The organism is Sporomusa acidovorans, from assembly GCF_900101845.1.
Lineage (GTDB): Bacteria > Bacillota > Negativicutes > Sporomusales > Sporomusaceae > Sporomusa > Sporomusa acidovorans.
The window spans coordinates 1-166,998 of record NZ_FNAM01000005.1 but is presented as its reverse complement, the minus strand read 5'-3'; the positions used below and the strand labels follow the sequence as shown (position 1 = coordinate 166,998).

Sequence of the window (166,998 nt, the reverse complement as noted above, 5' to 3'; positions counted from 1 at the left end):
CATGCAATTGGTATTTCCGGGCTTATTCCACTGCCATGTGTTCACATATGGATGCCTGGATAAAACACCTTGCCATCAATATGCGTCCCCTCATTTTGGAGTGGTCGGCGGAAGTCTTTCCTGCAATTTCTTAGTTCTTAAGCGTTTAACTCTACACTTCTACACCTTGGGCCTAGTTTTTTTAGGATTTGGCTAGGTCTGCTTGCTATGCTCTCTTTTTACGTATCCTTTCCTCATCCCTTGTTTTTGCTAATTTACTTCTGATTTTGCTACTCAATACCCTCAAAATCCTACTATATGGTACTAAGTTTCCGAGAGCCTACATATACGAATAGTTATACTATCATGTTATAATATGTATTTTTATTTATCAATCATTACCTTTATAATTTAATATGTAGTAATTTATAACCAATTTTAAAATAGCGATACAAACAAATCAATATACATTCAGACGGCTGAATAAATTTGATTAAAGATTAAAGAGGCGAAATCCATGTTTAAAAAAGCTGCTTTAAAATTATTACTTCAACAGTGGCAAAAGGGAGGATTCTCTGTCGTCTTTTGGGATGGTGAACAAAAAGACTACGGAAATGATCCCCCGTCTTTTACAATAATTTTTAACAAAGAGCCCAAAATAGACACTTCGTCCAACGACATTATCCTCATGTTAGGCGAAGCCTATATGGACGGAACGATCGATATTGAAGGTTCAATAGATGAATTAATTCGCTGCATGTCCCTCAACACCTTTCTGCCGCCGGTAGAAGAGACGGCTGCCACCACAGAGAGCGGCGTCACTCCCCGCACAGAGCAAAAAAATATTGAGCATCACTATGACTTAGGCAATGATTTTTTTTCACTTTGGCTGGATGATACCATGAGCTATTCGTGCGGATATTTCAAGACGCCGCAAGATTCACTGAAGCAGGCGCAGCTACAAAAGATTGATCATATACTAAGAAAATTGAACCTGCGGCCGGGTGAAACGCTTCTCGACATTGGCAGCGGCTGGGGCGGACTTATTCTGCGTGCCGCCCAGCAGTACCAGGTGAACGTAACCGGTATTACGCTAAGCACAGAACAATATAATTATACAAAGCAACAAATTGAAAAACTGGGGCTGCAGGATTCAACAAGTGTTCAATTAACCAGCTATCAGGATTTCGCCCCTGCGAAAATGCATTTTGACAAAGTCGTCAGTGTAGGCATGTTTGAACATGTAGGCCAAGACAACTTAGCGAAGTATTTACACAAAGTTACGGAACTTATGGCACCGGGCGGCATGTTTCTGTTACATACAATAACGGGAATGTTTGAAACAACGACAAATTCCTGGATGGGAAAATACATTTTTCCCGGCGGCTATGTTCCTTCCTTGCGCGAAACGATCTGGCTCTCACCTAAACAGGATCTCCACTTGCTTCATGCCGAAAGCCTGCGGCTGCATTACGCCTTGACATTGGAGCGTTGGTATGAGAATTTCAAAGAAAATCTGGCTAAAATCAGGGAGAAATATGATGAACGCTTCATCCGGATGTGGAGTCTGTATTTACGCGGTTGTGCCGCCGCTTTCCGGGTATCCGGTCTTGATATCTACCAATTATTATTTACTAAAAACTTAAATAACCATATTGCCCTTACCTTTGATCATGTATACGCGGAATAAATAAATCTTGGCGAATTTCCCAATGTTCTGCAGTCCAGCCTAGTTATGGCTTTTGTTTTTACAATAGAAAACCCTCATGTCTAAGAAATTACTTAGCATGAGGGTTTCTCCGTTTTTTATATTCATTTATTCATGAGTAATATTTACCCACCGGCTCCCCGCTTTAAATTGAGACGACACGTACAAACGTGCTTTTTCCACTTTCTAAGCTTAGCACGAAAACTCTTAAACGGTGCTACCGAATTGATATGCACCCATTTCCACAACGGCCAATTTGCATCTGTTACTGTCCACTTACGTACATTCGGTGTAAAGAGTTCCTCATCACTCAATTGCTCAATCCAGTTACACCACTCTCCCATAGCGCCTCTAAACAGAGTTCGTAATTCTGTTAACGAGTATCCGCGGTATTCTGCGTAAAACTGTTGGTAAAGCGCTCCCAACTGATTCCACTTGTAGTCAGGAGAAGGAGTAACGACTTTTCTGCCGGCCAATTCATCCTTTTCCCATCCCCTAACAAGCTTTAACTAACCAAGCTGATAGGCAAGCATCTCCTGTGGGGTTTTATCCACTTCTTCGAGACGGACATGTATTTTATTATCAGGAACCGCATCAAACTCTTTGTCAAATAGGTGGTATGTCTTTTGAATGGCAGCAAGCAGCGCTTCCTTACTCTCGTATTCTTGCAATTTTAGCACCTCATTTCATTCTACGTCAGCCGCAAAAGTATACCGCTTCTCTCTGTCCGCCCGCAAAACCGCATACTGCTTTACATTCTTATATCGTCCTTTGGCAAACGACTTTTCCCGGGCAATCCCTGCAAAGCTCATTTTTACATCACCCCTGCTATTTTCATTTAGTAAAGCGCGGCAACATTTGCATACAGGAAATTAAAAACCACTGACAATTCATAGCAAGGCGCAAATTTCCCGGGAAATTGTCAGCTATTTCCATATATTTTGCCATAAAGTTCGGAAACCATGTGACAATGAAGTACTGGGTAACATCAGATAACTCATAGCGACACCATCCGGCACTAAGATGTCCTATATCTGCTGTAGGCAAAACTAATTGAACCTAAATAATGATCAGTAGTACATTAGCAAAGCCTCGATATTCTGACTCATATCGAGGCTTTTATTTTAATAAACCAGCTGGTTACTTGGGATTATACTCAGTAGCATTTGCACTTTTACGTGGAAAATACGTTAGTGTATTTTTGTACATTCCCGCTGATAAATCTCCGCTGAACCCAGCTACATAATGTTCAGCTAAAATCTTGTCCTCATCCTGAGAAGGATTGCGTTTTCCTTTGACCCATTTCTGATAATAAATTTCTAGAGCCTGCTTACTATCAAAGAAATCTACTGATGTTTTACTCCCTTTTTCCTTCACCAGTTTATCGATAATTGCTTGTAAATCTTCTTGGGCGTTATCCGTGTTGTAATCATCAGGTTGAACTAATACATAAAGATTAGTTCCCTTATCAAACCGCTTAGTCGTTACAGTATAGATGATTTCAAACGGCTTTAATTGTTGCTGGTTCTCCTGAACGGCTGCCGCCTGCTGAGAATTTTGAGCCGGCTTATTTTCGGGTGGCTTTGTGTTTTCTCCACAACCACTTATTAAAAAACATAATAGTAAAGATAAAAGAATTGCTGCTCGCATAATCGTTCTCCTTCCCCTTAAATTAATGTAATTATAGTAATAAATTTCTTGGCTTTTTGTAAACTTGTCGAACTATCTCCATAAGAAAGCTGGTTTCGCTAGTTCCATATTCCAATTTATACCAAGTTAGTATGCCACACTTATTTATTCCAGATTGGAAAATTATATCCTCTTAATTCCCTGTAAAAGTTGCATTCCGGATATAAAAATTACCTCATTTAATGGGGTATTGCTGCTAACTATCCTCCTTTTGCGTTTAAAAGTCTTCCTGAATACCTTGGCCATGACCATGCAAAGACGAACAGTCCTTACAGAAATATTTGTCTGTAAGGACTGTTCGTATAGCGTGCCTATAAAGGTTAGGCACACTGTTTATTCATCAAATCAGCGATAGCTGAACAAAGCAAATGAATTTTTCCCGATATTTTCCATCAATTTCTCAACCAAAAACGCCTTGCCATGTGCCGGGAAAATACGTCGTGCGTTATAATCAATTCGAAATAGGTGTGTTTGCTATACCCTTTTTTAGAGAAAGTGTTTCGAAATTTTTTTAATATTATCTTGACATATCATCAGATGTCTTTCCGAAGCGTATAGATACTATACTCTTTGTGTAAAAAAATATTATTTATCAGCTTCCTGTTTAAAACGTTCCAGTTTTGTTTCCAGGGTAGCCAAAACACCTTTTAGATACTTAATATTTTCCTCAGAGTCATTCCTAATGATTTCATTTACCATATCGTCAATCTGTTTATGAAATTTGATATGACTGTTATAGGCCGTTTCACCCTTGGGCGTTAATTTTAGCACCAGTTTTGACTGATTATTAATATCCTTTTCTTTACTAATTAAACCCTTCTTCTCCAGTTTGATTATAATTTGCGAGACAGCTCCCTTAGTTACTTTGAGAATATTGGCCAAACCGGTTACGTGAATCCCTTCGTTTTGCTTGATCTTATTAATCATATGCATTTCCGAGGGATACAATGGCACATCGGTTCCGTAATAACGAGTTTTTTGATCAATTTCAAAAAACTTATATACTACTTTTAAAAGTGAATAACTAATTTTTAATGCCTGTAAATCATGTGTATTCATCATAGCAAAAGTATATAGCACCTATACTCTTCTGTCAATATTTATTTACTAATGCTTCTTCTCCCCACGCTATTCATTTATCCCACTCTGTATTCCACTGCAGCCGATGATATGCGTTAGGTCGCCAAAGTGGAGGCAAAACAATTCATTCCGCCCTTGCACATTCATGCGGCGGTAACTGTTGAAATTCTTCGGGTTGATATACGACGGCTGTATCAACGTAACAGTACATGTTGTTATAAATTTAAAAATAATACTTGCATTTATAGTTTACCTGGTATACATTATATTTGTAAAGAACAAATGCTAGATTTTAGCAATGAAAAGGGAAGTCGTAAAATGAACAGCCAAAGTGAAAGTATTATTGAAATCATGACGCGCATTATTAATAAAGCATCATCGCTTATGACTGAACCGCGTCTTTTCGGAACCGAAGATGTTCTATATGCCTCTGAAATCCATATGCTGGATGTCATCGGCAGGAATCCCGGAATTAATGTGACTGAAATCGCAGACAGGCTGGGCATTACCAAAGGAGCCGTTCCGAAAATTATCCGTAAACTCATGGCTAAAGACCTGGTTTGCCGCTATCAAACAAACGGCAATAAAAAAATCGTCCTGTTTAAACTCACCGCTAAAGGGTGTATTGCTTTTCAACGTCATATAGAATGGCATCAAGAATTCGACAGCGGCATTATCCAAAAACTTGACTTTCTGGATAAATCCCAACTTCTTTTTCTAAACAGCATTATGACTGATATTGAACAATATATCGATAAAATAAAAAAAGGGTAATTAATCTTGTCAACATGTTTACCTAGTAAACCATATGTAATATTCTAACTTTCTTTGCTATTTTTAAAAATATATAATACCTTCACCATTCACTATCGTACCATTTATCTTTCTCTTAATGTTTACCTGGTAAACTTTATACATCATACTAAGCAGAACATTCGTCTCGCCCAGTCTTTGTCTATGGATGTTGGTCTTTGAACCGACTGAACAGACAGAGACTTGCAATAAATAAGGAGGAGTGATCATCATGTCGGACAGATACCAGCTCAATAAACATAAAATTACAATTGCCGCAGGAATTTTCTTTCTGCTTGCCGGCCTTGCCGGCGGTGGCTGGTGGTGGTATCAATCCACAAAACTGGTAAGTACCGATGATGCCAGAGTCAGTGGAACCATCGTCAGTATCGGTCCCAAAATTTCCGGACGCATCGCCGAAGTGCTTGTGAAAGAAGGCGATACGGTTCAAACCGGCCAAATACTGGCCAGAATTGATGTTCGGGATGCTGCTGTACAAAAAAAACAGGCGGAAGCGGCCCTGGCCACTGCCAAAGCGAAATATGACGCCATAGCAGCCGGTTCCCGTCCGCAGGAAATCGGTCAGGCACGAGCCGGGGCTGAGCAGGCACAGGCCGCCGCCGACCAGGCTTTGGCCAATTTACGGAATGCTGAAAAAACCTATCAGCGGATGAGTAAGCTGTACGAGGACGGTGCCATCAGCACCACGCAAAGGGATAATGCGGAGACTGCTTACTTAATGGCCAAGGAAAGCTGGAAAGCCGCCTGCAAATCTACCAACAGTGCCGGTCAAAAATTGGATTTGGTTGAGGCCGGTTCCCGTGAAGAAGAGATCCGCGCTGCCGCCGCTCAGGTACAGCAGGCCGAGGCCGCCCTGGAAGCAGCCAGTTTAAATAACGAATATACCGATATTTTATCGCCTGTCGATGGGATTATCGCTTTAAAAGATGTTAATTCCGGGGAAGTGGTTACGGTCGGGCAGACATTATTTTCAGTTGTCGACAGCAAAGACCTGTGGCTGAATGCCCGGATCGAAGAAACCAAAATCGGCAAAATCAAACTGAATCAAACGGTAGACTATACAATCGACGGGTATCCAGGCCGTACCTTTACCGGCGAAGTCTATGAAATCGGCATTGCCACCAATTCGACTTTTGCCCTGGTCCCTACCGAAAATACCTCCGGTAATTTTACCAAAGTGACCCAGCGTATTCCGATAAAGATCACCCTGCCGGAAAACAGCGGTATTGTCTTTCGCCCCGGTATGCAGGCCTTGATTGATATTCATCTGCAATAACCGGACAGAGGAGGAACTATCTGATGATCATACCGCGACTGACTATCAAAAAAGAAATCTACAAGTGGGTGGCTCTCGGTGTTACCTTGATCGGCGGTTTTATGAGCACCCTGGATACCAGCATTATTAATGTTGCCGTACCTAAAATGATGGCGGCTTTTGCAGTCGGCACCGAAGACGCGCAGTGGATTTTGACCGCTTACATGCTGACAATGGGTGTTCTTCAGCCGACCAGCGGCTACTTATGCAATTCGTTTGGCACCCGCCGGATGTACTTACTGAGCTTATTTGTTTTCACTGTGGGGTCTCTGCTCTGCAGTCTGGCCTGGAACAATAACAGTATGATAGTGTTTCGGGTAATTCAGGCCCTTGGCGGCGGCTTAATTCTTCCCATCAGCATGTCCATTGTCCTGCAGGAGTTTGCTCCTGCGGAACGGAATCTGGCCATGGGAATATGGGGGATTTGCGTGGCCGTTGCCCCGGCAATCGGCCCGACGCTGGGGGGATACCTGATTGACGAATGGAGCTGGCACTATATCTTTACGCTCAACGTTCCCATCGGCCTGCTTGGATATTTGCTGGCCCATTTAACCCTCAAAGAAAGCCCGATCCGGCCTGATGTCAAATTTGATTTTGCAGGTTTTAGTTTCTGTGCAGCCGGGCTGTTTTGCCTGCTGCTGGCATTAAGCAAAGGCGTAGATAAAGGCTGGGATTCATTCTACATCATCAGTCTTTTATATATGGCTTTGGCCTCCTTAACGCTCTTTGTGCTGATCGAACTGAACCGGAATGATCCCCTGCTGGACTTATCCCTGTTTCGCGACTGGAATTTTACCCTGGGCAATTTATTTAGTTTTATTAATTACACGATTTTATTAGGCAGTTTATTTTTAATTCCCCTCTTTTTTCAAAACATCCTGGGCTATACCGCCTACGAGACAGGCCTGCTGTTATTGCCTGCCGGTCTCGTAAGCGGAGCACTCATGCCGGTGGCTGCCAAGATTGCTGATAAAATCGGGACAAAACCGGTTGTCATGATCGCTTCCATATTTGCTCTGGGCGGAACATTCCCCCTGATGTTTCTTGACCTTGACACCAGTCCCGGCTACGTCCTTTCTATCCAGATCTTTCGCGGCGTCTTTGTCGGCTCCTCGATTATTACGGTTACCGTTCTCAGCATGAGCCGGGTTCCCCGGGAAAAAATCAGTCAGGCTTCGGCAATTAATAATACCGTACGCCAGGTCAGCGGCTCGTTTGGCCTGGCCGTATTGTCGACAGTTCTGCAAAACCGCCAAATTTATCACCTGGATCATATTGCCTCTCATATCAATATCGCCTCAAAATCAACCCAGGATCTCATAACCTACGGAAAGCACTTATTTATGCAGCAGGGCTGTACGGAAGTTTTAGCCCACCAGCAAACATTAATGCTGATTAACGGGTTCGTCCAAAAACAAACCACGATTTTTTCTTTTGATGACGCTTTCTGGGTCTTAGGCATCTTTGCCGTATTGTGTTTATTGCTATCTTGCCTGTTAAAACCGGCACCGGTGGCTAAAAAACAAATTCTTAAACACGTAAAAAATGTGTCAGACACTTAGGAAATTATACCGAACCAGCCAATACTGTCCTCAGCGGGTAATTATGCAAAATCTCCAATCAGCAGATGTATACAATAGTCCAGCTGACGATTGGCGGAAAATAAGTAAAGCTGCACAGCCAAGGTGCAGCTTTATCATTAATTATCTGATGAACTTGAGCCAATTGCAATACCAATCAAAAGGGCCGCTATTGTACGCAGTTCCCGGTCATGCCGGTCTCTTTCCCGCGCTTGCCGCTCACGCCATGCCCGTTCGCTCTCGTGATGTCTGCGTCTCATTTCTCTTTCATGCCGCTCGCGCTCCCAGCGCATCCGCCTATCATGCTCCCGCCGGCGTTCCTCACGATCATGATACCGGTCATGCCGGTCAAGCTGTACTACTTGCTGCCCACCGGCATTGAATGGCGATGCTTCTGCCACAACTGCAAATAAGCCGGATTGCATGATACCTATCATTGAATATATAATTGTCTTCTTTACCAAGCCGCGCATAGTCATTCCTCCTATATTTACTAACTCAAGTATAAAATGGATATATGACAAAACTATGACAGAATCTAAAAAGGCTACTCAAATTTATTGAAGACAACCGGAATATTTTCCCCAGAATGCCTATATATGTTCCCGCTCAATATACGGAAAAACTCGCCAGTATTCTGGGTTTGTCCTCAAAGGAAGTGCAAGTTCTGGAAGAACATCCCTATAAAGGAAATGTTGATCCTATTCTCTATCGCCTGCATGAAGTTTTTGATACATATGGTCCGGCAATTAAAGCAATCATCCATGAGAAATTTGGCGATGGCAACGGCATTATGAGTGCCATTGATTTCTCTGTTGACGTCGACCGAGTCGAAGATCCTAAAGGTGACCGCGTTGTCATAACATTTAACGGCAAATTCCTGCCTTATAGCTGTAAAGGCAAGTATCCCTGGTAAAAGAGGTCGACGCGCTGAATTACTGTTCCATTTTCGACTTTATACAACGCTTGATCAGCCCTTTCAAAAAAATCAGCAAGACAGTATGCCCCCCGGCTTGTACCGGGGGGCATACTGTCTTCATTGCCGGGTTCATTGTAACCAACAGGCAGAAGCTATCTTTAGCGGTGAATGCATATTAGCTCCGGCAGTCCATGTAATAGACACCGCTTAGTACCATAGCCGACCCTAATAATCAAAAAGGATGGCGGAATTTTATTCCGCTCAGACTGTAGACAAAGTCAAACTTTATGTTATGGCATTGAATATTAAAGTATAAATATTCAGTGCCATATTTTAAATGATTATTTGTTATAATTAACTCATATTAGTAAAAATGGAATTTGATAGCGAGGTGGAAGCATGAAGATTTTCTAAATATGCAAGGATAGAAAGCCTTGCTAATAAACAACAAAATGTAATTTAGGAGGGCTAAACAGTGAGCTATTTTAATTTTAATAACAAAAGAGTATATTATACTGAATTTGGTACTGGGACACCATTGCTACTACTTCATGGGAATACTGCTTCCTCAAATATGTTTGCTGAAATTGCAGAAAGGTACGGGAAGGATTTCAAAGTAATCTTGATTGATTTTTTAGGGCATGGAAAATCAGACAGGCTTAATGAATTTCCTGCCGACTTATGGTTTAATGAAGCTGAACAGGTAATCGCTTTTTTAAGAGAAAAGCAATATACAAAGGTAAATATTATCGGCAGTAGCGGTGGTGCTTTAGTTGCTATGAATGTTGCGTTGGAAGTACCTGAACTTATCAATAAAGTGATTGCTGATAGTTTTGAGGGAGAAAAACCAATAAAAGTATTTACAGAGAATGTTGAGGCAGATAGAGAAAACTCTAAGCATAATGAAAATGCAAGAATGTTTTATTCCTATATGCATGGTTCTGATTGGGAAAAAGTTGTCGATAATGATACAAGAGCCGTTATCAGACACCAAAAGGAAATCGGTAGATTTTTCCATAAAGACCTACAATCTTTTAAACCAGCTATTCTTTTGACAGGAAGTTTACAAGACGAATTTGTATGTACCCTAGCCCCCAATTATTTTGAAAAAGCCTATGGAGAACTGATTTCAAAAATTGGACATGGTAAAATTCATTTATTTGATACTGGCGGACACCCTGCCATGCTTACAAATCAAAATAGTTTTTATCAGTTGAGTATGAAGTTTTTGAACAGTAAATTCACCCTATAGGTTGAGAAAAGCACAGCGTTTGCCGTGCTTTTCTTGCATATATATTCAATTTGTATAATGGATTACTAGAAAATTTGTTTGTCTACATTCTGGGCGGAATTTTATTCCGCTTTTTACTTGTCAATAAAAACAAATTTCGATATAATGAAACATATGATTTAATTGAGAATCGTTCTCAATATTTAATTACTATACATATGATCCACTTCTAAAAGCATGGTCCTGTGAGGCTGCCAACAAACCAGAACACAACAGAATCGGGTGATGCCAACTGAAAGAAGCCTATTCCGCATCGTATAAAATTATTAATCCGCAAAATGATGCCTGCGTCATATGCCAGGAAATGACCCGAACCGTCAATCACAATTCCGGCCAGATTATCTACCATCTTCCGAAAACATACGGGACAGGCTATTTGAAAAAGAACTCCGTCGACCGGTTTACCACTATTGTAACCTACGATTTTTCATTTCATAAAAGCATCACCATGCATGCGGTGACTGACAAAGAAAGCATAAAGTTCAAGTTTCATCTGGGAGAATTCCCGTTTCAGTGGGGCATAGGCACCAAAGAGGCCCGGTTCGTCATAGCGGAAAACGAAAGCTGTATTTTCCCGTTAGGAAACATGCACTACATCGGACGATATGAAGCCGGCCAACGATACCGGGGAATTGATGTTATCCTGCAACCGGAACGGTATGGTCCGGTTGTTGAATGTTTTCGTGCAAACAGCATGATCCGGAATTTGCTGACAGGCCAGCTTGTTTGCAAAAAATACAAAATGACAGCTCGCGTTAAAGAACTTCTTTGCCACATTATAAACTGCCCCTTTGTTGGAGCGGCCGCAGACTTATATATTGAAGGCAAAACACTGGAATTAATTTCGTTGTATTTTAACGAAATAGTTTTGAAAAACGATAAAAAAGATGCAAAAATCCGGCTTTCACAGAAAGATATCCGGGGGTTGCAGCGAGTCAAAAAAATGCTGGATGAATGTTTCGAGGAGCCCCCGACAATTGCCGAATTGTCGAAATTAGTCTACATTAACGAGTATAAACTAAAAGCAGGGTTCAGAGAATTGTACGGTACACCGATCTATCGTTACGTAATCGACCGGCGTATGGAAGAAGCGAAGAAACTTTTCGAAGAAAGGCCAATGAAAGTAAAAGAAGTGGCCAGCCTGGTAGGCTATACAAATATCAGTCATTTCATCGAAATGTTCCGGAAAAAATTTGGCGTAAGCCCCAGCAAACTTTGTTAAAAACCGTTGAGAAAATACTTGTTTCTCTCATTGGTTCTTTTTTTTTTTACAAAAATTCCTTATCGGGTTATAGAACTCCCTTTTGGGGTAGAGAAAGATTTTTTTATGTCCTAAAATTACTCATAAGATGATAAAGATTATCATTATCATTTATAACATTACAGTACGGAACCGCATAACTGTTGGTAAAAAGACGGCAAAACAGCAAGCTGTTCCGATAAAATGGGAGGAATTGAGAATGAAAAAACTTTTAGCAGGCGCCCTGGTAAGTTCCTTGCTGGCAAGTGTCGGCAGTACGGTATGGGCGGCAACCAACCCGTTTATTGATGTGCCACGCAGCAGTTGGGCATATGAGGCTGTATCAAAACTGGCAACCGACGGTATAATTAGCGGCTATGGCGACGGTACGTTTCGCGGTGACCGTGCTCTCACCCGCTATGAAATGGCCCAGATTGTAGCCAAAGCGATGGTAAACCAGGATCGTCTTTCCGCTGCAGACCATGCCCTGGTAGACAAATTAGCGGCTGAATTTGCCAATGAACTAAATCATTTAGGAGTTCGTGTCGATAGTCTGGCAGAAAAAATTGATAACGTAAAATGGGGCGGAGAACTGTATTACCGCTATACCAAAGTGCATAGCGACGGCGCGGAAGCAACAGAGCATATTGATGATACCAAGGCGAATACCGCCCTGTTCCGTTTGGAACCGGTGGTCACTATCAATAACCACTGGGATGCCAAAGCCCGTATTGATTACGAAGTGGATTTAAAAACTGACAGCAATGACAGCGACCCTGATGTCGACCGTATTTATGTAGAAGGCAACTATGGCGACGGAGCTCTTAATGTCAAGCTGGGCAAGCTGCCTGTCTTTAGTTCTCAGGGAGTCATTATGGACGAGCGGGTAAGCGGCGCGGAAATAAACTTTGGCAGCAAAGTGTTTAAAACCACACTGACAGCCGGACGCTTCAGTCCCGATGCAGACAGTATGGTGGATCAATATGACATTGATGCCAACGGACACATTCACTATGCGGAAGCCTATCCGAACCTTTACAGTCCGCTGGAGCAGGTTGAAACCGGCGACTATACCGCCGTTCAGTTTGATTATACGCCGAATGACAAATGGGGATTTTCCGCCGGCTACTCGATTTTTAAAGATGCCGCCTTAAAAAACGGACGGGTAGCCGTTGCCGGTCATGATGGGGCATATGGCGCAAATAAATATGCTATTGCCAGCGTTGGCGCTTCTTATAATTTTGGTGATGCCAATTTATCCGGCCTTTATGCCAAAAATTCCGAGGGTATCAGCAGCAATAATCTGGGAGATCAGAGTAAAGCATATAATATTCAGTTAAGTTACAAAGGAGCCGACCCGGCGGTCAAAAACAGCTGGGGAGCTTATGCCGCCTATCGCTATCTAGGAAACACGGCGGTGCTGGCGCCTACCTTTGATGGCGCCAGTGCCGGCCAGAAAGGGTACGAAGTTGGTGCAACGTACACTTTCGGCAGAAATATTTTAGGGACTCTCCTGTATTTTAACGGAAAAAATATCAGCCTTGACAAAGATACCAATAAAGTTTTCGGACAAGTTGAGTTTTTCTTCTAATATGAACCATCTATCCTCATCAGCTTCCAGACACGACGCACCCTAAACGGTAAACAGTAATTTTAATCACCGGACTGATCCGAATTCGGTCGCGCCGAATGATTTTTCAATGTCAGGAAACAGGTCCATATAAAAGTACCCAGCATAATAGCAATGCTGGGTACTTTTATATGGGTAGGGTTATTGTAAAGAAAAATCTATATTCAATAGAGGGCTAATTGCCTTCTATCAATTGTCTATATTGGTAATTATAGAACCTTATTTTTAGAATTTCTTTAGAAATGGGTTGAAAATGGAAAATGCACTCAGACAGGTCCTGTTACCTGTCTGAGTTGCGCTAAATACCATTAGTCCAGAATGTATATGCTCCCTATAAGTTTTACATGCGCTTCAGCATAATTCCTAGTTGTAGTGCTATATACAAATTCACTATCACATCATAATCAGCTAAGCTTTTTCCTAATATCTCCTCTATTTTTTTCAACCGGTAACGCAAGGTATTTACGTGAATAAACAAAGCTTTTGCTGCTCTATTTATGTCTCCAGAATAATAAAAGTAGGTATATAACGTTAACAATAAATCAGTTTGATGTTCCTGGTCGTTTACTGCCAGCAGTCCTAACGTATTAGTAAAATAATTAGTAAGCTCCTGATCGCCTTGATGGATCAATAAGCTTATTATCCCAAGATCATCATAGAAAAGAAGCTGCCCATATTTTCTAAGTAATAAGCCAATTTCTATTGTTGTCTTAGCTTCTTGATAAGTTCGATGCAACTGGGAATTAGTCGAATAAAAACAGCCAATGCCGCCGATTAACGAAATATTCAGGAACTCCTTTGTTTTTTTCTGGAGAAAATCAAAAATAGAAACTAAGCAGAACCGAACTGTATGGTCTTTTTCTTTTTCCTTGGGAATAAATAGGATAATTTGATTTTTTCGTTCCTGGCAGATTATTCGCGGCCAGCGTTTTTTAATCCAATACTGCATAAGTGAGTGCCAACGGCTGTCAATAAAAATATCCGTCTGGCCCACCTCGGAAAAAACAGTTGTAACAACCATTAACATATACGGTCGCCCAAAATCTAAGCCCCAGGTATAGCCTCTTTGTACCATAATCTCTTGGTTACTAATATTATTATATAAAATATCTTCCAAGAACTCGTTACGATAGGTTTCTTCTGTTTGCTGTTCCAGTCTTAGGCGCGACAGTTCGATACGCAAAGCAAGGCAAGCAATAGTAATCGAATGTTGAATAAAACTATCTTCCAAATCGTTTGTAAACAATAAAACATACCCATAAATCGGCTTTCCGTCTATCACTTGCAGTATAAATTGCTTATCGCTATCGCCGCAGCGTAAGCTTCCTTGGTAAAAACCATTTATCAGGGAAGATTTATGGAGAAAATCAGGTGGCAAAAACTCATCGGTCACACTTGTTACTGCCTGATTTCCCTTTTTAGCCAGTACCCGATAATTATAATCGCAAACTAACACATCACATTGATTTACTTCATATAAGAAATCAACAATGGCCGTTAGACTTTTTCCGGTTGCCGCTAATAGGAAAAACTTATGCTCCAGCTCTTTAAAATCAGGTTGTTCATTCATTACAACACCACCATGCTTTTGCCTGCTCTTACCAAATATTCGAATACCTTTGGTCATTGCTACAGAATAGTACCGCGGTTTTGTCACTGCGTTTTTTATTGTATGCGCATTACGGATATGCTCTTCAGTGGCATCGACAACCAGCAAAGCCCGTGTGGGGCAATTCATCGCACACACGGGCTGCTTGCCCTGCTCCAGCAAATTAATGCAAAAATCACACTTAACTACCCGCCCCAAATCTAAATTATAGCGTGGTCCTTTAAAGGGGCACGCCTTAACACAAAGATTGCAGGCTTTACAGCGACTGGCAATATGCAGTACTGCGCCAAATTCACCTTTAACATAAGCACGGTTGGGACAAACCCGCATACATTCAGGGTTTTCACAATGGTTGCACCCCATAGAAAGATATTGCAGCACGCCCTCTTGATTCAGCATCTTTTTGACCTTGCGCAGGGGAAAAGGTAAGTTGTGCCTGTCCTTGCAAGCAGCTTCACAGTTCTTGCAACCAATACACAGGTTGGGATTAAATACAAATACTTTATCCATCATTATCCACTCTTATTTAAAATTAACGAGAGCTGCTACATCTACAAATGTATCGTTTAAGGCCAGCCCCTTGTCATTACATTGACAATCTCCCAAATCAGTCGGTTCGGATGGAATGAGCTTATTAATTCCTTCTTCCGTACCTTCTCCCGCATAATAATAAACAACCCCCGGGGCCACTGCATTGCTGATAAAAGCCTTAATTTTTATTTCGCCCAGCTTATTGAATAAAAGGACGTTCTTTCCCGACTGAAGGCCCTTTTCCCGGGCAATTTGCTGATTTACAATTATACAGGCCCGCTCGCCTTCCGCCATATTGCTAAATTGGGAATTTAGCAGGGACGTTACGTGGGGTGTCAATAACCGGTAAGGAAAAGCCTTGGCTGTACTATTGCGGGCTGCTTGCGGGACTGGTAAATTTGCCGTAGAAATCACAAATTTTCCGGATGGGGTTTGAAATTTATTGTTGGTAATATATTGTGGCAACCCCTTATATTCCTTAGGGCCCAGCAAAAGTTCACGATAATCTTTTATCTGTAAAGAATGTAACACGTCCGGTGTAAACACTGCCTGCAACCATTCCTCTTGCGTTTTCACCGGAAAGGAACAAATTCCTGGGGACAGCGCATTGAGGTAAGTGGAAAGTCTGGTTACAATCTCAATATCGGCGAGGCATTGACCTCTAGGTTGTACCGCAGGCTCGCTGATTCCCAGCCAATTGTGCCAGTAACCGGGCACTACATCCCAGTGTTCCAGCCAAGTTGTCGTCGGCAAAAAGATATCTGCCACCCTGGCCGTTTCCGATAAAAATTGCCCGACAACAACCACTAAATCCAGTTTTGTCAGCCGTTGCGCCAGTTTGGTTGTCTCCGATAACTGCACCAAGGGGTTGGAGGCTGCAATAATGGCCGTCCGGATTGGGGGAACAGTCGCTTCCTGTAAAGAATCCGCCAAGCGATACGCCGGAAATTTGCGAATAGCGGCGGCCGAATACATCCAGTCCCACTCTGTGCAAAATAAGTTGCCATAATACGTATTACTGCTATATAAATGCTGATTCTGAATATGACCGGTTAGCGCCGTTAATGCTAAAATTGCCCGGACATTGTTGCCGCCGTTCTTATACCTTTGCATGCCAAGTCCGAGCCAAAGCGCGGCGGAAGGAACGGCGGCATACCTATCGGCTAACCGCTGAATATGCTTATAGGGAACTCCGGTTTCCGCGGCTAGCTCCAGAGGGTTAAGCCGCGTTACATATTCATAAAATTCTTGCCAGCCTTCTACCTTATTCTGCAAAAAGTCCACGTCAATCTGACTCGTTTGGATCAAATGGTAAACCATGGCCAGTGCGAATTCCGCATCGGTGCCCGGTGAAATTTGAATATAGATGTCCGCTTTGGCAGCAGTAACCGTCAAAACCGGATCAATGACAACAATTGTAGCACCGTGCAGGCGTGCCTGTTCCAGATAATGCATCTGATGAATCGATGTCCAGGCCGGGTTTACCCCCCAAAGAAAAATCAATTTCGAGTCAGCCATTTTTTCAGGAGGCGGTGGCGCACAAGGGCCAACTGTATAATAAAAGGCGTCCACGAGGGCATTCCAGCAGACGGTTCCGCTAATTCTGCTGGTACCGCCTGCAAAGCTTCGTGCAAACCAATTCCAGGCTTCGTGAAGGAGGCCAAGATTGCCGGTGTTTTTAATAATGCACAGCGGTAAAAAGGACCCGTAATCATCTGTAAGTTTTATAATATTGCCGGCGATGTGCCCCAACGCTTCTTCCCAGGAAATAACCCGCCAATTCCCCGAACCCCTGGGTATTTGCTGCAGGGGAGAAAGTATCCGGTCCGGATGATAAAAAACATCTAAATAACTTAAGACTTTTTGGCATAAATAGCCACGGGTATAGTGAAGCAGAGGATCACCGCTGATCCTCTGCACTTTGCCATCCTGCACATAAGAAATGATACTGCAATTGCTGTAGCAATTAAAAGGACATACATGTCGATTTTGTTTCATATTTATATTTTACCACATAGGCATTCCGCCGGCATAAAATAAATAACGCCCGATTGTAATGCCGATAATCGCCAAAACAAACCCGGAAGCAAACCATACATTTATGTTTTTAGGCACATTCTGAAGTTTTTTGGCGGTATAAGCGGCGTAACCCGTTCCCATTATTCCCAGCAGCAACAAGCTTTGCCCCAACAGCCATGGGCCCATGCGATCCGTAATAAAACCGGCGCTGAGACTGGAAACTGCATTCAGATACCCCAGATAGGGAACGAAATATGCTAATTGGATTACAAACAGCAAGCCATTGCTAAACACGATAATTTTAACCGGCCGCAGTACCTGATCCTTGGTAAAATCCAACAGCATTACCAAAAAGCTATTGCCCAAGATCAGCATCGCACTAAAAAATGCGATATAGGTATAAAGACTCGTCCAGGCCGGAATGGAGGAATAGTAATAGACATTTCCCGTACTGATAACGGCGCATAACCCCAGAATCGCACCAATCCAACCTAATTTACCAATGGCAGCGGTTTCATCCCGCCGAACTTTCAGCACCATAACAACAACACAAAGTAAAAAAGCACCTAAGAATATGTTTTCCCGGCTAAGCCAGGAGCTTCCAGCATTGGCAAGGGCACGATAGGCGCCAATCGGATCCCCTAAGTGGCTCATGGCAACAAGCATACTGACGGCTGTAATACCGAGAGCCCAGGCATACAGACGTTTTTTATTCCTGGCAATTCTTTCTCCGACAATCTGGGACATGATTAAAATTCCAACAGCAAGCTGTGACAGAACGGTAAATACTACTAATGGCAACTCATTTCCCACGCTCTTCCTCTCCTTTGCAAATTAGTTCTTACCGGCATTTCTGTGAGGGTGGATGACTAGACTAGGCTGCGTAATCCTGGAATCCGGTAATCCTTTTACATCAGCTGTTCCCTGATACTTTTTCTTTAAGTCTTCGATGTCGCCGTAGTCAAGTGCCCGCATTGGACAAGCATCCACGCAAATCGGCTTTTCTCCCTTGGCTAATAAATCCTTGCACAAATCGCATTTTCCCATTTTACCGAGTTTTTTGTTGAACTGCGGGGCATGATACGGGCAGTTCATCTCACAATAACTACAGCCAATGCATTTACTTTGATCGACATAAACAATACCGTCTTCTTCTCTTTTGGTCATAGCGCCGGTAGGGCAGCCTTTCACGCATTTGGGATCTTTACAATGATTGCAGGCCAACGATGTCCAAAATGCATAAATATTATTGGCGTAACCATTGCCATCCTTGACAAAACCGCCCCCCTCAAATTTTTTTACCTTCCGGAAATTCTGGCCAACTTCCAAATTATTTTTATCTTTACAGGCAATTTGACAGGTAAAACAGCCTACACAACGATCTTGTTGAAAATAAAAGCCCATTTGCTTTCCCATATAAACTCCCCCTTACGTTATGCTTTAACCATTTCGACCAAATTGGTATGTTGTGGATTTGCGTGCGCCAAAGGAGTGGCTCGATGATTGGTAAGCACGTTAATACAACCTCGCTGATCGATTCCATTGGCGTCTGGTGTATACCAGGCCCCTTGCGGCACCGAAATAACGCCGGGCATAATGCAGGAAGTAACACGGGCAGGAATAACCATTGTCCCGCGGTCATTAAACACTTTAACCTTATCGCCGTTCTTAATGCCTCTTTTAGCGGCATCCTTCGTATTAAGCCATACTTCCTGTTTAGCCACTTCTTCCATCCAGGGAACATTATCAAATGTTGAATGTACTCTGCGCCGATAATGATGGCCGATACACTGCAGCGGGTATTTTTCGGTCAGCGGATCTTCCGGGCCTTCCCAGGCAGGAACGTATTGCGGAATAGCCGGTATTTCTTTGGGGTTATTCATCGCATAGAGAACAGGCGAAAAAATTTCAATCTTGCCGGACGGCGTCGGAAACTTATGGCCGTCGAAATCCTCGATCTGCTCTTTAAACGCAATAAATTTTTCGGGATAGGTAAAGCGGTAGATACCTTTTGCTTTAAATTCCTCATAATTTGGGAACCCGGGATTTTTCTTCTGAATTTGATCCACAACATGCCGAACCCAGTCTTCCTCACTCTTGCCCTCAGTGAATTCCTTCTTCAGGCCAAGCCGCTCGGCCACCATCGTGATCCATTCATAATCGGATCTTGAACCATAGAGGCTGGCAACCGCCTTGTGCATGTAAATGGTGTAGTCGCCAAAGGCCCAGGTATTGATAACGTCATTACGTTCCAACGGCATGCTGCAGGGAAGCAAAATATCCGCAAATTTCGCACTGGCAGTCATAAAGTTCTCACTGACAACAATGCACTCCACTTTGCTTTCATCCCGCAAGATTTCGGCTGTACGGTTAATATTGCTGTGCTGATTGACCAGCGCATTGCCGGCGATGTTAACGATCATCTTTATGTTGGTTGTTAAGCGGTCAGCGCCTTGCAGACCGTCGGCCTTGGTCATTTCAGTGCCACGCAGTACCGCATCCGTCCAGAGAAAGGTGGGGATGGAGGCCTTTACCGGATTATCGGTTCCCACACCGCCGAATTTTGGTCTGCGGCCATATCCCGGCCAGCCCATGGCTCCCGCCGATCCGCCGCTTTTGCCAATATTGCCGGTCATCGCCGCCAGTACGGCCATACCGCGCGAAATGAGTTCCCCATAAGCATGTCTTTGCGGTCCATAGCCGGCCAGAATTGCCGCCGGCTTGGTCATGGCATATTCTCTGGCCAATTGCAGAATCGTAGAGGCCGGAATACCGGTAATTGCTTCCGCCCATTCCGGTGTTTTCGGAGTATGCTCTTCTCCCAGTCCCAAAACATACGACCGGTAGGAACTGTTGGGCGGCGCGTCCGCCGGCAGGTGTGCTTCGTCAAAACCGAGACAATACTTGTCTAAGAAGGCTTGATCGTAGAGATTGGAGGTAATCATTACGTATGCCATGGCGTCCATCAGGGCATTATCTGTTGTCGGCCTTATCGGTATCCATTGATCGGCAAAGGCGATGGTAGTGTCGCTATACCGCGGGTCAATCACAATGATTTTGGCTCCCCGGTCTTTGGCCAGACGCAAATAATACATGGTATTTGTTCCAAAAATCGTTTCAGCCGGATTGTGGCCCCAAAGAATGATCAGCTTGGAATTAACGTAATCTTCACGGCTGTTGGCCGTAATTTCGGTTCCATAGATCGATTTAAGGCCCCAGGTATGGCAGGAATTACTATAATTGTTATAGTAGTTTAGGTAACCGCCGTTCAAAGCCAGTAACCGGCACATAAAATCAGCTCCGGCTAAAGCTCCGTCATGACCGGTAGCATAAGGCACATAAAAGGCTTCCGGCCCATACTTTTCTTTAATTCTTGTGATATTATCCGTGATGATATCTGCGGCTTCTTCCCAACTGATTTTTTCAAACTTGCCTTCCCCGCGCTTGCCAACCCGTTTCATCGGGTACTTTAAACGATCGGGATGATACATCCGGTTGCGATAAGCCCGGCAGCGCAGACAGGCTTTTAGTGCCGGTTCATCGGGAGAATCCGGTAAAGGATCGGTTGTAATTCTGGTTACGGCTCCGTCGGAAACATGCGCGGTTATTAAACACCGTCCGCCACAATTATGCCCGCCGGCAGTTGTGACAAGTTGCTCCTCATTCGCTGCTGCTTCGACTTCAGACAACAAGCTGTTTTTCGCTTGTTGAAAAAGCAGTCCTGAGCTGGTTGCCGTGGCCCCCAGGGCCATAGACAATTTCAAAAACGCGCGACGACTTAATTTCATCTTAACACCGCCTAAAAAAAATATATTTATGCAGTTATTTTTACATAACAGGTTCAATAATTTTGCATTCTTTACCTTTAGTCAAAATTACAAAAAGGAGAGGGTCTTTTTTGTAGCTACTTACAAGCAAAAACCGTCGTTCTGTTAACAGAACGACGGTTTTTGCCATTGGTTAGAAGGTTAACTTTTGCACTGGGAATTGATCCGCGCGAAAAAAATTGACGACCTTGCCGGTTCAAAGGTGGCTGCTACACTTATGCCCAAAATATTTGATCCCGGTGCTGATAGCAGTCAAGGCATATTGTATTTTCTCCTATTGGTTGGAACGGCTGCTTACATTGTTCACACAGCGGCAGGGGTATCGTATGCTCAGAAATTCGGTCACCATCAGCTTCCGCAATCTGGATCGCCTTCCTCGGGCAGTTTTGTTGGCAAACGCCACAATTATAACACAATGCCGCATCATATTTTAACACATAATGATTGTGATGCAGCTTGGCCTGCAGCGCCTGTTGCGGACAAATTTTGGCACATAACCCGCAGGCGTTGCAATCTTGTCCTATTGTTAAGGTGTAGAACAATGTATTATTCTGCGTAGTGTCCATTTTATCCAATTGTTGTTTTATGTATCCTTCAGGACAATAGGCAACCACCACGTCTTCATTGCTACTTACGATTGTTTCAGCGGTAATCACTGCCGCTTTCATAAACTGCTTAAAAAAATCTCTGCGGCTTATTTTTGCCGTCTGCTCTGGAACTGTATCACATTCGTTATCGCTGCCGCCGCTTACCAATCTTTTACCTTCTTGCCGCAAAACGTCATTGCACACTCGAACAATATGGTGGAGTTGTTGACTTACTGCCAGGTTACAGTCTTTACAGTGATGTAAATTCAGGACTACCCGATGTTCTTGCGCTATTGCCCAGAGAATCCGGGTATCTAAAAACCCCAAACAGGGAAAACCACTCCTTTTATCCTGCATTTGACAGTTTAATACAACGATTTCCTTTGCACAAACAGCCACTAATTCCTGTTGATAGGAAACAGTAGTCTCAATAGCATGAACAGGACAAACAGCCAAACAAAGACCGCATTCATTGCATTTGCTCAAGTCAATATGACGGTTGGCAATGGCCTGTTGAGGACAATTTTGTTGACAGGTATGACACTGCATATTTTTGTAGTGGCTGACACAACGATTATGATTGATGCAAAAAGTACCCATTTTGTAAAACTCCTTCTAAATAGACCAAATCGGCTTCCAGCCATCCTAGTGTAATATTGGCCAATTGGTAAAAGAATTTGCCACTGGCGTTTTTTTGCAAATCATTACAAAACGCGGGCACCCATTGCATAATATGTTCAGTCAGGAATGTTTTTTGCCCTGTTACTTCCTGTACGACAGATTGGTGATTTGTCAACTTCAGGATCGTTTGTTCAATAAGCTTAGCCATAAAGAACAGCTCTAAGCCAATATGATCATCAGGCTCATTCTCACCTGTACTGCAGGCAATACCAAAAGTACGGTAAAATTCCTTCACCTTGAATGTTGGTTCACCAAATAAAAGATGTTCTCTTGTCAAATAAACCGACTCCCAGGGTGGCGCTGCTAAATGATCAGGGCCAATAAACAATGTCATATATTCACTGTTTAAATCACGTACATACTCGTGGTTTTGCATGTTGCTGCTAACTTCATGCTGAAGAGCCAGGATTCCCTGCCGCCATTGTGCGTGGTCAACAAGTTGCGCCAATTCTTCCATAGCTTCCTTATCGGCTAAAAAGTTTAATGTTTCGGCTACTATCCCCTGTTTGTAAATTTTCCCCAACAAATTATAGATTAAAAACCGTTCTTCCAGCTTATTTTTATCCATGAGAATTTCCCCCATTTTTAGGCATGTTCTTGCTATTTCGCTAAATTTATTATTTTTACCTTTGGAAGAAAATCCAAAAAAATTCATCTAATTTAGAGAAATTACTAATTGGGGAATAGAGATTATCAGAAATCAATGGTTATATTCATTCAATATTTTATTGCGCCAATTTTTTATAGCCTTCTAGCTTCTCCAAAGCATCTTTAGCCGTTTTATCAAAAAATTGTTCTGCGGTATCAGGGAATTGTGTTTTCAGGGAGGAGTATCTCACTTCACCCAGCAAAAATTTTTTAAAGTCACCTGCCGGTTCCTTAGAATCAAGTATAAATGGATTTTTCCCCTGTTCTTTCAGGGATGGATTAAACCGATACAATCCCCAGTAACCGGCTTCTACTGCTTTCTTCGTTTCCGCCTGGCTTGCTCCCATGCCAGCTTTAATGCCATGATTAATGCAGGGTGCATAAGCAATAATTAGCGCCGGGCCAGGATATGCTTCTGCTTCCATAAGCGCTTTTACTGTCTGATTTTTATCGGCACCCATAGCAATTTGCGCTACATACACATAGCCATAACTCATAGCGATCATACCTAAATCTTTTTTCTTCATTTGTTTTCCACCGGCAGCGAATTTAGCCACTGCGGCTGCCGGTGTTGCTTTCGACGACTGACCGCCCGTATTGGAGTACACCTCGGTGTCAAATACCAATACATTAACATTTTCTCCGGAAGCAAGGACGTGATCCAAGCCACCGAAACCGATATCATAGGCCCAGCCGTCACCGCCAAGTATCCACTGTGACCTTTTTACCAAAAAGTCACGGTTTTTGTAAATCTCATTCAATAGCGGCTGTTTCTCTTGTTCCGGCGCTAGCAGACCGATCAATTTATCTGCTCTTTCCCTAGTGCCTTCACTACTCTCTTTATTTTTCAGCCATTCGTCCAACGCTGCCTTTAACTTATCATTAACATTCAATGTAACAGCAGCGGCAATATCCATTGCTAGTTTTTCTCTAATTTGTTCTACACCTAGCAGCATACCTAAACCAAATTCGGCATTATCTTCGAACAGCGAGTTAGCCCATGCCGGACCATGTCCTTTTTCATTTGTCGTATATGGCATTGAGGGAACACTGCCTGCCCAAACTGAAGAACAGCCGGTAGCATTAGCAACCATCATCCTGTCACCGAATAACTGAGTTACAAGTTTAGCATATGGCGTTTCGCCACAGCCTGCACATGAACCCGAAAACTCCAACAGAGGCTGTTCAAATTGACTTCCCTTTACCGTAAACTTACTCATCGGATTAGTCTTTGGTGATACTTTCATTGCATAGTCCCACAAAGCAGCCTGCTGTAATTCATCAGCCAGCGGCTTCATTTCCAAAGCCTTTTCTGTAGCCGGACAAACTTGTGCACAATTTCCGCAGCCTGTACAATCAAGCGGGCTAACCGCTATACGAAAATTCAACCCTTTGGCACCGACAGCGGGTTTAGCTGTAAATCCAGCCGGTGCCGCTTGCATCTCACTATCATCTAGCAATACAGGCCGAATGGCAGCATGTGGGCAAACATACGAGCATTGGTTGCATTGAATACAGGTATCTCTTTTCCAAGAAGGAACATGTATCGCAATACCCCGTTTTTCATAAGCTGAAGTTCCTAACGGGAAAGCACCTTCTTCTCGTCCCAAAAAGGCACTGACCGGCAAACTGTCTCCCTCTTGACGATTTATAGGAATTAGGATATTTTTAATAAAATCCGGTACTGCCTGAGGTGCAGCCGGCTTGTCCTCAGCATGCTGCCAAGACGGAGGTATATTGATTGTAACTAAGGCTTCCACACCTTTATCAATGGCAGCGTTATTCATATTAACAATTTTTTCGCCTTTACGCCCATAGGATGTCACAACTGCCTCTTTCAAATACCGCACGGCTTCCTCGAGCGGAATAATATTGGCAATCTTAAAGAAAGCAGATTGCATAATCATATTAATCCTGCCACCAAGGCCGATTTCTTGTGCAATGCCTACCGCGTCTATTGTATAGAAATTAATGTGATTAGCAAAAATATAGCATTTCATCGCTGCCGGCAGATATTTTTCTAAGTCTTCTGCATGCCAAATACAATTTAACAGAAAGCTGCCGCCTGGCTTCAAACCTACCAACAGATTATATTTATCTACATAAGACTGATTATGACAAGCGATAAAATCCGCCTTATTGATGAGATAAGGAGATTTAATTGGCTGTTTGCCAAACCGTAGATGAGAAATGGTAACCCCGCCTGATTTTTTAGAATCATAGGAAAAATAGGCTTGCGCATACATGTCGGTATGATCACCAATAATTTTTATGGCACTCTTGTTAGCACCGACCGTCCCATCGGCACCCAGTCCCCAAAACTTACAAGCTACAGTTCCTGCCGGAGTCGTATTAATATCTTCACCTAGTGGCAGTGATGTGTTCGTTACATCGTCGATAATGCCAATCGTAAAATTATCTTGCGGCTGTTCTTGTTTCAGATTATCATACACCGTTTGAATGTGTCCGGGAATAACATCTTTACCGCCAACCCCACAGCGTCCGCCCACGATAAGCGGTTGAAATGTTCTACCGTTAAAAGCAGCCTTCACATCAAGATACAACGGCTCCGCCATGGCACCCAACTCTTTTGTTCTGTCCAATACCGCAATTTTTTTTACTGTCTGCGGAATATATTGAAAGAAATGCTCCAGGGAAAAAGGCCGATATAAATGCACTGTTAGTAACCCGACTTTTTCACCCTGATGATTCAAATAATCGACTGTTTCTTCAATTGTCTCGCATACCGATCCCATGGCAATAATCATTCTGTCGGCATCCGGTGCTCCGTAGTAATTAAATAAATGATATTCCCTGCCGGTTAACTCGGTCACTTTCGCCATATACTCTTCCACTATTGCCGGTAAATTCTGATAAAAACGGTTGGAAACTTCCCGTTGCTGAAAATAGACATCAGAGTTCTCCAGCGTACCTTTTATAGCAGGATGATCAGGATTTAAGCCGCTTCTTCTAAATGCGTCCACCGACTTCCAGTCAACCAATTTCGCCAGTTCATCATATTCGTATACTTCAATTTTTTGCACTTCATGAGAAGTTCTAAATCCATCAAAGAAATTAAGAAATGGAACCCGGCCTTTAATCGCTGATAAGTGCGCCACTGCCGCCAAATCCATAACTTGCTGCACACTGCTTTCTGCCAATAACGCGAATCCGGTCTGCCTGGTGGCCATAACATCCTGATGGTCGCCGAAAATGCATAACGTATTAGCCCCTAGTGCCCGGGAACTTACATGAAATACACCGGGCAAGAGCTCACCGGCAATCTTATACATATTAGGAATCATTAATAGCAATCCCTGTGAAGCCGTATACGTAGTTGTTAACGCACCCGCTTGCAGCGAACCGTGTACTGCGCCGGCAGCACCGCCTTCTGATTGCATCTCCATAATGCGTACGGTTTGTCCAAAAATATTCTTTCTTCCCTGCGTCGTCCATTCATCAACATGTTCCGCCATTGTTGACGATGGCGTAATCGGATAAATAGCCGCCACATCGGTAAAGGCGTAAGAAACATATGCCGCTGCCGTATTGCCGTCCATTGTCTTCCTATTTCTTGCCATATAAATTTCCTTCTTCCCCCATTAAAATTAAATTTTATTTTACTATTAAATCAAGAGCCTGTTTTAAATCAGCTATTATATCTTCTACATTCTCTAGACCAACAGATAATCTTACAAGACCATCACTGATTCCAGCAGCATGTCTTTCTTCTGGTGAATAGGGTGAATGCGTCATAGAAGCAGGATGCTCGATAAGCGTTTCAGCATCGCCTAAACTTACTGCCAGTGTAGCTAACTTTAAACTGTTCATAACTAATGCACCTTCTGCTACACCACCTTTTAATTCAAAGGAAATCATAGCACCTGGAAATTTCATTTGCGATTTAGCAAGTTCATGATATTCGGAACTTTCAAGACCAGGATAGTATACTTTGGAAACAGCAGGATGGGATTCTAAAAATTCAGCAACTTTCATAGCATTTTCACAATGTTTTGCCATTCTTAGCGGTAAAGTTTTCATTCCCCTTATAATGAGGTATGCATTAAAAGGACTAAGTACTGCACCCGTCATATCTTTCACTCCAAAAAATTTAACTTGATCTATAAATTCTTTTTTACCAACTACAAATCCGGCGATCACATCTCCGTGTCCATTTAAGTATTTAGTTGCTGAATAAACAACTACATCAGCACCTAATTCTAGAGGCTTTTGGATATAAGAAGTGCAGAACGTATTGTCTACAAATACAAGGCAGTCCTTGCCGTTTTCATGAGCTACCGTAGATATTTTTTTAATATCATTAACTTTTAATGTTGGGTTTGCCGGAGTCTCAAGATAAACAACCTTTGTGTTTGGTTTTAAAGCTTTTTTTATATCTTCAATGTTTGTTGCATCAACAAATGTTACATCAATACCGAATCTGGTAAGACCATGATTTAACAGCGCGAAAGTGCATCCATATAAAGTATCTGATGCAACTACATGATCACCGGCTTTAAGTGCAGACCAAAGGGCGGCAGAAATTGCGCCTATACCAGATGCAGTAGCTACAGCAGCTTCGCCTCCCTCAAGTAACGCTATTTTATCTTCAGCTTCTGAACAAGTTGGATTTCCCAGTCTAGAATATATATAGCCACTTTCTTCACCAGCAAATCTTTTTCCACCTTGTTCTGCTGAGTCAAATATGAAAGTTGCTGTTTGATATATTGGCGTTGCTAAAGAACCAAATTGTTTATCACCAACATGACCTCCATGTATTGCTAATGTGCTAAAGCCGATTTCCTTACTTTTCATAAAGGTAAGCCTCCTAAATTTTTTATTTACAGCAGAAGTATAGTGCAAATTTTATGCCAATTGCTACAGCCTAGTATTTGCAATGGGGTGTAAATGTTTTCAACCGTTTTTCAAAAAAAAATGTAAAATTTTATTTACACGCGTAAATAAAATTTTACATTTTTTTTAAAAACTTGCATATGAACTTGTCCATAAATTAGTGAAAGTTTATTCCATACTTGTTCAATTTATTTATTATAGTAGTATGAGATACCCCAAGAGCTTTTGCAGCATTTCTACAGCTTTTACAATTTTGTATAGCAGAAATGAGAGCTTTTTTTTCAGCAGCTTCTACTACATCTTTTAGTTTAAAATTAAATTCATGATTTTTTGAATCTATTTCATAGTTTGTAGTTTTTTGAAAATCCATGATCAAATTTTCTCTTTTAAGAAAAGATCCATGACACAAATTCATAGCTCTTTCTACAACATTTTTTAATTCACGGATGTTGCCAGGCCAATTAAATTTTACAAGTTCTTCGATAAACTCCATTTCAGCACCTTTGATATTTCTGCCCATTTGTTTATTCAGTATTTTTATAAAATAGTTAACTAACATAGATATATCTTCAATTCTATCTCTAAGACTGGGAATATATATAGGTATTACATTTAGTCTATAATATAAATCCTCTCTAAAAGTATTGTTTTTAATCATATCTTCTAAATTTCTGTTAGTTGCGGCAATGATCCTTACATCTACTTTTTCTTCTACACTACTCCCTATCTTTCTTATAGTTCCTTCCTGTAAAACCCTTAAAAGCTTTGCCTGTAGAGGAAGAGACAGTTCTCCTATTTCATCTAAAAATAAAGTGCCGTTATCTGCCGCTTTAAATAAACCGGTTTTACCGTTTTTTGTTGCACCAGTAAAACTTCCTTTCACATATCCAAAAAGTTCACTTTCTATAAGATTATCTGGAAGAGCAGCACAATTTATAGCTATAAAATTTTTATCGGCTCTTGCGCTTAATTTATGAATAGCGCTTGCAAATAGTTCCTTGCCTGTGCCGCTTTCACCGCGAAGAAGTATAGTGGAATTGCTTTTTGCCACAGCTATACATATTTCTTTAGTCTTTGTAATAGAAGAACTATTGCCTATAATATTCTTGAATACAAATTCTTCTTTTGAAGTAATGGCATTTGACATTTCTATGGCTTCATCAATGTCTTTAAGTGAAGCAACAGCTGCTATTGTTTTTCCTTTATCATCTTTTACAGAACGTCCTGAAGTAATATAGTGAAAACTATTCTTAGCGTTTTTGGTAAAGACTTCAATATTGTCATAGTTTTCACCAGTTTTCAGGAGGTTAATAATAGGACCACCGAAGCCTAAAAGTTCTTTTATATTTTTCCCCACGATATTTTCTTTTTTTATATGGAATATTTTTTCGCAATAATTATTAAAAAGTTCGACTTCGCCATTATGATTTATAGCCAATATCCCATCTTGTACAGCATCTATAATAGCACGAAGTCTCCTTTCATTTTTTTCATAAGAAAGTAATTCAATTTCCTGAACTTTTAAAACACCATTTATACTAAGTAGATTTTTTATAATATGTAATTTTTTTCCTTCTTCTTCTAAAGTTTCTACCTTTACATATACTTTGTTGGGAAAGACTTCAAGAGAATGAATACTTATGTTGTTTACATAAACTTTTTTCAAAATATCTAAAACCATTCCCATGCGATCACATGAGATTATTTCAAGTCGTAAGTAAGTTTTCATAAATATCAATATCACTTTCCTTTTTAATACACTAGTAAAAGTCTAAATCACTCGCTCATAAAAAAATCCAGCCAGTATCGCTAAAAAAATGAACGCTTTTCATGCACAATTTATCCTCGTGGGACAATTCCAGGATATCATAGTGCTGGCAATTTACTAGCGAATTTGTCTTTTGAGACTTCATTTTTATAATAGCATTTAAAGTAATCGTTTCAAATAAAAATTTTTTTGCTATTTGGCTTTAGGAACCACTTCGCCTACAGCCGCCAACAGACGCCATTCAGCTCTTGCAACCAGTTTTACTCCATCTAAAACCCGACTTTTAAGCCATTTTAAAGAACTTTGTCCAACTGGCTTTGTCTTTTTTCAATTTCTTCGACAACGCCCAAATCTTACAGATAACTATCTTCATTTGAGTTTTTGTAAAAAAACATTTACAATTGTAAATGTTTTTTTACGCTTAAATTGACAAAATGGTTTAAAAAGTTTACATTTTTAGATTATTTTAGTAAAATTCAAGTTATTGCAACTTTTAAATATTTTGGCATAATAAATGCATATTTAAATATTTTGAAATTTATATAAAATCATTGGAGGAGGTCTTCAGATTAATGAATGAAAAAAAAGGCAATGTGACAGCCTTACTACCGTTAGTTGTATTTATGGTGCTATTTCTTGGTGTTTCAATTGTAATGAAAGATTTTTATAAAATGCCCGTAGTTGTAGCTTTAATAATTGCATCCACCATAGCTATACTTCAAAACAAAAAAATCCCTATAGATTTAAAAGTTGAACGATTTTGTAAAGGTGCTGGCGATTCTAGTATCATACTGATGTGTTTAATTTTTATTTTAGCAGGCGCTTTTGCTGAAGTCAGCAAAGCTATGGGAGCGGTAGATTCTACTGTAAATTTAGGACTAGCTATTTTTCCACATAGCTTTATAGTAGCTGGTATATTTGTAATTGGTTCTTTTCTATCCATGTCACTTGGAACTTCTGTTGGAACAATAGTAACGCTAGCACCTATTGCAGTTGGCATAGCAGAAAAAACAGGTTTGCCTGTAGAATTTTTAATTGCTGCTGTAGTTAGTGGGGCTATGTTTGGTGATGGTCTCTCTATGATCTCAAATTCCACTGTAGCTGCTACTAAAACTCAAGATTGCGAAATGGTTGATAAATTTAAAGCTAATTTAAAGATAGTATCTCCTGCAGCTATTATAACATTACTTATATATGCCATTTTAACTTTAGGCATGGAAATCAATTCCACAGGAGCTTATGACTATCAATTTATCAAAATATTACCTTACATAGCTGTACTTGCAGTAGCTTTAACAGGCCTGAACGTAGTCTTAGTATTAGTTGGCGGTATTGTGTTAGCAGCTATAATAGGTATTATTTATGGTTCCTTTGATATATTTACGGTATTTCAACTTTGTTTAAAGGGTATTGCAGGTATGGAGGACATATCTATCATATCCATACTAATTGGTGGTATTGGTGAATTAATAAAATTCAATGGCGGTATAGATTTTTTATTGAATGCAATACAAAAAAGGATCCGTTCCAAGAAAGGTGCTGAATTTGGTATTGGTATATTAGTTAGCTTAGTAGATTTATGTACTGCTAATAACACAGTTTCTATAATTATAGTTGGTTCACTAGCTAAAGATTTATCTGAAAACTATGGTGTAGATAGAAGAAAAACTGCCAGCCTTTTAGATACCTTTGCTTGCTTTATACAAGGATGTATACCTTATGGTGCCCAGCTTTTAGTTGCTTCTAGTCTTGCAGCAATTTCACCATTTTTAATAATGAAATACCTTTGCTATCCATATCTTTTAGGTGCGGCATCAGTAATAGCTATAATATTTAGCATACCAACGTTTAAAACTCCAGCTAAAGGTGCATTAAAACTGGAAGATGATAGAAGTTATACTAATGCTTAAAAAGTACATAACCTTTTATCGTTCATCAAAGATAATTTATAAACATTATTCAGCAAAAAGAGACAAATTCCTTTATATTTTTTTGGTTCCTGGAAGAAGGTACCAGGCGTACCTGGTACACCACGATTCCCGACAGTGTTTTTATTACCCTTGGGAGAGCCGCGGCCTTTTGCATTTATGTTACCTTGTGGAGCACCTCTTTTTTTGGTAACATTACCGTTCAAACTGCCTTTTTGATTGGTAAAGTTACCAATCACTTTTTATCGAACATTTGTTTGTTTTGTTTATTGTCGGCACCCTCAACCATCTTGTAAAATGATTGTATGATAGTAGCTTAAAGCAACCGTGTCCACGGCGTCTCCTACTATCTCCTGCCGGGAGTGCCCGAAGTAGGACGGATGTTTGCGCACCCGTCCTTTATCATTTATTATGAAATACTATTATTTAGGCATTAACTATATGTAAAATGCAGATAATATGGTATAAAATACAAGGAGCGATTATATGAGTAATCAAGTTATTGTATGGTCTATGTTAATTCCGCCATGGCTAACACTTTTCTTTATGAAACGACAAGAAATTAAAAAATGGATGCCTGCAGCTTTGTTCGTAATGGTAACAACTACGATAATTCACGAAGTAGGTATCACTTGGGGGATCTGGGAAACACATGAAAATGCTTATCCTCTTGGTCATATGATTAGTTTTACTTATGGTGCATTACCTATTGGAGCAATGTGGATTCTTAAATATACATATGGTCGGTTTTGGTTATATGCGGCTGTCCAATTAGTTGGTAGTGCAATTCTTGTCTTTATAGTTCAACCTTGGTTACATGTAAGAGGGATATTCGTATACGTTGACCAAAATAATGCCTTAGCAGGCATAGGAGCATTTTCAACAACTCTTGTGCATCTTTTATTAGTTTATCTTTACCAAATGTGGCAAGATGAAGGATTAGTTCTACCTAAACGAAACAGTTCTCCTGCAGGGCTGCAACCTGCAGCAGCAAAACCAGTTCCAGATGATAATCCGGATGAATAACCTCACCTTTCACTTCGTACTCTTTTGATTTGAAAACTCTTCCCAGCGCCGAATGATAACATCACAATACACCGATCCAACTCCATAGTGTAGCAAACTCGTTCTGTCTGCTCAGCAGCCATCAGCGTGCTGCCAGAACCACCAAAAAAAGTCGGCCACAATCTCATCTGGCCGACTTGAATTCTGTATAGTCCTGGCACATAGACCAATAGGCTTCCTTGTTGGGTGTTCACCATTCCGGAGTGGCTTTTCAAAACGCCAAACAGTCGATAAGCTATCTATCTGACTGTAGCAATTCAAATGATGGTACCCGAACTGTGACCGCCTGAATTCCCGTTGTAAACGTAAGCAGCGCCCCTTGTTAAACTTATCATGTCTAACCACCTTACTTAACAATTTAAAAAAGTCTACTAAGAAACAAGATAATAATTCCCAAAATAAGGAATGATTTTTGCTCTTTTTTGCACCTATTTGGGAGTACCTAGGCCCATTTCAAGGCTCAATGGCAAAATTAAAAGCCTTCGTACATCCGGCGAAGGCCCGTATTTACTGGTGGGGCATACTGGTTTCGAACCAGTGACCTCTTGAATGTGAATCTGATAATATCGTCTAGTTAACATTTAATTACGTGTTTCCTATAGCCTATAGTACCAGTTAATACTGGATTACTAGGCTATTGTAATTTTAGAAGTATATCAACCTTAGCAGTTTCAAGCAGGTTTTTGTCCCTTAAATTACTCCGTAAGGGACAAAATAAGGGACATCTTTCTGTACCTTATTTGCAACTGATCACAATTAAACTTGTTCATATTGCGCATTATACGCAATATGAACAAAAAAAACAACAATTGTAGGTTTTAAAATTTATTAATATTTTATTTGTCAAAAGCAGGAATTTGTTGTTATATTGTGGTAGCTATAGGGATATAATACATATTTTACAAGGAGTGGTCACTAATGGCGTTTTGCCCCAATTGCGGGAAAGAAATTCAAGATGATGCAAAATTTTGTCCAGGGTGCGGGAAAAAGATGGAAGACCAGGCCCAATCTAATCAAACCAACATTCCTACAGTCCCACAGGTAAATTCTCCAGAGAAAAAGGTAAGCAAAAAACAAGGATGTTTTGGTTGCTTAGGAATTATTATTATTCTTATAGTTGTTGGTTCTTTTTTGGGCTCTAATGGTAATAAATCTACCAATACCGCAGCTCCTTCTACTTCGTCCCAAAAACAAGAACAGCCCAAAGAACCGGAGTATAAGTATACTTGCGACGTTCAGGGAATCGGAAAAGTAAAAGGCGCTATTGTATCCGATGTTGGAGTAGCTATTGCTGAGATTAAGTCTGCAGATTCAATCGATAGCCAATTTACATCAACTAAAGCCCAGGGCGTTTTTAAAATTTTATATGTAGTAGCAAGTAATCACCAAAAGGATGCCGTAACTATGGACTCTGCTTCTATGAAGTTAATAGATGATAAGGGCCGTGAATACTCTCATTCTACTCATGGTGATACCGCACTCCAAATGAAGGGTAGAGAAACCTTTTTCCTTGAGCAAATTAATCCAGGGAATACAGCTGGAGGGCATATTGCCTTTGATGTTCCTAAAGATGCCAACATCGTAAAGATGCAATTTAGAGGTGGCATGTCTGGTAAAAAAGGCGAATTACCATTTAAGATTATGCCAGCAGAATAGATATTAATGATAATAGAACCGGCAGAATAACCTGCCGGTATTTTTCTGCACAAAATAAAAAAAACGCCCATCCCCGGCCACTGGCTGCGAGATGGGCGTTTGCAAATATGTTACCTCTCAATAAACCATCTACCCTCATCATGGAACAAGTAAACTTCCTTCCCAGCAATCCGGCATGTGTAGCGCATACCCTGGCCGCCAGCTTTGAGTGATGCTGCTTGGCGAACGTCCAGGACTTTGTCAATTTCGAATTTCCTGCCATCTTCCCAATGCAGCAAGATTGGTTTTATTCGTCCGTCGGTGTCGTGTTCAGTAGTTATTTTGACGAATAGCTTATATTTGTTTTCTGACATGGAGAACCCTCCTTACAGAACGTTTGTTTGATTTTATTGCAGAACAAATGTTTGGTGATGTAAAGAGGGGATAAATGGAAAAATTTTATTGTAAAAATTAGGATATAAACAATTGACTACTTACAGATAATGTATTACACTAATTATACTATATTTTTATTGAAGGGAAGCGCAAATGCAATGTTGGATAATATATTAATTATTAACATTCTACATTTGCTATCAATTACTGTAACATCTGCTTTAGTATGGATATTTGGAGTATGGATTATAAAACTAATCTTTTTTATATTTTTGCGACGAACCCAAAACATGAAGATAGATATTATTGCAGGATTAGGCAGTTTACTATTTCTTCTGTTGTTTGTAAATATAGGGTCGCCATATAAATAATTTGACAGCCATTACAGGCTGTCTTTTGTATTTAAATTAACTATCTCCGGAGATGGTATTTTTATTTTCTTTTCCGTAGCATACTTCATCTTAATTTCAAGTTCTTGTAATTCCAATCTCTTTTGCTCGGTAAAATATTCTTTGGCTTGGGTGATAATGCCAGGGGTATTTATCTTAATGCCAAGCACCTCTAAATTACCACCACATATAAAATGTAATGCAATAAGTATCCAAATTAAAGGCTTTTTAGGTCCTATTAATTCTAAAGGCCCTGGTGAATTAAAGCTTGCTCTAATCTGGATAACATCTAAATCAATTTTTTCACCCGTACAAGCCTCATAGTTGCACGCAAGCTCTGTAAGCCCATTCATAATAGTCAAAATTTGTTTTAATAGGATAGGTTCTTCGGTAATAACTTCTAATGTTAAATGTGCTGTCTCTCCAGCAACATAAAATGGAAATAGCATTCTATTAATGAATGCTGCATAAGGATTTGCATTTGTAATGGCACGATGCGAATTTAATAGTGCAAATAAATTAGGGTCTAGTTTATTCTTAGAATAATGCCCAAACCATACAATATCTCTTCTTTTACGAAAAACACATTTTTCTTTAGGTTGCTTAGGTACAACATACGGTTCACTAACGATTCTACCAAATCCAATAGTTCGAGATGAATAACCAGGAATAAGAACAACATCTCCTTCTTTCATTATAGATACAAAGGTTTGTATCTGTGTTGCGGCACCACCCGGCTTTTTTTCAGTTTCGCCGTAATGTTCTTTGACTTTTTGGCGCAATTCTTTTAAAGAAATCTTTTTTATATCCTCAATGTCAATAAAATCATTCCATGCTATCCCAATATATCCATTATTATAGAACTCAGAAAAATATCTTCCGCCATCAGTACGAATCATCCAATAATTTGTTCTTTCAGTATTATTAATGGTATTCATAAGTAACTCCCTTCTTAAACTTACATTAATACAACTAAAATTACAAAATGTACCATATTATATTCGTACTATTTTTAATATTTCCTGCAAATAATGTTAACATTTCCAATAATCTACAAAAACAAAAGTATATAAATAAAAAAGCCCATCCCCCAGCCAGTAGCTGAAAGATGGACTTTAAGTTCTATTCCTGATCCACTTTATCTAAATTGTCGGCAATTCGTTTCAAAGATTTTGAAATACTGTATAGCAAGTATAACCCACCACCGACTACCGCCACATGAAATATTTGAAAGGCAATTATCCCATAAGGAATATGACCGTACATTTCAATAACCTCCCTATAATGTGATCCTGATGCTCCAATAATAAACTTCAATATATAGAATTTCATTAGAACAAAAAAAGCCGCCCACCAGGCGAACCCGGCAGGCGGCTATAAAATTACTTACTCAGTTTTTGAACTAACAAAGCAATACCAACGGTACCAGCAGTTTTAACCAATGCCTTTGCAGCTTTCAGGTCTGCGATCCACAGAGCATTTCTGAATTTAACAAAATTATCAGATGTCCGTTTAGAGTCAGCTTCCCACATCGCAATCCTTTCGTCAGCAAGGTTAGTTAAATAGGTAATTAGATTGCTACTCTCTGAAGTAAGCGATTCAGACAAGGATTCTTTTGCCGCATTTTCTGCAGCGTCTTTTACGACATCAGCGATAGAGGTTTTTGTTACAGTAGTCTCTGCCGTCAATGTGATAATTGCGGCAGCATCGATATCGGTAATTGTCATATCCTTACTTGCACTAGTATAGCCGTTTAAAGCAGTGGCAAAGGTGTAGGTACCTGCAGGTAAACTTTCAATAACTAACTTGCCATTAGTATCGGTTGTACCTTCTACTGTTATCCCGTTAACCGCATAGCTAATAGTTACTCCTGATAACGTAGTCCCTTCGGTATTCTGCACTGTAATTGTAGTTGTTGCCATTTTTACACACTCTCCCTTAAATTTTTTATATATCCACCGCAATATGCGGGAGATAGTCCTTAGTCCATATGGAATAGCTTTATCCAATTTATTTCTGAGGATAGTAATAATCGCCACCTTGGCAGCTTCAATCTCGGCCTGCACTGGCGGCGATTTTGCTAATTTTATTAGGTATGGAAGTATTTGTTTCTCGATTTCAGAAATATTCAAGGCCATTGTTCAATCACCTTGCCGCCAAGCCGTAATAGCTCCTGCCGTAATTCGTCCGGCCTAATCCCTGCCGGATTGTCCCAGCCGAATACATTTAGGCCCTGACTCCGCAAGAATAACGTTCCTACCTCAGAACAATCATCATACGGAGAATTGAATGGAAACTTAATACCTTTCTTGCGGAAATAGCCCATAAGGCAGCTAAAATAACTGTAGCCACGGCCTAATAACATTGCCGTAGCTACATTAGCGCATTCTGGGTGTGGGACTTTAATTTCGATGATTTCACGCCTTCTGTTGATATGTCTATTTCGGTCTGTTTGCCTTACGCCTATTGATGTTGCTTCCAGTAAGCTATCTTCAAGTACAACAGCAACGTGGGTAGGCTGATCCGGCCCCTCGACACTTTGAATGATTTTCCCAACAAGATCATTCTCCGATGTCGGCCAAAGAAACATTATTTTTGCTGTTCTCATATTACACCCCCTGCAGATAGTCAGTAACACCACGGGCAATAGCCCTAGCGAAATCGTCCTGTCTGTCAGCCAAAAGTTTTTCATCTTCCGTATTGCTAATAAAAGCCATTTCCACCAATACAGCAGGGCAGTCAGTATGGCTAAGTACATATAATCCATTCACACCGGGAACAGCGTCTCTAACTCCCCGGTTAGCTATATTTCTACCATCAGGATATTTAATTGATTTAATGATTTGATTTTGAATATAAGCGGCTAATTTTTTACCATTTACCGAACCGTCACAGTACCAAGTTTCTGTACCTTGCGCATATTCGTAATTCACTGAATTGCAATGGACGCTAATAAACAAATCTGCCTGCCAGTCGTTTGCAATGCCGGTGCGATAGCTTAAATCGTCCGTTTCCGGCTGCTCCTGTTCGGTTCGCGTTAATCTAACTTCGCATCCAGCAGCATCAAGGTAATGCGCCACCAACTTACTAACCGCAAGAGCTACGTCAGCTTCCTGCAATCCTGTCACCGGGTTACACGCCCCCGGATCAGTGTTACCACCGGCATGGCCGGGGTCAATACATACTTTATACATGGTTTTCCTCCTATTTACGAAATAGTTTTCTTCCTAAATGGATAATTTGCAAAAATAAATAAATGAGTGTAAATATATACACCCAATCGGATAACTGTATCCCCATTAGGCTCAATGTCGTAACCGCGACAGGCGGAGTCGATTGCTTGGCCATATCAAGAACTTCATTTTGCATGTTGCACCCCCCTAAAAATAAGCATAAAAAATACCGCTATCAGCGGCATGGTTCACGTGGCATAATATCACCTCAATAAAAAAAGACGTATTGCACGTCTTTTAATACCGTAAGTATTGATTTTCTTGATTCAATACTAGTTGCGATTTTTCTTTTGCTAGATCAAAAAAATCATCGTTGTTTATAAATTTACCTAAATTGTTTTTTATTTCATCATCCGGCCATTCCCACCACTTTGATTGATTCAATATTTTTATTTTTTCTTCTTCAAACCTATATTTTATAACCTTTGCTGGCGTTCCTACAACTATTGCATAATCAGGCACATCTTTTACTACGACCGCGCCCGCCCCAATAATAGCACCGTTTCCGATTTTGACAGATGGAAGTATTGTAACATTAGTTCCTATCCATACATCATTACCAATAACCACTTTCATATTTCTTGAATGATCAATTAAATCTAAATTATTCTCTATTATAAACCCCCTTGATTTATAATAGAGAATTGGGCTAGTAGTAATATAGTTTGTGGGGTGATTCATATCTGCAATAGTTACTTTTGGAGCTATTGAACAAAAGGAGCCTATCCGGTCTAATAATACCTCATTATAAAAAAATTGTTGATACCCATAGGTATATTTACCAACAGAAAAATCATACTTATCATACATTACATTTAAACCCATATTCTTGTTTTTAGGGTCATTTTTAATGTATAAATATGATTTTATACGATTCTTTATAATGCTTAACAAAATATCACATCCTATCAGCGCTATCTAGATTTTATTATTATATACTTTATTGTTATTAAGTTCAAATCTCTGGAAGTGGAGGATGGTGTTACTAATTAGTAGTACTGAAATGTAATATCTAGTTAAACTCCTATGCTAAACATTTTGTTTCAAAGAACCCCTTCAACTTGCGCCAAATTCCTCACTCCCAAGGATTGCATAAAAAATAGCGCCTATGCGCCACTTGTACCGTTATTTGCGTTTTCGGTGGTACCACCACCATACCTGGGACATTTACTATTGCTGCAGTTGCCCTTTAAATCTTCTTTGGCACCGCATATAAAGCAGCGTTTACTTGCCATTGGATATCACCTCCCGTTTAGCTTGATACTCGGCTTTAAGTGCCGCATAATCCGCCTTAATACTATCAATATTGGTTTGATTCCCGTCCAGCGTGGCGAGTCCTAGCGCCTGGGCCAATGTAGTAAATTGTGTCTGATATTCTGCATCAAGGGCAGCAATCTTTTCCTCTGTAGTCGGAACAACCGGATCAGGCGTATACTCTACGAGTTTTCCTGTGGCTACATCTACTTTCCGAGTGCCTTGGTGCTGCATCCAGTCGTCATGCTCTTCTGTGGTGATTTCGGCATATGGCGTAGGAATGGCCGATAGGTCTAGGGTTGTTCCCGTCTGGACTGTTCCTACAGCCTTAATCACAGTATCCATGATTGGCTTGCCTTCTTCGTCTAAAACTGCGTTGCCTTTATCGTCTACTTTTGGTACCTGCATAGTAATCGGCTCGGTGTTGTAGACTGGCACTGTTTTTCCGTGTACAGCATCGCAGTATGGTGCGCCAATGATTATTCCAGATTCGTCGTGATGCAAAAAATACTTCATGTGATCTTTCCCTCCTCTAATTTCCTTTTACATGCCAATATACCGATCCTGATGCATTACTACCTAGGTGAATTGATACGCTGGCGCCAGTCAACGCGGTGAAAAAGGGGTTCATATTGTCCCCGCCATCGTTTACCGTTGGCATGAAGTTAAAGTATGTCGCTGCTGCCATGGCTAACGGGAATGTTAGGGTCGCTGCTCCGCTTACAGTTGTATATCCCCATTGCTCGATATCCCCATTGCTCCATTTCCGCCAAGTATAATTTGTCCCGCTGCCAGAAGCAACAATATATGTTGACTGATCTGTCGTAGCGATTTGCTTCCATGAACCCCATATCCCATTATTCTTTGTCGCAGAATATATATTCTTATTTCTATCTACGGCAATAACGGTCATCATATTTTCGTCCCAAGTATTGGCAATAATTGTTCCGGCCACTGTTGTAGGGGCGTTCGTTGCGTTTGCTCCGTAGCGATAGAATCCCGAAGTTGTGATTGCATAAATATCTGATATCATTTCACCAAATGTTCCCAACCCATGCCCGGCAGGAGCGCATATGTCTGTCGTGGCGATTTTTTTTATAGCTGAACCATCGCTGATGATCGCGCCAGCGGTATGATTTTTCGCCGTCAAAATGGTTTGTGTTGTTCCACCATGCCCGATTGTAACTTGATTACTTGGATTCAGGCCGATTATGTTTTGGGCGGTATTTGAAGCATCTATGGATTGGATATAAATGTTATTAGGCAAAATGATAGACCCGGTCATCGTGCCGCCAGATAATGGAAGTACTATATCCGTAGAGGCAAGGGTCTTTTCCGTCCACGTAATAGCACCAGTTCCGGCGGCGGCATAATCATATGTTACGCTATTCGGAATACCCGTGGCGACAAAAAGTATTATCGCTGGCTTCGACTCATCTTTTCTGTACCATTTAGCGCCGTCGTAATAGCAATTAGCCGTTAGGTAGGCACCTACTTTCCCTTCGACCATTATATTGGACAACGTATCGTTTGCAATTCTTTGCGCGTCTACCAATACCGATCCAGGAGCCGCCCCGGCTTGCGCGGCTGTTACCCCGTGCGGGTTGTTCTTATCAGCGATATGAGTATTTGCTGTCTCCAACGTTGTAGCCGGTGCCGTGTACCAGTTTGCCTTGCCGGTAATGGATTTTACCATATTGCCCAGTTTCGATAACAGTTTTGTCAATGTATCGGCTCCCGCTGCTGCCGCCGTGGTGTCCGTTATGGTGCGATTGCCAATTGACGTGTCATCCGCAGCCCCGGCTGCAAGTCCAGTACTATTTATCTTCGGCCCTTGACCAGCAATACCGGTATGGGCATGACCGGACGTACCGAACAGGGTATTTATCGCTTCCAGTGTCAGAGTCGGAAGAGTATACCAGTTTGTTTTGCCCGTTATTTGCTTCAACATATTCCCGATACGGCCGAGCAAAGTTGTTAGGCTTGCGGCTGTACCGGCAAGCTCTGTTGTATCGGTAATTATCCGGTTTCCTATTACTTCATCAGTGACACTTCCGTCAGGATGGTCAATAGGCGACTTTGTTTTATGTTGCTCTAGTATAGCTGTTGTAATTAGGCCGTCCAGTGTAATAGTTGCCTGAATATCAACCGCATTCGAAAAGGCTAACTGCACCACAAGTTCCTCTGCTACGGCTACGGATCCGCCGGCAGCAGGTAAATAATCTGGACTACCGTCGGAAGTGTAAGCATATAGAATTTCTCCCAGGTCCGGGTCCTGAGCAAATACCCCCAATTCCCGTACATAAAACCCCGTTGCCAATCCGTCGTTGGTAACTACGGCAGTTACCTTGCAAATTCCGGATTCCAGCGGGGTTTTTGCCGATATACCAATATTTTTTTTAGGAGAAACTAAATCTATAAGCGCATCTACCGTTTGACCAGCACTGAGTATGCCATCGCCGATTTTTAGCTTTGTGATTTGCATAGTCGTACCGGCTTCCACTTTAGCCTGCAAGGCTTTACCCCGCGTCGTCAATACGGTTCCATTCCAGTTAGGCATGCTGTATTTCAACTCCTTTCAAATGATAAATCAAGCCGCGGGTATAGACCGTTTTTGATACATTCGGCGCACGGAACGCTGCTGGCATGATCTCTACCGTTCGCATGCTGCTGCAAGCTCCGCCAATATATACCGTTCCGGGCAATTCCCTATACAGTGATACCCCTTCCAGCCATGACCGGGTATTTTTGACAGTGTTTATGGCATTTACCAGGCGTTCATATAGGCTGGGTTCAATCATTTCTCCACCGATTCTAACCACCCGAAAATAACCGGGATCACCGCCATATTCCCACCATTCCTGAACGACAGCGTCTTTAAGGATAGCCTTTACAACTTGCTCCACCGCCCAGGGCGTTCCTTTTTTTCGGTGCTGGGCAATCGACGTTTTCACTAAAGCACGTTTCTGCTCTAACGTTATTCCCGGTTCGTAAAAATCCACATGCCACTGCCATGCAAGGGCGTCAATTACGTCCTCCGCCAGCTCATCAATTCGAGAAATCAACAGTACTGTCGGGATAGCAGCTGTAACCGCCTGTAGTTCTCCTTCTAATGCCGCTGCTGCCGCCTGTATTTCCGGATCGTCCCGGATACTGGGGGGAACTAGGTCAATCAATCTAATTACTGCAATATCAACCATCGGTCAATCCCCCATAAGTGACAGTGACATTCCTGGCTATAGCTACCTGATATTTTTCCAGCTTCAAGAATACCGGCAAAGTAACTTCCACCCTGTCAGCGCTGGCCGCTCGTACCCGCCAAATTAGTTCTGATGGGTTTATATCCCGTCCCAGTTTGGACTTCTGCCAAAGCTCATAATCGATAACCGCTTGATTGACTGCCATTTGTATAGTCTGGCTTTGCGTAGCATTATCCTTGTGGATGTAATATACAAGTTCCACATCGTAACTTACCGCCTCCGGCGCCAGAACGGATACCCGATCTGTAAGCGGCCGGATTTCTTTATCACTAACAGTGGCGTAAACCATGTCTAGGATTTCCGTCCCCGGTATCTCTCCGCCTGTCAGTAGCGGCCGCAATTCCACCTCAACAGGAGCCGGACTGCGTACCGACACGTCCACAATGGTTTGCGATGCCGACATGGCCCAGAAACGGTATGCTCCGTCCGGGCCGGCAACAGAAAACGATTCCGGTGCTAGGCGAATCCGTTCCCGGTAAGGGTCATCCAACTCCCTATCGGCGCCACCCTCGCTTTCAGTGATATTCGCTATAGACTGAATCCAAGGCAAAGGGTCAACAAGTTGGTTGATCTGTCCGGGAACATAACCGTTGCCTATTTCACCTGCCGTCAAACATTCCGCCGGCGCATCTCCATACAAGTCCCCGATAGGAACGGTCACCGGATTCGATACCTGGAATACCACACCATTTGGCGTCGTACCGCGAATACCGGCCGGAATGGTCACTACCTGTGGCTGTGCGGTCGACAGGTTGAACCGGATTGTTGTTTCAGCCGCCGAGGCGTCCAATCGTGGCACGCCGACTAGTACGCCGAGATGGTCGAGCTTATCATCCTTGGCATAAGCCAACAGATTTTGTTTTGCACTATCGTTAATCAGCACCCGCTGCTGGATGATGATCATGGCCACAGCCTGTAAAAATAGCCGGACCGGATCACCCTGGGCGAGTGTCCGGCCGGCTATGGCTTCATACATTGTTATAACCGATGCTTCAATATTGGCAGCATCCGTATCAACAAAGCTAATAGATGGTAGATTGGCCAGCACTCCTATCCCTCCTTCACCCGCTGTGCAATGAGCATCACCGTACCACCTGCCTTGGCCCCGTAGATTGACTTTGCTGCAGCCGGTTTGTCCGTTGTCGTATTGCCAAGAGTGTCTAAAACAGTGATGGCTGTACCCATGGGATCATTTTTAGCACGCACGGCCAAATTAGCAACATCCAACCCCATTCGAACATAACTTGCGGTCGCTGCAACAGATGGATTCCCTGCTTGCAAATCCTGCGTTGCCGTCAGAATAGATTCCATACCCGTGATGGCCAGTGACGGGTCCCGCACACAACTGCTCACGATAGCTGCCATATCAGCAATCTGGCCCACGGACATCCCTGTTTTCTTTGCTGGTTCTTTTACAGCAGCGGCAACCTTCTCGGCTTTCTTTTCCTGCACAGCTGTAGTATCGGTTGTTTCATTGGTCTTGGCATTCGGATCTGGTTCAACGTAATATTCTTTCAAGCTCACGTCCACGGCAATATACAGGACAAATCCTTTATTATCAATATATTTCCAGGCTTCGCTAATGCTTTCAACCGCAAAATTTCCAAGCGTTTCACCGCCAATGATCAGCGGATGGTATTCCCCCGTCTGGACAATCTCACGCAGCTGCTTTATTTCATTCAACGGGTTCAAGCCGTGAAAAGCAGAAAAAATAACCTGGAATGAGATTTCATCCAGGCCGGGTGAGATAAATTCCAATTTAGCTTTTTGGCCGATTATCGCATGCTCTTCAAATTTGGCGGATGTTTTACGCTGAAATTCGTCAAAGGTGCGTGTTTTTTCGGCCGATACCTCAAAAGTGACAGGACCAAAAGTTCCGATTGCCAATCAAATCACTCCTTCAATCGCAGGCAGACGGTCGGCTGCAGCCTGCCGGCAATGGCCTTGTCAGTAAAAAGGACCTTAGTAACTTCCACCCTAGGTTCAAACTTCTGAATGGCCTGTACAATCTCAGCCGCCAGTTTGGCTTTGGCAACCGGCAGCGGCAAATCCACCAGTTCCGCGTTGACACCAAATGCCCGATTAAGCGGCACCGAATAGACCGGCGTCGCCAGGATGGTCCGGACGTTTTGAAATATTTCCTCAGTGGTTGTGTCCGGTGCAAAGTTGACGGTCATACTCGCTGACGCCGTGATTTCAAATTCCAATTGAATCCCTCCTATGACGGTTTACCGGTCGTGCTGCCGCCAGATTGTACGCCACCATGGACGTGCGTTTTCAGGCTGATGCCGTCGGCAATGACGTCGCCAGTCACATTCACATTGCCGCCCGCCATGACATTAAGCGGTCCCTGAGCCTGGATAGTGAGCGTATGTGTTTCCCGGTCATATTCGAGGCTGGTGCCGTCCGCAAAGCGGATATGGCGCTTGTTTGAATCACTGACCGATGGCACGTCGACACTAGAATAAAAAGAACCAAGGCAAAAGCCTTGGGCGTTGCCGTTGGGGAGAAACAGGCAGACAACTTGCTCGCCCACATCCGGCATAAAATAGTCTTTGTTTTTCAGAGACTGACGTACAATAACAGGCAAATCATAGGAAACCATGTTCTGCCTGTCCTCGAATACAACCCGAACAGTAGCGCTTTGAGGGTTTATTGACGATACACGCCCTACCCTAACTAAGTTTTTTAATACTGAGTCCATTAATACCCCTCCAAGACACGGCGCAGATCTATTTTAACAGTATATCCACTACCGGTGTGTGTAGCTTCTTCAATAAAATACTTGCCGTCAAATTTGCCGTAGCCCTCAACCATCACGGTACAAGCGGCTAATAGACGAATATCGCCCAATAGAGAAAACGACATCTTGGTTTCCTCTTTGTTTTTTTGTCTCAGTTTCTTTTTTGCTAATCGCTCAGCCTCGGCAATGCTACTTACGCGCTCATTGATAACTAAGGTTTTACCTGTTGCCGGTTTATTTGGTGCATTGAAAGTGTATGATATATTATCGCTGTTTTGCGCATCACGATACTCCACGCGGCAGGCTGCATAGACATCCCTTACCGATGACGAGAAGCTATGATCGAGTATATATGATTGACCACGCTTTATGGTCATAACCGGTTCTCTCTTCTCATATTTGGCATCGTCAAAAATAACAATCTGCTGGTCGGTTACCTTAAGAGACAACCCGGCATCCTCGCACATCTTCTGTAAAAATGCCAGGTCGGACTGTTCGGTTTGTTCCACCCGATCCTCCTCCGGATCGTCATCAGTGTCATAAAACAGGGTTAATCCGGCATTCGTCGCAATATCCTGGGCGATGGTTGACAGTTTCACTTTTTCCCAGGACTTTGTCTTTTCCTCACCGCGCAGTGAGGTGGATTCCGGTATGGACAACCCTTTGATCGTCACTGTGGATGGCAAGCTTTTACCGTCAAAAGTGTCAATTTCAAAGATACCGAACGGCAACTCCTCTGTTTTCCCCTGCTCGGTCCAGTGTTCCGTTACCAATGCAGCCTTAAGTGTAGCACCTTTGTCCGGTAACCAGTCGCTAATCCACAGTCCCTCGCGGTCTTCCAAGCTGATTTGCAAATCGTCAGCCTTGCCGCTGGCGTGATCGGAATAGGAAAAACTGAGCAGATAGGGCGCCAAGTCTGCGGATATGTCTTTATTATCGTATTGCAGTTTTAGCTTTGCCCTTCGCGCCTGCATTCTATCACCTCTTCCATGGCGGCAATACCGTGGAGGTTACCGCTGCCACATCCGGGACCTGAATAATTACGTCGGCTGAAAAAATCACTGTTTCCCGGTATTCCGGGTTAGCCTCGATCAATACCGATATCTGCCGTTCATCCCCATACATTTTGTAAGCAATAATATCCCAGGTATCACCTAAGGCAGTTGTATATTTAGTCATAAGCCAGTCTCCTTTGCTGAGCCGCCCAGGCATTCATGCGATTTTCAAAGTCGTCGGCTTCCTCTCGAATCACACTCCGGACCTTTCCCTCTACTTCCGGATCGCCACCAGTGAGCATGACGTTCGGCGAAAATACAAATGTGTTGCCGCCACCGCCACTACCGGACGGACTGTCAACAAAATCCTGGAACAGGGACTGACCGCCGCCGATACCAAGCATCTGGCCTGCTGTAGCCCACAAAGACAGTGCATTCGAACTACCGTCAAGTGGAATAATCGCCTCCGGTCCTTTTTCCGCAAACAGCCCGACATGCGGCGTGGTGGCGATGGTTCCATTGGCATAGGCCGGAATATTCATGGATAGATCGGCAGCCGCTACGTTGCTGTCACCACTAAACAGATTTTTCACCCAGGCCGCTTTTTCACTCAGCCAATCAAAGGCTGGGGAAAACCGGCTGTAGATCCCGTCGACAAACGCCTGTAGCGCAGCAGCTGGATCATCCCATAACTGCGTCCACCATACTTTCACGGTATCCCAGTTTTGAATGAGATAATAGCCGGCTGCCACTAATCCACCAATCCCCACAATCAATAGCCCAATCGGATTGGCGGTCATGGCTGCATTCCACGCCCATTGAGCACCGGTCCATGCCCAGGTAGCGGCAGCCACGATTCCGGTCCAAGCGGCCCGTAGTATCAGTTGTCCTACACCCATTACTGTTCTGCCGGCGGTCATGGAAGCGTTCCAAGCCCACTGGGCGCCGGTGCTCAGCTTGGTAGCCAGTTCAATCTTCTTGGTCCAGCCGTATAAACTCACAAATGGGCTAATAACCGCCCAACCGGCCCAGGCCATAGCCGAAAATGCCACGGTACCGGCAAGCACGGCAGCGGTAGTTCCCACTAAAACATTTGACAGAGTGTCATGTTCTTTGCTGAAATTACCAATCCAGTCTGCCCCTGTACTTACCCATTGCGCGAGTGTTTTCACCGTCGGCAGCAACCGCCCTGACAAAACAATCGCGGTTCTGGCCGCTGAGGCCTGTAGCCCTTCCAGTTGCCGCTCCGTATTTTGTGACTGAATTTCAAACTCTTTCATCATACTGCCTTTGGCTTCAGCGGAATTGCCCATTTTAATAACCCGCAAGAATTCTTCATAGTTGCCGGAAATTTTGGATAGGTTATCAATATGCTCGGCTCCGAACAACTCAGCCAGTACATTGTTTTTGCTTGCCGCGTCCAACTGTCCTATGCGTTCAAACAGGTTCGTGATTGTGCCCTCGGCATCGCTGAGCGCCCCTGACTGTAATTCTTCAGCCGTTAAACCAAGCTGTGCAAGAGCTCCTTGGAAGGATTTAGATTGCGTAGGAGCCGCGGCAATTTTAGTAAACAGCGCATTCAAGGCTGTACCGGCTGTCTCGCCAGTTTCACCCATCTGCAGCAGTGCGGTCGACATCCCCGCTAAAGTAGTCCGGGAAAGTGTCGGCAAAAGCGAAGTGGCAGCGCCCGAAGTCCGTTTTAATACGTCAATGATATCTGCACCGCTGGCATTTGAGCGGTCATCCAGATAGTTTACCGTATCGGCTAACGCTTCTAGTTGATTAATGCCTTCTACTGTGTCCAGGTGAATCCCCATGGCGCTGCCGATTTTGGCAAAGTCTTCGGTGATTTGTTCGGCGGGCGCCTCAAAAGCCGTGCCCATCATGATCCCCATCCGGGCAAATTTATCAATGTTCTCCATGCCTTGCACACCGGACTTGGCGGCCATGGCAAAGGCCTTGGCCATATTATCCGGTAGGATCATCATATCCTTGCTGGCCTGCATAACTTCGCTTTGTGCCTGATAGTACACCTCGGTCAGCTGCCCGGCGTCATCGCGGGCGCCGTCCACCTGTTTGGCTACTCCCGACATAGCCGTTTCAAAATTCATAGCGCTATAGATCGGCGTACCTACGGTTGCCGCTGTTTCGACCGCTCCTACCATGTTCATCCGGGCATTACTGCGGGATTGATTGACTTTATTTTGCAGAGCGTATACTTTGGCATAGCTTTTCTGCCGCTGTTCCGCCTTGTACAGTTGCGCGGTCAATTTTTCATAGGCGGCCGAGTATTCAAATACGGAAATGACGCCTTTGCGCTGCTGGGTATCCAGCTCTTTCATTTCCTTTTTCAAGCCGGACACCTGTGTGTTGAGCTGCGTCATTCGGCCGGAGGCGGAAGAAAACGCCTGATTAAATCCCGGCCCCATCCTGGCCATAATGTTAAAGGCGATTTCGTACATACGGCCGCTCATTTTCCCCGCCTCCTTTGCTGCGCTTCCTGGATGGTGTTAATCCATTCCGTCATTTCCGGAAAAGAAACGTTCAGCCAATACGTTACCGGCGCCTGTGTTTCCCGAGACAATCGTAGAGCTAAAGCCCGGACTGTTTTGGCCGGCCTAGCACCCAATCCTATCCGAGCAAAAAACCCTGCACTTCTCCCGTTACGCTGCTAAACTCCTTGGCTGGCAATGCCTGTATTAAGTCGATCGTAACACCGGCAGCGCGCGCCGCCAGAATGGCCTGATAGACCTTCGACGACTCCAGCATAACGGCACGCACCCCCATGGCCCGCGCTTCTGACTCGGCGTCAATTACGTCCTTGCCGGTCAGTTTATCCAAATCCAGTTTCATTTCGGTATATTCCTTGCCTTCAAAGGTAAACGGTTTTCTAAACGGGATCGTAATCCCCACAGTGCTTTCCTGGTTTTCCATAGTAAAATTCCTCCTTGCTATTTGTCTATATTTCACATATACTGGAAGTGAGGTGAGAAGCTATGGACATCTTACACATACTTCTTAGAATTGTTGTACTGGCGCTTTCGATTCCGTTTGGCCTGGTAGCCGCCTTGATCCCTGCATATACCGCAGGACAGGCTGTTGCAATGATCGGCCTACCGGCTGAAATCGGTTATTATCTGGTTGGCGGCTTTGTTTTGGTCATATTCTGCGCCTACTTCCAGGGTCGCATTACGCCACCCAAAAACGCTTAATTTAAATAGTTAAGCCGTACCTAAAAAGGTACGGCTTTTTTATTGTCCACCCAGCGCCAGGCGGACGGCGGCCAAATAATCTACGCCATCAATCTTGCAGATAAAATTCAGCTTGTCGATTTCGATATATTCTTTGCCGTCATACCAAATTTTGATGTAGGTCACATCAAATTCATTGGATGAGTCGGTGGGAGAGCCTACCTCCAGTTTTCCCGGCTTGGTATTTTTCGGCGTGCAGTTCACGGTTACACGAAGCGGTACTGCTCGATATGTGCCGTTAGCGGCATCCTGCTCCTGAATGGCGCCCCTAAGGTCAAGCTGATGTATCTTAGGCGCCGCAAGCCCCAGGAGCCGGCCTGTCGGCGTACGCCAGGACAGCGACAGCGTCATGGCTTGGTAATGGCCTATGACCGGGCTGTCGTATTCGCCGGCAACACCGGCGCCTTTAACGGTTTCCGTCATCGGTTCCAGGTCCGGCAGTTCGGCATCGACAAGACCAATAAATTGGCTGCCACCTTCATAGGCGCGAAAATTAATTAGTTTTTCCGGAATTCGGTTCATAGATTAAACCTCCTTTCCTGTTCAATCAAACAGGGTGTTAAAATAGGAAACATCGTATTCAATGACTTCCTCGATATCTTCAGCCGGCGGTGGCGGCGCCACGTAATAGTGGAGCCGGAACACTCCGTTCAGTAGATCGGTTTTCGGATTCTCCTCCTCTAAAAACTCTACCCGGCCTCCGAGGATCATTTCCCGGGCCGCCAGACCATTAAACCAAATGTTAGCACTGTCTACCAGTGTTTCGACCAGTCGACGGGTAATCGGCGCGTCCACCTTCTGCCAATGCGTCAATACCAGCGTGTTAGCAATCCAGTTGAACATCCGCCGTACCGGAATAAAGGTATCCTTAATGTCGCTGCTGCCCGGATAGGCGCTGGTGCGATTGCCCCAGAGCCTCCAGCCGCCGATAAAATTTAATGCCGTTACAATGCCTTGTCCATTGAGATAGTTGGCCTGCGTCAGATCTAGGTATACCTTTTTGCCATCTGCCGTTACCGCTCCGTTTGCCTGCAGGGACTTGTTGGATGGCGACATATATGGAATATCGTCGTTGTCTGCATCCGTCTGGCAACAAATCCCGGCCAGTTGCGTGCTGAGATGGAACGTCTTACCGCTTAAGGCCACTTTCGGCCAGCAGACGATCAGTTGTTTATTGACATAGTTGTTATTGGTTTTCCAGGCTGGCGCCTGCGTGTATTGTGTGGCCGCTCCCGCACCGGTCGTGGGGATGTCGGCAATGGCCGTTGCATGAAATACGCCGTTGATACTGCCAGCCTTGGCGTGCAGGACGGCGGCAACCAGCGGGTCCGTGGACCAGCCAGGGGCCAAAACCTGGCCGGGAACAAGTTGAAACAGCGGATACACCTTAGCGACCAGTTCCAAGCCTTCTGGCTCACCGGTTGTACTGTCAATACCGCCGACAATATCGTCCTTACTGACCATATCCGGCTTCAATTTGGTGTAGCTGACGATCAGTGAAGTCTGTTCATTTGAAATAGCGCCGCCATTAATCGGGGTAATGACTACATTCCGGTCGTCATTGTAGCCGGCAACATAATCAGTACCCTTTACCAACGGCTGGCCGGCTTCCGCCAGTTTAACCTCCAGAGTATCAAGCAGGACGGGGGCGCTGGTAATAATGGCCGTATCTTGGGTAATTTCAACTGTCTGATTTGTGATTGCTTCTTTGTGCACATTCGGATCAAGCACGTTGACCAGAACCACCGGCGCTACGTTGAATAGAGAAAAATGACTATAGATAAATTCGCAAAGCGTGTAGTTTTTCCAGTCGTCCGAATAGCCAAAAGCCGCCACCGCCTCAGCATAGGTGTACGCCAGCACCGGATTGTTAGCGCCGGCTGAGGCGCTGGCCAAATGCAACGGTGCCGTACCGAATACAACCGGCAGGCCGGACTCGGCTTCAATCGGCGGTATAACGGACGTCGGCACTTCAGACGGATATATACCGTGCTTATATGTCACGTTTCAGACCTCCTTCCTGGAGAAATTTTTGAATTTCTTTGTATCGCAGGTTTTCCAGTGTGCCTGCGGATTGAATAGCTGCAGTAACAGCCTGTAGCTTTGCCGGCGCTACGAATAACGCTTTAATGGCAGGGCATTTTTCGATTGCATCGCTCAGATGCACCGGAATGCCGCCTTTATAAATGGTGTATTGTTGCAGCAGCCCACCAGGCAGGCTGGGCCCGCAATAAATAAAGCGCTCCGGTTTAACGGGCGCTTGTTCATCGGTAGTAGATGTTTTCGCCATACATAGTATCCTCCATTTCTGTTAGAATGGGCCGTCCGATAGTCCATGAAGTAGTCATCCAGGCAATCCAGTACGGCCAGGGCTGCTCTTCTGGCATGTCCCACTTGATTGGCAGCTGCAGATCAAATTGCCGGACCAGCGGCCGGTGCGTCAAAATAGCCTGCCGGATACGCTCCAACACATTCATAGGATCCCGCCAACCCTGGCCGTGTTTGGAATAGGTAGTGGCAATCAGCCGGACAGTTGCCATACCGGCCTGCTCGGTGTCCTCGCCGGAACGAAAGCGGACCAGAACAAACGGCACGGCTTTTTCTTCCGGTGGTTTCCCCGGCTTTGGTTCGTCATCATCCAGAAACCCGGGTATCACCGACGGCGGCCTGGAGGGTCCCGTCTTTGCTTCTAGAATCAGTTCGCCGGTTGCATCAGTAATCAGCCGGCACAATTCATCGACCAAAATTAAGGGTGTACTCATTTTCCATACCTTTCTAATAAACGGTTAATTTCATGGCCTAGGCGCTCATCTAATCGCCGGGTGGCCCCTGCCTCCACATACCTTGAAACCGACTCGTTTTCTAACATTTGTGGCGCAGAGGGGCCATATCGCTCTACAATGGGCATCCTTTTTGCTCCTGTACGATTAAACACACCTTCATGTCCGTTTGCCATCTTAGCAATAAATGATTTGGCAATTGGACCGCCACCTGAGCGTTTTACTTGCGCGAATATGCCTGCCGACGGGCGGCGTTTTGTTGCCTTCCCGGGGCGAAGCTTGAAATAGGAAAGCGAGTTTGGCCTGCCGCGCGATATTACAGCAGCCGACAGATTTGATGCATTGGCTTTTTTTAGTCCAATCGTTGCCCTGATTCGCCCCGCGGTGATGACATATTCCTCTTTGGCTTTAGCGACTGCATCCGTTCGCGCTCCTTCTGCCGACCGGTTGATGGCATTGGTCAATGCTTGGGGAACGGCTCCGGGAATGTGCCCCAACATCATTTGGGCCAATTCTATCCGCTCCGCGGTAAGGTCAATCATGCCCGGTTCGCCCCCAAATCAATTTCCAGCATTCCGCCGCCGGCTCCGCAGTTAAGCACCTTGTACCATTCACCGTCCACGGTCATTTTCTGGTCCCGTTCCGGCCGGTAGCCAATATCCACCTCGCTAACAAAGAGTGTTAATTCTCTTTGATAAAGGCCATCATAGGTATCGCTTTGCCGATTATTGCGTTGCTTGGAAATATCCTCATCGATGACGCAGAGAATTTGCTTGCCATTGATGTCGTGATAGGTAGCGAATTCGTCATGATCCAGAAAAACATCGTTAATATCGGTAGCCATAACATCTTTCAGATTCACAGCATCACCCTATTTCATAGTCTTTTTCGGGTCTACCGATGGCAATGACACGGCTTCGTCATTAGCGACTTTGCTAACTTCATTTTTTATGTCCGTTTCATCTGTTGTGGTCTCTTCTCTTTCGGGTAGCGCCTCTATTGTTCCATTGCTTCCTGCAGCTAATTTCTTGGCCAATTCTTGCTCAACGTTATAAATAACGCTACCAGGGCCATAGTCTTTGCCTTGGTAGCGTACTTTGAATCTTTTCACATGTAAATCCAAAACAGTACCTCCTTTGCCGGTAATCGGCAGAATTTAAAATGCTTTCAGGGTATACCAGTCGTCAATAAACTCCGGCTTCGGAACGCACTTGCTGGCTACGCGGATCTTTTGTACATCCTTACCAGTTTCATTCCATACTTTAGGAACATTGGCTCCCTGATAAGTACGCCGCACTCCATCTTGTTCTAATTGGGTCACGGCACCAAATAATTGGCTTCCACGCCCCGAAACGCCCATAACAAAATACCCATCAGGAATGTATTGTTGGATATCTCCATCATCATCCTCGTAAATTCCGTCGTAGGCATAAATCTCAAGATTTAAGCTTTGAATATATCCGATACGTACAACGCCAGGACTGACGATTCTAGGCTGAATGCTCATCAGTGATAAGTTCTGCGCGTTGGGAATAAGCAAATATTGCAGGATGCTTGCATTTTTCAGGATTTTATTACAGGTTTTATAACTCCCTATGCCCACATCTGGAACGCGACCGCTGTTGCGAGATACTGTTTGAGACATTTCCTGCATTTGCCCGTACATATCAGCACTTGCATCAGTCCACATATCAGAACCGGTTAAAGTCAGTTTTTGTGTCCAATTCGGATAGGTAACCGTATCAATGATGACGGTTTCACCATCATCGGCATATCCTTTTGCCTCAAACTGACCAAAAAGCATTAACTGCGCGCACATCCATTCGATACGACGCGTATTCATATCCATCAATTCGGCCATATCTTGCGCCCTTAACTGCTGAGCACGCTGCTCTGGAGTCATGGTTGAAAAAACATTTTCTCCGAATCCACGACTTTCCACATCTTCGTTGGTAGTCGGGCGATCCGGCGCCATCATTGGAGGTTCATATTCCTTAGTGGAGAATCCGGTACGACCGACATTCTTCCCCGATCCGCCTTTAGCGACAAAAGGAGCCAGTTTTCTGTTTCCCTTACGATAATCCATCATTACAGTTTTTGTGGGAAATGTTAAGGGATTAGGGAAAAAGGTGTCTCTAAATAATGTCTGTGGCGGGAAAGACTGTTCTAATGCTTGTAACAGCGAATATGTGTTATTAATATCCATCTTTCATTCCTCCTTATTGCTGGGACGTCAATAAAATATTAACGTCTCTTAATGCATCTTCGTGAGTATCAGCCGTGTCGGTGCCGCCGAAAATCAATTTTTTACGATTAAAAGGACCTGACCAGTATACGGTTGCCACAATGTCGGTACTGGTAGCGTCCACCGGATAGGCAAGCACTGCTTTAGCAACCTGGCTGCCGTCTTCACTGGTGCTATTCACCGTTTTATATTTCTTGCTGGCCGTAATTTGTCCTAAAACGGTGCCGCGGACCAACTTACCGGCACCACTGACAATGACAACATTTTTGGTAAAAATAGGTGGATTAGTACCGCCAATCAAGCCGTCATATTCAAACTTGTTAATATCTCTTACCAATTCCGCCATTATTTGCTCACCCTCCCGTTCTTTTTATTAATAACGCTGGCCATAAAACTGATAGCCATCGCATCTTTTTGTTTATCATCCACCTTGCTGCTTGTCCCCGTCGCCTTGGCATCATCCACGCCGGATGCCTTGTTGTCGGTAATAACAGCATTAAAAAACTGCTGACCGGCTTTGTTCTCCGCCGCAGCAGTAATATCACTGGAATGCTTTTTTACAATATCGACTACCGTCTGAATTTCAGCGGCTGTTTTGCCGGTCTTTTTAGCATCCTCAATCAGATCATGGATGGCTGGATTTTGCGGATCATCCAGCGCATCTAGGGCAATAATTCGCTCCCGCTCCGCTTTAACAGCATCCTGAACCACCTGATTTACTAAGTCAGGTTTTTCTCTTTGTAAATCCTCAATAGAATCAATGGCCAATTCGGTTCCCTCCTTGTTATTTTGTAAATTTTTTCTGTACTCCTCAATAAAATTACGCATGGAAGCCGTTGCGCTGTTTTGAATTGCCATATGGCTAAGCATAAAGGAATTTTCTACAGGCTGGTCCGTATCTTCTTTGCCGGAGTACAGAATGTCATCAATAAATCGTTCAGACTTAGCAGTTTTCGCGCTCATCCAGGTTTCATTGTCCATCATTTGTGATATTTTCGACCGAGATTTACCGGTTTTCAACTGATAAGCATTCATGATCGTGTCCTTAATCACGTCAAGTACATCTGCCACATGCCGTAGGTCCTTGGCTTCCCCACTAACGCCGGTCCAGGGATTATGGATCATCAAAACGCCGACAGGCGACATCAAAACCTCATCGCCGGCCATAGCAATTACCGAGGCGGCTGATACTGCTTTGCCGTCGATTTTGACCGTTACCTTGCCTTTATGCTCCTTAAGCGCATTATAAATACCGGCAGCTGCTGTTACATCACCGCCCCAACTATCAATCCACACGGTCAGATTTTTGTCGGCATACTGATTCAATTCCTCGCGGAAAGCGTTGGGGGATGCGGCCGCAATTCCAAACCATTCATAAATCCAGGCGCTGTCGTCGTCAACGATTTCGCCGGCAATTCTCAGTTCAATATCCTCGCTATCGGCTTCATTACGGAAATTCCAAAATCGCATTAAAAATGACTACCTCCTTTCTGCTGTCTTTGCTCCTCTTCCAGCAATCCTTCCTTACCAGTATTCACTTCCATCCCCGTAGATAGTCCGGCATCCCGTAAGGTTTGCTCTTCAATGGCCAGGCTCTCCACATTCTCATCAAAATTAGTACCCGTCATTTCGGCCGTCTCTTTTTCCCGGGTACTGAAGCCATATTTTACTCGCAGAGCGGCAGCTTCCACTTCTTTCGTCGGGTCTACACTGCCCATGACCGGGCCGTACCATTCCGCATTCGCCCATGCCTTCTGCTTAAGCGGGTCGGTAAAATAGCCCGGAGCTTTAATCCTGCCAATGGCAATCGCCTCGGTAAGCCAGGCTTCATAGCAGGGCTGGCAAAAATCGCGGACAAACCAGATGCGGCGGATTTTAAAAGCCGCCCAGGCCTGCAGCAAGGCCGCCCGGGAAGCGGAATAGCTGGAGTTAAAGGCTTTTATCAGGACTTCATACGGTTGCTCCAGGGTTGCTCCGATCTGCCTGATCAGCTGATTACTGAACGCTTCGTAAGTCGACAGGCTGCGGCCGGTGTCAACCGTCGTCACCTTGTACCCCGGTGGCAGCACATTCATAGTGCCAGATCCAAGTTCAAAGTCGTTGGGATTCAGTGATACCCGTTCGTGTGGAGCAAATACATTCTGTAATGGGAAATTTCCATTTCCCGCATAATTTTCTTCAAAAAACAGGCTAAAGAAAGATTTGATAATAGCTGCCGTCAGTTCCGCCTCTGTATAGCGCCCCACTTGCTTTAACACTTCAAGCACTGGGGCTAAATACGGAACGCCCCGATATTCTTCGGGGCGTTCGTCATGGCATATCTGGAGAATATTCGGCTGTCCGGTTTTCTGTCCAAAAGCTTCTACTCGCACCCATTTAGGAATCTCCATGTTAGTCGGGTCATAAGGATACCGATTGCAAATCCAGTAAGCCACCACAGCACCGTCGTCATTGATCTCAACACCGTTGATAATGCGGTTGCCGTTATCCGGATTCTTTACTGTCACCGACCAAGGTGAACCCAGCAGGGATTGTGTCCCGGGATTACATACCCGGCTTGCTTCGAATATTTGGATACGTAAGTTGTAAGGCATGCCCGGCAGCGGTTCACGGTATTTAATGGCTGCAAAGCTGTCTCCGTCAATCATGTAGCATTGATAAACAATATCCTGTTGATCATACCAATTATTCTTTTTGAGCAAGTCACAAAATTTACTGTTGGCCCATAGATCAAATTCCTCTTTCGTGGTTCGAGCCCATTCTTTGGCCTGCTCCGACGTGATACCCAGCAACTTGTATTTTGGCTTAGGACTGAGCTTTAGACCAGCCCCGACAACATGGGTCCGGGAGGTGTTTATCGCGCTGGAGGCCAGTGGAATACTCATCACGGCATCAGCCGATCTGGCTCTGAGAGTAGGCAGGTTCATATCAATATCAGATTGCGGACTGCTCCGTACAGGCCGCCAGCCGGCCATTGTGCCTTTTTTATAGCTGGCGCCACTCTCTGAATACCCGGTATTAAGAATTCTACGAATTACCTGGGCGCCAGACTGGGGCGTTAGCAGTGAGGTAGTAGGAAGTCTGGCTTTTTGCCGTTTTCGTTTTTTTGCCATTATTCTAACCTCAATCTCTGAAGATTACCCTGCGGGATCGGCCCCCGGGCTGTACGGTTACACCAATGCCGCCGGCCAGCAGTTCATTGATGCCTTCGCTAATTTGATTTAAGTCAGCCCGGCGATTTTTCTTGCTTCCATCCTGATATTCCTGGGCGAGTAAAGTCTTTCGTTCCGCGTCCAGATAGTTTTTTAACCGATCCTCTTGTATGTTGTTAGCCACTATGACACCCCTTTCTTAATGCAGCCGTATTTAGGCGGAGGAGAATTTCCCGCCTTTTGTTCACTTTTCATTCGAATTGCCTCTTGTTTTGTACCTTGAATCAGTTGCTTATAGGTCTCCCAGTCCGGGTTAATGCTGTGCAGGCAGGCCAGGTTATACACCCGCAGGTCCAGCGGTTCATTGCGCTTATCCTTGGCAATATTTTGCCAGACCATAACCACCCTGCCTCTCTCTTTTTTCGGTACCAATTGCTCGGCAACCAGTCCCTTGAAATAAATTTGATCATAACCGCGCATGAGCAGCAATTCCGGTAAGTGCATCCCTGCCTTTTTAATGGCCTCAGCGATCATATTTTCCTTATCCTGGTCAAGCGGAAAGTGAAAATATTTAGGACCCGGCTCTTCGATGGACAAACGATCAAACACATACTGCTTGCCGCTGTCGACGCCGATCAGTACCAGCGGAATCCCATACTCTTTTACCGCCGATATTTTATAAATCAGTGGAACGCCGGCGCCAGGCATGCCTTTAATAGCAAAACGGTTTTTGTGCATGTTGCGGTAGCAGTACTTATATACCTCTTTCGTATAATGGCCGCCAGAATCTATAAAGGTTCTGGCTACCACAAGACCGGTACCGTTGGTGAACCGATACGCACGATCTAGTTGCTGGTCCAGTTCGTCCCAAGTTTCCTGCCGGTCCGGGACACCGAGTACAATGCCTTTTTTTATGCCCCAATTTTCCTCACTGTCACCCCAACCGCAAATCTCGTATTCCAATCGGTTGTCCTGAGTGTCGACGGCTGCGGTCAATAATAAAACCCCGTCAGGCAATGCTGCGGGGTAGGCTTCACGCCGTTTTAAGAATATGGCTTCATCTTCAAAATTCCCTTTTTGCTCATAGGCTTCGCCGAAACGGGTATTGAATACGACTTTCTCGCGTTCCGGATCTCCCTTGGCCTCCAGATATTCACGGATCATATCCGTCCATTTCAGCCAAGGGGAAGCAAAACAGTTAACAAAGAAACTCCGAACGCCGTTTTTCAATGCGTTCGGATTATGGGCAACATATTTTTGCGGCGTCGCTCTCATGGTTTGTTCGTCGAACTCATAGCCGCAATCCGGACACCGCCATTTTACCCAGTGAACAACGATAAATTTGGTGCCGTCATCGTTTTTAGTTTCAGTATAATCATAAACCATGTCGCGGTGAGTGATCAGGTGGTTTTCCTGGCAGTTGGGGCATTCGTGCTGCCATTCCTCTTGCGTACCGGCCATATATTCGGTATCAATGCGGGATGAGCCTTTGATAGTTGGAGTTGAAAACAACCCCGCCACCCAGTTCCAGAACGTAGTCAACCGTTTAAAAACAATATCCAGCGGGTCCCCTTCTGTGCCAGCGCTGTCCGGGAAACGGTTGATTTCGTCAGCCAGGAGAATGCGAATCGGCCGACCGGCCAACCCATTCGGACTGTTAGCACCGCACATGATCAGCCGGCCGCCAGGGAACAACTTGCTCAGGATAGTATTGCTGGTATCCCTTGATTTTACGTCTGAAAACAGATTGGTCAAAATTTTTGTGTCCCTGATCATTGGTGCAATTCGGCTTTTAGAGAAGTCCTCCGAGTCGGTAATAGTAGGCTGTACCATCATGATTGGGCCGGGGTCAAGGTGAGCAAATCGCCCCATAACATTGTTCATGATATCCGACTTGCCAACTTGGCTGGCCGTCTTGGCGACAACCTTATGGATTCCCGGCTGGGTAAAGGCGTCCATGATCTCGCGCTGATACGGCGCCCGGTCTGTCCGCCACTGGCCAGGTTCAGCCGACGATTCCGAGGATAGGATACGGTACTGATCCGCCCATTCGCTGACTGATGTTTTGGGAATCGGCGTAAAGGCGAGCCTGCAAATCCGCTGAAAAAGTTCAACTGTCTTCTTCTTCATCGTCATCACCACAAAATAGTTCAGGAGTATAGTCAGCCAGTTCGGATAGTTTTTCTTCTATTGCTTTGGTTATAATTTGATAAACGACTTCTTGCGGCTGATTAGCCATCTGCCCAGCAAGCTGTGACGGCAACCCCAGTAATTGCGTGCGCAGATTAGTCATCATTTCAGTCATGACACGCTCAACATCTTTGGCATCATGCATGCGGTTTTCCATTTTTTCCAGGCGCAATTCTGTCAAACGACTTTTGAATTTCTCATGCTTTGTTCGCTCGGCATCAAACGATAATTCCCCATTGCCGCCAGCCTTTGAATTGATGTAGCGCTGAATATTATCAGCAATAAGATATTTACTGTTTTCATCACGAATAAGCACGCCTTCGTTAGCGAGTTGCACAATGCGCGGACGGCTGAGTCCGAAACAGGCGGCAAGCCCGTCCGCGGTGGTTTTTGTACTTTTATTTATTTTAATAATTTGCTCTGTCATATTGCCGCCTCCTTGTAAGTAAACATAAAAAAGAAATTGCAGCTAGCAAGTTTTCGGGGCTCGCAAGACCCGCAAGCCGGTTACTTCCCTGGAAGGACCCGTTCATTATCAGCTGTTCTCAACTGGTTACATCCTAATACAGCCGCAGGTACACCTAACGATTTAATAAGGTCCAATCTAAATCTTTCAATTACTTGTTCTGTCCGTGACATACCAAGCGGCGGCAAGAGTGTTATTGGTTCTAAGTCGTCAGGTTCATCGAACAATAAAGGCTGTGCCATCTCATTCCATCCTTCTAATGATAACTTGATATTCCCAAGCGCTTGGGAATTTGATTTACTTTAAAATAAACCCTGTCAAACCTTTTTTAGGCGGTGACGTTGTTGGCGGATGCACTAACGCTGTATGGGTTGGTACGGGCTTCGGTTTAGGCTTTTTATCCATAACAATCGCCTCCTTTTAGACATGAAAAAAAGAGCCCGAAGGCTCATATGTTTTTTATTCTTTTTCGAATAATGTATGGGTGATAGTATCTTTCTTGCCAACTATAATAGGCATATCTTTAAGTACCCCTCTATATTTAGTGCAAATTAAATAAGTGAGTTCTGATTCAAAAATAGCAATAACTAAATCACCTGTTAAATTCTCTACTTTACCAACTTCAGCATAGTATTCCTTGCCGTCATTTCGAAATTGTATGCTAAATATTCTTGTTTCGCGAATCGGCCAACTTGTTGTTTCTTGGGCAAATTGTTTTATTTGATTATATACGCTTTGAGTTTGATCATTGTTTTCTGCGGCAGGAAGGAAAAATTTCATAATTACCATCTCCTTTTTACCATTTTTATACACTCTTCGGCAAAAGGAATTAATCTCCTGCAACTAGAATTATTGCCCTTTATCAATATCGGGCGCTGGTACTGTACCTTTTATCGGAACTCGACAAACAGAGTCAACTGGCTTATTTTTTATATAAGTTGGAGTAAAAATGAAATTTTTAGCTGATTCAACTAAAGTATCATCAAGATCGCTATATCCTGAACTCACATAAACGTTAACATCTTTTACATACCCATACGCCGATACTTGAAAACGTAGCACAATTAAAAAATCCTGTCCTGAATACTTTTGCTTGATCTCCTGAGGAAAGTAAACGGAATGACTTATCAACTTTAAATGTATCACATCCTTGGGATCAGGACGTTCCGGAATTTTGTTGTCAGTCGGTTCCTCCGCGAACACTGTTAACGACACTCCTATAATAAAAAATAATAAAGTAGCTATTATAACAAAGCGCTTTCTGTTCATGACAAGCCTCCTCTTGTTTATACTTTTCTATAAAAAGGAAGCAATTTCCTGCAAGGATACAACAATAGCCGCTCCACATCAGAGCGACTATTTCTATTTCTTACTATACCACGTTTTTTGATAAATTTAGTGTCACGAAAGTGTCATTTTGAAAAACATCAGGCAAAACATCATAGAAGAATTTTAACGCCTTCTTGTGTGTTCGGTAAAAGCTCTCCTTAGTACAAAACAAAAACATCGTATAAATCGCAGTATCCGGTGTTATCCGTTGAATATATTTATGCCGAATAATATTGGCCGCCAGTGGTCCCCAGTTTCCTTCTGCTGACAATTGATCTAAGGTCTGGTAAAACTGTTCTACTCGCTTTTGCTCCTGTTCCAAACAATCAGTCAGATAGGATCGTCGCCCCGGATATGCTTCTAAAAATTCTACCCAAGATTCCTGCTTTGAGCCTTCCTGACCGCCTGTTACTGAAATAGTATCCGGATCATGCATCCATACTGGCGGCGACTCCCTGCGTGTATCCAAATCTTGTATAGCACGTTCTAAATTTAATATTTTAATCTCTGACCTCTTAATGGAGTAGAGATACTTTTGCACTTGCTTCATTATTGGATCTCGTTTATGCAAATCTTTTACCTCCTCATAGCAATAAATTTCAACAACTCAATAACCTGATTGCCATAATCGTTCAAACAAGTTTTTTCCTGGTTATACTGCTCAATATTGTTCCATCCGTTGGGGCCGATAACAGGCTGGAAAACAAATCCCCATTGCTTGTTAGGTATCAACTTGGTTCCGACTCCTCGCAAATAGAACAGTCTAGCGTATAATTCGCGACTTCTACTTTCGGCCATTTGCAATAACTTGAGCCAAAAAACATGATCTTCCGGTGAGTAGTCTGCATAGGGGTCAATAATGACCGTACCCGTCATATCCCTCATATAGGGATATTTTTCATTGACGATATCTAACGCCCGTTTTTCTACCCGTTCAATCATCTGATTAATAAGCGTGAACTTGTCCACAGCAGATAATAGATTTTGATGATTGGGCGGCGGTATTATTTGATCAAAATATCCCATGATTTAGTCTCGCAGCCTCCCTGTTTTAAAGTACCCACTACCAAGTGGGTACTTTTTCATATCTCAAAACCCTTACAAATTAAAAGGTTTCAGACACAATACCCACAGTACCCACTATTTTCGAAATGGTGTTATACTTTTTTATGAGATACCTTACCACCTTAATATTATGTAAATAATGTTTTATTAGTTACCATAATATTAATGTGGTGTATCGCTATATAAGACTATATATTGGATTGAGTGGGTACAGTGGGTACTATATTATATAACCACTTATACTATAAGGATTTTTACAGTACCCACTAAGTACCCACTCAAGTACCCGCGTACCCACTCAAAGCAAATTTTCTTGCACATTGTTAATAATTTTTATTACCCGTATTTTTCTTCCCTTATACTTAATCTGAACTTTAAATCGCCGCTTTTCTCCATCCATTTCCGTAGCAATCCTTCCCTTATTTGCAAATTCCCGAATTAGCTTGTCCGGACTAAATCCGGCATTTTTTAAAGCGTCCATTAAATACTCTGGGTAAATACATATACTGTCATCATTTTTAAACCCATATGACGGCGTAACCTTCACGTCTTGATACTGACCGTCAAACCGTCCGTCATTGGCTGCCAGCCAGTTCTGCACAAAATCCCAGCCACGCTCTACATCGGATATCTGCCGTTCCGTCGGCAATTCCTGCATAATCGTATACGCCAACTGATAGGCTTCCTGTTCGGCTTGCTTTGGCTCAATACCAAAAATCCACATGCTCGACAAATAATCCGCAATGGCAACCAGGGCCACATTGTCGATATGAACGCTGAAGTGTTCAGGAAATTGCTTTTTCAGCACAGCAACCAGGGCCTGCCTAGCTTTATTGATTTCTTCATAATTGTTTTCAGCTTCTTTGATTAGCTGTTCCATAAAAGTCGGGCCGGCGTGGCCATGATGGTCTTCCGCTGCTGCATAGAGAGATTTTGCGAACTGTTCATCAGAAATGACCGGAAATACATTGAGTTCTAACAGACGGGTTTTAACCCCCTGAATGGAGTTTTCTTTTGACAGTGGTTCCTCTCCGGATGCCATACCAATACTGCGCCAGGTCGAAGTTTTCTGCAGACCGGTTTTACTCGCTCGCAGCTTCCCCCGGCCACCTTCCAGCATGTACACAATCTGCTCGAATAGATCCTGCTTGTCTCTGCCGTTCATGACCTGTTTTTCATTGATGACCATAGGAAAGTCATTGCTGAACGCTAGGGCTTTTTCAATGCCGTTTTGCGTACCATAGAACGATTTCATTAGCTTATTCGGTGATCCCCAAACGGTTAGGGCGAAAACTTGACTGGCCGTTTTTCCACCGCCGGACGTTCCCCAAAAATAAATCATGAAGTTACGATTCTTAAATATTTTCAGGAGTGGCGCAGCAAATGACGCGGCAAGAATGAATCTGGCAAATGACTGCTTGCGAACTTCAACGGCGATTTTAGTCCACTCGGCAAATTCGCCCCGAATACTGAATGCCTCGGTTATCTCGCCTTCGTCTTCCAGATCAATCCGATATTTACTGGTGTTGGGAATGATAAAATCAGTTAAAGAATTTTCGCGCCAGCCGATTTTAGAAACAGCATAGGTCAAGGGAATGGCTTCCGGATTAGCGGCTTCGAGTTTTTGCAGATACTTTACAAGATACTTGGCCGACTCTGAGGATGCATTCAGGCCAAAATCCGTCAAGCTCACGATGTTACGGGCGGAAAAAATTTCCGACCGCTTGCGGATCACGCTGGCCCACTGGTTAAAGTATTTAAAGGTTAGCTGCACTTTTTCGGTCTTTGTGTCCATATTGTAAATACGTTCCGATATAATGACAGGTGCGCCGGCGGCAAGATACCGCATATCATGCTCGGCGCCTTTTTTAATTTCTTCAATGCCGCCTGGTCCAAAGGTAAAGCCTGCCGGTATCGCTAAGTCCAGCGGCGTATCTGGAACAAACTGGCTGGTTGTGACGTCGCCAAGTTTCTGACCTGCCTGCAGGGCTCCTGCCCCGCCTTCCAGTACTTCCAAGCCAGACGCGTCCTTACGGTACTGTTTCAGGCATTTATTGAGGTCGTTTAAATTGATTCTGCCGCGGCATTTTTCTTTAAATTTAGCGTATTCGGTTGGATTATTCTTTTCAATAATCGCCAGCGATCCCAGCGTTTCCGGCTGAAAAACGCTTTCCGGGGCAGGAATGGCAATAGTCCGCACTTTGGCCAGCGCCTGGGGAACTTTGCCTAAGGACCAAGCGCAAGGCGACTGCACACCGCATTGATCACAACCGGTGAATTGCAGTTCATTTTGAATAAATTCGCAGGTTGTCGGATGGCATTCGGTAATCCAGTGCTGGATTTTTTTAAAGGTCGCCGATTCGCTGTATTTATTCCCCAGCCAGCTTTTGGCGGCTTCTACAACCATGTCCCCGCCATTTATGCCCCGGATAAGATTCGTACAGGCAGCCATCCAGACCGGTTCCGGCAGTGTCTTATAATTCAGCTGCCAATGCTGCAGAAATTTGCAATTGGCCAGCATATAATCAGCTGGTCCGTCAGTTGGGCGCCGTTCAAAACCACTCTCCCGGGTTTGCGCTGCTGCAGCTGCTGTCTGCTCTATGGCCGGCAGTAATTCATCAATTTCGGATGGATCATAATATACGTCGGATTGTTCAATGATCTGGGCTAAAATCGGCGTGGCCGGTATTTTGACATTCAGGGTACCGGTTAGACGCATCACCCGGCACAAATCCTGTACTGCGTCTAATTTCCACCCTTTTGCCTGCGCTTGCTGACGAATATATCCCTGCAACCGCGTTAATAAACTTTTGGCCTGCAGCTTTTCTTCCGGAGTATCAAAATACCAGCATTCCTTGAGCAGCCACCAAAACTGCAGTCCGTAGCCGGAATGAACAATGATAGTCGGGGGCAGAAATTCCGGTATTAATGTGTAGGCTTCTTGGACTGTGTGGGGTAAATTTTTCTCCGCATGGGCAACCGGGTGATAAATATCCATATCCACCCATAGCGCCGGAATGCCGATAATATCTGCTTCGGACAGCTTGCTATCTTTAGCTTGTCCGCATAATCCAGGCGAAAAATAGATATTTTGTCCCTGGAATTGTTTAATAGTTGCCGGTACTGGCGACAGATCGGCGACTTGGATTGCACGGGCCTGGGTAGATGGTAAGGCAAATATTTGTGTGTATCCGATTTCCGTGTATTGAAATATTTTATTTAAAAATTGAGTTGCATCCATGATTCATCCGCCCTTATCGAAGCCATACTAAACGTTTTGACGCTCTTGTTACTCCTGTATAGCGCCAGCGGGCCTGAAACAACGGATCGTGAGAATCCGGCCAGCTGTCGTCATATAAAATAATGTTGTCCCACTCACTGCCCTGGGCAGCATGACAGGTAATGCAATAGGCAAACTGAAAGATCATTTTTTTCATGTATTGCCGGGTTTCCTTATTTTCGTAGAAGGAGTCCGGATCAAACAGAATTTCTTTGAATTCTGCTTTTTCTTCGAATATCGGCCGTAAATTTAAAGTGTATTCCGTGGCATGGACCGGTTCGTCTTTCCATGGTACCTTATCTAATGTCTCGGTTTGATGAATGGCCGTACAGTATCCGACCAATCCATTGACAAGAGCTGTCGTGATTTTCTCGCCTAACAAGACAGTACCCCAATCGTTGCGCTTACAGATAATCTTGTCGCCGACCATGGGCAGTTTTTCCGTAAAGCCAAGATATTCCCGCGCCATTTGATTGATTTTGGCAACAGTGGCGTTGCGGCCGGCAATGATCTGATCGGCCCATTTAAAAATGTTTTCCGTATCCTCATCAACCGTGCGTTTCGACATTTGCCAAATACAGTCGGGTGCGCTTTCATCATCATTGAGCGGGATCCCTTTCCGTATTTTTTCAGCCAAATAGACGATGGCGCTGCCTTCATCCTGTCGCATGATTTCTTCCAGGGTAACGTCTGGATTAATAAGTAAATCAGAATCCTTGCTGCCGACCGGTGGCAGCTGGAATGGATCGCCAACGGCAATTACCGGAATATCGAACGACAACAGATCGTCCAGTATTTTTTCGCTAATCATGCTTGATTCGTCCACTAGGATCAGGGATGGTTTGGGGTCTAGGCGTTCTTTCAGTACAGGCACCAATTTGCGCTTGTAGCCGTTTTTATGCGGCACCAGACGCATTTCCATGTTGTAGATCAATGCGTGAATCGTTGTGGCCGGCATGCCGCGCTGCCGCATGACCAAGGCCGCCTTACCGGTGAAAGCGCAAAAGGCAATTTTTTCGCCGGCCAGGGCGTCCGCAATAACACCGGACAAATAAGTCTTGCCGGTACCGGCATAACCGGCGATTTTAAAGATTTGCCCGTTACCGTCCGACCACCACTTTTTGGCCCGCTCAAAGCCGGCTTGCTGCATGCGGTTAAGCATGGGTTTCACCCCCTAGTTATCGCCTTCAATAAAATGCACTCTATATCGGTTGGTAACCAGCGTGGCCGGCTGATTATTGTCCCCGATCCGCTTGGGAGTAAATTTGTCCACAAAAACGGTATCATTGCACTCTCTGCAGCGGCATTTTGTGGTGTTGCTAAACAGCCGGCAGAAATACTCGGCTCCGCATTTGCACTCAATTTTGTACAGTTCCTTTGGCGCTTCCTGGTCTGGTTCCGGCGGAAGCGTCGGATTGTATGTTAACGGCTCCGGCTTATCCCCTGCAGGTTCCCGCCTGCCAGGGAGGGGTTCATCTACAGCCGACGGCGGGCCGGCAACCGGAATTTTACTTGCTGCTTGGAACGGCATTATCTGCACAGCAATGACGCTTTTAAAATCAACACTCAAACCTTCGCGACCCTCAATGCTATAAAACACTCCGCCGTCTTGGTGGTGCATGGCAATCGCCTCCGCCACCCGGCTATCTGTCCTAAAGTCATATTGCTGCTTATTTCTCAATGTCAGCCGTAAAATTGATAACATATTTTCTCTCCTCCTTGTTTATGCCATATCATGGTTATTCATCCCGCAATATTCGTACCGCGTCCTCCGGGCTCCGAGCCACTCCGGCCCGTGCGCCCAGGGATCGCATTTGTTCAATAAAATGCAGTTGTGCGGGTGTGGCCTTTCGTTTTGCGTTTTTCACTTCGATGAACCCGGCAACGCCGATCAGGCTGCCCACCATTTCCGCTGTTATGACCACTGGCACTACGGCGGTCAGATCGGAATATCCTTCCGGCAGACCGGTCTGGAACGGCCTCGGGTCCATAATGGTGATACTGCCGTCGATGTTTTTCCGGATGTTATTTCCGGTCCAGGCCCGTCCAACATTTGTCCGGAATGACACGCCCAGGCGCCGCCTGGATATTTCGATACGAATTTGATTTTGTATATCATGCTCAGTCTCAGTCACTACAGCAACTCCCCCTTACAACGTCTCGGCCATTTTGTTGATTAGCCCTAGGACAGCCTTTTTATATTTTTCATGCGCGGTTTCATCGGTTTCTTTAATCTCGGCCAGAGCGCCGAGCAGTTTCTGAAAGCCGCCAATCAAGGCCTCAAAGCATACGCTGTATTTTATAACGGCTGGGTTGGCCTGGCCACCGGTTTTGGCTTCAAGCTCCTGGTTTTTGGCACGCAGTTCGGCCAGCTCCTGCTCCAATTCCTTTGGCACTTTTTCAACTACTACAGGCTCTAATGTTACCGGCTGGCTGATTCTTTCCGTCAATTCCTTCACCTGCTCCTGAGCTGTTTTAAGCTCTGCTTGCAGCTGCTCAACCTGATCAGGGGAAGAATCGTTGTTTTTTGCCGCTTCAAGCAAAGCGGTAAGACGGGCGACTTCGCTGGTTAGACGCTGACGTTCACTTTTTAGATCAATGGACAGTTGCTTGTTTTTCAGTTGCTCTGCCTGAAGATCGCTTTTTAAATCACTAGCCCGTTTCTCCGCTTCCTTTCTGGCTTTAATGGCCTCCTGCAGCTCCCGAGTGGACATTTTGTCCACTGGGTGGTCTTGGATGAATTTCTCGCGTTCCTCTTCTGATACGCCCAGCAGCGCAACCGCCTGGGTATAGCTTAAATTCCCAAGCGCTTGGGATTTTGCATTATCTCCTAACAAGGTAATTTGGCTGGCACCGTATTCCTCAAAAATCCGCATCAAATTGTTTGCCGTGCTTTGCGAATAATCCACTGACTTTTTTAGCCAGTCTCCCCATTCGCCGTGATGAACCAGCAGCTTAGCCTCGGCCAGCCGCCGGCCGATTTCAATGCTGTTATATAACACCAGGTTGCGGGTTTGTTGTTTAATGCTGTTGATTTCAATAGCAATCATGCCGGGAGTACGTGTGATTTTCCCCATGTGGTACGCCTCCTTTATGCCGACGCAGCGGCTTTTTTCTTCAATTTTTCTTTCTCAAATTCCTCAATAAACCAGGATACGGCATCATTGGCCGAACAATTGTTGTTGCCGCGGCATTGAATAATTTTATCCTCTCTGATTTCCATGGTATAAAATGGCTTATCTGGATTGGAAGCCTTGCGAACAACAAAGATACCAGCTTGGCCATTGGCGTATCTTGCGCCGTAAGTGCCCACGCAATGGTGCAAGGCTGCGCCTTCGGCGATTAATTCCTTTGTGCTGGCGGCTGGTCGTAGGAAAAGGCCGGCAAATTCAAAGCTGTACCTGGCTGCCAGGCCGGGAACTCGCTTGGCAATTTTTTTGTCCAGCAGTAAGTCTCCCTGTATTTTGACCTGGGCCAGGGTGTTTTGATGGGCCTGATATAAGCTGCCGGGGAATAGTACCTGCTCGCAGGTCAAATCCATTTCCAAGCGCCGACAATCGGCTATATAATCGCGCCAAGTGAGTATTATGCTTTGCTCCTGATACCAATGTTTGCGGCCGTTGGCATCGGCGTTTTTCCGACTAAATTGCTTGACAATATAGGCATCGGCTTTCTTTAAGCTGGTGTATTTAAGAATTTTAATCAGGTCATGGAAATAACAGGTATATTTTTTCGCAAACTCAACAATTTCCGCCAAAGTAAGTTTGGAGCGATCCTTATTGGCAATTTGGATTAATCGTAAAATAATCGGCGAAAGTTCAATGTTTTCTTTGCGAATTTCCTTTAGGTCTTTTTTGGTAAGCCGCAAAACCTTAAAGATGGATTTTTCTCGCCAGTTAATTGCGCCAAAAGTGTTATAGCCTTCGAGCTTGGCAATTACCAAATCTTCAAAGCCCAGCTTGGTCAAATACTCAATGCAGGGGTATTTGGCATACAGGCTGAAAAACTTGACCATATCGTCCGCCTCGCACTCATACGATTCCCATGTGCTGTACCGGAAAGATGTTCCCTGTACGGCCTTGGCAATACTGTCACGGCAGTGGCCGATAAATGCGTCCCGATGGTTAGCCGAATACTGAATTCCTAATGAAAACACCGATTTTCTCCGCTCAATTGCGCATTGATACATATTTTTTGCCTGACTGTAAAATCCGTACTGGTGCAACATGACGCTGCGACCCGGCTCAAAAACATACCAGGCACGGATCATATATTGGGTTTCAACAGTACGGTAATCGCCTGAATAATCCCGGACGGCATAAATGCCGCGGGCCACTACAACATCGGGATTAAGCCGGGATTTTTCATAGTAGACAAAGTACGCTTCATCAATAAGCCTTTTTCTCCCGATGCCGCTTGCCTTGACAAAGCATTGCGATTGGCATTTAGGGCATATTGCACTGCCATTGTGCCGCAGGCCGGTTGTCGGGAATTCCTGGCGGCAATGGGTGCAGTAACCGAACTGCTGCCGGCCCCGCCGGCGGGTAAAGATGTACCGGCTTAATCGAAAGGCCGTATCAATGGCATATTGCTTAATTTCCGTACTCAATTCTGAAGAAAAATGCTGCAGTTCGGGATAATCGTTTTGCTGCACAGCAATCGCCTCCTATAGAAAATCTTCCAGGCTGACATTAAAGGCGGTATCAGGCCGTGCGGCCGGCACCGCTTTGGAAGCAGCAGTCGGTCGCGCTATTGGAGTTACTACAGCTGGCGTTTTTATATCAAAATATTTTAAAACGACGGCAAAGCCTTCCTGATCGGTCAGTACCGCGCAGTTGCCCACTTTCTTTTTTGAGGCTTCTTTTTGCATAGCGTCTAAGCTTTTGGCTATTGTTTTACCGTCGACGTTGATTTTTCTGGCATCATTAGGATGCAGTTCCAGGTGCTGCAGCAAGAATTGTCCAACTACCTGGATATAGGCATTGTTAGGGTTTTTGTCTATTTCAGCCTGAATTTTTTTCACTGCGGTTTGCATGTTTCGAACCTCCCCTTAAGCAGAATTAACATTACGTCTTGTCTTTATATGGAAATAACGGTATCCCTAACCGTTCATCAGATCTTTTCTTTGTCGGCCTTTTTTTGCAATAGTGTTTTTCGTGTATCTGCCCCCCCCCTATTGCTCAGAAACTCTTTATCGCAATACTCACATTTGTATACGGGCTTGTTAATTATTTTCATAACTTTACCCCTTCCTAAGTGGTATGTGTTTGATTTCGCACTGCTTGATTACCCAGCGCAAGCTATACCCGCGCCGAATGGCAATTTGTTCTAATTCTTGTACGGTTCGCGCCCGGCCAATTTCCTGGCGTTTGGCTTTCCGTTCCACGTCTTCAATTTTAAGGAGCTTCCCCGCCTCTTCTTTCGGCATATCGTCCCGGGCTGCAGTCGGATAAACATAACCACAAACCGTACACTGCCGCGCTGCATAATGAGCGGAAAAGCATTTCGGGCATGTCTTCACGGTCAAAATCCGGTCTTGTTTAGGTTTTTTCTTTTTGGGTTCCAAGGTCCATTCCCGATCTTCATCAGGCATTCCATGACGAAATACATTGCCCACATGATCGATAATGACGGCTACCTTGCCAGGATTGTTTTTATCTGGCCGCATGGGCCGCATGGCTTGCTGGATGTATAAAGTCAGCGATTGCGTCGGCCGAGCTAAAATGACCGCTTCCATGGCCGGTACGTCAAAGCCCTCGGATATGAGATCCACGTTGCAAAGAATTTTGATTTTGTTGTCGCGAAAGTCTTGAATGGCCTGCTCCCGGATGATATCCGGCGTATCGCCATCAATGTGCATAGCCGGAATACCGACAGCGCAAAAACTTTCAGCAATATGTTTGCTGTGCGCCAGGCTTACACAGTAACAAACAGCGCGCATTCCTCTGGCCAGCTTACAATAGTTGTCGATAATATCGCCAATGACCGAATTTTGATCCATCTGTATTTCCATGTCCGATTTGACGTATTCGCCAAATTTCACGCGGATTTCATCGGCGTTGAATTTAGCCGGTGGTGCGTAATAGCGATACGGTGCCAAATTTCCCAATGTAATGAGTTCTCTGGCCGTAGGCCCAATAACCAGGGATTGAAATACGTCTCCCAAACCATGGCCGCCCAACCGTTCAGGCGTTGCTGTTACACCTAAAACTTTTGCCTGTGGGAAATAGGCTATGATTTTCCCCCAGGTGCTGGCCGTGGCATGATGACATTCGTCGATAACAATGAAATCAGGCGGTGAGATCTCGGCTAATCTTCTGGCTACCGTCTGTACGCTACCGATTTGGACAAGCTGTTCGTAATCTTTAGGGTACTTGGTGGAGATAACCCCGTGGCGAATATTCATGTCGGTAAAGGTTTCCGTCGACTGCTTAATTAATTCCTGACGATGCACTAAAAATAAGGTTCGCCGATTTTTTAGTGCCGTAGCAGCTGACATCCAACTGACGATAATGGTTTTACCGGCACCACAGGGGGCAACTGCACACACTAGATTTTTTGCAGAAAATTCGTAAGCAACGTCATCAATAATTTGTTGTTGATAATTCCGTAGTGTTATCATGTTTCACCGTAAATTTTAAGGGAGAGATCATTCTCTCCCCATATTAGCCCCAGGGTGACTGTCCGTAATTTTGGGACGGCTGCTGTCCGTAATTCTGCTGCTGGTTTTGCTGTGGCGGCTGCTGTCCATAGTTTTGCTGCGGTTGATTTTGAGGTTGTCCGCCCCACTGCTGCGGTGGCTGATTGCCAGGCTGCGCAAATCCATTTTGCTGCGGTGACTGTCCATATCCCTGCTGTTGAGGCGGCTGGCCGTAGTTTTGCTGTGGCTGTTGTCCATATCCCTGCTGCTGGTTTTGCTCTTTATATTCAACAAAATCAAAACTGCTTAACACGGCATTTAAACTGGCCTGCGCTTGCCCGGAGTTTTGTTGTATCCAGGCGCTGACTTCAATATTGTTTAACTCGGCAACGATTCGATGGCCTTTTTTAAAGGACTGGGAAATGGTTTCCCCCTGTTTATTGAAGGCCCGAACATTAACAAATGTCGCTTTATCGGAGCCATCCTGATTCTTACCGGTGTTTACGGCGATACTAAAAGACGTATACGGGTTCCCTCCGCTTTTTGGCTGGTTGACTTGCGGATCGGCGGTTAACCGTCCCATTACAAACATTTTTATCATGGCGTATCCTCCTAAAATGGAATAGTTTCGAATTGCATTCCTATTTGTTGCAAATAGCTGGTTAGTTCTTTAAGTAATGCGGCATAGGTGGTATCATTCATTTCCGGAATTTGGTTGCGAGCTGCCCAGTTCTGTATATATCCCGGCAAATCCTGACTGTTCCAATTGGCAAATTGCCACAAACGTTCAATTTCTGCTTTGGGGCTGTTTTTAGTGTCAAAGACAAACATATTGCTATTACTTGGACTGCACCAGTTTGGATCGGTATTTTTCCCTGGTTGCGGCTGAGCGGCCGGCACTGCTTTTCCCTGGGTGACATCCAAAATATCGGCTTCGACAATTTCAAACGCTGTCATATATAGATATCTACGCTGATACGTTTCCACGGCACCCAGGTTTTGAATTTCATGGGCAGCTTTTAAATTGGCACTAGCCATAGGCGAAGTAAATACTATTTGAGACTCCGGCTTTTCAATGTCAATCAGTGTCAATGCCGCCTGTTCTTTGGTAAACGTAATGGTCGACGTCATTTTGTTGGTTGCCATCAGTTGCATAATTTCCGGAAGAAAATCGGCAAGTTCGTAATAGTTATAATTGGAATAGGTGTTTTTGCCGCTTTTTTTCAGGCTTTTCTCCAGCAGAGCGACACGCACGGTTTGTAGTTTTTCATAAATGTTCATATGTTGCTCTACATCCCCTCAATCAGCCCAGCGGCTAAGTCTGCCATATGTAGCACCGTAATAAGCGGATATTTTCTCATAGCCAAACTTAATGCTTGTCCACCACCGTATTGCCGTGCGGCATCGTCAAAGCCTGCCATATGCCATCGGATAGACATAATTTCTTCTATGGATAATGGAATAAATCGCTGCAGGATAATCACTGATTTTTCACCATGCCCTAACGGCAGCTGGTCATCAATGGTAATATAAGGAACTTGTTCCCATATACCCGTTTGTGTATTTTTCACATTTCGCGTGGCTGTTTTATAAAAATTCATTTTGCAGACATCGTGCAGCAAGGAAACTATGCATAATGTGCTTTCGTCCCATTCATCAAAGTATAGCGGCACTAACTTTTGAAGGTGATCATAGACTGCTAGGCTGTGTTCCAGTAAGCCGGCCTCGTTCGCTCCGTGATAATTGGTGCTGGCCGGCGCTGTATAAAAATCAGTTTCATTTTGCAAGTAATCCAGCAGCGCGTCTATTCCTGGTCTTTGCGTATCAACCAGTAATTGATTAAATTTGTTATTCATAAATACTCCTTTCCCTATCTGATCCTGAGAGATTTGCCCCGCATTATCCGAACTCCCGGAACTTCCATTCCGGCTTTCAGTGCTGCCTTGATTTTTTCTTTGTTCGGCTCAAAGTGTTCGGGAATCACGATGGTAAATTCGGCTGGAATTAATTTTTCATTATCTATTACCAGTGAACCGGGATTGTTTTGCAATGCCATGGTGCCGATCGGCGTCTGAACTTTATCTTTTTTCATGATTTCCATGGTCTGCTTGTACAAATTTTTAATCCAGTCAATCCGGTTTTTAGTGGTCTTTTTCTTTTGGGACAAACGCTTTTCTTCAACCTCAATAGCATCATGGTAAGCTTCCAGGGAACGAATGAGGCCAATGCCGTTTTTTACTTTAACCTCCAGGTCACCCTCAATGCATTGCAGGGTTTCTTCTAAAACTTCCAGGTCGGAATCTTCATCCAGCAGTAAGTCAAATACTTGTTGATGAGCTGTACTTAATTCATATAGTTTCATCTTGATTTACCTCCATGTATAATATTGCGGGTATATGCATACCCTATAATAGGGAAGTTTATGGTATTGACAGGGTTTAAAAAACAATTCTGTTTCGGCGCAATTCAATCGAAACTCTGCCGGCGAACAATGCCAGTTGACTTCATTCTGTATGAACCTCCCCATTGTTATTTGATTTTCTGTGTGCTAAAATATTCGTAACTACTTTTCATAGGCCACTTTAATGTGGTCTTTTTTTTATTTTTGTGAAAGACGCTCGTGGTTAACTTGGCAAAAGCTTGGGCATAAAGTTGCAATTGTGTCTGGATCACCACAATCATCGTTCCATACACAAGAGGAGCATTTTAATGGCATTCCAACGATTTTTGTTTTTGGCATAGTTTCATCTCATTTCATTTTAATTTGGTCCTTTTTAATCACCTGTTTGGCGATACTGAGAGTCATAACGATTTCGCCGACAGTAAGTCCTTTGTCCAGCAGATCACCAACAACAGCTTTTGCTGCCTGAGCTACGGGTTGCAGTTTTTTCATGATCAGTCTTCCTTCCAGTAATTTATTTGCAGGCGGTCACCGGCATAAATCGCACCGTGTGGATACCTGCCATTAAAAACACGATCCCAATTGAGCTCAATGATGCCTTCACGAAATTCGCGAATGTCGCGACATACTGATGATTTTACGATGTAACGGTATGCAATTTTATCCAGTGTGTCGCCACTGATTACGGTATACGTTTCGCTGACCAGGTGACCCTTAGGTGGCTCTGTGTTCCCGCAGCTCGCTACAGCCAAGGCAATTACTCCGACAACTATGAGATGTTTAAGGTGATTCACGTTTTCTGCCTTCCTTCTTAGCGATTTTGCATTCAATTATTTTTTGGGTGACCGGGTCTTTCTCGTCTTTCAGTTTCTCCCGCAAAATATCAACCATCTTACGATCTACTTGACTTGTCAGCATTATCGCTATCCCCTCCAATCCAATACTCAATTTGCTCGTTAGCATGCTGAATCCGGGCCACTGCGTAACCTGCCAGCAACGCGACGATTAGCCACCACCATTCAATCAATCTCTCACCCCCTCGCCGCATATCGGGCGGCGTTTTTAATTACCTTCGGCATATGCTTGCTCTTAAGGTTTGCTACGATTTTTGTATAGCACGTAAACTGGTCACTGCACACCGGCTGATCTTGCATATCCTCGGTAATGAGTTGCTGGCAATGGTCTTCATCAATCTCCCGGCCGCAGTTTGCGCATTGCATTTGGATCACCTCCTTACAGGAAATTTATGGATTTTGTCGAATGTTCACCGTGAAGGGAGGTGACGTTATGGTTGATACTCAAAAATTACGCCATTTAATAAAGAACTTTGAGTTTTATAGCAGCCCAACTTCTGCGAATAGTAGCGCACCGGCTACTGTCGAAGATATTAACAAACTGATTAAGAACACTGCCGCTGTCCTTTATTCATTTGTCAATGAGCTGGAAAAAGAAGACTGATTAGCAGGGCCGTCAGTTGCCGCTGGCGGCTTTACTGTCACAACTCCAAGGCTTATCAAGCGGTTGTAACATTGATATATTTTTTCTTGAGCTGCATAAAGTTCTTGGATAATTTGTTCTACCTCTCCGTCTTCAACTTCAATACGAATAAAATGCTCTCTCATTCTTTCACCTCGCTTTCCGGACATGGATGGAAAAAAGCCTGTCCCTCCTTTCTGCAGCCGGATTAACCGGTTTAATAAATTCGCCTTATTTTTGATGCGATACTACTTTTACGACATTGTTTGGGCAATACAACCTCCATCGATCTAACCGGAGGCTTTTCATTGACAACTTTTTTATGTTCTTTTAGCCAAGCTTCAAAATCAGATTGATCAATATATATGCGCCGACCAATTTGTATAACCGGCAATCCGTGGCGGTATATCCAGGAATCTAGTATTGGCACCGATATGTCTTCTTTTGCGGCGAAGGCTGTTTTGGTTAGACGTGGCATAAAATCACCCCGAGATTCCGTTTGTTGGAATAGTACTTTGGTCAGTTAAAACAATAATTACTGACTCATTCCATTGAATCTGATAGCCAGAATGACCATTGCGTTCATAGGGCTTTTCTTCCGCATATTGCTTGCCATCATCGGTCAGCCGCCACTCGCCTGCAATCTTTGCTTGCAAGCCTTTTTGCATTAGCAATTGATTTACAGTTTGTGCTTTCAGGCCGCCAAATCGCTGCCCAATTTGCGTTGGATTCATAAACCCGGTTTCATGAACAGCTGCCGGAAGTAGCTTTTTCACCGGCGACATGTCGATCTGGTAAGTTTCTTCAACCATATTTACCGCCGCTGCATATGCAATACCATCTTTTACCGCAAATAGCTTCATAAGTTGTTTTGCAGTAGCGTCCACGTCTTTTACAGCAGTGCTAATCATTCTAGCTCGGTAACGAGGTTGCGGGGTTAGTTTTGTGGTGAATGATTCGGCAACTTGTTTGTACCGCTTTTCCACTTCAATGAAATAGTTTCGGGCCTGTTCGCCACGTTCGGACTTGGACACCATGCAGAGTTTCTTAGCGAAATCGATTGTCAAATAATAATTAGTTGAGGCTTGTCCACCGCATTCAACATTCATGTTGAATGGGAAATAATCAGTTCCCTCAATAGCAAATTGGTTTTCAACAATATTCGTTTTGCACCACCTGGCGTATACTGCAGAATTTAAACCCAAAAAATCATACAACTCTTTGGCTGTCGTTTTGCCAGAATTATCAATTTTGATCAATTGATTCACGTATTCAGACTCCTTTACTTGCAAATTTAATTTCAAGTCTAAGCACCTCACATGCTTTTTGTATGGAATCCTCATTCCAGCGTTTGTTCCCTTTGCGGTTAATCAAGTTATATGTATATTGAAGCGAAAAACCAAGTTTCCCCGCAAAGTCTTGGATGCTTATACCTTGCAGTTTAAGCTCTTTTTTTACTATTTCAGAAAAGTCATGCATATACCCACCCCCTTCCAAGTATAATAGCCTATTTGGTTATTGTTTATGTTTAAAGTGTATTCTATTTGGTTACACTATTCAACCATGATAAATAGCAAAAAAACGAAATTACGTAACGCAATCTCGTTTTTTCTCCAAATAGCTTACAATATGCTAGTATTTTAACCTATATGGTTATTGATTGTATTAATCTATTAGGTTACAATATAAGAAATAATAGGAGTGAGGTAGAGTATAATGAAAATGCCTAATAATTTAAGGAAAATACGTGAATCACAAACAGACAAGAATCTTCGTTCCGGTAATAAAATTGCCGAATTGCTTGGCATATCTCCTCAGTACTATTACAGTTTAGAAACAGGACGTGAAGGCAAAAGGCTTAACAGTGAGCATCTTAACAAACTTATTAAAATATTCAACGTTTCTGCAGATGAGATTTTAGGTGGAGCTGAAATAGATAATGGCTCGTCTAAACAACCACAAGCCCTTCAGAATAGCCAACTTGCAATGGTTTTCCGCGCAGCTGAAGAACTTACAGAGGAAGAATTGAAAGAAGTCGAAAAATATATGAAGTTTACTATTTCTCAGCGTCCTAAAAAATAAACTTTATGAAGGAAGGATGAATTATTGAGATGTGCAGATCACAATCGTGCTCGCCTTGAAGCACAATGCTTAATATCATTTATTGACATGAATACACTTCCAATTGATCCGTTTTTCATCATTGGGCAGTTAGATTTTATTATAGAGCCCTACTCAAAACATGAAAAAGATTTTCCGTACGCAATTGCTATCTTGCGTAAAAAAAAATGCGAAGCTATTACTACACAAAATCCGGAAACCGGTACTTTCCATATACGATATGATGACGGTCCACATATCCCCAAAGACCGTATGCGATTTACTATCGCCCATGAAATTGGACATGCTTGTTTAGATCATCCAAAAGAATTCGGGATGGATTGTGCTCGTAGAGGTGGGATAGTAAACAAAAACCACCCAGCAGAAAAAGAAGCCGATACCTTTGCGGGAGAACTTCTTCGCCCGCCTATTTTATTAGCATTAACAGGAGTTAGTAGCTATTACGATATTCAACAAATATGCGATGTATCTTTTCAGGCAGCGAATGTTGGTGAACGACAAGTAAAAACTGTGCAAAAATTTATGTATAAGACATGTAAAGAAGAAATTGAATTTTATCAAAATCAATTTTATGATTTTATACACCAAAAATATTGTCCTGAATGTAATAATTATTTTATATTTGAACATGCAAAATTTTGTTCGATATGTGGCAACCAAAATATATTATGGGGAAATATTAAAAGTCCAGTTTACGACTTTGTAAAGGATGTGGAGTTTATGATTTACGATAATGCTCGAATTTTAAAATGCCCTATCTGTGAAAATGAAGAATTTAATCCCGGTGAACCATTTTGCAAAATCTGTGGTTCTTTTTTAATAAATTCTTGTGGCGGACGTTTTGAGGTTGATCCTTTTGGAAATAGGAACTATACCACAGCCCCATGTAATATTCAGCTACCAGCAAATGCGCGATTTTGCCCTAAATGTGGTGCTCCATCAATGTATAATAACTGGAATTTATTTGAAGATTGGAACTTAGAACGAGAAAGAAAACAAAACCAAGATTCTTTCCCTGCGGAAAAAATCCCCTTTTAATACAAAACTAGCTTCATAGAGGTGAAATCAAATGCCAAGCAAAATAAAAAAGCGCGGCGAAAACTCCTATTTGTTTACAGTTAGTGATGGGTATAATGCGGATGGCTCGCAACGAGTTTATACAAAAACTGTTCAATGTGATACTATAGCTGAAGTGGAAAACGAATACACGCTGTTTGCCGCCGATTGTCTACAGGGTAAAGTGATTGCAGCCGGTAAGAAGAAGATGACACTCTCAGAGTTTTACGATTACTGGAAACACCATCATGCCGAACAAAATCACGAAGCAACCACGCTCGAATATAACGAAAACTTATTTATTCGTATTAAGCAAGGCTTGGGACATCTAAAAATTGATAAAATTACCGTACGTCAGATCATGGAGTTTATAGACCAATTAAAAGCACCAGATGCAGGACATGGAAATAAACCCTTGTCAAATAGCACCATAGCTAAACACATAACTCTGCTAAAAACCTTGTTTAATTATGCTGTTCGATGGGACTTTGTAATCAGAAACCCCATGACCAAAATACAACCACCAAAACAAGAAAAGCACCAGAAGAAAATTCTAGATGAAGATGAAATGGCTCAATTCTTATCCGTATTATCAAATGACAAAAAACTCAATCATAGGCTATGGGTAATGCTAGCCTTTTCACTCGGTCTACGCCGCGAAGAAATATTCGGTTTACAATGGAAAGATATTAATTTTGATAAATCAATCATTACGATAGCCCGCGCTGTTGTTTATGTTGCTGGCAGCGGTATTATTGAAAAAGATACTAAAAGTACTAATTCACACAGAACATTATCAATACCACCAGATATTTGCACCATGCTTCAGCAATGGAAAAACGAAGTTGTTGCTGGCACTAAGCGCAGGAATAAACGCCGTAAGGTAGTAGAATTTATTGACCCAACAGCTCCCGACAAATGGGTATTTGCTCAGCCTGACGGATCTGTAAGGCATCCCCATAGTTTTAATACGTTTATCCGGCGTTTCTGCGAGAATAATGGATTAAAGGACGCAAGCCCTCACTTACTCCGGCATATGATGGGTTCTTATCTTTTAAAATCAGGTCAAATTGATCTTGCGGCAATATCTCAAAAACTAGGACATTCTAGTAAATCATTTACGGCAAACACTTATATACATGCTTTAGAATCTACTGAAAAGCAATCTGCTAACGTCATGCAGGGAATACTAGACAATCTTAAAAATGTAAAAAAAGAAGGACAAGCCAAATGACGGCCTGTCCTTCTCATATATACAGTATTCTATTTTTGTCCACGAAAAAGCGTTGTAAGGGACGGTATAAGGGACAACTTTACATAAATAAAAATAATCCGAAGCCGCAAAGCCGCGAGTTATCTATGTTTTACTGGTGGGGCATACTGGTTTCGAACCAGTGACCTCTTGAATGTGAATCAAGCGCTCTCCCGCTGAGCTAATGCCCCAAATAAAATATGCAATTCTTCTCCACTGCAACGTTTGAGGAAATATCCAAACGCTCACACAAATTATTATATACCTCTGATTTTTTTATTGCAAGCCTATGCATGCCCCCATGTCATTCTTTTACAAATAAAGTCAGCCGGGCTTATTCAAAAACTTATTCCCTTTATTGTCTTTAAGGCAGTTTAAACTTCACATAGAAAGTTGTTCCCGACGAACCTGTTACGACTTCCAGCTTAGCGTTATGCCGTGCGACAATCCGGTAGCACACCGGCAACCCAAGGCCGGTCCCTTTTTCCTTAGTTGTTAAAAAGGGAATCCCTAACTTGTCCAAGACGTCTTTCGGAATTCCACAGCCTGTGTCTTGTACAAATAAAACAACGTTCCCATCCTGACACTCTGTTTTAATGACTACTTTTCCCCCTGGCGGAGTTGCCTCCAGGGCGTTTCGTACTAAGTTTAACAGCAGTTGACGGATTTCCTTTTTGTCTAATTTGATTGCAGGGATTTCCCCCATTTCTGTCTGCAGCTCATGGCCGGTATGTAAAGCATCGGCCTGTAGTAAAGGCAAAAGCGCTTGGATGATTTCGTTCAGGCTGCCACTTTCGAACGCCACCGTCTTATTTTTTGCAAGCGATAAAAATTCGGTTATGATGGCATTTGTCCGATCAAGTTCTTCGATCATGATTTGGAACTGATTAACATGTTCGGCATACATTTGCTTACGCTGGAATAATTGCAAATAGCCCCGTACTGTTGTAAGCGGGTTGCGGATTTCATGTCCGATACTGGCGGCCATCTCACCGACCAGGTTTAACCTGTCCAACCGGCTTAATGCATTATCCATATTTTGCTTTTCAATTTGAATTAAGTACTCTTTAGATTTCTGTTGCTCTTTTTTATAATAATTCATAAATAAGCCAAAACAAAAAGAATTGGCAATGAGAATTAGTATTAAATTACTGATGATATCGCTTTTTCTGGTAAAATCATCACTATAGCCAATCGTTAAAAAAGGATACATTGCATCTATTTCCGCCATAAATAAAATTACCAGCAGTAAACTTCCTATTGCCGCAACTCTCTTAAGACCGGTCAGTAAAATGGCAATTATCGAAGAGAAAAATATAAAATCAAATGTACCCCCGCCCAGCAAACCCCCATTATAAATCCATATTGCAGGAGTAAAAATAAAAATACACATAAATATCGCCGGGTAAATTACAGTCCAATACTTTCTTTTTACAATAGAGACATAATAAAGGCAAAGCAAAGTTACATCAACGAAAATACAAAACCTGAATATTTCAGTCTGTAAATCGATTATATAATTAAACACCGTACTAAAAACGGACAAAAGAAGCCCGAGAATAAGCAAAATGTTCAGTACTCGATGCTCCAGGGAAAATTGCTCATCTCCAATGATTTTAGCTAAGATATCCTCACTAAAGAAATAGCTCCATAACATGGCACCCACTCCTCAGCTCCTATTCCTCTTTATCCCTTTTCTGTAAATTTATTGATATTCCTGCTTGTAACTAACTTAAAAAAACAAAATCGCAAGCATACGTTTGTATACCTGCGATTTTGTCTTTTAACGCCTATTCGTTATTTTTTTTCTTCCCCATTGGTGATGATGGTAACCACCGAGTCCGGCTTGACCTGCAATATTCCTCCCTGAATATCGATTTGCCGCTCCCCTTCTTCGGTCAAAAGTCTTACCGGCCAGGGATCAAGCAAGGCAAACATCGGGGCATGCCCGGGCAGAACACCCAGTTCACCGGTTGTTGCCCGGGCAATGATCATTCGCACATCACCTTCATAGATTTTCCGCTGTGGATTGACGATCTTTACATGCAGCGTCTTATTCATTGCTCTTCCCCCTCGTGGCGCCCGCTTTCTCTGCAACCTCGTCAATGGTGCCGACCATGTAAAATGCGTTTTCCGGCAAATCGTCGTACTTGCCGCTTAAGATTTCTTTAAAGCCCCGGATAGTTTCCTTGAGGGGTACGTATTTACCGGCTGTGCCGGTAAAGGCTTCAGCTACGAAGAACGGCTGACTTAAGAAGCGCTGAACCTTTCTGGCCCTAGCCACCACAACCTTATCCTCTTCGGACAACTCTTCCATCCCCAGAATAGCGATAATATCCTGAAGTTCTTTATAGCGCTGCAAAATTTCCTGAACAGAGCGGGCAACCTGGTAATGCTCGTCGCCAATAATGAACGGATCAAGAATCCGGGAGGTAGAGTCGAGTGGGTCAACTGCCGGGTAAATCCCCAGTTCGGCAATCTGCCGGGACAAGACTGTGGTTGCATCAAGATGGGCAAAGGTAGCCGCCGGTGCCGGGTCTGTCAGATCATCGGCAGGCACATAGACCGCCTGCACGGAGGTAACCGAGCCTTTTTTCGTGGAAGTAATGCGCTCCTGCAGTGTTCCCACATCGGTGCCAAGAGTAGGCTGATACCCCACCGCCGACGGCATGCGCCCCAGTAGGGCGGAAACTTCGGAGCCGGCCTGGATAAAACGGAATATATTATCAATGAATAAAAGCACATCCTGTCCGGCCACATCGCGAAAATATTCAGCCATGGTCAAACCGGTCAGACCCACCCGCATCCTGGCACCCGGCGGCTCATTCATCTGCCCGTACACCAGTGCCGTTTTACTGATAACCCCGGACTCCATCATTTCCCGCCACAGTTCATTGCCTTCACGGGTACGCTCGCCTACGCCGGCAAAAACGGAGAAACCACCATGCTCTGTTGCGATATTGCGGATTAACTCCATAATGAGAACAGTCTTGCCGACCCCGGCCCCGCCAAACAGGCCGATTTTTCCCCCACGAGCATAAGGTGCAATCAGATCAACAACTTTTATCCCGGTTTCCAGAATCTCAGTTGCCGTTTCCTGCTCGACAAACGGGGGTGCCGGCCGGTGAATGGGCCAGTACTCACTGGCAACAACCGGCGCCGTATTATTGTCTACTGTCTCTCCCAATACATTGAATATCCTGCCAAGAGTTCCCTCGCCAACCGGCACGGTAATCGGCGTGCCCGTATCGGTAGCCGTCATACCGCGTACCAGCCCGTCGGTAGATGACATTGCCACACAGCGAACAACATTGTCCCCCAGATGCTGCATGACTTCTACCGTCAGATTGATGTCATAGCCGGCAGCCTTGCCGGTAATTTTCACCGCATTATTGACAGCCGGCAGCTGTTCCTGCGGAAACTCAATGTCAACAACAGGTCCGATTACTTGTTTTACTTGCCCACTAGCCATTTTTTTCCTCCTCTCACCGCAGTGCTTCCGCCCCACCGACAATTTCAGTTATTTCCCGGGTGATATTGGCCTGACGCACCTTGTTATAGGCAAGCACCAGTTGACTGATCAGGTCCTGAGCGTTATCGGTCGCCAGGCTCATGGCGTGCAGCCTGGCGGCCACTTCACTCGCCGCTGCGTGAATTAAGGCCCTATAGACCATGGCCTCCAGCCATTTAGCAACTACCTCCCCGCTAATGCGCTCAAACGACGGATCATAGATCTGCTCTATGACCGGCCGGTCTGAATCTGCTTCAACCGCTATCGGCAGAATAGGCTCGATCGCTACCTGCTGGACGGCAGGCGAACAAAACCGGGTATAAACCAGGTACAACCTGTCATATTTTCCCTGTGTAAACAACTCGGTGACTGCAGTGCTAATATCCCTGGCATACCGGTAGTGCGGTTTTTCCGAAATTCCGAGATAAGCTTTGTCGACGGCTACTTTCCGGCGCTCAAAGTAGTCTCTTACTTTCCGCCCCACAACCACTAAACCGACATGCTTGTTCCCACCGATATGATATTGTACCGCTTTGCCAAGATTGCTGCCATACGAACCGGCCAGCCCTTTATCGGCCCCGATTACCAAATAACCTGTCCGGAATACCTCCCGCTTACTAAACAACTGGTTACGAATATCCTCACCACGGTTTAGCACACTTACGATGGCGGTCTCCAATCCCTGACAGTAGGGGTGGTTATCTTTCACCCGTTCCTGGGCTTTGCGCAGGCGTACGGCAGCGACCATCTTCATGGCCTGGGTGATCTTTTGGATATTTTTAATGCCTTTAATCCGGCGGCGTAAATCCAAAGCATTAGCCATAACCGTCACCTCGCAAAAGAATCTTTAAACTGCTTGATGGCCCTTTTCAATCGTTCTTCCACCGCAGGCTCAATCTGTTTTTTCTCGCGGATGCTGTTCGTAATATCCGGGTAGGCGCGGATATAGGGAAGAAATTCCTGTTCAAACTTGCCGATACTTAGAACCGGTACATCATCAAGATGCCCATTGACGCCAAGATAGACGGCAATCACCTGCTCTTCAACCGCAACCGGCTTATATTGCGGCTGCTTTAAGAGTTCTGTCATTCTTTTGCCACGCTCAAGCAAATCCTTCGTACCTTTATCCAGATCGGAGCCAAACTGGGCAAATGCCGCTAATTCTCGGTACTGCGCCAGGTCCAGGCGCAGCCGTCCGGCTACTTGTTTAATCGCCTTTACCTGTGCTGAGCCCCCTACCCGCGATACCGACAGCCCCACATTAATTGCCGGCCGTGTGCCGGCATAGAAAAGTTCGCTTTCCAGGATAATCTGCCCATCAGTAATGGAGATGACATTGGTCGGAATATAAGCCGCCACATCGCCTGCCAGCGTTTCAATAACCGGCAATGCCGTAAGCGAACCGCCGCCCAGTTCCGGCGATAATTTGGCCGCCCGCTCCAATAGGCGGGAATGGAGATAAAACACATCACCGGGATAAGCTTCCCGCCCCGGCGGACGCCTGAGCAGCAGCGACATGGCCCGGTAGGCGGCCGCATGCTTGGATAGATCGTCATAGATGCACAGTACATGCCGGCCCCGGTACATAAAATATTCACCCATTGCCACACCGGTATAAGGCGCCAGATACTGCAGCGGCGCACTGTCGGAGGCCGTGGCCACCACAACAATCGTATGCTCCATGGCGCCATGGTCTGCCAGCGTCTTGACAACCCGGGCTACCGTCGAGGATTTTTGCCCAACCGCCACATAGATGCAGATTACGTCTCCGCCTTTTTGATTAAGGATTGTGTCAATGGCAATCGCTGTTTTGCCTGTTCCCCGGTCACCGATAATGAGTTCCCGCTGCCCGCGGCCAATCGGGACCATACAGTCAATCGCCTTAATTCCTGTCTGCAATGGTTCTTTTACCGGCTGCCGGTCAGCAATACCGGGTGCCCGCCATTCAACAGGTCTGGTGTCTGTGGTATTTACCGGCCCCCGCCCGTCGAGCGGGCGGCCGAGAGCATCCACTACCCTGCCGATTAACGCCTCACCGACAGGCACCTCCATAATTCTGTCTGTCCGCCGCACTGTGCAGCCTTCCTGAACGCTAACCTCATCACCCAGCAGCACGGCCCCTACATTGTCTTCCTCCAGATTTAATGCCATGCCATAAACGCCGTTGCCAAACTCCAGGAGTTCCCCCGCCATAGCCTTGTCCAAGCCATGCAAGCGGGCGATACCGTCACCGACCTCGATGACACTGCCGATTTCGTCCACATTACTCTGAACCTGATATTGTTGTATCTGCTCCTGAATAATGGCGGATATTTCTTCAGGCCGTATTTTCACAGTGAGTCGTCACCTCACTTTCCTTACATAGATTTACTTAACATATATGTTTTTAGCATTGCTAATTTGGTGGTCACACTATTGTCAATAAGCTTATCGCCGATTTGAATTATGAGTCCGCCCAGTGTTCGCTGATCTACCTGCGCGTACAGTTCAATCGTTTTGCCGGTTATTTCGGCAAGTTTGCCGACCAGTTGCCGCTTGTCTTCCTCATTCAGCGGGGCGGCTGTTACAACCCTGACTTCCAGAATATTATTTTCGCGCTTGACTAACTCCCGATAGGCCTTGATCACTTCCGGCAACAGGCCAAGCCGCCGCTTATCTGCCATAAAGCACAGGAAATTTTGGACGAGACTGGAAACATTTCCGAACAAGCGCAGGATTGTCGCCTTTTTCGCAGTCGCCGCCACAGTGGGATTATCAAAGAAAGCCCTCACCTCTTCCTCTGCGAAAACCTGCTCGACCACAGTCAGTTCTGCTTCCACTTCCCGCAAAACCTGCCACCTGAGCGCAAGGCGAAACAACGCCCGGGCATAGCGTCTGACCAAGCGTATTTTCATGCCAGCTCACCATACTTTTTTTTAGTGAAATCTTTGATAAAGCCTCTTACCAGGCGGGCATTGGTTTCGGGATCCAGATTTTTTTCAATGATCTTCTCCGCCGCAGCCACTGCCAGAATCACTACTTCCGTCTGAAGACTGCTCAGTGCCTGCTGGTAGTTACGTTGAATCTCCGCCTGCGCTTCCTTTGTCAACCGCTCGTTGTCCGCCTCGGCCTTTTGGATAATACTCTCCCTGGACTTTTCCCCCAATGCAATAGCTTCGTCAATAATTGATCTGGCCTGTATGCGGGCCGCAGTAACCTGTTCCTGACTCTCTTTTTTCATGGCCGCCGCCAAGGCCCGTTCTTGTTCGGCCTCCTGCAGGCTTTTCTCAATCCGGGTCCGCCTTTCTTCCAGCGCTTGCAAAATCGGCCTGTAGGCAATTTTCGTTAAGATGGCTACCAGTAAAAGAAAGTTAATAATCTGCGCCACCATGGTAGCATTCATGTCAATCAAGGATATCCTCCCCCTTCCCCTGCGGGAGCAGGCGTCTGATAGCAGCGTCTATCAGGCGCCTCCTGTTGTTTACTTCAAAAAAGGATTGGCAAATACCAGCACAATGGCAATAACAGCCGCAATAATCGGAATGGATTCAATCAGACCTACTGAAATCAGCATGGTTACCATAATAGAGTTTTTCGCCTCCGGCTGACGGGCAATACTTTCAACGGCTCTTGCCGTCACCTGTCCGTCGCCAGTCGCCGCCCCAAAAGCCGCCAAGCCTACAACCAAGGCCGCGGCAACCACCGAAGCCGCAATGATAATTGCCTGTTCCATTGTCACCCCTCCTTTTCTCCGGTATGATGTTCTTGTAAGGAATTACTCAGATAAGACATAGACAGCATGGTAAAAATTAAAGCCTGAATAATGCCGACAAATACGCTGAAAGCCAACCACAACGTAGGCGCAACATAAGGAACCAGTATACCAAGAATCACAATGAGAATCTCCCCGGCCAGAATGTTGCCGAATAGACGGAACGACAGTGTTACCGGCTTTGCCAGCTCTTCAATAATATTGATGGGCAGAAAAAAAAGATTAGGCTCAATAAAGTGCTTAAAATGAGCGAGCAGCCCCTTGGTCTTGATTCCATAGCCATGAACCAGGGCAATAATCATCAACGCCAGACCTAATGTCGTGTTAATATCATTGGTTGGCGAGGTAAATCCGGGGACCAACCCCAGCCAGTTGGCAATCAGCAAAAACAGAAATAATGTAATAAGAAGTGGTGCCACTTTCCGGCCGTTAGGCCCAATTGTTGCATCAATCTGGCCCAGTAGCCCCTCCAGTATAAGTTCCACAAAATTTTGCCAGCCACCCGGAATTAATGACCAGTTCATCCTGATCAGCAGTGAACCAAGCACAAGAATGGCCATCGTCAGCCAAGTCATATACAATGTGTCAAGATTAAAGGTCATCCCGGCCACAGCCAGCAGTTTGTGTCCGCCTATTTCGGCTCCGCCGTGCCCCATTTACTTTGCACCTCCTTAGTTACATTTTTTTGCGTCGGCAATTTGTTTAACCACCAATACCATCCCATTAATAAACAACAGCACCGGCATCACAAAAAAGCCTGCAACAAACAACAGAACATTGACTTTTAATACATGACTAACGATAATCAGCATCAAGACCATGGCCCCCAGCCGGACTATCCACCCCCCCCGAATGTGTTCAACTGCTTGCTTTACTGAAAATACCTGCACATTCTCAACCTGACGATACAGATATAAAAAATAAAACGAGCCTGTTAGCAGTCCAAGCAGCAGTCCGTTTGTCGCCTGCATACCGCTAGCTTTGTAGGCGGCAGCACACAGCACGGTTCCCAGTAGAGCAATCTGTGCCAACATGTTTCTAACCTTAAATTCATAGTTTTTCATACATGTGGCCTTAGCCATCCCACCTTTTCTGTTTTCTCTTGAGGATGATGACCCTTGAACCTAGTACCTTATCAGCCCTAATCCAGTGAATACTGACGGTCTATTTTCCGCAACCCTTCGTTGTCGTCAGTCGGCATACGCCCGGTATGCCTTCCTCCTCCGCCTTGTTTTGCGAAAAATAGCCTCGCCATTATTCTACCGTTTTAGGACTGACAAGGTACTAGCGCCGCTAACGTCCTAATTTATATATATGACAACTTGTCATGTCTATGCCAATTTTTCCTTACTATTTTGTAAATTATATGACCAAATGTCACTATATACAACGCATTAAAGTTTTGCAGGTAGGTGGTGTGTTGGCAAAAGCACAAGTCAAGCGCCAGCGGTGGAGCGCTCTTCATGCACCACCTACCTGAGTCTACAATTCTTTACTGCGGAATATATAGATTAATTGTAAATATTATGTAATAATGTTATAGGGTACCACTTTAGAGAACGGAGGAAATCCTGATGAACTTCGGCGATAAGGTACGCTATGTCCGCAAAAAATTATCCCTATCCACAGAGCAACTAGCCAAGCTGTTAGATGTGACCCAATCCTATATATCACACATTGAAAATAATCGCCGGCTATTGGGCCGCGACAAAGTCCTGCTGTTAGCCGATCAATTACATGTTCCTGTGGAGTTTTTTCTGCGGGACGATGTTAAAACACTGGAAGAGCTGGAACTTACTGCTCAACTGCAAACCAAGCTGAAAGACAAAGGCTATCTCAATTATTTTGTTGCCGTAGACAAGGCGGTCGAAGCGAGCATCAGCCCGGCAGAACTGGAAGAAGCCATCGAATTTATTAAGAGATATAAAAGAACACAGGGTCAATAACCCCTGTGTTCTTTTACAAATTCCCCTTCATATTGCGGATCAACCAGGTAATGCCCGTAAAGATAACACCATTTCAACTTACCCAGCCATTCGTATAAGATGTACTCCTTATCATGGCTTGCCTGTGTCTCCGATTTTCCGCCTGTCCTGCTGCATCTGTTTTTCGCTTCCATACAGACACCTCCGTACCCAGAGATCATGCATTTTGTGGATTCTGAGGGTACTTCCAGCAAACGGCTCTCAGTCATTTATATTCCGGCAAATGATTTATATGCACAGCAACGCCTACTTTAACTGTGCGGCAATATCATGCCTGCCGATCTCCTGTAGCTTCTTTTTGGCGTCTTCCAGCGTTTTTCCCAGCAATATCTTTTTCATATCGCCGGTTGTTATCAGCACATATTCCCCATTGAAGTCAGCGATTTGTTCACTCATATCCCCATTAACCCAAATTGTCGGCGCCCCAGCCATAGCATTACCCTCCTCTTACTATTTTTACCAATACACTTCGACACAAGTTAACTTCTCCCTGCTGCTTTTCTTACTTAATCATACGTATTTGTAAAGTTTCGTAAAAAGGTTATTGACATTTATCCGTCAGCTGTCTATAATCAGGATAACACAATAATTTTATCGGTGATGACGGAAAAAAGTAATTCAGTACTTTTCAGGCAGAGAGCTAGTGGTGGGTGTGAACTAGTTGAAAATACCGGATGAAGTTCCTTCCTGAACTGCAGGCTGAACCAATAGTAGGCCATGTCGCGTTGTCTGCGTTACAGACTTAGAGTAGATCTTAGGATTAAAACAGGGTGGTACCGCGGCTTTTTCGCCCCTTAGGTACTCCCTTTTTTTATTTGTCTAAGATCCAATTGGGTGGTACCACGGTAACTATCGTCCCTCATTGGAGGGGCGATTTTTTTCTTCTATAGCCGGCATAGGAGAAAAAATCTAAAAATGCTCATACTGCAGGAGGTTATTATGCATATTCCATTTATAATTGTGTGTCTGTATATTGGGTTACTGTTTCTAATCAGTTATTACGCGAAACGGCGTTCTGCCGGCAATGCCACCAACTATGTGCTTGCAGGCAGGCAGCTTACTACTCCGCTCATTACCGTATCGATTGTGGGCCTGGCTGTCGGCGGTGCCTCTACCATTGGCGTAGCCGAACAAGCCTATAAAGTCGGCCTTTCCGCCGGCTGGTACACAACCGCCTGGGGTCTGGGCGCCATTGCCATGGGCCTGTTGGTTGCCAAAAAATATCGTGAACTCAACATTACCACAATTCCCGAATTGCTTGGCCGCTACTACGACAAGAAGGGAATGATCGCCGGCATTACCTGCCAAATCATTATCCAACTGGTCATCATGTCCCTCCAGTATATCGCCGGCGGCAGTATTCTTTGTGCCCTCATGCCGGAAGTATTTACCTTAACAACAGGCATGCTGACCAGTGCTGTCGTATTTATCGGCATCACGTCTATCGGCGGCATGTGGTCAGCCAGCCTGTCCAACCTGTTAAATGTCAGTCTAAAGTATATCGGCATTATTCTGGCCACGATTGTCGGCGTAACCCATGCCGGCGGCCTGGCCAGCATCAAGGCTCAGCTTCCGGCCAACATCCCGTACATGGACTTTTTTGACGGTGTCGGCATCGTGGGTATTATCAGCTGGATTGTCGTTTTAGTCACCGTCAATCTGTCGCTGCAAAGCATTATTCAGATATCGCTGGGTGCCAAAGACGTGCGCACCGCACAGCGTGGCTTTATCATCGGCGGCCTGATGATGCTGCCAATCGGCTTTGTCAGTGCTTTAATGGGTGTTATGGCCAAATCCATGTTTCCCGATGTCAGCCCGGCACTTGCCCTGCCGATGACCATCATGTCGCTTGACCCGGTTCTTGCCGGTATTACGCTGGCCGCACTCTGGGCCGCCGATGTATCCACTGCCTGCAATTTACTGTTAAGTTCAGCAACCTTATTTTCCCAGGATATTTATAAAAAGTTTATCAACCCCACTGTGAGCGAGAAAAACTTTCTTATCGTCACGAAAGGCGCCGTCATTCTGCTCGGCATACTTACCCTGACACTGGCCATGACCATCAGCGGCATTATCAACACGCTGATGATTGGCCTCAGCCTAACCGCCGCTTTCAGCGTAATTGTATTGTTTACTCTCTTCGCACCGGGCTTCTGCCGCAGAAATTCCGCCTTCTATACCATTTTGACCGGGGTGATTGTTCTGATCTTATGGCAAACCACTCCCGCCGTCCGCGTCGTTCCGCATGTTATCTATCTGGAATGGCTGGCCTGTCTTGGCACCTTTTTATTAACCTATCTGCTTGACCGGGAACCAATAGCCAGCGGTGAATGCGCTTAATTCATAGGTTAGCTCGCCGGAAAAAAAACTCGTGGCAATGTAGTCACGAGTTTTTTTGTTGTGTGAAAAGCAAAGATTCTTTAACGTGGAATATATAGTTAAAGAAATGTAAAAAGAAAGCAACTTGGTTAATAGTTTGGAGGAATTTGCTCACATTTTCCGAAATTAATATATACACTATAAAAACAAATGCGTCATTTCAGTTAGCCGTTAATCCAATAAAAAAAGCACTCTGCAAAAGATAAAATCATAAAGTCTTGTCCCGATCTTTAGTATGTCAACTGAGTAAAGGAGAAGATCATGGATAAAAAATTGCGCGTTGGTTTGGATATTGGTTCGACTACCATCAAGATGATTGTTTTAAATGAAAATAACGACATGGTATTTCATCAATACGCACGGCATCTCTCTAATATAACCGCGACTTTGCGTTCGATGATCGCTAAAGCTCAAGATGTTTTGTACCAAAAATTTTTGTCGGTTATGGTCACCGGTTCAGCCGGCATCAGCATTTCTCAGGATTATAAACTGTCCTTTATCCAGGAGGTTGTCGCCTGTTCGCATGCCATTAAGGCAATTCTGCCCGCCACGGATACGGCAATCGAGTTGGGAGGCGAAGATGCCAAGATAACCTATTTCAGCAATACGGTTGAACAAAGAATGAACGGTGTCTGTGCGGGCGGTACCGGCGCCTTTATCGATCATATGGCTGTTCTCTTAGGTACCGATCCGGCAGGCTTAAATGAACTGGCTAAACGTCATCAGACCATTTATTCGATTGCGTCAAGATGCGGGGTGTTTGCTAAAACCGATGTTCAGGCGTTGCTGAACGAAGGGGCGACCAAAGAGGACATTGCCGCCTCGGTGCTGCAGGCGGTTGTTAACCAGACAATCAGCGGTCTGGCGCAGGGAAGGCCGATCAGCGGCAAGGTAGCGCTCTTGGGCGGCCCACTGCATTTTTTGTCCGAACTTCGCAAACGGTTTATTGAAACTCTGAAATTAAAACACGAGCAAGTGTTGATTCCTGAACATTCCCAGTACTTTGTTGCCATTGGCGCAGCCTTGGCTTTGCAGGAAGAGCCGATATCCTACAAAGACTTTGAGTCTAAACGATCTTCCAAGCACTATATGGGCGTAAGTTCTCCCAGCGCGACCCATGACCCTTTGTTCGCCAACGAAGCGGAGTATAAGCTGTTTACGGAACGGCATAAAAAAAGCAGTGTACACCGCGGCAGCCTGGAAGACTATGCCGGCAAAGCCTACTTAGGTATCGACGCCGGCTCGACAACCACCAAAGTGGCGCTGATCGGCGAGGACGGCAGTCTCCTTTTCTCGTATTACGGGCCAAATATGGCCAAGCCGGTGGAAACGGCAGTGGCTGTGCTGCAAGACCTGTACACAAAGCTAAACAGCAATACACAAATCGTAAATTCCGCCGTAACAGGGTATGGAGAAAGAATTATTAAAGCCGCTTTACAGGTTGATATCGGCGAAGTTGAGACAGTGGCTCATTTTAAAGCCGCCAACCACTTTTTGCCTGACGTAAACTTTGTTTTGGATATTGGCGGTCAGGATATGAAGAGCTTCTTTATCCATGACGGTGTTATCGAATCCATCATGCTCAACGAAGCCTGTTCTGCCGGTTGCGGTTCGTTTATTGAAAATTTTGCCCAGTCGCTTGGCATGAATATCCGGGAATTTACGTCACTCGGACTCAAATCCCGTCACCCGGTGGACCTTGGCACCCGCTGCACGGTATTTATGAATTCCAAAGTAAAGCAGGCCCATAAGGATGGGGTCGATATTAGTGACATCGCGGCCGGTATTTCGCTTTCGATTGTTCGCAATGCTTTATACAAAGTAATCAGGATTAAGAGTCCGGCCGATTTAGGTGAGAAAATCGTTGTCCAGGGCGGCACCTTTTATAATGACGCCGTTCTCCGCGCCTTTGAAAAAACAATTGGCCGCGAGGTTGTCCGGCCGGATATCGCCGGCATTATGGGCGCCTACGGGGCAGCCTTGCTTGCCAAGGAGCGTTACGAGAGCGGATACCGTTCCACACTGCTTGGTGCCGAGGAACTACAAGTCTTTACAGCCAAGACGTCTAATCATCGCTGTGAATTTTGCGGCAACAAATGCCTGATCACCACCACGCACTTTTCCAATGGCCAATCTTATCACGCCGGCAACCGCTGCGAGCGGGGAACAGGCAAAGAAAAGTCCCGGGATGATATTCCTAATTTTTATGAGTATAAATACAAACGGCTATTTCAATATCTGCCGCTGGCGGAAACGCAAGCAGTCCGGGGAATTATCGGCATACCGCGGGTTCTCAATATGTATGAGGATTATCCGTTCTGGTTCACCTTTTTTACCGAGCTGGGCTACAGGGTCGTACTGTCAGGCCGCTCATCCAGGAAACTATATGAACGCGGCATGGAAACAATCCCTTCGGATTCAGTATGTTATCCGGCAAAGCTTGTTCATGGGCATATAGCCGACTTGGTGGCTAAGGGCATCAAAAAAATATTCTACCCCTGCATTCCCTTCAATATCAAAGAGAATCTCCAGGCGGACAACCACTACAACTGCCCCATTGTCACATCTTATCCGGAAAATATTAACGCCAATATGGATATTGTCCGCAGTGGCGAAGTTATGTTCTGGCATCCCTTTTTGCCTTTGAATGACTCGAAACGCCTGGTTGAGCGGTTAAAGCAAGAGCTTGCCGCCGAAAATCTGTCCAGGCGGGAAGTGGCGGCGGCAGTAAAAAAAGCTTATGCCGAACTTGCCAAGTATAAAATGGATATTCAGCACGAAGCCGAAAACGTGCTGGAAAACATGCAAAAGCAACTTATGCGGGGAGTGGTGCTGGCCGGCAGGCCCTACCATATCGACCCGGAAATCAATCACGGTGTCGCCGAATTGATTCAGTCCTATGGGCTGGCAGTCTTGTCGGAAGACGCAGTAAGCCATTTGGCCCAAGCGGAAAGGCCGCTGCGGGTTGTCGATCAATGGGTGTATCATTCCCGTCTCTATAATGCCGCAGCCTTTGTGGCCCGGCAGCCGAACCTGGAATTGATTCAGCTCAATTCCTTCGGCTGCGGCCTGGATGCGGTTATCATCGACCAGGTAAAAGAAATTCTCGCAACCGGTAATAAGATTCATACAGTAATAAAACTTGACGAGGTCAATAATCTGGGTGCGGCGAGAATCCGCATCAGATCATTGATTGCGGCACTCAATGAACGGCATAAAAAAAAGCCGTCCGGCCGGCGGCCCTTGTCCCCCATACACGGTCATGCGGTTTTTTCCCGCAAAATGAAAAAAGAACATGTCATTCTGGCGCCCCAGATGTCGCCGATCCATTTTCGATTTTTAGAAGCCGGCATGAGCTGTACTCCCTATCACCTCGAAGTATTGCGGTCTATCGATAAAACGGCAATTGACGAAGGCTTAAAATATGTCCATAATGACGCTTGTTATCCGGCGATTATGGTAATCGGCCAGTTAATCGCAGCCTTAAAATCGGGAAAATACGACATCAATAACACATCGCTGATACTGGCGCAAACCGGCGGCTGCTGCCGGGCCACCAATTATATTGCGTTGCTCCGCAAAGCCCTGGAAGATGCCGGCCTGCCGCAGGTGCCGGTGATCTCCCTATCGGCCGGTGTCGAAAAATCCCCGGGCTTTTCCCTTTCATTTTCCGTTTTGGATAAGCTGATCATGGGAGCGGTTTACGGTGATTTACTTATGCGGGTCTTACACCAGGTACGCCCCTATGAAAAAATACCCGGAGCGGCTAATCAACTGTATGAGTATTGGGCCGGGCGGTGCGAAACCGCTTTGCAGGCCGGCGGTAAAAAAGCTTTTAGGGAAAATATTTACGGTATTGTCAGGGATTTTGACAGTTTGGAAATCGTTCAGAACAAGAAGCCCAGAGTGGGGATCGTCGGCGAAATCTTTGTGAACTATCATCCGTTTGCGAACAACCATCTTGTAGAATTGCTCGAAAACGAGGGTGCCGAAGCTGTGGTACCCGACCTCTTGGATTTCTTCTTGTATTGTGCGTATGACCGCAAGGTACAATACAAGCTGCTATCCGGAAAATTCAGCAGCATGATTGCCGGAGAATTATTCATAAAGGCCATCGAGTGGTATCAGGGCAGTATGCGAAAAGCGCTTCAGTCAAGCAGGCGCTTTCAGCCGCCGTCCTCAATCGACGAAACTGCCCGCAAGGCGTCAAAGCATTTGTCACTTGGAAACCTAGCCGGCGAAGGCTGGCTGTTGACGGGCAAGATGGTGGAAATGATTACCAGCGGCATAAACAATATTGTTTGCTTACAGCCTTTTGCCTGCCTGCCTAACCAGATTACAGGCAAAGGAATGATCAAAGAACTGCGCGGGCACTATCCCGACGCCAACATTGTACCAATCGATTATGACCCGGGAGCCAGCGAAGTCAATCAGCTAAACCGCATTAAGCTCATGCTGGCCGTAGCGAAAGAACAATTGCGACTGGAAACCGGTGCCGAGTCGGCAGAAGGGCGCCGGATTATTTGACACTTATATTTAACGAACCTCTATTTGCTGCAGCCAATCATGGAGTTTTTCGTAAAGCAGGCCTAGAAAAAACCAAACCGGGGCATAGTCCAGCCTTATCAGTCCCTGTACATGAAAAGCCGCACCCGAATAATCCCACGGACTGGTTCCGACAAGAATGCGTAAAAACCAGCCGGTCAGGTATTCGACGGCAAAAAACAAAAACATCCAGAAAAGCCCCCGTATCAACGTAGGCCAGGGACGAATCCGGTCATGAACAGGCTCAAAGAAGACGGCTAACCCGTATATGGGAAACATCCATAAATACGTTGTGGCTGTCAACCGCGGATCACCGGACAGCAACGACCCCATTCCTGTCCAGATGACCTCCAGGCACCAGCCTAGTGCTCCGTAAATATAATAATTTCGCATAAGCATAGTCTGAGCAATGAGCGATGTTATTATGAGTCTGGCAGACATCGCCTGGCCTGGTATTATTAACCATTTAGTATAGTAACTCCATCTGTTTTACGCGCAAGAAGAAAGCTGCCGTAACTATCGCTAAAGCGATAGCCTGGGCAGCTTTTTTTATTAATTAGCCTGCCGCATCGCCAGGGCGGCCATAATCTTCGCGGGAGTAACCGGCAATGCGGTCAGATTGGTTTCCAGTGCGTGATTGATGGCATTCACGGTTGCTGCGGTTATCGGGATTGTTGCTATCTCACCCACACTTTTAGCGCCATAAGGGCCATACTCGCCACCATTTTCAATCAAGATAACTTTGACAGGCGGCATATCCGGCGCATTAATCAGATGATATTTGCTAAAACGGCTACCACGGGCAACGCCGGTTTTTGCGTCGTAATCAAGATCTTCGGAAATTGCCATACCCAAGCCCATTTGTATGCCACCGTGGATCTGCCCCTCGACAAACCCCGTGTTAATTGCCTGACCGACATCATGTACCGCTACGACATCGGTAACTTTGACAAAACCGGTGAAGGTGTCGACTGCGACTTCCACAAAATTGACTGCATAAGAACCGGGATTGGCCGGTGACTGATAGGTGACGGTCCGAATAAGCTCAATCTGATTTTTTTGTTGAATGGCGGCCGCCATTTGACCATAACTTACGCCCTTCTCCGGTTCGCAGCCAGGCCAAATCCTGCCGTTTTCCAGCGTTACCTCATCCTCACGGCAGGAAAATATTTTCGCTGCCTCTCTGATAAATAAATCGCGCAGTTCTTCGGCCGCCCGCATGGCGTTGGCGCCGCAGACATGAATCACCCGGCTGGCCTGACAGCCGATATCGTACGGACTGATATCGGTATCGGCTTCCGGCGCTTCGATCATAGCCAGCGAAATATCCAGGACTTCGGCGACAATCTGCTTCATGGCGGTTACCGTACCATTGCCCAAATCATGCAGCCCGGCATTAAGCATAATGCTGCCGTCTTCCAACATACGAATCGTCATTGTCCCAAATTCCTGGTAAGCACCGTAATAACCGTTAACATGGGTGGCGCAGGCCATCCCCACACCGGTTCGCCAGCGTCCTGTCTGCTTGGGCCTGTTCCATTTCTGACGCCAGCCAAAAGCTTCCGCACCTTTGTGCACACAGTCTATTATTCTGGCATCTCCCAGATTCGGCCCGCCTGACGGGTCGTCATCATAAGGATGCACCAGGTTTTGCAAGCGAAGCGCAACCGGGTCCATCTTTAACCGCCTGGCCGCATTATCCAGGTTAATTTCCGTAATTGTCTGCACCTGGGGCGAGCCATAGCCCCTGGCCGCACCCGCTATCGCCGTATTGGTGTGAACAGCGACGGCCCGGTAATGCTGGTTGGGAATGCGGTATAGCCTAAACAATTTTTTGGCCATGGCATAACAAATAGCGCGCCCATTGGACGTATAAGCACCGGTGTCAACAATCTGTTTAATATCCCGTGCCAAAATCCTGCCTTCCGGCGTGACGACCGTTTTTACATAGCCGATCGTCTTGGTTCTGGTCCGGGTGGCTACAATGCTCGCCCACCGGTCAAATTCGATTTTTACCGGCCTGTTCAAATCTTTCGCAAAATAGGCGCAGTAGGTTTCCAGCGTAACTTCCTGTTTGCCGCCAAAGGAACCGCCAATGGGAGTCTTAATAATGCGAACTTTATGGTAAGGCACACCTAATACCTTGGCTACAATCAGGCGCACCGAATATACAATCTGGCAGGGGCTGTATACTGTCATTCTCCCCCGATGGTCCGGTACGGCAATACACACATGGGTTTCCATAGCGGCATGATGAATTTTGGGTGTCTCCACCCGGTCTTCAATCACAAAATTCTTACCGTCACTATGCAGAAACGGCTGAACATCTCCACAACCGGTTTCCATTGAAAAAAATGGATTGCCACTGTCATGAAGCTTAACCTCTCCGCTAAGCGCCGCTTCCGGGTCGATAACAACAGGTAAGGGATCAAACTCGGCTTTAATCAGACCTGCCGCCGTATTAGCGGCCTCTTTCGTTTCGGCGACTACCGCCGCTACGGTATCCCCCACATAACGTACGACAGCGGGAAAAAGCTCCTGGTCTTCGCTGGCGTTCTGCCCGGCAAACCACATTTGGGCGTTATACTTTACCCTGGTCGAGTTCTCGCGTGTATATATTTTCACAACCCCGGGCACAGCCATAGCCGCTGCCGTGTCAATGCTCCGAATCCGGCCATGCGGGACCGGACTGAATACCAGTTGAGCATACAGCGTTCCATCCACAGCCATGTCCCCGGTATAGCGGATCTGCCCGCTGGCCTTGGCTGCGCCGTCGTCGATGGGTATGGACCTGCCGACATATTTGAAATTGCGCGCAGGTTTTTCGTCCATCCTATTACCTCCTGACCTGTCTAATTCTGTTTACAAACGTCAAACAGCACTGCGGTCAAATCATAAGCCAGACCTTTGACTGCGCTTCTTTTGTAGGGATGCGAAGCCCGGCCTGCTATCATCTCATCCACCGTTTGGATAAGCAATTGTGCTAGATCATCAGCAAAAGATTCATCAACAACCCGTTGGCTGAAAAATTGCTGCAGGGCAAGCGGGCATACGGGTATTTTACCAATGGCCCCCATAGCCGCCTTGCCGGCGACAATCAGCCTTTTACTGCTGTTATAAGTAATACTCGCAGCCAGACTCAGCTTGGCAATTGTCACTTGTGACCGGCTGCCGATTTTCACAAAGGCGCTGCGGCGCTCAGGAGAAGTCGGAATCACGATTTCAGTGATGATTTCCTTTTCCTGAAGCCCCAGCAAAGTTTCCGCCAGTGACAGTTTGCGTGGCCCGTTTATGCCGTCCACTTGAATACTGGCATCCAGGGCGGCAAGCACCGGCAAACTGTCTCCCGCCGGCGAACCGCTTGCAATATTGCCGCCGATGGTTGCCCGGTTCCTTATTTGTACCGAACCCACCCGTCCTGCCGCCTGGGCCAGCGCACTGACTTTGGCTTTAATCACCGGACTTGCTGCCAGACAGGCAAATGTAGTACCGCCGCCAATTCGAATTTCCGTGCCTAAATCCTTGATATATTTTAAATCTGCGACCTGGGAAAGATCGATCACTAATTCCGCATTTTTTCCCTCATTATTATTGATAAAATCAGTGCCGCCGCTGATAAAAGCAATTTTAGCACAAGTATGCCTGACTTCCTGTAAAACGTCTTTGAGCTCCAAAAAACCTGCAATCTTATAGCCGGCCATCCGGGTTAGCCTCCATTCAATTCGTTAGCGGCAGCCTTAACCGCCTTGACAATATTTATATAACCGGTACACCGGCAAAGGTTTCCGGCAAGGGCTTCTTTGATTTCCGCTGCCGTCGGCTTGGTATTTTTCATCAGCAGCGCCTTGGTGCTCATAATCATGCCTGGTGTGCAGTACCCACACTGGATGGCTCCATTATCAACGAAGGCTTGCTGGATAACATCCAGTCCGCCGGCAGGCGCCAAGCCCTCAATTGTCAGGATTTCGGCATTTCTGGCCTGATACGCCAGTACCATGCAGGAATTGACGGCCTCCCCGTTCATTATAACCGTGCAGGCACCGCACTCTCCTTCACCGCAGCCTTCTTTCGCACCTGTTAATTTCAGTTTCAGCCGCAGCATGTCAAGCAGCCTTTCCTGCGGTTCAACCTCAAGTGTATGCATTTTTCCGTTTACAGTAAGATTAATCAGCATGTTTTCACCCCTTTATTGGCAATGGTGCTTTCCGGATATCCCGGCAATCCATTCAAATACATGATTGGATTGCCGGTGCGGGGACAAGTCTACTATTTTTATAAGAGTTGCTTATAAAATTAAATTAATAGAAGAATTCACATTTTATCATGTATGTCTTATCAAGACTATCCGACGACAGCGTAGTTAAACTCTTATTTTTAAGCTTAACATCTTGATACTCCAATGATGCAATCATATTCTTAGCAACAACCTTTTGATAAGCTAAGAACAAGCCTTTTACATTGTCATTGCCATGAGTGAAAATGTTATAAGGATTAGTAGGATAAGCAACCGCCGTAGTATCAAAACCTCCGGCACCGGAAGGAGTAGCACCGGGATCAAGACTACGATAGGAAACCGACCAGGCGTCAGAACCTACTTTTTCCGGGTTAACCAATGGCACTGCCGAATAGTATACTGCCGGTCCCTGACTATTGCTAAACTGAACCGACCATCCCTTAGGATTGGAAGGTATAGTAACGGCATCACTGAGTGTAGTGCTGATATAATCCGCTAAGAGCGTGTATTTTCCTATCTTGTAATTGGCAGAAACCGACCAACCTTTTGAACTGCCAAAACTACCAACACTGGTATTCATAGTTCCTGACCCATTGGCAGTACTGGTGCCGGGAACATCTGCCCAATAATAACCGGTTCTAAGATTTAAGTTATCTGCTAATTTAAATCCTACTTCCGCAGTAGTTAACTGATTGGCGTTTCCACTGTCTCCCAAACCATTCCCCTGACTTGTATCCGACTTAATATTACCTGTCCAGCCTCTAAACTTCACATTGCCAAAGGTATCGTTAATTAAAACTCCATCAACTGCCATGGGCTTGCCCATCAATCCATTACCAAAAACATCAAGTGCTGACCGACCGACTCGTATACTATCCAAACCAAGAACATTCTTAGCCGTAATGTTCATAATGTCTAAATAGACAGTAGAACCGGGAGAAGAATCGGTATTGCCAAATTTATTCCCATAGTTTGTACTCAAACGGCTTGTCCAGGAAATGTCATCATTCAGAGCACCTGAAAATTTAATTCGCTGACGAAAATCATATCGATCCGATCCATGCAATTTCTTAGCACCATTAACAGTAGGATTATCCACCATATAGCGCATCCTGGTGTCTCCACCAACAGTAATTTTAGTTTTTGCTTCCAATTTGCTTACACGTGATCCTAAACGATTTAATTCTGTAGCAAATTCTGCAGACAGTCCGTCAATCAATTTTTTATTAGTATCATCAGCTGTTTCATAGCGTTGCATTGCCTTATCAATCATAATGGCAAACTCATAACGGCTCATCGCCCTGTCACCACGGAAAGTATTATCATCATAACCTTCAACCAATCCGGCTTTAACTAATTTTTTTACCGAATCATAAGCCCAATGATTTTCAGGTACATCACTAAAGGAAGATATCGCCAAAGCTGTTCCGGTTACGGTCATAATTAACAATGTAATAAGCATAATTGTGAAACTCTTTTTCATTTTCTCTCCTCACCTTTTTGTAAAATAACTGTGCAAATAACCCCAACTCTGTATTACATCCCCTATTGTCGATTTACATTATTTTTATAAGGAACTTAGACTTCACTACGACCAGTTTACAGCCACTGCAATTACCAGTGAAATGGCTGCAAAAGCCCATACCAGATAAAGATACGGCATTATAAATTTCAGCCATCTTGAGAAGGGAATTTTACCCACTGCAATAAATGCCACCGTAACTGCGGTGGTGGGAAAACAAAGATGTGCTAAGCCATCACCATATTGAAAAGCCAGTATAGCAATCTGACGGTTTAAATGAATAACATCGGATAAAGGAACCATGATTGGCATGGACAGCATAGCAAGTCCACTTCCCGACGGAATAAAAAAGGTTAGAAGAGATTGTACAATAAACATGCCCACCGCAGAAATTGCTGGCGACAACCCCTGCAAAGGGATAGAAAAATAATATACCAAGGTGTCGGTAATATGGGTATTGTTCATGATAATCTGGATTGATCTTGCAAGCCCGACTGCCATTGCCGGCATAAATATTGCTTTACCGCCATCAATAAATTCATCCGCAATTTTACCTGGACTGAATCCGCCAATAAGACCGGCAATAATTCCCCCTAAAATGTAGATAGCCGACATTTCTGTAATTTGCCAGTGCCAGTTATATGTCCCGTAAAGTAATACGCCGATTGTTATTGCCAAGGTCAGTATTATCAGTTTATGCCTTACGGTAAATATGTCATCTCCTAAAGACTTATAAGCATCGAATTCAGAGATGTCTATACCTTCCATAACGCTTTTTCTTCTGCCACTTTTTACTGCGTTACCGTACCGTAATATATACACAATGGTTATAGCTACTAATACAATCAGGACAAATAACCTGTAGGAAAATCCGGAGAATAACGGAAGTTGAGCAATATTATGGCCGATGCCAACTGTCCACGGGTTAGTCGGTCCAGCCGTCCAGCCAACAGCAACTCCCAATAATCCTATCGCCACACCAACTACGACGTCATAGCCTAATGCAAGTGCTATTGATACACAAATGGGCGCAAAGGGAATAGTAGCTTCAAACATGGCGGGAAAAGCACCAATGAGTGCAAAAAAGATGACAATGGAAGCTAAAATCCAACCGCCTTTATCCTTGCCAAATACATTGATCAAACTTCCAAGTGCAGAACGTATAGCACCCGTACTGTCAAAAATCCTGATGGATCCCCCAATAAGAAGTATCATAAACAATAAGGATGACGCGGCCTGCATTCCCTGGGGAACAGCCTGGAAAAAACCCATAAACGTCATCGGCGAGGATGGAATAGTATGAAAACTTCCTGCCTTCGTTAATAATTGTCCGCCAACTTGAACCCTATCATATTCTCCCGCAGGAATTACATAGGATAGTAAGGCAATAAACGCTAAAATAGAAAACAAAATTACAATGGAATTATTGAAACGCTCTGCAAGACTACTTTTCTTTTTTATTGACAGCTCCGACATGTAATTATCTCCTTAGCATTTTGTTTTATAACAAATAAGGTTAGTTTTTTATTAAAAAAATGGCTTCTTTATTTTTGTCCTTACTGCTAATTTCTTATCGTCTCACCCCATTTTATCAGTAATATTTTCCGGATAATTAATATGACTATCTCTCCTCCCATTTCGTATTGCCTGTCATTGAACCTTCAGACTATTCTAATCATTACTTCTTTAACGCAAAATCCGTGCCAAAAATCCCATATTCACCTTGTATTATTTTCCCCTTGAATTAATTAGCTTCTCTGCTAAAATTGAACTACACATTCTCTGTTGCAAGCATTATAATTAATCAATAGCAACATTTTTTTGCGCATTGATTTGTTGCACCGAAGCTTTGTCTATATCATTTCCCGACAAAAAATTGCTAGCAGGCGGTGAATGAAACCCATGGCTGATTTTGATACATTACTGTACTTACAGACAATTGCCAATCATATCCAGGATGCTGTCTACGTGATTAACAAACAGGGTGACGAGTTGTTTTTTAACAATAAAATCGAACGTTTTGAGCCCTCGCAGCGCCAGCATATGCTGGATGAATTGCGCAGTGTATTCCTCACAGGCAAGCCCTCCTTTGATAAATATACGAAATACATCACCGTAGATCGCCGTGAGGTACATATGCTGTCAACCATCATTCCTATCGAAAAGCACGGGGAAATTGTGGCTGTTTGCTCTATTAATAAGAACATTACCGAAATGACGAATTTACTTAACAAAATATATAAACTGCAAGAGCAACTGCACAATTATTGTCAGAGCAGCGCTAACTTGCAAAATGGCACCACCTATACCTTTGACTGTTTAATCGGCCGGAGCCCCTTAATGTCCGCAGTCATTAACAAGGCAAAAAAAGCGGCCTGTAGTCCGGCCCCCATATTATTAACAGGCGAAACAGGTACCGGCAAAGAAATTTTTGCCCAAAGCATTCATAATTATGGACCAGCTAACTCCCAGCCGTTTGTCGCTTTAAACTGTGCTGCTATTCCTGAGACATTACTGGAAAGTATGATTTTCGGCACAACCAAAGGCGCTTTTACCGGCGCGGAAAATAAACCCGGATTATTGGAGCAGGCAGGAAGAGGCACCTTGTTTTTAGATGAGATAAACAGCATGAGCTTAGTGCTGCAGGCTAAAATGCTACGCATCCTTGAGGAAAAGAAGTTCCGCCGCCTTGGCAGTAACCAGGAGGAACCTATGAATTGCCGGATCATTAGTTCCTCCAATGTGGATTGCCACAATTTACTGGCTGAAAATAAAATGCGGGAAGATTTTTTTTATCGCGTAGCGGTTGTTAACTTGCATATTCCCCCCTTGCGTGAACGTCAGCAGGATATCTTGCTGCTGGCCAGGTATTTCATCAGCAAATTTAACAAGGCTTATGGCAAACAAATAACCAGACTCTCAACTGATTTGGAAGAAACCTTGCAAAACTATTCCTGGCCGGGAAATGTCCGTGAGTTATGTCATGTACTCGAAAACGCCGTCAATTTCTTTGATGATAATGAAGCCACCCTAACTGCAGCCTACCTTCCCGATTATTTTCACAAGCAATCGCTGATACCTATGCACACCGTTGAAGCAGCCACTGCCCAAAATCAAACATTGCCCCAGACATTGGAAGGGATAGAGCGCCAACTAATTATCCGTGCTCTTGCAGCAAGCAAGGGTAACATAACCAAAGCTGCATTAGCGCTTGGTATTCACCGGCAGAATCTGCAAGTTCGCCTAAAAAAATTAGGCATTACCAAAAACGTGCAATTCGTAGTTAAATAAGCTATCTAAAAAGCCCAAGGACTGATACTCTTTTTGAGATCAGCCCTTGGGCTTTTTATCTAACGGTACTACACAACCTGAATAAAGATTTCCATGCGCCACAGACCATACCTTCATTTGCCGCCGTTTCCCCGGACATAAAGAGTTTATAGAGAAATGATCGTCCTCCATCCAGCGCCGTCAACCTGGCCTCGGCTTCCGCACAGCCGCCGCCAATCGTGCCAATAACACGGCCATCCGGATAAACCAGCATCATCGCCCCGGCTTTGCGCGGCGTGGAACCACTTGTGGCAATAATACTGACCAGGGCAGCCTGCCGGGCAGCGTTTATGGCATAAACTATGGTATCCTCCATTTGGATGACTAAGTTTTTACCAAGTAAATGACACTGTCAAAATAACCGGCGGTCAAGTCCCTGTAGTTTGCAAAGCGTGTTAACCACAGAAAAAATCAAAACTTTCGCCAGGCTGGCGGTTGTGCTGTCCTGGTCAAATCTTGGCGATACTTCAGCAATATCAAAACCGATAACTTTTTCTGAACGCAGGATATGCTTGAGGTATTTTAATACGTCTTCCGGATTAAGTCCCAGCGGTTGGGCCGCGCTGACGCCGGGGGCAAAGGCGGTGGAAAAAACATCTGCACATACGGTAATATAAATGTTTTTTGTTGCTTTCATGAACTCATCCAGTTTTTCAATGACATTCCAGTCGCCTTTAACATTAATTTCTTCTGCCGGTATATAGACAACGCCATAGCGCGCGGCCGTCTTAAACAATTCCAGCGTATTGCTGTAGCGCTGAATACCCATGCATAAATAGTGAAATTTTTGGCCGGCAGCAATGGTTTCCTGCGCAATCTGTCTAAACATAGTTCCTGAACTGCTGCCATGGGCAAAAGGCCTGATATCAAAGTGAGCATCAAAGTTAACAATACCGATCTCCGGGAGTTGTTTGCTGTCAGCCAGATACTTACGGTGCCCCCGGTAATGCCCCAGAGCAAGTTCATGCCCGCCACCCAGGACCAATGAAAAAAGCCCCAGTTCACGAACCCTTGCTACCGCATTGGCAAGCGCCGCCTGGCTTGCTTCCAGATCCTCATCGGGGCAGAGGATATTTCCCCCGTCAAACAACAGAACCTCCTGAGAAAAATTGCAGGGAAGATTGGCCAGCTCCCGCCTGATCGCATCAGGCCCTTTAGCCGCCCCGGTCCGGCCGTAATTACGCCTGATTCCTTCATCGCAACAGAAACCCAACAGGACAAAACCAAGCTTTCCCGCAACAGGCAGCCTGTCCGGACTATTTAGATTTATGGCGCGTATCCACTGATGCCAACGAAAGGCATCATAGTTATCTTCGCTGTCAATTCGTCCCCGCCACACACTCATATCGGCCGGCACATATCGATTGTTTAACATTGTACACCAAACCCTTTTTCCGATTATACGACAAAGAACTGATACTCATCATGAGCTCAGTCCCTCTCTATAGTATCCAATAAAGATTTTCCGGCAGGGCATAGTAATAGCTAGATCAACCGCCATATACTAACACCCTGACAGAAGTAATCTTGATTGGCTTCCCTATAATAAATGAATTCTATTAACCAATAACCTTGCCGGCAATTTCCAGCAGCTGTTTATGAAGGCCTTCGTCTTCTTTTACAAGCGCCGCTACTTTTGCCTGAATATCTTTTTGGATATCCTGATCTTTGATGCTGCTTAAATTTATTTTAACATTATAGAGCGCCCCGTGCAGACCGGCATGGGCCATGAGGCCGGCAACCGCCGCATCACTGGCTGCATTGCTGTTGCCAATGGCTAATGCCCGTACCGCCATCGACAGTATCTTGAGGCAGCTTGTGGCAACCCCCAGCGGCAATTCGGTAGCATGCCGCATGGCCTGTTGAATGGCTTTGCTGCGTTCAGCCTTGTCACTCTCTGTTGCTTTCGGGAGCTTGTAGGCTGCCATGACCTGGTTAAACGCCTCGGTATCGGCGTCAACACAACCGGCCAGTTCTTTAACGATCTGATCAGCCTGGTCCCGAATCGCTGCCACTTCACTTTGCACTTCAGCATATTTGTCGTTGCCTACCGTCAAGCGGCAAACCATGGCCGCCAGCGCACCGCCCAGTGCTCCGGCCAAAGCCGAAATGCTGCCGCCGCCCGGCGCCGGCGAGCTTGAGCCCAGTTCAGCGAGAAAATCAGTAACTTTCATGTCCATTAACATGCCATCCGCCCCTTTACTTAATTAGAGGTTCTCTTCTAAAACCTGCTTACGCTCAAACCCTTCCAGCCGCAGATAGAAATCAGCCGTGTCAATCAGCGCCTGCAGCGGCACCATGCCGACAATTTCGCTGCCGATCACGTTCACGCCATAACGCGCGGCTTCTGATTTAACCGTCTCAAATACCCGGTGCAGCGGCGTGCCGGTGTAATCCACCATATTGATCGTAACCTGCGCCATATTCCGTTCTTCAATCATCACGCCCATCGCCCGGCAGTATTTATAACCGCCTTTGGCTTCGCGGATGCTGGTGGCAATTTTCTTGGCGATGCTGACGTCACTGGTGCTCAAATTGATATTATAAGCGATTAAAAATTGTCTTGCGCCCACAACGGTCGCCCCGGCCTTAGGGTGCATGCGGGCCGGGCCGTAGTCAGGCTTGCGCTCGGGAGTGGCAATCGCTGTTTTTAACCCTTCATATTCCCCTTTGCGGACATCAGGCAGTTTTACCCGTGCCGGTGTTTTGGCGGCCGCTTCGTACATATAAACAGGAATATTCAGCTTTTCGCCGATTTCCTGCCCCAGTTCATTGGCAAGTTCAACGCATTCTTCCATCGTAATATCACTTACAGGAATGAACGGAATGACGTCCGTAGCCCCAATGCGGGGATGTTCGCCCTGGTGCTGTTCCATATCGATAAGTTCGGCCGCTTTGGCGCAAGCATTAAAGGCAGCCTTTTTAGCCGCCTCCGGCTCACCGACAAAGGTAACGACCGTCCGGTTATGGCTGGCATCAGAATTGACATTAAGTAAAGTAACGCCTGGTACATTTTTTACTTCATTGGCAATTGCCGCAACGACCTCCGGCCGCCGGCCCTCACTAAAATTAGGTACGCATTCAACAAGTTTTCCCACAATTATTGCTCCTTTCCATGCTGCTTTCTGCCGGACTTATTCCAAATAAGCCGGCCGTGTTTGATTACTTTGTCCACAATATTCATACCGGCATGATACACCAAATACAGATGGGACGGATACCCCAAAATCACCACATCGGCCTGCTTGCCAATCTCCAGGCTGCCAATTCTGTCCGCCCGGTTTACGGCGGCCGCACCGTTAATGGTCAGCGCTGTCACGATTTCGGCCGGTTTCATGTTAAGCTGAATAGCAGCCAGCGCCGCAACCAGCGGCATCGAATGGCTGAAACAACTGCCGGGATTGTAATCTGTCGCCAGAGCCACGGCTGCGCCTTGGTCAATCATGACCCGGGCACGGGCATAGGATTCACGCAGGCAAAAAGCCGTCATGGGCAATACCGTCGCTACGGTGCGCACTTGGCTTAACGCAGCAATTCCGGCATCAGAGGCCTGCAGCAGATGATCGGCCGAGCAGGCATTCAGTTCGGCAGCCAGTTCGGCTCCCCCCAGCGAGACAATCTCATCCGCATGCAGTTTGGCCTGTAGGCCCATGTTTTTGGCCGCTGCCAGCAGACGCCTGGACTGGGCCAGCGAAAATACTCCCTGTTCGCAAAATACGTCACAAAATTCGGCTACTCCCTGCCGGACGACCGCGGGTAATACTTCTTTAATCATATAGTCGACATAGTCGTCAGTACGTCCTTTATAATCGGGCGGTACGGCATGCGCCCCCAAAAAGGTCGGCACAATTTCCACCGGCTGTTCCCGGTTGAGTTCATCCATAACAGCCAGTTGCCGCAGTTCGGTGTCCAGGTCCAAGCCGTAACCGCTTTTCCCCTCAACGGTCGTCACACCCATGGCCAGCATATTTTCCAGCCGCCGGGCGGCCAGGTCTTTTAATTCCGCCAAGCTGGCCGACCGGGTCGCCTGAACCGTGTTCAGTATACCGCCGCCGCGCTCCAGAATTTCCAGATAAGGAGTCCCTGCCAGCCGCCAGAAAAATTCCTCCGGCCGGTAACCGCCAAATACCATATGGGTGTGAGAATCAACAAATCCGGGCATGACACACTGCCCGGTAGCATCAATCACTTCACACTGTTCCTCACTATCGGGCGGCAAGTCGTCGGTAGGTCCTACCCAGACAATTTTCCCCGCCTCAGCCACTAAGGCACCGTCCGAAATAATACCAATATCCGCCATTGCCGCCCCCTTTTTGGGGGCAGCGCCGGCGCAGGTAATTAATTCAGCTGCATGTTTAATCAGCAATTTTTTCCCTGTCATCTTTCCGTTCCTTCCTGCTAAAGTATCCAACAAAGATTTACCTGTTACTATTTTCCGGCAAATACTTTGTCAACCACACTGTCAATCAGGCTTTCCGCCGGAATATAAGGTAATGTCGCATGGCCTTTACCCGCATATTTCTGATTAAACTCGGCAATGGTCTCAATGGAATGTTCGTTTCTGGCCCAGGCCCGACGGGCTACACCGCCAATAACATCCCATAACATCGCCTGGCGTAAAATTCCGTCAACCCGGTCACTGCCGTCCAGCACCATACCAAAGCCGCCATTGATGGATTTGCCGATGCCGACGCCGCCGCCGTTATGCAGGGCAACCAGGCTCATTCCCCGGGCAGCATTACCGGCAAAGCACTGTACGGCCATATCAGCCATTACATTACTGCCGTCTTTAATATTGGCTGTTTCCCGGAACGGTGAATCAGTGCCGCTGACATCATGATGGTCGCGTCCCAGCATGACAGGCCCAATTTCCTGCTTACGCACCATATCATTAAATTTCAACGCAATTCTTAGACGTCCTTCCGCATCCTGATATAAAATTCTGGCTTGTGTGCCGACGACCATTTTATTGTGTTCGGCATCACGAATCCAGATATAATTGTCACGGTCCTGGCCGCGCCGGTTCGGATCAATACATTCCATCGCCGCTTTATCGGTCTTATGCAAATCTTCCGGCTTGCCGCTCAGGCAGACCCAGCGGAACGGACCATAGCCATAGTCAAACAACTCCGGTCCCATGATATCTTCTACATAGGATGGGAAGATAAAGCCGTCGCGTTCGTCGTGCCCGTTTTTGGCAATTTCTTTAACCCCGGCATCGTATATGGCTTTCAGGAAAGAATTGCCGTAATCAAAGAAATAGGTTCCCCGTTCTGACAAAATTTTAATCAGTTCAAAATGGCGCCGTAAGCTCTTGTTGACCAACTCATGGAATTTATCCCGGTCGGTTGCCAATAATTTGGTCCGCTCTTCAAAGGTCAGGCCCTGCGGGCAATAGCCGCCGTCATAAGCAGCATGGCAGGAAGTCTGGTCAGACAGCAGGGGAATATGTTTATTGTTTTTCACCGCATATTCCAGCAAATCAACAATGTTGCCATGATAGGCGATCGAAATCGTTTCTTTTTTGGCCTGATATTCTTCCGCAATCTTGAACACTTCATCCAAGTTGTCCGAAACCTTGCTGACCCAGCCCTGGTCATAACGGGTTTGAATCCGGGAATAATCTACTTCGGCAATAATCCCCACACCACCGGCTATTTCAATAGCTTTTGGTTGAGCGCCGCTCATGCCGCCCAGACCGGAGGAAATAAACAAATGTCCGCGCAGATCCCCGTCAGCCGGAATGCCCAGCCGCTGGCGGCCCGCATTAAGAAGCGTATTGAAGGTGCCGTGAACAATACCTTGCGGCCCGATGTACATCCAGCCGCCGGCCGTCATTTGACCATAATTCGCTACCCCCATTTGTTCAGCAATTTCCCAGTCCTCCTGGTTGTCAAACATGCCCACCATCAGAGCATTGGTAATAATGACACGGGGTGCTTCCGGACGGGACGGAAACAATCCCAGAGGATGGCCTGATTCCACAACCAAAGTCTGATGATCGGTCAAAACCTCGAGATATTTTTTGATTAACCGGTACTGCAGCCAGTTTTGGCAGACGCTGCCGGTTTCGCCGTAGGTAACAAGTTCATACGGATAAAGCGCAACAGCCGGGTCTAAGTTATTGTCAATCATGACTTGAAAAGCTTTGCCTTCGATACAATTGCCTTTATAGGCGTCAATCGATTTTCCGTAAATTTTTTCTTTAGGCATATACCGGTAGGCGTAAATTCTGCCGCGTGTACGCAGTTCTTCCATAAATTCCGGCGCCAACTCTGCATGCAGTTCTTCCGGGACATAACGCAGGGCGTTTTTCAAGGCAACTTTGGTCTGTTCCTTGGTTAAACGAAAACCTCTGTTGGGCGCACGACGAATCCCTTCTGTAAACACCGTTTTTGCCGGCAGTACGTTATCCAGTTTAATTTGCATGGCATTACTAATTCCGCTATTACTTACAGACACACCGATCCCTCCAAACATGATTTATCAATAGTGATCAACTTTAATGCTACTATAGCATGCTTCGCGTCAACGAAACGTCAAAACCGTCACATACCGTATTAGATAACTAGAACGTAAACAAGCATTATTATTGACCAACAGATTTTATAATAATTTGCCCGTTTTGGCTTCCACCAATTTAACTATTTTTTGCTGATGAAGTAAAGCTTTGATGGTATTGATGTGAGGATACAAAAAAATATCTTCCTGCATAACCGGCACAGTTACGGCAATTTCCTTGAGCACAGCCTGGGTAGGCGTGGCCGGTGCCTTATCAAGTTCCAGGAATTGATGCGCCTGATAGACGGACAATAACTCAATCGCCAGGATAAACTCAAGGTTTTCGACGATTTGTCTGGCCTTTTTTACAGCATTGTAACCCATGGCAACATAATCTTCCTGGTTTCCACAGGTGGGAATACCGTCAATTGTCGCCGGATGGGATAATATCTTCATGTCATTAAGCAAACCGGCCTGCGTATACTGCGGTACCATTAACCCCGAATTAAGTCCGGGATTTTTTATCAAAAAGGCAGGATAGCCGGACAGGTTACCGTCTACCAGCCGGTTGTTCCTGCGCTCCGACATCTTGGCCAGCATGGTGGCGGCAATACACGCCGAATCCAGCTCAATTCCCACATAGGAAGAATCGGCGTTACAGCCGGAAATGGCCTCGCCATCTTCTCCTTCCGGCCAGATGACCGGGTTGTCACAGCAGGAGTTTATTTCGGTCTCTATCGTTTTTAGCGCATCGTTCAGTGTTTTCTTGGCCGCGCCGTGAAGCTGCGGGATACAGCGGATGGACATGGCATCCTGCAGACGGTAATTGCAAAAATGCGCCGCGATTTCCGAATCTTTTAATATATTTCGTACATTAGCGGCTGTGTCGCGTTGCTCCGCATGGGGCCGGACACTCATCAACCGTTCGTCAAATGCCCGCGTAGTCCCTTTTAAGATCTCCAGTGTCATCGACCCGATAATATCGGCGCACTTTGCCGCATTCAACATATCGTATAGGGCTAGCGCACCCAAGGCCGTAACACTGGTCGTCCCGGAAACCAGAATTAAACCTTCCTTGGCAGATAGTTCGGTTGGCGCAAGGCCAACCCGCCGCAGCGCTTCCTGGGCAGGCAAAAGTTCCTGCCCCACATAAGCCTGCCCTTCACCGATTAACACTAATGCCATATGCGCCTCCGGGCTGAGGTACCCCACCGATCCCTCCCGGGGCGCAAACGGCGTAAGGCCGCGATTAAGAAACTGTCGATACAGTTCGACGGTCTCCAGCCGGGCGCCGCAAAATCCCTGCCCCACGTTCTGCAATACCATAAACATGGTTGCCCGTACTTCTTCGATGGCTAAGGGCTGCCCTACCGAAGTAGCATGCGACAACACAATATTTCGTTGCAACTGAGTCGTTTCTGCCGGCGATATTACCTGGGTACACATGGCACCAAACCCGGTGGTGATGCCATACATGACCCGTTCCTCACCGACCCATTTTTCCACTAAAGCCCGTGATTTCTTTACCCGCTGGCAATATTCATCGGCAAATTCGACCTTGGCGCCAAAGCGGGCAACGGCCACTAAATCTTCCATGCTCATTTCGCCGCCAAGAACTACGACCGATGTATTATCAATATTTTTTTGTTCTCCCATGACTACTGCCTCCTGATTGGGGAAAAACGTGCATGTACTGCTTTCCCTTAATTCGAGTCGTTTTTACTAAGACTCACTGTCAAATCGTTTTTTGGATCTTATACCCGTCGGCGGCAATGGGAGAATAATGAACTTTTTCCCCTGCGATAACTTCGCCAAAAAAGGCGATCCAGTAAGGTCTGAAGACGCTTTCGACCTTAAGTTCCCTAATTTCGGGAATGCCGCCAACATGGCGGTGGATAATTTTTAAAGCTGCAGTACGACCCTTATTAATCAAAAAATTTTCATCCTTATCGGCATATTGAATTTGCTCCTCACAGACATTTTCCAAGGTTACAATAGTAGGTACGGCATCAACCCAGGCGACAGAACTGCTGCTGCCGTCCGCCAGCATCGTAATGGTCTGCTTACCGGCCGTTGTCTTCCGCCTAAACAACTTGTCTAACAGGCCGGGCTGATGGGTAACTTCATAAGTAATCAGCTTGCATTCGATATAATGCAGTCTGACTTCTGACAGGGATTTGCCCGGACAGAAGATCTTCCGCAGCCAATACCCCTGCTTTTTAGCCATCTTCCCTGCTTCTTCTTGATTGAGGCAAATAGGAAATGCCCTGATATTCATAGCTTACTCTCCAGCACAATCTGATTTTTGGCCTCCGTCACTTTCTCGGCCTTTGCCTCTACTAAACTTGAACACAATGGACAAGTAATTAAGAAAAATAAGGGTTACGGTAATCATCAGCCCATAAGGTATGACGACGCCGACAATAAAATCATTGCGCGCCGTAATCGCATAGTAGATGATCGCGACAAAAACAAAATATAACACAACCAAAAAACCATCAAGACCGAACCAGCTTATTTCTAAATTCTTTTTATCAAGCATTAGAAACCCTCCTTTTCCACGACTGTTTTGCCAAACCTATTCCCAATTATCCAGGCAAACAGCGATACCGGCAAAGCGGTAACAAGCGGTTCCATTTCAAATGCTTCCACCGGGAATATTTTAAAATAAGAAAAAACAATAATACCGGCAAGCAGTCCCATGTAACCGCCTAGCACCGTCTTTTTCCCCGGCCAAATTAAGGCGCCGACTATCGGCACAAAACCGGCAGCCATCCACAGGCTGCTGATGAAAATAAAGGCGTCCTGCGCGGTCGTAAACCGAAAAGCCGCCAGCGTAGCCATCACGGCAACAATAATAATACCGACACGGGTGGCAGTCACCAACTGTTTTTGCGAAAGATTGCCCTTTAATCGGGCATAAATGTCATTGGCAAGCGTGGCGCCGCCTGACAAATAATAGCCGTCCAATGCGGATATTGTTCCTCCCAGCAAGCCAATAATGAACAGCGCTCTAATCCCTTCGGGCAGACTTTCCAAAACCACCCTGATATACCCTTCACCCGGCACCATGTCAGGATATTTGGCTTTAACGACCAGTCCGGTCAAAGTCAGCACAATATCAAAGCAAACCCAAATCGTAAAGCAGGATAATAAGGCCCGCCGGCCTACTTTCGGCGAATTAGCCGCAGAAAACCGCTGATAAAAGGTAGGATCGGCATAAACCCCAAACGACAACACGATCAGCATGAGCGCCTTCATCGGTGTAAAACCGCCGATAGGATCCAGCATTTCCGGCGTACCGGCCAAAACTTGCTGCAGACCTGCCCAGCCGCCAATATCAGCCCATTGACCGGGCAAGACCATGGTCAGCCCAAAGCACATGCACCAAAACAATACCATATCGGTTACGGCCACCCCCATCAGGCCGCCCAACACCGTCAGCACAATAACAATCCCCACACAGGCAACACCGGAAGTCACATTATCAATTCCCCAGGCAGCCTTGCCAATAAAGCCCATTGCCGTCACGTTTCCCACCTGCGTACAGTAAATAAGCATGAGAATGGCACCAAGCACAGCCACCCCTTTGCCATAAACACTTTCCAGCAAATCGGGTACCGTTATATCTGTTCTGACATGAATTTTGGGACCGACCCACAAAGCCAGCGGTATCCGGCCTGCATGCGCGGTAACGCACCAGATTAACCAAACCGAAAGGCCGTATAGGGCGGCATATTCTACCGTTCCCACCGTACCCACTCCCCCATACCAGGTAGCTACCAAAGCACCTACAATCAAGGACCAGGGCAGACTGCGATTCCCCAGATAAAAACTTTCCATGTCTTTTACGGCTTTGGAAAAATGGTAGCCGACAAATACAATGAAGAGCGTAAATACGGCAATAACCACATTGTCAAAAGATGATAAAAACATTACTATACACCTACCTTTACGATATTTAACCACAATCAACCACCTAAATTACTCATCGTCTTTTGCGGCCCTGCACCTCCTACTCAAAATTACTGATCAATAGGACAGTACGCCGGTTTTAGCTTCAATGCGCTTAACCAGCTCCCCTGACCGGATCAATTGACTGACAGATTCGATATCCTGATAAAGCATGCGGTCTTCTTCCATAAAAGGAGCCACTTCCCGGATCAGCGAATAGGCTTCCCCGGTGCCTGCGCCAAGTTTACCCGGCGACAACAGGTCAATTGCCTGACATGCCGCCAGTAGTTCAATGGCGGCAACATTTCGCAGATTTTCGATCATGCTCCGGACCTTTTTGGCGGCAATACAACCAAAGCTCACGTAGTCCTCCTGCCCGGCCGCAGTCGGGATAGAATCAACCGATACCGGCTGAGCCAGCAGCTTGTTCTCAGCCAGTAAAGCAGCTGCTGTATATTGCGTAATCATAAACCCGCTGTTAAGCCCGCCATTGTTGATGAGAAACGGCGGCAGCCCGCTCAAATTAGTATCCAGCAGCCGATATAACCGTCGTTCCGAAATGTTGGTTAATTGCCCAATGGGAATGGCTAGCACATCCAGGGCCAGACCGACAGGAGCCCCGTCGCAGTTGCCCCCGTGAATGACGATATTTTCATCTGCCTGTTCAAAAACCAACGGGTTATCGCTGACCGCTGCCAATTCAATCTGCAGGTTTTGCTCAACATAGCGGATCGCATCTTTGCAGGCCCCATGAACCTGGGGCATCATTCTGAGGCTTAAGGCATCCTGCAGATAGCGGGGGGGATTTTCCGCATGCTGACTGCCGGCAAGCAGCTTATTTAGATTATCTGTCGTTTGCCGCATGCCGGGGTAGGGGCGTACCGCACACAGCCTGCTGTCAAAATGGTTGATATTGCCTTCAAGGGCTTCAAAACTTAAAGCACCGGCCACATCACAAATTTTAGCCAACTGAATGGCGTCATACAGGGCTAAACTGCCAACAGCCGTCATAAAAGAAGAATTATTCATCAGCGAGAGTCCCTCTTTGGCCTCCAGCCTTATCGGCTCAATCCCGGCCCGGCTCATAGCCGCGGCTGCGGCCAGCAGTTCGCCCTGAAAATACGCTTTTCCCTTGCCGTATAAAGTCAGGGCCATATGCGCCCCCGGCTGCAGATAACCGACAGAGCCTTTTTGCGGCATGTAAGGTAAAACGTCTTTATTCAGCATGGTGATCAGCGTATGCAGCGTATCCAGCCGAATGCAGGCATGCCCCCGGGACAGGTTGTTGACCAAAACCAGCAAAAAGGCTCTGACAACTTCCTCCGGAAAAGGGTCGCCCACATTGCAGGCGTGACTCATAATAAATTTTTCCTGCATTACCATAGAATCAGCCGGGGAAATTTTTTTTCGCCAAAAAGGCCCTACACCGGTAGTAATGCCATAAACCACCCTGTCTTCCACTAAAAACGCGTCTACCTTTTCCCGGAACCGTCGGACTATTTTTTCCCGCTCCACTGACAAGGCTACCGGGGCCTTATCCCGCGCTACCCTGACAATATCTGCAATTTGCAGAGAATCGTCAATTATTACCTTACACATATTCTTTTGCATAGTGCCACTCCCATTATTTTGCCTGTAACTGTATGTATCGCACAACTCTTATATAAAGCAATTACCATGCCAAAGTTATGTATTGAAATGTTTTTTATTTTCACATATTTCACACAGCAGTCCGTCACGCATGCATGTTTTGGGACTAAAAATTCAAATTTTAATAGTCTTGCTCTGTTTTTCAAGCTATAAAACCGCAATGAAAATAAAAGTACTGCAAAATGACTATGCATGCATAATCATTTTGCAGTACTTTTTCAAGCTTCAGCAATCAATTATTCTGTTGGTCTGACATTATATTTTTTCAGCCTGTATTGCAGGCTTTGCCGCTTAATCCCTAAAGCTTGGGCGGTTTTACTGACATTATAGTTGTAATCTTGCAATACCTGGATCACGACTTTTTGCTCATATTCAGCCATCAATTCTTCCAGTGTTCGGTGGTGCAAAATGGGTTTGCATGCAGCCGGCGTACCAGTAACCGTCTTTGGTGATTGCTGAACGGCAAAATACTTCGGCAAACAATGAAGATCAATACGTTGCCCCTCCATAATATTAAAGGCGTATTCCAATACATGCAAAAGTTCGCGCACATTGCCGGGCCAAGTATACGCCTTAAATGTTTCGATAACCTGGTCTGCTACCGTGGTGACCTTTTTCGAGTAGCGGCACGATAGCTGTTTAATAAAATAATGAGTCAGCAGTTCAATATCATCCAGGCGCTGCCGCAAAGGAGGAATATTCACGGTTACGGTATTGATCCGATAGTACAAATCCCTGCGCAGCCGGCTATTTTCAATACAGGCCAGGGGTTCTTCATTGGTAGACGACAGAATCCGGACATCGCACTCAATATCCTTTAAGCCGCCCACCCGGCGAAATTTCTTTTCCTGCAGCACCCGCAGCAATTTTGATTGCACGTGCAAAGCCATCGAATTAATTTCATCCAGAAATAAGGTGCCGCCTTCAGCCTGTTCAAATAATCCCATACGGTCGGAGCTGCCGGTAAAAGTCCCCTTTTCCGTGCCAAATAAAATTCCTTCAATAAGACTTTCCGGAATAGCGGCACAGTTAATGGCGACAAATTCTTTATACTTCCGTTTGCTTGCCGAATGAATACTCTGAGCAAACAGCTCCTTGCCTGTTCCGGTTTCGCCATAAATTAACACAGCACAGTCCTGCAAGGCAATATTACGCGCTAAGTGAACGGCTTCCGCAAAGCTGGTATTTGCACCAATCAGATCATTAAAGGTATAGTATTTCAATGTATAAAAATTTTTCCGTTTCTCATGGTTCCCGCCCTGTTCCCGCTTGGACAGGTATTTTTCAAAAACGTTGGCTCGCGTCCAATACGTTTCCAAAGTGGAATTATCCTGCACCAGCCCAATAGCGCCGATCAATTGGTCATCCATAAACAAGGGGTAGCCGGAATTCATCGTGGTAATCATTTCGCCGTACTTATTTTTAAAATTGTCACAGCGGTTAATGACCGGGGCCTTGGTCTTAAGCGCTGTGAGAATCGTACTGAAGTCGGCATCCAATTCATAGATATCCAGCAAATGTTTGCCGATAATCTTCGCTCGATCCATTTTTTCAATGCGCTCATTGCCTTTATTGCAGAACAGCAAGTAGCCGTTCCTGTCAAAAACCTGGATGCCTTCGGCAATATTGTCCATCGCTTGTTCATAAATGGCGCTGTGGTCAGAACAAGCCGCAATAAATAAGATTGTCCCTTTCCCCATCCTATTCTTGCTTTGGACAAACTTCAGTACTTTTCCCTGCCACCGGGCATAGCCACTGGCTAACGTTACATCAATATCTAGAAAATCAGTAATAAGTTTGCCGGTATACTCGCTCCATATCCCAGGCATTCCATCACTGCTGCTCTCGCAACTCCGTAGTATATTGTTGTCATCCAAAAAACAAATTACACTGCTAAAAGCCACTGTTTTTCCTCCCCGGTAACCAGTCTTTGCCGAAGACATTGCCATTCTCTGGGGCAACCGGCATCTTCCCTATTTCGTCAATCCGTATCTTTCTATACCAGCGGCCAGACTAATGGGCGGCGCTAAAATACAGTTTATCCACCAGCATGTTGTCGAAGGGGCTTCCGTTCTTAGCAAAAATCGTCTTCCCCTGCTGGTAGTATTCTGCAGCGGATAAAGTTACATAGCCGCCAAAAGCTTCCTGTGTCCGGGCATCCTGCCGCATCCGGATACTAATTTCCAATTTTACCCTTTGGATGAGACCGGCTTGATACGTATCCTGATACTTGTCAAGAAAGCCATCCGCCTTTTGCAGATAACCCAGCCCCTTTTCGAAGCAACGATTGCGAACAGCCAGTAAGGCAAGCATACAGTGCAGGGTGCAATAGCTTCTGAGGCACCAGTAACCTTGATATTCGCCAAATTGGGCCTCCAGAGCCGCTGCCTTGTCCAAATACTCGGCAGCCTTCCCGTACTCTCCCAGTTCATAAGCCGTACGTCCCGCATTCACCAGGAAAATAACAACGCCGGCGCTGTTATTTTTTTGTCCAACAACCCTGATTGCTTGTTCATAATAGTACAGTGCTTCCGGCAAATTACCCTCGGTATGCCTTAAATCGCCAATATAGTTATAGCCGACGGCAATATGCAGACTGAATTCGCCCTGCGTCGCCTGCAAACGCTTATACTCTGAGATCGATTGACGATAATACTGCTCCGCCAGGATTTTTTTCTGTTCAAGCGCAGAGGCGATTCCCATAAACCGCTTTATTACGCCTCTCTTCTCATGTAAATTAGCTGCCTGCGCCGTTTGCCGCAGTTTATCGACAAAGCTTTCAATCAACTTCGGTTTGCGAATCTGAATCGCGCAATAGACGACCTGTTGATAGCCTTTAATTAAATAAGCTGTAAAGCCCTTCTTGCCGGCAAGGCGCAGCAACTGATGAATGGCTTTTAAGCCGTTTACATGATCGCCCCGCCAAATATAATAGCGTCCCAGCATTTCCAGATAAGCAGCCTGAAACCGGCTTAACTTTTCCACAGGCGCCTGTACCGCCCTCAAGGCAGCCAGCAAATCCCTGATTTTGTCCAAATAGCCCATAATTTGCAGTTTATTTTCAAAAACAAAGCCGCTGTACATTCCGGTTAATTCAGGAAACAGTTCATATTGCGGACAACTGTAGCGTTCCGCAAGTTTGATCGTATATTCCAGCACCTTAATTTTTTCGTCAATCTGCGAATAATGATACAGAATTTCCGAGTATACATCCTGCCCGAAAGACTCCTGATTCATCATTTTTTCCAAATAGCGGCCCGCCCGCTTATGGATCATTCTTTTCCGCAAAGACGACAAATGCTCATACACATAGCTTCTAATCCGGATATGACTGTATTTATATACCGGTGTCTTGATTCCCAGTCTTAAATCATTTATTTCCTGAATTAAGCGCTTGTGCTGCAGTTCCTCAATGGCTTCCACAAGTTCAAATTCATTCATCCCGCACACAGCCAGCAATTCCTGATAGGCAACACTGCTAAAGAAAACGGAAATCACATCAAGCACCATTCTGGCGTTATCCGAAACCGCATTAATCCGTTCCCGCAAAACACCCCGCAGGCGTGGCGACAGCCGGTCAACCGTTTGTCCCATTTTAATTAACTTACAGCTTTCTACCAAGAATAAAGGATTGCCGTCCGTATATTCATATAGTTTTTGCTGCAGAGTTGCCGATATTTGTTCCGCAGGCAGCACCAGCTCGGAAAATTTGATAACTTCCTCCTTACTGAAATTTTCCACAGTAAGGTATTCAACCAAAACATTCTGACTAAAACTGCCGGTTATCCGTTCTACCTGCTCCTGATATTCACTCCGGCAAGTTGCCAGGCAAAAAACGTCTTGCCTGCCTGTTCGCAGCAGTTGACGCAGCACGGATTGCCCCTGAACATCCAGCCAGTGAATATCATCTACTAGCAGCAGCAGTTTGGTGCGCGCGGCAAGCTTTTTAAGAATACCGCACATCACTTCTTCAATCATGCCGGCATGAATATTATAGCCGTTCACCGTCTGGCCGGCCAGTGCCGGGTTACTGAGAACAGCCGGAAAGACATAGGCAATGACCTGATACCAAATATCCGGCAATATTTCGCCATACTGAGTCAACAGTTCCATCGCCTGGCAAAAAATGGGGTTCCAGGCTTTATACGGATAGTCCTGCTCCGCTTGATAACATTGGGTTTTTAACACGGTTACCCTGCCGGCAGCCATCACTTCCTGGACTCGCTGCACAATCATGGTTTTCCCCACACCCTGCTCGCCTATCAAAACAGCGCCCACGCAGCAAGAACGTTCGGCACCAAAATCGTCCAGCCGGCTTTTCAGCCAGGCTAATTCGCGGGCACGGCCAAAAAAATACTCCGCCGCTTGTTCGGCAGGCAACACCGTAAGCTGAGAGGCCAGTTTCGCCCGTATACGTTCATACTCCTCCCGGGTCTTACTTTGCGGACGGATCCCCAGTTCACTGCCAAGCTTGTTTTTAAGGCAGTCATAAACCTCGATTGCCCTAGTAATCGCGCCGCTTCGTTCATATAGTTTCATTAACGTCCGGCAGGCACTTTCGTTATATTCGTCCAAAACAAGCAATTGCTTGAGATAACGTTCCGCCACGCTATATTCCTTATGGTTCAACCGGTCGATAATGACTTTGGTAAGCCTGGCAACCATATCCTCCTTGAAGCTGTCGCGCTGCCTGTCCACCCAGGATTCAAAACTCTCGGCGTCTTTACAAACAAAGCCGGACAAAAAATCTCCCCGGTACAGCACCAGTGCTTCTTCCTGGGAAAGTTCCTTAAATTCCTGAATATCAGTGGTAATATTGACAGCAGCGGTATTGAGCAGCACCTTCGCCCGCGAAGGCGTGATTACCAAATCCTCGGTTGTCATTTTCTTTAGCAAATACAGTGTATTGCGCAAATTTCTGCGGGCGGCCGCGTCCTCTTTGTCTGGCCAGAGCAGTGCCGCCAGCTCTTCTCTGGAAGACTGCTGCTTTACTAATAAATAATACAGTAACGCTTCTGCCTTAGAGAAGGGAAAAAACAAGCGTTTACCATTCCAGTAAACCTCGGGCTCCCCTAATAAAATCGCATATAGCTCGCTCATCTCCGCAATCCTCTTACCTTAAAATTTAGCCACAATACATCTATCACAGGTTTTTCGACACAGCGAGAGCAAATCCTTTTGAACACTCCCTGAAGATATGAGTAACCCGCCTTTACTCTCTGTCCGGATCAGGCGTCCCCAGCCGGCAAAGCGCCGGCTAAAAAATTAGCTTGAACCTCATTTTATCATTGGTTCAAGCTAATTTTGGCCACAGCCTGCCAACTGCCGGCACAATCCGCACTAAGCAGCAGCAAAATCAATTACTATCCTAACCATAGATCATATCGGATTCATCCCCAGGCCAAGCACCTCGTGTTCATAGCCCTTGATCGGCGCCCCCATATTACCGTACAGAGCGACGGCAATCCACTCGCCGTCGCTCGTATTGCCCGGCAATTTATTACCGCGCACAATACTAAACAGCAAGCCGGCACTGCGGAGAATGGTGCCAAGGCCGTCCTGGCCGCGGCACATGCCATTATAGGCTTCCAGTACAGAATGATACAGTGCATGTTCTTCCCGGTAACGCTGGTCAACGAGGCCTTCTTTTTTGGCGGCGGTCTCCACGGCCGCAAAAATCTTGGCCGAGTCCATAGATCCCACTTTGCCTTTGCATAGAGTATAACCGAATTCTTTCCCCTGCTTCTGCATGGCAGCTTCCGCCTCACCGGTAACCACGACCAGCAAAACGGCCATTTTACCAAGGCTAATGTTCTTTTCCAAGTTTATCATGTCAGGTTCCTCTCCCTGTTTCTCAAAATGCGTCTGTTTTCTCTAACCGATCCATTTTCCTTAGGCTGCGACAGAAACCACCTATGCCCTTCAGGGTAGTTGTTCACGATTACACGATCTTCAGCAAGCCGATGGCGTCTTCCACTTTTTTTACCAATATTCCTTCGGCAATCAGGCTATATATTTTCTTAATATCCGGGGCAGGCATTCTGTCTTCATCCAAATGAGGAACAACTTCACGGATGGCTTGGTGGGCAGCACCCGTACCTTTTCCCGGTTTCAACGGTGACAAGAAGTCAATTCCCTGCGCCGCTGCCAAGCATTCAATCGCCAGGATATAACGCACGTTCTCCAATATCTCCCGTGCCTGCCGGGCGGCAATTGTGCCCATGCTGACATGGTCTTCCTGATTGGCCGAGGTGGGGATGGAGTCGGCGCTGGCCGGATGAACAAGCACTTTGTTTTCCGACACTAAAGAAGCGGCTGTATACTGGGTAATCATCAGTCCGGAATCTTCACCGGGGTAAGCGGTCAGGAAAGGCGGCAGTTCACTTAAATGCGAATCCAGCAGGCGATTGATGCGCCGCTCGGAGATATTGCCGATTTCCGCCAATGCCAGTTTGAGATAATCCATAACCAGCGCAATTGGCTGCCCATGGAAATTACCACCCGAAATCGCTTCGCCGGTATCAGGCATAATCAGCGGGTTATCGGTAGCGGCATTAATTTCAATTGACAGGGTTTCTTCCATACGCCGCAAAGCGTCTTTGGACGCACCATGCACCTGCGGCACACAGCGCAGCGAATAAGCATCCTGTACTTTAGAACAATTGATATGAGATTCGATAATCGGGCTCTCAGCCGTCAGACGCAGCATATTATCTGTCGTAGCAAGCTGTCCGACGTGCGGTCTGACTTTGCTGATGCGCAAATCAAAGGCCGTCCGGGTTCCCTTGAGCGCTTCCGTGCAAAGGGCGGCAGCCACATCGGCTGTTTTCAGCAAATCAACGGCATCCTGCCACACCATACAACCGACGGCCGTCATAATTTGCGTACCATTAATCAGCGCCAGCCCTTCCTTACCGCCAAGAGCCACCGGCTTAAGACCGCACTGAGCTAAGGCCTCGGCACCGCTTACCAGCTTGCCGTTGACAAAGGCCTGCCCTTCCCCCAGCATGACTAACACCATATGGGACAGTGGCGCCAAATCGCCGCTGGCGCCTACCGAGCCTTTGGACGGAACAGCCGGGCATACCCGTCTGTTCAGCATTTCCAGCAGCATCTCAACTGTCGACAATTTAATTCCCGAATAGCCTTTAGCCAGTGAATTTGCCCGCAGCAGCATAGCCGACCGCACAACATCCTCAGGCAAATAGTCGCCCACACCGGTCGCATGGCTTAAAATTAAGTTTCTCTGCAATTTTTCCCGTTTTTCTTTCGAAATAAATATCTTGCTAAAGTCACCAAAGCCTGTGGAAATCCCATACACCGGACTTTCTTCATCCAAAATTTTGTCCACAATTTTCCGGCTGTCAATTATCTGCTGCCGCCCGGCCTCGCTTAAGCCCACGGGCTCACACCCCCGGGCCACCTTCGCTACATATGCTAATGTGAGAGAATTTCCGTCTAGTAATATCATGTTTCCAGCCTCCTATTTTATTACTCTTATTTTGACCATTTTATACAAAAAGGGAGCAAACTCGTTAGCGAGTTTACCCCCTTATGTCTCATTACTTTGGGTAAATTATTGAATATATTATATTCCTATTTAAATTGGGTTCATGCCCAGGCCGAGCACCTCATGCTCAAAGCCTTTCATGGGCGCTCCCATATAGCCATACAAAGCAACCGCAATCCATTCACCGTCATCAGCACAACCGGCCGCTCTGGTTCCGCGGACAATGCTGTATAATAAACCCGCACTGCGTAATACATTGCCTAAACCGGCATTGCCCCGGCAAATTCCTTGATAGGCTTCCAAAATACTATGGTATAAGGCATGTTCTTCCCGATAGTGACTGCCGATAAAGCCTTCCCGTTTTGCGGCAGTTTCCACAGCCGCAAAAATCTTAGCCGAATCCATCGAGCCCACTTTGCCTTTATACACCTTATAGCCTAATGCCAGACTTTGCTCCAGCAGGCTTATCTCTTCGGCCTCTGTTTGCAAGACCGATAGCACTGCTACTTTTCCCAGACTAATCATTGCTCTTCTTCCATGGCTTTCTCCCTATATTCTCATAACTAAACCTGCCGCCACACTCATAACTCATATCTACGGAAGGATCTTACCTGCATCATAAGGCAGCTCTTAAAAAAAGTCAAGAATAAAAAATCTTAATAGCGTCTCTGCTCTCGGCTACTATACAACTTCTTTTATCTTTTCCTCTTTTTTACTGTGCACAAAAAGATAATACAGATAAATAAACGCGATTACCGGTATTCCGGTATAGAGAACAATCTGCTGCGATTCATCGAAATAAAGGCTGATAATAATACCGGCATTCAGCAATACGGCAATGGCAGGCACAATGGGGTAAAAGGGAGTCTTAAAAATCAATTGCTCCAATTTACCGCCTAATTGCAAGAAATTTTTGCGGAAATTAATTTGGCACCAGGCAATCACAATCCAGATTAAGCAGCCGGTCAAACCTACACTGGACATCAGCCACAAGTATACCGTATCGGCCGCAAAGGCACTGGTTAAGAGCGATAGAGCAGCTAACGCCAGCGTCATTAATACCCCGTAGAAAGGCACACCCCGTGAATTGAGCTTCGACAACCAGCCAGGTGCCTGATGATCCTTAGACATGGACCATAACAACCGTGAACATACATAAAGGGCCGAGTTGCCGGCCGACAAAGCCGAGGTAAGGACAACAAAACTCATGATATCCTGTGCCACCGGGATGCCAATCCGTCCGAATACATGGGCAAACGGACTTTCCAGTACACCGGCTTCCTTAAAGGGAATAGTGGCGGCAAGCACAATAATTGCCAATACATAAAACAGCACGATCCGCAACGCAATCCCTTTTATAACCCGTGGCACATTTTCCCCGGGATTTTCGCATTCCCCGGCAGCAATTCCAACCAGTTCCGAACCTTGGAAAGAATAGACTACGGTAACCATTGTTAAAAATACAGCCCAGCCGCCATTAGGAAAAATTCCGTCACCGGTCGCAAAGTTCGTAAAACCAATTGCGCCTTCCCTGCCGGCAAACCCAAACATTAAGCCGGCACCGGCGATAATAAAACCAACAATGGCCGCGACTTTGATACTGGCAAACCAAAATTCTGTTTCCCCATATACCTTGACCGAAATCAAATTCAGCAAAGCTAATATCACGCCAAAAATTACACACCAAACCCAGACGGCAACCTGCGGAAACCAACCTGTCATAATAATGCCGGCAGCGGTAAAATCCGCGGCAATGCAAACCGCCCAGTTAATCCAGTACAGCCAGCCGACAGTAAAACCGACACCCGGCGATATAAACCGCGAGGCATAACTTTGGAAAGAACCGGCCACCGGCATGGCCACTGCCAGTTCACCCAAACACAAAAGCGCCAGATACATCACAAATCCGCCAAACAAAAAAGCTAAAATCGCACCAAACGGGCCAGCCTGGCTGATGACCTGTCCTGAACCCATAAATAGTCCTGTACCAATTGTTCCGCCAATAGAAATCATCATAAGGTGACGCGATTTCATATCGCGCTTGAGTCCGGATTTTTCCGGACAAAGTTGCTCAAGATTTACAGTTGGTGTTGTCATTATTGTTCCCCCAAACTTTTAAACTTTACAACCAGTTACTCACTTTGCCAAAATACCCGTATGTCTTTTCCTCCTCTCCGGTTTGAATAGTAGGGGTTATGTTGGCCTGGGTAGAACGGACAGCAGCATTTGGCCAAATAAAAAAGGACAAAACTCAAAACTGAGTTTTGCCCCCTAATATCTGAATAGCTATAGGCATAAAAGATTTATTTATTTTTCTGAACTTTAGCTTTATTGTAAATTATAAAAATTATTTTGTCAATGCTTTTTATCGTTTTCCATATTTAGACTTACTTGGGAGTAAACGGCAGGATTTGCGGGAAGTTTTGTAGAAGTTGTCGAAATCGCCAAAGAACACCAAGGGGGAGTATCCTATAAATCGTTATTGGACACTATCTATAAACAAAATGCAGCTTTCGCCAAGCCTTAGCAAAGCGGAAGCTGGCATTGCTCTATCCAGGCGAAAGTTATACTTTCAATCAGGAAAAAAGGCCGAAAGGCCTTTTTTTTATTCCTGCAGTCAAAGGTAGTTTCTACCTACAGCAGGAGAACTCAATAGAAAGGCAGGTGATTTCCTTGGATCCACCGGTTTAGCCATATGTTCCCGATAATTACAAAACAAGAGGTGAAAAAAGTATGCAAAACCCGCAACAGGCCACTCAGCCAACACTGGATGGTGATTTAAAACAAGCAAATAGGGAGGTTCTGTAATGACTAGCAAACCGGAAATCCTATTGGTTAATAGTTTCGCACCCCGGCAACGGGTAGTAGCGGATACGACGCTGGAAAACAGTCTGGCCATCCTGCGCACCTGCCTGGAGGCAAAAGGAATTGAGGCAGAAGTGATCGACGACCAGCGGATAACCGCTGGCGAGAAGGGCCTGCCTTCCTTAGCGGTGCGTCTGCTAAAAGCCTTGGTCAAGCTGCAGCTTAAAACGTATCATAACAAAACATTTACCCATGCCTTGCTCCTGGCCGCCTGGCCGCTCTATGCCTATACCTTGCAGCGCAGACACACCTATATGCAGGATAGAATCAGACAAATTGTCACAGAACTAAAAACAAAAAATATTCCCTTACTGGGACTCAAGCTTTGGTACGGAGACGCCTTCCAGTGGAGCTGCGACCTGGCTGCCGCGGTGAGACAGCACTGCCCTACTACAACGATAATCGCCGGCGGCCCGCAAGTTAACGTATCCGGTGACTTTGTCCTGCGCAATACCTGCTTTGACCTTGCCATTATGGGACCTGGCGAAGAAATACTGGCAGAGCTTATTGCCCTGCACCGCCTCACTGGTACGCGGGACGCCTTTCTGGAACAGGTGCGGCAAACCTACGGCGGAACCTTGCTGAAAACAGGCGGTTTTGCCGGCAATACAAAGCAGCATAGCCAGAGTTTAACCAAACCGATAGTTCCCGCCTACCGGGCGGAAGATCTTCAGGATAAGATATATGTTCACACCATTGTGGACGGGGTTGGCCGCTGCGCGCTTCCTGTTACGCCCCGGCCGGCAGCCGCTATTGTCGCGGAAATGGAAACCATGCTGAAGCGGGGAATTGCCTTTTTCCGCTTCAGCAGTTCGGCAACCACTATCGAACATGGCCGGAATATTGCGGAGGCCATCCTGGCACGCGGCCTTACCATCCGCTATTCCATGTCTATCCGTGCCGGCAAGCCCACACAGGCAACGCTTGACGCTTACCGCCTGATGATTCAGTCCGGCCTGCGTGCGGTATTCATGGGCGGCGAAACCGGTCACGACGAAGATAAGCGCCTTATCGTCGGCACCGTCGCCACAATTCGCCTGGCCGCAGATGCCGCCGGCTTACCGTGCCGTATCGGCCTGTCGCTGATCTACCCCTGCCCGCTGCCTGCAGGAACCGGTGCAGATGAAGTATATAAAGCCAACGTTACCCTAATTGACGAGACTTTGCCCGACACAGTCATTGTCACCCCCCCTGGTCCCTTGCCGGCAACAAACTGGTACAACCATTCCGAAAAATATGGTTGTACATTTGCCGCGGGCGCCGCAGCCTTCACCCAGAATTTCATGGGTTACAAATACTCTGTTTACCAACCTGCCGAACGCTGGAACGACACGGGTTTCGCCCTTGGCTCCATGGATGGCAGGGCCTGGCTCAAGGAGACCGGCAAACTGCGCGCGTACGCAGCACATCTTGGTATTCCCACAGATATTGCCGCTGAATACCTAATGATGACGGAAGCGATAGGCTTAACCTCCAAAGCCGAATTAATGCTTTTTAAACAACGCACGCTGATCGACATAATAAGCGGCAGCACCGACTACACACGCAGCATTGCGGCTGCTATCAATAAAGCCAGCCGGGAGATTGCGGCAACAAATAGGTTATAACTCATTTGTGAACAGGATGAAACAAGACCAGGAAGCCATTTTCCGGCTTCCTGGTCTTGTCGGCTATAACCCTAATTGCTCAAAACCATAGTTTAACAGTCGTGTTGCATCCGCCCAGCGGTGCTCGCTGTTTAAAACAACGGCAATCAACTCGACGCCATTACGTTTGGCGGCGGCAACCAAACACTCCCCGGCGGCGTTGGTAAAGCCGGTTTTTACTCCGTTGGCGCCCGGATAAGTCGCCAGCAGCTTATTGGTATTTCTGGCGTGGGTAATGCCGCCGCCCCGGCTTACAAAATGCACATCATAGTCCCGCGTGGAAACAATGCCCGCAAATACCGGATTTTGCAGGCCATAGGCGGTAATAAGCGCCAAATCATAGGCTGTAGTAAAATGATTAACCGGATCAGGCAGTCCATGGGGATTGCTGAAGTGGGTGCGCTGTGTGCCGATTTTCTCGGCTTTATCGTTCATCAGCTTGACAAAAGCCGGAATCGAGCCGGCAACATTTTCAGCAACCGCTTCGGCGGCGTCATTCCCGGAAACAAGCATCATTCCGTACAGGGCCTCCCGCAGCGTCAAACGATCACCGGCCCGCAAATCAAGGCTTGAACCTTCGCAAGTCGCCGCGCTTGAACTCACTGTAATTACACTGTCCAGATCGCCTTGTTCCAGTGCCGTAATCAACGTCATAATCTTGGTCGTACTTGCCGGATACATAATATTGTCCGGATTTTTGGCATATAATACTTTTTTATCACTTGCTTTCAGGACAACGGCCGCTTCCGCATCCACCTGCGGCAATTCCGCGGCAAACACGGCATTGACCGAGATCATGACAGCCACAAAGACAACAAATGATAGCAATTTTTTCATTTTCAACATTTCTTTTAGCCCCCAAATATGTAATACAACGTACTAAAGAATTTTGCAGGCGGGTGGTACGTTACCTGAATTCCACCACATCTATTTCTACAGTAAATTAACAACTCCTGCCGGTAAAAAAGCATGAATTCATTTGTATTTTTCAATGTATAAAAATCTGCTTCTAAAAAGGGATACCGGTACGGGGAGCGAATATACCTTTTATCTGCTCTAGAAAGAGGTGCACGTGTTTGTTCAGATATACGGTAAACCGTATTGTTAGCTCTCTGCTTGTTTTGCTAACAATCATCTCCATAACTTTCCTGTTAATGCATGCCATTCCGGGCGGCCCCTTCACCGGTGAAAAAAATATTCCCGCCGCCGTACTAAAGAACATTGAAGAACACTACCGGCTCAATGATCCCTTATGGAAACAATATATCGATTACCTGGCCAGTTTAGCGCAGTTCGATCTGGGTCCGTCTTTCAAATATGCAGGCCGTTCCGTCAACGACATTATTCGTGAAAGTTTCCCGGTTTCCTTTCAGTTGGGCCTTGAGAGTATTATCCTTGCCGTTTTGCTGGGGATACCCGCCGGTGCGGTGGCGGCTTTGCGGCAAAACAAATGGCAGGATCATCTTACCATGATATTCGCCACTTTGGGTGTATCTGTCCCCAGTTTTGTACTGGCCACCGTGCTGGTTTATGTCTTGGCGATTAAACTTGCTCTATTGCCGGCCTCCATGTGGAACGGAGTGGAATATACCATTATGCCGGCGCTGGCTTTAGCCGCCCAGCCGACGGCCTTCATTGCCCGCCTCACCCGTGCCAGCATGCTGGAGGTTCTCGCCCAGGATTATATGAAGACAGCTCGCGCCAAGGGATTGCCGCAATTGATTATCCTCTACCGCCATGCGTTAAAAAATGCCTTAATTCCGGTAATCACCTACATCGGCCCAATGTCCGCCTCCATTCTGACAGGCAGCTTTATTATTGAAAATATATTTGCCATCCCCGGTTTAGGGCGGCATTTTGTTACCAGCATCTATAACCGTGACTATACTGTCATTCTCGGTGTCACGGTTTTCTACAGCGTATTAGTGATTGGCCTTAATTTAGTAGTCGATCTTATTTATCCGCTGCTGGATCCTCGCATAAAACTAGCCGGGAAACAGGAGGGCTAATCATGCAATTCGACAATGACGCATTTACCCCTGTAGTCCGCAGCGGGCAGGCGGAAACCACACTCCGCCCAGGTTCCACCTGGAGCCAGGATGCCTGGCGGCGCCTGCAGCAAAACAAACCGGCCATGATCGCCCTGTATACGATTGCCATAATTATCACGGTTGCCATTATCGGACCCTGGATTTCCAATCTGTCCTATTCTGCGCAAGACCTAAGTCAAACCAATCAGCCGCCGAGTGCAGCCCATTGGTTTGGCACCGACAGCCTCGGCCGGGACTTATTTATCCGGGTGCTGTACGGCGCGCGTATTTCCCTGTCCATCGGTGTCGTCGCCAGTCTGATCAATCTTACCATCGGCGTTATTTATGGTGGACTGGCCGGTTTCTTAGGCGGCCGGGTTGACAGAATCATGATGAATATTGTTGATATTTTGTACGGCATTCCACTGCTATTGTATGTCATATTGCTTATGGTCGTGTTAAAGCCGGGACTGACCAATATTTTTATTGCCCTCGGTATTGCCTATTGGCTGGGTATGGCCCGGATTGTCCGCGGCCAGATTTTAAGCCTCAAACACCAGGAATATGTGCTGGCGGCCCGTACACTCGGGGCCGGCACCTGGCGGATTTTGTTCAGGCATCTGCTTCCCAATAGCCTGGGCCCCATCATTATAACCATGACGCTGGCCATACCGGAAGCCATCTTCACCGAGGCTTTCCTGAGCTTCATTGGGTTGGGCGTGTCTGCGCCCATGGCCAGTTGGGGGGTACTGGCTTCCGAAGGCGTAACCAGCCTGCGTTCCTACCCTTTCCAGTTATTTTTTCCAGCCATAGCAATCAGCGTCACCATGCTGGCCTTCAATTTTCTGGGAGACGGTCTGCGTGATGCACTTGATCCCCGCGTGCGACGCTAGGAGGTAAAACATGAATCCCTTATTAGATGTACAAGAATTGGCAGTCTCCTTCGACACATATGCCGGTGAAGTTAAGGCGGTTGATCATATTTCCTTCCAGGTTTTTCCCGGTGAAGCTGTCGGCATTGTGGGCGAATCAGGCTGCGGCAAAAGCGTAACCGCGCATGCGATTATGCGGTTGATTACCACACCGCCGGGAAATTATAAAAGCGGGAAGATCTTTTTTGACGGAACCGATCTGTTAGGGCGGCCGGAGGCCGAGATGGAAAAAATCAGGGGCAACGCTATCAGTATGATTTTTCAGGACCCCATGACTTCTCTTAATCCGGTGCTTACGGTTGGACTGCAAATTGCCGAATCCCTGCAATACCATAAACATCTGGGCAAAACAGACGCCTATGCCCGGGCTGTGGAATTACTGCGTTTAGTGGGTATCCCTTCGCCGGAACAGCGCGTAAACGACTATCCCCACCAATTCAGCGGCGGTATGCGCCAGCGGGCCATGATTGCCATAGCCCTGGCCTGCAATCCCAAGCTGCTGATTGCCGACGAGCCGACAACAGCTCTTGATGTAACCATTCAGGCGCAAATTCTTGATTTAATGAAGACCTTGCAGCAAAAACTAACTATGGCCATTATTCTTATTTCCCATGACCTTGGTGCCATTGCCGGTCTCTGCAGCCGCATAATTGTCATGTACGCCGGTAAAATTGCCGAAACAGGAACGGCGGCAGAAATCTTCCATGCCCCCTGCCATCCTTATACATGGGGCCTGTTACAATCGGTCCCCCGTTTGGACGTACAGCAAAAAACCAAACTGGCGGTCATTGACGGACAACCGCCTGACCTCCTGCACCCGCCGGCCGGCTGTCCCTTCCATCCCCGCTGTCCGCATGCCATGCGCCTTTGCACAGAATACTATCCTGAAACCACCCCCATAACCCCAACCCATAGTGTAACATGTTGGCTGCAGCATCCCAGCGCCCCAAAACCGGAGGTACCGACCGATGGAACAAACTAATCTATTAGAAGTACACAATCTAAAGAAGTATTTTGCCGTCGATACTGATTTTTGGGGGCGCCCCACGGCTTGGCTTAAGGCAGTTGACGACATAAGCTTTGGCATCCGCAAGGGAGAGACCCTCGGCCTGGTCGGCGAAAGTGGCTGCGGCAAGTCCACTACCGGCCGGACGATTATTCATTTATACAAACCTACCGCCGGAAAAATTCTGTTTAACGGCAAAATAATTGACAGCAAAGACCCGGGGAAACAACTGCGCCGGGAGATGCAGATGATTTTCCAGGACCCGTATGCGTCACTGAACCCGCGGATGACTGTCGGCGATATCCTGGGCGAACCGCTAGACATTCATGGCTTGGCGGCCGGCGCTGAGCGGACAGAGCGGATTGTGGAACTGCTCCGGCTGGTTGGCCTCAATCCCGGCTACATCAGCCGCTTTCCCCATGAATTCAGCGGTGGTCAGCGGCAAAGAATCGGCATTGCCAGAGCTTTAGCGGTTGACCCCAGCTTCATTATCTGCGATGAGCCAATCTCCGCCCTGGATGTCTCTATCCAGGCCCAAGTCGTTAATTTACTGGAGCACTTGCAGGAAGCCATGCAATTGACCTATCTATTCATTGCCCATGATCTGGCCATGGTAAAACATATCAGCAACCGGGTAGCCGTCATGTACCTTGGCAAAATTGTAGAAATTGCCGCCAGCCACGAACTATACAGGAGGCCACAGCATCCCTACACCCAGGCCCTGCTGTCGGCAATCGCCATACCTGATCCGTTAGTGGAAGCCAAGCGGGAGCGAATCCTGCTCACAGGCGATGTTCCGAACCCCATCACCCCGCCCTCAGGCTGCCGTTTCCGCACCCGCTGCCGCTACGCCGTTAAGACCTGCAGCGAACAGGAACCGACACTGGTGGACCTTGGCTCCGGCCACCTGACCGCCTGTCATGTCGTACACCGTTAACTATATACAACGTGCTATTAACAAATACATTCATCATCGCATATCCTAAGGAGGAGTGACAATGTCCTGTAAAAAGCTGTGCGCAGTCCTACTGACAATGGCAATGCTGTTAACTCTGGCAGCAGGCTGTGGAAAATCCGGTACTAGTTCCAATGAACAGGTACTTCGCTATGCTCTGGAGGCTGAACCCGCGACTCTTGATCCGGCCAAATCTACAGCCATTCCGGAGTCATTGGTGGAACTGCAAATTTTTGAGGGTCTAACCCGGCTTGACGCCAAAGATCAGCCGGTGGCGGGCGCCGCCGAAAAGTGGGATGTTTCTGCCGATGGGCTTACCTACATATTCCATTTACGTGCCAATGCGAAATGGTCAAACGGCGACCCTGTCACCGCCCACGATTTTGCCTTTGCCTGGAAACGGGCATTAAATCCTGAAACCGCTTCCGAAAATGCGTATATGCTGTTTCCGCTGAAAAATGCGCAAGCCTACAATGAAAAAAAAGTATCGGTCGATCAGGTTGGCGTTAAAGTTATCGATGACCATACACTGGAAGTTTCCTTGGAAAAGCCTACAGCCTATTTTCTAAACCTGGTAGCCTTCCATGCCTTTTATCCTGTTCACCAAAAAACGGTAACAGCCAATGCCGATAAATGGGCAGGCGAGGCCGGTACTCTGATCGGTAACGGACCCTTTAAAATCAGCAACTGGACGCACAGCGGCAAAATCGAATTTGTCAAAAATGATCAATACTGGGATGCCGGCGCTGTCAAACTCGCAAAAATGGAATGGCCGATCAGCGATTCTCAGACTACCCGGCTGGCTATGCTGGAAAATAATCAGGTCGACATGATGGTCGAACCGCCGGTTGTTGAGCACGACCGCCTTACCCAGGCCGGATTGCTTAAAGTCTCTCCGTTTCTTGGCATTTACTACTATGTCTTTAATACCCAAAAGCCCCCATTTGACAACGTAAAAGTCCGCAAAGCGTTCGCCGCAGCCATCAACCGCGATATGCTGGTCAAAAATGTAATCAAAGGCGGCAAAAAACCGGCCTATGCCTGGGTGGCCCCCGGACTGACCAATCCCGTTTCCGGCAAAGATTTCCGGGAAGAAGGCGGCAACTATGCGCTAGAAGACGTGGCGCAGGCCAAGAAACTGCTGGCGGAAGCAGGTTACCCTGACGGTCAGGGACTGCCACCCGTTACCCTGTTGTTTAATACCAGTGAACTGCATAAATCGATTGCCGAAGCCATGCAGGAAATGTGGAAGCAAAACTTAGGTGTAACTGTCGATTTGACTAACCAGGAATCCAAAGTATTCCTGGCAACAAGAACAGAGGGGGATTTCCAAATTGCCCGGGCCTCCTGGACCGGCGACTACGCCGACCCGATGACCTTCATGGACGTATTTAAAGACCCGGAAAATGATGCGAAATACGCGAGTCCCGCCTATAACCGTCTGATCGAACAGGCTCAATCGACCACTGACCAAAAGGTCCGGATGCAAGCTATGCATGACGCCGAAAAAATTCTGTTTGATGATGCCGTCATCATCCCGATCTATTACACAACCCAGCCCTATATGACCAAGCCGTATGTTAAGGGCTATTTCTGGTCTGTACTAGGATTAGCGGACTTCAAAGCCGCTTATATTGAAAAATAACCCGATCTATAACAATGTACTAAAGATGTTTGCAGGCGGGTGTTGGCAATACACCACCCGCCTGCGCCTGCCAGCTTCTTCAAAACAGGGATGTGCCGCTATCACGTGCATATCCCTTTATAATAGCGTTGATCAAAGGAGATTACAAAATGGATTTACTAGCCCGGATTAAACCCCGCAGGCTATGCCCGGGAGCTACGCTCGGCATCATTGCGCCTGCCAGTCCCGGTAACCGGGAAACAGCCGCAGCCGGCATACATTGGCTTAAAGAGCAAGGATTTCAGGTGCGGCTTGGACTGACAGTCAACCAGGAAGAGGGCTATCTGGCCGGTGCGGACACAGCCCGCGCCGCCGACCTTAACGCCATGTTTGCCTCCCCTGATATTGATGGTATTATCTGCCTCAGGGGCGGCTACGGCACTATGCGGTTACTGGACCTGCTGGACTACGACCTTATCAAAGCCCACCCCAAAATATTTGTCGGCTATAGTGATATTACCGCCCTGCATACCAGTATTGGGCAGCGCACAGGCCTTGTTACTTTCCATGGCCCGATGGCGGCCGCCGATATGGGAAAAACAATCCCTGACTATACATGGAATTACTTTTGGCGGGCCGTCACCTCGCCCGAACCACTGGGGCTGCTTGTCAACCCGCCCCAGGCTCCCGCCCCCCAGTTTATTGTGCCGGGTTCTGCCGAAGGCTGCCTGACAGGCGGCAACCTCAGTCTGATTGCCGCCACAATGGGTACAGCTTATGAAATTGACACCTACGATAAGATCCTGTGTCTGGAAGACGTCGGCGAAGCTCCTTACCGCCTTGACCGGATGTTAACCCAATTGTTACTGGCCGGCAAACTCCAGGCCGCAGCCGGGATCGTGGTTGACGTATTTGCCGACTGCGAAGAGGAAGCCACCCCTCCCAGCTTTACCGTCGAAGAAGTACTCAGAAACCGGCTGGGCGGTTTAAACAAACCGGTACTCATGAATCTGTATTTCGGCCACACCGCCGATAAAGTAACTCTCCCCCTGGGGATTAAGGCCACACTGCGAAGCCAGGACGGCGGGCTTGCCGTTGTTGAAACCGCCACCCTGGAATAATGCCCTGCTAACTGGAGGCGTATCATGAATAAACAAGCATTAAAAGAACAAGTAATCGCCGCTATTGACGCCATGGCGGCCGAATTACAGGCAATCAGCCTGTTTTTACACAGCAACCCTGAATTGGGCGGCCAAGAAATTCAGGCCGTCCGGCGGCTCATCCAGGCGGCCGCAGGCCGTGGCTTTTCCGTACGACAAAATATCAGCGGCTATGAAACGGCCTTTATTGCCCACAAGGGAATGTGTGGACCGAAAATTGCCTTTTTGGCCGAATACGACGCCCTCCCCGGCCTGGGCCACGCCTGCGGGCATAACTTGATTGCCGCGATGAGCTGGGGAGCAGCGGCGGCGTTTTCTGCCGTAGCCGGCAGCCGGGCTGTTTCTTATTTCATCGGCTGCCCGGCCGAAGAAACCAGCGGCGCCAAAGTGGCTATGGCAGAAGCCGGCGTATTTGACGATTTAACGGCGGCACTGATCGTTCACCCGGCCGACAGCAATAATATCGGCGGCACTTCCTACGCCACTCATCCGCTTAAAATAACCTTCCACGGGCGGCCGGCGCATGTCGCCAGCAAAACCGACAAGGGTATTAATGCGTTAGATGCCCTTGTCATGTTTTATCAGGGAATCAAACCGCTGCGTCAAACGTTTACCCAGGAAACCATCCTGGCCGGCATCATAACCCAGGGAGGCACCGCCCCCAACATCGTGCCGGAAGAGGCCGCAGCCAAGTTCACCATCCGGGCTTTATCCGCAGACTATCTGGAAGAGACAGTACTGCCGGCAGTACGGCGTCTGGCTGAGGGAGTAGCTTTGGCTACAGGCACAACTGTGGAAACTGTACATTATGAACCTTTGTTTAAAGAATTAATCAACGATCCGCAGCTTATGCAGTTATTCCAAGATAACATGAGTTTGTTAGGGGAAACGGTAACGCTCCTCGAGCCACTGGATGCAGACGGCTCCACTGATGTCGGCAATGTCAGCCATCGAACCCCCACCATCCATCCCGATCTTGGTATCGGCTGCAATCTTGTCGCCCACACACCGGCTTTTGCTGCGGCGACCGGCTCTGAATATGCCCAGAAACGATTGTTGGTAGGCGCCAAAGCAATGGCCATGACGGCTGTTGATTTACTTGAATAAACTATAATGAAATCGACTTAGGAAGGTGAATTCATGAAGATTGACATCGAAAATCATGTAGGCTATTTAATACAGCAGATTTCCCATTTATTAGAGCAATTATTCAATAAGCAATTGGCAAAAGAAGGGCTTTTTTTATAGACTAAACTTATAGTATCTCTTGGGGTGATCACAATTGAGTTATACCAATCAATCTATGGTAGAGTCGACTGTTGCCGGCCATAATCGTTTATGGATGGCAACCTTATTAGGGTGCTTAGCCGGCATGGGCCCGCTCTGCACCGATTTATATTTACCTGCCTTGCCGCAGCTGGCAAGCAGCTTAGGCACAAGCGCCTCGCTGATCCAGGCCAGTCTGACCGCAACCCTGCTAGGGATAGCAGTAGGCCAGATTTTTATTGGACCTTACAGTGACGGCCATGGACGGAAAAAGCCATTGGTGCTTTCTCTCCTTATATTTATTATTACTTCCTTTATCTGTTCCTGGGCAACTTCCATTTGGGCACTAATCGTATTTCGTTTTATTCAGGGACTTGCCGGTTCAGGCGGAGTGGTACTGTCACGGGCCATTGCCTGTGATCTTTATTCCGGACCTGAATTAACGAAGTTCTTTTCGCTGTTAATGCTCATTAATGGTATTGCACCGATCCTGTCACCGGTCATCGGCGGACAAATCTTAGCATTCAGCGACTGGCAAGGAATCTTTGTTTCGCTGGGTTTATTCAGCATCATTTTGACATTAGCCGTCATCCTTGGCATGAAAGAAAGTTTACCGCAAGAACGCCGTAATGCAGGAAGTCTAAAAGCGAATTTCATTACATTTAAAACACTGCTTGCGGACAGGATCTTTGTCGGTTATACGTTAATACAAGGCTTCATTATTGCCGGTTTATTTGCCTATATTGCCGGCTCGCCCTTTGTCCTGCAAACCCTATATGGCTTATCAGCGAAAACGTTTAGTTATTGTTTTGCAATCAATGGCCTGGGAATTATGCTGTTTGCGCAATTAACCGGCTATTTTACAGGTAAGTATAGCGAAAAACAATTACTTGCGTTTGGCCTCAGTCTGGCACTTTTTTGTAGTGTGCTTTTACTTGTTCTATGCATTCTTAAGGTGTCAGTCATCTTTATTCTCATTCAACTATTCCTGATTGTTTCCTGCATCGGCATCACAACTACAGCCAGCTTTTCCCTGGCTGTTCAACGCCAGCCTCATGCAGCCGGCAGCGCTTCCGGCCTGCTCGGTGTTGTATCCTTTATCTTTGGCGCCATAGCCTCGCCCCTTGTTGGCTTGGGTGATGGAACAACAGCAATTCCCATGGCCGTGGTAATTGCTGTCGTCAATTTATTGTCCTATGTAAGTTATCATAAGTTAACCCGCTAATTTATGAAAACAGGCTAAGCACTGCAAAGTGCTCAGCCTGTTTCGTTTATTTATAAAATTTTACTCGTTCCTCTAAAGGCAGGCATTCCTTGGGCGATGGCTGAGCCACAGGCTTGCCAAAAGGCATCTGGGCAATCAGCTTCCAGTTAGACGGAATATCCCATTCCCGCTTAACCCTGTCATCGATAACCGGGTTATAGTGTTGCAAGGACACGCCCAGTCCTTCCAGCTCAAGCGCCGTCCAGATCGTAAATTGCAACATGCCTGATGCCTGATTGGACCAAACAGGGAAAATGTTTTTACTATCAATAAATAAATATTCTATGTTAGTATTTATTCTATCATTGTCATTGATTTCCTTCCCTTATTTTACTCCCAAACACAAAAAATTATAAAAAAAACCCTAAAGTCGATTTTAGACTTTAGGGTTTTTGGGGTATTATTTAATGGCATTTAAAACTTGTACAAGTTCATCGGCAGCCGCATCAGCCCCACACGGTTGTACGATTGAAAAGCCGCCAAGCCGTATGATGCCATTGTCATTCGAGGCTTGCTCAAGGGATTGATTGCTGTGATAAGCGGCGGCCAAATTGCCTGCTACCAAATAGCTGCGTTCCAGGCCGCTCATATTAGCGACCGCGGCCGGTTTCATAAACGGTTTGCCGTTAATGCTAATTTCACCGGTGGCAGCGTTAACAGCAACTTTGTTATTGCTGTACTCGGTCAGCTTTTTAGCATAATTGTCGCGTCTTTCCTTTTCACCCGGATGGGTGGAAGGATTTAAAAGATCGTCGAAAAGACCTTTGGCGCCACCCTGGCCCATCTTGTCGATAACCCGCTGCCATACTGCCGCCGGGGCACCCGGATTGTAACCGGCTGCCGTTAAATAGCCATAAGCAACGTTGTCCGCTTCCCATTCATTCGGTTTGGTCACGCCAACAGCCTTGACATTGGTCGCGACCACATCAACAGCTAGCTTGCCGCCGCCATTCATTTGCGCCCCGGCAACCTTTTGCACAAATTCTACCGTTAGCCTTTTTTTGGCACCATTGATCGGGTGCTTTTTCTGTCCGTGTACCAACTCGTGGGCCACAACGGCCGCGATTTTGTCTTCGTCATTATCCAAAAGGGAAAACACTCCCGTATTGACAGAAACGTTATGACCCAGGCTGCAATAGGCATTAAATTCGGTTTTAGGGTTAATAAAATAGTTGTAGGGCTTATCGGTTATGGAAGAGTCCGTTTTGGCAATTGCGCTTGCCAAATTTCCCATTATACGCCCCAATTCTTCATTTAAATAAGAATCACTGTTCACTCCGTCTGATTTTTTAAGTTCCTCAAAAAGTTCATTGCGCCCATCATTTTCATAGTAGTCAAGTGATTCCCTTACTTTCTGCTGTTGTGCGGCAGTGCTCAGGATTGAGCCGCCAAGCTGGCCAAGACTAAAGGCCTCGGTTTTGGTTGGCTGGAACAAGCCTATAGCCAGCGACAGGCACAGCGTTAGCGTCCCTGCTCTCAGCACTGACTTACGGAAAATAGCTTGTAGATTCAAATCAATCAACACCTCATTTTATTTTTTCATTGGGCGCCGTCTATTAAGCTGCTTTCAGGCTAAAAATTAGTTTCCCTCATGGGTTCCAAAGCATACCCAGTATTTGGCTGATTTACACCCATTTTTATACATCGTATGATCTCTTCAATGTCTTTATAGGACAAAAGTCCTACTTTTACTATTGTCCGGCTAAAAAAAAAACCTTGAAGCCTAATCATTAGAACTTCGAGGTTTTATGCTCTCTGCTGCTTGCTTACCCCTATTGAGCAGTTCTTTCCGGAGCTTCCACAGTGCCAGAGCAAAGCTCCCCAGCACATCACGAAGCTAAAAATAAAAGTGGTGAGGATTGCCTGCTCTCTACGGTAATAGCGCCCTATGTCATGCTGCACGCAAAAATGCCCTGATGTTCCAGCTACCTTCGAGACATTTTTGCGTACACTAATTAGGATTCATTTTCGTCGGCACTTATACCATCGGCTAATTTATCTAGATTTGTAACCATAACACTTGCTTGTTGAACAGCCCCTGAAACAGACGAAATTGCCGCAGCAATCTGGGCAATAGCTGAATCAATTTGCGCCATTTGATTATATAAATTTTGACTGTCAGATTGTATTATAGCTATGATTCTATTGATCTCTTGGATTGAAGCAGTGCTATTGCCTGACAACTTCCGGATTTCCTCGGCCACTACCCCGAATCCCCGGCCTTGCTCGCCTACGCGGGCGGCCTCAATAGCGGCGTTTAACCCTAATAGAGTGGTTTGCGAAGCAATATCACGAATTAATCCTAAGACTTGGTCAGTTTCTCTAAGTCTTGACTGTGATTCTTTGGCTACCTCTACTAGAGTGTGACTAACACCGGCTATTTCTTCAGACTGAGCTGAGATTTCTTCGGTGGTACTGGCTAATACATGAATACTATTCATCAACTGGGCAGCCATATTTTTCATTGCATCTTGCTGTTCGGTCGATTCAACGATTACTGCAGCTCCAATCACCTGCTGCTCATGGTAAATGGGAATAGCCATGGCAATATACGGCAATCCAAATATTGTCTTATCGCCTCTGGTAGTCGTCCGTCGCCCCTCGCGAATAGCCCGGTAAACCGCCGTATTTATTTTAAGCGGAGTTCCGGCAGGTATATTTAAATCCAACTGTTTTCCCGGTTTATATAGCAAATATTTTTCCCGGTCAGTTACGGCCACCCCCACATCACCGCGGCATAGTTCTGTCAAACAAGGAAATACCTCCATATAGTGATTAAGAATGACCTCTGGCCGTTGCAAAGAATTTACCGGCAAACCAACCACCCCGACTCTAAAATAACCTTTATAACTTAACGAATAAGGCTAAAACTTAAAGACAGGAGCGTCAGATAGTAACTCTTCCACTCCCGCCTGCGATTAATCGGATTTCTGAATTACCCGGCTGTCTTTCACCCATAGCGGAAGGCTATGCCAAAGGTTCCCCTTGGATAAACCCACTTGGTAATCCCCTTATTTTTACACATCACTCTGCAAGTACCGCATTCCAGACAACCTGCATAATCAAAATTAATCTCACCGTCTTTTAAAGTATATAAAACTGCCGGACAGACGACTAAGCACGGCTTATCCTGGCATTTGGCACAAATAACCTTGTCAATCACGATATGCGCTTTTTCTTCATCTACGGAAAACTTATTTAGCCCCAACAATTCTTCTGGTCCTTGTTTCTTCACCGTCATACCGAAGTAACCCCCTTCCAGCCGTCAGATAGCAACTGGCCTATCGATATATGACGTTTTACAATATTCTTCATTGCCTTAGGCATTTTTTGCGGTACACTCCCATCAACGGCAAACATAAACCGCACAACGTCATTGGCCAACCTAGGGTACGTCTCGGCCATCCGCGGTATTGCGACAATATCGGGCCAGCCGGCAAACATTTTCATTGTCGGAATCAGCCCCAACTCTTCTAATTCTTTTACATACGCCGGACCGATAGCCGCGTTGTCCGCAGTTTTGATCACAGCCCGGGCGGCGGCTACACCGCTAACAATAGCCAGATCAATACCGCGCAAAATTGTTCCGGTATTAATACAAAACCCTGCGGCATCACCGGTTATCAGGAAGCCGTCCCGGTAAAGTTTGCCCGGGACACCCCGCCAACCACTTTCGGGGACAAGGTGAGCCCCATATTCCACAGAATTTCCATCGCCGATTAGCGGAAAGATAGCAGGATGCATTTTAAAGTCCTGATATATTTGCTGGATACTCTTACCTTGCTTAGCAGCTGATTCCGGGCTAAACACAATTCCCAGCGAAATACTGTCTTTGTTGGTATAGAGGAATCCGCCGCCTTGAATTCCTTCGGTACAGCCGATTATCATTCTGGCCGTACCTTCATCAGCCGCAAGATTAAAGCGCTGTTGAATAGTTTCGGCCGGCAGTTCGATAATTTCTTTAACGCCGACCCCTGCCATATGCCCGGTGATGTCACTGCGCAAGCCTGCTTTTTGCGCCATAAATGAATTTATGCCATCAGCCGCTATCACCACAGCAGCATACATTTCATCTTCCCCGGCCTTGACACCAATCACTTTATTATCTTGTATTATCAAATCATCCACTAATATCCCTGGAGCAATCATAGCACCTTGCTCTTCGGCCTTGCCGGCAAACCATTCGTCAAAGGGCGCTCTGAGGATGCTGTAGGATTGCGGTATATCCTGCTTAAAAGTGTAATCAAGATAATCAACTGTTATTGCACTGCCGGCCCCTAACAGCATAATCTGCTCCCGAACTACTTTACGTTCAAGCGGGGCTTCCTCATGAAGTCCGGGCTCAACCAGTTCAAGCGCATAGGTATAGAGACGTCCACCGGTAACATTTTTACAGCCGGCGCTTACACCCCGCTCGATAACCAGTACATTCTTACCTTCTCTGGCCAATATATAAGCGCAAGCTGTCCCTGCAGGTCCGGCACCGATAATTATCGCATCAAATTTTTCTTGTTCGTCCATGAAACTTCACCTACCCTTACTACTTTTGGTTTTTTATCGCCTCAATTAAGAGCGGGACGATTTCATAAAGATCGCCGACTATGCCGTAATCGGCAGCAGCAAAAATAGGAGCGTTCTCATTACTGTCTATCGCTACAATAACTTTGGAGTCCCGGATTCCGGCTATGTGCTGAACCTGGCCTGATACGCCCATCGAAAGATACAAGACGGGCTTTATCTTTTGTCCGGATAGACCAATATAGGTTTCGTTAGGCAACCAATGATAGTCTTCGGCAATACTGCGGGTACAACCTAATTCCGCCCCTAAAGCACCGGCCAGATCCTCCGCCAGTTTCATGTCCACCTGTTTAGCAAGACCACGGCCTACACAGACCAATTTTTCCGTTTTGGTTATGTCAGCGCCTTGCCGGACAATTGGACAGACATTTTCCACAGCCATAGTAGCATCAATACTGGCGTCTATAGTCACAATTTCGCCGCTCCTGCCGCTATCCTTAGCCGGCATATCAAAGGTGCGCGGCGGAATTGTAACAACCGCAATCCCTTTAAGAATTTCAGTACATACCGCTAAACCGCCATACATAGCCCTGTCGGTTTCAATTTCACCATTTTCGAACCGCACTGCAAAAGCATCTGTTACTAGTCCGGTTTTCAACCGGGCAGCTATCTTGGCCGCCAAGTCCTTCCCGCGAAACGTTGCACCGATAAAAAATGCCGTCGGCGTTTCCTGTTCGGCAAGTGCAACCAGTGCCGGGGCATAACTTTCAGGCCAATCACTATCATTTTTTAAAACAAATACCTTGTTAGCACCTGCAGCCACAAATTCCGGAGCAGCTTGTTCAGCAATAGTGACAACACAAAGCGGTTGTCCCAGTTTGTCAGCCAGTGGCCGAGCCATTGTCATGAGCTGCTGGGCGACAATAGTATCTTCAGAATAAATCCAAATTCCCGCCATTTCTATTCCTCCCTACAGTACGCCTTCTTTGGCAAGGCTTGCTACAAGACCAGCTACTTTTTCAGCCGGAGTTCCATCCTTATAGGTTACGTTTTTACGGCTCATAACAAAACCCTTTATTTCTTTTACCTTATTGACAGGGCTGATCTCTGCGGCACCTAAACCCAAATCACCGATTTTCCATTCGACTACCGGTCGTTTAGCTGCACCGAGAACCTGTTTTAAGCTTGGAATCCTTGGCTTATTAATTTCTGGCAAAACAGTAACTACTACAGGAAATTCAGCAGTAACCACTTCGGTGCAGTCACCGATTTTCCGCGTTGCAACCACCTTGTTGTCTTCGACCTTCATTTCAGAAACAAAGGTGATAGCCGGGATGGCCAACAGGGTTGCCAGTCTGGGGCCAACCTGCTGGCCATAACTGTCCGCCGAACCTTCCCCACACAGAATAAGGTCATAGTTTTCGATTTTACGCAAAGCAGCAGCAAGTACGTTGGCTGTTACAAATCCATCGGCAATTTGCGCCGCATTATCATTCACCCAAAACGCCCTTTCCGGTCCGCGCGAGAGGGCGTCTTTCAATGATTGTTTCGCCGAATTATCCCCAAATGTAAGGCAAGCCACTGAAGCACCGCATTTTTCGGCTTGCAATACTGCTTCTTCGATAGCATTTCGGTCATATTCGCTGATTTTTCGCTTTGCCCTACTGGTGTCAAGTGCCAGGGTTCCCGGATTAATCTTTATGTCTTGTTCATCTAAGACCCATTTATAACACGCAATGATGTTTGGCATACTACCGCTCCTTTTTAAAGACAGGGGCGGGGAAAACCCACCCCCTGTATCCTCTTACTTTGCAAATTGGCCGCAAAATGACGGTTTACGTTTTTCTACGAAGGCTGCCATGCCTTCTTTTTGATCTTCACTGGCAAAGCAAGTTCCGAAGATATAAGCCTCATATTGCATTGCATTAGCAATGTCCATCTCCATTCCACGATTGATAGCATCTTTAACCAAACTTACAGCAATTGAACTTTTCTTGAGAATGCGTTTAACAATACTGTGAGCTTCATCCAACAAAGCTTCCGGTGTCGTTACCTTTTGAACAAGTCCGATCCGTAACGCTTCTTGTGCATCAATAATGTCGGCTGTATAAATTAGGAATTTTGCCATACCTCTCCCAACCAACCTGGCCAGCCGCTGGGTCCCGCCAAAGCCGGGGATAATTCCCAGACCAACTTCCGGCTGACCGAATCTGGCATTTTCTGAAGCAATACGGATATCACAAGCCATCGCCAATTCACAGCCACCGCCTAGTGCAAAACCGTTTATTGCAGCAATAACCGGTTTAGGAAATTGCTCAATTTTAAGAAATACACTTTGGCCTTTTTCAGCAAATAGCTTAGCTTCGACGACATTCATATCCTTCATTTGGGTAATATCAGCGCCGGCAACAAACGATTTTTCACCAGCCCCTGTTAGGATAACAGCTTTCACAGTATCATTGCCGGCCACTTCGTCAAAGGCTGCCGACAAATCATTAAGGACAGTCGAATTCAACGCATTCAAGGCCTCAGGCCGGTTAAGGCTGACAACGGCAATGCCGGCTGCTTCTGTGATCAATAATGTACTGTATTCAGACATGGTGTATCCCACCTCATTTCATAATGTCAGCGGCCAATCCCATATGTTCATCTTTGAAAATTCTCTCATCCATTAGCTTAAGGTCAGAAGCTATTGTGACTTTTGCATCCACTTGGGCCAGTACGTCCCGTTCCAGGTCAACACCTGGTGCGATCTCGGTAAGAACCAGACCTTCCGGTTTTAATGTAAAAACCGCACGTTCTGTTATATATATTACAGTCTGCTTGATTGACCGTGAATATTTCCCACTGAAGGTTACCTGTTCGACTTTATCAACGAATTTTTTGGCTTTGCCCTCTTTTTCAATGATGAGCTTGCCGTCCCGCACCGCTGTCTTTAGACCACCCGCAGTCAAAGTACCACAGAATACTACTTTTTTAGCATTCTGAGAGATATTAATAAATCCGCCGCAGCCGACAACCTTTGGCCCAAATTTGCTGACGTTAAGATTCCCCTCGCTGTCAACCTGGGCAATCCCTAAGCAGGTAATATCAAGATTGCCACCATCATAAAAGTCAAACATATAAGCATGGTCAATCATAGCTTCAGCATTCATAGTAGCACCGAAACTAAGCCCGCCGGCCGGCACCCCGCCGAAGCCACCGGCTTCAACCGTCAGGGTCATGCAGTCGCCGATGCCTTCCTCGGCGGCGACGGCTGCAACTCCTTCCGGCACGCCAATACCCAGGTTGGCTTTGCAGTTCTGCATAAGCTCCATGGCTGCGCGTCGAGCTATAACCTTCCGTTCGTCCAGCGCCGGCAGGGCGATGGTACGTAACGGAACTCTAACTTCGCTAGTGTAAGCCGGATTGTAATACTCGCCAAATGTTTGGTTAAACTTGTCTTTATCACCAATAACCACATAGTCTACCAACAGTCCCGGCACCTTGACCATGCGAGGGTCCAGCGTCCCGGCGGCGGCAATATGCTCTACTTCAGCAATAACAATGCCACCTTTGGCTTTTGCCGCCCCCGCAATGGAGATAGCCTCACAATAAACAGCCTCCCGGCCCATTGCCAGGTTACCTTTTTCATCGGCAACACTAGCGCGAATAAGAGCAACATCTATAGGAAAAGCTTTATAAAACAAATACTCTTCGCCGTCAATCTCCATTACCTTAACAATCTCTTCCGCTGTGCGGTCATTTAGCTTGCCACCCTCAATCCGTGGATCGACGAAGGTTCCCAAACCGACTTTGGTTAAAACGCCAGGCTTGCCCCCCGCCGCAGCCCGATACATATGAGCAACTGTACCTTGCGGCAGGTTATAGGCCTCGACTAGGTTGTCACTAATCAATTTCCCCAATCTAGGTGCCAAGCCAAAATGGCCGCCAATAATGCGTTTAGTCATACCTTTATTACCAAAGTGGTTGGAACCGCGATCTTTGCTATCGCCAATTCCAGCACTAAACTGAATGGTTAGATTGCAGGGATGTCCGTTTGCTAAAAAGTTTTCTTCACAAGCGGCAGTGATGGTTTCAGGATGATTATTACCAACAAAACCCGCGATACCAATAAATGCGCCGTCATTGATTAAGCTAACGGCCTCTTCCTTGGAAATGACCTTCATGATTTACCCCCTCGATCCACACGTTCTGGGCGGATTAGCTTTGTATAAAGGCGTTTATTACCTTACCGCAACAAACTGCCAGACACTACCATCCGCTGAACTTCATTTGTTCCTTCATAAATAGTGCATATCTTTGCATCACGATAGAGCCGCTCCACTTTAAAGTTTTTAATATAGCCATAGCCGCCATGAATTTGAATTGCCTTGCCGCAAATCCAATCAGCCGCTTCTGAAGCAAACATTTTAGCCATACCGGCTTCTTTACTAAATATCTTACCTTCGTCTTTGGCGGCAGCTGCCTGATAGGTTAGCAACCGGGCTGCTTGCAATTTAGTCTCCATTTCGGCCAACATCCACTGAATCGCCTGCTTCGTCGCAATCGGTTTGCCAAACTGAACCCGCTCTTTCGCAAATTTAATTGCCTCATCCAATGCGGCTTGAGCAATGCCCAGCGCTTGAGCCGCTACCCCAACACGTCCGCCATCAAGTGTCTGCATGGCAATTCCAAACCCTTTGCCTTCTTTGCCGATAAGGTTGGTTTGGGGAATGCGGCAATTCTTGAAAACCAATTCTGTCGTTTGCGAACCGCGAATCCCCATTTTATCTTCATGTTTGCCAATTTCGAAGCCTGGCAGATTTGCATCCACAACAAAAGCACTTAATCCTTTTACCCCTTGCGCCGGATCAGTCAACGCAAAAACAATATAAACATCTGCTACCCCACCGTTAGTAATAAAACATTTGGTACCATTTAATATATAGGAATCAGCGTCGGCCTTCGCAGTACAAGTTCCGGCTGCGGCATCGGTACCGGCTCCCGGCTCTGTAAGAGCAAACGCCCCAAGCTTTTCTCCTTTGCATAAAGGCACAAGATATTTCTGCTTAAGTTCTTCAGAACCCCATTTAAAAATCGGCCAAGCGGCCAACGAACAATGAGCTGAATAAATAATCCCCGTGGAAGCACAAGAGCGTGATATTTCCTCTACAACCAGAATGTAGCTGAGATAATCGGCACCGGCTCCGCCATACTCCGGTGGGTAAGGCATGCCCATAAAATCCAGTTCGGCCATTTTTTTGATAACTTCAGCCGGATATCGTCCTGTTTTATCAAGTTCGGCCGCAATTGGCTCAACATTCTCCAGGGCGAACTCGCGGGCATTTTGTTTAATAAGTTGTTGCTCCTCCGTCAAATTGAAATTCATGGTAATATCCTCCTGTTTTGTTATTATTTTTCACCAAAATTGTTATGCTTTGGGCGGCATGACAATTGCTTCTCCATCCAAAACAATTTTACCGTTTTGATTTGTACACGTAGTTTTTAAAGTAATCCGGTTTTTTTCCACATTACGGTCGATAATTTCCGCCCGTGCGGTGATTGTGTCGCCAAACCTTACCGGTGCAGTAAACTTTAATGTTTGAGACAGATAGACAGTTCCCGGACCAGGCAACTGCATGCCCAAGACAGCCGATACTAAACCGGCACTCAGCATGCCATGAGCTATTCTTTCCTTGAATATTCCTTCAGCAGCAACTTGCGCGTTTACATGAGCCGGATTCAAATCACCTGTAATACCGGCAAACAGATACACATCACTTTCAGAAATTGTTTTCGCATGCTCTGCAAAGTCGCCTACGTTAAGTGTAGAAATCGTTCTTCCTTGCATTACAACCCCCCCAGCCTGACTTCAATTTTTACTATTTCCTGTCCAATATTTCTGGTTAGTTTATGTTTTTAAAACTAGCGCTTTGATTACTTATTTTTTCCTCTTGATATACCATCGGCCATTTATCAAAAAACGTATTACAGTATAGCAAGGCCATCAAAAATACAAACTGCCCTGCAACAGGTCCCATAACAGGAAATCCCATACCTAAATTATTTCCGGCAAAAGGTAAAGACTTATAAGCAATCAACCAAAATAGTCCCCAGACAAAACCACCGGCAAACCAAATAATATAACGCATGATTACCCGTTGTGCCGTGTTTTTTACCAAGTTGGCACCCGGATAGTCGGAAAACAGGTGATGCCACGACAATAACCAGACGATGGATGCCAATTCTACAATTGTTGCAACTAAATCCAAAGGAGCTCCTGGCATAAGATTCAGTGGTGCCAACAACAATTTATACAGCGGCGGAAGTACAAAACCACCGGCTAAAGCCAGTATTGTTCCGACAATTCCCATCCAGGGCTGTTTACTGGCAAAAAGTTTCGTAGGATACATTTCCCCACCTTCCGCCGGCATTAAGAATACCAAAATAAACGCTTGCGCGAAGGCAAGAAATGCCGGCCAAGTGCCGAAAGGCGGCGAAACAATTGCCTGACCACCAATTTCAAGTTTCATAAAACTTGGGAAAAATAGTGCAACCCAGATAATAGTGCAGAAAAACATACTGGTCATAAATGCCCCAAATGCCTCTAGCGACTGCTGAACCTTACCTGCAAACGGCCATTTATGAAAAGCGGCGACATAAAGAATTTGAACCATAATAGATGCTAATGCAAAAAAGTTGCCGACTTCCCATCCTTCAATGGCTAAGTGAAGTTCGTGATTATTAGCAGGTGTAAGCATCACAGCAAGATTAAACGGCTGCCACCAAATACCAACAAACGATACTATTACAAGAAAGCCGATAATTCCAGCGGCAAAACTTATAAGCGTATACCATAAACCCGCCCATGGCTGTTTTTTTGTTAGCCAATACTTTCCATAGTTACCGCAAACTAACGTTTGCCAAATCCAAGCAGTAATAATGCACCAGAAAAACGTGCCTTCAGTAACAACCCCGATATACTTTGCGGCAATCTCGGTATCGGCACTTGCTAAGGCTGTCCCTGCCAAATTAACTGCCAACATCTTAGAAAGGGTACCCCACACAGGCCAATACAGAAAAGAAAATAGAAAACACAAACCAAAAAGTACGCCACCTATGACTAAAGGATTTTGGGATCGTTGCTTTGTCACCAATTCATTCATAATATCCCTCCATCGTTATCTGTTTTCTTTTAAAATATGGTCCGCGTCTAAGAGGACACGGACCATAAAAAAGTCCCGGAACTTTTACAGCTGATAATGAGTAACCGTAGGTGCAACATAAAATTCCGCTTCCGTACAGCTACGCAACTCGTCTACTGTAACCCCCTCGGCAAGCTCGGTTAGCATAAGGCCTTGCGGCGTAACCTCAAAAACACATTTTTCCGTAATAATCTTAGATACACAACCTTTACCGGTAAGCGGCAGTTGACATTTTTTCAAAATTTTAGGATTGCCCTTAACTGTATGAATTAATGTGGCAATAACTTTTTTAGCACCTGAAACCAAATCCATAGCCCCGCCCATCCCAGGACTCCATTTGCCTGGTGCTACAGGAGTTGCCCAGTTGGCAATATTTCCTTCCTGGTCAACTTCTAAAGCACCCAAAATTGTGGTATTAACATGTCCACCGCGAATGATGCAAAAGGAAGTGGCTAAATCAAAACAAGCTGAACCAGGAATCATGGTAATTGGAAGGCCGCCAGCATTGCCGATATCCGGATCATCAGCCCCAAGTTTAGGAGCACCTCCAAAAACCAGGGCGCCATTTTCAGCTTCCAATAATACTTCTACCCCTTCGGGAACATAATTGGCTACAGCATTGGGAATACCAAATCCGAGATTAACTATTTCGCCGTTCGACAGCTCTTTCGCAGCCCGGCGGGCAATCATTTCTTTAGGATCCATATTCATTTACCTCCTTAAGCTAACATAATCTACAGACGACCATTATTTTATTTGTCCAGAATGAGTCCACAGTTCGCGGTAAGTAGCTACATGCTCACCAAAGTTCTTGCCTTGAACGATAGCATTAACAAATACCGCCGGTGTTCCCACTCTTTGTGGATCAATTTGACCAACTTCAACAATTTCGTTAACTTCGGCAACAGTATAATCTGCAGCCATAGCAACCGTGGGATTTGTATTGAGTCCGGCGTAACGGTATTCTATATTACCCAGTTTGTCTGCTCGATAACCTTTAATAAAGGCAATATCCGCATGCAGGGGTTTTTCCAGAATATATTCCTGGCCATCAACGGTAACTTTATCTTTGCCTGCTTCCACCATTGTACCAAGTCCGGTTCTGGTAAGTACTCCGCCCAATCCGGCCCCACCAGCTCTAACTTTCTCAATCCAACTTCCCATAGGGTAAAACTCAACATCCAAATCACCGGTTTTCATTGCTTTGACGGCCTCAGGAGATGTTCCAACGTGAGCGCAGATAAACTTCTTAATTTGCTTATTGGCAAATAAGGGAGCTAAGTCAAAGTTCCCTCCTGGTTGGGTTGCAACAACCGCCATAACGGTAAGATCTTTAACCCCCTTTTTGACCAGTTTGTCAATGCAGGTAATCGCAGTGCCTACACCACAAAATCCACCAAATAAGATGGTCATACCGTCGGTGACTCTGTCCATGACTTGATCTAACCCCACTACTTTGTCCATTAACCGATACACTCCTTTCAACATTTTATTGAAACTGGCTAATTAAAGTTATCTACCTTTGTTAGCACCTCCCCAGTTATACTTTTGTACTTTGTTCATTTACACGTCCTGCTTACTATGCATTTAACATGCCAACTTCGGAAACCGCGAATATTCTGGCTTTTCTTGTTTAAACGCAATAAAAAAAGTGTCGGCATCGACACTTTTCATCTACACTTTAACACTTTTCTCATTTTTTTGAAAATACTATTAATAGGTGACTACTCCTGCAAATTATACTTTTTTATTTTTTGATACAAAGTCGCCCTGTGGATGCCAAGTATTTTGGCCGCTAACGCCTTGTTACCTTTTACTTCTTTTAAGACATTAATTATACACTTTTTTTCATCTTCCGTATCCATCTGGACAGCTTCAGGCCTATGGTTTTTTTTTATCGATGGATTTTTCACCACTGCCGGTAAATGTTTCGGCAAAATCAACGGCGCCATAACAGTAGCCCCGACTTGCTCGATCACGTTAATTAATTCGCGGATATTTCCCGGCCAAGGATATGCCCGTAATAAGGCTAATGCTTCCGGAGAAAAATTTTTTAAAGGAATGCCTAACTTATGACATACCCCGGGAACAAGATAATCAACAATTTCGCCAATATCCTCTTTCCGTTCACGCAGCGGCGGTACCTCCAAGCAAATAACATTTAAGCGATAGTACAAATCATCCCGGAAGGTTCCCTGCTCCACCATATCTTCAAGCTGCTTATTCGTTGCCGCAATAATTCGCACATCGCAAGTTTGTCCCTTTTCGCCGCCGATATGTTCTACCGTTTTATCCTGCATGACGCGCAGAAGCTTGGCCTGCATGGGTAAGGGCATATCACCAATTTCATCCAGAAACAGCGTACCACCATTTGCCAATTCAAATTTTCCCTTTTTACCACCTTTTTTAGCTCCGGTAAAAGCACCTTCGTCGTAACCGAACAACTCAGCTTCCAGCAACTCTGTCGGTATGGCCGCACAATTAATCGACACTAAGGGCTTATTTCCTCTCCTGCTGGCATTATGAACAGCTTGGGCAAACAATTCTTTGCCTGTGCCACTTTCTCCAACAATTAAAACTGTACTGTCGGTCGCAGCAGCTCGTAACGCTAAGTTTTTAACGTGTACGATTGAGCGCGACCGGCCAATTATATTTTCAAATGTAGTTTTCATTACAATCCGGCCTTGAGTAACTTCCTGCGGCTGCTCCGTGCAGGAAAATATTTTATCACGCTGTAAGATGGCATCAACTTCGCTTATATCTTTAAATACAGCCTCACCAATTGCCCCAATGATTTGTCCGTCACGAAACATCGGCACCCTGTTTACAACAACCTTACGTCCCTTGACGCTCTGTAGTTCCGCCAATTCCGGCACACCAGTCTTCAGTACAATATGCATCCGAGAATTTTCAATCATATCCTTAATAGATTGTCCTAACAGTTCTTCACGGGGAACCCCCATAATATCTTCATAGGAATGATTGACAAGTTGAATTATATTATTATTGTCAACGACAATGATTCCTTGTTTCAGGCTTTCAAAAACGCATTCCAGGGCTTCCAGTTTTTGCTGAGTTGCAGCCAGCTGTTGTGTGGTATCAATACATTGCGATGTATCCTGAATAATCGCTAAAGCGCCTACCACTTTGGAATCCTCATAAATCGGCGTACGATTAACAATTACCTTACGGCCGTCAAGCTCCATCAGACATTTTATATCACTTTCACCGGTTTGTAACACTTTCATTAGACCCGTATTCGGAATAATATCATAAATAAATTTTCCACAGGCTTGCTCGGGCGGCTTACCAACAATCCGCCCGGCTACGTCATTAAAAACTTCGATAATTCCATACGTATTAATTATGATAATTCCATTCTGCGCAGAGCGAACCAGCGCCTGAACTTCATCATTGGTCCGACGCATTTTTGCATAGAAGATATCCATGAAATCTTGCCGACTCACGATGCCGACCAGCTTATTGTACCTATTTACTACAGGCAATAAACTTACCGGGATCTGCCAAGCCTCATCAATTGTACATTCTGGATGAACGGTAATAACGCCTTGTGTCATTTTAACTGAAACCGGCTGTGATAATGATACTCGATTAATGGTAGCTTCGATAATATGGTTTTTTGTAATTAAACCGCAAACTTCATGTTTATCATTAATAATCGGCGCCCCGCTAATCTTGTACTTATAGAATAAAAAAGCAGCATCACTTAAAGTGTTTGTCGGCTTAAGTGTTTTAGGATTTGGTGTCATAAAATCACGTACCAACACAAAGACCACTCCACTTCATGCCATCAATTTTCAAAAATTGCTTTCCATTATAAGTAGTTATTTTCTATTAATTCGAACTATTTCGTCAAGAATCCCTAAAATTCCTTTTAAATTGCACTTTAATCTCAAATAATTGTGTCAATTTATAAAATTATTAGTAAAAATCATGTCTAATCATGTAAAATATCCCAGAATCTAAGTAAACACCATGTCCGGATGAAAATCTTTACTGGATTTCATATAGTAAGAAAAAAATAACCCAAAGCCTATTTTCATCTTGGGTCATCTTTCTTATTTATCAGCTGCTTTTTTCGGCGATAATGAAGCGTACGTGCTGCTTACTATGCATTTTACATGCCAACCTCCGAAACCGGGTATAATCTGCTGTTTTCGTCCAAACTCAAATAAAAAAAGTGTCGTTATCGACACTTTTTATCTACACTTCAACACTTTTCTCTTTCTTCCATAATACGCTTAATTTAATAGCATGAACGACTTCATGAATAAAAGTTTAAATTATCACACCACAGTTTCTATTCATCAATCATAGAAACTCACGAAATACCTTATGCTACTGGAATCACTTCAGTGAACTACCACGGGCACAAGGCCCGTGGCTTCCGGGGTAACTCCAGGGCTTCTGCTAAAGCAGTAGCTTCTCATCGCTCCCCGGCTAACCGTCGGCGAGTTTACGCCTGACGACAGCATTCTTTAATTCCTTTGCTTCCCTTCAAACTGTTAAGGGGGTTGTCTCGTTGAGACAACCCCCTTATTTAGCTGATTTCTTGCCGTTACATATAGCCGAACGCCGGCAGCCAGGCAAACGGAGACCTGCTAGTCCGGAGCGGGAATATACTCCAGGCCAATATAGCCCTGATAGCCGCTGTCCTCGATCTCCTTCACCAAAAACGGGTAATTGATTTCCCCCGCTCAGCAACCTCATCCATACGTTACGGTTAATAACGGGCCGTGACCATTTTCTTGCGCGTGTAAAATTCCACACCGTCGCGGCCGTTGACATGCAAATCCCCAAAAAAGGACTTTTTATAACCCGAGAACGGGAAGAAGGCCATCGGCGCCGGAACCCCCAGATTGATGCCCAGCATACCGGCATCAATTTCTTCACGGAATTGGCGGATCGCCCCCGGGCTGTTGGTAAATAAGCAAGCCCCGTTGGCGAACTCGGACTGATTGGTGATATGGATGGCTGCGGCCAGGTCGCTCGCACGCACGACCGACAGAACGGGAGCGAAGATTTCATCGGTCCAGATCTTCATCCCCGGCTGTACATGGTCAAAGATGGTAGGCCCCAGGAAATATCCCGGACCGGCCGCAGCGGGAGCGTTCCGGCCGTCGAGAACCAGCTCGGCACCCTCCTTCACCCCGGTTTCTATATAAGCAACCGTCTTATTCTTATGGGCCTGGCGAATCACCGGCCCTAAAAACACGCCTTCCTCCAGGCCGTTGCCGATGGTCAATTGTTTCGCCGCCCCGACAAGACGCCGGACCAGTTCATCCGCGACCGCGCCCACGGCGACGACCACCGAGCAAGCCATGCACCGTTCCCCGGCCGAACCGAAAGCGGCATTTATAATGTTTTTCACCGCTGCATCCAGCTCGGCATCCGGCAGAACAATGGAATGGTTTTTCGCCCCGGCCAGCGCCTGCACCCGTTTGCCGTTGGCCGCCGCCCGGGTATAAATGTAGTCGGCTACCGGTTTGGACCCCACAAAGGAAATTGCGGCAACATCGGGATGATCCAGCAACCCGTTGACGACATCGTGCGTGCCGTGCACTACATTTAACACTCCGTCGGGAATACCGGCTTCCCGGGCCAGTTCCGCTAAGCGGTTCGATAACAGCGGCGTGCGCTCCGATGGTTTTAAGATAAAAGTGTTGCCGCAGGCAATGGCCAGAGGAAACATCCAGCATGGCACCATCATCGGAAAATTAAACGGTGTGATGCCGCCGACGACGCCAAGCGGATACCGGTACATCCCCGATTCGACGCCGGTGGCAATATCGGGCAGCTGCGTCCCTGCCATAAGAGTTGGCGCACCGCAGGCAAATTCCACACACTCGATGCCCCGCTGCACCTCGCCGCGGGCCTCCGCGAAATTTTTTCCGTTTTCCAGCGTGATTATCCGCGCCAACTCGTCCCAATGCTGAACGAGCAACTGCTGGTAGACAAAGAGCAGGCGCGCCCGTCGCGGCACCGGCACCCGCCGCCACATCTCATACGCAGCGCGGGCCGCCACCACCGCCCGCTCCACATCCTCGCGCGCTGATAAAGGCACATAAGCCAAAATTTCGCCGGTTGCGGGATTGGGAACAGTCTCGCGCCGTTCGGTACTTGCCTCTACCCACTGACCGCCAATAAAGTTTTTTATCATTTGTACATTCGTATTTTTCATCAACTAACCCTCCATGTATCAACTTGTCTGTGTCTGGCCGGCCGTTTCCGCCTGAGGCTGGTCCAGTTCCATCCTCTTGATGGTCCCGACAATAAGCAGATAGCTTAAAATCGCACCTAACGCATTAGCCCCCACAAACACCAGCGCCCCGTTAAACGATCCCGTTTCCCGGATAATATAACCGATCAGGATCGGCGTGGTAATTCCCGCCGTGTTGCCGAACGTGTTAAACAAGCCGCCGCTGAGTCCTACAATCTCCTTGGGAGACGTATCCGCAACCACCGCCCAGCCCAAAGCGCCCAGGCCCTTGCCGAAAAAGGCCAGCGCCATGATGCCGACAACCACCCAGACAATATCAATATAGTTGCAGGCAATCATGCTGGTGGACAGCAGCATGCCAAGCACAATCGGCGTCTTGCGCGCAACCGTCAGAGTATGCCCCCGCTTCAGCAGGAAATCGGAAAACACACCGCCCAATATGCCGCCCAAAAATCCGCACAGCGCCGGCAGCATAGCCACAAAGCCCACTTTGAGAATCGACATGCCGCGGGACTGGACCAGATAGATGGGAAACCAGGTCAGAAAAAAATAGGTGAGCGTCGTGATGCAATATTGGCCGATATACACCCCGAGCAGCATCCGGTTTCCCAGCAGCTTCTTGATGCACCACCAGGTAGACCCGCCTGCGCACTTCTTGCTGCCTTTCCCGGCCTCATCCATATGCACCAGTGCGCCGCCCTGCGCGATATACGCAAGCTCGGCCTGATTGACGCGCGGATGTTCCCGGGGACTGTGAATCACTTTTAATAGCACGAAAACCAGCGCAATCCCAATGGAACCCATCACCACAAAAACATGCTGCCAGCCGAACCGGTACACAATCCAGCCCATAATGGGCGCAAACAGCACCGTTGCAAAATACTGGGCCGAATTGAAAATCGCCGCCGCCGTTCCCCTCTCCCGGGTGGGAAACCACGAAGCCACAATCCGGCTGTTGGCCGGAAGCGACGGCGACTCGGACAAGCCGACAAGAAACCGCAGGGAAAATAAGGCGATAACCGCCGCAAAGCCGCTGAAAATCTCCACATATCCCTGCAGCAATGTAAAGAAAGACCACAGGAACAGACTGCCCGCATATACCTTCTTGGAACCAAAGCGGTCCAGCAGCCAGCCGCCGGGAAGCTGCCCCACCACATACGCCCAGGCAAAGGCAGAAAATATATACCCCATGCCGACCGGGTCCAGTTTCAGATCTTTTGACAAAGCCGGCCCCGCAATCGAGAGCGCAGCCCTGTCGGCAAAATTAACGGTTGTTAAAAAAAACAGCATCCCGAGAATCACCCAGCGAATGCGGCTTCGCTTACCCGTTCCCGCCGCAGCACAGTTCACATCCATCATCCTTCACTCCTCTACATCCAATAAAACCCTTGTTCCGCAATCAGACAGACCGGGCCAAGCCCAACTGTTCCAGTATCTTGCGCAGTTGCGTCAGATTGGCTTCCGAACAATGCTCGACCGGCCTGATCGGGTCGCCGGCCGGAACACCGATGAGGTTCAAGGCATCCTTAGTCACCACCGGAAAACTGCCCAGACTAAAGGCCAGCCGCAGCGGGGCCAGCCGGAACTGCGCGGCGCGGGCGCCTTCAAGATCCCCGGCCATAAACTTTTCATAGATCTCCACCACCAGCTTCGGCGCCACATTGGCCGTCGCCGCGACCGTGCCGTATCCGCCATAGGCCAGCGTAGCAAAAATCAGCATATCGCGGCCGGCGATCACCCGGAACGCCTTTCCCTGAGTGCGGCGGATCATCTCAGCGGTCAGCGTCATATCGCCGCTGCTGTCCTTAACGCCGATAATATTGTCGATATCGGCCAGCTTCGCCACTACGTCGGCGGACAAATTGACTCCCGTTTTATCGGGATTATTGTAGAGCAGCACCGGCAGGCCGGTAGACTTGGCAATGGTTTCATAATGCCGGTATAACTCCGCTTTCGTCGGCTGAATGAACATGGGCGTCAATACCGACACAGCGGCCGCGCCCAGGTTCTCCGCCATGCGGGTGAGTTTGACGCATTCCCGTGTGGTGATGGCGCTGGCCCCGACATACACAGGAACCCGTCCCCGCACTTGATCGACGGTGATCTCGACCACCCGTTGCTGATTGTCAAAATCCAGCCCGTAAAACTCGCCCGTACTGCCGAGGACAAAAACGCCGTGCACGCCTCCGGCCAGCACATACTCAATGAGATTGCGCAGTTGCGTTTCCACTACGTTTTCCTGACCGTCCACAGGCGTCACCAGCGGCGGAATCACGCCGCGCAATTGTTGAATGTCCATCCTATTCGTCCCCTCCTTTAAAAATTAGTGAGCGCCGCCCCTGTCGACACATCGCCGACCAGTTTCACATACCGCCGCAAAGCCGGGCTTTTGTTCTCCCGCTGTACAATGGGCATTTCCTGTTTCCGCTTGGCCAGTTCCTCCTCGCTGACGAGCAGTTCGAGCGTCCGGTTGGGAATGTCGATTTGGATGCGGTCGCCTTCTTTCACATACGCAATCGGCCCTCCGTCCGCCGCCTCCGGCGCGACATGGCCGATGCTCGGCCCGCGCGTGCCGCCGGAAAATCGCCCGTCCGTCACAATGGCCGTCGAGGTTCCCAGCCCGACACCGACCAGTGCCGCCGTAACCACCAGCATTTCCGGCATGCCCGGCCCGCCTTTCGGCCCTTCGTAGCGGATGACGATGACATCGCCCTTGTTGATCTGACCGCTATAGATCGCCTGTTCGGCCGCCGCTTCCGAATCAAAAATGCGCGCCGGTCCGGTATGCTGCATCATGGCCGGATCAACCCCCGTCTGCTTGACAATGCAGCCGAGCGGCGCCAGATTGCCCCGCAATACCGCATAGCTGCCCTCGGTATGGACAGGGTTGCCCAGCGGCCGGATAACCTCCTGATTGTGATTGACAGCCTGCGCCGCAATGTCGGCCATTGTCTGTCCCGTCGCGATTTTTTCATTCTTGTGCAAAAGGGTGATCAGTTCTTTGATGAGGGCAGGCACCCCGCCCGCTGTCTCCAGATCCCAGAAGGAATGCGGTCCGGCCGGTTTCAAGTTGGTCAAATGGGGCGTTTTGCGGCTGATCCGCTCCACGTCGTCCAGGGTGACTGTGAACCCCATCTCGCCGGCAATCGCCGGGATATGGAGCGAGGCATTACTCGACCCTCCCAGCGCGGAGGTAAAGATAAGTGCGTTTTCAAAACTATTGTAGGTAACAAAGTCACTGGGCCGGACGTTTTCCCGCACCAGGCGGACCACCTCGCGTCCGCTCTGCTTAGCAATGCGCAATTTCTTCGACTCCACGGCGTGCGACGTGCCGCACCCCGGCAGACTCAATCCCAGGACTTCCGCCAGACACGACATGGTATTGGCCGTGCCCGCCATCGCGCAGGAACCGGGACCGGGGCAGACACTGCACTCCAGCTCGTACACCTCGGCGTCACTGTACTCACCTACCACCCATTTGCCCACACCTTCCCGCATGTCGGGAATGGCGACCGGCTTGCCTTTGAAAACGCCGGGCATCATCGGTCCGCCGGTGACCATAAGCGACGGCAGATCCAGCCGGACCTGTGCCATCAGCATGGCGGGGACAATCTTGTCGCACGAACCGATTAGCACCAGCCCGTCCAACTGCTGGGCCTCGGCGGTCAACTCAATACTGTCGGCGATCAAATCGCGGCTGGGCAGGACGTAGCGCATGCCGACATGCCCCTGCGTCACCCCGTCGCAAATCCCAATCGTATTAAACTCCCAGGGAACCCCGCCTGCTTCCAGAATCCCCCGCTTTACCTCGTCGGCAAGCCTCCTTAAGTGAATATGACCGGGATGCATTTCATTCCATGAATTCACGATGCCGATAAACGGTTTTTCAAAATCATCATCCAGCAGCCCCAGCGACCGCAAATGCGCCCGCTGCCCGGCCCGGTTCGGTCCGGATACGACGATCCTGCTGCGGAACTGTTTATGTACCGGGAAATACTCTCTCTTCCCCATGTCCTTTGCCTCCTCATATTCATTCAGTCAGAAAATCAGGAGATTATATCAACTCATTGCAAATCTCCATTTGGGTTTACGTTTTTTGGCAGATACGGTATAATAAAGTTGCTAAAACGCCACCAGGGCGCACTAAACCAGAGCAGCATGTTGCTTGGCGGCGATGTATGCTGCTTGTCTGCGTCTCACCTCACTTTTTTGAGTTTTTGGACAATCGTGTTTGTGATCAGCTCCTTTCTTAGCTAAGGCAGTACCATTATGCCTTCATCCAGACATGGATTGATCTTATAATGGAACCGCTCTTGCTATATTGATGTATGTATTACAAAAGCGAAATCATATGGAGAACTAAAAAAGCTCCCCGTTTCCGCTTGGTAATCCCATAAATGATCTTCCTCTTCTTCCTTTTCTTCGGTTACAGCACGAAGTACGCGCTGGTCAACACCAAACATGTCTTCCAGTGCGTCCCAAATTTCTGTTGAAGCACCACGGCGGCCTAGCTCGATATTGTTATAGCCTTGCTTAGATAATCCTAATTTTCGAGCAATCTGTTCCTGCGTAAATCCATGCTTCGTGCGTTCTAAATACAACCGCCACCGTTTCATTTAACCACCTCATTGTCAACTACGAATTATCGGATAGATAGATTTGATAAGGTGAATTTAATTTGATTCGTCCACAATAAGAAGACTTGTTTAATATTATTTTAGTCCACATTTTGAAGACAGTCAAGGGGGATCTTTATGTTTAGACAAAAAATTTTTTGTGAACGTTTAAAAGCGCTAAGACTGTCTCAAAATCTTACTCTTGAACAACTAGCTAACGAATTGGATTTAGTTAAACAAACTATAGGTAATTGGGAAAAGGGCATTCGTATTCCTAGCCTAGAAACCAGCATTGCTCTCGCTGAATATTTCAATGTGTCGTTAGATTATTTAGTTGGCTTATCTGATGAGCCGAAAAGAAGATAAGTTAGTTCTGACTCAGAGAGTTAATCGTTCTTTTAAAGTGCATATTTTTTCGATTTATTTTGGGTAATCTTTTTTAAAATCAAAATAAAAGGGGCGTGTCGCTTTGCGACACGCCCTCTTGGGTAAGTTAAGAAGGAAAAGCCTGATAGGGAAAATGAAAAGAAGAAGCCGCAGCCGGTTTATGGGCACAACGAAACAGAGGGAGCCTCTTCCCTCTATCCCTCTCTACCTGGATGGAGCGGTTTATACGTAACAGGACACCTTCCTCACGGATGCGCGCTTGCATTTCCTGCCGCTGCCTGAGAAAAGTTTTGGATACATACAGGTTCTTGCTCCGTTTCTATTTGCATTACACAATGTTTAAATTACTACTTACATTGTCTGTAATCAAACCAATCATCACTATCATTTACATTCCACAATGTTCAAATTACTACGGCATTTTAATGTTTTTGAATATTCTTGTGCGGTGAAACCGCAGTTCCGGAAAAACGGAAACCGAGTGTCCGGAACTGGGAAACCGCTTTGTGCGAGTTTATTCGCTTTGTGACTTATCCAGTCCATATATCTCACGCATAGATACATCCTTTGCAGGATCAATGCTTTCAATGTTGATTCTGTAGGCATCATGCGCAATACGATCCAGAATGGCATCAGCCAGAGGGCTGGCATCACCGCCAAGCTGCTCATACCATCCATCAGGACGGTACTGAGAGCAGAAGATTGTAGAGGATTTCCTGCGTCTTCTATGAAGCAATTCAAAGATATCCTTTTGCTCATTCTCCGATGGTTTTAGCAGAAGCCATTCATCAATAATAAGTAGAACCGGGTTCGCATACTTTGCCATGACCTTTTTGTAGGTACCCTCATCCCTGGCCATCTCAAGATCAATGAGCAGATCAGGGAGACGCACATACTTGGTATTAAGATACTGCTTGCAGGCTTCCATTCCAAAGGCACAAGCCATGTAGCTCTTCCCACTGCCTGTTGCGCCGGTAATGAATAAATTCCGGTGTTCCGAGATATATTCGCAAGTTGACAATCTCTGAATCAGCGACCTGTTCAGCTTGCGGCCTGAAGTATAGTTGATATCCATCATGCTTGCTTCAGGCTGGTCGAATTCAGCAAGCTTAATCAGTCTTTTAAGGCGGTTGCTCTTGCGGCTGCTGTATTCGATGTCCACTAGCATTCCTACACGATCATCGAAAGGAACTTCCTTCATCTTAGGATCATTAATCTGGTTGCGGAATGCATCTGCCATTGAGGTCAGACGCATTTCAATTAGCTTATCCATCGTACTCTGGTTTGTCATATGCGCTTACCTCCTGTAATAGCTGGCGCCACGGGTGATGCCATGCTGATTGCTGTTTGTGGATTCGGATCTTTTATCTTCCGATTCAGACTTGTAGCTACCGGTTGTGAGTATGTTTTTGATACTTTTGTAGCTGGGCGAGGCCGTGTAGCTTAAAGCTTTTGCACAGGACGCCTCCAATGTTTCTACAGAATACTTGTCCGTAAGCTTTAGAAGTCCCATACAGCTCCGGTAAGTCTGCTGTTCCACAAGTTTCGAGGTAAGGATTGCATCGACAGCCTTGTACGTATTGCTGCCAATCCGTTCTGCCCACTGGCGGAAACGGTTGCCGTTCCACTCCAGATATTTTTGGTGGTCTTCCGGCATATGCTCCACAATCGTATCATACTGCCCCGTACGACCGTGAAGACGTGGATGAGAAGCGATACGAGTATGGTTGTAAAAGATTTCTATTGTTTTGTCTGTTACCCTGACGTCGACTTTACGCTTTATGTACTCAAATGGAACAGAGTATAGCATTGCATCGACAGATATGTGATAATTGAACTGAACGGTGGCTTGCTTCCATTCCGCCAGTTCATATCGGGTAGCAGGCAGCGGTGCCAACAAGGGCATTTCTTCTCCAAGAAATACGCTGAGCCGGCTGCCCTCTTTCTTTTGAAAGGGGCGTGCATTAAACGCTTTCAGTTTTTCCCTGATTGCTATGTTCAGTTCGGTAAGGGAGAAAAACTGCTCATTTCTGAGTGCAGCGGTAATCCAGGTGGAGATATTCCCAACCGTTCCCTCTGCGTTTGGCTTATCCTTCGGAGTCCTGACACGGGCAGGGATAATAGCGGTTCCATAGTGTTCTGCCATCTCATGGTAAACAGCATTGACCTGCTGATTGTACCAGCCACTGTTATGTATCACGGCAGTTTTACAGTTGTCCGGCACCAGAATCTTAGCCACACCGTTGAAGAATTCATACATGTGAACATGGGCCGTAATCCATGCCCGCTGCTTCTCATTAATGAATGCTTCGACAAAGGCATACTGGCTGTAAGTCATTACACCGACAAAGAGGTAGGCATTAATGATCTCACCGGTATCCGGATCAGTGATTTGTGCCGGGTCGCCAGCCCAGTCGACCTCAACCTGTTCTCCAGGCTTACGGTTGATATGCATGGTAGCACGGCGTTTCTGCTCATCTTGTTGGATATAATAGCAGAATTGTGAATACATAAGGGGATCTTCGCCTGACTGGCGGCAGTCTTCCATGTATTCCGTCCACAGAAGTTTTTTGCTTACACCATTGCGGAGAAGCTCCTTGCGAATGTAGGCGAAGTCAGGCATCCGCTTTGTGGGTGTGTCTGAATGCTTGCCTTTTGACGGAAACAGAATCCCGGCAAGCACTTCATCTGGCATCAAGTGGCCAAGAGATATTATTCTCTTTTGCCTTTTTCAGGACGATGTTCACCGTCTTCTTAGAGACACTGCAACTGTATGCAATGTTCTGCTGACTGAATCCTAAGCTATGTAGCCTAAGGATTTCACGATACTTGGTCATATATCATGACCTCCTTATAATGTATTTACACCATCTGGTGCATGGTTACATTATAAGGAAGATATATTTAAACGGTTTCCAACACCGGAGGGTTGGTTTCTTTTAAACCGGAATGACGGTTTCCAGTGACCGGACAGGCGGGGTAATCAGCTCCGGATTATTCAGTTTTGCAATCTCATAACATATATAATTTACATTCCACAATGTTTAAATTACTACTTG

Annotated in this window: 167 protein-coding genes, 1 tRNA gene, 2 pseudogenes and 1 other annotated feature; of the genes and pseudogenes, 32 read left to right on the top strand and 138 right to left on the bottom strand. The window is 45.9% G+C overall.

Annotated features, from left to right (window positions below; genetic code table 11):
• The first annotated feature begins 496 nt into the window (after positions 1-496).
• On the top strand, positions 497-1,669 hold the full coding sequence (locus BLR65_RS06200; RefSeq protein ID WP_093793321.1) for a class I SAM-dependent methyltransferase: 1,173 nt from the start codon (positions 497-499) through the stop codon (positions 1,667-1,669).
• A gap of 143 nt (positions 1,670-1,812) precedes the next feature.
• On the opposite strand, the pseudogene BLR65_RS06195 reads toward BLR65_RS06200, so the two are convergent.
• From BLR65_RS06195 to BLR65_RS06185, 4 genes and pseudogenes are all read right to left on the bottom strand, one after another.
• Positions 1,813-2,358 (bottom strand): annotated as a pseudogene (locus BLR65_RS06195) (ClbS/DfsB family four-helix bundle protein).
• Positions 2,359-2,373: 15 nt separating this feature from the next.
• On the bottom strand, positions 2,374-2,499 hold the full coding sequence (locus BLR65_RS31340) for a hypothetical protein (protein WP_281241494.1): 126 nt from the start codon (positions 2,497-2,499) through the stop codon (positions 2,374-2,376).
• Between the two features lie 328 nt (positions 2,500-2,827).
• Positions 2,828-3,337: a hypothetical protein gene (locus tag BLR65_RS06190; RefSeq protein WP_093793320.1), complete on the bottom strand. Its 510-nt coding sequence runs from the start codon at positions 3,335-3,337 to the stop codon at positions 2,828-2,830.
• Positions 3,338-3,961: 624 nt separating this feature from the next.
• Positions 3,962-4,438 (bottom strand): MarR family winged helix-turn-helix transcriptional regulator, encoded by a 477-nt coding sequence (locus BLR65_RS06185; RefSeq protein ID WP_093793330.1) that lies wholly within the window; start codon positions 4,436-4,438, stop codon positions 3,962-3,964.
• 126 nt (positions 4,439-4,564) lie between these two features.
• On the opposite strand from BLR65_RS06185, the gene BLR65_RS06180 reads away from it, so the two are divergent.
• The 3 genes from BLR65_RS06180 to BLR65_RS06165 all read left to right on the top strand — a co-directional run bounded on the left by BLR65_RS06180 (position 4,565) and on the right by BLR65_RS06165 (position 8,146).
• A complete protein-coding gene (locus tag BLR65_RS06180; RefSeq protein ID WP_245692497.1) occupies positions 4,565-5,230 on the top strand; it encodes a MarR family transcriptional regulator in 666 nt (221 codons plus the stop codon).
• A gap of 250 nt (positions 5,231-5,480) precedes the next feature.
• Positions 5,481-6,545: an HlyD family secretion protein gene (locus BLR65_RS06170; RefSeq protein WP_093793318.1), complete on the top strand. Its 1,065-nt coding sequence runs from the start codon at positions 5,481-5,483 to the stop codon at positions 6,543-6,545.
• Between the two features lie 23 nt (positions 6,546-6,568).
• Positions 6,569-8,146 (top strand): DHA2 family efflux MFS transporter permease subunit, encoded by a 1,578-nt coding sequence (locus BLR65_RS06165; RefSeq protein ID WP_093793317.1) that lies wholly within the window; start codon positions 6,569-6,571, stop codon positions 8,144-8,146.
• A 137-nt stretch (positions 8,147-8,283) separates the two neighbouring features.
• Here BLR65_RS06165 and BLR65_RS06160 read toward each other — a convergent pair whose 3' ends face one another.
• Positions 8,284-8,637 (bottom strand): hypothetical protein, encoded by a 354-nt coding sequence (locus tag BLR65_RS06160; protein WP_093793316.1) that lies wholly within the window; start codon positions 8,635-8,637, stop codon positions 8,284-8,286.
• 116 nt (positions 8,638-8,753) lie between these two features.
• Here BLR65_RS06160 and BLR65_RS06155 point away from each other — a divergent pair, with 116 nt between their 5' ends.
• The 4 genes from BLR65_RS06155 to BLR65_RS06140 all read left to right on the top strand — a co-directional run bounded on the left by BLR65_RS06155 (position 8,754) and on the right by BLR65_RS06140 (position 13,205).
• Positions 8,754-9,080: a cyanase gene (locus BLR65_RS06155; protein ID WP_093793315.1), complete on the top strand. Its 327-nt coding sequence runs from the start codon at positions 8,754-8,756 to the stop codon at positions 9,078-9,080.
• A 478-nt stretch (positions 9,081-9,558) separates the two neighbouring features.
• Entirely contained in the window at positions 9,559-10,335 is a 777-nt protein-coding gene (locus BLR65_RS06150; RefSeq protein WP_093793314.1) for an alpha/beta hydrolase, read from the top strand.
• 343 nt (positions 10,336-10,678) lie between these two features.
• Complete coding sequence (locus tag BLR65_RS06145; protein ID WP_093793313.1) at positions 10,679-11,596, top strand: helix-turn-helix transcriptional regulator; 918 nt, start codon at positions 10,679-10,681, stop codon at positions 11,594-11,596.
• Positions 11,597-11,834: 238 nt separating this feature from the next.
• Entirely contained in the window at positions 11,835-13,205 is a 1,371-nt protein-coding gene (locus BLR65_RS06140) for a porin (protein ID WP_093793312.1), read from the top strand.
• Positions 13,206-13,584: 379 nt separating this feature from the next.
• Here the strand turns inward: BLR65_RS06140 and BLR65_RS06135 are convergent, their stop codons facing one another.
• From BLR65_RS06135 to BLR65_RS06090, 10 genes are all read right to left on the bottom strand, one after another.
• Positions 13,585-15,366 (bottom strand): helix-turn-helix domain-containing protein, encoded by a 1,782-nt coding sequence (locus BLR65_RS06135; RefSeq protein ID WP_093793311.1) that lies wholly within the window; start codon positions 15,364-15,366, stop codon positions 13,585-13,587.
• A gap of 9 nt (positions 15,367-15,375) precedes the next feature.
• Complete coding sequence (locus tag BLR65_RS06130; RefSeq protein WP_093793310.1) at positions 15,376-17,382, bottom strand: molybdopterin-dependent oxidoreductase; 2,007 nt, start codon at positions 17,380-17,382, stop codon at positions 15,376-15,378.
• A gap of 9 nt (positions 17,383-17,391) precedes the next feature.
• On the bottom strand, positions 17,392-18,216 hold the full coding sequence (locus BLR65_RS06125; protein ID WP_093793309.1) for a dimethyl sulfoxide reductase anchor subunit family protein: 825 nt from the start codon (positions 18,214-18,216) through the stop codon (positions 17,392-17,394).
• 21 nt (positions 18,217-18,237) lie between these two features.
• Positions 18,238-18,819, bottom strand: coding sequence for a DMSO/selenate family reductase complex B subunit (locus tag BLR65_RS06120; RefSeq protein WP_093793308.1), 582 nt, complete (start codon positions 18,817-18,819; stop codon positions 18,238-18,240).
• Between the two features lie 17 nt (positions 18,820-18,836).
• Positions 18,837-21,191, bottom strand: a complete 2,355-nt coding sequence (locus BLR65_RS06115; protein ID WP_093793307.1) for a DMSO/selenate family reductase complex A subunit — start codon at positions 21,189-21,191, stop codon at positions 18,837-18,839.
• A gap of 254 nt (positions 21,192-21,445) precedes the next feature.
• Positions 21,446-22,417 (bottom strand): 4Fe-4S binding protein, encoded by a 972-nt coding sequence (locus BLR65_RS06110; RefSeq protein ID WP_093793306.1) that lies wholly within the window; start codon positions 22,415-22,417, stop codon positions 21,446-21,448.
• On the bottom strand, positions 22,392-23,066 hold the full coding sequence (locus BLR65_RS06105) for a TorD/DmsD family molecular chaperone (RefSeq protein ID WP_169716987.1): 675 nt from the start codon (positions 23,064-23,066) through the stop codon (positions 22,392-22,394). Before BLR65_RS06105 ends, BLR65_RS06110 begins: the two co-directional genes overlap by 26 nt.
• 157 nt (positions 23,067-23,223) lie before the next feature.
• On the bottom strand, positions 23,224-26,727 hold the full coding sequence (gene nifJ / locus BLR65_RS06100) for a pyruvate:ferredoxin (flavodoxin) oxidoreductase (protein ID WP_093793304.1): 3,504 nt from the start codon (positions 26,725-26,727) through the stop codon (positions 23,224-23,226).
• Positions 26,728-26,761: 34 nt separating this feature from the next.
• Entirely contained in the window at positions 26,762-27,961 is a 1,200-nt protein-coding gene (gene megL / locus BLR65_RS06095) for a methionine gamma-lyase (RefSeq protein ID WP_093793303.1), read from the bottom strand.
• 196 nt (positions 27,962-28,157) lie between these two features.
• A complete protein-coding gene (locus BLR65_RS06090; RefSeq protein WP_093793328.1) occupies positions 28,158-29,729 on the bottom strand; it encodes a sigma 54-interacting transcriptional regulator in 1,572 nt (523 codons plus the stop codon).
• Between the two features lie 611 nt (positions 29,730-30,340).
• On the opposite strand from BLR65_RS06090, the gene BLR65_RS06085 reads away from it, so the two are divergent.
• Positions 30,341-31,678, top strand: a complete 1,338-nt coding sequence (locus tag BLR65_RS06085) for a Na+/H+ antiporter NhaC family protein (protein WP_093793302.1) — start codon at positions 30,341-30,343, stop codon at positions 31,676-31,678.
• Here BLR65_RS06085 and BLR65_RS29545 read toward each other — a convergent pair.
• The gene (locus tag BLR65_RS29545; RefSeq protein WP_176772700.1) at positions 31,675-31,935 is read right to left on the bottom strand and encodes a hypothetical protein; all 261 of its coding nucleotides are present in this window, start codon (positions 31,933-31,935) and stop codon (positions 31,675-31,677) included. The genes BLR65_RS06085 and BLR65_RS29545 overlap by 4 nt on opposite strands.
• A 247-nt stretch (positions 31,936-32,182) precedes the next feature.
• Between BLR65_RS29545 and BLR65_RS06080 the strand changes: the two genes are divergently transcribed.
• A complete protein-coding gene (locus tag BLR65_RS06080) occupies positions 32,183-32,722 on the top strand; it encodes a hypothetical protein (protein ID WP_245692496.1) in 540 nt (179 codons plus the stop codon).
• A gap of 111 nt (positions 32,723-32,833) precedes the next feature.
• On the opposite strand, the gene BLR65_RS31715 is transcribed toward BLR65_RS06080, so the two are convergent.
• Positions 32,834-33,106 carry a DNA methyltransferase gene (locus BLR65_RS31715; protein WP_373657535.1) on the bottom strand — a complete coding sequence of 91 codons (273 nt, stop codon included), beginning with the start codon at positions 33,104-33,106 and terminating at the stop codon, positions 32,834-32,836.
• A 573-nt stretch (positions 33,107-33,679) separates the two neighbouring features.
• Between BLR65_RS31715 and BLR65_RS31710 the strand changes: the two are divergent.
• Positions 33,680-33,748: pseudogene (locus tag BLR65_RS31710) on the top strand (zinc-ribbon domain-containing protein); the annotation flags it as partial.
• 3 nt (positions 33,749-33,751) lie between these two features.
• Entirely contained in the window at positions 33,752-34,417 is a 666-nt protein-coding gene (locus BLR65_RS06070; protein WP_176772696.1) for a DUF4352 domain-containing protein, read from the top strand.
• Positions 34,418-34,527: 110 nt separating this feature from the next.
• Here BLR65_RS06070 and BLR65_RS06065 read toward each other — a convergent pair whose 3' ends face one another.
• From BLR65_RS06065 to BLR65_RS05975, 21 genes are all read right to left on the bottom strand, one after another.
• On the bottom strand, positions 34,528-34,770 hold the full coding sequence (locus tag BLR65_RS06065) for a hypothetical protein (RefSeq protein WP_093793299.1): 243 nt from the start codon (positions 34,768-34,770) through the stop codon (positions 34,528-34,530).
• 404 nt (positions 34,771-35,174) lie between these two features.
• Positions 35,175-36,119: a restriction endonuclease gene (locus BLR65_RS06055; RefSeq protein ID WP_093793297.1), complete on the bottom strand. Its 945-nt coding sequence runs from the start codon at positions 36,117-36,119 to the stop codon at positions 35,175-35,177.
• Between the two features lie 184 nt (positions 36,120-36,303).
• Entirely contained in the window at positions 36,304-36,447 is a 144-nt protein-coding gene (locus BLR65_RS29535) for a hypothetical protein (RefSeq protein WP_169716988.1), read from the bottom strand.
• 116 nt (positions 36,448-36,563) lie between these two features.
• Positions 36,564-37,319, bottom strand: coding sequence for a SpaA isopeptide-forming pilin-related protein (locus tag BLR65_RS06050; protein WP_093793296.1), 756 nt, complete (start codon positions 37,317-37,319; stop codon positions 36,564-36,566).
• A complete protein-coding gene (locus BLR65_RS06045) occupies positions 37,310-37,789 on the bottom strand; it encodes a hypothetical protein (protein WP_093793295.1) in 480 nt (159 codons plus the stop codon). Before BLR65_RS06045 ends, BLR65_RS06050 begins: the two co-directional genes overlap by 10 nt.
• Position 37,790: 1 nt before the next feature.
• Positions 37,791-38,375, bottom strand: coding sequence for an N-acetylmuramoyl-L-alanine amidase family protein (locus BLR65_RS06040; RefSeq protein ID WP_093793294.1), 585 nt, complete (start codon positions 38,373-38,375; stop codon positions 37,791-37,793).
• 10 nt (positions 38,376-38,385) lie between these two features.
• Positions 38,386-38,550 (bottom strand): hypothetical protein, encoded by a 165-nt coding sequence (locus tag BLR65_RS06035; RefSeq protein ID WP_093793293.1) that lies wholly within the window; start codon positions 38,548-38,550, stop codon positions 38,386-38,388.
• Positions 38,551-38,651: 101 nt separating this feature from the next.
• A complete protein-coding gene (locus BLR65_RS06030) occupies positions 38,652-39,308 on the bottom strand; it encodes a CatB-related O-acetyltransferase (RefSeq protein ID WP_169716989.1) in 657 nt (218 codons plus the stop codon).
• 212 nt (positions 39,309-39,520) lie between these two features.
• Positions 39,521-39,649: a hypothetical protein gene (locus BLR65_RS31335; protein WP_281241493.1), complete on the bottom strand. Its 129-nt coding sequence runs from the start codon at positions 39,647-39,649 to the stop codon at positions 39,521-39,523.
• Positions 39,639-40,184, bottom strand: coding sequence for a hypothetical protein (locus tag BLR65_RS06025; protein ID WP_093793292.1), 546 nt, complete (start codon positions 40,182-40,184; stop codon positions 39,639-39,641). Before BLR65_RS06025 ends, BLR65_RS31335 begins: the two co-directional genes overlap by 11 nt.
• Before the next feature lie 16 nt (positions 40,185-40,200).
• A complete protein-coding gene (locus tag BLR65_RS06020) occupies positions 40,201-42,228 on the bottom strand; it encodes a hypothetical protein (protein WP_093793291.1) in 2,028 nt (675 codons plus the stop codon).
• Positions 42,221-42,868, bottom strand: coding sequence for a phage tail protein I (locus BLR65_RS06015; RefSeq protein ID WP_093793290.1), 648 nt, complete (start codon positions 42,866-42,868; stop codon positions 42,221-42,223). Before BLR65_RS06015 ends, BLR65_RS06020 begins: the two co-directional genes overlap by 8 nt.
• Entirely contained in the window at positions 42,861-43,976 is a 1,116-nt protein-coding gene (locus BLR65_RS06010; protein ID WP_245692494.1) for a baseplate assembly protein, read from the bottom strand. The genes BLR65_RS06015 and BLR65_RS06010 overlap by 8 nt, the downstream gene beginning before the upstream one ends.
• A 2-nt stretch (positions 43,977-43,978) precedes the next feature.
• Positions 43,979-44,815 (bottom strand): phage tail protein, encoded by an 837-nt coding sequence (locus BLR65_RS06005; RefSeq protein ID WP_093793288.1) that lies wholly within the window; start codon positions 44,813-44,815, stop codon positions 43,979-43,981.
• A 5-nt stretch (positions 44,816-44,820) separates the two neighbouring features.
• A complete protein-coding gene (locus tag BLR65_RS06000; RefSeq protein WP_093793287.1) occupies positions 44,821-45,135 on the bottom strand; it encodes a GPW/gp25 family protein in 315 nt (104 codons plus the stop codon).
• 11 nt (positions 45,136-45,146) lie between these two features.
• A complete protein-coding gene (locus tag BLR65_RS05995) occupies positions 45,147-45,632 on the bottom strand; it encodes a phage baseplate assembly protein V (protein ID WP_093793286.1) in 486 nt (161 codons plus the stop codon).
• Positions 45,632-46,645 (bottom strand): phage late control D family protein, encoded by a 1,014-nt coding sequence (locus BLR65_RS05990; RefSeq protein ID WP_093793285.1) that lies wholly within the window; start codon positions 46,643-46,645, stop codon positions 45,632-45,634. Before BLR65_RS05990 ends, BLR65_RS05995 begins: the two co-directional genes overlap by 1 nt.
• Positions 46,646-46,649: 4 nt before the next feature.
• Complete coding sequence (locus BLR65_RS05985) at positions 46,650-46,850, bottom strand: tail protein X (protein WP_093793284.1); 201 nt, start codon at positions 46,848-46,850, stop codon at positions 46,650-46,652.
• Positions 46,843-49,140, bottom strand: a complete 2,298-nt coding sequence (locus BLR65_RS05980) for a phage tail tape measure protein (RefSeq protein ID WP_093793283.1) — start codon at positions 49,138-49,140, stop codon at positions 46,843-46,845. The genes BLR65_RS05985 and BLR65_RS05980 overlap by 8 nt, the downstream gene beginning before the upstream one ends.
• A complete protein-coding gene (locus BLR65_RS29530) occupies positions 49,137-49,295 on the bottom strand; it encodes a hypothetical protein (protein WP_176772699.1) in 159 nt (52 codons plus the stop codon). Before BLR65_RS29530 ends, BLR65_RS05980 begins: the two co-directional genes overlap by 4 nt.
• 2 nt (positions 49,296-49,297) lie before the next feature.
• Complete coding sequence (locus BLR65_RS05975; RefSeq protein WP_093793282.1) at positions 49,298-49,600, bottom strand: phage tail assembly protein; 303 nt, start codon at positions 49,598-49,600, stop codon at positions 49,298-49,300.
• A 62-nt stretch (positions 49,601-49,662) separates the two neighbouring features.
• Between BLR65_RS05975 and BLR65_RS05970 the strand changes: the two genes are divergently transcribed.
• Positions 49,663-49,878 (top strand): hypothetical protein, encoded by a 216-nt coding sequence (locus BLR65_RS05970; protein WP_093793281.1) that lies wholly within the window; start codon positions 49,663-49,665, stop codon positions 49,876-49,878.
• A 39-nt stretch (positions 49,879-49,917) separates the two neighbouring features.
• Here the strand turns inward: BLR65_RS05970 and BLR65_RS05965 are convergent, their stop codons facing one another.
• From BLR65_RS05965 to BLR65_RS05805, 36 genes are all read right to left on the bottom strand, one after another.
• Positions 49,918-50,439 (bottom strand): phage major tail tube protein, encoded by a 522-nt coding sequence (locus BLR65_RS05965; RefSeq protein ID WP_093793280.1) that lies wholly within the window; start codon positions 50,437-50,439, stop codon positions 49,918-49,920.
• A gap of 21 nt (positions 50,440-50,460) precedes the next feature.
• Positions 50,461-51,921, bottom strand: a complete 1,461-nt coding sequence (locus tag BLR65_RS05960) for a phage tail sheath family protein (protein WP_093793279.1) — start codon at positions 51,919-51,921, stop codon at positions 50,461-50,463.
• Positions 51,911-52,207, bottom strand: coding sequence for a hypothetical protein (locus tag BLR65_RS05955; protein ID WP_093793278.1), 297 nt, complete (start codon positions 52,205-52,207; stop codon positions 51,911-51,913). Before BLR65_RS05955 ends, BLR65_RS05960 begins: the two co-directional genes overlap by 11 nt.
• Positions 52,182-52,679 carry a hypothetical protein gene (locus tag BLR65_RS05950; RefSeq protein WP_093793277.1) on the bottom strand — a complete coding sequence of 166 codons (498 nt, stop codon included), beginning with the start codon at positions 52,677-52,679 and terminating at the stop codon, positions 52,182-52,184. Before BLR65_RS05950 ends, BLR65_RS05955 begins: the two co-directional genes overlap by 26 nt.
• On the bottom strand, positions 52,676-53,239 hold the full coding sequence (locus BLR65_RS05945; RefSeq protein ID WP_093793276.1) for a phage tail protein: 564 nt from the start codon (positions 53,237-53,239) through the stop codon (positions 52,676-52,678). The genes BLR65_RS05950 and BLR65_RS05945 overlap by 4 nt, the downstream gene beginning before the upstream one ends.
• Complete coding sequence (locus BLR65_RS05940) at positions 53,236-53,559, bottom strand: hypothetical protein (protein WP_093793275.1); 324 nt, start codon at positions 53,557-53,559, stop codon at positions 53,236-53,238. Before BLR65_RS05940 ends, BLR65_RS05945 begins: the two co-directional genes overlap by 4 nt.
• A 9-nt stretch (positions 53,560-53,568) precedes the next feature.
• Positions 53,569-53,820, bottom strand: a complete 252-nt coding sequence (locus tag BLR65_RS05935) for a hypothetical protein (protein WP_093793274.1) — start codon at positions 53,818-53,820, stop codon at positions 53,569-53,571.
• Between the two features lie 33 nt (positions 53,821-53,853).
• Positions 53,854-54,903 carry a major capsid protein gene (locus BLR65_RS05930; RefSeq protein ID WP_093793273.1) on the bottom strand — a complete coding sequence of 350 codons (1,050 nt, stop codon included), beginning with the start codon at positions 54,901-54,903 and terminating at the stop codon, positions 53,854-53,856.
• A 13-nt stretch (positions 54,904-54,916) separates the two neighbouring features.
• Complete coding sequence (locus BLR65_RS05925) at positions 54,917-55,288, bottom strand: head decoration protein (RefSeq protein WP_093793272.1); 372 nt, start codon at positions 55,286-55,288, stop codon at positions 54,917-54,919.
• On the bottom strand, positions 55,288-56,412 hold the full coding sequence (locus BLR65_RS05920) for a head maturation protease, ClpP-related (protein WP_093793271.1): 1,125 nt from the start codon (positions 56,410-56,412) through the stop codon (positions 55,288-55,290). Before BLR65_RS05920 ends, BLR65_RS05925 begins: the two co-directional genes overlap by 1 nt.
• A complete protein-coding gene (locus BLR65_RS05915; protein WP_093793270.1) occupies positions 56,412-58,055 on the bottom strand; it encodes a phage portal protein in 1,644 nt (547 codons plus the stop codon). The genes BLR65_RS05920 and BLR65_RS05915 overlap by 1 nt, the downstream gene beginning before the upstream one ends.
• Before the next feature lie 10 nt (positions 58,056-58,065).
• Positions 58,066-58,278, bottom strand: coding sequence for a hypothetical protein (locus BLR65_RS05910; RefSeq protein WP_093793269.1), 213 nt, complete (start codon positions 58,276-58,278; stop codon positions 58,066-58,068).
• Positions 58,278-60,224: a phage terminase large subunit family protein gene (locus tag BLR65_RS05905; protein WP_093793268.1), complete on the bottom strand. Its 1,947-nt coding sequence runs from the start codon at positions 60,222-60,224 to the stop codon at positions 58,278-58,280. Before BLR65_RS05905 ends, BLR65_RS05910 begins: the two co-directional genes overlap by 1 nt.
• Positions 60,205-60,711 carry a hypothetical protein gene (locus BLR65_RS05900; RefSeq protein ID WP_093793267.1) on the bottom strand — a complete coding sequence of 169 codons (507 nt, stop codon included), beginning with the start codon at positions 60,709-60,711 and terminating at the stop codon, positions 60,205-60,207. The genes BLR65_RS05905 and BLR65_RS05900 overlap by 20 nt, the downstream gene beginning before the upstream one ends.
• Positions 60,712-60,791: 80 nt before the next feature.
• Complete coding sequence (locus BLR65_RS05895) at positions 60,792-60,992, bottom strand: hypothetical protein (protein ID WP_093793266.1); 201 nt, start codon at positions 60,990-60,992, stop codon at positions 60,792-60,794.
• A gap of 217 nt (positions 60,993-61,209) precedes the next feature.
• On the bottom strand, positions 61,210-61,530 hold the full coding sequence (locus tag BLR65_RS05890) for a hypothetical protein (RefSeq protein ID WP_093793265.1): 321 nt from the start codon (positions 61,528-61,530) through the stop codon (positions 61,210-61,212).
• Between the two features lie 69 nt (positions 61,531-61,599).
• Complete coding sequence (locus BLR65_RS05885) at positions 61,600-62,019, bottom strand: TonB family protein (protein WP_093793264.1); 420 nt, start codon at positions 62,017-62,019, stop codon at positions 61,600-61,602.
• Between the two features lie 103 nt (positions 62,020-62,122).
• Positions 62,123-62,650, bottom strand: a complete 528-nt coding sequence (locus tag BLR65_RS05880) for a hypothetical protein (RefSeq protein ID WP_093793263.1) — start codon at positions 62,648-62,650, stop codon at positions 62,123-62,125.
• 5 nt (positions 62,651-62,655) lie between these two features.
• Positions 62,656-63,105: a hypothetical protein gene (locus BLR65_RS05875; RefSeq protein WP_093793262.1), complete on the bottom strand. Its 450-nt coding sequence runs from the start codon at positions 63,103-63,105 to the stop codon at positions 62,656-62,658.
• Between the two features lie 337 nt (positions 63,106-63,442).
• Positions 63,443-66,385 carry a DUF927 domain-containing protein gene (locus BLR65_RS05870; protein WP_093793261.1) on the bottom strand — a complete coding sequence of 981 codons (2,943 nt, stop codon included), beginning with the start codon at positions 66,383-66,385 and terminating at the stop codon, positions 63,443-63,445.
• Positions 66,386-66,398: 13 nt separating this feature from the next.
• Positions 66,399-67,586, bottom strand: coding sequence for an ATP-dependent DNA helicase (locus tag BLR65_RS05865; RefSeq protein ID WP_093793260.1), 1,188 nt, complete (start codon positions 67,584-67,586; stop codon positions 66,399-66,401).
• Between the two features lie 12 nt (positions 67,587-67,598).
• The gene (locus tag BLR65_RS05860; protein ID WP_093793259.1) at positions 67,599-68,129 is read right to left on the bottom strand and encodes a hypothetical protein; all 531 of its coding nucleotides are present in this window, start codon (positions 68,127-68,129) and stop codon (positions 67,599-67,601) included.
• A 34-nt stretch (positions 68,130-68,163) separates the two neighbouring features.
• Entirely contained in the window at positions 68,164-68,559 is a 396-nt protein-coding gene (locus BLR65_RS05855; RefSeq protein ID WP_093793258.1) for a VRR-NUC domain-containing protein, read from the bottom strand.
• Between the two features lie 15 nt (positions 68,560-68,574).
• Positions 68,575-69,501 (bottom strand): DUF3102 domain-containing protein, encoded by a 927-nt coding sequence (locus BLR65_RS05850; protein ID WP_093793257.1) that lies wholly within the window; start codon positions 69,499-69,501, stop codon positions 68,575-68,577.
• Positions 69,502-69,515: 14 nt separating this feature from the next.
• Positions 69,516-71,078, bottom strand: a complete 1,563-nt coding sequence (locus BLR65_RS05845; RefSeq protein WP_093793256.1) for a PcfJ domain-containing protein — start codon at positions 71,076-71,078, stop codon at positions 69,516-69,518.
• 12 nt (positions 71,079-71,090) lie between these two features.
• Complete coding sequence (locus BLR65_RS05840) at positions 71,091-71,459, bottom strand: hypothetical protein (RefSeq protein ID WP_093793255.1); 369 nt, start codon at positions 71,457-71,459, stop codon at positions 71,091-71,093.
• Between the two features lie 207 nt (positions 71,460-71,666).
• Entirely contained in the window at positions 71,667-73,046 is a 1,380-nt protein-coding gene (locus tag BLR65_RS05835) for a DEAD/DEAH box helicase (protein WP_093793254.1), read from the bottom strand.
• 43 nt (positions 73,047-73,089) lie between these two features.
• The gene (locus tag BLR65_RS05830) at positions 73,090-73,665 is read right to left on the bottom strand and encodes a single-stranded DNA-binding protein (RefSeq protein WP_093793253.1); all 576 of its coding nucleotides are present in this window, start codon (positions 73,663-73,665) and stop codon (positions 73,090-73,092) included.
• Positions 73,666-73,676: 11 nt separating this feature from the next.
• Positions 73,677-74,345, bottom strand: a complete 669-nt coding sequence (locus BLR65_RS05825; RefSeq protein ID WP_093793252.1) for an ERF family protein — start codon at positions 74,343-74,345, stop codon at positions 73,677-73,679.
• Positions 74,346-74,353: 8 nt separating this feature from the next.
• Positions 74,354-74,920 (bottom strand): hydrolase, encoded by a 567-nt coding sequence (locus BLR65_RS05820; protein WP_093793251.1) that lies wholly within the window; start codon positions 74,918-74,920, stop codon positions 74,354-74,356.
• Positions 74,921-74,934: 14 nt separating this feature from the next.
• Complete coding sequence (locus BLR65_RS05815; protein ID WP_245692492.1) at positions 74,935-75,426, bottom strand: siphovirus Gp157 family protein; 492 nt, start codon at positions 75,424-75,426, stop codon at positions 74,935-74,937.
• A gap of 387 nt (positions 75,427-75,813) precedes the next feature.
• Positions 75,814-75,957, bottom strand: coding sequence for a hypothetical protein (locus tag BLR65_RS29525; RefSeq protein ID WP_169716990.1), 144 nt, complete (start codon positions 75,955-75,957; stop codon positions 75,814-75,816).
• Positions 75,958-75,959: 2 nt separating this feature from the next.
• The gene (locus tag BLR65_RS29520) at positions 75,960-76,259 is read right to left on the bottom strand and encodes a LysM peptidoglycan-binding domain-containing protein (protein ID WP_169716991.1); all 300 of its coding nucleotides are present in this window, start codon (positions 76,257-76,259) and stop codon (positions 75,960-75,962) included.
• On the bottom strand, positions 76,246-76,383 hold the full coding sequence (locus BLR65_RS29515; protein ID WP_169716992.1) for a hypothetical protein: 138 nt from the start codon (positions 76,381-76,383) through the stop codon (positions 76,246-76,248). The genes BLR65_RS29520 and BLR65_RS29515 overlap by 14 nt, the downstream gene beginning before the upstream one ends.
• The gene (locus BLR65_RS31330; protein ID WP_281241492.1) at positions 76,358-76,492 is read right to left on the bottom strand and encodes a hypothetical protein; all 135 of its coding nucleotides are present in this window, start codon (positions 76,490-76,492) and stop codon (positions 76,358-76,360) included. Before BLR65_RS31330 ends, BLR65_RS29515 begins: the two co-directional genes overlap by 26 nt.
• A 4-nt stretch (positions 76,493-76,496) precedes the next feature.
• Positions 76,497-76,685 carry a hypothetical protein gene (locus BLR65_RS05805; RefSeq protein WP_093793248.1) on the bottom strand — a complete coding sequence of 63 codons (189 nt, stop codon included), beginning with the start codon at positions 76,683-76,685 and terminating at the stop codon, positions 76,497-76,499.
• Between the two features lie 67 nt (positions 76,686-76,752).
• Between BLR65_RS05805 and BLR65_RS29510 the strand changes: the two genes are divergently transcribed.
• Positions 76,753-76,923 (top strand): hypothetical protein, encoded by a 171-nt coding sequence (locus BLR65_RS29510; protein ID WP_169716993.1) that lies wholly within the window; start codon positions 76,753-76,755, stop codon positions 76,921-76,923.
• Here the strand turns inward: BLR65_RS29510 and BLR65_RS05800 are convergent.
• The 4 genes from BLR65_RS05800 to BLR65_RS28950 all read right to left on the bottom strand — a co-directional run bounded on the left by BLR65_RS05800 (position 76,887) and on the right by BLR65_RS28950 (position 78,420).
• On the bottom strand, positions 76,887-77,087 hold the full coding sequence (locus tag BLR65_RS05800; protein WP_143122511.1) for a hypothetical protein: 201 nt from the start codon (positions 77,085-77,087) through the stop codon (positions 76,887-76,889). The two genes, BLR65_RS29510 and BLR65_RS05800, sit on opposite strands and share 37 nt — an antisense overlap.
• Positions 77,088-77,158: 71 nt before the next feature.
• Positions 77,159-77,419: a helix-turn-helix domain-containing protein gene (locus BLR65_RS31705; protein WP_093793246.1), complete on the bottom strand. Its 261-nt coding sequence runs from the start codon at positions 77,417-77,419 to the stop codon at positions 77,159-77,161.
• A gap of 4 nt (positions 77,420-77,423) precedes the next feature.
• Positions 77,424-78,209, bottom strand: coding sequence for an antA/AntB antirepressor family protein (locus BLR65_RS05790; protein ID WP_211285228.1), 786 nt, complete (start codon positions 78,207-78,209; stop codon positions 77,424-77,426).
• A gap of 4 nt (positions 78,210-78,213) precedes the next feature.
• The gene (locus tag BLR65_RS28950) at positions 78,214-78,420 is read right to left on the bottom strand and encodes a helix-turn-helix domain-containing protein (RefSeq protein ID WP_143122510.1); all 207 of its coding nucleotides are present in this window, start codon (positions 78,418-78,420) and stop codon (positions 78,214-78,216) included.
• Positions 78,421-78,657: 237 nt separating this feature from the next.
• On the opposite strand from BLR65_RS28950, the gene BLR65_RS05785 reads away from it, so the two are divergent.
• From BLR65_RS05785 to BLR65_RS05775, 3 genes are read left to right on the top strand one after another with little or no spacing between them, the layout of a single operon-like run.
• Complete coding sequence (locus BLR65_RS05785; protein ID WP_093793244.1) at positions 78,658-79,023, top strand: helix-turn-helix domain-containing protein; 366 nt, start codon at positions 78,658-78,660, stop codon at positions 79,021-79,023.
• 24 nt (positions 79,024-79,047) lie between these two features.
• Positions 79,048-80,100 (top strand): ImmA/IrrE family metallo-endopeptidase, encoded by a 1,053-nt coding sequence (locus BLR65_RS05780; protein WP_093793243.1) that lies wholly within the window; start codon positions 79,048-79,050, stop codon positions 80,098-80,100.
• A gap of 31 nt (positions 80,101-80,131) precedes the next feature.
• Positions 80,132-81,352 carry a tyrosine-type recombinase/integrase gene (locus tag BLR65_RS05775; RefSeq protein WP_093793242.1) on the top strand — a complete coding sequence of 407 codons (1,221 nt, stop codon included), beginning with the start codon at positions 80,132-80,134 and terminating at the stop codon, positions 81,350-81,352.
• 134 nt (positions 81,353-81,486) lie between these two features.
• Here BLR65_RS05775 and BLR65_RS05770 read toward each other — a convergent pair.
• The 11 genes from BLR65_RS05770 to BLR65_RS05720 all read right to left on the bottom strand — a co-directional run bounded on the left by BLR65_RS05770 (position 81,487) and on the right by BLR65_RS05720 (position 89,696).
• Positions 81,487-81,561: transfer RNA gene (locus BLR65_RS05770), tRNA-Val, on the bottom strand.
• Positions 81,562-81,734: 173 nt separating this feature from the next.
• Positions 81,735-82,601 carry an ATP-binding protein gene (locus tag BLR65_RS05765; RefSeq protein WP_176772698.1) on the bottom strand — a complete coding sequence of 289 codons (867 nt, stop codon included), beginning with the start codon at positions 82,599-82,601 and terminating at the stop codon, positions 81,735-81,737.
• 566 nt (positions 82,602-83,167) lie between these two features.
• Positions 83,168-83,431 carry an ATP synthase F1 subunit epsilon gene (gene atpC, locus BLR65_RS05760; RefSeq protein WP_093793240.1) on the bottom strand — a complete coding sequence of 88 codons (264 nt, stop codon included), beginning with the start codon at positions 83,429-83,431 and terminating at the stop codon, positions 83,168-83,170.
• Positions 83,424-84,842, bottom strand: a complete 1,419-nt coding sequence (gene atpD, locus BLR65_RS05755; RefSeq protein WP_093793239.1) for a F0F1 ATP synthase subunit beta — start codon at positions 84,840-84,842, stop codon at positions 83,424-83,426. Before atpD ends, atpC begins: the two co-directional genes overlap by 8 nt.
• Before the next feature lie 13 nt (positions 84,843-84,855).
• Positions 84,856-85,704 (bottom strand): ATP synthase F1 subunit gamma, encoded by an 849-nt coding sequence (gene atpG / locus BLR65_RS05750; protein ID WP_093793238.1) that lies wholly within the window; start codon positions 85,702-85,704, stop codon positions 84,856-84,858.
• Between the two features lie 5 nt (positions 85,705-85,709).
• Positions 85,710-87,215 carry a F0F1 ATP synthase subunit alpha gene (gene atpA, locus BLR65_RS05745; protein WP_093793237.1) on the bottom strand — a complete coding sequence of 502 codons (1,506 nt, stop codon included), beginning with the start codon at positions 87,213-87,215 and terminating at the stop codon, positions 85,710-85,712.
• Between the two features lie 23 nt (positions 87,216-87,238).
• Positions 87,239-87,775, bottom strand: coding sequence for an ATP synthase F1 subunit delta (gene atpH / locus BLR65_RS05740; RefSeq protein ID WP_093793236.1), 537 nt, complete (start codon positions 87,773-87,775; stop codon positions 87,239-87,241).
• On the bottom strand, positions 87,772-88,263 hold the full coding sequence (atpF, locus tag BLR65_RS05735; protein ID WP_245692498.1) for a F0F1 ATP synthase subunit B: 492 nt from the start codon (positions 88,261-88,263) through the stop codon (positions 87,772-87,774). The genes atpH and atpF overlap by 4 nt, the downstream gene beginning before the upstream one ends.
• A 78-nt stretch (positions 88,264-88,341) precedes the next feature.
• Positions 88,342-88,593, bottom strand: a complete 252-nt coding sequence (gene atpE, locus BLR65_RS05730; protein ID WP_093793234.1) for a F0F1 ATP synthase subunit C — start codon at positions 88,591-88,593, stop codon at positions 88,342-88,344.
• Positions 88,594-88,595: 2 nt separating this feature from the next.
• Complete coding sequence (gene atpB, locus BLR65_RS05725) at positions 88,596-89,288, bottom strand: F0F1 ATP synthase subunit A (RefSeq protein WP_093793233.1); 693 nt, start codon at positions 89,286-89,288, stop codon at positions 88,596-88,598.
• Positions 89,289-89,303: 15 nt separating this feature from the next.
• Positions 89,304-89,696 carry an ATP synthase subunit I gene (locus BLR65_RS05720; protein ID WP_143122509.1) on the bottom strand — a complete coding sequence of 131 codons (393 nt, stop codon included), beginning with the start codon at positions 89,694-89,696 and terminating at the stop codon, positions 89,304-89,306.
• A gap of 263 nt (positions 89,697-89,959) precedes the next feature.
• On the opposite strand from BLR65_RS05720, the gene BLR65_RS29505 reads away from it, so the two are divergent.
• Entirely contained in the window at positions 89,960-90,112 is a 153-nt protein-coding gene (locus tag BLR65_RS29505; RefSeq protein WP_176772697.1) for a hypothetical protein, read from the top strand.
• A 94-nt stretch (positions 90,113-90,206) separates the two neighbouring features.
• Positions 90,207-90,578, top strand: coding sequence for a helix-turn-helix domain-containing protein (locus BLR65_RS05715; RefSeq protein WP_093793231.1), 372 nt, complete (start codon positions 90,207-90,209; stop codon positions 90,576-90,578).
• On the opposite strand, the gene BLR65_RS05710 is transcribed toward BLR65_RS05715, so the two are convergent.
• Both BLR65_RS05710 and BLR65_RS05705 read right to left on the bottom strand, forming a co-directional pair.
• The gene (locus BLR65_RS05710; RefSeq protein ID WP_093793230.1) at positions 90,572-90,751 is read right to left on the bottom strand and encodes a hypothetical protein; all 180 of its coding nucleotides are present in this window, start codon (positions 90,749-90,751) and stop codon (positions 90,572-90,574) included. The genes BLR65_RS05715 and BLR65_RS05710 overlap by 7 nt on opposite strands.
• A 112-nt stretch (positions 90,752-90,863) precedes the next feature.
• Entirely contained in the window at positions 90,864-91,049 is a 186-nt protein-coding gene (locus tag BLR65_RS05705) for a hypothetical protein (protein WP_093793229.1), read from the bottom strand.
• Positions 91,050-91,208: 159 nt separating this feature from the next.
• Positions 91,209-91,415 (top strand) — a binding site (T-box leader).
• 141 nt (positions 91,416-91,556) lie between these two features.
• On the opposite strand from BLR65_RS05705, the gene BLR65_RS05700 reads away from it, so the two are divergent.
• The gene (locus BLR65_RS05700; protein ID WP_093793326.1) at positions 91,557-92,957 is read left to right on the top strand and encodes a sodium:solute symporter family protein; all 1,401 of its coding nucleotides are present in this window, start codon (positions 91,557-91,559) and stop codon (positions 92,955-92,957) included.
• 300 nt (positions 92,958-93,257) lie between these two features.
• A complete protein-coding gene (locus BLR65_RS05695) occupies positions 93,258-97,523 on the top strand; it encodes a 2-hydroxyacyl-CoA dehydratase (RefSeq protein ID WP_093793228.1) in 4,266 nt (1,421 codons plus the stop codon).
• A gap of 9 nt (positions 97,524-97,532) precedes the next feature.
• Here the strand turns inward: BLR65_RS05695 and BLR65_RS05690 are convergent, their stop codons facing one another.
• The 6 genes from BLR65_RS05690 to BLR65_RS05665 form a co-directional block, all read right to left on the bottom strand.
• Positions 97,533-97,982 carry a putative ABC transporter permease gene (locus tag BLR65_RS05690; RefSeq protein WP_245692489.1) on the bottom strand — a complete coding sequence of 150 codons (450 nt, stop codon included), beginning with the start codon at positions 97,980-97,982 and terminating at the stop codon, positions 97,533-97,535.
• Between the two features lie 111 nt (positions 97,983-98,093).
• The gene (locus BLR65_RS05685; protein WP_093793227.1) at positions 98,094-100,373 is read right to left on the bottom strand and encodes a xanthine dehydrogenase family protein molybdopterin-binding subunit; all 2,280 of its coding nucleotides are present in this window, start codon (positions 100,371-100,373) and stop codon (positions 98,094-98,096) included.
• A 20-nt stretch (positions 100,374-100,393) separates the two neighbouring features.
• Positions 100,394-101,242, bottom strand: a complete 849-nt coding sequence (locus BLR65_RS05680) for an FAD binding domain-containing protein (RefSeq protein ID WP_093793226.1) — start codon at positions 101,240-101,242, stop codon at positions 100,394-100,396.
• Positions 101,243-101,247: 5 nt separating this feature from the next.
• Entirely contained in the window at positions 101,248-101,715 is a 468-nt protein-coding gene (locus tag BLR65_RS05675; RefSeq protein ID WP_093793225.1) for a (2Fe-2S)-binding protein, read from the bottom strand.
• A 124-nt stretch (positions 101,716-101,839) separates the two neighbouring features.
• Positions 101,840-103,258, bottom strand: coding sequence for an S-layer homology domain-containing protein (locus BLR65_RS05670; protein WP_093793224.1), 1,419 nt, complete (start codon positions 103,256-103,258; stop codon positions 101,840-101,842).
• A gap of 105 nt (positions 103,259-103,363) precedes the next feature.
• A complete protein-coding gene (locus BLR65_RS05665; protein ID WP_093793223.1) occupies positions 103,364-104,773 on the bottom strand; it encodes a YfcC family protein in 1,410 nt (469 codons plus the stop codon).
• A gap of 417 nt (positions 104,774-105,190) precedes the next feature.
• Between BLR65_RS05665 and BLR65_RS05660 the strand changes: the two genes are divergently transcribed.
• Entirely contained in the window at positions 105,191-106,588 is a 1,398-nt protein-coding gene (locus BLR65_RS05660) for a sigma-54 interaction domain-containing protein (RefSeq protein WP_093793222.1), read from the top strand.
• A 55-nt stretch (positions 106,589-106,643) separates the two neighbouring features.
• Here the strand turns inward: BLR65_RS05660 and BLR65_RS05655 are convergent, their stop codons facing one another.
• From BLR65_RS05655 to BLR65_RS05575, 17 genes are all read right to left on the bottom strand, one after another.
• Positions 106,644-106,943, bottom strand: a complete 300-nt coding sequence (locus BLR65_RS05655; protein ID WP_093793221.1) for an XdhC family protein — start codon at positions 106,941-106,943, stop codon at positions 106,644-106,646.
• Between the two features lie 36 nt (positions 106,944-106,979).
• The gene (gene hutG / locus BLR65_RS05650) at positions 106,980-108,002 is read right to left on the bottom strand and encodes a formimidoylglutamase (protein WP_093793220.1); all 1,023 of its coding nucleotides are present in this window, start codon (positions 108,000-108,002) and stop codon (positions 106,980-106,982) included.
• A 184-nt stretch (positions 108,003-108,186) separates the two neighbouring features.
• Positions 108,187-108,813: a cyclodeaminase/cyclohydrolase family protein gene (locus tag BLR65_RS05645; protein WP_093793219.1), complete on the bottom strand. Its 627-nt coding sequence runs from the start codon at positions 108,811-108,813 to the stop codon at positions 108,187-108,189.
• A gap of 21 nt (positions 108,814-108,834) precedes the next feature.
• Positions 108,835-109,725 (bottom strand): glutamate formimidoyltransferase, encoded by an 891-nt coding sequence (gene ftcD, locus BLR65_RS05640; protein WP_093793218.1) that lies wholly within the window; start codon positions 109,723-109,725, stop codon positions 108,835-108,837.
• Positions 109,726-109,727: 2 nt separating this feature from the next.
• On the bottom strand, positions 109,728-111,008 hold the full coding sequence (gene hutI / locus BLR65_RS05635; RefSeq protein ID WP_093793217.1) for an imidazolonepropionase: 1,281 nt from the start codon (positions 111,006-111,008) through the stop codon (positions 109,728-109,730).
• A gap of 47 nt (positions 111,009-111,055) precedes the next feature.
• Positions 111,056-113,089, bottom strand: coding sequence for a urocanate hydratase (locus BLR65_RS05630; RefSeq protein ID WP_245692487.1), 2,034 nt, complete (start codon positions 113,087-113,089; stop codon positions 111,056-111,058).
• 144 nt (positions 113,090-113,233) lie between these two features.
• Positions 113,234-114,784: an HAL/PAL/TAL family ammonia-lyase gene (locus BLR65_RS05625; protein WP_093793215.1), complete on the bottom strand. Its 1,551-nt coding sequence runs from the start codon at positions 114,782-114,784 to the stop codon at positions 113,234-113,236.
• A 79-nt stretch (positions 114,785-114,863) separates the two neighbouring features.
• On the bottom strand, positions 114,864-115,406 hold the full coding sequence (locus BLR65_RS05620; RefSeq protein ID WP_093793214.1) for a hypothetical protein: 543 nt from the start codon (positions 115,404-115,406) through the stop codon (positions 114,864-114,866).
• A 3-nt stretch (positions 115,407-115,409) separates the two neighbouring features.
• Positions 115,410-115,670: a hypothetical protein gene (locus BLR65_RS05615; protein WP_093793213.1), complete on the bottom strand. Its 261-nt coding sequence runs from the start codon at positions 115,668-115,670 to the stop codon at positions 115,410-115,412.
• Positions 115,670-117,064, bottom strand: coding sequence for a sodium:solute symporter family protein (locus BLR65_RS05610; RefSeq protein ID WP_093793212.1), 1,395 nt, complete (start codon positions 117,062-117,064; stop codon positions 115,670-115,672). Before BLR65_RS05610 ends, BLR65_RS05615 begins: the two co-directional genes overlap by 1 nt.
• A gap of 96 nt (positions 117,065-117,160) precedes the next feature.
• Positions 117,161-118,693, bottom strand: a complete 1,533-nt coding sequence (gene hutH, locus BLR65_RS05605) for a histidine ammonia-lyase (RefSeq protein WP_093793211.1) — start codon at positions 118,691-118,693, stop codon at positions 117,161-117,163.
• Between the two features lie 275 nt (positions 118,694-118,968).
• Positions 118,969-120,636 carry a sigma-54 interaction domain-containing protein gene (locus BLR65_RS05600; protein WP_169716994.1) on the bottom strand — a complete coding sequence of 556 codons (1,668 nt, stop codon included), beginning with the start codon at positions 120,634-120,636 and terminating at the stop codon, positions 118,969-118,971.
• 109 nt (positions 120,637-120,745) lie between these two features.
• The gene (locus BLR65_RS05595; protein WP_093793209.1) at positions 120,746-123,832 is read right to left on the bottom strand and encodes an ATP-binding protein; all 3,087 of its coding nucleotides are present in this window, start codon (positions 123,830-123,832) and stop codon (positions 120,746-120,748) included.
• 279 nt (positions 123,833-124,111) lie between these two features.
• Positions 124,112-124,564, bottom strand: coding sequence for a histidine utilization transcription antiterminator HutP (locus tag BLR65_RS05590; protein WP_093793208.1), 453 nt, complete (start codon positions 124,562-124,564; stop codon positions 124,112-124,114).
• 109 nt (positions 124,565-124,673) lie between these two features.
• The gene (hutH, locus tag BLR65_RS05585; protein WP_093793207.1) at positions 124,674-126,203 is read right to left on the bottom strand and encodes a histidine ammonia-lyase; all 1,530 of its coding nucleotides are present in this window, start codon (positions 126,201-126,203) and stop codon (positions 124,674-124,676) included.
• 129 nt (positions 126,204-126,332) lie between these two features.
• Positions 126,333-126,767, bottom strand: a complete 435-nt coding sequence (locus BLR65_RS05580) for a histidine utilization transcription antiterminator HutP (protein WP_093793206.1) — start codon at positions 126,765-126,767, stop codon at positions 126,333-126,335.
• Positions 126,768-126,923: 156 nt separating this feature from the next.
• The gene (locus BLR65_RS05575) at positions 126,924-128,339 is read right to left on the bottom strand and encodes an amino acid permease (RefSeq protein WP_093793205.1); all 1,416 of its coding nucleotides are present in this window, start codon (positions 128,337-128,339) and stop codon (positions 126,924-126,926) included.
• 710 nt (positions 128,340-129,049) lie between these two features.
• On the opposite strand from BLR65_RS05575, the gene BLR65_RS05570 reads away from it, so the two are divergent.
• Entirely contained in the window at positions 129,050-130,714 is a 1,665-nt protein-coding gene (locus BLR65_RS05570) for a radical SAM protein (protein WP_093793204.1), read from the top strand.
• Between the two features lie 63 nt (positions 130,715-130,777).
• Here BLR65_RS05570 and BLR65_RS05565 read toward each other — a convergent pair whose 3' ends face one another.
• Positions 130,778-131,599 carry a D-alanyl-D-alanine carboxypeptidase family protein gene (locus tag BLR65_RS05565; RefSeq protein ID WP_245692484.1) on the bottom strand — a complete coding sequence of 274 codons (822 nt, stop codon included), beginning with the start codon at positions 131,597-131,599 and terminating at the stop codon, positions 130,778-130,780.
• Positions 131,600-131,829: 230 nt separating this feature from the next.
• On the opposite strand from BLR65_RS05565, the gene BLR65_RS05560 reads away from it, so the two are divergent.
• The 8 genes from BLR65_RS05560 to BLR65_RS05525 all read left to right on the top strand — a co-directional run bounded on the left by BLR65_RS05560 (position 131,830) and on the right by BLR65_RS05525 (position 140,951).
• Positions 131,830-132,762 carry an ABC transporter permease gene (locus BLR65_RS05560; RefSeq protein ID WP_093793203.1) on the top strand — a complete coding sequence of 311 codons (933 nt, stop codon included), beginning with the start codon at positions 131,830-131,832 and terminating at the stop codon, positions 132,760-132,762.
• A 2-nt stretch (positions 132,763-132,764) separates the two neighbouring features.
• Positions 132,765-133,676, top strand: coding sequence for an ABC transporter permease (locus tag BLR65_RS05555; protein ID WP_093793202.1), 912 nt, complete (start codon positions 132,765-132,767; stop codon positions 133,674-133,676).
• A 10-nt stretch (positions 133,677-133,686) separates the two neighbouring features.
• Positions 133,687-134,697, top strand: a complete 1,011-nt coding sequence (locus BLR65_RS05550; RefSeq protein ID WP_093793201.1) for an ABC transporter ATP-binding protein — start codon at positions 133,687-133,689, stop codon at positions 134,695-134,697.
• Positions 134,684-135,658 carry an ABC transporter ATP-binding protein gene (locus BLR65_RS05545; protein ID WP_093793200.1) on the top strand — a complete coding sequence of 325 codons (975 nt, stop codon included), beginning with the start codon at positions 134,684-134,686 and terminating at the stop codon, positions 135,656-135,658. Before BLR65_RS05550 ends, BLR65_RS05545 begins: the two co-directional genes overlap by 14 nt.
• A 61-nt stretch (positions 135,659-135,719) precedes the next feature.
• Positions 135,720-137,321, top strand: a complete 1,602-nt coding sequence (locus BLR65_RS05540; protein ID WP_093793199.1) for a peptide ABC transporter substrate-binding protein — start codon at positions 135,720-135,722, stop codon at positions 137,319-137,321.
• A 149-nt stretch (positions 137,322-137,470) separates the two neighbouring features.
• Positions 137,471-138,421 carry a S66 peptidase family protein gene (locus BLR65_RS05535; RefSeq protein WP_093793198.1) on the top strand — a complete coding sequence of 317 codons (951 nt, stop codon included), beginning with the start codon at positions 137,471-137,473 and terminating at the stop codon, positions 138,419-138,421.
• Between the two features lie 24 nt (positions 138,422-138,445).
• Complete coding sequence (locus BLR65_RS05530) at positions 138,446-139,567, top strand: amidohydrolase (RefSeq protein ID WP_093793197.1); 1,122 nt, start codon at positions 138,446-138,448, stop codon at positions 139,565-139,567.
• 175 nt (positions 139,568-139,742) lie between these two features.
• Complete coding sequence (locus BLR65_RS05525; RefSeq protein WP_245692481.1) at positions 139,743-140,951, top strand: multidrug effflux MFS transporter; 1,209 nt, start codon at positions 139,743-139,745, stop codon at positions 140,949-140,951.
• A gap of 46 nt (positions 140,952-140,997) precedes the next feature.
• Here the strand turns inward: BLR65_RS05525 and BLR65_RS05520 are convergent, their stop codons facing one another.
• The 20 genes from BLR65_RS05520 to BLR65_RS05425 all read right to left on the bottom strand — a co-directional run bounded on the left by BLR65_RS05520 (position 140,998) and on the right by BLR65_RS05425 (position 163,552).
• Positions 140,998-141,261: a nitroreductase family protein gene (locus BLR65_RS05520; protein ID WP_281241496.1), complete on the bottom strand. Its 264-nt coding sequence runs from the start codon at positions 141,259-141,261 to the stop codon at positions 140,998-141,000.
• 129 nt (positions 141,262-141,390) lie between these two features.
• On the bottom strand, positions 141,391-142,503 hold the full coding sequence (locus BLR65_RS05515) for a M48 family metallopeptidase (RefSeq protein WP_093793196.1): 1,113 nt from the start codon (positions 142,501-142,503) through the stop codon (positions 141,391-141,393).
• A gap of 442 nt (positions 142,504-142,945) precedes the next feature.
• On the bottom strand, positions 142,946-143,806 hold the full coding sequence (locus tag BLR65_RS05510; protein WP_245692479.1) for a methyl-accepting chemotaxis protein: 861 nt from the start codon (positions 143,804-143,806) through the stop codon (positions 142,946-142,948).
• A gap of 134 nt (positions 143,807-143,940) precedes the next feature.
• Entirely contained in the window at positions 143,941-144,231 is a 291-nt protein-coding gene (locus tag BLR65_RS05505; protein ID WP_093793195.1) for a ferredoxin family protein, read from the bottom strand.
• Positions 144,228-145,511 (bottom strand): FAD-dependent oxidoreductase, encoded by a 1,284-nt coding sequence (locus BLR65_RS05500; protein WP_093793194.1) that lies wholly within the window; start codon positions 145,509-145,511, stop codon positions 144,228-144,230. Before BLR65_RS05500 ends, BLR65_RS05505 begins: the two co-directional genes overlap by 4 nt.
• A gap of 19 nt (positions 145,512-145,530) precedes the next feature.
• Complete coding sequence (locus BLR65_RS05495; protein WP_093793193.1) at positions 145,531-146,466, bottom strand: electron transfer flavoprotein subunit alpha/FixB family protein; 936 nt, start codon at positions 146,464-146,466, stop codon at positions 145,531-145,533.
• A 12-nt stretch (positions 146,467-146,478) separates the two neighbouring features.
• Positions 146,479-147,258 (bottom strand): electron transfer flavoprotein subunit beta/FixA family protein, encoded by a 780-nt coding sequence (locus BLR65_RS05490; RefSeq protein ID WP_093793192.1) that lies wholly within the window; start codon positions 147,256-147,258, stop codon positions 146,479-146,481.
• A 54-nt stretch (positions 147,259-147,312) separates the two neighbouring features.
• On the bottom strand, positions 147,313-148,107 hold the full coding sequence (locus BLR65_RS05485; RefSeq protein WP_093793191.1) for a short-chain-enoyl-CoA hydratase: 795 nt from the start codon (positions 148,105-148,107) through the stop codon (positions 147,313-147,315).
• A 13-nt stretch (positions 148,108-148,120) separates the two neighbouring features.
• The gene (locus tag BLR65_RS05480) at positions 148,121-149,680 is read right to left on the bottom strand and encodes an acyl CoA:acetate/3-ketoacid CoA transferase (protein ID WP_281241495.1); all 1,560 of its coding nucleotides are present in this window, start codon (positions 149,678-149,680) and stop codon (positions 148,121-148,123) included.
• 59 nt (positions 149,681-149,739) lie between these two features.
• A complete protein-coding gene (locus tag BLR65_RS05475; protein WP_093793189.1) occupies positions 149,740-150,879 on the bottom strand; it encodes an acyl-CoA dehydrogenase in 1,140 nt (379 codons plus the stop codon).
• A gap of 42 nt (positions 150,880-150,921) precedes the next feature.
• Complete coding sequence (locus BLR65_RS05470; protein ID WP_093793188.1) at positions 150,922-151,341, bottom strand: MaoC family dehydratase; 420 nt, start codon at positions 151,339-151,341, stop codon at positions 150,922-150,924.
• A 55-nt stretch (positions 151,342-151,396) separates the two neighbouring features.
• Complete coding sequence (locus tag BLR65_RS05465) at positions 151,397-152,656, bottom strand: hypothetical protein (RefSeq protein ID WP_093793187.1); 1,260 nt, start codon at positions 152,654-152,656, stop codon at positions 151,397-151,399.
• Positions 152,657-152,740: 84 nt separating this feature from the next.
• A complete protein-coding gene (locus BLR65_RS05460; protein ID WP_093793186.1) occupies positions 152,741-153,400 on the bottom strand; it encodes a 3-oxoacid CoA-transferase subunit B in 660 nt (219 codons plus the stop codon).
• A 42-nt stretch (positions 153,401-153,442) separates the two neighbouring features.
• Complete coding sequence (locus BLR65_RS05455; protein WP_093793185.1) at positions 153,443-154,159, bottom strand: CoA transferase subunit A; 717 nt, start codon at positions 154,157-154,159, stop codon at positions 153,443-153,445.
• Positions 154,160-154,419: 260 nt separating this feature from the next.
• The gene (locus BLR65_RS05450; RefSeq protein ID WP_093793184.1) at positions 154,420-156,483 is read right to left on the bottom strand and encodes a sigma 54-interacting transcriptional regulator; all 2,064 of its coding nucleotides are present in this window, start codon (positions 156,481-156,483) and stop codon (positions 154,420-154,422) included.
• 956 nt (positions 156,484-157,439) lie between these two features.
• Entirely contained in the window at positions 157,440-158,897 is a 1,458-nt protein-coding gene (locus BLR65_RS05445; RefSeq protein WP_093793183.1) for a CoA-acylating methylmalonate-semialdehyde dehydrogenase, read from the bottom strand.
• Positions 158,898-158,915: 18 nt separating this feature from the next.
• Positions 158,916-160,295, bottom strand: a complete 1,380-nt coding sequence (locus tag BLR65_RS05440) for an MFS transporter (protein ID WP_169716995.1) — start codon at positions 160,293-160,295, stop codon at positions 158,916-158,918.
• Positions 160,296-160,335: 40 nt separating this feature from the next.
• Positions 160,336-161,235 (bottom strand): 4-hydroxy-tetrahydrodipicolinate synthase, encoded by a 900-nt coding sequence (gene dapA / locus BLR65_RS05435; RefSeq protein WP_093793181.1) that lies wholly within the window; start codon positions 161,233-161,235, stop codon positions 160,336-160,338.
• A gap of 17 nt (positions 161,236-161,252) precedes the next feature.
• Positions 161,253-162,947 (bottom strand): dihydroxy-acid dehydratase, encoded by a 1,695-nt coding sequence (ilvD, locus tag BLR65_RS05430; RefSeq protein ID WP_093793180.1) that lies wholly within the window; start codon positions 162,945-162,947, stop codon positions 161,253-161,255.
• Between the two features lie 305 nt (positions 162,948-163,252).
• The gene (locus BLR65_RS05425) at positions 163,253-163,552 is read right to left on the bottom strand and encodes a helix-turn-helix domain-containing protein (protein ID WP_093793179.1); all 300 of its coding nucleotides are present in this window, start codon (positions 163,550-163,552) and stop codon (positions 163,253-163,255) included.
• Between the two features lie 138 nt (positions 163,553-163,690).
• Between BLR65_RS05425 and BLR65_RS05420 the strand changes: the two genes are divergently transcribed.
• Positions 163,691-163,918 (top strand): helix-turn-helix domain-containing protein, encoded by a 228-nt coding sequence (locus BLR65_RS05420; protein WP_093793178.1) that lies wholly within the window; start codon positions 163,691-163,693, stop codon positions 163,916-163,918.
• Between the two features lie 535 nt (positions 163,919-164,453).
• Here BLR65_RS05420 and BLR65_RS05415 read toward each other — a convergent pair.
• The 3 genes from BLR65_RS05415 to BLR65_RS30760 form a co-directional block, all read right to left on the bottom strand.
• Positions 164,454-165,230 carry an ATP-binding protein gene (locus tag BLR65_RS05415; protein WP_093793177.1) on the bottom strand — a complete coding sequence of 259 codons (777 nt, stop codon included), beginning with the start codon at positions 165,228-165,230 and terminating at the stop codon, positions 164,454-164,456.
• Positions 165,231-165,236: 6 nt separating this feature from the next.
• Complete coding sequence (istA, locus tag BLR65_RS05410) at positions 165,237-166,562, bottom strand: IS21 family transposase (protein ID WP_245692477.1); 1,326 nt, start codon at positions 166,560-166,562, stop codon at positions 165,237-165,239.
• A gap of 61 nt (positions 166,563-166,623) precedes the next feature.
• Positions 166,624-166,776 carry a LuxR C-terminal-related transcriptional regulator gene (locus BLR65_RS30760; protein WP_245692475.1) on the bottom strand — a complete coding sequence of 51 codons (153 nt, stop codon included), beginning with the start codon at positions 166,774-166,776 and terminating at the stop codon, positions 166,624-166,626.
• Between the last annotated feature and the right edge of the window lie 222 nt (positions 166,777-166,998).

Excerpts from the sequence above, each read along its gene's own strand:
- BLR65_RS06200 (WP_093793321.1), top strand. The coding sequence starts at position 497 with ATGTTTAAAAAAGCTGCTTTAAAATTATTACTTCAACAGTGGCAAAAG.
- BLR65_RS31340 (WP_281241494.1), bottom strand. The coding sequence starts at position 2,499 with ATGAGCTTTGCAGGGATTGCCCGGGAAAAGTCGTTTGCCAAAGGACGA.
- BLR65_RS06190 (WP_093793320.1), bottom strand. The coding sequence starts at position 3,337 with ATGCGAGCAGCAATTCTTTTATCTTTACTATTATGTTTTTTAATAAGT.
- BLR65_RS06185 (WP_093793330.1), bottom strand. The coding sequence starts at position 4,438 with ATGATGAATACACATGATTTACAGGCATTAAAAATTAGTTATTCACTT.
- BLR65_RS06170 (WP_093793318.1), top strand. The coding sequence starts at position 5,481 with ATGTCGGACAGATACCAGCTCAATAAACATAAAATTACAATTGCCGCA.
- BLR65_RS06165 (WP_093793317.1), top strand. The coding sequence starts at position 6,569 with ATGATCATACCGCGACTGACTATCAAAAAAGAAATCTACAAGTGGGTG.
- BLR65_RS06160 (WP_093793316.1), bottom strand. The coding sequence starts at position 8,637 with ATGCGCGGCTTGGTAAAGAAGACAATTATATATTCAATGATAGGTATC.
- BLR65_RS06155 (WP_093793315.1), top strand. The coding sequence starts at position 8,754 with ATGCCTATATATGTTCCCGCTCAATATACGGAAAAACTCGCCAGTATT.
- BLR65_RS06145 (WP_093793313.1), top strand. The coding sequence starts at position 10,679 with ATGACCCGAACCGTCAATCACAATTCCGGCCAGATTATCTACCATCTT.
- BLR65_RS06140 (WP_093793312.1), top strand. The coding sequence starts at position 11,835 with ATGAAAAAACTTTTAGCAGGCGCCCTGGTAAGTTCCTTGCTGGCAAGT.
- BLR65_RS06135 (WP_093793311.1), bottom strand. The coding sequence starts at position 15,366 with ATGATGGATAAAGTATTTGTATTTAATCCCAACCTGTGTATTGGTTGC.
- BLR65_RS06130 (WP_093793310.1), bottom strand. The coding sequence starts at position 17,382 with ATGAAACAAAATCGACATGTATGTCCTTTTAATTGCTACAGCAATTGC.
- BLR65_RS06120 (WP_093793308.1), bottom strand. The coding sequence starts at position 18,819 with ATGGGAAAGCAAATGGGCTTTTATTTTCAACAAGATCGTTGTGTAGGC.
- BLR65_RS06115 (WP_093793307.1), bottom strand. The coding sequence starts at position 21,191 with ATGAAATTAAGTCGTCGCGCGTTTTTGAAATTGTCTATGGCCCTGGGG.
- BLR65_RS06110 (WP_093793306.1), bottom strand. The coding sequence starts at position 22,417 with ATGGGTACTTTTTGCATCAATCATAATCGTTGTGTCAGCCACTACAAA.
- BLR65_RS06105 (WP_169716987.1), bottom strand. The coding sequence starts at position 23,066 with ATGGATAAAAATAAGCTGGAAGAACGGTTTTTAATCTATAATTTGTTG.
- nifJ (WP_093793304.1), bottom strand. The coding sequence starts at position 26,727 with ATGGCAAGAAATAGGAAGACAATGGACGGCAATACGGCAGCGGCATAT.
- megL (WP_093793303.1), bottom strand. The coding sequence starts at position 27,961 with ATGAAAAGTAAGGAAATCGGCTTTAGCACATTAGCAATACATGGAGGT.
- BLR65_RS06090 (WP_093793328.1), bottom strand. The coding sequence starts at position 29,729 with ATGAAAACTTACTTACGACTTGAAATAATCTCATGTGATCGCATGGGA.
- BLR65_RS06085 (WP_093793302.1), top strand. The coding sequence starts at position 30,341 with ATGAATGAAAAAAAAGGCAATGTGACAGCCTTACTACCGTTAGTTGTA.
- BLR65_RS06080 (WP_245692496.1), top strand. The coding sequence starts at position 32,183 with ATGAGTAATCAAGTTATTGTATGGTCTATGTTAATTCCGCCATGGCTA.
- BLR65_RS06070 (WP_176772696.1), top strand. The coding sequence starts at position 33,752 with ATGGAAGACCAGGCCCAATCTAATCAAACCAACATTCCTACAGTCCCA.
- BLR65_RS06065 (WP_093793299.1), bottom strand. The coding sequence starts at position 34,770 with ATGTCAGAAAACAAATATAAGCTATTCGTCAAAATAACTACTGAACAC.
- BLR65_RS06055 (WP_093793297.1), bottom strand. The coding sequence starts at position 36,119 with ATGAATACCATTAATAATACTGAAAGAACAAATTATTGGATGATTCGT.
- BLR65_RS29535 (WP_169716988.1), bottom strand. The coding sequence starts at position 36,447 with ATGTACGGTCATATTCCTTATGGGATAATTGCCTTTCAAATATTTCAT.
- BLR65_RS06050 (WP_093793296.1), bottom strand. The coding sequence starts at position 37,319 with ATGGCCTTGAATATTTCTGAAATCGAGAAACAAATACTTCCATACCTA.
- BLR65_RS06045 (WP_093793295.1), bottom strand. The coding sequence starts at position 37,789 with ATGAGAACAGCAAAAATAATGTTTCTTTGGCCGACATCGGAGAATGAT.
- BLR65_RS06040 (WP_093793294.1), bottom strand. The coding sequence starts at position 38,375 with ATGTATAAAGTATGTATTGACCCCGGCCATGCCGGTGGTAACACTGAT.
- BLR65_RS06035 (WP_093793293.1), bottom strand. The coding sequence starts at position 38,550 with ATGCAAAATGAAGTTCTTGATATGGCCAAGCAATCGACTCCGCCTGTC.
- BLR65_RS31335 (WP_281241493.1), bottom strand. The coding sequence starts at position 39,649 with ATGGCAAGTAAACGCTGCTTTATATGCGGTGCCAAAGAAGATTTAAAG.
- BLR65_RS06025 (WP_093793292.1), bottom strand. The coding sequence starts at position 40,184 with ATGAAGTATTTTTTGCATCACGACGAATCTGGAATAATCATTGGCGCA.
- BLR65_RS06020 (WP_093793291.1), bottom strand. The coding sequence starts at position 42,228 with ATGCCTAACTGGAATGGAACCGTATTGACGACGCGGGGTAAAGCCTTG.
- BLR65_RS06015 (WP_093793290.1), bottom strand. The coding sequence starts at position 42,868 with ATGGTTGATATTGCAGTAATTAGATTGATTGACCTAGTTCCCCCCAGT.
- BLR65_RS05995 (WP_093793286.1), bottom strand. The coding sequence starts at position 45,632 with ATGGACTCAGTATTAAAAAACTTAGTTAGGGTAGGGCGTGTATCGTCA.
- BLR65_RS05990 (WP_093793285.1), bottom strand. The coding sequence starts at position 46,645 with ATGCAGGCGCGAAGGGCAAAGCTAAAACTGCAATACGATAATAAAGAC.
- BLR65_RS05985 (WP_093793284.1), bottom strand. The coding sequence starts at position 46,850 with ATGACTAAATATACAACTGCCTTAGGTGATACCTGGGATATTATTGCT.
- BLR65_RS05980 (WP_093793283.1), bottom strand. The coding sequence starts at position 49,140 with ATGAGCGGCCGTATGTACGAAATCGCCTTTAACATTATGGCCAGGATG.
- BLR65_RS05975 (WP_093793282.1), bottom strand. The coding sequence starts at position 49,600 with ATGGAAAACCAGGAAAGCACTGTGGGGATTACGATCCCGTTTAGAAAA.
- BLR65_RS05970 (WP_093793281.1), top strand. The coding sequence starts at position 49,663 with ATGGACATCTTACACATACTTCTTAGAATTGTTGTACTGGCGCTTTCG.
- BLR65_RS05965 (WP_093793280.1), bottom strand. The coding sequence starts at position 50,439 with ATGAACCGAATTCCGGAAAAACTAATTAATTTTCGCGCCTATGAAGGT.
- BLR65_RS05955 (WP_093793278.1), bottom strand. The coding sequence starts at position 52,207 with ATGGCGAAAACATCTACTACCGATGAACAAGCGCCCGTTAAACCGGAG.
- BLR65_RS05950 (WP_093793277.1), bottom strand. The coding sequence starts at position 52,679 with ATGAGTACACCCTTAATTTTGGTCGATGAATTGTGCCGGCTGATTACT.
- BLR65_RS05945 (WP_093793276.1), bottom strand. The coding sequence starts at position 53,239 with ATGATTGACCTTACCGCGGAGCGGATAGAATTGGCCCAAATGATGTTG.
- BLR65_RS05930 (WP_093793273.1), bottom strand. The coding sequence starts at position 54,903 with ATGGATATTAATAACACATATTCGCTGTTACAAGCATTAGAACAGTCT.
- BLR65_RS05925 (WP_093793272.1), bottom strand. The coding sequence starts at position 55,288 with ATGGCGGAATTGGTAAGAGATATTAACAAGTTTGAATATGACGGCTTG.
- BLR65_RS05920 (WP_093793271.1), bottom strand. The coding sequence starts at position 56,412 with ATGCGATTTTGGAATTTCCGTAATGAAGCCGATAGCGAGGATATTGAA.
- BLR65_RS05915 (WP_093793270.1), bottom strand. The coding sequence starts at position 58,055 with ATGGCAAAAAAACGAAAACGGCAAAAAGCCAGACTTCCTACTACCTCA.
- BLR65_RS05905 (WP_093793268.1), bottom strand. The coding sequence starts at position 60,224 with ATGAAGAAGAAGACAGTTGAACTTTTTCAGCGGATTTGCAGGCTCGCC.
- BLR65_RS05900 (WP_093793267.1), bottom strand. The coding sequence starts at position 60,711 with ATGACAGAGCAAATTATTAAAATAAATAAAAGTACAAAAACCACCGCG.
- BLR65_RS05895 (WP_093793266.1), bottom strand. The coding sequence starts at position 60,992 with ATGGCACAGCCTTTATTGTTCGATGAACCTGACGACTTAGAACCAATA.
- BLR65_RS05890 (WP_093793265.1), bottom strand. The coding sequence starts at position 61,530 with ATGAAATTTTTCCTTCCTGCCGCAGAAAACAATGATCAAACTCAAAGC.
- BLR65_RS05885 (WP_093793264.1), bottom strand. The coding sequence starts at position 62,019 with ATGAACAGAAAGCGCTTTGTTATAATAGCTACTTTATTATTTTTTATT.
- BLR65_RS05875 (WP_093793262.1), bottom strand. The coding sequence starts at position 63,105 with ATGGGATATTTTGATCAAATAATACCGCCGCCCAATCATCAAAATCTA.
- BLR65_RS05870 (WP_093793261.1), bottom strand. The coding sequence starts at position 66,385 with ATGGATGCAACTCAATTTTTAAATAAAATATTTCAATACACGGAAATC.
- BLR65_RS05865 (WP_093793260.1), bottom strand. The coding sequence starts at position 67,586 with ATGCTTAACCGCATGCAGCAAGCCGGCTTTGAGCGGGCCAAAAAGTGG.
- BLR65_RS05860 (WP_093793259.1), bottom strand. The coding sequence starts at position 68,129 with ATGTTATCAATTTTACGGCTGACATTGAGAAATAAGCAGCAATATGAC.
- BLR65_RS05850 (WP_093793257.1), bottom strand. The coding sequence starts at position 69,501 with ATGGGGAAAATCACACGTACTCCCGGCATGATTGCTATTGAAATCAAC.
- BLR65_RS05840 (WP_093793255.1), bottom strand. The coding sequence starts at position 71,459 with ATGCAAACCGCAGTGAAAAAAATTCAGGCTGAAATAGACAAAAACCCT.
- BLR65_RS05835 (WP_093793254.1), bottom strand. The coding sequence starts at position 73,046 with ATGATAACACTACGGAATTATCAACAACAAATTATTGATGACGTTGCT.
- BLR65_RS05830 (WP_093793253.1), bottom strand. The coding sequence starts at position 73,665 with ATGATAAAAATGTTTGTAATGGGACGGTTAACCGCCGATCCGCAAGTC.
- BLR65_RS05825 (WP_093793252.1), bottom strand. The coding sequence starts at position 74,345 with ATGAACATTTATGAAAAACTACAAACCGTGCGTGTCGCTCTGCTGGAG.
- BLR65_RS05820 (WP_093793251.1), bottom strand. The coding sequence starts at position 74,920 with ATGAATAACAAATTTAATCAATTACTGGTTGATACGCAAAGACCAGGA.
- BLR65_RS05815 (WP_245692492.1), bottom strand. The coding sequence starts at position 75,426 with ATGAAACTATATGAATTAAGTACAGCTCATCAACAAGTATTTGACTTA.
- BLR65_RS29525 (WP_169716990.1), bottom strand. The coding sequence starts at position 75,957 with ATGAAAAAACTGCAACCCGTAGCTCAGGCAGCAAAAGCTGTTGTTGGT.
- BLR65_RS29515 (WP_169716992.1), bottom strand. The coding sequence starts at position 76,383 with ATGCTGACAAGTCAAGTAGATCGTAAGATGGTTGATATTTTGCGGGAG.
- BLR65_RS05805 (WP_093793248.1), bottom strand. The coding sequence starts at position 76,685 with ATGCAATGCGCAAACTGCGGCCGGGAGATTGATGAAGACCATTGCCAG.
- BLR65_RS29510 (WP_169716993.1), top strand. The coding sequence starts at position 76,753 with ATGGTTGATACTCAAAAATTACGCCATTTAATAAAGAACTTTGAGTTT.
- BLR65_RS05800 (WP_143122511.1), bottom strand. The coding sequence starts at position 77,087 with ATGAGAGAGCATTTTATTCGTATTGAAGTTGAAGACGGAGAGGTAGAA.
- BLR65_RS31705 (WP_093793246.1), bottom strand. The coding sequence starts at position 77,419 with ATGCCACGTCTAACCAAAACAGCCTTCGCCGCAAAAGAAGACATATCG.
- BLR65_RS28950 (WP_143122510.1), bottom strand. The coding sequence starts at position 78,420 with ATGCATGACTTTTCTGAAATAGTAAAAAAAGAGCTTAAACTGCAAGGT.
- BLR65_RS05785 (WP_093793244.1), top strand. The coding sequence starts at position 78,658 with ATGAAAATGCCTAATAATTTAAGGAAAATACGTGAATCACAAACAGAC.
- BLR65_RS05775 (WP_093793242.1), top strand. The coding sequence starts at position 80,132 with ATGCCAAGCAAAATAAAAAAGCGCGGCGAAAACTCCTATTTGTTTACA.
- BLR65_RS05765 (WP_176772698.1), bottom strand. The coding sequence starts at position 82,601 with ATGGCGGAAATAGATGCAATGTATCCTTTTTTAACGATTGGCTATAGT.
- atpC (WP_093793240.1), bottom strand. The coding sequence starts at position 83,431 with ATGAATAAGACGCTGCATGTAAAGATCGTCAATCCACAGCGGAAAATC.
- atpD (WP_093793239.1), bottom strand. The coding sequence starts at position 84,842 with ATGGCTAGTGGGCAAGTAAAACAAGTAATCGGACCTGTTGTTGACATT.
- atpG (WP_093793238.1), bottom strand. The coding sequence starts at position 85,704 with ATGGCTAATGCTTTGGATTTACGCCGCCGGATTAAAGGCATTAAAAAT.
- atpH (WP_093793236.1), bottom strand. The coding sequence starts at position 87,775 with ATGAAAATACGCTTGGTCAGACGCTATGCCCGGGCGTTGTTTCGCCTT.
- atpF (WP_245692498.1), bottom strand. The coding sequence starts at position 88,263 with ATGAATGCTACCATGGTGGCGCAGATTATTAACTTTCTTTTACTGGTA.
- atpE (WP_093793234.1), bottom strand. The coding sequence starts at position 88,593 with ATGGAACAGGCAATTATCATTGCGGCTTCGGTGGTTGCCGCGGCCTTG.
- atpB (WP_093793233.1), bottom strand. The coding sequence starts at position 89,288 with ATGGGGCACGGCGGAGCCGAAATAGGCGGACACAAACTGCTGGCTGTG.
- BLR65_RS05720 (WP_143122509.1), bottom strand. The coding sequence starts at position 89,696 with ATGAAAAACTATGAATTTAAGGTTAGAAACATGTTGGCACAGATTGCT.
- BLR65_RS29505 (WP_176772697.1), top strand. The coding sequence starts at position 89,960 with ATGTCTATGCCAATTTTTCCTTACTATTTTGTAAATTATATGACCAAA.
- BLR65_RS05715 (WP_093793231.1), top strand. The coding sequence starts at position 90,207 with ATGAACTTCGGCGATAAGGTACGCTATGTCCGCAAAAAATTATCCCTA.
- BLR65_RS05710 (WP_093793230.1), bottom strand. The coding sequence starts at position 90,751 with ATGGAAGCGAAAAACAGATGCAGCAGGACAGGCGGAAAATCGGAGACA.
- BLR65_RS05705 (WP_093793229.1), bottom strand. The coding sequence starts at position 91,049 with ATGGCTGGGGCGCCGACAATTTGGGTTAATGGGGATATGAGTGAACAA.
- BLR65_RS05700 (WP_093793326.1), top strand. The coding sequence starts at position 91,557 with ATGCATATTCCATTTATAATTGTGTGTCTGTATATTGGGTTACTGTTT.
- BLR65_RS05695 (WP_093793228.1), top strand. The coding sequence starts at position 93,258 with ATGGATAAAAAATTGCGCGTTGGTTTGGATATTGGTTCGACTACCATC.
- BLR65_RS05690 (WP_245692489.1), bottom strand. The coding sequence starts at position 97,982 with ATGTCTGCCAGACTCATAATAACATCGCTCATTGCTCAGACTATGCTT.
- BLR65_RS05685 (WP_093793227.1), bottom strand. The coding sequence starts at position 100,373 with ATGGACGAAAAACCTGCGCGCAATTTCAAATATGTCGGCAGGTCCATA.
- BLR65_RS05680 (WP_093793226.1), bottom strand. The coding sequence starts at position 101,242 with ATGGCCGGCTATAAGATTGCAGGTTTTTTGGAGCTCAAAGACGTTTTA.
- BLR65_RS05675 (WP_093793225.1), bottom strand. The coding sequence starts at position 101,715 with ATGCTGATTAATCTTACTGTAAACGGAAAAATGCATACACTTGAGGTT.
- BLR65_RS05670 (WP_093793224.1), bottom strand. The coding sequence starts at position 103,258 with ATGAAAAAGAGTTTCACAATTATGCTTATTACATTGTTAATTATGACC.
- BLR65_RS05665 (WP_093793223.1), bottom strand. The coding sequence starts at position 104,773 with ATGTCGGAGCTGTCAATAAAAAAGAAAAGTAGTCTTGCAGAGCGTTTC.
- BLR65_RS05660 (WP_093793222.1), top strand. The coding sequence starts at position 105,191 with ATGAAACCCATGGCTGATTTTGATACATTACTGTACTTACAGACAATT.
- BLR65_RS05655 (WP_093793221.1), bottom strand. The coding sequence starts at position 106,943 with ATGGAGGATACCATAGTTTATGCCATAAACGCTGCCCGGCAGGCTGCC.
- hutG (WP_093793220.1), bottom strand. The coding sequence starts at position 108,002 with ATGTTAAACAATCGATATGTGCCGGCCGATATGAGTGTGTGGCGGGGA.
- BLR65_RS05645 (WP_093793219.1), bottom strand. The coding sequence starts at position 108,813 with ATGTTAATGGACATGAAAGTTACTGATTTTCTCGCTGAACTGGGCTCA.
- hutI (WP_093793217.1), bottom strand. The coding sequence starts at position 111,008 with ATGACAGGGAAAAAATTGCTGATTAAACATGCAGCTGAATTAATTACC.
- BLR65_RS05625 (WP_093793215.1), bottom strand. The coding sequence starts at position 114,784 with ATGGGAGAACAAAAAAATATTGATAATACATCGGTCGTAGTTCTTGGC.
- BLR65_RS05620 (WP_093793214.1), bottom strand. The coding sequence starts at position 115,406 with ATGAATATCAGGGCATTTCCTATTTGCCTCAATCAAGAAGAAGCAGGG.
- BLR65_RS05615 (WP_093793213.1), bottom strand. The coding sequence starts at position 115,670 with ATGCTTGATAAAAAGAATTTAGAAATAAGCTGGTTCGGTCTTGATGGT.
- BLR65_RS05610 (WP_093793212.1), bottom strand. The coding sequence starts at position 117,064 with ATGTTTTTATCATCTTTTGACAATGTGGTTATTGCCGTATTTACGCTC.
- hutH (WP_093793211.1), bottom strand. The coding sequence starts at position 118,693 with ATGCAAAAGAATATGTGTAAGGTAATAATTGACGATTCTCTGCAAATT.
- BLR65_RS05595 (WP_093793209.1), bottom strand. The coding sequence starts at position 123,832 with ATGAGCGAGCTATATGCGATTTTATTAGGGGAGCCCGAGGTTTACTGG.
- BLR65_RS05590 (WP_093793208.1), bottom strand. The coding sequence starts at position 124,564 with ATGATAAACTTGGAAAAGAACATTAGCCTTGGTAAAATGGCCGTTTTG.
- hutH (WP_093793207.1), bottom strand. The coding sequence starts at position 126,203 with ATGATATTACTAGACGGAAATTCTCTCACATTAGCATATGTAGCGAAG.
- BLR65_RS05580 (WP_093793206.1), bottom strand. The coding sequence starts at position 126,767 with ATGATTAGTCTGGGAAAAGTAGCAGTGCTATCGGTCTTGCAAACAGAG.
- BLR65_RS05575 (WP_093793205.1), bottom strand. The coding sequence starts at position 128,339 with ATGACAACACCAACTGTAAATCTTGAGCAACTTTGTCCGGAAAAATCC.
- BLR65_RS05570 (WP_093793204.1), top strand. The coding sequence starts at position 129,050 with ATGACTAGCAAACCGGAAATCCTATTGGTTAATAGTTTCGCACCCCGG.
- BLR65_RS05565 (WP_245692484.1), bottom strand. The coding sequence starts at position 131,599 with ATGTTGAAAATGAAAAAATTGCTATCATTTGTTGTCTTTGTGGCTGTC.
- BLR65_RS05555 (WP_093793202.1), top strand. The coding sequence starts at position 132,765 with ATGCAATTCGACAATGACGCATTTACCCCTGTAGTCCGCAGCGGGCAG.
- BLR65_RS05550 (WP_093793201.1), top strand. The coding sequence starts at position 133,687 with ATGAATCCCTTATTAGATGTACAAGAATTGGCAGTCTCCTTCGACACA.
- BLR65_RS05545 (WP_093793200.1), top strand. The coding sequence starts at position 134,684 with ATGGAACAAACTAATCTATTAGAAGTACACAATCTAAAGAAGTATTTT.
- BLR65_RS05540 (WP_093793199.1), top strand. The coding sequence starts at position 135,720 with ATGTCCTGTAAAAAGCTGTGCGCAGTCCTACTGACAATGGCAATGCTG.
- BLR65_RS05535 (WP_093793198.1), top strand. The coding sequence starts at position 137,471 with ATGGATTTACTAGCCCGGATTAAACCCCGCAGGCTATGCCCGGGAGCT.
- BLR65_RS05530 (WP_093793197.1), top strand. The coding sequence starts at position 138,446 with ATGAATAAACAAGCATTAAAAGAACAAGTAATCGCCGCTATTGACGCC.
- BLR65_RS05505 (WP_093793195.1), bottom strand. The coding sequence starts at position 144,231 with ATGACGGTGAAGAAACAAGGACCAGAAGAATTGTTGGGGCTAAATAAG.
- BLR65_RS05500 (WP_093793194.1), bottom strand. The coding sequence starts at position 145,511 with ATGGACGAACAAGAAAAATTTGATGCGATAATTATCGGTGCCGGACCT.
- BLR65_RS05495 (WP_093793193.1), bottom strand. The coding sequence starts at position 146,466 with ATGGCGGGAATTTGGATTTATTCTGAAGATACTATTGTCGCCCAGCAG.
- BLR65_RS05490 (WP_093793192.1), bottom strand. The coding sequence starts at position 147,258 with ATGCCAAACATCATTGCGTGTTATAAATGGGTCTTAGATGAACAAGAC.
- BLR65_RS05485 (WP_093793191.1), bottom strand. The coding sequence starts at position 148,107 with ATGTCTGAATACAGTACATTATTGATCACAGAAGCAGCCGGCATTGCC.
- BLR65_RS05475 (WP_093793189.1), bottom strand. The coding sequence starts at position 150,879 with ATGAATTTCAATTTGACGGAGGAGCAACAACTTATTAAACAAAATGCC.
- BLR65_RS05470 (WP_093793188.1), bottom strand. The coding sequence starts at position 151,341 with ATGCAAGGAAGAACGATTTCTACACTTAACGTAGGCGACTTTGCAGAG.
- BLR65_RS05465 (WP_093793187.1), bottom strand. The coding sequence starts at position 152,656 with ATGAATGAATTGGTGACAAAGCAACGATCCCAAAATCCTTTAGTCATA.
- BLR65_RS05460 (WP_093793186.1), bottom strand. The coding sequence starts at position 153,400 with ATGGATCCTAAAGAAATGATTGCCCGCCGGGCTGCGAAAGAGCTGTCG.
- BLR65_RS05455 (WP_093793185.1), bottom strand. The coding sequence starts at position 154,159 with ATGGACAAAGTAGTGGGGTTAGATCAAGTCATGGACAGAGTCACCGAC.
- BLR65_RS05445 (WP_093793183.1), bottom strand. The coding sequence starts at position 158,897 with ATGAAAAATACGAATGTACAAATGATAAAAAACTTTATTGGCGGTCAG.
- BLR65_RS05440 (WP_169716995.1), bottom strand. The coding sequence starts at position 160,295 with ATGATGGATGTGAACTGTGCTGCGGCGGGAACGGGTAAGCGAAGCCGC.
- dapA (WP_093793181.1), bottom strand. The coding sequence starts at position 161,235 with ATGGACATTCAACAATTGCGCGGCGTGATTCCGCCGCTGGTGACGCCT.
- ilvD (WP_093793180.1), bottom strand. The coding sequence starts at position 162,947 with ATGGGGAAGAGAGAGTATTTCCCGGTACATAAACAGTTCCGCAGCAGG.
- BLR65_RS05425 (WP_093793179.1), bottom strand. The coding sequence starts at position 163,552 with ATGAAACGGTGGCGGTTGTATTTAGAACGCACGAAGCATGGATTTACG.
- BLR65_RS05420 (WP_093793178.1), top strand. The coding sequence starts at position 163,691 with ATGTTTAGACAAAAAATTTTTTGTGAACGTTTAAAAGCGCTAAGACTG.
- BLR65_RS05415 (WP_093793177.1), bottom strand. The coding sequence starts at position 165,230 with ATGACAAACCAGAGTACGATGGATAAGCTAATTGAAATGCGTCTGACC.
- istA (WP_245692477.1), bottom strand. The coding sequence starts at position 166,562 with ATGCCTGACTTCGCCTACATTCGCAAGGAGCTTCTCCGCAATGGTGTA.
- BLR65_RS30760 (WP_245692475.1), bottom strand. The coding sequence starts at position 166,776 with ATGACCAAGTATCGTGAAATCCTTAGGCTACATAGCTTAGGATTCAGT.